This window comes from Sphingobium sp. B8D3A, assembly GCF_025961995.1.
Classification (GTDB): Bacteria; Pseudomonadota; Alphaproteobacteria; order Sphingomonadales; family Sphingomonadaceae; genus Sphingobium.
Window position 1 is genome coordinate 2437074 of record NZ_JAOQOS010000001.1, and the last position, 230686, is coordinate 2667759.

Annotated in this window: 197 protein-coding genes, 6 tRNA genes and 1 pseudogene (2 of these 204 only partly in view); 97 read left to right on the forward strand and 107 right to left on the reverse strand. The window is 62.9% G+C overall.

Features of this window, described 5'->3' with window-relative positions; translation table 11 throughout:
- Together M2342_RS11335 and M2342_RS11340 are read left to right on the forward strand one after the other, a co-directional pair.
- Window positions 1–1003, forward strand: partial view of a tyrosine-type recombinase/integrase gene (locus M2342_RS11335; protein ID WP_264579154.1) — the 3' portion only. 830 nt of this gene lie to the left of the window's left edge; 1003 of the gene's 1833 nt are visible here — the last part of the coding sequence; the start codon falls outside the window, past its left edge; the stop codon is at window positions 1001–1003.
- Window positions 1004–1072: 69 nt separating this feature from the next.
- A complete protein-coding gene (locus M2342_RS11340; protein WP_264579155.1) occupies window positions 1073–1753 on the forward strand; it encodes a MobA/MobL family protein in 681 nt (226 codons plus the stop codon).
- Between the two features lie 133 nt (window positions 1754–1886).
- On the opposite strand, the gene M2342_RS11345 is transcribed toward M2342_RS11340, so the two are convergent.
- From M2342_RS11345 to M2342_RS11375, 7 genes are all read right to left on the reverse strand, one after another.
- Window positions 1887–2249: a hypothetical protein gene (locus M2342_RS11345; protein WP_264579156.1), complete on the reverse strand. Its 363-nt coding sequence runs from the start codon at window positions 2247–2249 to the stop codon at window positions 1887–1889.
- Window position 2250: 1 nt separating this feature from the next.
- Window positions 2251–3012 (reverse strand): hypothetical protein, encoded by a 762-nt coding sequence (locus M2342_RS11350; protein ID WP_264579157.1) that lies wholly within the window; start codon window positions 3010–3012, stop codon window positions 2251–2253.
- Window positions 3012–3464: a hypothetical protein gene (locus M2342_RS11355; RefSeq protein WP_264579158.1), complete on the reverse strand. Its 453-nt coding sequence runs from the start codon at window positions 3462–3464 to the stop codon at window positions 3012–3014. Before M2342_RS11355 ends, M2342_RS11350 begins: the two co-directional genes overlap by 1 nt.
- A gap of 154 nt (window positions 3465–3618) precedes the next feature.
- Complete coding sequence (locus tag M2342_RS11360) at window positions 3619–6756, reverse strand: type I restriction endonuclease subunit R (protein WP_264579159.1); 3138 nt, start codon at window positions 6754–6756, stop codon at window positions 3619–3621.
- Window positions 6753–8396, reverse strand: coding sequence for a restriction endonuclease subunit S (locus tag M2342_RS11365; protein ID WP_264579160.1), 1644 nt, complete (start codon window positions 8394–8396; stop codon window positions 6753–6755). The genes M2342_RS11360 and M2342_RS11365 overlap by 4 nt, the downstream gene beginning before the upstream one ends.
- The gene (locus tag M2342_RS11370) at window positions 8393–8803 is read right to left on the reverse strand and encodes a nucleotidyltransferase substrate binding protein (RefSeq protein WP_264579161.1); all 411 of its coding nucleotides are present in this window, start codon (window positions 8801–8803) and stop codon (window positions 8393–8395) included. The genes M2342_RS11365 and M2342_RS11370 overlap by 4 nt, the downstream gene beginning before the upstream one ends.
- Entirely contained in the window at window positions 8793–10391 is a 1599-nt protein-coding gene (locus M2342_RS11375; protein WP_264579162.1) for a type I restriction-modification system subunit M, read from the reverse strand. Before M2342_RS11375 ends, M2342_RS11370 begins: the two co-directional genes overlap by 11 nt.
- Window positions 10392–10817: 426 nt before the next feature.
- Here M2342_RS11375 and M2342_RS11380 point away from each other — a divergent pair, with 426 nt between their 5' ends.
- Window positions 10818–11138 (forward strand): plasmid mobilization protein, encoded by a 321-nt coding sequence (locus M2342_RS11380; protein WP_413715139.1) that lies wholly within the window; start codon window positions 10818–10820, stop codon window positions 11136–11138.
- Window positions 11135–12493 carry a relaxase/mobilization nuclease domain-containing protein gene (locus M2342_RS11385; RefSeq protein ID WP_264579164.1) on the forward strand — a complete coding sequence of 453 codons (1359 nt, stop codon included), beginning with the start codon at window positions 11135–11137 and terminating at the stop codon, window positions 12491–12493. Before M2342_RS11380 ends, M2342_RS11385 begins: the two co-directional genes overlap by 4 nt.
- A 401-nt stretch (window positions 12494–12894) precedes the next feature.
- Here the strand turns inward: M2342_RS11385 and M2342_RS11390 are convergent, their stop codons facing one another.
- Both M2342_RS11390 and M2342_RS11395 read right to left on the reverse strand, forming a co-directional pair.
- The gene (locus M2342_RS11390; RefSeq protein WP_264579165.1) at window positions 12895–13635 is read right to left on the reverse strand and encodes a DUF2290 domain-containing protein; all 741 of its coding nucleotides are present in this window, start codon (window positions 13633–13635) and stop codon (window positions 12895–12897) included.
- Window positions 13586–15739, reverse strand: a complete 2154-nt coding sequence (locus M2342_RS11395; RefSeq protein WP_264579166.1) for a DEAD/DEAH box helicase — start codon at window positions 15737–15739, stop codon at window positions 13586–13588. Before M2342_RS11395 ends, M2342_RS11390 begins: the two co-directional genes overlap by 50 nt.
- A gap of 467 nt (window positions 15740–16206) precedes the next feature.
- Between M2342_RS11395 and M2342_RS11400 the strand changes: the two genes are divergently transcribed.
- Together M2342_RS11400 and M2342_RS11405 are read left to right on the forward strand one after the other, a co-directional pair.
- Window positions 16207–16626 carry a hypothetical protein gene (locus tag M2342_RS11400; protein WP_264579167.1) on the forward strand — a complete coding sequence of 140 codons (420 nt, stop codon included), beginning with the start codon at window positions 16207–16209 and terminating at the stop codon, window positions 16624–16626.
- A 65-nt stretch (window positions 16627–16691) separates the two neighbouring features.
- A pseudogene (locus M2342_RS11405) lies at window positions 16692–17458 on the forward strand (IS5 family transposase).
- Between the two features lie 177 nt (window positions 17459–17635).
- Here M2342_RS11405 and M2342_RS11410 read toward each other — a convergent pair.
- Entirely contained in the window at window positions 17636–17839 is a 204-nt protein-coding gene (locus tag M2342_RS11410; RefSeq protein ID WP_264579168.1) for a hypothetical protein, read from the reverse strand.
- 185 nt (window positions 17840–18024) lie between these two features.
- On the opposite strand from M2342_RS11410, the gene M2342_RS11415 reads away from it, so the two are divergent.
- Window positions 18025–18918 (forward strand): 3'-5' exonuclease, encoded by an 894-nt coding sequence (locus M2342_RS11415; protein ID WP_264579169.1) that lies wholly within the window; start codon window positions 18025–18027, stop codon window positions 18916–18918.
- A gap of 278 nt (window positions 18919–19196) precedes the next feature.
- On the opposite strand, the gene M2342_RS11420 is transcribed toward M2342_RS11415, so the two are convergent.
- A complete protein-coding gene (locus tag M2342_RS11420; RefSeq protein WP_264580038.1) occupies window positions 19197–20174 on the reverse strand; it encodes an isopenicillin N synthase family dioxygenase in 978 nt (325 codons plus the stop codon).
- 39 nt (window positions 20175–20213) lie between these two features.
- Between M2342_RS11420 and pcaD the strand changes: the two genes are divergently transcribed.
- Window positions 20214–21053 (forward strand): 3-oxoadipate enol-lactonase, encoded by an 840-nt coding sequence (gene pcaD, locus M2342_RS11425; protein ID WP_264579170.1) that lies wholly within the window; start codon window positions 20214–20216, stop codon window positions 21051–21053.
- 140 nt (window positions 21054–21193) lie between these two features.
- On the forward strand, window positions 21194–22204 hold the full coding sequence (locus tag M2342_RS11430) for an isopenicillin N synthase family dioxygenase (protein WP_264579171.1): 1011 nt from the start codon (window positions 21194–21196) through the stop codon (window positions 22202–22204).
- Between the two features lie 142 nt (window positions 22205–22346).
- On the opposite strand, the gene M2342_RS11435 is transcribed toward M2342_RS11430, so the two are convergent.
- From M2342_RS11435 to M2342_RS11445, 3 genes are all read right to left on the reverse strand, one after another.
- Entirely contained in the window at window positions 22347–24761 is a 2415-nt protein-coding gene (locus tag M2342_RS11435; RefSeq protein ID WP_264579172.1) for a TonB-dependent receptor, read from the reverse strand.
- 372 nt (window positions 24762–25133) lie between these two features.
- The gene (locus M2342_RS11440; RefSeq protein WP_264579173.1) at window positions 25134–25433 is read right to left on the reverse strand and encodes a hypothetical protein; all 300 of its coding nucleotides are present in this window, start codon (window positions 25431–25433) and stop codon (window positions 25134–25136) included.
- Window positions 25434–25467: 34 nt separating this feature from the next.
- The gene (locus tag M2342_RS11445) at window positions 25468–26418 is read right to left on the reverse strand and encodes a mechanosensitive ion channel family protein (protein WP_181560003.1); all 951 of its coding nucleotides are present in this window, start codon (window positions 26416–26418) and stop codon (window positions 25468–25470) included.
- A gap of 425 nt (window positions 26419–26843) precedes the next feature.
- Between M2342_RS11445 and M2342_RS11450 the strand changes: the two genes are divergently transcribed.
- Window positions 26844–29651 carry a DUF3857 domain-containing protein gene (locus M2342_RS11450; RefSeq protein WP_264579174.1) on the forward strand — a complete coding sequence of 936 codons (2808 nt, stop codon included), beginning with the start codon at window positions 26844–26846 and terminating at the stop codon, window positions 29649–29651.
- 42 nt (window positions 29652–29693) lie between these two features.
- Here M2342_RS11450 and M2342_RS11455 read toward each other — a convergent pair whose 3' ends face one another.
- From M2342_RS11455 to M2342_RS11475, 5 genes are all read right to left on the reverse strand, one after another.
- The gene (locus tag M2342_RS11455) at window positions 29694–30692 is read right to left on the reverse strand and encodes an IS30 family transposase (RefSeq protein ID WP_264579175.1); all 999 of its coding nucleotides are present in this window, start codon (window positions 30690–30692) and stop codon (window positions 29694–29696) included.
- 174 nt (window positions 30693–30866) lie between these two features.
- Complete coding sequence (gene purQ / locus M2342_RS11460; protein ID WP_181560005.1) at window positions 30867–31541, reverse strand: phosphoribosylformylglycinamidine synthase subunit PurQ; 675 nt, start codon at window positions 31539–31541, stop codon at window positions 30867–30869.
- 25 nt (window positions 31542–31566) lie between these two features.
- Entirely contained in the window at window positions 31567–31800 is a 234-nt protein-coding gene (gene purS, locus M2342_RS11465) for a phosphoribosylformylglycinamidine synthase subunit PurS (protein WP_264570683.1), read from the reverse strand.
- A gap of 51 nt (window positions 31801–31851) precedes the next feature.
- Entirely contained in the window at window positions 31852–32625 is a 774-nt protein-coding gene (locus M2342_RS11470; protein ID WP_264579176.1) for a nucleotidyltransferase domain-containing protein, read from the reverse strand.
- 285 nt (window positions 32626–32910) lie between these two features.
- Complete coding sequence (locus M2342_RS11475; RefSeq protein WP_181560008.1) at window positions 32911–33381, reverse strand: DUF6456 domain-containing protein; 471 nt, start codon at window positions 33379–33381, stop codon at window positions 32911–32913.
- Window positions 33382–33478: 97 nt separating this feature from the next.
- On the opposite strand from M2342_RS11475, the gene M2342_RS11480 reads away from it, so the two are divergent.
- Window positions 33479–34042 carry a helix-turn-helix domain-containing protein gene (locus M2342_RS11480; RefSeq protein ID WP_181560009.1) on the forward strand — a complete coding sequence of 188 codons (564 nt, stop codon included), beginning with the start codon at window positions 33479–33481 and terminating at the stop codon, window positions 34040–34042.
- Window positions 34043–34137: 95 nt separating this feature from the next.
- Window positions 34138–34824 (forward strand): phytanoyl-CoA dioxygenase family protein, encoded by a 687-nt coding sequence (locus M2342_RS11485; RefSeq protein WP_181560010.1) that lies wholly within the window; start codon window positions 34138–34140, stop codon window positions 34822–34824.
- 45 nt (window positions 34825–34869) lie between these two features.
- On the opposite strand, the gene M2342_RS11490 is transcribed toward M2342_RS11485, so the two are convergent.
- Window positions 34870–35073 (reverse strand): hypothetical protein, encoded by a 204-nt coding sequence (locus M2342_RS11490; protein WP_181560011.1) that lies wholly within the window; start codon window positions 35071–35073, stop codon window positions 34870–34872.
- A gap of 124 nt (window positions 35074–35197) precedes the next feature.
- Here M2342_RS11490 and rpiB point away from each other — a divergent pair, with 124 nt between their 5' ends.
- The 7 genes from rpiB (at window position 35198) to rpsD (ending at window position 41045) form a co-directional block, all read left to right on the forward strand.
- Entirely contained in the window at window positions 35198–35650 is a 453-nt protein-coding gene (rpiB, locus tag M2342_RS11495; protein ID WP_181560012.1) for a ribose 5-phosphate isomerase B, read from the forward strand.
- 52 nt (window positions 35651–35702) lie between these two features.
- Window positions 35703–37022 carry a serine hydroxymethyltransferase gene (glyA, locus tag M2342_RS11500; RefSeq protein WP_264579177.1) on the forward strand — a complete coding sequence of 440 codons (1320 nt, stop codon included), beginning with the start codon at window positions 35703–35705 and terminating at the stop codon, window positions 37020–37022.
- A gap of 16 nt (window positions 37023–37038) precedes the next feature.
- Entirely contained in the window at window positions 37039–37245 is a 207-nt protein-coding gene (locus M2342_RS11505) for a hypothetical protein (RefSeq protein ID WP_264570690.1), read from the forward strand.
- A complete protein-coding gene (nrdR, locus tag M2342_RS11510; protein ID WP_181560014.1) occupies window positions 37246–37707 on the forward strand; it encodes a transcriptional regulator NrdR in 462 nt (153 codons plus the stop codon).
- A 77-nt stretch (window positions 37708–37784) separates the two neighbouring features.
- Window positions 37785–38936, forward strand: coding sequence for a TrmJ/YjtD family RNA methyltransferase (locus M2342_RS11515; RefSeq protein WP_264579178.1), 1152 nt, complete (start codon window positions 37785–37787; stop codon window positions 38934–38936).
- A 151-nt stretch (window positions 38937–39087) separates the two neighbouring features.
- Window positions 39088–40266, forward strand: a complete 1179-nt coding sequence (locus tag M2342_RS11520; protein ID WP_264579179.1) for an acyltransferase family protein — start codon at window positions 39088–39090, stop codon at window positions 40264–40266.
- A gap of 164 nt (window positions 40267–40430) precedes the next feature.
- Entirely contained in the window at window positions 40431–41045 is a 615-nt protein-coding gene (gene rpsD, locus M2342_RS11525; protein WP_181560017.1) for a 30S ribosomal protein S4, read from the forward strand.
- Between the two features lie 117 nt (window positions 41046–41162).
- Here rpsD and M2342_RS11530 read toward each other — a convergent pair whose 3' ends face one another.
- Window positions 41163–43190 (reverse strand): alpha/beta hydrolase family protein, encoded by a 2028-nt coding sequence (locus M2342_RS11530; protein WP_264579180.1) that lies wholly within the window; start codon window positions 43188–43190, stop codon window positions 41163–41165.
- 138 nt (window positions 43191–43328) lie between these two features.
- Here M2342_RS11530 and M2342_RS11535 point away from each other — a divergent pair, with 138 nt between their 5' ends.
- The 5 genes from M2342_RS11535 (at window position 43329) to M2342_RS11555 (ending at window position 50196) form a co-directional block, all read left to right on the forward strand.
- Entirely contained in the window at window positions 43329–45053 is a 1725-nt protein-coding gene (locus M2342_RS11535; protein ID WP_264579181.1) for a M28 family metallopeptidase, read from the forward strand.
- 166 nt (window positions 45054–45219) lie between these two features.
- On the forward strand, window positions 45220–46308 hold the full coding sequence (locus tag M2342_RS11540; RefSeq protein WP_264579182.1) for a KpsF/GutQ family sugar-phosphate isomerase: 1089 nt from the start codon (window positions 45220–45222) through the stop codon (window positions 46306–46308).
- A gap of 144 nt (window positions 46309–46452) precedes the next feature.
- Window positions 46453–47292, forward strand: coding sequence for a 3-deoxy-manno-octulosonate cytidylyltransferase (locus tag M2342_RS11545; protein WP_264579183.1), 840 nt, complete (start codon window positions 46453–46455; stop codon window positions 47290–47292).
- Between the two features lie 124 nt (window positions 47293–47416).
- On the forward strand, window positions 47417–48949 hold the full coding sequence (locus M2342_RS11550) for a hypothetical protein (RefSeq protein ID WP_264579184.1): 1533 nt from the start codon (window positions 47417–47419) through the stop codon (window positions 48947–48949).
- A complete protein-coding gene (locus M2342_RS11555; RefSeq protein WP_264579185.1) occupies window positions 48907–50196 on the forward strand; it encodes a capsule biosynthesis protein in 1290 nt (429 codons plus the stop codon). The genes M2342_RS11550 and M2342_RS11555 overlap by 43 nt, the downstream gene beginning before the upstream one ends.
- Here the strand turns inward: M2342_RS11555 and M2342_RS11560 are convergent.
- Window positions 50156–51358, reverse strand: a complete 1203-nt coding sequence (locus M2342_RS11560; RefSeq protein ID WP_264579186.1) for a glycosyltransferase family 4 protein — start codon at window positions 51356–51358, stop codon at window positions 50156–50158. The genes M2342_RS11555 and M2342_RS11560 overlap by 41 nt on opposite strands.
- A gap of 383 nt (window positions 51359–51741) precedes the next feature.
- Here M2342_RS11560 and M2342_RS11565 point away from each other — a divergent pair, with 383 nt between their 5' ends.
- Both M2342_RS11565 and M2342_RS11570 read left to right on the forward strand, forming a co-directional pair.
- A complete protein-coding gene (locus M2342_RS11565) occupies window positions 51742–53358 on the forward strand; it encodes a glycosyltransferase family 2 protein (protein WP_264579187.1) in 1617 nt (538 codons plus the stop codon).
- On the forward strand, window positions 53355–54134 hold the full coding sequence (locus M2342_RS11570) for a DUF5672 family protein (RefSeq protein WP_264579188.1): 780 nt from the start codon (window positions 53355–53357) through the stop codon (window positions 54132–54134). The genes M2342_RS11565 and M2342_RS11570 overlap by 4 nt, the downstream gene beginning before the upstream one ends.
- Here the strand turns inward: M2342_RS11570 and M2342_RS11575 are convergent.
- Window positions 54131–54844: a hypothetical protein gene (locus M2342_RS11575; protein WP_264579189.1), complete on the reverse strand. Its 714-nt coding sequence runs from the start codon at window positions 54842–54844 to the stop codon at window positions 54131–54133. The two genes, M2342_RS11570 and M2342_RS11575, sit on opposite strands and share 4 nt — an antisense overlap.
- Window positions 54845–54944: 100 nt before the next feature.
- The gene (locus M2342_RS11580; protein WP_264579190.1) at window positions 54945–55319 is read right to left on the reverse strand and encodes a hypothetical protein; all 375 of its coding nucleotides are present in this window, start codon (window positions 55317–55319) and stop codon (window positions 54945–54947) included.
- Between the two features lie 470 nt (window positions 55320–55789).
- Between M2342_RS11580 and M2342_RS11585 the strand changes: the two genes are divergently transcribed.
- The 6 genes from M2342_RS11585 (at window position 55790) to M2342_RS11610 (ending at window position 66959) form a co-directional block, all read left to right on the forward strand.
- Window positions 55790–58330 carry a glycosyltransferase gene (locus M2342_RS11585; protein WP_264579191.1) on the forward strand — a complete coding sequence of 847 codons (2541 nt, stop codon included), beginning with the start codon at window positions 55790–55792 and terminating at the stop codon, window positions 58328–58330.
- A 203-nt stretch (window positions 58331–58533) separates the two neighbouring features.
- Complete coding sequence (locus M2342_RS11590; RefSeq protein ID WP_264579192.1) at window positions 58534–60057, forward strand: hypothetical protein; 1524 nt, start codon at window positions 58534–58536, stop codon at window positions 60055–60057.
- Complete coding sequence (locus M2342_RS11595; protein ID WP_264579193.1) at window positions 60050–60655, forward strand: hypothetical protein; 606 nt, start codon at window positions 60050–60052, stop codon at window positions 60653–60655. The genes M2342_RS11590 and M2342_RS11595 overlap by 8 nt, the downstream gene beginning before the upstream one ends.
- A 90-nt stretch (window positions 60656–60745) precedes the next feature.
- On the forward strand, window positions 60746–63214 hold the full coding sequence (locus M2342_RS11600; protein WP_264579194.1) for a glycosyltransferase family A protein: 2469 nt from the start codon (window positions 60746–60748) through the stop codon (window positions 63212–63214).
- Window positions 63211–64734, forward strand: coding sequence for a hypothetical protein (locus M2342_RS11605; protein WP_264579195.1), 1524 nt, complete (start codon window positions 63211–63213; stop codon window positions 64732–64734). The genes M2342_RS11600 and M2342_RS11605 overlap by 4 nt, the downstream gene beginning before the upstream one ends.
- The gene (locus M2342_RS11610; protein ID WP_264579196.1) at window positions 64731–66959 is read left to right on the forward strand and encodes a glycosyltransferase; all 2229 of its coding nucleotides are present in this window, start codon (window positions 64731–64733) and stop codon (window positions 66957–66959) included. The genes M2342_RS11605 and M2342_RS11610 overlap by 4 nt, the downstream gene beginning before the upstream one ends.
- An 80-nt stretch (window positions 66960–67039) precedes the next feature.
- Here the strand turns inward: M2342_RS11610 and M2342_RS11615 are convergent, their stop codons facing one another.
- The 6 genes from M2342_RS11615 to kdsA all read right to left on the reverse strand — a co-directional run bounded on the left by M2342_RS11615 (window position 67040) and on the right by kdsA (window position 72770).
- Complete coding sequence (locus M2342_RS11615; protein WP_264579197.1) at window positions 67040–68173, reverse strand: NAD-dependent epimerase/dehydratase family protein; 1134 nt, start codon at window positions 68171–68173, stop codon at window positions 67040–67042.
- A 19-nt stretch (window positions 68174–68192) separates the two neighbouring features.
- Window positions 68193–69242: a class I SAM-dependent methyltransferase gene (locus M2342_RS11620; RefSeq protein ID WP_264579198.1), complete on the reverse strand. Its 1050-nt coding sequence runs from the start codon at window positions 69240–69242 to the stop codon at window positions 68193–68195.
- Window positions 69243–69285: 43 nt separating this feature from the next.
- The gene (locus M2342_RS11625; RefSeq protein ID WP_264579199.1) at window positions 69286–70386 is read right to left on the reverse strand and encodes a GSCFA domain-containing protein; all 1101 of its coding nucleotides are present in this window, start codon (window positions 70384–70386) and stop codon (window positions 69286–69288) included.
- Entirely contained in the window at window positions 70379–71131 is a 753-nt protein-coding gene (locus tag M2342_RS11630; RefSeq protein ID WP_264579200.1) for a hypothetical protein, read from the reverse strand. The genes M2342_RS11625 and M2342_RS11630 overlap by 8 nt, the downstream gene beginning before the upstream one ends.
- Window positions 71128–71646: a hypothetical protein gene (locus tag M2342_RS11635; RefSeq protein WP_264579201.1), complete on the reverse strand. Its 519-nt coding sequence runs from the start codon at window positions 71644–71646 to the stop codon at window positions 71128–71130. Before M2342_RS11635 ends, M2342_RS11630 begins: the two co-directional genes overlap by 4 nt.
- A gap of 284 nt (window positions 71647–71930) precedes the next feature.
- Complete coding sequence (kdsA, locus tag M2342_RS11640) at window positions 71931–72770, reverse strand: 3-deoxy-8-phosphooctulonate synthase (RefSeq protein WP_319801102.1); 840 nt, start codon at window positions 72768–72770, stop codon at window positions 71931–71933.
- 268 nt (window positions 72771–73038) lie between these two features.
- Here kdsA and M2342_RS11645 point away from each other — a divergent pair, with 268 nt between their 5' ends.
- Entirely contained in the window at window positions 73039–73701 is a 663-nt protein-coding gene (locus M2342_RS11645) for an FkbM family methyltransferase (protein WP_264579202.1), read from the forward strand.
- A 56-nt stretch (window positions 73702–73757) separates the two neighbouring features.
- On the opposite strand, the gene M2342_RS11650 is transcribed toward M2342_RS11645, so the two are convergent.
- Genes M2342_RS11650 through M2342_RS11660 form a run of 3 tightly spaced genes read right to left on the reverse strand, consistent with a single transcriptional unit; the run spans window position 73758 to window position 76337 of the window.
- Window positions 73758–74426 carry an ABC transporter ATP-binding protein gene (locus tag M2342_RS11650; protein ID WP_264579203.1) on the reverse strand — a complete coding sequence of 223 codons (669 nt, stop codon included), beginning with the start codon at window positions 74424–74426 and terminating at the stop codon, window positions 73758–73760.
- Window positions 74423–75238 (reverse strand): ABC transporter permease, encoded by an 816-nt coding sequence (locus M2342_RS11655; RefSeq protein WP_264579204.1) that lies wholly within the window; start codon window positions 75236–75238, stop codon window positions 74423–74425. Before M2342_RS11655 ends, M2342_RS11650 begins: the two co-directional genes overlap by 4 nt.
- Window positions 75228–76337: a hypothetical protein gene (locus M2342_RS11660; protein ID WP_264579205.1), complete on the reverse strand. Its 1110-nt coding sequence runs from the start codon at window positions 76335–76337 to the stop codon at window positions 75228–75230. Before M2342_RS11660 ends, M2342_RS11655 begins: the two co-directional genes overlap by 11 nt.
- 415 nt (window positions 76338–76752) lie before the next feature.
- Here M2342_RS11660 and M2342_RS11665 point away from each other — a divergent pair, with 415 nt between their 5' ends.
- From M2342_RS11665 to M2342_RS11680, 4 genes are all read left to right on the forward strand, one after another.
- On the forward strand, window positions 76753–77838 hold the full coding sequence (locus M2342_RS11665; protein WP_264579206.1) for a polysaccharide biosynthesis/export family protein: 1086 nt from the start codon (window positions 76753–76755) through the stop codon (window positions 77836–77838).
- Window positions 77839–77924: 86 nt separating this feature from the next.
- A complete protein-coding gene (locus tag M2342_RS11670) occupies window positions 77925–78947 on the forward strand; it encodes an agmatine deiminase family protein (RefSeq protein ID WP_264579207.1) in 1023 nt (340 codons plus the stop codon).
- 23 nt (window positions 78948–78970) lie between these two features.
- Complete coding sequence (gene aguB / locus M2342_RS11675) at window positions 78971–79837, forward strand: N-carbamoylputrescine amidase (RefSeq protein ID WP_264579208.1); 867 nt, start codon at window positions 78971–78973, stop codon at window positions 79835–79837.
- A 24-nt stretch (window positions 79838–79861) separates the two neighbouring features.
- Complete coding sequence (locus tag M2342_RS11680) at window positions 79862–80152, forward strand: putative quinol monooxygenase (protein WP_264579209.1); 291 nt, start codon at window positions 79862–79864, stop codon at window positions 80150–80152.
- Here the strand turns inward: M2342_RS11680 and M2342_RS11685 are convergent.
- On the reverse strand, window positions 80137–81123 hold the full coding sequence (locus M2342_RS11685; RefSeq protein ID WP_264579210.1) for a phytanoyl-CoA dioxygenase family protein: 987 nt from the start codon (window positions 81121–81123) through the stop codon (window positions 80137–80139). The genes M2342_RS11680 and M2342_RS11685 overlap by 16 nt on opposite strands.
- A gap of 47 nt (window positions 81124–81170) precedes the next feature.
- A complete protein-coding gene (locus tag M2342_RS11690) occupies window positions 81171–81854 on the reverse strand; it encodes a uracil-DNA glycosylase (RefSeq protein WP_413715140.1) in 684 nt (227 codons plus the stop codon).
- 23 nt (window positions 81855–81877) lie between these two features.
- Between M2342_RS11690 and folK the strand changes: the two genes are divergently transcribed.
- On the forward strand, window positions 81878–82417 hold the full coding sequence (gene folK / locus M2342_RS11695; protein ID WP_264579212.1) for a 2-amino-4-hydroxy-6-hydroxymethyldihydropteridine diphosphokinase: 540 nt from the start codon (window positions 81878–81880) through the stop codon (window positions 82415–82417).
- 74 nt (window positions 82418–82491) lie between these two features.
- Window positions 82492–82567 (forward strand) — tRNA-Lys (locus M2342_RS11700).
- A 398-nt stretch (window positions 82568–82965) separates the two neighbouring features.
- Here the strand turns inward: M2342_RS11700 and M2342_RS11705 are convergent.
- From M2342_RS11705 to M2342_RS11715, 4 genes are all read right to left on the reverse strand, one after another.
- The gene (locus M2342_RS11705; protein ID WP_264579213.1) at window positions 82966–84960 is read right to left on the reverse strand and encodes a hypothetical protein; all 1995 of its coding nucleotides are present in this window, start codon (window positions 84958–84960) and stop codon (window positions 82966–82968) included.
- Between the two features lie 290 nt (window positions 84961–85250).
- Window positions 85251–85502, reverse strand: a complete 252-nt coding sequence (locus tag M2342_RS17125) for an ATP-binding protein (RefSeq protein ID WP_413715169.1) — start codon at window positions 85500–85502, stop codon at window positions 85251–85253.
- Window positions 85503–85618: 116 nt separating this feature from the next.
- Entirely contained in the window at window positions 85619–86620 is a 1002-nt protein-coding gene (locus M2342_RS11710) for a TerC family protein (RefSeq protein ID WP_264579214.1), read from the reverse strand.
- Window positions 86621–86623: 3 nt separating this feature from the next.
- Window positions 86624–86803, reverse strand: coding sequence for a hypothetical protein (locus M2342_RS11715; protein ID WP_264579215.1), 180 nt, complete (start codon window positions 86801–86803; stop codon window positions 86624–86626).
- A 279-nt stretch (window positions 86804–87082) separates the two neighbouring features.
- Between M2342_RS11715 and M2342_RS11720 the strand changes: the two genes are divergently transcribed.
- Window positions 87083–87832 carry a sulfite exporter TauE/SafE family protein gene (locus M2342_RS11720; protein ID WP_264579216.1) on the forward strand — a complete coding sequence of 250 codons (750 nt, stop codon included), beginning with the start codon at window positions 87083–87085 and terminating at the stop codon, window positions 87830–87832.
- A 115-nt stretch (window positions 87833–87947) separates the two neighbouring features.
- Entirely contained in the window at window positions 87948–88565 is a 618-nt protein-coding gene (locus tag M2342_RS11725) for a YceI family protein (protein ID WP_264572508.1), read from the forward strand.
- A 9-nt stretch (window positions 88566–88574) separates the two neighbouring features.
- Here M2342_RS11725 and M2342_RS11730 read toward each other — a convergent pair whose 3' ends face one another.
- The 7 genes from M2342_RS11730 to M2342_RS11760 form a co-directional block, all read right to left on the reverse strand.
- A complete protein-coding gene (locus M2342_RS11730; protein ID WP_264579217.1) occupies window positions 88575–90347 on the reverse strand; it encodes an MFS transporter in 1773 nt (590 codons plus the stop codon).
- Entirely contained in the window at window positions 90331–91095 is a 765-nt protein-coding gene (locus tag M2342_RS11735; protein WP_264580040.1) for an FkbM family methyltransferase, read from the reverse strand. Before M2342_RS11735 ends, M2342_RS11730 begins: the two co-directional genes overlap by 17 nt.
- A 5-nt stretch (window positions 91096–91100) precedes the next feature.
- Window positions 91101–92285: a glycosyltransferase family 4 protein gene (locus M2342_RS11740; RefSeq protein ID WP_264579218.1), complete on the reverse strand. Its 1185-nt coding sequence runs from the start codon at window positions 92283–92285 to the stop codon at window positions 91101–91103.
- On the reverse strand, window positions 92282–93622 hold the full coding sequence (locus tag M2342_RS11745) for a hypothetical protein (protein ID WP_264579219.1): 1341 nt from the start codon (window positions 93620–93622) through the stop codon (window positions 92282–92284). The genes M2342_RS11740 and M2342_RS11745 overlap by 4 nt, the downstream gene beginning before the upstream one ends.
- 16 nt (window positions 93623–93638) lie before the next feature.
- On the reverse strand, window positions 93639–94379 hold the full coding sequence (locus M2342_RS11750; RefSeq protein WP_264579220.1) for a class I SAM-dependent methyltransferase: 741 nt from the start codon (window positions 94377–94379) through the stop codon (window positions 93639–93641).
- Window positions 94380–94445: 66 nt separating this feature from the next.
- Window positions 94446–95585, reverse strand: coding sequence for a glycosyltransferase family 2 protein (locus M2342_RS11755; protein ID WP_264579221.1), 1140 nt, complete (start codon window positions 95583–95585; stop codon window positions 94446–94448).
- Between the two features lie 114 nt (window positions 95586–95699).
- Entirely contained in the window at window positions 95700–97061 is a 1362-nt protein-coding gene (locus M2342_RS11760) for an exopolysaccharide biosynthesis polyprenyl glycosylphosphotransferase (protein WP_264572502.1), read from the reverse strand.
- A 179-nt stretch (window positions 97062–97240) separates the two neighbouring features.
- On the opposite strand from M2342_RS11760, the gene M2342_RS11765 reads away from it, so the two are divergent.
- Window positions 97241–97924, forward strand: a complete 684-nt coding sequence (locus tag M2342_RS11765; RefSeq protein ID WP_264577516.1) for a CDP-alcohol phosphatidyltransferase family protein — start codon at window positions 97241–97243, stop codon at window positions 97922–97924.
- 27 nt (window positions 97925–97951) lie between these two features.
- Here M2342_RS11765 and bioB read toward each other — a convergent pair whose 3' ends face one another.
- The 3 genes from bioB to M2342_RS11780 are packed head-to-tail and all read right to left on the reverse strand — an operon-like array spanning window position 97952 to window position 101124.
- On the reverse strand, window positions 97952–98983 hold the full coding sequence (bioB, locus tag M2342_RS11770; RefSeq protein WP_264579222.1) for a biotin synthase BioB: 1032 nt from the start codon (window positions 98981–98983) through the stop codon (window positions 97952–97954).
- A 16-nt stretch (window positions 98984–98999) separates the two neighbouring features.
- Window positions 99000–99818 (reverse strand): DUF3445 domain-containing protein, encoded by an 819-nt coding sequence (locus M2342_RS11775; protein WP_264579223.1) that lies wholly within the window; start codon window positions 99816–99818, stop codon window positions 99000–99002.
- Window positions 99819–99849: 31 nt separating this feature from the next.
- A complete protein-coding gene (locus M2342_RS11780) occupies window positions 99850–101124 on the reverse strand; it encodes an O-acetylhomoserine aminocarboxypropyltransferase (protein ID WP_264579224.1) in 1275 nt (424 codons plus the stop codon).
- A gap of 186 nt (window positions 101125–101310) precedes the next feature.
- Between M2342_RS11780 and M2342_RS11785 the strand changes: the two genes are divergently transcribed.
- Window positions 101311–101742, forward strand: coding sequence for a DOPA 4,5-dioxygenase family protein (locus tag M2342_RS11785; RefSeq protein ID WP_264579225.1), 432 nt, complete (start codon window positions 101311–101313; stop codon window positions 101740–101742).
- 93 nt (window positions 101743–101835) lie between these two features.
- Here M2342_RS11785 and M2342_RS11790 read toward each other — a convergent pair.
- A tRNA-Val gene (locus tag M2342_RS11790) sits at window positions 101836–101910 on the reverse strand.
- 53 nt (window positions 101911–101963) lie between these two features.
- On the reverse strand, window positions 101964–102341 hold the full coding sequence (cpdR, locus tag M2342_RS11795; RefSeq protein ID WP_181561372.1) for a cell cycle two-component system response regulator CpdR: 378 nt from the start codon (window positions 102339–102341) through the stop codon (window positions 101964–101966).
- A 234-nt stretch (window positions 102342–102575) separates the two neighbouring features.
- Here cpdR and M2342_RS11800 point away from each other — a divergent pair, with 234 nt between their 5' ends.
- The gene (locus M2342_RS11800; protein WP_264579226.1) at window positions 102576–103385 is read left to right on the forward strand and encodes an N-formylglutamate amidohydrolase; all 810 of its coding nucleotides are present in this window, start codon (window positions 102576–102578) and stop codon (window positions 103383–103385) included.
- Between the two features lie 258 nt (window positions 103386–103643).
- On the opposite strand, the gene M2342_RS11805 is transcribed toward M2342_RS11800, so the two are convergent.
- Both M2342_RS11805 and M2342_RS11810 read right to left on the reverse strand, forming a co-directional pair.
- Complete coding sequence (locus tag M2342_RS11805; protein ID WP_181559273.1) at window positions 103644–104423, reverse strand: SapC family protein; 780 nt, start codon at window positions 104421–104423, stop codon at window positions 103644–103646.
- An 86-nt stretch (window positions 104424–104509) separates the two neighbouring features.
- Window positions 104510–105949, reverse strand: a complete 1440-nt coding sequence (locus tag M2342_RS11810) for an FAD-binding oxidoreductase (protein WP_264579227.1) — start codon at window positions 105947–105949, stop codon at window positions 104510–104512.
- Window positions 105950–106191: 242 nt separating this feature from the next.
- On the opposite strand from M2342_RS11810, the gene M2342_RS11815 reads away from it, so the two are divergent.
- The 6 genes from M2342_RS11815 (at window position 106192) to M2342_RS11840 (ending at window position 115289) form a co-directional block, all read left to right on the forward strand.
- Window positions 106192–106641, forward strand: coding sequence for a hypothetical protein (locus M2342_RS11815; protein WP_264579228.1), 450 nt, complete (start codon window positions 106192–106194; stop codon window positions 106639–106641).
- A gap of 222 nt (window positions 106642–106863) precedes the next feature.
- Window positions 106864–109023: an autotransporter assembly complex protein TamA gene (locus M2342_RS11820; protein WP_264579229.1), complete on the forward strand. Its 2160-nt coding sequence runs from the start codon at window positions 106864–106866 to the stop codon at window positions 109021–109023.
- A complete protein-coding gene (locus tag M2342_RS11825; RefSeq protein WP_264579230.1) occupies window positions 109023–113285 on the forward strand; it encodes a translocation/assembly module TamB domain-containing protein in 4263 nt (1420 codons plus the stop codon). Before M2342_RS11820 ends, M2342_RS11825 begins: the two co-directional genes overlap by 1 nt.
- Window positions 113285–113515 (forward strand): hypothetical protein, encoded by a 231-nt coding sequence (locus tag M2342_RS11830; protein WP_181559269.1) that lies wholly within the window; start codon window positions 113285–113287, stop codon window positions 113513–113515. The genes M2342_RS11825 and M2342_RS11830 overlap by 1 nt, the downstream gene beginning before the upstream one ends.
- A complete protein-coding gene (locus M2342_RS11835; RefSeq protein ID WP_264579231.1) occupies window positions 113512–114603 on the forward strand; it encodes a YihY/virulence factor BrkB family protein in 1092 nt (363 codons plus the stop codon). Before M2342_RS11830 ends, M2342_RS11835 begins: the two co-directional genes overlap by 4 nt.
- Window positions 114604–114695: 92 nt before the next feature.
- Window positions 114696–115289 (forward strand): superoxide dismutase family protein, encoded by a 594-nt coding sequence (locus M2342_RS11840; RefSeq protein ID WP_264579232.1) that lies wholly within the window; start codon window positions 114696–114698, stop codon window positions 115287–115289.
- A gap of 47 nt (window positions 115290–115336) precedes the next feature.
- On the opposite strand, the gene M2342_RS11845 is transcribed toward M2342_RS11840, so the two are convergent.
- Together M2342_RS11845 and M2342_RS11850 are read right to left on the reverse strand one after the other, a co-directional pair.
- Complete coding sequence (locus M2342_RS11845; protein ID WP_264580041.1) at window positions 115337–115927, reverse strand: response regulator transcription factor; 591 nt, start codon at window positions 115925–115927, stop codon at window positions 115337–115339.
- Window positions 115928–116082: 155 nt separating this feature from the next.
- Window positions 116083–117093, reverse strand: coding sequence for an alpha/beta hydrolase (locus M2342_RS11850; RefSeq protein ID WP_264579233.1), 1011 nt, complete (start codon window positions 117091–117093; stop codon window positions 116083–116085).
- A 260-nt stretch (window positions 117094–117353) separates the two neighbouring features.
- On the opposite strand from M2342_RS11850, the gene M2342_RS11855 reads away from it, so the two are divergent.
- The 4 genes from M2342_RS11855 (at window position 117354) to M2342_RS11870 (ending at window position 122015) form a co-directional block, all read left to right on the forward strand.
- On the forward strand, window positions 117354–118622 hold the full coding sequence (locus tag M2342_RS11855; RefSeq protein ID WP_264579234.1) for an MFS transporter: 1269 nt from the start codon (window positions 117354–117356) through the stop codon (window positions 118620–118622).
- Window positions 118623–118738: 116 nt separating this feature from the next.
- Entirely contained in the window at window positions 118739–119749 is a 1011-nt protein-coding gene (locus M2342_RS11860) for a LacI family DNA-binding transcriptional regulator (RefSeq protein WP_264569950.1), read from the forward strand.
- Window positions 119750–120002: 253 nt separating this feature from the next.
- On the forward strand, window positions 120003–121118 hold the full coding sequence (locus M2342_RS11865) for a glycoside hydrolase family 68 protein (protein WP_264579235.1): 1116 nt from the start codon (window positions 120003–120005) through the stop codon (window positions 121116–121118).
- Between the two features lie 3 nt (window positions 121119–121121).
- Window positions 121122–122015, forward strand: coding sequence for an ROK family protein (locus tag M2342_RS11870; protein WP_264579236.1), 894 nt, complete (start codon window positions 121122–121124; stop codon window positions 122013–122015).
- Window positions 122016–122107: 92 nt separating this feature from the next.
- Here M2342_RS11870 and M2342_RS11875 read toward each other — a convergent pair.
- Window positions 122108–122182: transfer RNA gene (locus M2342_RS11875), tRNA-Gln, on the reverse strand.
- A gap of 180 nt (window positions 122183–122362) precedes the next feature.
- On the opposite strand from M2342_RS11875, the gene M2342_RS11880 reads away from it, so the two are divergent.
- The gene (locus tag M2342_RS11880) at window positions 122363–122863 is read left to right on the forward strand and encodes a MarR family winged helix-turn-helix transcriptional regulator (protein WP_264579237.1); all 501 of its coding nucleotides are present in this window, start codon (window positions 122363–122365) and stop codon (window positions 122861–122863) included.
- Window positions 122864–122867: 4 nt separating this feature from the next.
- Here the strand turns inward: M2342_RS11880 and M2342_RS11885 are convergent, their stop codons facing one another.
- From M2342_RS11885 to M2342_RS11910, 6 genes are all read right to left on the reverse strand, one after another.
- The gene (locus M2342_RS11885; RefSeq protein WP_264579238.1) at window positions 122868–123707 is read right to left on the reverse strand and encodes a pyrroline-5-carboxylate reductase family protein; all 840 of its coding nucleotides are present in this window, start codon (window positions 123705–123707) and stop codon (window positions 122868–122870) included.
- Window positions 123694–124200 (reverse strand): YbjN domain-containing protein, encoded by a 507-nt coding sequence (locus tag M2342_RS11890; RefSeq protein WP_181559260.1) that lies wholly within the window; start codon window positions 124198–124200, stop codon window positions 123694–123696. The genes M2342_RS11885 and M2342_RS11890 overlap by 14 nt, the downstream gene beginning before the upstream one ends.
- A gap of 187 nt (window positions 124201–124387) precedes the next feature.
- Window positions 124388–124666 (reverse strand): accessory factor UbiK family protein, encoded by a 279-nt coding sequence (locus tag M2342_RS11895; RefSeq protein WP_264579239.1) that lies wholly within the window; start codon window positions 124664–124666, stop codon window positions 124388–124390.
- A gap of 38 nt (window positions 124667–124704) precedes the next feature.
- Window positions 124705–125253 (reverse strand): TspO/MBR family protein, encoded by a 549-nt coding sequence (locus M2342_RS11900; RefSeq protein WP_264569944.1) that lies wholly within the window; start codon window positions 125251–125253, stop codon window positions 124705–124707.
- 114 nt (window positions 125254–125367) lie between these two features.
- Window positions 125368–126111 (reverse strand): TlyA family RNA methyltransferase, encoded by a 744-nt coding sequence (locus tag M2342_RS11905; protein WP_264579240.1) that lies wholly within the window; start codon window positions 126109–126111, stop codon window positions 125368–125370.
- 2 nt (window positions 126112–126113) lie between these two features.
- Window positions 126114–128261, reverse strand: coding sequence for a protein-disulfide reductase DsbD family protein (locus M2342_RS11910; RefSeq protein WP_264579241.1), 2148 nt, complete (start codon window positions 128259–128261; stop codon window positions 126114–126116).
- Between the two features lie 57 nt (window positions 128262–128318).
- Between M2342_RS11910 and M2342_RS11915 the strand changes: the two genes are divergently transcribed.
- Genes M2342_RS11915 through M2342_RS11925 form a run of 3 tightly spaced genes read left to right on the forward strand, consistent with a single transcriptional unit; the run spans window position 128319 to window position 131417 of the window.
- A complete protein-coding gene (locus tag M2342_RS11915; RefSeq protein WP_264579242.1) occupies window positions 128319–130013 on the forward strand; it encodes an alkaline phosphatase family protein in 1695 nt (564 codons plus the stop codon).
- Window positions 130014–130065: 52 nt separating this feature from the next.
- Window positions 130066–131016, forward strand: coding sequence for an SDR family oxidoreductase (locus M2342_RS11920; protein ID WP_264579243.1), 951 nt, complete (start codon window positions 130066–130068; stop codon window positions 131014–131016).
- Entirely contained in the window at window positions 131013–131417 is a 405-nt protein-coding gene (locus tag M2342_RS11925) for a nuclear transport factor 2 family protein (RefSeq protein WP_264579244.1), read from the forward strand. The genes M2342_RS11920 and M2342_RS11925 overlap by 4 nt, the downstream gene beginning before the upstream one ends.
- An 18-nt stretch (window positions 131418–131435) precedes the next feature.
- On the opposite strand, the gene M2342_RS11930 is transcribed toward M2342_RS11925, so the two are convergent.
- From M2342_RS11930 to M2342_RS11950, 5 genes are all read right to left on the reverse strand, one after another.
- A complete protein-coding gene (locus M2342_RS11930; protein WP_264579245.1) occupies window positions 131436–131669 on the reverse strand; it encodes a hypothetical protein in 234 nt (77 codons plus the stop codon).
- On the reverse strand, window positions 131666–131872 hold the full coding sequence (locus M2342_RS11935) for a hypothetical protein (protein WP_264572475.1): 207 nt from the start codon (window positions 131870–131872) through the stop codon (window positions 131666–131668). The genes M2342_RS11930 and M2342_RS11935 overlap by 4 nt, the downstream gene beginning before the upstream one ends.
- A 156-nt stretch (window positions 131873–132028) precedes the next feature.
- Entirely contained in the window at window positions 132029–132526 is a 498-nt protein-coding gene (locus M2342_RS11940) for a DUF3237 domain-containing protein (RefSeq protein WP_181559250.1), read from the reverse strand.
- A 17-nt stretch (window positions 132527–132543) separates the two neighbouring features.
- A complete protein-coding gene (locus tag M2342_RS11945) occupies window positions 132544–133425 on the reverse strand; it encodes a hypothetical protein (protein ID WP_264579246.1) in 882 nt (293 codons plus the stop codon).
- Between the two features lie 11 nt (window positions 133426–133436).
- Window positions 133437–134915: an aldehyde dehydrogenase gene (locus M2342_RS11950; protein ID WP_264579247.1), complete on the reverse strand. Its 1479-nt coding sequence runs from the start codon at window positions 134913–134915 to the stop codon at window positions 133437–133439.
- 630 nt (window positions 134916–135545) lie between these two features.
- Here M2342_RS11950 and M2342_RS11955 point away from each other — a divergent pair.
- On the forward strand, window positions 135546–135959 hold the full coding sequence (locus M2342_RS11955; protein WP_264579248.1) for a hypothetical protein: 414 nt from the start codon (window positions 135546–135548) through the stop codon (window positions 135957–135959).
- A 298-nt stretch (window positions 135960–136257) separates the two neighbouring features.
- Complete coding sequence (locus M2342_RS11960) at window positions 136258–137169, forward strand: TauD/TfdA dioxygenase family protein (protein ID WP_264572472.1); 912 nt, start codon at window positions 136258–136260, stop codon at window positions 137167–137169.
- 83 nt (window positions 137170–137252) lie between these two features.
- Here the strand turns inward: M2342_RS11960 and M2342_RS11965 are convergent, their stop codons facing one another.
- Window positions 137253–138137, reverse strand: a complete 885-nt coding sequence (locus M2342_RS11965) for an SDR family NAD(P)-dependent oxidoreductase (protein ID WP_264579249.1) — start codon at window positions 138135–138137, stop codon at window positions 137253–137255.
- Window positions 138138–138187: 50 nt separating this feature from the next.
- On the opposite strand from M2342_RS11965, the gene M2342_RS11970 reads away from it, so the two are divergent.
- Window positions 138188–138934 (forward strand): glutathione S-transferase family protein, encoded by a 747-nt coding sequence (locus M2342_RS11970; protein ID WP_264579250.1) that lies wholly within the window; start codon window positions 138188–138190, stop codon window positions 138932–138934.
- A gap of 220 nt (window positions 138935–139154) precedes the next feature.
- Here M2342_RS11970 and M2342_RS11975 read toward each other — a convergent pair whose 3' ends face one another.
- Window positions 139155–140807, reverse strand: a complete 1653-nt coding sequence (locus M2342_RS11975; RefSeq protein WP_264579251.1) for an alpha-glucosidase — start codon at window positions 140805–140807, stop codon at window positions 139155–139157.
- Window positions 140808–141080: 273 nt separating this feature from the next.
- Here M2342_RS11975 and M2342_RS11980 point away from each other — a divergent pair, with 273 nt between their 5' ends.
- Window positions 141081–141695, forward strand: coding sequence for a class I SAM-dependent methyltransferase (locus M2342_RS11980; RefSeq protein ID WP_264579252.1), 615 nt, complete (start codon window positions 141081–141083; stop codon window positions 141693–141695).
- 108 nt (window positions 141696–141803) lie between these two features.
- The gene (locus M2342_RS11985) at window positions 141804–142553 is read left to right on the forward strand and encodes an SDR family NAD(P)-dependent oxidoreductase (protein ID WP_264579253.1); all 750 of its coding nucleotides are present in this window, start codon (window positions 141804–141806) and stop codon (window positions 142551–142553) included.
- Between the two features lie 27 nt (window positions 142554–142580).
- Here the strand turns inward: M2342_RS11985 and M2342_RS11990 are convergent, their stop codons facing one another.
- Together M2342_RS11990 and pobA are read right to left on the reverse strand one after the other, a co-directional pair.
- Window positions 142581–143222, reverse strand: a complete 642-nt coding sequence (locus M2342_RS11990; protein ID WP_264579254.1) for an RBBP9/YdeN family alpha/beta hydrolase — start codon at window positions 143220–143222, stop codon at window positions 142581–142583.
- 156 nt (window positions 143223–143378) lie between these two features.
- Window positions 143379–144545, reverse strand: a complete 1167-nt coding sequence (gene pobA, locus M2342_RS11995; RefSeq protein WP_264579255.1) for a 4-hydroxybenzoate 3-monooxygenase — start codon at window positions 144543–144545, stop codon at window positions 143379–143381.
- Window positions 144546–144637: 92 nt separating this feature from the next.
- Here pobA and M2342_RS12000 point away from each other — a divergent pair, with 92 nt between their 5' ends.
- Window positions 144638–145522 carry a helix-turn-helix domain-containing protein gene (locus M2342_RS12000; protein ID WP_264579256.1) on the forward strand — a complete coding sequence of 295 codons (885 nt, stop codon included), beginning with the start codon at window positions 144638–144640 and terminating at the stop codon, window positions 145520–145522.
- 10 nt (window positions 145523–145532) lie between these two features.
- Here the strand turns inward: M2342_RS12000 and M2342_RS12005 are convergent, their stop codons facing one another.
- Window positions 145533–146582 carry an aromatic ring-hydroxylating dioxygenase subunit alpha gene (locus M2342_RS12005; protein ID WP_264579257.1) on the reverse strand — a complete coding sequence of 350 codons (1050 nt, stop codon included), beginning with the start codon at window positions 146580–146582 and terminating at the stop codon, window positions 145533–145535.
- A gap of 72 nt (window positions 146583–146654) precedes the next feature.
- On the opposite strand from M2342_RS12005, the gene M2342_RS12010 reads away from it, so the two are divergent.
- A complete protein-coding gene (locus tag M2342_RS12010) occupies window positions 146655–147227 on the forward strand; it encodes a TetR/AcrR family transcriptional regulator C-terminal domain-containing protein (RefSeq protein WP_264579258.1) in 573 nt (190 codons plus the stop codon).
- On the opposite strand, the gene M2342_RS12015 is transcribed toward M2342_RS12010, so the two are convergent.
- The 3 genes from M2342_RS12015 to modA are packed head-to-tail and all read right to left on the reverse strand — an operon-like array spanning window position 147224 to window position 149393.
- On the reverse strand, window positions 147224–147946 hold the full coding sequence (locus M2342_RS12015) for a sulfate/molybdate ABC transporter ATP-binding protein (protein WP_264579259.1): 723 nt from the start codon (window positions 147944–147946) through the stop codon (window positions 147224–147226). The two genes, M2342_RS12010 and M2342_RS12015, sit on opposite strands and share 4 nt — an antisense overlap.
- Window positions 147939–148604 carry a molybdate ABC transporter permease subunit gene (modB, locus tag M2342_RS12020; RefSeq protein WP_264579260.1) on the reverse strand — a complete coding sequence of 222 codons (666 nt, stop codon included), beginning with the start codon at window positions 148602–148604 and terminating at the stop codon, window positions 147939–147941. The genes M2342_RS12015 and modB overlap by 8 nt, the downstream gene beginning before the upstream one ends.
- Before the next feature lie 6 nt (window positions 148605–148610).
- Entirely contained in the window at window positions 148611–149393 is a 783-nt protein-coding gene (gene modA, locus M2342_RS12025; protein WP_264579261.1) for a molybdate ABC transporter substrate-binding protein, read from the reverse strand.
- A gap of 110 nt (window positions 149394–149503) precedes the next feature.
- Here modA and M2342_RS12030 point away from each other — a divergent pair, with 110 nt between their 5' ends.
- A complete protein-coding gene (locus M2342_RS12030) occupies window positions 149504–149875 on the forward strand; it encodes a winged helix-turn-helix domain-containing protein (RefSeq protein ID WP_264579262.1) in 372 nt (123 codons plus the stop codon).
- Window positions 149876–149918: 43 nt separating this feature from the next.
- Here M2342_RS12030 and M2342_RS12035 read toward each other — a convergent pair whose 3' ends face one another.
- From M2342_RS12035 to M2342_RS12050, 4 genes are all read right to left on the reverse strand, one after another.
- Entirely contained in the window at window positions 149919–152930 is a 3012-nt protein-coding gene (locus tag M2342_RS12035) for an autotransporter domain-containing protein (RefSeq protein WP_264579263.1), read from the reverse strand.
- Between the two features lie 122 nt (window positions 152931–153052).
- Complete coding sequence (locus tag M2342_RS12040) at window positions 153053–153517, reverse strand: DUF3237 domain-containing protein (RefSeq protein WP_264579264.1); 465 nt, start codon at window positions 153515–153517, stop codon at window positions 153053–153055.
- Entirely contained in the window at window positions 153514–154806 is a 1293-nt protein-coding gene (locus M2342_RS12045; protein ID WP_264579265.1) for a flavin-dependent oxidoreductase, read from the reverse strand. Before M2342_RS12045 ends, M2342_RS12040 begins: the two co-directional genes overlap by 4 nt.
- A 528-nt stretch (window positions 154807–155334) precedes the next feature.
- Window positions 155335–156735 (reverse strand): aldehyde dehydrogenase, encoded by a 1401-nt coding sequence (locus M2342_RS12050; protein WP_264579266.1) that lies wholly within the window; start codon window positions 156733–156735, stop codon window positions 155335–155337.
- Between the two features lie 264 nt (window positions 156736–156999).
- On the opposite strand from M2342_RS12050, the gene M2342_RS12055 reads away from it, so the two are divergent.
- A complete protein-coding gene (locus M2342_RS12055; protein ID WP_264579267.1) occupies window positions 157000–158913 on the forward strand; it encodes a PAS domain-containing sensor histidine kinase in 1914 nt (637 codons plus the stop codon).
- Here M2342_RS12055 and M2342_RS12060 read toward each other — a convergent pair.
- Together M2342_RS12060 and M2342_RS12065 are read right to left on the reverse strand one after the other, a co-directional pair.
- A complete protein-coding gene (locus M2342_RS12060) occupies window positions 158910–159683 on the reverse strand; it encodes a glycosyltransferase family 25 protein (protein ID WP_264579268.1) in 774 nt (257 codons plus the stop codon). The genes M2342_RS12055 and M2342_RS12060 overlap by 4 nt on opposite strands.
- A 125-nt stretch (window positions 159684–159808) precedes the next feature.
- The gene (locus tag M2342_RS12065; RefSeq protein WP_264579269.1) at window positions 159809–161254 is read right to left on the reverse strand and encodes an FAD-binding oxidoreductase; all 1446 of its coding nucleotides are present in this window, start codon (window positions 161252–161254) and stop codon (window positions 159809–159811) included.
- A 564-nt stretch (window positions 161255–161818) separates the two neighbouring features.
- On the opposite strand from M2342_RS12065, the gene M2342_RS12070 reads away from it, so the two are divergent.
- From M2342_RS12070 to M2342_RS12080, 3 genes are all read left to right on the forward strand, one after another.
- Window positions 161819–162376, forward strand: coding sequence for an HlyD family secretion protein (locus tag M2342_RS12070; protein WP_264574850.1), 558 nt, complete (start codon window positions 161819–161821; stop codon window positions 162374–162376).
- On the forward strand, window positions 162377–164494 hold the full coding sequence (locus M2342_RS12075; protein WP_264579270.1) for a peptidase domain-containing ABC transporter: 2118 nt from the start codon (window positions 162377–162379) through the stop codon (window positions 164492–164494).
- Window positions 164495–164694: 200 nt separating this feature from the next.
- Window positions 164695–167016, forward strand: coding sequence for an EAL domain-containing protein (locus tag M2342_RS12080; RefSeq protein WP_181559225.1), 2322 nt, complete (start codon window positions 164695–164697; stop codon window positions 167014–167016).
- A gap of 67 nt (window positions 167017–167083) precedes the next feature.
- Here the strand turns inward: M2342_RS12080 and M2342_RS12085 are convergent, their stop codons facing one another.
- From M2342_RS12085 to M2342_RS12105, 5 genes are all read right to left on the reverse strand, one after another.
- On the reverse strand, window positions 167084–167353 hold the full coding sequence (locus M2342_RS12085) for a GlsB/YeaQ/YmgE family stress response membrane protein (protein ID WP_264579271.1): 270 nt from the start codon (window positions 167351–167353) through the stop codon (window positions 167084–167086).
- Between the two features lie 150 nt (window positions 167354–167503).
- Window positions 167504–167869: a response regulator gene (locus M2342_RS12090; RefSeq protein ID WP_264579272.1), complete on the reverse strand. Its 366-nt coding sequence runs from the start codon at window positions 167867–167869 to the stop codon at window positions 167504–167506.
- Window positions 167870–167980: 111 nt separating this feature from the next.
- A complete protein-coding gene (locus M2342_RS12095; RefSeq protein WP_264572220.1) occupies window positions 167981–168520 on the reverse strand; it encodes a sigma-70 family RNA polymerase sigma factor in 540 nt (179 codons plus the stop codon).
- Between the two features lie 31 nt (window positions 168521–168551).
- Window positions 168552–168725, reverse strand: coding sequence for a NepR family anti-sigma factor (locus M2342_RS12100; RefSeq protein ID WP_264569909.1), 174 nt, complete (start codon window positions 168723–168725; stop codon window positions 168552–168554).
- A 123-nt stretch (window positions 168726–168848) separates the two neighbouring features.
- Complete coding sequence (locus tag M2342_RS12105; RefSeq protein ID WP_264569908.1) at window positions 168849–169352, reverse strand: Dps family protein; 504 nt, start codon at window positions 169350–169352, stop codon at window positions 168849–168851.
- A gap of 106 nt (window positions 169353–169458) precedes the next feature.
- Between M2342_RS12105 and M2342_RS12110 the strand changes: the two genes are divergently transcribed.
- A complete protein-coding gene (locus M2342_RS12110) occupies window positions 169459–171120 on the forward strand; it encodes a CHASE domain-containing protein (protein WP_264579273.1) in 1662 nt (553 codons plus the stop codon).
- Here the strand turns inward: M2342_RS12110 and M2342_RS12115 are convergent.
- A complete protein-coding gene (locus M2342_RS12115) occupies window positions 171117–171911 on the reverse strand; it encodes a response regulator (RefSeq protein WP_181559218.1) in 795 nt (264 codons plus the stop codon). The two genes, M2342_RS12110 and M2342_RS12115, sit on opposite strands and share 4 nt — an antisense overlap.
- Window positions 171912–172284: 373 nt before the next feature.
- Between M2342_RS12115 and M2342_RS12120 the strand changes: the two genes are divergently transcribed.
- The 4 genes from M2342_RS12120 (at window position 172285) to M2342_RS12135 (ending at window position 174948) form a co-directional block, all read left to right on the forward strand.
- On the forward strand, window positions 172285–172668 hold the full coding sequence (locus M2342_RS12120) for a hypothetical protein (RefSeq protein WP_264579274.1): 384 nt from the start codon (window positions 172285–172287) through the stop codon (window positions 172666–172668).
- 308 nt (window positions 172669–172976) lie between these two features.
- The gene (locus M2342_RS12125) at window positions 172977–174443 is read left to right on the forward strand and encodes a DEAD/DEAH box helicase (protein ID WP_264579275.1); all 1467 of its coding nucleotides are present in this window, start codon (window positions 172977–172979) and stop codon (window positions 174441–174443) included.
- A 190-nt stretch (window positions 174444–174633) separates the two neighbouring features.
- Window positions 174634–174709: transfer RNA gene (locus M2342_RS12130), tRNA-Ala, on the forward strand.
- Window positions 174710–174873: 164 nt separating this feature from the next.
- Window positions 174874–174948, forward strand: a tRNA-Glu gene (locus M2342_RS12135).
- Between the two features lie 51 nt (window positions 174949–174999).
- Here the strand turns inward: M2342_RS12135 and M2342_RS12140 are convergent.
- On the reverse strand, window positions 175000–176376 hold the full coding sequence (locus M2342_RS12140; RefSeq protein ID WP_264579276.1) for a cation:proton antiporter: 1377 nt from the start codon (window positions 176374–176376) through the stop codon (window positions 175000–175002).
- A 282-nt stretch (window positions 176377–176658) separates the two neighbouring features.
- Here M2342_RS12140 and M2342_RS12145 point away from each other — a divergent pair, with 282 nt between their 5' ends.
- From M2342_RS12145 to M2342_RS12170, 6 genes are all read left to right on the forward strand, one after another.
- Entirely contained in the window at window positions 176659–178191 is a 1533-nt protein-coding gene (locus tag M2342_RS12145) for an aldehyde dehydrogenase (NADP(+)) (RefSeq protein ID WP_264579277.1), read from the forward strand.
- A gap of 72 nt (window positions 178192–178263) precedes the next feature.
- Window positions 178264–179256, forward strand: a complete 993-nt coding sequence (gene araD1, locus M2342_RS12150; RefSeq protein ID WP_264579278.1) for an AraD1 family protein — start codon at window positions 178264–178266, stop codon at window positions 179254–179256.
- Window positions 179256–180188, forward strand: coding sequence for a Gfo/Idh/MocA family protein (locus M2342_RS12155; RefSeq protein WP_264576138.1), 933 nt, complete (start codon window positions 179256–179258; stop codon window positions 180186–180188). Before araD1 ends, M2342_RS12155 begins: the two co-directional genes overlap by 1 nt.
- 84 nt (window positions 180189–180272) lie before the next feature.
- Complete coding sequence (locus M2342_RS12160; RefSeq protein ID WP_264579279.1) at window positions 180273–182219, forward strand: sialate O-acetylesterase; 1947 nt, start codon at window positions 180273–180275, stop codon at window positions 182217–182219.
- Between the two features lie 82 nt (window positions 182220–182301).
- Window positions 182302–183873 (forward strand): alpha-N-arabinofuranosidase, encoded by a 1572-nt coding sequence (locus M2342_RS12165; RefSeq protein ID WP_264579280.1) that lies wholly within the window; start codon window positions 182302–182304, stop codon window positions 183871–183873.
- A 120-nt stretch (window positions 183874–183993) separates the two neighbouring features.
- Window positions 183994–184803 (forward strand): FadR/GntR family transcriptional regulator, encoded by an 810-nt coding sequence (locus M2342_RS12170; RefSeq protein ID WP_264579281.1) that lies wholly within the window; start codon window positions 183994–183996, stop codon window positions 184801–184803.
- A gap of 78 nt (window positions 184804–184881) precedes the next feature.
- Here the strand turns inward: M2342_RS12170 and M2342_RS12175 are convergent, their stop codons facing one another.
- From M2342_RS12175 to M2342_RS12195, 5 genes are all read right to left on the reverse strand, one after another.
- A complete protein-coding gene (locus M2342_RS12175) occupies window positions 184882–185751 on the reverse strand; it encodes an OmpA family protein (protein ID WP_264579282.1) in 870 nt (289 codons plus the stop codon).
- A gap of 366 nt (window positions 185752–186117) precedes the next feature.
- Window positions 186118–188073 carry an NPCBM/NEW2 domain-containing protein gene (locus M2342_RS12180; RefSeq protein WP_264579283.1) on the reverse strand — a complete coding sequence of 652 codons (1956 nt, stop codon included), beginning with the start codon at window positions 188071–188073 and terminating at the stop codon, window positions 186118–186120.
- Window positions 188070–189158, reverse strand: a complete 1089-nt coding sequence (locus M2342_RS12185) for an alpha/beta hydrolase (RefSeq protein WP_319801094.1) — start codon at window positions 189156–189158, stop codon at window positions 188070–188072. Before M2342_RS12185 ends, M2342_RS12180 begins: the two co-directional genes overlap by 4 nt.
- A gap of 40 nt (window positions 189159–189198) precedes the next feature.
- Window positions 189199–190215: a cupin-like domain-containing protein gene (locus M2342_RS12190; protein ID WP_264579284.1), complete on the reverse strand. Its 1017-nt coding sequence runs from the start codon at window positions 190213–190215 to the stop codon at window positions 189199–189201.
- A gap of 13 nt (window positions 190216–190228) precedes the next feature.
- Window positions 190229–190918, reverse strand: coding sequence for a SapC family protein (locus M2342_RS12195; protein WP_264579285.1), 690 nt, complete (start codon window positions 190916–190918; stop codon window positions 190229–190231).
- Window positions 190919–191282: 364 nt separating this feature from the next.
- Between M2342_RS12195 and M2342_RS12200 the strand changes: the two genes are divergently transcribed.
- From M2342_RS12200 to M2342_RS12215, 4 genes are all read left to right on the forward strand, one after another.
- Window positions 191283–194186 (forward strand): TonB-dependent receptor, encoded by a 2904-nt coding sequence (locus tag M2342_RS12200; protein WP_264579286.1) that lies wholly within the window; start codon window positions 191283–191285, stop codon window positions 194184–194186.
- 65 nt (window positions 194187–194251) lie between these two features.
- Window positions 194252–195796 (forward strand): tryptophan halogenase family protein, encoded by a 1545-nt coding sequence (locus M2342_RS12205; protein WP_264579287.1) that lies wholly within the window; start codon window positions 194252–194254, stop codon window positions 195794–195796.
- 162 nt (window positions 195797–195958) lie between these two features.
- Complete coding sequence (locus tag M2342_RS12210) at window positions 195959–197962, forward strand: right-handed parallel beta-helix repeat-containing protein (RefSeq protein WP_264579288.1); 2004 nt, start codon at window positions 195959–195961, stop codon at window positions 197960–197962.
- 46 nt (window positions 197963–198008) lie between these two features.
- On the forward strand, window positions 198009–200678 hold the full coding sequence (locus tag M2342_RS12215; protein WP_264579289.1) for a glycoside hydrolase family 3 C-terminal domain-containing protein: 2670 nt from the start codon (window positions 198009–198011) through the stop codon (window positions 200676–200678).
- On the opposite strand, the gene M2342_RS12220 is transcribed toward M2342_RS12215, so the two are convergent.
- Together M2342_RS12220 and M2342_RS12225 are read right to left on the reverse strand one after the other, a co-directional pair.
- Window positions 200662–203028 carry a glycoside hydrolase family 95 protein gene (locus M2342_RS12220; RefSeq protein ID WP_264579290.1) on the reverse strand — a complete coding sequence of 789 codons (2367 nt, stop codon included), beginning with the start codon at window positions 203026–203028 and terminating at the stop codon, window positions 200662–200664. The two genes, M2342_RS12215 and M2342_RS12220, sit on opposite strands and share 17 nt — an antisense overlap.
- A 19-nt stretch (window positions 203029–203047) precedes the next feature.
- Window positions 203048–204709, reverse strand: a complete 1662-nt coding sequence (locus M2342_RS12225) for a glycoside hydrolase family 43 protein (protein WP_413715141.1) — start codon at window positions 204707–204709, stop codon at window positions 203048–203050.
- Window positions 204710–204969: 260 nt separating this feature from the next.
- On the opposite strand from M2342_RS12225, the gene M2342_RS12230 reads away from it, so the two are divergent.
- From M2342_RS12230 to M2342_RS12245, 4 genes are all read left to right on the forward strand, one after another.
- Window positions 204970–206082, forward strand: a complete 1113-nt coding sequence (locus M2342_RS12230) for a glycoside hydrolase family 43 protein (RefSeq protein ID WP_264580044.1) — start codon at window positions 204970–204972, stop codon at window positions 206080–206082.
- Window positions 206083–206087: 5 nt separating this feature from the next.
- Window positions 206088–207536: a xylulokinase gene (xylB, locus tag M2342_RS12235; protein ID WP_264579291.1), complete on the forward strand. Its 1449-nt coding sequence runs from the start codon at window positions 206088–206090 to the stop codon at window positions 207534–207536.
- Between the two features lie 28 nt (window positions 207537–207564).
- Window positions 207565–208875, forward strand: coding sequence for a xylose isomerase (gene xylA, locus M2342_RS12240; RefSeq protein ID WP_264579292.1), 1311 nt, complete (start codon window positions 207565–207567; stop codon window positions 208873–208875).
- Window positions 208876–209138: 263 nt separating this feature from the next.
- Window positions 209139–210212: a LacI family DNA-binding transcriptional regulator gene (locus M2342_RS12245; RefSeq protein WP_264579293.1), complete on the forward strand. Its 1074-nt coding sequence runs from the start codon at window positions 209139–209141 to the stop codon at window positions 210210–210212.
- Window positions 210213–210273: 61 nt separating this feature from the next.
- Here the strand turns inward: M2342_RS12245 and M2342_RS12250 are convergent, their stop codons facing one another.
- From M2342_RS12250 to M2342_RS12265, 4 genes are all read right to left on the reverse strand, one after another.
- Entirely contained in the window at window positions 210274–211692 is a 1419-nt protein-coding gene (locus M2342_RS12250; RefSeq protein WP_264579294.1) for a sugar porter family MFS transporter, read from the reverse strand.
- Window positions 211693–211759: 67 nt separating this feature from the next.
- Window positions 211760–212620: an SMP-30/gluconolactonase/LRE family protein gene (locus M2342_RS12255; protein WP_264579295.1), complete on the reverse strand. Its 861-nt coding sequence runs from the start codon at window positions 212618–212620 to the stop codon at window positions 211760–211762.
- A 1-nt stretch (window position 212621) separates the two neighbouring features.
- Window positions 212622–213386, reverse strand: coding sequence for an SDR family NAD(P)-dependent oxidoreductase (locus M2342_RS12260; protein WP_264579296.1), 765 nt, complete (start codon window positions 213384–213386; stop codon window positions 212622–212624).
- Window positions 213383–214483, reverse strand: a complete 1101-nt coding sequence (locus M2342_RS12265; protein WP_264579297.1) for a fumarylacetoacetate hydrolase family protein — start codon at window positions 214481–214483, stop codon at window positions 213383–213385. The genes M2342_RS12260 and M2342_RS12265 overlap by 4 nt, the downstream gene beginning before the upstream one ends.
- A gap of 142 nt (window positions 214484–214625) precedes the next feature.
- On the opposite strand from M2342_RS12265, the gene M2342_RS12270 reads away from it, so the two are divergent.
- The 3 genes from M2342_RS12270 (at window position 214626) to M2342_RS12280 (ending at window position 217545) form a co-directional block, all read left to right on the forward strand.
- Window positions 214626–215636 (forward strand): sugar kinase, encoded by a 1011-nt coding sequence (locus M2342_RS12270; RefSeq protein WP_264579298.1) that lies wholly within the window; start codon window positions 214626–214628, stop codon window positions 215634–215636.
- Between the two features lie 46 nt (window positions 215637–215682).
- On the forward strand, window positions 215683–216279 hold the full coding sequence (locus tag M2342_RS12275; RefSeq protein WP_264580045.1) for a 2-dehydro-3-deoxy-6-phosphogalactonate aldolase: 597 nt from the start codon (window positions 215683–215685) through the stop codon (window positions 216277–216279).
- A gap of 111 nt (window positions 216280–216390) precedes the next feature.
- Window positions 216391–217545: an IS30 family transposase gene (locus tag M2342_RS12280; RefSeq protein WP_264579299.1), complete on the forward strand. Its 1155-nt coding sequence runs from the start codon at window positions 216391–216393 to the stop codon at window positions 217543–217545.
- On the opposite strand, the gene M2342_RS12285 is transcribed toward M2342_RS12280, so the two are convergent.
- Complete coding sequence (locus M2342_RS12285) at window positions 217496–219958, reverse strand: glycoside hydrolase family 9 protein (protein WP_264579300.1); 2463 nt, start codon at window positions 219956–219958, stop codon at window positions 217496–217498. The genes M2342_RS12280 and M2342_RS12285 overlap by 50 nt on opposite strands.
- A gap of 323 nt (window positions 219959–220281) precedes the next feature.
- Between M2342_RS12285 and M2342_RS12290 the strand changes: the two genes are divergently transcribed.
- The 4 genes from M2342_RS12290 (at window position 220282) to M2342_RS12305 (ending at window position 224018) form a co-directional block, all read left to right on the forward strand.
- The gene (locus M2342_RS12290; protein ID WP_264579301.1) at window positions 220282–221217 is read left to right on the forward strand and encodes an alpha/beta hydrolase; all 936 of its coding nucleotides are present in this window, start codon (window positions 220282–220284) and stop codon (window positions 221215–221217) included.
- Between the two features lie 69 nt (window positions 221218–221286).
- Window positions 221287–221991 carry an acetylxylan esterase gene (locus tag M2342_RS12295; protein WP_264579302.1) on the forward strand — a complete coding sequence of 235 codons (705 nt, stop codon included), beginning with the start codon at window positions 221287–221289 and terminating at the stop codon, window positions 221989–221991.
- Between the two features lie 55 nt (window positions 221992–222046).
- The gene (locus tag M2342_RS12300) at window positions 222047–223489 is read left to right on the forward strand and encodes a family 43 glycosylhydrolase (protein WP_264579303.1); all 1443 of its coding nucleotides are present in this window, start codon (window positions 222047–222049) and stop codon (window positions 223487–223489) included.
- A gap of 94 nt (window positions 223490–223583) precedes the next feature.
- On the forward strand, window positions 223584–224018 hold the full coding sequence (locus M2342_RS12305; protein ID WP_264579304.1) for a pyridoxamine 5'-phosphate oxidase family protein: 435 nt from the start codon (window positions 223584–223586) through the stop codon (window positions 224016–224018).
- Between the two features lie 46 nt (window positions 224019–224064).
- On the opposite strand, the gene M2342_RS12310 is transcribed toward M2342_RS12305, so the two are convergent.
- Window positions 224065–225063 (reverse strand): SdiA-regulated domain-containing protein, encoded by a 999-nt coding sequence (locus M2342_RS12310; protein WP_264579305.1) that lies wholly within the window; start codon window positions 225061–225063, stop codon window positions 224065–224067.
- A 208-nt stretch (window positions 225064–225271) separates the two neighbouring features.
- Between M2342_RS12310 and M2342_RS12315 the strand changes: the two genes are divergently transcribed.
- A complete protein-coding gene (locus tag M2342_RS12315) occupies window positions 225272–225985 on the forward strand; it encodes a DNA alkylation repair protein (RefSeq protein WP_264579306.1) in 714 nt (237 codons plus the stop codon).
- A 5-nt stretch (window positions 225986–225990) separates the two neighbouring features.
- Here the strand turns inward: M2342_RS12315 and M2342_RS12320 are convergent.
- The 6 genes from M2342_RS12320 to M2342_RS12345 form a co-directional block, all read right to left on the reverse strand.
- Window positions 225991–226067 (reverse strand) — tRNA-Arg (locus tag M2342_RS12320).
- 112 nt (window positions 226068–226179) lie between these two features.
- Entirely contained in the window at window positions 226180–227721 is a 1542-nt protein-coding gene (locus tag M2342_RS12325) for an ABC transporter permease/substrate-binding protein (protein WP_264579307.1), read from the reverse strand.
- 3 nt (window positions 227722–227724) lie between these two features.
- Window positions 227725–228519, reverse strand: a complete 795-nt coding sequence (locus M2342_RS12330) for an ATP-binding cassette domain-containing protein (protein WP_264579308.1) — start codon at window positions 228517–228519, stop codon at window positions 227725–227727.
- A gap of 186 nt (window positions 228520–228705) precedes the next feature.
- The gene (rplS, locus tag M2342_RS12335) at window positions 228706–229074 is read right to left on the reverse strand and encodes a 50S ribosomal protein L19 (protein ID WP_181559181.1); all 369 of its coding nucleotides are present in this window, start codon (window positions 229072–229074) and stop codon (window positions 228706–228708) included.
- Window positions 229075–229116: 42 nt separating this feature from the next.
- Window positions 229117–229818: a tRNA (guanosine(37)-N1)-methyltransferase TrmD gene (gene trmD / locus M2342_RS12340; RefSeq protein ID WP_264579309.1), complete on the reverse strand. Its 702-nt coding sequence runs from the start codon at window positions 229816–229818 to the stop codon at window positions 229117–229119.
- A gap of 13 nt (window positions 229819–229831) precedes the next feature.
- Window positions 229832–230686, reverse strand: partial view of a class I SAM-dependent methyltransferase gene (locus tag M2342_RS12345; RefSeq protein ID WP_264579310.1) — the 3' portion only. The gene runs 150 nt beyond the window's last position; 855 of the gene's 1005 nt are visible here — the last part of the coding sequence; its start codon lies beyond the right edge, outside the window; its stop codon occupies window positions 229832–229834.

Genomic DNA, 230686 nt, shown 5'->3' on the forward strand with positions numbered 1-230686 from the left:
CAGCACGAAAGCAAAGCCACTCTTTGAAACAGTTGAGCAGGCCTTGGAGCGCGGCAAAACGATGAAGAAAGAATGGGACGCCGATCCGATAGCGGCAGAGATAGAAGAAAAGCCTCGTCCAGGCCTCTCGGTTGCGACCGGGAATAAGCACTTGCAATGGATAACCAATATTTTTGAATTTGGCTCGGCGCACGGCTACGTGCCGGTGAGAGTCGACGTCAAGCCATTGAAGCTGAAAGATAAGGAATTCAGGCATGAAAAGCGCCGGGCTTGGGAACCTGAAGAACTCGCCACGCTTATCTCAGGTCCTGTCTGGGCCGGCTGTGCCGACATAGACCATCGCCTGGCGCCGGGTGATGCAATCATTCACGATGCGATGTACTTTGCACCGCTGCTTCTGATTTCGCACGCCGCACGGTCAGAAGAAGTAAACGGCCTTATGTTAAGCGATGTAATCGATGATCATGGCACGCCATTCATTCGATATCGCGACAACGCGTACAGAAATCTAAAGACAAAGCACTCAAGAAGATCACTACCTATTCCTCCACAGCTTATCGAATTGGGCTTCCTAGATTATGTTCGAGCGCTGAGATCTGCAGGAAAAGACCTAGTGTTCCCAGAGATGTGGAATCCAAACGCGGGCTTCGAGAAGACCTTTCGGGACAAAGTATTTTACCCGCTTCGAGATCATCATTTTCCAGACGGCACGTCGCGGAAAAAGGACGGAAAGGACGTCGACGTTCACAGCATCCGCAAAACAGGGCTAAGTCGCCTCTACCGATCCGGATTCGATACAAATGATCGCAATCGCTTCGGCGGGCACGCGGTGGTTGGGGAAACTGACAGCACGTACACCGAAGAGGCAGAGGCAACGCACTTTGTTTCCATGGTCGATGAGCTGTGGAAATTAGTGCCAGCCATAGATCCCGCCCCCCTCAACCTTCGTCCGACGGAGAGGCTCCAGTTCGGTTCACCTCGGGGCCGGCCGACGACTCTATAGTTTCACCTATTGCAATTCACACCATCAGGCGTCGCCCTTCCGGGCGGCGCTTTTTTTTGAGGAAGTTAAATGGCGCTTGTCTACAATCGCATCGCGCAGGCCATCCGTCCTACATCACCAACTTCGTGGCGCGGAAAAGCCTTCCACGACTTCAATATCCGACCGATTTCGCAGCAATGGCGTTCATACAACGACAATGTGGATCGCAAACCGGCCTATCGCTCAGCCGTCGCCAACGTCGCGTACATCTGGCGTCAAAGCGATGCGGTGGATGCCATGGGCCGCATGCCTGCATCATTCGAGCGGCGAAGGTTCGAGCTTGTTTCCAGTGGCCTGCTGCTACCAGCGAAAGCGCCTAACTGGGCTTGTGAAGGTTATACCATCTGGCAGGAAGCGGATGGCGCGACTTTAAGCACTGGCGACCAAACTGCTGTGTCGGCGTGGCACGTCATCGCCACGCTGCCGGCAGAGCTCCGTGGATTTTGGACGAAAGTGGTGACGGATTTTGCCGAAACGCATCTGGTATCGAAGGGTGCTGCAGTTGCGTACGCGATACACGCCTGTCCAGGCGAAGAGGGCGAGGTAAACGTGCATCCACACTCACATCTTGTTGTTACGGCCCGTCATTGGCGCCACGACAGGAGACACGGTCGCATTCATCCACACTGGCTGGGAAATGCGGGGCAACATTGCTCACTGCGCTCAAGGTGGCGAGAGTTCATGGCGAGCCTGTCAGCCCCATGCCAATGACAAGGAGCCTCCTAGAGCGCAACGAGGCCCCCTGGAAGGCATATACTATGATCAAGTGAAATTGCGCCGTGAGCGACGTTTGAAGGTGTCGGGAAGATTGGAGCCCTTCTCACCTGCCATGGCCGACCCGCCACTACTGGCCGACCATCATGATACAGACGCCAGCCATAAATCCGACGATAAATATACCGCAGGCTAATAGTATTAAAGTATCTCTAAGCGGCGCCAAATCGGCTATGGCTTTCGAAACATGTTCACGGTGACGCAAAGACTGCTTCTCTATGTGCGAATCCATCTCCTTCTTTAAATGATAAATCCCTGCGTCGATTTTCAGTTCGACGTAATATTTGTGGATCATTTCGAATAGCACGGCCTTCCCTCCTTGACCGCCATAACTGTCATAGAGTTGCCGGATGCGCAGTTCATCGCGCCGTTGCGGATGGCGTCCGAAGATATTGTAAAACTCCTGCGCGAGGAAATCATTGATATCATTCATCTTACCGCCCCTCGATCCGTGCACGAAAGGGTTCGAATGCAGCCTCCATCTCCGCGATCCAATCGGACAAATTGCTTCGCTGGCTGAATGAAAGATCAATCCGACCGTCCAGGGCCTGCGCGAATGTGCAGCGTGCATCTCGGATTTCCATCCGAGGGAGCGGTGGCAGCACCGGAAGATATATTTCCGTTCCTCCCGCCCCCAGAACGGCATCGCGAACTGACGGCAAGCCGCCACGGCGCTGCTTTTCCCAAAGGAGGAAGCTAGATCGGGGGCCAAAACGCCCATTCAAGACCGCAACGATGTTGCCTAGCCCCATCGCAGGAGCTTCGCGTTGAATCGCCATGAGCACGTCATCCTCCTCATCCAGTGCAAACAGCCGGATCAACGGGCGGCCAAGGAGTTGCGCTAGCTTGACCAAGCGGTCGCCACGACGTTCGATCACATCTCCTGATCCGGCTGGTGTATCGATGAGAATATGAAATCGCGGGTCCGTTCCCTCGATCTTGTCGAGAAGGCGATCAAAATCGCTGTCCACCTTTAAGACCAGCGGTTCGATCTGCGAACCGGGCTGGAAGCGTACCAAGTGTGAATTTCTGGCGTCTCCATCGAAGCCATGCCAATCTAGCTGCCATCGATTGAGATTGTGAGCGGCACATCGGAGCGCGAAACTCTTGCCGACACCGCCTTTGTCGCCGCTCGACAAGATGACGCTTCCACTGTTTTGCACGCGGATACGGGCTACATGCTCTTTCGTAGTCATTAGTCTGCCCCAAACATGTTTGCCTGACTGGCGATCCTGTGATCATCACCCGGAGCATCCCGAGAAACTGGCGTTTTCTCAGCATGGCCAGCACGAACGGATTGCTGCCTCTTTTTCTGCGACATTTTGGGCTTCGGCACCTTCGACGACCCGCGCCCATCCGACCGGACCCTAACGATGTCCCGCTTGATTGTGTCTTCGGAGAAGTCGCGAAGGCCGAGATCGGCGCTCAGCAACTTAAACTGCTCCTGCACGATCGACGCCATCGCGCTGACGTTCAGTTCCAAATCGCCGCTTTTCTCGATGGCGAGCGCAATCACGCGCTTACGGATCGCGACTGGGGTCGTTTTTTGCTCCGCAGCTTGCTTCCATCGCTCTGCAATTCTAACGGCAATCGCAATAAGCTGCCCGTCGCTATCTGCCGTGTGCTTCAGTCGATTTTCGGGTTCCATTTCTCAACCTCCGGTGGATGATAAGGAGGTTGTAGGATTCGATCGAAAAATCGCCAACGGACGCTAAACGCTATTATGCGGCGAGATGGTCGCGTTTCGTCCCCCGCGTAGGGCGACGATACTCTAAGCAGCGCAGATATGAATTGGCTGCTTCTTACCCCGGAAAATCCCTCAGCAGGATTTCTGCCTGTGCCAGAACGGTTTGCACGGCCTCTTCTGCCAGGTCTGGCGGATAGCCGTATTTTTTGAGGATCCGCTTCACCAAGACCCGCATGCGAGCACGGGCGCTCTCCCGTTGGTGCCAGTCGACGGTAACGTTGCTGCGTAACTGATGCAGCAACTCAAGTGCGATGACGCGCAGCTTCTCGTTGCCCATGGCTTCGACTGCGCTCTCGTTTTCCGCCAGGGCCATGTAGAAGGCGACTTCTTCTTGGCTCAGCCCCATCTCCTCACCACGTGCGCGGGCGGCTTTCATATCCTTGGCGAGTTCGATCAGCTCCTGGATCATCTCGACCGCAGAAATCGCCCCGGCGTGATAGCGGGCGACGGCCTCCTCCAGCCGGTTCGAGAATGCCTTGCTCTCGACCAGATTGGTCTTGGAACGGCTTACAATTTCACCGTTGAGAAGCTTCTTCAGGGCTTCCAGAGCGAGGTTCTTCTTCTCCATCTTGCCGACTTCCATGAGGAATTCGTCCGACAGGATGGAGATGTCCGGGGATTGAAGTCCGGCCACTTTCAGGATGTCGATGATTTCAGACGATGCGACGGCTCGGTCCACGAGCTGCTGCACGGCAAATGCCCGGTCCTTCTCGCTGATCTTGCCGGTTGCAGTGGTCTTGGCAAGTGCCGCCCGGATGGCTTGGAAGAACCCGACCTCGTCCCGAATGGCGCGGGCTTCGTCGCTGGCTGACGCCAAGGCATAGGCCTTCGACAGTTCAAGAACCATGTCGAGGAACCGGCGATGCGCGCGCTTCTTCTCTTCGTCGGTCTTCTGCCGTGCGGCCTGCGATTCCTGCCACTTCAAGACCCAGTCGATTGCACCGCCAAGGCAGATCAGGCGTTCGCGCGGTTGCCCCGTGATACCGGGACGGTAGTCGAAGCCATGGAACAGGTCGCGGATAGTTTCGTACCGCTCCATCATTGCGGCGACGGCGGCGGATTCGTCAATGCCGGTCTTGTCGCGGTCGGAATCGGTGTACTGGCTGAGCGCATTGCGCAGGTTCTGTGCAACGCCGATGTAATCGACGACCAGCCCGCCGGGCTTGTCCTTGAACACCCGGTTCACGCGGGCAATAGCCTGCATCAGCCCGTGCCCACGCATCGGCTTGTCGATATACATCGTGTTCATGCACGGAGCGTCAAAGCCGGTCAGCCACATGTCGCAGACGATCACCAGGCGAAGCGGATCATCGGGATTGCGGGCACGCTTGGCGAGGTCATCGCGGCGCTTCTTCGATCCGATATGCGGCTGCCAGCCGAGCGGGTCGGAGGCCGAACCGGTCATCACGATCTTGACCGCGCCCTGGGCATCGTCGGTCGAATGCCACTCGGGCCGCAAGGCGACGATCCGATTATAGAGGGCAACGCAGATTCGACGGCTCATGCAAACGGCCATCGCCTTGCCGTTCATGGCTTCGATGCGCGCCTCCAGGTGCGCGACCATGTCTTCCGCCACCTGCGCCAGCCGCTTGTCGGAACCGACTAATGCTTCGACGGCGGACCATTTCGCCTTCAGCTTTTCCGCTTCGGTCAGCGATTGATCTTCGACCAGCGCCTCGATCTCGCTGTCGATCAGCGGCTTTTCATCGTCGTTCAGCTCGATCCGGGCGAGGCGGCTTTCGTAGAAGATCGGCACCGTCGCACCGTCTTCCACGGCGCGGCTGATGTCGTAGATGTCGATATATTCGCCGAAGATCGCGGGCGTGTTGATGTCGGCGGCTTCAATCGGTGTGCCGGTAAAGCCGATGAACGAGGCGTTCGGCATGGCCTGCCGGATATAGTGGGCATAGCCATAGCGCCTGAGGCCGGTTTCCCGGTTCAGCTTTGACTCAAATCCGTACTGGCTGCGGTGGGCTTCGTCGGCGATGACGATGATGTTGCGCCGGTCGGACAGCAGCGGGAAACTCTCCTCGCCCCTATCTGGCGAGAACTTTTGCACGGTGGTGAACACGACGCCGCCAGCCGCCTTGTCGAGCAATCGCTTGAGGTCTGCGCGGCTATCCGCCTGTTCCGGGTTCTGGCGGATCAGGTCGCGACACAGGCCGAACGTGCCGTAAAGCTGATCGTCCAGATCATTACGGTCGGTCAGAACTACCAGCGTCGGGTTTTCCAGCGCTTGCGATTTCACTGCCAGCCCAGCGAAGAACGCCATCATCAGGCTCTTGCCTGAACCCTGCGTATGCCAGATCACGCCGATCTTGCGGTCCCCATCGGGGCGCGACGCTTCTACCGCCTGACGCACCGCCTTCCGTGCACCATGGAACTGGTGATAGCCGGCGATGATCTTGAAGGGGCCTTCGCCCTTGTCACCGAACACGATGAAATCGCGGATCAGAGCCAGCAGGTTGGCGTGGGTGAACACGCCGCGCAGCAGGGTTTCCAGCTCGGGCGTGCCCCGGTGGGCAAAGTCCTCGCCGTCTACCGTGCGCCAGGGCATGAACCGTTCGGCATTGGCGGTGATGGAGCCAATGCGCGCTTCCATGCCGTCCGATGTCACCAGAACGGCGTTGGTGCTGAACAGGCCGGGGATCTGGTGCAGATAGGTCTGCAACTGGTTGTAAGCATCGGCAATGGTCGCGTTTTGCGCAGCGGCGTTCTTCAGCTCCAGCACGGCAAGCGGCAAGCCGTTGACGAACAGGACTAGGTCCGGGCGGCGATTAGCGCGGTTCTGGACCACGACGAACTGGTTGACCGCCAGCCAGTCATTGGCATAGGGGCGCTCAAGATCGATCAGCCAGATTTTGGTTGCGGCGGTCTTGCCGCTGTCGGCGCGATATTCCACGTCGACGCCTTCGGTCAGCAGCTTGTGGATGCGCCGGTTTTCTTCGACCAGATCGGGCAACTCGCCAGTCAGCATCCGCCGCATGGCTTCGGCGCGCGCTGGCTCAGGCGCGTCCGGGTTGATCCGGGCAATGGCCGCTTCCAGCCTGCCGGTCAGGATGACATCGCCGAAAGACCGGCGCTCTGGCGCGGAACCATCGGGCGCGATCACCGAGCCGTGGAGATAGCTCCAGCCCAGTTCCTGCAGCGTTTCGATGGCCGCCAGCTCGACAATGTCTTCCGTGATGCTCACGCCGCCTCGCTTTCACGCGCCACGCGGACTGTGCCAGACATCAGGCGGGGGAGGAGATAGTCGCGGGCTTCGGAAAGAGCTGCGTTCTCAAGGTCAAGAGCATGAATCTTCTGCCGGAATGGCGCGCAAATCTCATTGTATAATTGCGGAATTTCATTAACTGGCACGAATACTTCAAAGGATGGCAATGCTACCTTGGCTAAATGAAGAACTGTCGTTCCGGTTGTGTGAGCCAATGCATGATCAGTAAAACGCTGCGAGTTGAGTATCTGGAAGAGATACTCTCGTGGCACCATTGTTGGCTTTTTCGCCCGAATGATCGCAACGTCCAGAGATGCAACGAGCGTTTCGAATTCTCCTTTGTCGCTCACGATTGCGGGACGGCCGATGATATCGGCAGCTTGGGTAACATCGGTTTGAGAAAGAACGATGTCTCCAGCAGAGACGATTTGATCGGCCTTGAATGTTCCCGAATAGGGTTTCAGTCCATCGTGTCTGTATCCGCCGCCTCGGGCAAACGACTTCAGAGTAACCAACGCTACTCTTGATGGTTGGAGCTCAGAACTCTTGTATGAGCGCCCTTTTGTAAACGTTGCGATATCGCTCAGACTTCGCTTCTCCCAACCCACCGGCAAGCCGTCATCGCCGAAGGCATCCGGGAAGAGGGCGGCGAGCTGGGCGGCGCGGGCGGAGTTCAGGGTCAGGTCGCCCATGATGGCTACCGCATCCGTCTCCCCCGCCGCCTTGCGCCGCACAGGGCCAAAATCGACAAACCAGTCCCGGAAGATCGCCTGCGCCATCCCCTCCAGCGTCTCGTTCATCTGCCGGTTGAGTTCGATCTTGTCGTCGAGGGCAGACAGTAATGTGCCAATCCGTTCCTGTTCTTCGATTGCAGGAAATGAGATTGGCATTGAGCGCAGTGCCTTCTGGCTGATGCCCAGAACGGTCGTACCCGTCGCATAGCTCGCCAAAATGTCCTGCTGTTTGGGGGAAGTCAGCAGGTAGCGAAGGAAGGTATTGTCGAGAAGGCCTCGCTTTCCCCTCATGCAGACAATCCGCTGCCCCAGCGCATATCTCGCTGTTTCAGCATCCAACTGGATTACCTCTCCCATCGGCGCTTCAGTGGTCATGACCACATCGCCCGGCTTCGGGAGGCCGCGCGTCATCCATTTTGGATAATATTCTGGCGCGATAGTTTGCTCGATTGGCCGGATAAGGCCAGTCGTTTTGACTACTTTTGCCGAAAGAACTGGGATGCCAGTTGCGGATTTCGTCGGACTCTTGCCGCGATAGTCAATCAGCGACTCCAAGCAAGCCTCGAGTGGTGCAACTTGCCAGCCCAGCGCGACCCCGTCCCGGTCAATCACAGCCTGAAAGCTTGGCGTGACCGCGTGCCAATCGACCACATCGACACGGAACGGCAGATCGCTCTCGGAAAAGGCTTCGGCCAGATCGCCCAAAACCGACCGGGGCAACGGTTCCTTGCCCTTCAGCGCCAGATCAAGGTCCGAATGCGGTTTGGTCGTCCACTTCGCCCGGCTGCCGAACACGCGCACGGAAACCCCGGCGGGCAGGTGCCGGGCGATAATCTCATGCACGATCTTCGCATGATCGGGGCGCAGATCGATCGGCTGCTTCATGCCAGCCCTTCACGAAGGCGATCCCGCAGGAAACGCGCCTCGGACAGGAAATCGGGCACGATGGCGAAAACCTCGCGCGCCTTTTCCTCATCATAGGTGTGGCTGGTGCTGCCGCGCGCGCGCCGATATTCCTTCCACAGAGACCAGTCGCTGCGTAGCAAGCCGCGTTCGTTGCCGGAGCGGATCAGGTCCTGAAAGGTCATGTTGTCGAACTCGTCCGGATTGGGCGACGTCGCTTCCAGGAACCGCTTCAGCATCTTGTGGGCCAGCTCATAGGTGAACTCGAACCGCTGGATGCAGGCATCGCGCACCAAGTCGTCGCTGCTGTCCTGCGCGTGCCGGTCGAGCGCCACCTCAAGCGAGACGATAGCCTTCTCAAAAGGTTCGATAGAGAGGTCAATCGGCATCGGGCACCACCATTGCCAGCTTCTCGCGGATCAGCGCGGTCAGCCGGTCGCTTTCGTTGAATTGATCTTCCAGGGTCGCGGTCAAAGCGGCGAACCGTTCGGCGAAAGGAACGCCGTCATCCTCGGCATCCTCCGCCCCCACATAGCGCCCCGGCGTGAGGACATGACCGTGTTTGCGGACTTCCTCAAGCGCGGCCGATTTGCAGAAACCGGGGATGTCCTGATACTCGCCCAGTCCCGCCTCGGGCTTGGCCCGCCAGCGGTGGTAGGCGCCGGTGATCGTCTCGATGTCCTTTTCCGAGAACTCGCGGCGGGTGCGGTCCACCATGTGGCCAAGGTTGCGGGCATCGATGAACAGGATTTCGCCGCGCCGGTCACGGTGGCCATTCGCGCCCTTGTCCCGCGCCAGAAACCACAGGCAGGCGGGAATCTGCGTAGAATAGAAGAGCTGACCGGGCAGAGCGACCATGCAATCCACTACATCCCCCTCGATCATGGCCTTGCGGATTTCGCCTTCGCCCGATTGCTGGGATGACATCGATCCGTTCGCCAGCACCACGCCAGCCGTGCCGCGCGGGGCCAGGTGGTGGATGATGTGCTGAAGCCAGGCGAAGTTGGCATTACCTGCTGGCGGCGTGCCGAATTTCCAGCGGACATCGCCTTCAAGCTGCGGCTGCCACCAGTCCGAAATGTTAAATGGCGGGTTGGCCATCGCATAGTCGAACTTCAGCGTGGGGAACGCGTCGTTCAGGAACGAACCTTCGTTGTTCCACTTGATGTCCGCATCGATGCCGCGCACGGCGAGGTTCATCTTGCAGAGCTTCCACGTGGTATGGTTGCGCTCCTGCCCATAGATGGCGATGTCGCTGCGCTTGCCCTCGTGGCTCTCGATGAAGCGCTCGGACTGCACGAACATGCCGCCCGAACCGCAGGCTGGATCGTAAACCCGGCCATTGTGCGGCTCCAGCATCTCGACGATGGTCTGCACGACGGAACGGGGGGTGAAGAACTCGCCGCCGCGTCGCCCTTCCGCGCCCGCGAACTGGCTAATGAAATACTCGTAGGCGCGGCCCAGCAGGTCTTTCGATTTGCCGTCCGCACTGTGCATGCCGACCTTTGAGAACAGATCGATCAGCTCGCCCAGCATGGTCTTGTCGAGCTGCGGGCGACCATATTCCTTGGGCAGTACGTCCTTGAGCACGGCGGCATTGGCGCGCTCGATAGAGTCCATCGCGTTGTCGATCAGGTTGCCGATGTCGCCCACCCGCTCCTTCCCGGTGGTCACATCGGTAAAGGTGATCTGCGGGCGCTTGGCGTTGGCCTGCAAATGCTCCCACCGCGCCTCCGGCGGAACCCAGAACACGTTAGAAGCGAGATATTCCTCTGGATCTTCCGGATCGGCATATTCTTCAAGCATCAGCTTGGCGCGATGATGCTCGAACGCCTCTGAAATGTATTTGAGGAAGATGAGGCCAAGGGCGACATGCTTGTATTCCGATGGCTCGAGATTTCCGCGCAGCTTGTCGGCAGCCTTGAACAATTCTGCCTCAAAGCCGAGATCACTGCCGCTATTATTCTTGGACGCCATTTAGTCAGATTCCCCCTGTCCACCTTGGGTAGCGGAGAATGCTGGCTATGGGCAACCAGCCAGTTTCCAAAGCGATATCCTGCAGCGTCCCCGCTTGGACCAAGCCTCGGGTGGCGCCAGTACACCTCCCCACCAGTTTATCAGATCCGCGCCAGATGCGGATGCCGCCGAAGATTATGCGTGAACTGTGCTCCCATCGAGCGTTTGGCGATTGCGCATCGTCCGCCTCGGGTGGCATAATTTGGTGCATCAAAATCTGGATAAGGAACTTTAGCAAGGAGTGTGCAGAGGCCACCGCGCCACGCGGTCCGGTTCAGCGGTCACTACGCGACTACGTCGCTCCGTTCTGTTCGAACCTGTCCTCTGCACACTCCTTGCGGGGAGGGGATTACCCCTCCCCGCCCCCACCCCAATAAGGACATCAAAATGCCAGGCCAGCGAGGAAGTGAGAAACGGAACCGGGAAAACATCATCAGGGTGCGCATGAGCGATGCAGAACTCGAAGCACTCGATCGCAAGAGAGGGGCGTGGAGCCGCGCACACTTCATCCGCAAGGCGATCACGCTGTCGGGCAAGGAAACGGTCGTTGAGACAGCGCCGATCCTCGCGCAACTTTCAAAGGTTGGCGGCAACATCAACCAAATTGCTCGACAGCTCAACCGGCAAGAGCTGGGCATCGACCAGACGATGCTGCAACTGCAATTGCGCAATCTGGCTGCAGTCATCGAGCACCTGCAGGCCTTATGATTATCGAGATTACACGCGGCGACGATCCGGTCGGGCTTGTCGGCTACCTCATGGGAAATACGCAAGAGCTCAGGCACGGAGCGGAACTCATCGCGCTCGATAATTTGGCGACGATTGCGACCGCACCTGCAGAAATGCGCTCGGTTTATGAGCAGTCAGAGCGTTGTAGGTCGCCCATCCTGCATGTCTCTATTGCCCTCAGCCCGGGAGAGACCCTGACCGCGGCCGAGTGGGAAGAAGCATGGACTCAGGTCGATCGGCTTTTGCAGATGGAAAGTCATCAGAAGGTCACGGTCGCGCATCATGAGAAAGATCATCAGCATCAGCACAGGGGCTACAACATCATATCCCCGGAAACTTTCGCTACGCCAAAGGCGCGTCCGTGGAGCAAGGTTGAACGCCGCTTTCTAGATGAGGGGGAACTGCGAGATGTCGCCGGACCGATCGAGAGGCGGTCTTGGGATACCAACCTGAAATTCCGGCTACAGCAATTAGCGCGCAAACTGGAAGCGCTGTTCGGGCTTTGCAATGCCGCCGCTCCTAACCGATGGGCCAGCAACGCGCGGGGAGAGGATCGAGCGTCCTCCGGAGCAAAAAAGAGAGAGGAACGTACCGGCACAATTCCCATCATCGAGCGATGTGGCAAGGAGATGCGGCAAGCTTTGCGCAAGACCTCGTGGGCCGAACGAGAAGCTGAACTCGCGGGATTGGGCATCGGGATACGTGAATATCAGGGGAAAAATAGGCATCGCCAAGGGATCGTGTTGTTCGATCTCAATGAACCGGGCAATGCCATAGCTGGATCCGAGTTGGGCTCGGATTATGCTCGGGGCGCCTTGGAGAAAAGCGCCGACCAGAGTTTCGCGGCATTTCTCGGATCTAAGACGTCGCAAGTCCGCCCATCTGGTCCCGTCAGCATGCCTCGGCAGGATTCACTATACGAGGCCTTCAAAGCGTATCAGGAGGAGCTACGACACGCCCAGATGATCTGGACGAAGGCTTATGAGAGACTTAGCGCGGAGCTGAAACGCAACCGAAGGATGCTGGTGGACAAACAGCGGGCCGAACGACGCGTTCTGCTTGCGTCGGCAGCGACACACAATCGAATGCAAATGAGAGATTTGCTAGAGAGTCGGTTCAAGAAGGAACACGAGAGGCTGACCGCGGCGCAATGGGAAAATAGACGTGACTACCGGAGCCTTAAGCCAAGAGCGCTCAACTGGCGAGCTTGGCTAGAAGCAGAGGCCGCGCTTGGGAACGCACAGGCTCGCCAGGTCCTTGTTCGACAAGCGGGGGGGCGAAATCCGGCTCCAAAGCGCCCTTTCAATTTCGGAATGGATACGGGTCGATTCTAGACTGCGAAAGATGCATCGTGGAATGCTACATAGGCCACCGCAGAAACGGTAAGCCGCGTTCGACCAATTCCATAGCAAATGGCTAACCGTCAGATGCGGACATTTCTCAAATCGCAGCAACGTCCAGTCCGACTAGCTCGCCAGCGCGCGGGCTGGTGGTGAAGTGCTTGGTCCCCCTGCTCCGCCAGCGTCAGATCGCCCCGGATCGCTTCCAAAGCCATCTCGGCCTTGAAATCGGCGCTGTCGCACTTTCTCGCCTTCTTCATTCCGGTACCAATACTTAGGTCGGGATTAGCTTAGCATCCTGTCCAGAAACCGGCACCACCTCAGCCCAAGCCCGCAGGTCACTACCATTAGCCGGCACTGAAGCCCAAATCGCTTTAGTTCAATCAGAACAAACCCTAAGAGAAGAAGAAACGCTTCTCCTCTCGCTCCGAAAACTCCTCGGCGTAAAGTAGGCGGCAATCATTTTTCGAAATTTCCAAGATCGATTCTATGTCTAGATCGTCCGGCCCATGCCGGACCTTATTAGCAGTCGCCCAAAATCCTCCGTAAAAAATTCTCATTATGAGCAGAGTGAAAGCATGAGCACTGAGATATCGCCGAACGGGCCACCTATTCTCACCATGATATCCTAAATGCAAATGCGAACACGGATGACTGTCTTCTACGTATTGCTTTTTCGAATATTCATATCGAACTAATGGAGGGTGCCTCGGCCTTCGAACCTCTGCTATCCTGTGAAGAAACTCATCGACGTCAATAATTCCCTCGGAGACGTACTCCTGCATCTCCGTCACCTCTGCAACTGCATCGGGCGCTGCCCCCAAGAATGGGTTGGGATAATACGCATATCTAACGTCTCCCTCCTCCTTCCCAAGTCCATACTGAAAAAAAGAAAAGTCCTTTAGACAAATATTATATTGACCATCCCTCAGGCCGCACAGGTACAGTTCTTCATAAGAAATATTTTCATCAACGCTCATGGAACGGAATCGCTCGGAAGGATGTAACGCCGACGGATTGGAAAATATTTCCCCAATGCCAACCGCCTTACTGTATTCCCATGTTTTTCTAATTTGCGCTGCTAGTTCACCCTTGTTCATTAGAGTAGCCCTGAAGCTCTTCTTCAATTTCTTCATCAGACAAGCCCGCCTCGCGCAGGCGCTTCAAATATTGCTCTCGAGCAGCCTTCGCCGCAGCTTGCTTCTTTGAGAAACCCCGCTGAATCGTGTCGATCTGCTTCAGATCAGGCATCGTAAATTTAATGCTCGGTGCATTTTCCAGCGCGAGGTCCAACTCCCTCAATATAGCTCTAGCCTGTTTACCAATGCCACTAATGCGCAACCACGCCTTGGATCGAGTGAAAGCTGTGAAAAGCTTATTCCTTCCGTCTCGTAACCTTACATCGACGGCATCCACTCCAACGGCAAGGACGGCGGCAGCTTCATTGCCTTTCGCACGATAAACGGTCGATAGAGTAACTTTTCCAGCAATAGTGAATGGTGGCTCGTTATACGGGTCCGCAATCACATTGTTCGACGCTATCCCTTTCAACGACAACTGCTCACCTACGGAAGACAGATAGCGTCGCGCATGCTTGTCATCTAAGGAAATGACGAGAATTTCTTCAGGCTCTAAGCCACCGTCGATGAATGATTCAATGTTGCCTACAACCCATGCAATTTCGTCATCGAAATTTCCCACTTCAGCGGAGTCAACCAAAGGAAAGCCTTCAATCTTTGGCATAGCCAGCGGGCTATTGCGATCGGGGCGCATAACTTCAACGGGCTGTCCAGTTTTCAACGGCCCTGTTTTCACTTCGTAACCAACGTCCTCCCAATGATCAGAGCTCTCGAGCATCTGGACGATATCGCCATAAACGCCGAAACCGAGGGCGTGCGCGGAAACTAGTACATCTCGCTGATTTCTGTACGCTTTACCTAAAACAGCGTCGTTTGTAGCACCCGGCGGAAGCTGGGAGGATGTCCTATCCAGGTCGACAAGCGGCTGACCATCTCCGCCACGTCCAAACAGCTCTATAGGCTGACGAATTTTAACATTCATAATGTCTTGGAGCTCATCGTAAGCCCAGATGATAGATTTACGATCGCGCTCGCCTTTAGCGAGGTTGAATGCCAACTTGTAAAAACTGTCGGGAAAATCTTGCCCTTCATCGATCAGAACGTGATCATAGTAAGGTGTCACCAGCCCGGTACTGACTAGGTGGGCGCAGGCAGCGCCAAAGGCGGTTTCGCCGCGTGCGGCTGCCCTCTTAGCTTCGGGGAGGCGTAGAGCTGCTACACCGCTCCTGCTGCAGGCATCCGAGTATACTCCGGGAACGCTCGCTCCGCCCCAACCGTGTCGAATGTGAATTTTTTTCCAATCAGGATCCTGATCGGAATAGAGGCGGTAAAAACGAGTCACCAACGTCTTAAAAGCGGCGCGGAGACTCTTAGTATAAAAAGTAATTAGAATTCGATTTTCAGGATTATTGAGATGAATATGCGCCGCCTTCATTGCAAGGATTACGGTTTTTCCAGAACCGGCCAAGCCTCTGATCCGTGCGGGACCGCCTACATCGACAAGGGCAATGTGGCGCTGCTTTTCGTCAAAATTCGTTATTTCATTCTCTAGCCGTGCCAGTGCCACCGCCAATGGCTGTTTCTCCGGGTTTTCAACCGGTCGTTTGGCGGCGCGAGCAAGGGCTTTGGCACCTTCAACGACCGAGCGGACCTCCGCGAAAACTTCGACCGACAGTGCATCGTTGCGTACAGACTTTAGATAGTCAGCCAAGGACTCGAAGCTGGCGCAAACGGTAGATTCAATTTCTTCATTTGCCAAGGCATCCACTGGCAAGTCGGGACTTAGCTGGATAACCGTATGGATGCTGACGACCGTCGTCGTCCGGCTTTTTCGAAGTAGTCGGCTACGGATCAGCCTTGAATGAAGGTTGCTCGAAAAGTCGTCCAGCGCGGAATCTATCTCTGTGGCTGACTCACGTGACCTTTGAAACATGGTGTTGTCGTAAGCGCGGATCGCAACAAAACCATGCAAGGGGGAAAGCAACAAAATGTCAGGCCGGAAGATCGCCGCCTCATAATCAGCGTATGCAGGGAAATCGTAATAGACGACGGAATTCTCGATCCCAAGGACGCCCTCATTATGGCGAAGATAATCAACCAGCGCGCGCGACGCCGGGTCGTTTTTCCAGCGTCCGGTCGTGACCACAATCTCCAAGGGCATTTTACTCTCACTCCAATGACGAGCTTTAGCACTACGAGGCAGCATTTTTTCTCAAAGGGACGGTAGCGCCCCAGCGCGTCGTTCGCTGCGCTCCGAACACCGCAACGCCGGCTAATTCGTCGCCTCTATTTTGTCTCTCACACCGGAACAACGTCTACTCTCTGGCGGCTTCAAAGATAAGTCGAATGTCCCAGATCCTGTCGGCAATCAACTACCTACGTTTGTTGCGCATGCGACCAAGGAACTCGGAGGTTCCCCGCTTGCCAAGAGCGGCCGCCAGGGCCGGTCATACCTCTGTGACTGCCACAAATCGTCAGATGCCGTCAGCGCCCTGCAGGCGTCGATAGCAAGGCTGAATGTCTGCAATTTTGGCGTTCGCTGCAATTCCCATTAGTCTAGGCCGTGAACCCATAAATTGGCGTTGAGAGGGAGTGGAATGCGCCGTTTGGCATGGTATCGCTAGCCGCATGTTGTTTATCCTGACCCTTATGGCCGCAGCAAGCCTTACTCCGCCGGAGGAACCTGTGGCTGGCCAGCTTCGCGCAGCGATCTGGCACGATCTGCAACTGAACGCCATGATCGGGAATGGTAACTGGCTGGCTTCGCTTTGGTACAATGCGGGGCAGGAAGACGCCAAGGCACCCGATCTTCACATTTTGGATATGTCGTGTGACAGCAACCGTGAGAGATATCGTTGCACCTTTACGCTGCTGCGTGATGGCGGCGTACGAATGGCCTTCAACGAAGCTGCCCCCGACCGGCTCGATTGCAATGCGCGTTTCGTTCGCCGAGACGATTCTGATGAGTGGATGGTGAGGCATCGACCGCCGCGCGGTTCTGGGCACAGTCGGACGGATATGCGATGCAAGGCTGTGCCTGCAACATGATCCTCAGATATACTAGCACTGATTGCCGACTTTACCCCTGAGCGGAGTTCTGATTCAGGGTCGGCATGAGCCGATATGATCTGACCGATTTTGAGTGGCGCGTTATCGAACCGCTGCTTCCCAACAAGCCGCGAGGCGTCCCGCGTGTGGATGATCGACGCGTGTTGAACGGCATCTTCTGGGTGCTGCGTTCTGGCGCACCGTGGCGCGACCTGCCGGAGCGCTATGGGCCGCGCACTACTTGCTACAACCGCTTCGTGCGATGGCGAAAAGCTGGTGTGTGGAATCGGATGATGGACGCCATCACCGCTGCCCACGATGGCGACATCCAGATGATCGACAGCACGTCCGTTCGCGTACACCAGCAGGCCGCGACAGCAAAAAGGGGGATCGAGATCATTGTCTCGGTCGCTCCCGAGGCGGGCTCACGACCAAAATCCACGCGGTTGTCGACGGGCAAGGCCTCCCGATCCGGCTGAGCCTGACCGCTGGGCAAAGCCACGACGGGCAAGCGGCTGACAGCCTGCTTTACCATGTGGGTGCCGGGACCATCGTGCTCGCTGACAAGGCCTATGATGCGGATCGCATCCGGACGTCTCTCCGCGAGAAGGGGGCGTTCGCCAATATCCCGCCTAAATCCAATCGCAGGTCGAAGCCGTACTTCAGCACATGGCTCTACCGCGAGCGCAACCTCATCGAGCGATTCTTCTCCAAGCTGAAGCACTTCCGCAGGGTTGCTACCCGCTATGACAAACTGGCCGAAAACTTCCTCGCCATGGTCCAACTCGCCTCAATGCGTCTGTGGCTCCGCATTTATGAGTCTACGGCCTAGAGACTGCTAGCTATCGGGATCAATTCTGCCGAACCTCCATGGCTACTGAGAACTTGCGCCGGCGAGGCTATCTCCCGCATTCTGCAGGTTAGCCGACGAATGGACGCATCATAGCTGATTCTAAAAACAATAAAGTCGCACGCGCCTGTCTTTAGACCAAGGAGGGACCCAAAACCATCAGGCGTACACACCGGCATCCACTGCCGCGATATAAGTCCAGAGATGCTCTTCGTTCCCAGCTTTGACGATATCTTGCGCGGTCGCGCCATCAAACGCCGCCAATCGCGAGTTCAGGTAGCACTCAAGCGCCTCGTCGGGCGTCTCAAATCGCTCGGATAGCCGAGCCACAACCCTGCGATCAGTTTCGTCGAGTTCTACCATGTACAGATGTTAGCATGCATTCGACTGTCAAACCAAGCGTGCTCCAGGAGGTGCCGAAGAAGATCCCCCAACGGGGAAGCGATAAAGTTTAACAGGAGGAAAAACAGCATGAAACACTGACCAACAGCCAGGGACCGGAGCAGGTCCACGACGATCAACATGGCCCGCCTCTGGCGGGCTTTTTCGTGAAGGATGCAACCATGAAAATACTCACTCTGGGCGACGAAGAGGCGCGAGCCAACGCCCTCGAACGCCACGCAGACTATCGCGTTCTGCGCCGCGTGCCAGACTTCGGACAGGTCGCCTACCAGCCGCTAGAACACCCAACGGTGCGCATTGCCGTCGTCGACACTGAAACCACCGGCCTCAATCCAGCGACGGACGCGGTCATCGAGCTGGGAATGACCGTCGTGGAACTGTGTGCGGAGGGCGCCCCCGTCGTAATCCATGCACCGGAGAGCTGGACCAATGACCCGGGCTTTCCCCTGCCCCCGCAAATTACCGATCTCACCGGGCTCACCGATGAGCTTCTTGCAGGGACTGCGTTCGACGACGGGGCAATCAATGATACGCTGCGCTACGTCGATCTGATCGTTGCACACAACGCAGCCTTCGATCGCGCGTTCATGACCAAAGCGTTCCCATTGACTGCGGAACGGCAATGGGCCTGCTCCTGCCGGGATATCGACTGGCGGGCGGAAGGCTTTGACGGCCATGCTCTTGGCCATCTGCTGACCCAAGCTGGACGGTTCAACGACGTCCATCGCGCCGGCGCCGACAGCTGGTCACTGACCTGGCTGCTTCTGCAAGACGCCAAGGATGGTCGGACCTTTGCCTCTCACCTCATAGAGGCTGCCAACACGCCAGTGCATCGCGTCTATGCTGCCCACGCACCATTCAACATCAAGGAAAAGCTAAAGTCCGCTGGGTACCGCTGGGACCCCCGGAAGCACTTTTGGTATCGAGATCGATCGCCAGCGGAGTTCGAAAGCGAACTCGAATGGCTCGCGGATTTGAACCCCAACATTCGGCCATTCAGTCAGGAGGTGCATCCGCTGGACCGTCACGCTACCCACTGAGACCACGCCAAGCCGGCTGTGCTTGACGCCGTGCTCTAAATTGTGCTTTCGATTGTGTCGAAACGATCGAGAACGTTCGTTTTTGGCGGTTTTCTGCGGTTTAGATGTCGCGGAATTAACTGGTTGGGAATCCTCTCGTCCCGACCAAATAATCAAGAAATTGCTCAGAGCCCTCCATCGCTCGTCCCGTTGCGCCGTTGAAGGTGGGCGGCCAGCGCTGGTGCACAGCGCCCCTTCAGCGCAACACATCCAGAATTGCCACATCAAGCTAGTACGGGTCAGAAGCCCTGCGCGTCGAAGCTGCGCCGAATATGTTCGGCCACCGTGGTGGCAGGATGATGCGGCACCTCCCCTTCAGCTAAGCAGGAAGGCAAACAGGCGATTTCCTGCTGTGGCGCGCCTGTCAGAAAGAATGGCGCGGAATAACGGTCCACACCGGCGATGTTCACGACCCTGTGAACCGACGATTTGTACCGACCATTGGTCCAGCGCTGGAACAAATCACCCACATTGACCACCAGGCTTCCGGGCATCGGGGGCGCTTCGATCCAGCTGCCGTCATCCTGATCGAGCACCTGCAGGCCGCCCACCTCATCCTGCAAAAGCAGGGTCAAACTCCCAAAGTCGCAATGCGCTCCGGCCCCCTTGGCGCCAGCAGAATAATGGACCAGCCGCAGCGCGGCGATTGGATCGGTGCAGAAGGCGGAAAAATAGTCTTCCGGCAAATCGAGCGAAAGAGCGAAACCGGCCATCAGCCGCCGCGATATATCATGCATGTCAGCCACGTAATCGAGCAAGAATGCCTTAAAGCCAGGCACCCCGTCCGGCCAGAGATTGGCCTCTTCGTCCACGGCCTCGCTCCCGAGATAATATTCTTCCTTCAGGGCATCCTGCGGTAAACCTTCACTGGTACGTCCGCCCATGCGCGCATAGCCGCGTCCTCCACGGGCAGATCCATTTGTGATGGCGCGTTTTTCGGCCTCATCCAGGGCGAACAGGGCCTTTGCATAGTTCAACACCAGCGCAAGCCGCTCGCTGCTAAGGCCGTGGCCGACAAGATAGAAGAACCCATGCCGCAGACTTGCGGCCTTCAACCCGAGAACAGTCTCCTGCCTCGTGTCAGGGTGATCGCTCTCCAATGCAGAAAGATCGATCACCGGAAGTGCAAAGTCACTCACTCGGGAACTCCGTCGGGCGGATTTCAAAGACAGCGAACTTAAGGCCTGTTTTAAGGCCCGGTTGTGCCAATTGAGCATGCTCACCCAACGTCCTTCGAAACACCCAGTCACGCCGCGATGTGCCATGAGGAAAAGAAGGAGTTCTCGATGCCACTCATCCCTTCCTTCGATCACACCCCGCTCAATATGCGGGTGGAGGGCCCGCGCGGTGCCCCAGCTATACTCTTCGCGCATTCCATTGGCTGCGACCTGACCCTCTGGGACCGGCAAGCAGCGGCCCTCAACGACCGATACCGCATCATTCGCTATGACGTTCGCGGCCATGGTGCCAGCGATGCTCCCGAAGGGCCTTACACCGTCGAGCAACTTGCGGGGGACGCGCTTGCGATTCTCGATGCCCTCGAGGTCGAGCGCGCGCACCTTTGTGGACTGTCACTCGGCGGTACGATGGGGCAGTGGCTGGCACTCAACAGGCCGGACAGGCTTGCCAGCCTGACCCTGTGCGACACAGCGGCCCGACTGGGCACCATTGAAGGCTGGCAACAAAGGATCGAGACCGCTCTCTCGCGCGGCATGGCAGCCCTGGTGGATATGTCACTCCTGCGCTTTTTCTCGGACGCGTTTCGCGATCAAGACCCGGCAACAATCGCCCAGTTCCGCGAGATATTCCTTGCCACGCCAGCGCAGGGCTTCGCGGGCTGCTGCGCGGTTTTGCGCGACTGCGATTTCACGGACCATCTTTCCGCCATAACGGTACCGACCCTGGTCATGACGGGTCGCAACGATGTGCCCACGCCACCCACCGACAGCGAGTTGCTGGCATCCCGCATTCCCGGCGCGGAACTCATATTGCTCGATGCAGGCCATATCTCTGCACGGGAGGATCCGCAGTCCTTCACCAGAGCCCTTCTCAACCACATCCAGCGCAATGAGCCGCGCGATCCGGCTCAGCGATAACGCGCCGGCCCATCGCCTGCGCCCGGCAAGGCGTTGCAATTCGCGCAAGAAAACCGGACGAGAATAGCATTACCGGTTCGCCGGGCGAACTGCCACCTTCAGCATCGGTCAGCCAAGTTGCAACGATGAGTGAGCAGAGAATGGACGATATGATTCAGGATGAAGACCGCCTCATCGCACAGGCTGTAGAACTTTCCGAAGTTCCGCTGATCGACTTTTCGCCTTTCCTCAACGGCGACGCCAACGCGCGGCGTGAGGTGGCCCGACAGATCGCCGAGGCCTGCGCCACCATGGGGTTCTTCTACCTCACGGGCCACGGCGTGCCGACCGAGATGCGACAGGCCGTCTTCGACCGAGCCACGGATTTCTTCCATTTGCCAATGGAGGATAAGGAGGAAGTGCGCGTCAACGACGAACTCAACCGGGGCTGGATCTATGCGGGGGATCGGGAGAAGCTGAACGCGAACAGCCGGGTCTTCGAGCAGTATCGCATCCAGCGAGAGTTCGACCCTGACGACCCGCTGCTCAAAACCGGGAACCCCTTCTACCAGCAGAACAGATGGTCATCCAAGGTCGACAACTTCGACAAGGATTGCATGACCTATTATGATATAATGTCGCATCTCGCGAAGGAATTGATCCACGCCTTCGCCTTGGGGCTGGACCTGCCGGAAGACCGTTTCGACCGCTACTTCCAGAACTCAACCTCGCAGATCAGCCTGATGTACTACCCTTCCCTCCCCGAAGGCGCAGGCAACGAGATCAAGAATCTGAGCGCCCACGTCGACGAAGGTCCGCTCGTGATCCTCGCCCAGGGTGAGATTGGCGGGCTTGAACTCAAGACGCTGGACGGGCGCTGGATTTCCGCCCCGCCGGTCCCCGGAGCCTTTACGGTCAATATCGGCAACATGATGATGTGGTGGTCGAACGGGCGCTATCGCTCGACGCTCCACCGCGTGCGCAACACCTCCCATGTCGAACGCTTTTCAATCCCCTTCTTCTGGAATGCAGATCACGACGTGGTTGTCGAGCCGCTGGAGGAACTGGTGGCGCGTGACGGTGAAGCGAAGTTTCCTCCGGTCCATGTCGGCGCCTTGCTTGGGCGGTTCTACAAATCTTCGGTCTACATACCGTTCGACGACAAGAAATAGGCGCCGCGAGTCACGCGACGCGCGGACGGTCGCGGTGTGGCTAATGCCAGAAGGCAATCGCGCCCGGCAAGGCTGAGCCTGCCGGGCGCAGTGTCGATCAGTTCGAGCGGTCGCGCGGCGGGGTTAGCCGCCGCGAAACGCCTTAGAACTTATAGCCGACCGTCAGACCATAGGTGCGCGGCGGGAGCCAGGTCACGCCGAGAAGGCGGCCTGTCGCCAGAGCGAAGGTGCTGCTCGGGCGGAATACGTCGAACAGGTTCTTGGCCCAGAGCTGCGCGCGGATGCGGCCGTCGTTGGTCTCGTAGGCCAGCGAGGCATCGACCATGGTGTAGGCCGCGCTGCTCTCGATCTCGCGCATATACTCGCTGAAGTAGGTGCGGCTCTTATAGGAGACGTCCACGCTCGGCGTGAAGGTGCCGATGGGCGCGATCACATCATATTCGCCGTGCAGGTTCCACGACCAGCGCGGGCTGTTGCGCGTGTCGTTGCCGGCGAGCTGGATGTTGCCGCCGCTCGGGGCGCCGAAGGCCGTCGGATCGGGGTTGGTCACGGCATTGTAGGGCGTGCCGCCGGCGATGTTGGCCGGGTTGAGCGGATCGAGCGTCAGATAATCGACGAAATGCGCATCCGTGTAGGAGAGCGCACCGCTCAGGCGCAGGCCGGGCATCGGGCGCAGCATCGCGTCGAGCTCGATGCCCTTTGCGCGTGTCTTGGCCGCGTTCTGGAAGATCGTGGTGTAGCCGGTCGGGCCGCCCGCGATCGTCTTGTTCAGCTGCAGGCCGTTCAGCGTATAGGCATAGCCCGCGAGGTTCACGGTCAGCATGCGACCGAAGCTCGCCTTGATGCCGGCCTCATGGTTGAACATCTTCTCGGGGTTCACGATCGTGGTGCTGCCTGCGGCATTCTCACCCGAGCCGGCCTTGAAGCCTTCCGAATAGGTGTAATAGAGCAGGATGTCCTGATTGGCCTTCCAGACCAGCCCGGCTTCCGGCGTGAAGTCGCGGAAGGTCTTCTCCACATGCGTGCCCGCGGCGGTGTAGCGCAGCACCGGCCCCACCCCGTTGCGGGTGATGATGATGGAGGGGTTCTCCGACTCCACATGCTCACTGCTCCAGCGGCCGCCGAGCTTCACGCTGAGGCCCGAGAGCGCCTCGCTGAACATGCCAAGCCCGATCTCATACTGGCCGAAGATCGAGAAAGCCTCGGTCAGCAGGTTCGAGCGCGTGCAGACGCGCTTGGGCGCGATGATGTTGCTGCCGCCGGTCACGCCGTTGGGCGAGTAACCGCACAGGCCATAGGCCTCGTTCAGATCGATACCGGCAGCCTGCAGCACGCCGATATTCTGCGCCATGCCGGTCCGGTTCGCGAGACCGACATTGTCGATCGGCCGCTGGCGTTCATGGAAGAAGAACACGCCGATGGTGCCGTTCACCCATTCGGACTGCAAGCCAAGCCGCAGCTCGTTGCTCCACTGCTTGCTGTCGATCCGGCGCTCCTGCACCGTGGTCGCCTGACCGTTGGTGGGCAGGCTGTCGATCACCGCCGAAAGATCGAGATCCTGGAACAGCGAGCTCTTGAAGGAGCGATAGTTGGCAATGTTGGTGACCGTCAGCGCATCGTTGAGCGGTACGTTGAGCGTGCCGGTGAAGGCATAGGTCTCGGTCTCGGTGCCCGGGCTGGATTCCGTCGCGAGATCACGCGGGTTGGTCGCATAGCCGCCCACGCCGAGCGGCGCCAGACGCGCCACGCCGGGGAAGGATGCGCGCAGATAGTGGATCGCGCCGGAGGCATCGCTCTGGCGGAAATATTCGCCAGAGACTAGCAGCGTCGCCTCACGGCCAAGGTCGAACTCGAGCGAGGCGCGGCCCATGCGGCGGTTGAGATCGTCAACATCCTTGCCGGACACCGGGTTGACGCCATAGCCGTCGCGGTTCTCGGTCTTGATCGCCAGACGGGCGCGAATACCCTCGGTGATCGGGCCGCTGATCGCGGCTTCGGTCGTCAACGCATTATAGCTGCCATAGCCGATGCGGCCATAGCCCGAGAAGATGTCCGTCGGGCGGGCGGTGATGACGTTGATCGACCCACCCACCGCGTTGCGGCCATAGAGCGTGCCTTGCGGGCCGCGCAGCACCTCAATGCGCTCCAGATCGAAGAGCGAGGTGAGCTGGGCCTCGGCGCGGGCCACGTAAGCACCGTCGACGTGGAAGGCCACGCCGGTGGAACTGCCCGTGGTCGAGGTGTTGGCACCCACGCCACGAATGAAGATCTTCGCCTGATTGAAATCGCTGCCGAAGTTCACCGACGGCACGATCGTCTGCAGGTCAGAGATGCTGTTGACGCCAGCGCTGGCGATCCGCTCGGCACCGAGCGCGCTGACAGCCGCGCCAACATCCTGCAGCGATTGCTCGCGCTTCTGGGCCGTGACGATGATCTCCATGCCGTCATCGGCGGCGGTCGCTGTCTGGGCGGCCTGCGGGGTTTGGGCGAGGGCGCTCGTCGAGGCGAGGAGCAGCGCGGGGATGGACGCTTGGATGGACAGGGAAATCCGTTTCATTCTCTCTCTTCCGTTTCTGTTATGCTGGCCCTGCGGGATGGGCATGCATGTTCAATGCGCCCGCACTCAATGAATGCAAGACCCGACTGCCCCAAAGGGCAGCGATATCGTTCATTCGCGCCACAGGTGTAGCCTTTGCGCCACGCCTTGCTTTGACCCACGTCAAACCGCCCCGCGCCTTGTCGACACGCGTTGCAAATGCGCATCTGTGCTGCGCGAAGGAGAGGCGCCATGCTGGCATGAAGAGCAGTCATACGCAGTCCGGACGCTACGGAAACGAGAAGCGCCCGAGCCGGCGGTGGCCGGCCCGAGCGCTCGATAATCAGGCGGATCGCCCGCGACGATCCTCAAGAGAGGGAAACGGTGTCGTTGCTATTCGGGGATGGAGCCGTCCTCGTCGTCCATATTCTCCTCGCCTTCATAGGCGCCCATGTCGATGAGGCCGCTCCGATCCATCTGGTTCATCGTGTCTACCAGGTCCGGCGCATCGATGGGCATCACCTGAGCGGGATTCGGCTTGCCGCCATGCTCGGTTTCGGACTCGCCGCGATAGGGATTGGCCTGCGCATCGGCGGCGACATCCTGCGCCTGCGTGCCGCTCTCATCCTGCTCGGCATTGTCCTTGTCGGGATCGTTGAAGTCCAACGGCGGGGTTTTCTGACTCTGCGTCATGGATAGGCCTCCTGTAATGCCGGGGACCAAGCCCTCAGCCTTCGGAGGAAGAACGCGCCCCTGCCCCATCGGTTGCCGCGCCCTGCCCCGGCCGCAAGGCGTCCAGTCCAGCCTCGCCCTCCTGGCCGAACAGGCCTCGCACCCGGATTTCCTGCTGCGGCAGCGGGATTTCGATGGCATTCTGGCGCAGGGCATCGTCGATCGCCCAGCAATAGGTCGCCAGCGTGCGCCCCGGTCGTTTGACGGCGGACAGGGTGGGCCAGACGACCAGCTCGAACTTGAGCGCGTTCTCGCCATAGCCGACGAGCCAGACCTGCGTGCGCTTGCGCCCGGCATCGGGCAAAGTCAGCGGCACGGCCTTGGCCGCCTCGATCACGGCGTCGCGCACCTTCTCCTTGTCCGCGTTAAGGGCCGTGCGAAACGGGATATGGACGCGGCGGGTCATGCGGTTGCGCGTCCAGTTGGTCACCTTGCCGTCGATGAGATTGGCATTGGGCACGAGCATGTCGACATCGTCATTGGTCAGTACCGCCGTCGCGCGCGGCCCGATGGAGCGCACCTCGCCCATGGTCCCGTCTTCCAGTTCAACGAAATCGCCGACCTCGATGCTCCGGTCGAACAGCAGCACCAGCCCGCCCACGAAGTTGCGCACGATATCGCGCAGCCCCAAGCCGATGCCGACACCCAGCGCACCGGCGAACAGGGAGAGCGCGGACAGATCGACTCCTAGCGCCGACACTGCCGCTGCAAGCCCGAAGGCGACGATGACATAGCGCGCGATCTGCCCGCCGATATGAATGGCGTGGGAGCGTTCCTCCCCCATCGTCTGCTGCGCGCGGCGCACGAACTTCTTGAGCAGCCACACCGCCAGCAGCGCCGTCGAGAAGACGACGATGGCCGAGATGATCGCGCCGATAGTCAGCCCGGACGCCCCGATATAGGCGATGGGTTGGGTCAGCAGTGCATCGGCGCCGTTCAAAGCCACATGGCCTCCTGTGGAGTGACCGCACCGTGAGGGCCGGCCATCGGGATGTCAAATCGGTGGCTTAGTCGAAAAGTTCCGGGCCTCCTCAAGTGCCTCACTTGTCCCGTTGCAAGACAAGCTGTCGCAAAACGGCTTCGCGCGGGGCCATGTCGTGCTATTCCGCAGGACATGGAAACCCGGCGTGATGCCATTTACTATCAGCAACTCGCCCGGGTGGCGCGCTTGAAGGCCGACAACTGTGGCGATGCAGACGTCGCCCGCCGCCTGCGCGAGGCCGCTATAGTGCATGAGCGCACCGCCCGCCGCCTTCAGCGGGAAGGATCGCCGAGCCAGCCCGAAGAATAATGCGCAGCATCGACAGGGTCGATTGAGCCATTCGTCGCGATCAGCTAACGCCTCATGGCCTGCGCGATGAGGAGAGACGATTGAAACGGCGTATTTTTGCTTCGGCCCTGCTCTGTGGCCTCGCCCTCTCCGCCGTGGCGCGTGCGGGGGAGACGCCGTTATATCAGCCCTCGCCCGACTGGGTCATTCCCGCGCAGCTTCCCGCGCCGTCCGCACTCGCGGCGAGCGGCCCCGCCATCCTGATCTTCGACCGCCAGCAGCGCATCGCAGACGGCAGCCTGTGGACCTATTCGGACACCGCGCAGCGCATCACCTCGGCCGAACAGCTCAACCAGCTCGCCAACCTCACCCTGCCCTGGCTGCCGGACAAGGGCGATCTCATCATCCACGAGCTGGCAATCGTGCGCGATGGTCAAAGCATCGATCTGCTGGCCGGTGGCCGCACGTTCACGGTCATCCGGCGCGAGCAGGCGCTGGAGCGGCGCGAACTCACCGGGCTGCTGACCGCGACCATGGCCGTCGAAGGCCTGCGCGTGGGCGACATCCTGCGCCTGCGCGCCTCCACCACCGGCAAGGACGCCGCGCTTGCGGGCCACGTCCAGGCGCTGACGCCGTTGATTACCGCGCCCGTGACGCTCGGTCAGGGTCGCCTCCGCACCCTGTGGGACAATGACAGCCCGGTCAAATGGAAGGTCGGCATCACCGGCATCGAGGCCAAGCCGGTGCGCGGGGCGCGCTTCACCGAGCTGAGCTTTGCTCTGCCCGGCCCGCGCCAGACGGAGATTCCCTCCGATGCGCCCATCCGTTTTCAGCCGCTGCCTTTGCTCGAGATCTCCACGTTCAAGGACTGGGCCGACGTCTCCAAGACAATGTCCCCGCTGTTCGCGACGCAGGGCCTACTCAAGCCAGGCAGCGCCCTGCTGCAGGAGGTCCAGGCGATCATGGCTGCCGAGCGTACGCCGCTCGGCCGCGCCCAGCGCGCCCTGCGGCTCGTTCAGGACCAGATCCGCTATCTGGCGGTCTCCATGGATGGCGGCAATTATGTCCCGCAAACGCCGGAACAGAGCTGGGCGCTACGCTATGGCGACTGCAAGGCCAAGACACTGATGCTCCTCGCGATGCTGCGCGAAATGGGCATTACGGCAGAGGCGGTGCTGGCCCATGCCCAGCTTGGCGACGCCGTCGTGAAGCGCCTTGCCAGCCCGGCCGCCTTCAACCACATTCTCGTGCGCGCGCAGATCGATGGGGAATCCCTGTGGCTGGATGGCACGGGCATTGGCTCGCGGATCGAGGATATCCACGACACGCCGCCCTTCCGCTATGTGCTGCCCCTGCGCCCGGAAGGCGCCGATCTCCTGCTGATCGAGCCGCGCAATGCCGGCCGCCCCGCCTTCGACCTGACGATGACCATGGATGAGACCGCCAGCATCGATCTGCCGAGCGTGTTCGATCTCTCGCTGGTGTTGCGCGGCCTCGCCGCCATGCAGCTCAACGTCGTCCGCACGCAGCTGGACAGCGAGAAGCAGCAGGAGGTGCTTGGCGAGTTCCTCTCCAGCGTGGTCGGCGACTCCCAGTTTGCGGACATCAGCCTCACCGGGGACGATCAGGCGGGGATCGTGACGATCGAGGCGCGCGGCGTCACCGATTCAGAGTGGGCGTGGACGGACAAGACCATGCGCCGCGCGGTCGACAAGAGCATCTCTTCGATCAGCTTCGCGCCGGATCGCGCACGTGCGGCCTGGTCCGCCATCCCGGTCGCGACGCCGGCGCCAGAAGGCCGCCATGTTCGCACGACCATTCGCCTGCCGCAGCAGGGCGCGGGCTTCCGCGTTGAGGGCGAGCCTGCGCTGGCCGCCCGCATTGCCGGCTATGATTTCAAGCGCGCGCTCAGCCTTGAGAAAGGCGTGCTCACCATCGACGAAAATGTCGATTCCACCGGCATCGAGATCCCAGCCATCGAGATCGGCGCCGAGAAGGACCGTCTCGCCACCGCGCAATCGCAGGCACCGCGCCTGATCGCCCCGGCCAATGCCCTGCGCTCGTGGGACATCACCGGCAAGGACCCCGCCGGCGCGACGCAGATTGCCGCTGCGCAAGCCGTCTACGCCAAGGCCATTGCCGCCAACGCCGACAAGGCCGCGCCCTATCGCGACCGGGCGACATTCCTCCGCGCCATCAATGATCGCAAGGGCGCCCTAGCCGATCTCGGCAAGGCCATCACGATCGAGCCGGACATCGACCTCTATCTGATGCGCAGCCAGATCCACAAGGAAATGGGCGACCTGAAGGCAGCGCTGGCGGATGCCGAAGCGGGCCGCGCACTCGACCCCGCATCCGTGGGTGCGGTGTTCAGGGTCGCCAACCTGCGCGCCGAAAGCGGCGATCTGGATGGCGCGGTTGCCCTGCTGGATCAACGCATTGCGCTGGGCGGCGAATCTCGCCGGACCTTCCAGGAAGGCAAGGCTGACATCATCGGCACTTATGGCGACCCGGCCACGGCGCTCGCGCTTGTCGACACGCTGCTGGAAGACCGGCCGGGCACGCCGTCACTCCTCAACATGCGCTGCTGGATCAAGGGGACGCGGCAGGTTGAGATCGAAACCGCCGCGAAAGATTGCACATCGGCGCTGGAGCTGAGCAACAGCCCCTATGGCATTCTGGATAGCCGCGCGGTCGTCTCCTACCGTCTCGGCCGGTATGAGGATGCGCTCCGCGATCTCAATGCCGTGCTGAATTCCGTCCCCAATCTCGCCGAAAGCCGCTTCATGCGCGGCGTCGTCCTCGCCCGCATGGACCGCGGCGCGGAGGGCCAGACCGATCTCGCCATCGCCCGCCGCATCAAGCCCCGCATCGACGCGGACTATGCGCGCTTCGGCATTGCCCCGTAAGGCAGGGCGGCGAGCGCCGAGGACCAGCCGATAATCCTTCCGTCACCCCGGACTTGATCCGGGTGTGGATTCACATTTGAAGTGCAACGGGTTGAGGAAGGCTTCAGCGGGGGTTTGGAAGCCGAGGCATTTTCGGGGCGTGTGATTGTACAGAGCCAGAATGTCATCGATTTTCAGCTGATGCAATTGGTCGACGTCGGTCTTTCTGGGCAGGCTTCGTCGCAGTCTGCCGATGGCATTTTCGACGCCGCCTTTTTGCCACGGTGCGCGGGGATCGCAGAAGAAGGTGCTGAGGCCGAGCTGGTTGGCGATATGCTGATGCCGGTTAAACTCTGTTCCATTGTCGAACGTGATTGAGCGCCGCAAGGCGGCGGGCATTGGCCCCAGCATTCGTACAAGAGCTGCTGCGACGGGGTCAGCTTTGAGGCTGCTTTGCTGCAGAGCGATGGTCAGCCTTGAGTGGCGCTCATGTGCGACGAGGATGGCCTGACCAGGGCAAGAGAAGAGCATGGCATCGGCCTCCCAGTGGCCGGCTTGCTGGCGGGTGGCGATGCTGTGGGGGCGATCATGGATCGAAGGGCGATCGGCATAGCGGGGCCAGCCTCCCTTGGTGCGCCAGCCGCGCTTGTATTTGGCGCGAGGAAGATAGAAGCGCCAGAGCCTGTCATTGGTTCGCTTCAACTGGGTGTAGACGAAGCGATAGATGGTCTCATGGCTGATGATCTTGCGCCCGGCCTCATGCGCGAGGCGCCCTGAGACCTGCTCGGGGGACCAGCCCATCGCAAGCCGGTCGAGCACATTTTCGCGCAGGGTCTTGTCGCGTTCGAGCCGCGAGCCAGTCCAACGCCGTGCCTGGGCTTGTTGCTGCGCATAAGCGGGCTGGTAGCCGACCCGCGCACCGGCGTTGCGCTTCAGTTCGCGCGCGATGGTCGACGGCTGGCGATCCAGAGTTGCAGCGATTTGCCGGATCGATTGCCCGGCTTCATGAAGCCGGGCAATCGAACACCGTTCCTCGAGCGATAACTGGCGATAGCTGGACATGGCAGCACCTGTCTGAGGTGTTGCACTTCGTTTGTGAACTCAGAGGGATCCCGCTGCTTCAATGCGGCCGAAGGTTCAGGCATCCCAAAAAGAGAGCTGGACCCCGGATCAAGTCCGGGGTGACGAGGGAGGAGGTCGCGACCGACGGATGTCCCAACCGGCGCTCGCAAACCCTCAGGCGCGCGCGAGCAGGCCTTCGGTCAGTCCTTCGAACATCCGGCGCCCATCGGTGCTGCCATGGGTCTTCTCGATCGCGCGTTCGGGGTGCGGCATCATGCCGAGCACATTGCCGCCCTCGTTGAGGATGCCGGCGATGTTCCGGGCCGATCCATTAACGGCCTCGGCGTAGCGGAACGCAACGCGGCCCTCTCCTTCCAGCCGATCCAGCGTCTGCGCATCGGCAAAATAATTGCCGTCATGATGCGCAACTGGGATGTTGATCGTCTGGCCGGCCTCATAGCCGCTGGTGAATGCGCTCTGGCTGTTCTCCACGGTCAGCGCCACGCTGCGACAAACGAAGTGGATGCCGGCATTGCGCATCAGCGCGCCCGGCAGCAGCCCCGCTTCGGTCAGCACCTGAAAACCGTTGCAGATGCCGAGCACATAGGTGCCGCGCGATGCCGCCTGGGCAACGGCCTGCATGATCGGCGAGCGCGCCGCCATGGCGCCGGAGCGCAGATAGTCGCCATAGGAAAAGCCGCCGGGCACGCCGATGAGGTCCAGACCCTCCGGCAATTCCGTCTCGCGATGCCAGACCATCTCGGGCTTGGCGCCGCTCACGGCCTCGAAGGCCACGGCCAGATCGCGGTCGCAATTGGAGCCCGGGAAGACGATGACAGCGCTTTTCATCGGAAACGTCCTTCCTGTCGCCGGCTCAGCCGATCGCCTCGATGCGGTAATTCTCGATCACCGTATTGGCGAGCAACTTGCGGCACATGGCGTCGATCTCGTCTTCGCTGGTGCCGTCGGCCAGATCGAGCTCGATGAGCTTGCCGGCGCGGACGTCATTCACGCCGCCAAAGCCCAGCCCTTCCAGCGCGTGCTGGATCGCCTTGCCCTGCGGATCGAGCACGCCGGATTTCAAGGTGACAAACACGCGGGCTTTCATCGGGACTGTCCTTGTCATGTTGATCGGTGGAGGTGATCGGATGCGCCGGCCCTAGACCTGGTCTTTCGTCGCCGCAAGGGGTGAGCGCGCGTCGATGCGTTGTGCAGCCAGCGCGTCGCGCCGAAACCCGTCGAAGCAGCGCCCACCGACGCGCGCCAGTTCTGCTTCGCCCAGTTGCAGCACGGTGTCAGTTCGCCCGGCGCCGAACAGGTCGGCAAAGGCGGTCTCGTAGCGGCTTGAGAGGCCGGGTTGCGCAGCCTCCAGCTGGCGGGGCAGCCATTTGCCGGCGCCATTCCAGCAGTCGCGGGTGCGCAGGCTCAGTTCCGCCAGCAGCGGGTGGAGTCGCGCACCGATGGCGAGCTTCTCGGCGCGGCTGCGCTCCCCGCGCAGATCGTCCAGCGCGTCCGTGATCTGGTAACGGAGGTCTTCGAGCGCCTCAGCACTCAGCGGCCTTGGTCCGGCCGCGAGCCGCGCCGCGACCTTTGCCTGCAGCACCTTGCCGAGCGCGATCCGCCGCCCGATCACTTCGCCCTCGGCCACCATAGAGAGCAAGGAGGGGCGCCCCTTGGCAATATCCTGCTCCATGAACAAGGCGAGCGTGGAAGGATCGTGCACGAACATTTCGACCGGCACGCCGTCGACCGTCTCCGATTCCCGGTGCGCCAGGGGCAGCGCGCGATAGACCACCACCAGATCGATATCCGACCAGGCGCGCCCTTCACCGCGCATGATGGAACCGGCCACAAAGGCGTAATCGGCTCCGGGAAAGCGTTCGAGGAAAATGGACTTGGCAATGGCCAGCGCGCGCGCGGGATCGGTGATCATGATGGCGGCGCCTTATCAGCCCCGCGCGCGGAAGAAAATGCGCCTGAGCCAGAGCGGATCGGGTTTGAGGTGGTGGCGGGTTAGGGCGGATTGGAAGGACCCGGGCGCGGACAAGGTGGGCACCTTCACCGAAGGAACGCGCCCTTCTCCTTCCTCCGTCATTCCCGCGAACGCGGGAATCCAGCTTCGACGTTGCCTCAACGCGCCGGCACGGACCGGGATCCCGTTCGCGGGAATGACGAGGATGAGGGGCGCTATGCAAGCAACCGTGAAGCGGTGGCTGGCCTACCGAATCCGGTAAAAATCCCCCACCCGATCCAGCGCGAAGCCCAGCACCAGCTTGCCCGCCCGCGCCGGCCAGCCGAGCGCGCGTTCGGCGGCGACGAGGCTTTCGCACGCGCAGACGACCCGCCACAGGATATCCACCAGACCGGGGCCAGCCGCCGCCAGCGCGCCATTCAGCCGATCGCGCGCGCTCATTCCGGCGAGCGTCGGCGCTTGGCCGGGCGCCCCGCCCCGCCCGGCGCGAACGGGTACAGCCGCCAGATCCCAGTTCATCGTCACGCGCGCACCCATGCCGGCCTGTTCCCAATCGCGGCGCAGCGCCTCGGCGGCATCGAACTGCCGCTGGCTCAGCATCCCACGGGCATGGAGCCAGCTCGTCGGCGATTCTGCCATGTTGACCATCACGCGCTCGCGCCGCCCATCGGGTCCTTCGATCACTCGTTCCACTGTCTTACCGCGCCGTTCAGCCATGCCCTGCGTCTCCCGTTTCGAGTCGCAAAGACCATTGCCATGTGGCGACAAATGTAGGACATAGCGAACCGATGAGGTTAGCAAATCAGGTGAGCCGATGATTACGAGGATCAGGGAAGTCCGCAAGGCGCGGGGCCTCACGCTGGAGGGAGTGGCAGCCCGCTGCGAACCGCCGACCACAGCCCAGACGATCGGCCGCCTCGAAACAGGCACGCGAACCGTATCGGTGAAATGGCTCAACCGTATCGCCGCCGCGCTGGATGTGCAGGCCAGCGATCTGGTCGATCTGCCCGCCAGCGAGAAAGTTCCCGTCGCCGCGCTGGTCGGCCCTGATGGGGCTGGCGCGCCCAGCCGCCCGCTGACGCTGGTGCCGCCCGCCGTGCCCAAAGGCGCGCTTGGCATCCGCATGACCGCCGCCCTTGGCGATTACCGCGCCGGAGACGAATTGTGGTGCGAACCCCTGCCGCCGGAACGGTTCGCCGACGCACTCAACCGCGACGTGCTGGTGCCCCGCCCCGCCGGCCGCTTCCTCTTTGGCCGCCTCATCGGCCGCGACGGCGCCATGCTCCACCTCCTCCCGCTCGGCATCGGCATGCGCCAGCAAGTGGTGAACGACCCCGCCTGGATCGGCTTGCCGGTGCGGCTGATCAGGGATTTGTGATCCTAATCGCGGCACCCCACAATGCGCTCGTCTGGGACTAAAGTTGATGCCGCATCTGCCTCGGCTGCCTGATGCTTTAGCGATGATCTGAACTTATGACGCAACCTGCGGAGCCCTTTTCCCTCACACTCGCAAGAGACGGCGCCGAGCATTTTCATGGCGCCGCTTCAAATTGCCTTGGAGAAATTTGCGAAATATTGAGCACGCTTCCCGGAGGGCAAGCCGGCTTGCGTCTTCGTAACGTAGCGGGCCTCCGGCCTCTTTTGGCATCCACAGGACCAGTAGGATCTTTGGCCGCTTCGGTTCTCGGAGAGCGCTGCCAACCGGTTCGAGCGATCCTGTTCGACAAAACCAACGAGACGAATTGGTCGCTCGCGTGGCATCAAGATCGGACAATATGCGTGCAACGCCGATTGGAGGTCGAAGGCTATGGCCCTTGGAGCAAGAAAAGCGGGATGCAACATGTTGAGCCGCCCTTCGCCCTCCTTGAACGGATGCTGACCCTACGCTGCCACATCGATGATGTTCCAGAAGACAATGCGCCACTTCTGGTTGCGCCAGGCTCACATCGCGCCGGCCGGCTTCCCATAACCCAGTATGATAACGTCGTTCAGAAATGTGGGGTGCGGGCCTGCCTAGCTCAAGCTGGCGATGTCTGGGCTTACGCCACGCCCATTCTACACGCTTCCGCCGCCAAAAAGTCCGCGGGACATCGGCGCGTGTTACAGATCGATTACTCGGCAGACGAACTCAAAGGCGGACTGGAATGGCTAGGCATATAATGCCGGCCGACCTGCAACCAGTCAGCTTTGGACTTCAGGCAACGCTTACTCCGCGGCGTTCGCTACGCCCGCCGCACCCGGCTCCGCCACCGGGATCGTCCAGATCGTCACATTCATGAACATTACCATCGCCGCGACGATCATCAGCCAGCCGCGCTTGGCATCGTGCCGCCAGCCGATCATGTAAATGCCGCCCACGCCCAGCGCGATGCCGGCGAGCATGAGGATGGAGAGAATGGTCCCGCTCATGGCTGCGCGATAGCCCGAGCGGGCAAGTCACGCAATCCACGGTGGCATTCTGGGCCGGTGGATACTAGATAGCGGCGCGAAGCCGACTCGTTCAAATTCAGAGTTGGGCCGGGGACCTTCTGCCATGCGTATCGCTATAGCTTCCGACCATGCCGCAACCGACCTCAAGGCCGCGTTGGCCAATTGGTTGCGCGAGCAGGGTCATGATGTGAATGACCTTGGCCCGGCCGCGGGCGAGAGCGTCGACTATCCCGATTATGGCTACAAGCTGGCCGCCGAGATCGCGGCCGGTCGCGCCGAGCGCGGCGTGGCGCTGTGTGGCTCGGGCATCGGCATTTCCATTGCCGTCAATCGCGATCCGGCCTGCCGCTGCGCGCTGGTGAGCGAGCCGCTCTCCGCCCAGCTCTCGCGCGAGCATAATGATGCGAATGTGATCGCGATGGGCGCCCGCCTGATTGGCCCGGAAATGGCCAAGGCCTGCCTCACCGCTTTCCTCACCACCGAATTCGGCGGCGATCGCCACGCTCGTCGCGTCGGCAAGCTCGGCAATCCGCCGGCGCTCGCCACGACGGCGTGATGCCGCGCCCGATCCGTTGAACACAGACGTCTGATAACAAGGAACATCCCTCATGACTGCCTCGCCAGCCGCTGCCGATCTCGACAACCAGCCCGCCATCCGCGCTCAGGGCTTTTTCTCGACCGGCCTTGCGGACGCCGACCCCGAGGTGTTCGCCGCCATTCAGGGCGAGCTCAAGCGCCAGCAGGACAAGATCGAGCTGATCGCCTCCGAGAACATCGTCAGCAAGGCGGTGCTGGAAGCGACCGGCAGCGTGTTCACCAACAAATATGCCGAGGGCTATCCCGGCAAGCGCTATTATGGTGGCTGCGAGTGGGCCGACGTGGTGGAGAACCTCGCCATCGAGCGCGCCAAGAAGCTCTTCGGGTGCGACTTCGCCAATGTGCAGCCCAATAGCGGCAGCCAGATGAACCAGGCAGTGTTCCTCGCGCTGCTCCAGCCGGGCGACACCTTCATGGGCCTCGATCTCTCGGCGGGTGGCCACCTCACCCACGGGTCGCCGGTCAACATGTCCGGCAAGTGGTTCAACTGCGTGTCCTACGGCGTGCGCAAGGAAGACCAGCTGCTCGACATGGACGAGGTGATCGCCAAGGTGCGCGAGCACAAGCCCAAGCTCATCATCGCGGGCGCCACCGCCTATCCGCGCGTGTGGGACTTCGCGGCCTTCCGGGCGATTGCCGATGAAGTGGGCGCCTATCTGCTGGTCGACATGTCGCACTTCTCCGGCCTCGTCGCCGGTGGCGCGCATCCCTCGCCCTTCCCGCACGCCCATGTCGTGACGACGACGACGCACAAGTCGCTGCGCGGCCCGCGCTCGGGCATCATCCTCACCAATGACGAGGCGTTGGCCAAGAAGTTCAACTCGGCCGTCTTCCCCGGCTTGCAGGGTGGCCCGCTGGTGCATGTTATCGCCGCCAAGGCCGTCGCCTTCGCCGAGGCGCTGCAGCCGGAATTCAAGGCCTATGCCCATCAAATCGTCGCCAATGCCAAGGCGCTGGCCGCCAGTCTCGCCGACGCTGGCGTGGCCGTCGTCTCGGGCGGCACGGACAATCACCTGATGCTGATCGACCTGCGCTCGCGCAACACGACCGGCAAGGCCGCCGAGAAGGCGCTGGATCGCGCCTACATCACCTGCAACAAGAACAGCGTGCCGTTCGATACTGCGAGCCCATTCGTCACCTCGGGCCTGCGGCTCGGCACCCCGGCGGGCACCACGCGGGGCTTCCGCGAGGCCGAGTTCCGCCAGATCGGCGGCTGGATCGCCGAAGTCGTCGAGGGCCTGCGTCGCAATGGCGATGAAGGCGACGGCCAGATCGAGGCGCATGTGCGTGAGAAGGTGAAGGCCCTCACCGCCGCCTTCCCGATCTACTGAGCAAGGACAGCGACCGATGAGCAAGCCCGACGATCTCGCCCAGCGCGCCAAGGCGGAAGCCACCGGCATGGCCAAGCAGGGGCTTGCCCATCCCTCCACCAAGCCAGTGCTGACAGGTGCCGCGATTGGCGCGGTGGCCGGGCTGGTCCTGCCGGTGGTCTCGCTGCCGCTCGGCCTTGTGGCCGGCGCCGGTATCGCCTTCTGGCAGAGGATTCGCCGCTAAATGCGCTGTCCTTATTGCGCCCATGAAGACAGCCAGGTGAAGGACAGCCGCCCCACCGAGGACGGCGCCGCGATCCGCCGCCGCCGCCAGTGCGAAGGCTGCGGCGCGCGCTTCACCACGTTCGAGCGCATCCAACTGCGCGACATCGCCGTCGCAAAATCGAACGGTACTAGCGAGCCCTTCGACCGGGACAAGCTCGCGCGCTCCATCGAAATCGCCTGCCGCAAACGGGCGATCGACACGGTGCGCATCGAGCGGCTGGTCTCCGGCATCCAGCGCCAGCTCGAAACCAGCGGCGAGACGGAAGTCCCCGCCGCCCGCATCGGCGAACTGGCGATGGAAGGCCTCAAGGGCCTGGACAGCGTCGCGTATATCCGCTTCGCCAGCGTCTATCGTGATTTTACCGAGGCGAAGGATTTTGAGTCCTTTGCGGGGTCGATCCGTGAGGTTGGCCGGGAGTGAGGCACCACGTCCCCCTCACCCCGTTCGCCCTGAGTAGTCACTGAGCCTGTCGAAGTGGCGTATCGAAGGGCCTTGCCATGAGCTTCTACACCTATCTGCTGAAGTGCGCCGATGGCAGCTATTATGCCGGGCATACGGATAATCTGGACCTGCGCATTGCCCAGCATGAGTCTGGATCAATTCCCGGCTACACAGCAACGCGCTTGCCGGTCGCTCTTTCGTGGTCGGAATCGTTCGGAACGCGCGAGGAAGCATTGAGTGCGGAGCGACAGATCAAGGGCTGGTCACGCAAGAAGAAGGAAGCGCTGATCGCGGGAGATTTTGCGGCCCTCAAGGAAGCGGCGCGCAAGTCCTTCGATACGCCGCTTCGACAGGCTCAGCAGCAACTCAGGACGAACGGGGAAGAAACAGCCGCATTTCCTTCCGTCAGCGCTCCTGCCTCGCCTGCGCTCAGCTCGGCCCTTCGACTTCGCTCAGGGCGAACGGAGGAAAGTGAGCAAGTACAAGGGCATGACACCCCACGCCCCGTCATCGTCCTCGTCCGCCCTCAACTCGGTGAGAACATCGGCAAGGCGGCGCGGGCGATGCTCAATTTTGGGCTGACCGAGATGCGGCTGGTCACGCCGCGCGATGGTTGGCCCAATCCGGCGGCCGGCCCCGCAGCCGCGGGCGCGGACGGGGTTCTGGCCAACGCGCAGGTGTTCGAGACGCTGGCCGATGCCGTGGCGGACTGTCCGCATGTCTATGCCACCACCGTGCGCAAGCGCGGCGTGACCAAGCCTGTCGTGACGCCGGAAGAAGCCGCGCGGGATATCCACCTTGCGCAGGGGCGCAGTGCCATCGTCTTCGGCCCGGAGCGTTCCGGGCTCGAAACCGACGATGTCGCGCTTGCCCGGGCCATCCTCACGGTGCCGATCAACCCGGAGTTCGGCTCGCTCAACCTCGCGCAGGCCGTCATCCTGTGCGCTTATGAATGGTCCAAGCAGGCGGCGCTCAGCCAGCCGACCCACACCGATCTGCTGCCCCCCGCCCCGCAGGAAGAGCTGGAGGGCATGATCGCCCAGCTCGATGGCATGCTGGAGCAAGCCGGCTATTTCTACCCGCCCGATCGCGCCCCGGCGACACGGCGCACCCTGCGCGGCGTGCTCACCAAGCCCGGCTGGAACAGCCTCGAAGTGCGCACCCTACGCGGCGTTCTCTCGGCGCTGGCCAATCCGCGTCCCCGCTGACAATCAGGGAAGCCGACACCGGGCGACCGGCCCATTGCCGCCATCTTGCGCGACAAAACCGACGAACCTCCCTGCCATCGCGGCCAGCCGTGCCACCACTCTGGTGCCCGAGCGCTTTCTTGTTCAAGGCTGGTGCGCGTCAGGAAGATGAATGAGAACAGACGTTTCGGGTCGTGAACATCATTGGGACGCCATGCGCGCCCTGCTCATGCTGCTCGGCATTCCCTACCATGTCGCCATGGCCTACCGCGCCAATGATGTGTGGATCGTCAATGCGGGCGAAGGTGATCTCATCTTCACATGGATCGCCGGCATCATCCACCTGTTCAGAATGCCCGCTTTCTTCGTGATCGCTGGCTATTTCGCCGCGCTGCTGCTGATGCGCCGCGCGCCCGGCGCGTGGATGAAGAACCGCCTGATCCGCCTCGGCCTGCCCTTCGTTGCCGCGTTGCTCACCCTCAATCCGCTGCTCAACCTGTTCTGCGAACTCTCCAATTTCAGCCTCTGGGGAGCCTTGGGCTCGCTGGAGAAGAACAGCCTGCAATCCGGAGGATATTGGGTGCGGCATTTGTGGTTCATCATCGTGCTGCTTTATCTTTGCGGTGCGGCCGCCCTGCTCTGCCATCTCGGGCCGCGCGCGGCGCACGCTATGCTTCCCGCCCGTATCGATGACTGGCTTGGCCGGCATATGGCAGCGGCCGTGATCGGACTCGGCGTCGTGATCGGCGCTTGGCAGGCCGGGGCCATCGAGCTCTTCTATGCCTGGGGTTTTGCCACCAACCTGCCCCAGCAAATCCTGCGCATCGACCAGTTGATCCAGTTCGCGCCGTGGTTCGCGCTCGGCTGGCTGGTCTGCCGCGCCCCCCAGTTCCGCGCAGCACTGCACAAGCCTTCCGCGTTGCTTGCGCTCACCGCCCTCGCCGCCACCCTGCTCTACCTCCAGATCGGGCGAGACGTGCATCCAATGACCGAGCGGTTCATCGGCACCATTGCGGCGATCACCATGACGCAGGCCCTCATTGCTGCCATGAAGCGGCTGGCCGACAGGCCAAGCCCGGCAGTGCAGGCGCTGGTGAGCGGGGCCTTCGTGATTTATCTCGTCCATCTGCCAATCACGGCCGGTCTCGTCGTCGTCGGCCAGCACATCCCCATGCCGGTGGTGGTAAAGGCGGGCGCGATCACCGCGCTCACCATGGCGCTCAGTTGGGGCTGCTGGCGCATCGTTCAGGCCTCCCCTACCCTGCGCCTGCTGTATGACGGCGTGGGGCCGGAGCTTCCGCGCCTGACCACACCCCCCGCGCGAAAGACCGCCACCGCGACGGCACCTTGACTTTCCGCCCCTCGCCCGCCATAGGCGCGCCTTCGCAATCGGCCCCGCACCCCGGTGCAGCGGCGGCCCTGCCTCTGAAAATGAGTGTCAGGCGAAAGACCGGGATCGACGCCAAACCCTTTCAGGGCGCGGCAGACGTTGTTCGCAATTGAAGGAAAGTCATCATGACGAAGCGCACAAGCGCCAAGTACAAGCTCGACCGTCGCATGGGCGAGAACATCTGGGGTCGCCCGAAGAGCCCGGTCAACAAGCGTGAATATGGCCCCGGTCAGCACGGCCAGCGCCGCAAGGGCAAGATGTCCGACTACGGCATCCAGCTGCGCGCCAAGCAGAAGCTCAAGGGCTATTATGGCGACGTGACCGAGAAGCAGTTCAAGAAGAGCTACATCGAAGCCAGCCGCATGAAGGGCGACACCAGCCAGAACCTCATCGGTCTGCTTGAGCGTCGTCTGGACGCGGTTGTCTACCGCGCCAAGTTCGCGCCGACGATCTTCTCGGCCCGCCAGATCGTCTCGCACGGCCACATTTATGTGAACGGCGTGAAGTGCAACATCGCGTCGCGTCTGGTGAAGCCGGGCGACGAGATCACGCTCGGCAAGAAGGCGCAGGAAATGGCGCTCGTTCTCGAGGCTCAGAGCCTGCCCGAGCGCGACATCCCCGACTATCTCGCCCCCGATGGCGCCACCAAGATCACCTACACCCGCGTCCCCACGCTGGACGAGGTGCCCTATCCGGTGAAGATGGAGCCGAACCTGGTCGTCGAGTTCTACTCGCGCTGATCGATCGGCCTCTCAGGCAGATTTCAAAAAGGGCGGTCCGGCAACGGGCCGCCTTTTTTTTCATGATCGCGCGCCTGCTCTGCGACGCAGGCTCTGGTCCTAGGCCAAACGCCGCGCTCATGGCGCGGCGTTCAGCGCTTTCTGCAGGAAGTTGGCGGACTGGACCAACATGTCTTTCCGCGCTTCACTGTCATCCAGATAATGGTCCAGCTGCTCGTAGACGACCAGCGTCCCGTCCTTCCCCGCCTGCCGCAGCCGATCAGACATCAGCCGTGACTGGCCAACGTTCACATTGCGGTCGAACGTGCCGTGAAACATGAGGACCGGCGCCTTGATGCGCCCCGCCTGCCGAGCTGGCGAACCCTGCTCGATATGAGGGCCAGAGCCGATGAAGTCCTTCTGCAGATAATAATTGCTCCAGCCGGACCACTCACCCTTCAACCTTTCGAGATCGGTCACGGGGGCGATGGCAATCACGGCGCGGAACAGATCCGGTTCCACAGCAGCCGACTGGAGCGCCGCATAGCCGCCATAGGACCAGCCAGAGACCACGAGCTTGCGCGGGTCGGCAATCCCTTCTCGGATCAGCCAACGCCCGGCATCGACAACGTCGCCTATGGCCACGTTCCAGCTCTTGAACCCATTGGTCTGGAACCACGTATCGCCATAGCCGGACGAGCCCCGGAAGTTCGGCTGCAGCACAGCGTAGCCCTGATTGGCCCAGAACTGCACCATCCAGTCAAAGCCCCAGCTATCCCGTGCGCTCGGGCCGCCATGCGGCATCACGATGGCGGGAAGCCCTTTTCCGTCGCTCCCCGGCGGCAGCGTCAGATAGGCAGGAATCTTAGTGCCGTCCGCAGCATCGAACGTGATGTGCCGGACGGTCGCGAGCGACAGGTTCTGCGTCCCCGCGCGGCTAAAGGCCAACTCCGTCAGGCCGCGCGCCTCACGGTCAAGAAGATAATAGCGGCCGGGGTCGACATCGCTGCCAGCCCAAAGCAGCAGCTTGCGCTCATCCTGACTGGAATCCTGAAAATGGATGAGAGGCAAGTTTGGCAAGCCGCGCGAGAGCGCCTTGCTCAACCGCTTGAGCTCGGGGTCGATATATTCAACCTCCGTCTTATCGGTGGTGTAGGAAATGCCGATGACGCGTGAATTGCGTCCGATCGTCACGAACCCCTCGACGTCGACATCCGGGCGGGCCAGCAGCAGCTTCTCGGACGCTTGGCCGTCAAGCGACACCGAATAGGCGGCATAGCGCCCGTCCAGCTTTCGCAAGCCGTAAGCAAGGTTCAGGGCAGGATCGACATAATAGGGATTGAACCCCTCGCCCGTCCTTGAATCGAAATCACCCAGGAGCCGCCAGTTGCTACCGTCTGCACCGCTATGCTGGTAGCGCGTGATGCCGGACGCATAGCCCTCCGAGGTTCTGTTGGGATCTATGCCACGAATGCGAATGTGGCCCTGCCCGTCGCTGATGAACTCGGTATTGGCCGGGCGTGGCCGCTCGATCGCAGACACCGTCCGCATGGAAATCGTGTCGACCTGATCCACGCCAAGGCCATCGGCAACCTGCGCGAGCCGCGTGCCGGTGGTGGATTCGGGCACAAACTCGCGGAGCAAAAGCACATGGCCGTCCTGCCCGGGATTCCAATCCAGCACAGATCCGCCGAACAGCCGGTAGCCTAGCGCATTCCCCTTGGTACCCGGCAGTCGAAGTGACTGCATCCGCTTGCCATCCGCGTCGATCGCAATCAGCCGGCTGGCGTAGCTGAGCTGGCCGTCGTTGAGTGGGAACACCCCATAAATACTGCAGAGGAGACGGCGGGTCCCGCTCCAACGGCACCAGCTCAGCCGTTCGGGTGATCCCGATGCCTGCAGGATGCCGACAGGACGGGAGTCCTCCCGAGTGAGATCGAGAATGCGGACCTGCGTGCCGCGTGCACCAATGGGCTCGATGGTTGCGAGCAAAGCCCCGTCGGGGGAGAGACTGGCGTGCTGCACGCTCGGGCGCGCCCCAAAGGTCGCGGCCGCCTGCTCGACGCTCAACGGGGCACCCGCCGCCGCGCCGGCCGCCCCCGCGCCCACCGCGATACTAAACAAGCTCGCGCCCATAACCCGCGCGATGACGCCTGCCGAAATCATAGAAATCCCCCCTCGCAAATGGCCCCACCAAAGCATGACGGCACAGCCATGCCTCTGATTAAGCGGCTTCATGTTGAACACGCAAGCAGACCCTGACATGAGCGACCATCACCCTGCCTGTTGCTGGAAGAAGTACACATGCGCCTCCCTCGTCTCGCGATCGCTCTCCCTCTTGCGCTTCTCGCTGCGTGCCAACCCACAGCCACGCCACCGAAAAGCACGGCCGATGCCGCGCCCGTGTCAGCGGACCCGGCATTTGTTCTGCCCGCCGCCGCGACGGCCAAACCCATCGACATAAACTTGCTCAAAAGCGTCACGCGCACCCTGTCCTCGGACGCTTTCGAAGGGCGCGCGCCCGGGACTGTCGGCGAGGAAAAGACCGTCTCCTATCTCATCGCCCAGATGCGCAAGGTTGGCCTGAAACCCGGCAACAAGGGAAGCTGGACGCAGGACGTGCCGCTGGTCGAACTGACACCCTCGCCGGACATGACTTTGCGGATCGCCGGGGCAAAAACCGCCATCAACCTCGCCTACAAGACGGATATGGTTGCGGGCACCTATCGGGTGGTGCCGACCAGCACGGTGGCGGCCAGCGACATGGTGTTCGTCGGCTACGGCATCAACGCGCCCGAACGGGGCTGGAACGACTATGCCGGCGTAGATGTGCGCGGCAAGACGGTGGTTATCCTCGTCAACGATCCCGATTACGAGATGGAAGGTCTCGACGGCCCCTTCGAGGGTCGCGCCATGACCTATTATGGCCGCTGGACCTACAAATATGAGGAAGCCGCGCGGCAAGGCGCCGCTGCCGCGCTGATCGTTCACGAGACATTCCCGGCCGCTTATCCATGGGACGTGGTCGTCTCCTCCTGGACAGGCCCGCAGCTCAACATCGATGTGCCGGGCGATCATATGGACCATTCCGCCGCGGCAGGCTGGCTGACGCTCGATGCTGCCAAGCGGGTCTTCGCGGCGGCCGGCAAGGATTTCGCGGCGCTCAGCGCGGCCGCCAAGCGCCCGGGCTTCCGGGCGGTGCCCCTGGGTGACCTCAAGGCCAGCATCACCATCAACAACACGATCCGCCGCCAACGCTCGCGCAACGTGATCGGTATTCTCCCCGGCACCAGCCGGCCCGATGATTATGTGCTCTACACCGCGCACTGGGATCATCTGGGCCGGTGCGAACCGATCGATGGCGACGACATCTGCAATGGCGCGGTCGATAACGCGACGGGCACGGCCGCGCTGATTGCGCTGGCCAAGGCTCACCGTGACGCAGGCCCCACTGCGCGCACGCTGGTCTTTCTGGCCGTGACGGCGGAGGAAGCCGGCCTGCTCGGCTCGGCTTATTATGCCGAAAACCCCGTCTTCCCGCTCGCGCGGACGGTGGGCGGCATCAACATGGATGCGCTGAACATGGCAGGGCCGACCCGCGACGTGGTGGTCGTCGGCGGCGGCAAATCCGAGCTGGAGCTGTTCCTCGAACGCGCCGTCAAGGATGCCGGACGGGTCATCAAGCCCGAGCCGGCGCCGGAAAAAGGCAGCTTCTACCGCTCGGACCATTTCAGCTTCGCAAAGCAGGGCGTGCCCATGCTGTATGCCGAGAGCGGCGAGGACCTGGTGGATGGCGGCGTGACCGCCGGCCAGGCCGCGGCCGAAGATTACACGGTCCACCGCTATCACAAGCCGCAGGACGAATATGATCCCCGCTGGAATTGGGCCGGCGCGGCAAGCGATCTCCAGCTTCACTATCGCATCGGCCGCGAACTGGCGCAGAGCGACGTGTGGCCCAACTGGTTCTCAACCGCAGAATTCCGGACGATTCGCGACGGGAGCCGCAGCGGAGCGAATGCGCCAAAGTAGACGAAGCGGGTTATTAAGAACCTTTTCGCTAATTCATACAAATGGCCTGGACACAAGGCCAGTTGTTCTTAGAAGGCGACGAGTTGTTGCGCCGCAAAAATGATTTGCACACTTTTAAGGCGCAGGTTAGCCCATCGGAATATGTGTGAGGGAGTTAAGACAGTTTATGGCATCGCGGCAAAATCCCGTTAACTCTCCGGCACAACCCGTCACTCGTCAAGAAGCAACGGCTAATGAGCCCGGCGCAGGATTTTCGGGTCTTTCCAAAATGCGCAGACCGCTGTCTTATGGTGAAGCGCCGGCTGACCAATCTATAACGGATGGGCGGTCGGTAATCTTGAAAGAAGCGGAGGCTCTCCACGTTCTCGCGGATTCGCTGGATGCCCGGTTCAGTAGTGCGGTCGAGAGCATTCTCGCTACAGAGCGGCGCGTCGTCATCAGTGGTTTGGGCAAGTCCGGCCACGTTGGCAAGAAAATGGCTGCCACTCTGGCTGCTACGGGAACACCGAGCTTCTTTATCCATGCGAGCGAGGCGGCGCATGGCGATCTCGGCATGTTGGAAACAGGCGATCTGTTGATCGTCATCTCCAATTCCGGATTTACGCAGGAATTGCGCCCCCTCGTGGCGCATGCCAAATCGATCGATATCAAGATTGTGGCGATTGTTTCAAAGCTTGAATCGCCACTGGCGCAGTCTGCTGACCTCGTTCTTCAGCTTCCGGCGATGGAGGAGGCGTGCCCCGTCAAGATGGCGCCGACCACGTCCACCACGATGACGCTGGCGCTCGGCGATGCTCTCGCGATCAGTGTCATGAGGCGGCGTGGTGTCGGTCGGGAAGCGATGGCAAAGTGGCATCCTGGTGGAAGCCTGGGGAACAGGTTTTCACCGATCGGTGATATCATCGATCGCCGTCGCCCCTTGCCGCTGGTGGCCTTGGACGCTCCCTTGCGCGATGCGATTTTCGAGATGACGGCGGTTGCCAAGGGTGCGGTTGGTGTGATCGGCGAAAACGGGGAACTCGTCGGCGTGATCACCGATGGCGATCTGCGTCGTAACTTCCACCTCATCCATACAGGCCGTGCCTGCGATATCATGTCGAAAGCGCCCAAGACCATCTTGAGCAGCGCCATCGCGGACGATGCCGTGAAGATGATGACCGACGCGCGCGTGACGGTCCTATTCGTGATGGACAGCGAGCGACCCACAAACACCATCGGCCTTCTTCATATTCACGATTTGGGGCATCTTCTCTAGAGCGGGGCTTTGGCGAAATTCCGTATCGGTCGTGACGATCTGGCACAGGTCGGAAAGCTTCTGGAGTGTCGGCATCTTTGCGTTTCTAGGAGGCAGCCGACACTGTAAGCCTATGTGCCGCAGTGCGGGTGTGGAGTAGCAGTCTTGACGTCTTCCCTTTCGGATCCAGCGCGCGACGCGTCAGATACGGTCATCGTCGTTCCTGCCCGTTACGGGTCCACGCGTTTTCCCGGAAAACCTCTCACCCCGATCCGGGGTGCCGATGGGGAGGCGCATACGTTGGTGCGCTGGAGCTATCGCGCGGCGGAGCGCGCAGAATCGGGCGCTCACGTCTGTGTCGCCACCGACGACGACAGGATTATGGCTGAAGTGCGCGCATTCGGTGGCCATGTGGTCGCTACGCCAGAAGCCTGTCGGAACGGTACCGAACGGGTTGCGGCCTGCCTGGACCTGTTCCCTGATGCCGATATCTTCGTGAACGTTCAGGGCGATGCCCTTCTTACCCCCCCGACGTTCGTGCGTGATCTCGTGAGATACATGGCGGAGAATCCCGACGTGCAGGTTTGCACGGCCGGCATCAGGTGCACAGAAGAGACTTACCGCCATCTGGCCAATGACGCCGCCCACGGTCGGGTCGGCGGGACCACACTCGTCATGGATGCCCAAAGCAACGCGCTTTATTTCTCCAAGCGGCTGCTGCCTTATTTGCCGGACACGGTTCTTCCCAGCGACGCCGCACCCGTGCATCTGCATCTTGGCCTCTACGCCTATCGTCGTGCGGCGCTTGAACGGTATGTCGCGTTGGACGTCACGATGCTGGAAACGGTGGAAGGGCTTGAGCAACTTCGTTTTCTTGTCCACGGTATCCCGGTCAAGGTGCTCGTTTTCCCGGAACCAGATTATGCGATGGTCGAGGTCAACAATGTGTCGGACGTTGCGATCGTGGAAGAGATCTTCCACAATCTGGCTCTGACGATAGAGTGACTGGCTCGCCGCCCATGTCGCCGCTCAGAGACCGTCATCATTCTTGTCGCCGCGCGCTAAATGCAGGTCCCTCACATCCATTAGGGTGCCTCGATCGCGCAAGGCGCGTCAGGATTGAAGGATAGTGGCCGAAACCCGCATCGCTCGGGCGGTGTTCGAGATCCCGCCGTTTCCCGGGGCAAAGCCCTTTGATCATGTTCGATCCGCAAAGTCCGCAGACACGCTCCCAAGTCCACGCGCGTTGCTCACGGCATTGCGGCAGCAAAGGCTCGGGGGCACCTTCTGGCAGGACCGCCAAGTGTTAGCGGCGGGCTCCTCGGCACCGCCGGATGACGCGGCTTACACCGCAGACGATCCTCAAGCCTTCCTCGACGCAATCGCCGGGCGGAAAGTTCATGTGAAAGGTCAAGGCCCGTTTTCCGGGCTGTCCGAGCAGACCCCGGGCGCGCCAGAAACTGAACGCTTGCTAGAAGACCTTGTTGCTCGTTTCCTGTTGGAAGACGTGCGCTATTGCAGTCCTTTCACTGGTGAACCGATCGGCGCGTTAGAACTTGTCACGCTTTTTGCGGAATGGCGTGAACTCCTGGATGCCAATCGTTCAATCGCGGCCGCTTTTGGCTTTGCCGGTTGGAAGCGCGATACGGTCCACCCCCTGCTTTGGGGTGGGAGGCCGGTTCCATTTCTGCCTGCGACGCCCGAGGCGCTGGACGGCATTGCCGAGGGGGCCGCCGTCGCAGTGTGGAAAGCCCGCGTTCCTGCACCTTTTTTGTCGAAGGTGGAAGCAGGCCCATGGCGCGTGTTGGAAGTGGAGGATGGCTTCATCCGGTCGGCCGGACTTGGCGCGGACTGCATCCCGCCTCTCTCAATCGTGGCGGACGACCTCGGTGTGCATTACGACCCGTCACGACCGAACCGGCTGGAAGAGATGCTCGCCCTAGCGGCGTTCCCTCCTGCGGCGTTGGCGCGGGCACAAAAGCTGCGCGAATGGATCGTGAAAGAGGGCATCGGTAAATATGGCGTTGGGGCACCGCTCCCCACCCAACGCGCCGACCGTGCAAAACGGCATCTGCTGGTGGTGGGCCAGGTCGAGGACGACCGCTCCGTGCAATTCGGCGGTGGCGATGTGCGCTCCAATTTGGAATTGTTGCAGCGGGTCAGGGCAAGCGCGCCGGATGCGTGGATCATTTACCGTCCGCACCCCGACGTGGAGGCAGGACATCGAACGGGGGGGATTCCTCAGCGCCTCGTCCTTGAGATTGCCGATGCCATCGAACCTTCGCGTCCGATCAGCGCCCTTATCAGGATGGTTGATGAGGTCCATGTAATCACATCCCTGGCCGGCTTTGAAGCGCTGCTGCATGGCAAGATCGTAACCACTCATGGCACGCCCTTTTATGCGGGGTGGGGTCTAACAACCGACCGCGGGCGGGCGGTGCCACGCCGTAGACGCCAACGCACTATTGACGAGCTCGTCGCCGCCGTGCTGCTCGACTATCCAAGATATTTAGACCCTGTGACGAATTTACCCTGCCCTGCGGAAATGCTGATCGTGAGATTGATATCTGGTGTTCAGCGGCAGAATTTTGCACTAGTACCAGTACGAAGACTGCTGGGGTGGACCAGACGCGCTTCGGCGCAAATTTTGGGATTGCGATGAAATTCCAGCCTGTAACGCAGCGGAACTTTCTGTTTCTTCAGGGGCCGCCCGGCCCCTTCTTCTGGCAACTTAGTCAACAGTTGCAGATGATTGGCTGCGGCATTTTTCGCATTAATTTGAATGGCGGCGATGCGGCGGATTGGCCCGGCACTGCTACCGACTATCGAGGCTCCCGAAAGCGCTGGACTCTGTTCATCGACCGGTTTCTGAGCGACCACTCGATCACGGATATCGTACTCTTCGGGGACTGCCGCCCCCTCCACATGGCCGCGCACCGCATGGCGCAATTGCGCAAGATCGACGTGCACGTATTTGAGGAAGGCTATATCCGTCCGGACTGGCTTACCCTCGAACCAAGTGGCGTAAACGGCAACTCCTCTCTCCCGCGTGACCCGGCATTTTATCTAGCCGAGGCGCGGGGGTTGCCCGCCGTGCCGGACCGTCCCGCGATCACCGCGAATTTCGGGCGTCGTGCGCGCGATGCCTACCGTTACTATTCGCGAGTGGTTCTCGGTCGGCCCTTCTACCCATATTACAGTTCGCATCGCCAGGGTTCCCTGCTCCTTGAGGGCATCGGCTGGCTTTACAAATTTGCCCGGGAGAAGAGGGATGCTGCGAGAACGGAAGCCGCGATAGCCCACCTGTCCGGCGCCCCGTATTTCCTGTTCCCGCTGCAGCTCTCCAATGATTTCCAGATTCGGGAGCACTCGCCCTTTCACGACATGAAAGAAGCGCTGGACTATGTGCTCTACAGCTTCGCGCGTCGCGCGCCAGAGGCCGCGCGGCTGGTGATCAAGGAACATCCCCTCGATAGCAGCCTCCAGAGTTGGCGCAGGCACATCATCAAACGCGCGCGCAAGATGGGCATCGCGGAACGGGTCATTCACATTGCCGGCGGCAATCTTGCCGAACTCGCGGCCTCGGCAGAAGGCGTCGTGACGGTCAATAGCACGTCAGCTACATTGTCGCTCGTTGCTGGGGTGCCGACCATTGCGCTCGGAAAGGCGATATACGACATTCCCGACATCACTCATCAGGGCCGCCTGGATGAGTTCTGGGTTCGCCCGCAAGCACCCGACAGAAAGACATACGAAGCATTTTGCCGCGTCTTGTATGATCGGTGCTTGATCTATGGCGGACTGGCGAGCGAGTCCGCCACCAACACTCTTGTGGAATCTGCGCTGGAGCGGCTGGTCGGCCGTCGCGTCAATCTGGGAGAACAGGCGCAGATGAAGGTGTTTGGCTGATCCGATCCAGCCAAGCATCGACCGCTGCGAAGTGCGCTGACCAACTTGGCGGCTGCCAACCAGGTAATCGGTCGAGTTGCGCTGAACGATTTCTGCTCCCCCGCTGCGCATAATCCTCGACAGCACGGATCCACCCCAGCCCATCAATGGGGTTCAGATAGTCCGGTATGGACCCGGCGAGCTCCCGGAAAACTGGCAGATCGCTCGCGATCACCGGAGTGCCTGCTGCCAGTGCCTCGATAAGCGGTAGACCATAGCCTTCGACGAAAGACGGAAAAAGCAGCGCCTTCGCGCCGCGCATGAATGCGGCAAGCGTGGAATCGTCGCAGCCCGACAACTCGGTAACATAGGGCCTGATCGCCGCGCAGCGATCAAGCATGTCAATCGCCTGTTCGCACTCCCAGCCCCGCTGGCCAATGATCACCAGGTGTGGACATTCAGAACCGAGGCGACGGGCAAGCTCTGCCCATGCTGTCAGAATCAGCAGATGGTTCTTGCGAGCCTCTATCGTCCCGAGAAGGACGAAGTATGGGCGCTCCGGGAGACCGACCGCCAGAGGACCGTTGGCTGCGGACCGTTGATCACCGAGGCCAAGCGGCGCCACCAGGGACGCCGGCATCGGCAAAGACTGCTGCGCAGCAAATTGGCGGACCTCTTCCAACGTTTGACAGCTGTTCGCGATGACACCGGCGCCATGGCAAAGGAGAGACCGAACGCGTTGAGCATGCTTCTTCGGCTCATCGGGCCTGCAATATTCGGGATAGTGAATGGGGATGAGATCGTGCACGAAGTAGATGGGTCGAACTCGCGTTTGGTGGAGCCAATGCACATGCCCCACCTTGTCCAGCCCAGTATGGCCGACATTGAGGTAAAGGCGCCCCTCCACCTGCTCACGCGCCGCCCCAAGGCTGGTCGGGAAGAGCGACAGCAGGCGGCGGCGCGCATGATCATACTCCTGCTCAAGCAGGATGTCGTAGAGTTGCGCCGATGCCTTGGCCGATAGGACACGCGTAAACCGCCCTCTCTGCACCACGGCCTGTGAGCACTCTCGAAAATGGGCGGCATAGGCGAGGCAGGTGCGGTCTATGCCGGTCGGCAATTTCTTGGCCCAAAGCCTCCAGACGAGGCGTGAGACATCAAGAAGAAGCGGACTTTTAACCAATTCGGAAATCTTTCTGCGATGCTCTCGGTTTGCTGGCCATGAGGATCGGCCGAGCCATTGTGGCGGGTTTACTGGAAGGAACAGCCAATGCACAGGACCAGACCGCGCGCAACTCAATTTCCGCCGCCACCCATGGCGTCGTTGATCTGCGCTGGACAAGTTTCTCGCGCGCATTATGGCTGGCCTCCTGAGCAGCGCAAGATTTGGACGCACCAGGCGTTTGCTTGAAAGCCGAGATGCAACCCGTCCGACAAGATCATCATGCAAAGGCGCCTCATCATTCTCCGTGACCCGGCCGCGCCGCCCCCCGCGAACAACCTGAAGGACCGTCATGGGCTGCTGAAAGCCGTATCGACCATGCAAGCGCCTGAAAGTCGTTCGCCATGAGGAAGAAAGCGGGGCCGAAGCGCTTTGCACGGAGCTGGCTTCTGGCTCGAGTGCATTTCGATGCCTTCAGGTCCGCCCCCAAGGTCTATCTTGTCGCCTGCTGGTGGTGGACATTCCGGCGACGTGTGCGCGCACGTGCGATGATCGAGCCACTGCTCGGCGCATCCCCGCACGCTTATTCCTTGTGGCGAGCCCGTCACGAATATGCTGCGGCACGCGAAGGCCAATCTGCGCCTTCATCGGCGGTCAGAATCGTGATTGGCCTCGACCTGAGCGAAGGCGAAAGCGGATCAGACATCACGCTCGAATCTCTCGATCGCACACATGCCTCGATCGACGTCATGAAGCTGGGCAAGGTCGGCCTAGCCGCACAGACCATGCCGGAACTTCCATTCTGGATCATCCCGGTGGCGCCTGGCGACCGGGTGGCTCCGGATGCAATCGCAGTTTATTCTGCGGCAGCGGAGGGCACGCAGCAGTCCATCCTCTATGCCGACGATGATGTGTGCGACGAGCAAGGACTGAGGGACAGGCCACACTTCAAGCCATCCTGGAACAGCGAATTGTTCCAATGGCATGACTATCTCTCATACGCTTGCATGATTCGGATCGATGACCCGTCTGAACTCGCCGCCCTCACAGACCGGGAAGACTGGGTCCGGCAATTGATCGACCGCCGCCTTGCCGCCTCTCCAGGTCAGGTCGGCCATGTGAAGCGGCTGCTCCACCATCGTCGCCGGCCCTCCAAACCAAAGCTTCCGCTCAACGCTTCGCACGTCGGCGAGGAAATCCTGCCGCCCGTTACCGTAATCGTTCCGACCCGAAATCGCGTGGAGTTGCTGCGCACATGTATGGCTGGCCTCGCCGAGACCGATTACCCCCTGCTGGACGTAATCGTCATCGACAATGACAGCGATGATCCTCACACGCTCGATTATCTGAAGGAGATCGAGGGACCGAAGTGCCGTGTGCTCAAGTACGAGGGCCCGTTCAACTACGCCGCTATGAACAACGCAGCGGTTTCGCTCGCGACAGGGGAGTTGGTGTGCTTCCTCAACAACGACATCGAAATGCTGGACGTCGACTGGCTGATCCATCTCGCGCGACAAGCGATCAACCCCACAACCGGTGCCGTCGGCGCTCGGCTGCTCTATGCGGACGGATCAATCCAACATGCCGGCGTCGTCATCGGTGTGGGAGGCGGTGCCGCCCACGCACATCGCTATCTGCGCCCAGAGGATGAAGGCTATTTCTCCCGTCATAATCTCCCACAATCTGTAACTGCCGTCACTGCAGCCTGCCTGCTGGTGCGCCGCGCATATTTTCAGGCGGTGGGCGGCTTCGACGAGAAAAGATTTCCCGTCGCGTTCAACGATGTCGATCTCTGCCTCAAATTGAATGAGCGTGGCTGGCAATCGTTCTACGAACCCCGCGCAACCCTGATTCATCACGAATCAAAATCGCGCGGCAAGGATAGCCATCGGTCGAACCGACGGAGATTTGCAGCCGAACTGGCAGCTCTGAAGGAACGCTGGCAAACGGAAACCACGATCGATCCTTATCATCACCCCTCGCTGAGCCGGTATAGCGAGCAATTCGTGTTAAGGACGTGACCGTGCCGCCCCGCCTCGCGCTGCCCGATGTGACATTGTGCGCTATTACGTCCGTAAATGTGGAAGCGACCGTCGCCGCCCTGCAAAGGTGCCTCTCAGCCGTGGACTTCGCCGAATGCCTGCTGTTCACGGACCTGCCCGTCGACAAACCCGGCATTCGGGTCGTCCCGATCCCATCCCTCGACAGCGCCGAAGCCTACTCACTTTTCATCCTGCGCGAATTGCCGGCCCATATCAGGACAAATCACGTCCTGACGGTCCAGTGGGATGGATTCATCCTCAATTCCGCCGCATGGCGCGCAGAATTTCTGGATTATGACTATGTCGGCGCCACTTGGCCCCAATTCCAATCCGGCAATCGCGTGGGCAATGGAGGCTTCTCGCTCCGGTCAAAGCGCCTGCTCCAGGCGTGCCTCGATCCATCTTTCCGCGCCTCCCATCCGGAGGATCTGGCAGTCTGCCGTGAGAATCACGCCCTCCTCGTGGAGCGGCATGGCCTCAGATTCGCCGAAGAGGACGTCGCGGACAGATTTGCTTATGAACGGACACGGGTCCGCGGGCCGACGTTCGGCTTCCATGGAGTGTTCAACATGCCCGACGCGCTTGGTCTGGACGGGTTCTGGGACGTCTACCAATCCCTGGATGAGCGCAGTGCCCTCAAACCCGATTTCCTGAGGCTCGCTTGTCGCGTTCTCGGTGGAAAAGGCGGCCCCCGCCGGGTGGCTACAATGCTCCGCGATCGCTGGTACAGACCCCAGCAGCCTTTCGCTCGTTAGGCAGCTTTCTCAGACCGAGAAGCCAGGTAAAGATCCTGCTCTCGCAGCCAGAGATCAGCAAAATCGACATCCTGCCAGTTTTCGAACCACGGACCGCCATTCGTGTAGTGGATCACACGCGGTGTTGAATCAGGCCGCGGATACTCGCCCTCAAGGAAGTTCCAGTCCAGATCCAGCGCACCAATAGCGGCGTCATCGCCAATCCACTCGAATCTGTGGAGAAAGGCGGGCGACGCGGTGTTGACCACGGCGGGCGTCAACGCTTTGACGTCCGGGTGATCGCAATTGAACAGCATGAACGACGACCAGTTCTTGCGAGGATAGGTCGTCTGCGCCTTTCCGTCCATCTTGATCTCATTGGCCGGCTGATAGTCATGCTGGACGCAATATAGTGCCTTGGAGGCATCCAGACCTTCAAAGACGTGGCGGATATCGGTCGTGAACAGAAAATCGCAGTCGCAGAACAGCACCCAACCGCTGGTGGCGGCAAGATACGGCGTCAAAAAACGCGTCAATGAAAACTCGGTGGACGAGAGCGCATCGTGAGGACGGGTATAAAGCTGGAGTTCTCGCAGCACATCCTGCCTGAGCGGAATGACGTCGATGTCATCGCCGGCATGGCGCAGCAGGGAATGCCGCGCGACTTGCCAAGCTATGTCCTCGCGACTGTCGTATCCTACAAACACTTTATGCTTCACCGCGGAATCCATGCAATCATTTCCTCGATCATCCGAGGCGTGGCGCTTGATGAATGCGCCCTGCCTGCCACTGACCTCTTGAGGGTCAAGTTCAGCCTCCCGCCTCGGTACTCTAAGCCCGCCGCCGAGAAAAGGCCCGTTTAAGCTTGCCAGCCATCACGCCGAAGACATTTCCGCGCCTAAGCTCATCGACCTGCTTCTTGAGCTCGATGACCTGCCGATTCCGGCGATCGATCACCTCAGCCTGCTCCTTCCGCCGTGCACTGGCCTCCGCCAAGTCTGCAATCAGCCTCTGCAGACCCGCGTCATCCCTGCTTTCATGAGCCAACTGCCGGTCCAGCGCAGCTTGAAGCATCGCCACGCGCTCTTCAGCGGCCTGCCGTTGACTGTGGCACCGCTCCAACTCATTGTGAAGCAGAGCAACTTCCCGATCTCGCTGCTCCAATCGGGCTTCAAACGCTCTCCAAGCTTCCGAGACGCGATCCATTCCATCACCACCTATACAACCACGCATCTGCCGTTCTACTCACCACGGTAGTCCGATCGAACACATCCCCTTCGACCTCAAAATGACAGGATTTACAACTCGGCAATTCGGGATCTCCTATAATCGGTCGTAGAGGAGTGACCAACTGTCGCATCGTGCGTAAACGCCTCCCTGCAGATCGAGTGAACGATCGACCTCTGCCGCGATCATGAGGCGCAGAAACCTAATGAGCCGGCCCAATGCACCCCGTTGATGAGGCAAGGAGAGCCCGGTTTTGCGGGGCTAGCCAGCCCTTGTGGCAGGCACATCTTGGTGCCATAGATGGAGCACTAACATGAAACAGGAAGAAGCGACATCAACCCAAGGGCTGGCGCTTGCGGAAGGATAAGTAGTGGATAAAGTTGGGACTACTGGCACAATCATAGTTTATCGCCGCCCCAAGCAAGCCTAACTCGCGAAGCAAGATTACAATGAACTATACTACCTCAAGATCTGCCTTCGATGAATTGACAGTCCGCTTCCCCGGCGCCAATCTATCACAGATTGACGCACGTTCGAGTTCTCGTAAGCTTCGGGTCGGATGGTACATAAAGGACAGCGACGCTAATTCAGCGAGCGCCCGATATCGATGCTTCCATTTTGCGCGCGTTTTGGAGGGCGAGTTCGAAAACATTTTCATTTCGAACTTCAAGGACATGAAAAGCGGAATCAATGAGCTGGATGCAGTCATCATTGTTAAACGCCTCGATCAGTCCACCATCGAACTTGCTGCGCTGGCAAGGCTGGCGCAAAAGCCGATTTTCCTCGACCTTTGCGATGACGTGGCACACCCTCTTCATTCGGCGCAGAAAGCTCCTTATGCTTCATTGACATCGCTTGTTGCATTGGCACCTGTGTTAAGCGGCATCGTCACTCCCAGCGCCGAAATGGCGGAACGCCTCCAAGGATATCTTTTAGACAACCGGCTTTCCGGCCCACCCTGTCATGTCATCCCCGATATCGCGGAAACGCGAGCGCTATTTGAGGCTACTGAACGCTTCGTACGCTCTAAGAGATCATTTCCATACTCCGCGCCGCTATTGCATACCAAACCGAATGACAGTTCAGCGTTTAAATACGGAAGAAAAAAAATTCTTTGGTTCGGCAACTATGGTGGACAGCATAGTAATTTTGGCATCTTCAGTCTCAAGCCAAAAATGAAGCATCTGCGCGAATTTCACCAAAAATTTCCTATCGAGCTTACAGTCATTAGCAACAGTGAAATTGCATATGAGTCTTTAGTCATAGATTGCGGCTTTCCAACTCGCTATGTAGAGTGGTCTTCTTCATCTGTTTACGATGAGCTTGAGCAAACAGATGCCGTCCTGCTTTCAACGGGTGATGATGAGTTTTGTAATGTAAAATCCTCTAACCGCGCCCTTCAAGCCCTCGCGGCTTCGGTTCCCGTTATTTCAGAAAAATCGTCGGCCTTAACCGAGTTCGAAGATATCATTTTTTCTGCCTATCTTCCGAGAAGTCTCCATGCGTGCCTCGGCCCTGACAGCGAATCGAAAATACGGACCAAACTAGACCTCGCGGAACCAATCCTCCAGCGCTACACGCCTGAGAGACTTGTGAATCATTGGTCCAACTTGCTGAAAAGCGCCATTAGCAAATCATTGTTGAAGCGCGCTTCGAATCCGCCCACCGGTGCGCTGCTCGTTCTCGACAGCGGTGACGATCCCGATGATGCGTTTGCCGCGATTGCCGTCATGAACCAAGCTTTTGGATCAAACTATGATTTGCTCGTTTCGCTCGACTTATTGAGTGTTGAACCGACGTTTCATAAAGCCCTGTATAGAGCCAAACCTTTGCCGAAGTTTTTCTCCGGCAACCTTGGTAGAATCGAGGCTCAAGTGTCTCGGCGGGCGGCGATTATCGTCGGCGAACTCTCGTCCATCAGCGGTCAACAAATAGTCAAACTGGCTGAACAACTGGGCGCCGAAGTGCTCACACACGGCGAGGCCGCGGTCGCCGGCCTCGAGCGCTTCGGCACGTCGGCGGCCTTCGCGCCGGCCGCCGCCGTCCGCCCCCCTGAGGGCCGGTATCCGGAGCATACCGACCCCGATGGCTCCGTGGAATGGGCCTTCGTCATACACAATAAAGCAAAGGGTTGGATTCTTGACGCAATTTGTCAGGAGATCGGCTCACGGCAACCCGATAGTTGGAAGGTGGTAGACCACAGCCGCCCGCCTCCAATCTCGAGAAATCTCTTCCTGACCCATCCTTCCTTGTTAAATTTCTTCGACAGCAACTATCCTGAAGCGCTGGCCACGCGCAATGTGTTCGTCTGGTATACGCATCCGCGGGAAGAGACCGCCGAGAGCATCGCGCGTAACCTCACGCTGTTCAACGGCGCAACCCGCATCATCTTTACCTGCGAGTCTAATCGTCGCCTCTGGATCGAACGGGGGCTCGCGCCCGAGAAGGCGGTGGTCGTGCTTGGCGCTGCGGACCCGTCTCTTTTCCGCGGGCACCAGCGCGGAGGCGGTGTTGTTGGCCTATCCTCCTCCTTCTATGAGCGGAAAAATCCGGACCTTTTGCTCTCCGTGATCAAGGCGTTGCCTCACCGAAATTTCGTGCTGCTCGGTCGTCATTGGAACCGCTACGCCCTCTTCGAGGAGATGCTCGCACTGCCGAACTTCACCTACATGACCCGCCCTTACCGGGATTATCCCCAAATTTATCGAATGTTCGACGTGTTTCTATCGATATCCAGTTTGGAGGGGGGGCCTATTCCACTGGTCGAGGCGATGATGTGCAACGCCGTCCCGGTGGCCAGCCGGACCGGCTTTGCCCCGGACCTGATCGTGCATGGGGAAAACGGCTTCTTGTTCGAAATCGATGAGGGTACCAGCCGTGTCAGCGATCTGATCGAACAAGCCTTCGCCCTCGATACGGATGTAAGAGCCACGGTCGAACGCTATAGCTGGGACCAATTCAGTGCCGAAATCATCGGATTGGCCTTGTGAACGCGCTAACCGAGGCCGCTCTTTTTGCCGCGCTTCGCTACCGACTTGCGCGATACGCGCCGGCACGGATCGAAGCTGGGACGCACGCGTGGGCCGATTGGCGGGAAAGAGCGAGCGCTTGCCTCCCGCGCCCCGCAGCCCCCCGTGTCCTGATCGTCGCCAGTATCCAGTGCAGCGATGACATCATATTGCATGCGAGCCTTTTGCAGCTCCTTTCTCGGCCCTCCATCCAAGCTGCGGTTCTCTTCGCGCTCCCGAACCGGCAGGCCATCTCCGTACTTCTCGGTCAGGCCCGTCGTGAAGGCTGGGCATCTTTGGTGTCATTCGAGACTCCAGCACGGATCAGGACGCTGCTCGGCCAATTGCCTCAAGATACGGTGGTAGCGGTGCTCCCCTCGCCTATGCCACTGACCGACGAGGCACTCGCCGAGATCGAACGGCGGCTCGCCGGGCCCCGAGCCGAATCCCCCCAGGCCGACCCCTATTTTCTGTCGAACCAGGCGTTCATTGGCTCTGCCCTCTCTTGGCAAGCGCAAGAACCGTCGTGGCATTTTTCGTTCGATAGCGTGACTTTCGACGGCTTGTTCAAGGCATTCGATGACCAGGAGGGCTCTCCGGCGCCATTCTCGCAAACGCCTTACGCAGGCTGGGATGACGACACTCTGCAACGATCGCCCACGAACAAGGTTCGCGTGTTCTCCGACAGCGTGGAAATGCCTGCAGTTCCATCCGGCGCCCTGGTCGCCGTGACGGTCCGCTCTGAAGGGGGTGCGACGCGCGTAACGGCCATCCAGCCCAGTTTTCTCGCTCCGCCTGAAGGTCTCAGTCTCCCCGTCTTGCCCCGATATGCCTCTGAAACGAGCCGGCAGATGCAAATCCATCTGATCGGCGATGACGAAGTGAAGGCGAGCCAGGAATTCCATTTCAATGTGCCCCCTTCCCACATCGAGCCCTGGATGCTCAGCGCTTATCTCAATCGCGGCGGAGGCGGGAATCCCGTAATCAGGGCGTTTGCGGCGGGAACGGGCTGTCGCCTCGCCTATGCCGAGGACGAACCCGAGACCTTGAGCGATATTCCGGTCGTTTGGGGGGTATTGCGGGACAGCGACCGCATCCTCGCGCAGGCACAGGCCCAAGGGCTTCATTTCTTCTATATCGATCATGCGTATTTTGACCGCGGTCACGGCAAATCCTACCGCATCACGCGCAACCGGTTCGAGGCCGGAAAAGTCCGCAAGGTCGGTGCGGACCGCTTGCAGCGTCTTGACCTGGACATCCAGCCTTGGCGCAAGAGTGGAAAAGCCATCATCGTCTGTCCACCGACTGACTATTTCATGGCAGCCCATGGCTGCGCGGACTGGCTGGAAACCACGTTGGCCAAGCTTCATCTCGAAACCGATCGCCCGATCATAGTTCGGGAAAAGCCTCAGCCCGGCCAGCCGACGGTGCCATTGGCAAAGGCTTTGCGCCATGCGCATGCGCTGGTTACGCATTCTTCCAATGTTGCCATCGAAGCTGCGTGCCTCGGCACACCGGTGTTTGTCTCTCCCACGAGTGCCGCAGCGCCAATCGGTCAAACGGATGTCGGACTGATAGAAAGCCCGGTCTATCCGGACAGGGACGAGTGGCTTTGCCATCTCGCCTACTCCCAGTATGCCATGGAAGAAATTCGGGATGGCACGGCGTGGCACATACTCAAACATCTGGAGGCGTGCGACTTTGTCTGATCGCGCCCTCACTTTCCTTGCCTGCCCGGCTGATTTAGACAGTCCTGCCCCCGCGCTCGGGTGGCTTGCGCGGGCAGAGCGCCTTCTTGGCCGGAGCGCTTCCCACCAGTTCGTTCTGGTTTCCGGCAAGGTCAAGCTGCCGTCCGGCATGCGGAGCTTCAATATCGAGATGGGCTATCCTGCCGAGCCCGCCCATCTGATCACCCATGCGGCTTGGGCTTGGTCGCCCGGCAGGCACGGCCCGCAATATCGTGATGCACGCGCGCTTTTCTGCCTATCTCGCTTCGTCAGCCAGCATCCCGAGGCTGACGAGATCGCGCTCATCTTGGGCGAGCCCGGGGAAAGTGTCAGCCCGAGCGACGGCGGCGACCCGCCCCCTTTGGCCGCTGTGCTGAGCAGCACCAAGGACGGCGGCGGCACCTGCGATGTCATCCTCTTCGACCGGAAAGCGCCAAATGCTGATATTGCCCTCGCCATCGCAACGGACATGGCATTGAGCGGCGCCATTTACAGCGTCGAGCCGTATAGCCTAAGCGCGCTGCTCGACGAGGTGGCGCGTGCAACGGCATTTTTAGCCGATTGCGCAAGTGAACGTTGATGAAGACCGATGGCGTCGGAGTGGTGATGGGCGAGAAATCTCCTGAACGTTCGACAGACTGAGTGCAGGCACGATGGGAACTTCTAAGCAGTGTTGAACAGGCTGTTAAAGAACATCAGAGTTTTTCTGGCCGATCGGCGCAAGGCGAAATCCCGCCGAACCGTCGCGCGCGCGGTGATAGGCCAGAGCAGACTGTTCAATGCTGAGTGGTATGTGGAAACCTACCCTGACGTGGTGACTGCAAAGCTTGATCCACTCGATCATTTCATCGACCACGGCGCGCATGAGGGAAGAAATCCGAGCAGTCGTTTCGATTTGCGCTGGTATGTGAAACGATATCCAGACGTCGAAGGCACGGGCATCAACCCGCTTCTCCATTATCTGCAGTATGGGCGTGACGAAGGGCGTTCCATTCGACCGGTCAATCCCTCGGCGAGTGACGGCAGCGCGGATCATGGCCGCCCGAAAGGAAAGAAGCACGCCAGCCGGCCCAAATCTCCGCCTTATCCATCCGATTTCAGGTCAACATGGCGAGCCAGGCCTTACCATTGGGCCAGCTTGCGGTCGGCGTCCCAAGCTGGCCCTACACAAAATGCATCGACGAACAATGCGGAGCCCTTGGACGATGCCGATTGGCTGATCGCGACGCTGCGCCACTGCGAGGCAGATATACTGGCCCTCGCACGCTGGCGACTGTTCGCCGCGATGCGTCCAGATACACCTGTCCAGGCTGACCTAGTCGCCGTACCGACCGCGCCCGACCTCCACGAAGCGCGACATCTTGAGGATTTGCATGGCCTCGGCCTCGACATCGTGGCGGACGGGTGGTTTTCCGGGGGCCGACACCTCATTCTGAGAGTTCACAATCTCCCGCAGGGGGCCTCTGCCATCAAGGGCTTTCAATTCTCGAAGCTGGATGGTCTGGCCGCATGCGGGCGAACGGACCTCAATGCTGGTGAGGTTACGCTTCTCAACCTTGAATTGATTGAGGAACTCGGGCCTCTGCTGCTGGCAGCTCATTCTCCAGATGGTGCGCTGCTGTGCAGCGCCTTGGTACCGTTCCCTTCGCTCTTCCGCGGCGGACTTCATCAGGCCGAGTTCGTTGCGCGCCAGGCAGCTTCTCCCAGCCTGTCGCTCAACGATTATATGACCCGATTGGCACGGTCGACCTTTGCTCAGCGCGACGCCTCCGGCACTTACGCAATCGGAGATATCGTGGTCGATCTGAAGGGCGCGAACGGCTCGGAACGGCTTTGCAATCCTCACTTGATCGAGGCGCTCGCCCGCCATTTCGGCGTCCGGTGCTTCTTCCGCGCTCCACCTGATAGTGCGGCCCTACAGATACTGGCTGCACGGCTGTCGTCAGATCGAGCCGGTGCGAATGTGTCCGCGCGTCGCGCCTCCGGGCGCGAACTGACCCTTCCCGTCGATTGCTTTCCGTCCCTCGCAGGACTTACTGCGCACAGGGGCGATCCAGAGCTGGACGCATACTCCTTCTGCATCGTCGATGCTGCGACCGGGCAACCACCCGCCTTCGCCAGCCATCCGTCTGAATCCGGCATTGCCCGTATCTTTCACCATCCCGCTCTGCCGCTTCCCGTAGCAGAGCTTGACGGAGGCGGACTATCGAAAGGATCGCCGCTCGGAGGCAATAAGGAGCAACCGCTTCCAATCATGATCCGATACCGGGATAGCAAGATTTGGGCTGTGGATCGCGTGATGCCCGTCTCACCGGACGTTCGCATGCCGGGACTGTCGGAAGCGCCCGTTGAGGCTGCCGCATCCAAGGCTGCTCCGATCATCAGCATTATTGTAGAGCGCCCCTCGGACGACCATCTTCTAAGACTGTGTCTGGCGTCACTCGCGCGTCAGACCATTGCTTCTAACCTTGAAATCATCGTCATGGGCGGCGGGGCGCAGACGTTCGGTCAAAGTCAGTTTGCCGCGGCCCGCCTGATCGACGCCCCCCTATCCGGCTCGTCGCCCGCGGAAGATCGCGCACGCGCGGTCTCGTTGGCCAGGGCCGGGCACATGCTTTTTCTGGATGGTTCGCTGTGTCTTCCGGACCCTCGAACTTTGGCCTTGCTCCTTGAGATTGCCCGCCAGCCCAACATCGGAACCGTGTCTTGCGCGCTCGTGGAGGAGGACACCATCGATGGATCAGCCTCGATCGTATGCGCCGGGTTGTTCCCCAGTTCTGCCAGGGAAGAACAATCATGCGAGCTCCGCGAAGTGGCTGAAGATGTCGCCGCCATTTTTCCTGCCACAACGTATCGGGTCCTCGCGAACACTATGCGGTTGTGCCTGACACCCGCGAGCGCATGGCAGCTCTTGTCGCCGGCCGATTTGCGCGATGCGCGTTGCGACGCCGATGTGGCTATGCTGATGGCAAAGACCGGGCTTCACCATTATTGTACGACGCTGACCAGCGCCACGACCGTTGCGCCAACCGCGGGGCCAGATCAGACCTCACCGTCGACACCTATCCCTGGCGCGGCCTATTCCATAAGCGCGGCATCGCTACCCTCCGTTGCCGCCATCCGAAGGTTGCGCCGATGAAGATCCAGATCCTCGTCCGCTCCGCAGACTGGATGCAAAGCGCCGGCGCGCGAATTCGGTATCGACGCCTGGAATCGGAGTTTTCCCGCCTAGGCTGCATGTTAGCCATCGATCCGATGAGCAGCATCCGGGAGGGCCTCAAGCTCAACGCCGATGCCTATATTTTCAGCAAATGTCACGATGCCGGAGCGCTCATGTTGGCAGAAATGCTGCGTGAAGCCGGCTCTCTGGTCGGGTTTGATCTTTTTGACGATTATGTCTCCGGCACATCCAGCCTGACGTTCGGCCAAAGGGATTTCCAGCGATCCTTGAGCGGCAAGGTCGACTTTCTGCTGTGCTCAACGGAACGCATGGCCTCCGTCGTCACTTCCATTGACGCCAGTATTCCGGTCCATGTTCTCAATGATCCCGTGGAATCGATCCACCGGGCGCGTCTTGCCGGATTGCTCGACGCGAAGATGCACAAGGTGCGTCACACCGGGCAGATCAGCGTGGTCTGGTTCGGGCAGGGAACAAATCCAATATTCCCGGTCGGCATCAGCGACCTCGCCGGGTTCAGCGATTGCCTGCAATCATTGATGGCAGGCGGCCGGGACGTGCGGCTGAAGGTCTTGACCAGTGCCGCCGCGCTCGACGGCTCGGCTCTGAGCCTGCTCCGCAGCCTGCCTTGCCCTACGCAGGTGCAAGAATGGTCGGTTGAAGCGGAAGCCGCCAGCCTTGATGCCGCCACGGTGGCATTTCTTCCGGTCAACTATCAAAGCTTCAGCATTGCAAAGTCCCTGAACAGAGCGATCACTGCCCTGGCGCACGGAACCCAGGTCCTTGCCGCCGGATACCCGCTTTACGATGCGCTCGGGGACATGATCTACACCACCCCCGCAGACCTGACCGGCGATCTTGAGCGCGGCTCTCTCAAGCTCAGCCCGGCCACGATACCGCTCCTTTTCGATCATTTTTCGACCATCGCCAATCCGGGACTGGAGGCGAAGCAGCTTGTCTCTTTCCTCAATGCACTGCCGGCCGGCCCCGTTCAGGTCAGTATTGCTCAGCGGCAACCCCGCGCCATAATTCATGGGGCTGGCTCATCCCCCGCTGTTCACACACTCGGGCGCGCCCTGGGCTGGCTCTCGCTGGCATCGCCGCTCACGCGGCAGCCCCTTCCCTACAGTGCGAGGATCGGCTTTTTTGAGAATGGCGCAGACTTGCAGTTGCGGATCGCACGCAGCGCCCTCGGCCGCCTGCAACCCGGTTGGTATGACCAGGCCCGTGTCCTCGTGGAAGCCGAAGATGAAGAGTTCAGCCATGTCATGCCGATGCCTGACACACCGGCCGGAGCATTTTTGCGCTCTCTGTCACCCATCATGATCGCGAGCAGAGCGGGGCGCATGATTTATTACGACGAGGTCATGGCCGCGACGGAAAATGTTTTTGGTGAGATATTCGGGACGATGACGATGATGCGGTCTGAAATGGAGAGCCCGCTGACCGGGATGAGCATGATCGGGACAGGCCGAGCATGACCGCGCCAGTCAGTTCTGCCGACCACGGCCCCCAGGCCGTATTCCTGTTCGACCTGATCCAGGACATCAACGTCCTGCGACCCATCATCCGCATCCTGGCTGCTGAAACAAATCTCGATCTGTTGTTTCTGGTTTCCGACAAGCTCGGTCGTCGCGACCGTACCGGCGTATGGACTGCCGAAATAGACGAGCTAGCTTCATTTGTCGGCGCGCGGATCAAGCAATTTGAAGATCCGCTGACGGCCCATCTTTCGACGCAAGGCCGTTTGGGGCTGCTTTTTTCCGCCAGCGAAACGGATCTTGTCGCACACGAAACCAATCATCAGGTCTTCCTGGCCGCGCCCAACAGCTACGTTCGCATTACTATCCAGCACGGGCATGAATGTGTCGGCTTCCGGCAGAACCGTGAGCAAACCATCGCGCATGGCGATGACATCCGGTTCGCCGCCGACATCGTCTGCGGGTGGGGCCCAGTCGAGACGATGGAGCACCTGTGTCATTCCGAGCGGCCGAAGTATTTTGAGCTGGGCCCTCCGATGTTGCTGGATCGACTTCTCAACAAGCCGAAGAAAGCACGCCCGCCGGCGGTCGGTCTTGTCTGTGAGAACCTGCACTCGGTGCGGATGCGGACCACGGGCGAGTTTCAAAAAACATATCTCGACACCGTTCAGGATTTCGCGACCAGCCAGGCCCAGCTTGGGCGCTCGATTGCCGTTCGTCCGCATCCTGGAGGGCAATTCGTGGTCAAGAACAACGTCGCTTTGCCGCCCAACGTAACGTTGGCGAATGCCGCCATGTACAAAACCGACCTCAAGCAATTTGCATACGGCATTTCCGCCCCGTCGTCGGTCGTCATTGATCTGGTCGTCGCGGGCATTCCGACAGCCGTATGGACCGATCCTGACGGCATCATCGACACGTCCGGTTATGCGGGCCTCACACAAGTATCCACCGTCGAGGACTGGGCCAGGTTCGCCGACGAAGCCGTCGCTAATCCAGCTCACATTCTCGCGCGACAAGCCGAATTTCTGAGCGCGCACACGCTCGACATATCGCCGGAGCAGGTTCGGGATCGCCTACTCCAACTCGTCGACGGCGCGATCTCAGGCATTACCGGACGGGCGTGCGGGCGCCGCCCTGCCCGCGTTCTGCTTGTCGCGAACGGCGTGGTGCCAACTCTCCATATCAGTTTCCTCAAGCCGCTTTCCGGCCTCGTCAAAGCCGGGCAACTGGAAACCCGGATCATCACGGAAGCAGACGTTCGCGCCCTTCAGGGACAATCCGAAAGCGAACATGATACGCCGATCGCCGACGCTATCGCCGGGTTCTCGCCGGACCTTGCCGTCTTCTGCCGATATAGCGGGTCCGGGGCGGAAGAGATGGTGGCTCATTTGCGCGGCGCCAATGCGCCGATCGTCTTCCACATCGATGACGATCTTCTCAACGTTCCGGCCGACATCGGCCCCAAGCATGTCGAGCATAACCGCGTCGAACGGACTTCCACGATCCGCTATCTGCTTGGCCATGCCGATCTGGTCTATTGCTCGACACCGGCGCTGAAGGAACGGTTTCAGGCGCAGGGCTTCAACGAGCGGCTGTCCGTTGGCGAAATCTACAGCAGCGGCGAAATCGTTTTCCCGGCAGAAGACCGGCCGGTCGAGACCATCGGGTTCATGGGCAATGACAAGGCGCCCGAGCTCTCCGAGCTGGTGCCGGCCATCGCTGACATCCTCGATCGCAACCCGAGCCTGCGGTTCGAGTTGTTCGGCTCCATGACCATGCCGGACGACCTGCTCAGATTTGGCGAACGGGTCCGCGCGCTTCCCAAGGTCAGCGATTATGATGACTTCGTCAGGCAGTTCCGACAGCTTCGGTGGGACATCGGTCTTGCCCCGCTGCGCGGCACACCGTTCAACATCGTCAAGGCCGATACCAAATGGGTCGACTATACGTCCATCGGTACCGCCGTGATCGCCAGTCGCGCCACTGTGTACGATCACTGCTGCGCCGGAGGATGTGGGATCCTGGTCGACGGCACGGACGAATGGATTTCGTCCATCCAGTCGCTCATCGATGATACGGAGAGACGGTTCGCGCTTGTATCCGCAGCGCAGGCAAAGCTTGCATCGACTTACACGCTTGATCGACTGACCAATCAGGTTCTGGAAAAATTCGATGAGGCCGCAGCGCTGGCGAAAGCGGCCGTCCCGGTCTCATGCCGATGAACGCCTGCCTGAGGTGAGCGCTGGAGCAGATTGGACCCGACCGACGTCAAGCCGGGTTGCTCGATGATATCGCCCTTGTTTCAGCCGGCCAAGTTGCGCGCCTTGAGTTCGGCATTTGCTTTGTCGAGAAGATCCTGAGGGATGGGCTGAGTCGAAACCCATTGGCAAAATCGCGCCATGCCCTCGTCGAGACCTATGCTTGGAAAATCGCCGATGGCCGATCTCAGCGCGTTGAGATCGGCGAAATTATGCCGGATGTCGCCGACGCGATAAGCTCCCGTGACGTGCGGTTGCTGCCGGGCACCCATGATGCGCGCAAGAAGCAGCGCCATATCCATAATCGACGTCGGCACGCCTGCACCGACATTCAAGGTCACACCCTCGACGGTCTTGTCTTGTGCAACCGCTAATATCGCCCGAGCGACATCCTCGACATGAACGAAATCCCGGCTTTCTTCGCCATCCTCATAGATCGGGAGCGACAAGCCCAACCTGATGCGCGTGGAAAAGATGGATAGAATACCGGTATACGGGTTCGAGAGCGATTGCCCCTCGCCATATACGTTCTGAAAGCGCAAGATCGCATGTGCCAGTCCAAGCGACGTGGCGCCAACACGAACCAAATCCTCTTGTGCCAATTTGGTCGCGGCATAGATCGACGCGGGACGAAGCGCATCATCCTCACGCGTAGCGGTGCGCACCACAGGTCCTCCGCAGTCTGGGCAACGAGGCGCCCATTCATGCCGCGCCAATTCGTCGGGAGACCGCGACTTGGGGAAGCAGCGCCTCCCCTCCAGCTCGCAAGCATGGCAAAGGTAGGCCCCTTCGCCATAGACGGACCGGCTGGAGGCAAGAACGATATTGTCGACGTCGTGAGCGCTGTTCGCAAGAACATCGAAGAGCAAGGCCGTGCCTTGTACGTTCGTGCGATAATAGCGCTCGATCTCGTACATCGACTGTCCCGTGCCGGTTTCCGCCGCGAGGTGCACGACAGTTGAGATGCCGGCGAGCGCCCGCTCCAGATCTTCACGGACGGTTACGTCGCCCTTGATGAAGTCTACGCCCGGCACGGCCTCGAAAACGGCGTTGTCTCCGTGAATCTGCGGCGACAGGTTATCGAGTACGCGGACGGTGCGGCCTGCCTCAAGCGCCAGACGGGTGAGGTGAGAGCCAATGAAGCCGGCTCCGCCAGTGATAAGAATGCGTTGGTTCATCGTGCCGACAGTCCAGCCATTACCGATTGACCAATACGAAATAAAAATCCTTGTGATTGGGCGTGTGCTCGATCACGTAATCGGCATAACCCAATTCGCGCACCGCGTAATCGAGCAGGATCTGACAATTGATATTGTCATAATAATGGACGTGGATCGATTCCATGCGGTCCATGAGATCCACCAGTTTCTTGTCGCCGCTATCGAGCCGGCAATGCCGCATGTAATGCGCTTTCTCCGGCAGCCAGATATCCCGCTGGAATTCGTCGACCATGCTTTCCAGTGAGCAACGATAATGAATTGAATCCTTGGTGCCGTTCAGGTCCGGGACCACCATCACGATCTTGCCCCGCTGCGCCAGCTTCGCCCGCCAACGCTTCAGATGGCCGATAGGGTTGGCGAGATGCTCGAAAACATGACTCCCGAATATGAAATCCAGCGATCCATCCGCCACGGGGGGGGCGGACGCCTCACCCACAATATAATTGGACCAGAGCTCCGGCCGAGTCGGAAACTTCCCTCCGCGGTTATACAGCCGGTTCCATTCTTCGGCAGGCATCTGCTCGAGATAGGAGACCTCCACGCCTTCCCGCGGCAGGATCTGCGGAACCGGACCTGGACCAACTTCGATACCGCGCCCAACGCAAAGATCATAGAGCCATTGCCTCGACAGCATCCGGTGATTGGCGACGAAAATCGGATCATCGCCCGTCTTGTGAGAGACGACGAGATCGACCGAGCCACACACAGCGCGAGGCCAGGGAAGATCAAGCGGCCGCAGGCCTTCGCCTCCAGCCACGAAATGACGCGACAGGATGGTCCCATCCGTGCCGGACACCACGGCGATGCGCAAGGACGAGCCCACCGGGACATCGACCATCCATCCGCACTGTGCGGGAAAATGCCGCAGGCTTGCAAAGCGGCGTACATCCGGAATGGAAAAGCGGGCGCCAGGCGTCAGTTCCAGCCCTCGCCAATCTCCATCCCGATATGTCCTTTTGATTTTCTTCACCTCGCCAGAAAGAACGAGGTTGCGGTCGCCACGACGCGCCATGTCAAAAAGGTTCAAAGTTCAATTTCCCGCATTGTGCGTGATAGACTAGGAGGCGATCTCAGGGTCGGTCCAGTCTCGCCTCATCACATTCCACTTCAATCAGGTGGCTCGCAATCGCCACTGCGTCCCTGCCGGCCTGCCGTGGTGAGGCCTTTGCCTCCGCCGCTGTATCACCGGTCTCTTCCGGAGATGAAACGCTCGCATCGGTCGCATGTTTCATGAACAGGCCCATCACATGCGAGACACCTCTTTCCAGCACATTCCGCAAGTCGTCGGCATAATAGCCGCCCCTGGAGAATGACCCGGTGATAATCTCGTAAGACGGGAAATAGTCGACGTGATCGAACCGGGTCGCCAGAGTATCAGCGGCCACGCGCAAAACCGATTTGGAATAGGTGGTTGCCGCCAGAACATGCTGATCGCGACGTGCCGTCGCTGCCAATGGCACGGGCGAAACCGTCAGGATAACTCGCGCCTTGGGATTGAGCCGGCTGAGGATCATCAAGAAGCGGGTCATGTCCGCAACCACATCGTCCACCGTCTGGTTATAAAAAATGTGCCGGCTTTCGTCGAATGTGCCACCCTCCACGCCCGGACAGATCGGGAAGACGGCGCCGTCTCGCGCAGATATCCAGCATTCGGTCAGGCCAAGCGTGAAGATGAACACATCCAGCGTCTCAAGCATCGTCCGCACAGCCGCCAGATGCTGTTCCCGGTCAAGACGCATTTCAAGCTCGGAAATAAAGCCACCCGGCTGCGCTGACGGTCGAAATGGATCGAGCACGACATCCTCCGCTTCGATCCAGACATCTTCCTGGGGCGAAAACCTGCCATAGGCCCGTTCGACCATCTGCAGGAGCTGACGGGCGGTATAGATGTTGCCGTACCGTGCGGAAAAAAGACCGTAGTTGTTTTTAGCCCTGACGGTCTCCGGCAGAATGGGGTGGCCCGGCTCCGTGACATAATAATTGAAACCATTTTCCCGAAGGTAACGCGCAATATGCTGCGCGAAGCAACTGCCGGCGGTCGCCACCTTGGTCTTGGGATGGATGCAGGCCGGAAATTCACCAACAGGATCGACAGACCGAGGGTCACAATCAGCGACGGATCGACGCCAGAAATTCCGATCTGGGGCACTGGTATAAGCGTGGTTACCCATGCCTTAACTTCCCTAACGTCTTTTCAATGATGCCTGCAATCTGAAGGAGCACCAACGCCCCGTATTCCGAATTAGCATGCGTAGCATCCTCATAATAGCGCTCCTCCAAAAATCCCGCCTTATCAACAGCATTCTGAGGAGGATTTAAGTACCCCCATCCGTTAATATCGGCCCAATGTTTATTCAAATCTCGCTCTATACTCCACATTTTTCTCCGAAGAAGAGGATTATTCAAACCCATTTCAACAACATCTTTCCCGCGATACTTCTTATCAGACTTTTCTCTAAATCGCGCTATTATAAAGTCGTTTCTTGCTTTAGGAGGCGGTGATGAGATCAAAAACGTCTCGCCATTCGCGGCATCTCTTATCGCATAAGCTTTCGATGGCTTTCCTATGTAATGGTTGAACGCTGCCTCCATCGCATGGAAAGGTACAATCTTGCTCCCGTTCGACTGAGAACTATCCTTATCGCCAGGCAGAATTAAATCAAAATCCGCATCCTGCCTAACAAGACCAATCACGTTATGGACCGTTCCAAAAAAAGAAAGAAAAACAGGAATATGTTCGGGTAATCCTTTAATTATCTGCAAAATTTCATTAAAAGGAGTGGATCCATCTCCGACACTTACTTGTTTACTTTCCAATCTGAAGACGGCAACACCCCGCCCTAGATCAGGATAAATTTGCGCGGCCTTCCCTATACAGACCGTATGGCTCTGCCCAATTACCACGGCACGGATCATTTGAAGCACACTCCGTCGTTCACGATGGTAGAAATTTGCTTCAGAACCCAACGCCCGTATCGACGATTAGCATGAGTAATATCACCATGGTAACAATCTGGGATCAAGAACCCTTCAGACGTCATCGTCGGCGTGGGGGGAGCGACCAGACTGATTCCGATGCTTTGGCAAAGCATTTCAAGACTGCGCTGCTGCATCTTCCAACATTCAAGACGAATTTTTGGTTCTGTCGGTACAAACTCACAAACACTCATGGAGGAAAAAAAGCGTTCATTGCACTGCAGAAGGAAATTATTATCGGATTTCGGCGGAGGGGGAGAGAGATGATGAACGTTTGCGGAGGTGGCATCTCGGATGCGACGCAAGATTAGGCCATCGGAATTCTCCACTTCGCATTCGATAAGACCTTGAAATGCCCGACGCGGCACAACGTGTTGGCGTTCCCCGCGCGAATCCTGCACCCGCTCGCCGCGACTCAAAATCGTAAAATCGAATTCATGCTTCAGAGTACTCACGACGGCGTACTGATTCCCACCCACTGCCGAGAAGACGTGATCTGTGCTCCCCAGCCTTGCGATCCGCTTACAAAAGCGCTCGACACTCTCGTCTCCTACAGTTTCCCCACCTTTATTTTTCCGGAGGCGCAAGACTGATAAGGGAAAATTCAGTGTGGAGTGCCCCTCATAGGCAAGCGCTCGTAGGATTGCGGCCGTGTGGCTATCCCCAAACACATATACCCGAGGAGCCCTCGTCCTTTTGCGCAGACGCCAAAATCTCCCCTGAGAATCCGGCATCCACTTCATCCGGTCACCAACTTGGAAAAGGACTTCACGAGCCTGTCTACTGCCAGCATCTGCTCAAGATAAGGTGAAAGTGCATCAAGAGGCAGTGCGCACGGTCCATCGCAAAGCGCTTTCTCAGGGTCAGGATGAGCCTCCAGAAAGAGGCCTGCAATGCCGAGCGCCATCCCTGATCTCGCCAAGGCTGCCGCCTGCGCGCGCCTCCCATCCGCGCTGTCCGATCGACCGCCTGGCCGCTGGAGCGCATGGGTGGCGTCGAACACCACCGGCGCCATGCTCTTCATGTCATCCATGCCCAGCATATCGACGACGAGATTATTGTATCCGAACGATGAGCCTCGCTCACACAAAATGATCCGATCGTTTCCAGCTTCAAGGCACTTATTGATTATGTGGCGCATTTCATGCGGTGCCAAAAATTGTGGTTTCTTGACGTTTATAGCTGCCCCAGTCTTAGCTATTGCTACCACTAGGTCCGTTTGACGGGCGAGAAACGCTGGGAGCTGGATAATGTCAGAAACTTTGGCAGCAGGCTCTGCCTGATGCGGCTCGTGTACGTCCGTCAAAACCGGGACGCCGTAGCGCGATTTCACTTCGGCCAGAACGCGCAGCCCCTTCTCCAGACCCGGCCCGCGAAATGAAGAGATCGAAGATCGATTGGCCTTGTCGAACGAAGCCTTGAACACATAGGGGATGCCCAGTCCTGCCGTCACCTCAATGAATCGGTCGGCTACCTCAAGCACCACCTCTTCGCTTTCGATTACGTTCATTCCGCCAATCAGAACGAACGGCAGATCATTAGCAAAGGTCAAACTTCCCACTTCAACCGCTTCTATCAAAACAGAAAACCCCTTCTCAGCTCCAATTTTTTCACCCCATATCTCGACATAAAAGGGGTTTGCACCGCCGTACATCAGGATGGTTGATAGAGCAGCAGTTTTTTGCGGGATCGACGTGAGGAGAAGACCTAAGCTTCTCCTCTGCTGCAGCTTCACCTCAACAGAAAAAAGCAACAACACAGAAAAAAGGCCAAAATCGGACTGACCTCGTTGACAGGACGTTACCGTCTTCATTAGACTAGGACCAATTGAGGATAAGGAAAAATCCATGAAGATCGTTGGGGATATTTACTTTCCTGACAGTGAACAACATTTCACTGAGTTAGGGGATAATGTTGGCAGCTATCAAAAGCCTCAACGAGAGAAAGCCTTGGAATATGTTACAGAGTGGAAGCTATGTTTGGACATCGGCGCCAATGTCGGTATTTTCTCGCGACATTTTGCCCAGCACTTTGAAGAAGTGTGGGCAATTGAACCAGTTAGCGAAAATATTGCTTGTTTACGGAAGAATGTCCCAAAAAATGTCAGAATTATAGAATATGCGGCCGGGGAAGAAAATCGGGTAGCTTCAATATGTCGTACTCCCAAGAATGTTGGCGGTGCATTTATATGTGACGATGAGGAGGTCATGCCTCTTTTTATACCCAAAAACCGTGATCTTGTTGAAGATATCAATATGATAACGATCGATAGCCTCGATATCGAAAATCTTGGCCTTATCAAGATAGACATCCAAGGAAGTGAAGTAATCGCATTAAAAGGAGCAAAAGATACGTTACTTCGCTGCAAGCCCGTTCTTCTTATTGAAGAAAAGCCGGTAGGCGGAAAAGACGGATCGATAGAGCACATAGAGAAGGCACAAAAATTCCTTCTAGATATCGGCATGAAGGCAAAAGAAAAAATTGGCGCAGATCGCGTATACGTTTTTTAATGTGAAAATATTATTTATTTAGAGAGAAATTTATTTCTCTAAACTCATTTCTAGAATCAAAACTTCTGCGGCTCTGCGAGTTGCTGTTTATACTTCTCATAGACTACATCAAAGTCATCATACTCTTCAATACAGCCGTCTTTAAATAGGAGGAACCGCTCGCAAGTTCCTTTCAGATAGCGGTGACTGTGGGAGACGATCAGCATTGCCTTGTCTCTCCGCTTCTCGAACATTTCCACTTTGCAACGCTCACGGAAGGAGTCGTCGCCTACGGCCATGACCTCGTCCATTAGGTAGCAATCGAAGTCGATCGTCATTGAGATGGCAAACGCGAGCCTGGCGCGCATACCAGAGGAATAAATTGCGACCGGCTCATACAGGAAAGAGCCTAGTTCCGAGAAGTCCTCCACGAAGGCCAGTCGATCCTTGAAGTCTACCCCGTAGATACGGCAAATGAAGCGTAGATTATCGATGCCAGTTAGCTTGGCGTGAAAGCCGCCAGTGAATGCCAGCGGCCAAGACACACTCATCTGGCGCTCAACAATGCCTGTCGTTGGCGGCTCAGCCCCACTGATCAGACGGACCAATGTAGATTTGCCGGCTCCGTTGCGACCGAGAATACCGACACGCTGCCCTTTGTAAATGGTGAGATTAATTCCTTTGAGAATCGTCCTGATCCCGCCGTTGGACGGGTATTGTTTGGTCACGTTAGTCAACCTGATCATTCGTCGTCCTTGGCCGTATCGCCTGCGCGGACCAATCCGAGCCCAAAGAAAGTGAGTAGCAAATTAAAAATGGCGACGTACTGCATATCATGATGGGCCGTGATCTGTGACCCGAAGAAGCCCTCACGGATAAACTCGGTGCAATTGAGCATCGGCAGATAGAGCAAAATTTCTCGCATCTTCTCGGGCAGCGTATCCACCAGAAATGCTGCTCCGGAAAACGGAAAGAGCAAATAGGAAAACGGGGGCCAGATACGGTCTACGAGGTCGGTGCGCTCAGAAAATGCGCCGAGCACCAGCGCTAGTCCGGCGCCGAACCAGCCCAGCATCAACCAACCAACCAGCACCTGAAGGGCATCCTCGGGTGGAAGAAGCCAGTCAAAAGCCCATAAGGCCGTGCCGAGAATAACAAAACTCGCGGACGTACCCACGAACTCTAGTGCTAATCGGGCTGCGTAGACGTCCATCGGACGGACGATCCGATGAAACAAGAGCGACTTGTTCCCACTGATAGCACGAATGCACCGTGCCGGCATGTTACGCCACATCAGGAGGGAAGAGTAACCCGTGAGGGCGAAAGCGACGATCGGAAGATTTGAACCATGGAAATTTCGGGTAGCAGTCCAAAGCGCGGTAATCACGATAGTGAACATCATCGGCTCGATGAAGAGCCACAGAAAGCCCAGGTTATTCCGTCCGTAGCGGGTGAGCATTTCGCGAATGAGCAAAGCATGAAGAACCCGCAGTTGAGCCTTCAAGGTGACCCTTAGGGAGATGCGGTCAGCGACATAAGGTTGATCGTTATTGGGCATGCTCTTTCACACCCGCTACCAACATCGAGAGAATGCCCCAAGCTACCAGGCCAAGGACGATCGTAGCCAGAATGCCGCGCATCCTGCGCGGTTCGAGCGGTGAGTCAGGCTTGTTGGGAAGTGCGATGCGCTCTACATAGACCTGCTGACGACGCGCTTCGTTTCTCGCCTCCTCCAGAGAGGCCAAGGCAACCGCGAGCTGTTTCTCCGCGAGCTGCTGCTCGAGAAAATACCGTTGATATTCGACCGCACTTCGCGCCAGCGAACGATCACCGCCGGCCAGTGCGCCCATCATATTACGCACCTCCCGATCCAACGCTTCGCTACGATTCTCAAGGACCGGAATCTGAGGATTCTTCGGCGTAAACTGCTTCAGCTGCGTGAGTTGCGTGCGAGTCGCGATGATCTCATCCTGAAGCTTGGAAATCATCTCCATCTGCGCAGTGGCCTGCAACTCAGGGTCAATCACGCCCTCGCGGTTGCGATATGCGGCCAGTGCAAGCCCAGCATCTCGGGTGCGCTTTTGGGCTTCATCCACCTCAATCTGCGCAAATCTTATCATGTCCTTGCGCCCGCGCAGATTCATTCGGTTGATCGTCTCTTCCGCCATGTCGAGCAGACGTTCATTGATCCGGAAAGCATCCTCGGAAGAATAGGCCCGGACTGTCAAAGTCGATATCGATGTCGCGACATCATTCTCCACTTTGACGTGTTTCAGATAGTATTTGTAGAGATCCTCAAATGAATTGTCACCGCCTAAGCCATCGAAGCGGTCTAAGGACGAGATGTAAGGGCGAGTGACTGCCTTTTCGTAAGTTCCGTCCTTGTTAATCGCTGCCAGCGCATCGCGAGATTCGACGAAAGAAAGCGCTGCGTGCGCCTCCTCGCTCGCACTAGCGAACCCAGCGGATGCCAAGATCATCCCGAGCCCTGTGCCCGCGCTCTTCTCCGGGCTACGCACCACGTAGCGAGATTCGGAGATGTAAATATCGGACGCAATAAATCCGAAATACACCACCGAAACTAAAGTCGGTAACACAACGCAGACAATAAAAAGAGCGTTTATCTTTTTAAAGATTGTAGAAACGCGAGACAACATACTGGAATCTTCGCCTTGGTTTAACCCGTCATGTGGGCCGCCGTTGAACCTTGGCCTAGTGCGCGCAGCCGGTCGAATTTGCAATTGAAAAAGCCGGTCTTCCACTCCGCCCGGGCAGGATGCAGGGCAGTCTGCGGAGGCCCGCCACACACCGCAGAGAAATCCAGGGACTTTTTTTGCCTCCCCTCAACGGCGTGCACTTGGTTCATTAAGCCGCATCTCCATTGATTGGATCCTCGGAGCACTCTAGATGCGTGCGCCTACACGAACACCCGGACCCCAAAATATGATGCACACAAGGCCGCGAGGCGCCCGCCACACGAACGCCCGTCTGGTAACGCTTTTGACACTGACAGGGTTGGCACTCGCGGGCTGCAGCACTTTGGGGAGCAGCGGCCCCAGCACACGCAAGATCGTGGGTAACAAGACCGCGGCTGTCAACAATGCGGACATCCGTATCATTGACGTCGATGATCTCGTGGCCCGCCGACAATTGACGAGTTCGGAACCAAGCCTGTTCTCACAAGTCCTGGGTGACGGCACGCCTTCGAAAAGCATTGTCAAACGGGGCGACGTCGTCAACGTCACGGTCTGGGAAACGCCGCCCGCGGTCCTGTTCGGCACGGTCGGTGCGAGCACCTCAGCGAGTGCGGCAGAGCGGATTACCACCGGGCTAAGCACTGATATGCCGCCTCAGATGGTGGATGACCGAGGGCTGATTGCTCTGCCTTTCGTAGGCGTGCTGCAGGCGGCGGGCAAAACACCTCGCGCGCTGGAAACCGAAATCCGGCAGAAACTGACGGGCATCGCCAATCAACCGCAGGTCCTGGTCGGCATCTCCAGGAACGCGAATGCCAATGTGGCGGTGGTTGGAGAAGTGAATGCGAGCGCTCGCGTACCGCTCACGCCCCGAGGCGAGCGTCTTTTGGACGTGATCGCTTCGGTGGGCGGCGTCCGCCAGCAGGTCAATAAGATGACGATCCAGATCACGAGAGGCCAGACAGTGGTCTCATTGCCGATGGAAACCGTGATCCGCGATCCCAGGCAGAACGTCCGCTTGCAAGCGGACGATGTTGTGACCGTCTTGTTCCAGCCCTACAGCTTCATCTCACTGGGTGCCAGCGGCGCCAATGCCGAAATCAACTTCGAGGCGACCGGTATCACCCTCGCCCAGGCCTTGGGTCGGGTCGCTGGCCTTCAGGATAATCGCGCAGATGCGAAAGGCGTCTTCCTGTTTCGCTGGGAAGATCCCAAAATGCTCGACCCCGCGCTGGTCGCCGGCGCAAGGGCGGCGCCAGACGGAAAGATTCCGGTCATCTACAGGGTGAATATGACCGATCCGGCAACCTTCTTCATCGCGCAGAGCTTCCCGATCCGGAACCGCGACGTTCTCTACGTATCCAACGCGCCGGGCGTGGATTTGCAGAAGTTCATCTCAGTGATCACACAGGCGACCTACTCCGTCATCGGTATCACCAATGCTGTTAACGGCAATAATTGATCGCCTTAGCGGAAGGGACACATCCGCCTGACAGATCAACTAAGCCGCAGCGGTGTATTCTGAAGCCTCCTTGAGGAAGTTCGCAAATGCTCGAGATGTCCAGCGCGAAAGACATGTCATCTCTCCAGTCGCCCCACCTCCCCGCAGAGTGGGCCCCTCAGGAACTGCTTTGGATTGGCTGTCCCGGCGACCCGTCGGAATGGCCCTCAGCGCGTTCGGATGCCCAGTTCCAGGCAGCGGCATTTGCAAATGCGGTCGCCAGCCAAGGCCAGCGCGTCATACTTCTCGCTCGCACCGAGCCAGATGCCCTCTACGCCCGCACCCTGCCCCCCCCCGCCGTAGAGATCCGCCACGAACCCTTCGGCGACATCTGGCTGCGCGACACCGGCCCTCTCGGCATCCTCGGCGCCGATGGCTCGCGCGCCCTCGTCGATTTCGATTTCAACGGCTGGGGCGGGAAGTTCCAGATGCCGGGCGATGAGGACATCGGCGCGCGGCTTGCCGCCACAACCGGCCTGCCCTGCCGCCACGTTCCCATCATCCTGGAAGGCGGCGCGCTCGATACGGATGGCACCGGGCTTTTCGTGACGACCGAGCAATGTCTGCTCAACCCCAATCGCAATCCCACGCTGGATCGCAAGCAGATCGAGACGATCCTCTCCGGCACCCTTGGCCTGTCGTCCATGCTCTGGCTGGGTGATGGCTTGCTGAACGATCACACCGATGGGCATGTCGACAATCTCGCCCGCTTCGTCGCGCCCGGCATTCTTGCCGTGCCGCAGGCCAGCACCGAGGATGACCCCAACACCGCCATCTATGCCGATGCCACAGCGCGCGCCCGCGCCTGTGGGCTGGAGGTCGCCACGATGCCGTCGGTCGGTCGATACGAGATTGACGGGCACATCGTCCCGGCAAGCTATATGAACTTCTGTATCACCAATGGCGCCGTCATCGTACCGCAATATGGCGCAGCCAATGATCAGGCCGCGCTGGATGCGCTCGCACCATTCTTTCCGGGCCGGGCTATTGTCGGCCTGCCGTCCGATGCCATATTGCGCGGCGGCGGCAGTTTCCATTGCATGAGCATGCATCTGCCGGCCGCCGTCTGACCCCCTTCGCCGCAGGATCTATCATGTCTCATCTCACCGTCGCCGCGCTTCAGCTCGCCTTTTCGGACGATGAGGCCGCCAATATCGCGCTGGTGGAGGAGCATGTCGCCAAGGCCGCAGCGCGCGGCGCCAAGATCATCCTGCCGCCCGAACTATTCGAGGGCCTGTATTTCTGCACGGTCGAGGACGAGGCTCTTTTTGCCCGCGCGCGCCCGCTTAGCGGGCATCCTGCGGTGCTGGCGATGCAGAAGGTGGCCAAGGCGCAGGGCGTCTACATCCCCACCAGCTTCTTCGAGCGGGATGGCCAGCACCATTATAACAGCCTCGCGATGATCGACGATCAGGGCGAGATCATGGGCGTCTACCGCAAGAGCCATATCCCGGACGGGCCGGGCTATGAGGAGAAATATTATTTCCGTCCCGGCAACACCGGCTTCAAGGTGTGGGAGACGAAATATGGCACGATCGGCGTCGGCATCTGCTGGGACCAATGGTATCCGGAAACGGCCCGCGCCATGGCGCTGATGGGTGCGGAACTGCTTTTTTACCCGACCGCGATCGGCTCTGAGCCTTATGATGGCGATCTGGAAACCAGCCGCATGTGGCGGCGGGCGATGCAGGGCCATGCCGTTTCCAACTGTATGCCGGTTATTGCCGCCAATCGCATCGGCAGCGAGCAGATGGCTGGCGCCGCAGGCGAGCAAAACTTCTACGGCCACAGCTTCATCACAGACGAATGGGGCGATCTGGTGGCGGAGGCGGAGGACTGGCAGACCGGCGCGCTCATCGCCACGCTCGACCTCGACCGTGCCCGCAAGCACCGCGCCGGCATGGGCTTTTTCCGCGATCGCAGGCCCGAGCTTTATGGACGGCTGGCGCAGGATGTGTAACCATCGCCGCATAAGGAGATGTGTATGACCGTGGCTCGCCTCTACATCATTCCCGCCGCAGACGGCAAAAGCGCCGAGATGGAAGCGGCCCTCGTCGCGCTCTCAAGCACGGTGAAGGCTGCCGATGGCTGTGAAGGCGTCGAGTTGATGCGGGATCTAGGCAACGAGCACCGCTTCATCTTCATCGAGAAATGGGCCAGCGAAGAGCATCATGCCAAGTCGCTCGCCTCTCTACCGGAGGGCGCCCTGGATGGCGTGCAGGCTGCCGCCGGTGGACCGCCGGATGGCGCTTATTACGATTATCTGCTGCGATAAGCCCGGCGAGCGCGGCGGTAGCTTTCAGTCCCCGCGTTCACCAGCCTCTTGAGCCGGGCCTTTAGCTTGGCGAGATAAGGCCGGTCAGCAATGTCTGCACCTTGAAACCTGCTTGGCTTGCGCTCTCCATCAACGACATTCGTGACATTGCGCAGTGCCAGCCGCCCAAGGGGTTCGTCCGAATAAGCCGGCGTGTAGTACACGCATTCGTCGAAGTAATAATGGGTCACCTGTGACCACCGGGTCCGCTGCCGATCGGTCTGCCGACTGCCGCCATGCAGCAGGTTGGCGCACCAGATGAGCGCCTGCCCCTTGCGGGCCTCGAACACTTGCGGCTGCACACCGCTGGCCGCGATCATCGCGTCCCATACCTTCTGATAAGGCGCCTGCGCCGACCGGAGTTCACTTCCCCACCCCTTCCGGTCGATGAGCACATTGTCGAGCAGTGGCCAACGGTGCGATCCCTGCACATAGACGAGCGGCCCGGCATCTGCGCCGACATCTTCCATCGCGAGCCAAACGCCGCACATGAACCGTTGGGGAATGCTCGAGAAATGCACAGCGTCCGTATGCGGCGCCTGCTGCGTCCCGACCCGAAAGTTCAATGTCTGAAAAGGAAAGGCCCGACGACCATAGAGCCTGCTCAGCAAGTCCAATATGTATTCGTTGGCGGCGATGGCTTTCACATCTTCATCGAAACGCCAGGCATCCTGAACGCGGGGACGACCGGAGGCAGGAGAGCCACCGGCGGCCTGGACGCTACCATCCAGACGCGGGGCCAGTGCAGCCTTGATACGCTCGATCCGATCGTTGATCCCCTCATCGGGAAAATCGATGACAGCAAAACCGTTTTGATTCAACGCAATGGCGATTTCGCGCTCGTGGTCATCCAGACCCATCTTATCGATAATGTCAGGGAACACCGGGGATTCGACGAGGGGAATGCCCGGCAACAAAGGATCGGTGAACATGGCGCCCGCCTATCGTCAATTTTCACGCATCACAATGGACCATACGCCTATTGCTGGGCAGACATGCCATCCCGCAACGCCAGCGCCCGCTCGAAAACCGCCTCGAACATCTCCGCCGTCAGCCGCCCGGTGTTCGTATTGTAGCGCGAGCAGTGGTAGCTATCGATCAGCATGCGCCCATCGGGCATCCGGTGCTCGGCGAGATGCGCGAAGCGGGCCTTGGGCAGCCGTCCACCCAGCACTTTCACCGCGGATTGATGCGCGATCTGCCCGAGCGCGATGAAGATGCGCGCCTTGGGCAGCAACGTGACCTCCGCATCCAGAAACGGACGGCACGTGCGGATTTCCTCGGGGGTCGGCTTGTTCTGTGGCGGCAGGCATTTCACGCTCGCGAGGATCGCGCAATCCACCAGCTCAAGACTATCATCCACACGCGCGTCATATGTGCCACGCGAAAGACCGAATTTGTCGAGCGTGGCGAACAGGAGGTCGCCCGCATAATCGCCGGTGAACGGCCTCCCGGTGCGGTTAGAGCCATGTTTGCCGGGCGCCAGTCCCACCAGAACAATGCGTGCATCCGGAACGCCAAAGGCGGGGATTGGACTGTTCCACCAGTCCGGATACTCGATCCGACAGGCCTGGCGAAAGGCGACCAGACGCGGACATAGGGGACAATCGCGCGCCGGTTCGGCGCCGGGCACGGGGCTTATAACAGGACTGGTCATGGACATGCCCTGCGGATAGGCCCTGGCGGATGAACAAGGCAAGCATCCACCCTCTGGCGCGCGACCATCGGTCGCCGGAAACCGGCGAGCAGATCTACGCTGTTGGTATCGGCGCCAATCGTCCGATGGCAGGGATGCGCCCGCGCGACATCGTGCGCGCCGCCTTCGATGCCCTCGACTTCGCGCCCCTCAGCCTTGTTCGAGCCTCCCCCATCATCGACTCGCGCCCCCTGGGCCCGTCCGCGCGCACTTATGCCAATGCGGCAGCCATTGTGAGCACGAGGCTGCTACCGCTGGCGATGCTCGACCAGCTTCAGGCCATCGAGCGCACCTTCCATCGCCGCCGCTACCGCCGCTGGGGCGCGCGCACGCTGGATCTCGACCTGCTGCTCTGGTCTGGCGGCGCCGTGCGCAGCAAACGTCTGACCGTACCGCATCCGGCCATCGCAGACCGTGCCTTCGTCCTCGAGCCGCTGCGCGCGATCGCTCCGGATGCACAAGATCCTGTGTCCGGCCTCACCATCCGCCATCTAACCTCCCGCCTGCGCAAACCCACCCCAGCCAGATGATCGCGGCTGTAAAAGCCGCCAAGCCGGTTGACCGCCAGAGCCCGCACCTTTAGGGGATCGCGACACCCGCTTGGGGGCCCTTAGCTCAGTCGGTAGAGCAACTGACTTTTAATCAGTAGGTCGCTGGTTCGAACCCAGCAGGGCTCACCACCACGCCACTCCACTATCCCACTCTTCCGGTGACATTTTTCCAACCTTAGCGCGCCATCGATGGATTTCTGCGGTTTAGCGCAGGCGATTTCTGCAAATGAGACATGCCTCACGCGAAAAAGAGGCGAGTGGAGAGAAGGGTCCGAAGCCTGCCGGGAGAGGCCGAGATTCATGTCATCCCTTCCAGGTCATATCAAAGCTGAGCGAATGCCCGACCAGAGATGCGCGATCGTTAAAAGCGGAGCAAGGGAATGACTGGTCAAATTCAGTCGTTCTGCGCAAAAGCATTATCATGAGCAACAACGCGCGGCGGCGCGCGTATCGTGAAGACAGCCTGCGCAGGTCGGCGGAAGGGCAGCGAAAGCGATCTACAAGAAGCCGCATATATGATCGCATGGTCAATCGGCTCGGCCCCAGCCTCCGTCTATCGAACCAGTCTCGGCACCACTTTCGCCGTCCTTTATCCTCATACCCATTTTCTGAAGCTGCTGGCGGAGGAAGGCATTCTGATCCCACTTGATGATCGGACTGGAGCCAACCACGAAATTTCCCGTCGATCTGACATTGAGGCTGCCATTTTCCGCGGCCGTCAGTTCCGCCTGCATCCCGGCGATTTCTACCGCGACAACGCCTGAAGGCGCGTAGACCTTGTTGGGACGACTGCTGGTCATCTCAGAGCCGAAGTAAATTTCCTCTTGCAACGAGATGAATTCGGCGTCCCGTCCTTGATAGATGTAATCAACGCGGAGAGGCGCGTCGAATGTTGTTTCGTCGGATCTCTGGATGGGCGGCGCGCCATCGTTCGATGATGTGGTTGCACTGTAAGATACGCCTGTAACCGCGAAAGCGGGCTGCATATCGGCGATAATTGTATGATTGCCGAGCGCGCTGTGCGGGATGCATGCCGCCGACCAGCCGTTTTTACCAACGGCTTTGGGCGCTTCCTTTGTCGGCATAGGACCATGCACTGAAGCGCACCACGTCAATTCGAGATTGATCTTACGATAGTCATCGTCTCCGACGGACTGCATGTCAGGTATGCCACGAACCGTGCGCGTGATGCGCGATTGGGCAGCGAAGCCATAGACAATGGTTCCGGCCGCCAGTGCGCGCTTGCCGAACAGGGTGGATATGGTCACGTCCTGGGTGAGCTTGCCCCGATAGGCATGATGGAATGGCACGGTCGCCAGACGTCCGCCCACGACGAGCATGCCGTTTTGCATGCTGGCTCCCTCGTCAGCCATCATCATGGGATACGGAAATTTCTTTGCCGCAAGCAACCGAGCCTGATTCGGTGTTCGACCGACACTGATGTCGACAAGGCTCGCCCCTTCGAGCCTATAAAGCGCGACCGGGTCGGCTGGCCCAATGAGCGCAAGAGTCGGATTTTGCTTTGGTCCAACCGTGAATGCTAGTGGGCCTATCTGTGCAAGATACCCACCGTTCGGAATTGCAATCTTGTCATCGGGCGAGGCGTCGATCTGGCGACCGCGCCGACAGAGCGCAAAGCTGCTGTCCTTGTCATGCCATCCAAAGACTGTCGGCATGACTGGGACAGCCCTATCGTCCTTCGACACCGCAACAAAGCGCGGGTAATCATAATCCTTGCCGCAATTGCGTAGTTCAACCGTGATGACGGGGCGCTGCTCATCGGGAATAATCTTATAAGCCAGCGGGTTGTTCAGCGGCTTTAGCGCCTTAATGATCGTGATATGATAAGGTTTCGTCCCACGTTCTGGTATGGCCTCGGCGACACCTTCAAAACTACCATTGCCATCTTCGTCAGTATAACAGGCCAGAGAGCGTGGGTCGCCACGGGACCCGCAAAAATATCTCGGCAGGCCCTTCAGGTCGATCTCATCAGATCGAAGCAAGTTTATGCCACCGCCAGTGAAGGCACGCCACAGCATGGACTGGCCAGAAGGATCGACGATCAAGGACGCTGCCTGAACCGGCTTGATTGAAAAACGGGCGAGCACCGAATTTTCGGGCTGATCGCCCTTCACCCAGAGCGTATTTGAGCTGCCGTTGGTATCGATGTCCTCAATCACGAAGGGCACATCTATAACGGTAGCGTCTTTGATCATCTGAGCAGCCATCGTCTGGGCAGAGACTGAAGAAGCGATAGAACAAAGGATTATTGTGCCGGCCAGAAGACAGTATTTATCGGCGGAAAACTTCATGAACCCCAATCCCCGTCCCATTTTCAAAAAAATTTCGTGCGAATAGCAATATACAGCGGTCCGAATAATTAAATCCGCCTCGGCATGAAAGCCTACTAATCGCTGAGGACGAATTAGCTGGCCCGCTCCCGGCTTTGATCCAACGGCGGCGATGCAATCCGCCGACATTCTGGTCGTCCCGATTGCTGAATGGCCATCAATGAAACCCACCGCTTGTTCATGGCGTGCGAACCCGCGAACTATTGGGAGAGAGCCTCCGTCCGCGCCTGAGATCTGCAAGGACCGGGCTCGCTCAAAACGGACGTTCGCATAGCTTCCTAGGCTCGACCCGTCGCTCCCGTACCTGGGGACATTCCGGCCCGTCCGATTTTTTTCGCTACGGATGAGGAAAGCGGACATTCATTCACCCTGCCCTCTCATCGCCGCTCATACGGACAATCCGGGGCGCTCGGCTTCATGAAGCCTTAGGCTAGGCTGCCCTCTTCGTCCGCCGTCAGCCGTTAGGGGCGATCCGGATATACCGCTATTTCCCATCCAAGCCCGAGAAACGGACGTTTGCTACTAAGCCTGTTTTCAGTGGTCGACAGCTCCAGCTGAGCGGCAATGCCCGCACAGATCTCACGCGCGATGGCGAGGCCTAGGCCCGCGCCTGGCTTGTCCAGATCACAGCGCGTACCGAGCTCGAAAGCGCTCGCCAGCTGTTCGGCCGTCATGCCCGGACCGTCGTCTGCGACCGAAGGCGCCGCCTTCAGTGCAGACGAGCGAGACCGTCAAGTGTTGCTCCGCCCATTTGCCCGCATTGTCCAGCAGGATCGAGATCAGCTCAGACATGTCGACCGGATCGACTGGCAGGCGTTTTGTGATCGGGTCAGACGTTGTTAACCTCCGCAGCCGGCACCACCGCCGGCTCGCCGCGCGTCTTCCACAAGGAGTAGAACACGCCGCCCGCCAGAATGACGAAGGTGACGCTGAGCGACACCACCGGCGGGATCTTGGCGATGCCGAGCGCGTCGGCCAGGACGATCTTGGAGCCGATGAACACCAGCAACAGGCTGAGCGCATATTTGAGGTAATGGAAGCGATGCACCATCGCCGCTAGGGCGAAATACAGCGCGCGCAGGCCCAGAATGGCGAAGATGTTCGAGGTGTAGACGATGAACGGATCGGTGGTGATGGCGAAGATCGCCGGGACCGAGTCTACCGCGAACACCACGTCGACGAACTCGACCATCAGCAGCGCCAGGAACAGCGGCGTCATGTAACGGACCGTCCGCCCTGTCGCACCATCAGGCAGCTTCACCCAGAAATGATGGCCATGCAGCTCCTCCGTCACCCGGAAGCGGCGCTTGATCCACCGGAGCACGGGCGATTTGCCGACCTCATACTCGGCTTCTGCATTGCGCCACATCTTGATGCCGGTGAAGATGAGGAAGGCGGCGAAGACATACAGCACCCAATCCCAGCGCTGAACGGCCGCGGCACCGAAGCCGATCATGAGCGCGCGCAGCACGATGACGCCGAGAATGCCCCAGAACAGCACGCGGTGCTGGTACAGGCGCGGAATGCCGAAATAGGTGAAGATCATCGCGATGACGAAGACATTGTCCATCGCCAGGCTCTTCTCGACCACGAAGCCCGTGACGTAATTCAGGCCCGCCGTCGGGCCAAGCTGCCACCAGATCCAGCCCCCAAAGGCCAGACCGAGCGTAATGTAGAAGGCGGACATGGCGAGGCTCTCGCGCACACCGATTTCCTTCTCCTCCTTGTGCAGGACGCCCAGATCGAAGACCAGCAGCGCCAGCACGAGGCCCATGAACATGAGCCACATCCAGGCCGGCTTGCCGAGCCAGAGAATATCCAGAAATTCCATGCGTCAGGCCCCCAGTACCCGGGGACCGGCCAGCGAGCGCCGCAGGCGGCTCATCAGCACATCGCGGCGCAGACGCAAGCGCGCGACGAGGCGACCATCGGGCCGCGCCTTGCCGCGTTCACTGGACAGCGCATCATCGACGCGTTGCAGCAGGACCATCAGATTGAACGTGAAGATATTCATGAACGTCATCCTCCAAAGTGCTTTGCACGTGATCGGATGACTGGATGCCTGAGCCTGAAAACCGAACCTGCACCGGTATCACCCGATGCGGTCCGACATCGCGACGCGCTCATGTTTGAGCGCTGCGCCAGAGGGGCCCGGTCCGCAGGCGGCATTTTGGAGATAGCGCGGCAGGTTTCAAGAGGGCGATGCGAAAAAACTTGCGTCGGGCCGTGACCGAGGCGCTATGCCAGATGACATCGCGCCTGCCGGGCCGCGAAGCCCGAGGTCTCGATCCCCATGCCACTCGATCCCTTCTACATTCTGTGCGCGGTGGTCGCCGTGGTGATTTCCGGCCTTGCCAAGGGTGGCTTTTCCGGTGCGGGCTCGCTGGCCATGCCCATTCTTGCGCTCGCCATCGATCCGGTGCGCGCTGCCGCCATCCTGCTGCCGATCCTGATCGTGCAGGATGTGGTGGGCGTCTGGGCGTTCCGCCGCACCTGGGATGGGCATGTGCTCGCGGTGATGATCCCCGGCATGACCATTGGCGTGGCGCTGGGCTATCTCTTCTCCGCGCAGGTCTCGGCGGATGTCGTGCTGGGCGTGCTCGGCGCGATCTCGATCCTGTTCGGGCTGCAGCGCCTGTGGGTCGAGCGAGGCCATGCAATCACCCTGCCCTCCAATTCCCCGGCATGGCTGGGCGTGCTGTTCGGCGTCGCATCGGGCTTCACCAGCCACGTCGCCCATGCCGGTTCGCCGGCCTTCCAGATGTGGGTGCTACCGCGCAAGCTGCCGCGCGATACGCTCGTCGGCACAACCGCCATCGCCTTTGCGGTGATGAACTGGATCAAGGTGCCGGCCTATGCCGCGCTCGGCCAGTTCACCCACGCCAATCTGCTCGCAACCGCTGCGCTGATCCCCCTCGCCCTCATCTCCACGATGCTGGGCGTGAAGCTGGTCCGCAAGGTCGATCCGGAGCGCTTCTATGTGCTGATCTACGTCCTGATGATCCTGCTCGGCGTGAAACTGCTCGCCGATGCACTGATGTAAGTCCGGCGCGCTCCGCGCCGCACCCTTGCATTCCCCTGATGACAGCGGCGAGCGGCACGCTATGCTAAGGCGTATCGTTCTCAATCCCCCTCGCAGACGATCAGGAGACACAGATATGCGCCTCATTCACGCTGCCCTTCCCGCTCTTCTTCTTGCCGGCATCACCGGCGGGCTGGTCGCACAGCCTGGCAAGCCGGACCCCGCCGCGATTTCCGGCGGCACCTATACCGCCGATCCCGGCCACACGCTGGTGAAGTGGGAAGTCGATCATCTGGGCTTCACGCCCTATTTCGGCATTTTCGGTGACATCACCGGCACGCTCCAGCTCGACCCCAAAAACCCTTCGGCGGCCAAGGTCGATGTAACCATCCCCGTCTCCAAGGTCACCACCGCCAGTGCGGGCCTGACGGCTCACCTGCTGCGCGCCGGCAAGGACGGCAAAGCCGCCGACTTCTTCGGCCCGACGCCCGCCGACGCCCGCTTCGTCTCGACCAGCGTCGTCGTGGACGGCCAGGCCGCCAAGATCACCGGCAACTTCACGCTGAACGGCGTGACCAAGCCGGTGACGCTGGACGCGCGCTTCTATGGCGCCGGCATGGGCATGGGCAACAAGGAGAATGTCGGCTTCACCGCCACCGGCTCGATCAAGCGGAGCGACTTTGGCGTTGCTTACGGCCTGCCGATGGTGGGTGACGAGGTTAAGCTCGAGATCGTCGCCGGCTTCACCAAGTAAGCGCTGAGACTATCCGGCCGGTGAGTCGATCACCGGCCGGTCACAGCCCATGCGCGCAAGATGGGCGCGCCGCGCGACGATCCCGTCATCCCCCTTGAAGATTGGCGAGAGTGGATAGACGCCGAGCGGCTGGAACTGCCGAAAATCCATCACCGCTACATCATAGCGTGCGCACAGGGCCGCCAGATCGGCGCCCTTCAGCATTTGCAGCGCCATCACTGCCGGCTTGCCGGGCGCACCATCGGCATCGAAGCGCACAAGGTCGGTCATGAAATAGCCGCCGCGAATATCGACCAGCACCACATCGGCATCGGACGCGCGGATCGCAGCCATGGTCTTAGCATAGCCCCGCACATAGTGCTCGGTATCGCGCGCCTGCCAGAGCGTACCCAGCAGCGCGAACAGAGCACCGGCCACCAGCAGCACCCGGCCATAGCGCGCATCGCGCGGCACGACCGCGCGCCAGCCCAGCCCGGCGAGGAGCCAGAGCGCACCGATCTGGCCATGCATATAGCGGAAACCCCAGCCATAGCCCTGATACAACGCAAGGCAGAGACCGGCGATCACGCCCAGCAGCAGCGGTACAGTCACCGGCACGTCACGCCACACACCCCGCCAGCGCACGCCCAACACTGCCAGGCCGGCGAGCGGCAGGAGCAGCAGATTGTTCCAGGCGATCAGCCGCGAGATGTTCAGCAGCGGCTGGAGATCATCGAGCCGGCCGAACAGGCTGATCAGCTTGTCGACGATGCTGTTGGTGCGGTGGACATCGCTTGGCGGCGCGGGGCCGACCAGCTCGGCCAGCGCCATCGGCCAGAGTCGCGCCCAGATCACCATCAGCGCGAGCGCGACACAGATATGGAACAGCGCCGGACCCCAGCGGCGATTGGCGGCCATCCACAGGATGAACGGCGCAATGAACAGCAGCGGGAAGTGCCACTGATGCAGCCCGGCGGCCAGAACCGCGACCAATGCCGCCAGTCCATGCCCCAGCGTGCCGCCGCGCAAGACCAGCGCCAGCCAGATCATGTTGAACGCGAAATGGCTGGTCATTGCATAGGGCGTCATGGCGGTGACGAGCAATTGCGCGGAGGTGAGCGCCATAACCATCGTCACCAGCGCAGCATCGCGCCGATCCGGGTTGAGGCGCCGCGCGATATGCCAGAGCGCGACAAGGCCCGCGCCAAGGGTCACCGGGGCGGCGAGATCAGCCAGCCCGACGCGCTGAAACAGGCTGCGGATTGCGGCATGGACCGGCAAATAGATCGACGTCCAATGCGTATCCGAGCCGTAGGGACTGTAGAATTCCGGCTGCATCGCATGGCGGACGGCGTTCCAGGCTTCGGGAATCGGCCAGCCGATCATGCCATGGGCGAGCGCACCCGCAGTCAGCTCGACCATCACCTCGTCGCGCGAAACGCTGTAGCCATGGAAAACCCACGTCCGCCCCAGCCAGGCGAGCAGAACGACGAGGAGGATACCGGCGGGAACGAGCGCCCTCCTGGCAAAGGTGCCGCGACTTGCTCGCTGGTCAGCCAGCCGACCGCCTCGCGCCCGGAGGCCGACGATAAAACCCGCGACCAAAAGGCCAAACGCCTGCGCGTCCAGCATCCACATATCCTGCCGGGCGAACAGATATTCGGAGATGCTCCGGCCGGACTGGCCGCGCAAATGCCACATCCAGGTGCCCCAGCTGAGCGCGAGGGACAGCAGTCCGCCCGCCACCAGCGCCGTTGCGAGAGCCAGCGGGCGCCCGTGCGCCGGATCAGACGATCGGGACATTGCCCTCACGCGCCAGATCTGCGCGAATGAACAGGCCGTCCATTTCCACCAGCAGCGGGAAATGGCCCTTGTTGTTGGCGAACACCGCATTGGGCACGAAGCCACCGCGCTCCAGAAGCGCGATCATCGTGCGATAGTCCGTCGCGCCATCGTAGAGCGGCCGCACCGACAGTTCGGTCTGCGCGGCGGTGATCCGCCCGGCGACCGCGCTGGCCCCAGACCAGACCTGCGCGTCATGCCCCTGCGTATCCATCTTGAGAAGAATCGCCTTGGCATCGCGCGCCGGCTGCAGATCGGGCAGCAGCGTATCGAGCCGGGCGCAGGGCACATGCACGGTGCGCGTGACCTTGTTGCGCTCGGCAAAAATCTGCTCGAGGCCGTCCTGCGGGGCATTGAGCGAGCTGAACTGGTCGGCCGCCATCAGGTGGAAGGTCGCTTCGCCATCCCGATCCGACAGGGCGATATTGTGGACGTGCCACCGTGCATCCTTGCCGGCGATCTCCACCAGCTTCGCGCAGACCTCGGGGTGCGGCTCGAACGAGAGGATCGTGCCGCGAAAGCCGACATCCTTGCGCAACATGGTGGCATATTGCCCGGCATTGGCGCCGACATCGATCACGCAATCGATGCCGAAATGCGCGATCAGCCGGCGTAGCGAGACGATCTCGCCATATTGATGCTGGCGGCCGACAAGGCCGAGCCGCACGGCCAGCCAGCGGTCGCGCAGTTCGCGGCGGTAGCGGCGCAGGTCGATCATGCCGCGCTCTCCGCGGTCGAGCGGCCGGTTCTGGCCGCGAAGCGCTCACGCGCGATCTGGTAGGCCTCCTGCGTCTGCGCGGCGGCGACATCCCATCCGGTCATCACCTGACCATGGGCGCGCGCGGCCTCACCCGCCTCCTGCCGACGGCGCGCATCGACGATGAGCTGGCGCAGGGCCACCGCCAGCGCCGGGGCATTGCCCGCCGGAAAGCGCGTCGCGACGGCATCGGGAAGGTCGCCGAACATACCGGCATCGCTGGTTACCATGGCGGCGCCATAGCGCAGCGCGGAGAGGAAGGCACCGCTCGAATCGATCTCGCGATAGGGAAACGCCAGAATGTCCGCCGCGCGCAGATGCGCATCGAGACGATGCTCGGTGAGGAAGCCGAGATCGGTCACCAGCCGCTCGCTAAAGCCGCCGCCATGAATGGCCTGCAGAAACGCCTCCACCGGCATGAACGGCTTGCCGGCAATCGCCAGCTCGAAGACGAGCCCGTCCCGCCAGAGATCGAGACAGGCCTGCACCAGCAAATCCAGCCCCTTATAGGGCCGAATCGTGCCGAAGAAGAGAATGCGTGGCACGGTTCCGCGCGGGACGGCAGCAAGGTCTTCCGCCGTCGCCTCGCGCAAGGTCATCGGCGGATGCGGCACCAGTACGATGTCGGAAGGATCGATCCCCTGCTTGAGCAGGGTCTCCCGCGTCTGCTCGCCATGGACGATCAGCAGATCGAACTGCCGCAGCAGCGCCTCATAGCCGCGCCCCTGCACGCCCGAGCGATCCTCGCCATGAAACGGGCGCGCATTGTGGACGGTGTGAACCAGCGCTGTCCGCCCCGCCAGCCGATCGAGCAGGATCTTGTCCACCATCGCCAATGGCAGCCACTGGAAATGCGCCACATCGCCCGCCAGCGATCCGAGGCGGCCAAGCCGGGCATCCAGCGCATAATCGGCAGCCTTGGCGATCTGCCCGGCACGGCCATCCCCCAGCACTGGCCGCAGCCGCTCGCCGATCCGGAAAAAGCGGGGCTCATAACGGTAGCGCTTGGGCACAATGGCATCGGTTTCGCGCATCGGCCGGCCGATCAATGTCACGTCATTGCCGCGCGCGGCCAGCGCTTCGCACAGCCCATCATCATAGCGTGGCGTGAACAGCGAGGGATCGATCATCGAAATCTTCACACGCTGCCCCTTGCCTGCGCCTCTGCGCCCCGCGCTCCTGTCAGATGCATCAGCATACGCCCATGAACCAGCCCCAGCGAAACATGAACAGCGGCGTAGAGAGCCAGAAACCCGGCGGAGAGAGTCCAGCCGAGGCTCTCATGCATGGGCATGGCGAGCGGAACCGCCAGCACACTGCCGAGCAACAGCAGCATCGAAGGCCGCAGCAAGGCCCCGAACCGCCCCAGTCCCCACTGCAGATAGACCGAGACGCAAATGAGGCTGAGGCCAAAGAGGAGCGCAATCATCATCGCAATTTCAGAATATTGCAGGTCTAGATTGCCATCGAATATGATGTGGGCGACCAGCTTTCCCGCGATCAGCAGTCCGATGCTACCTGCCATCGTGGCACCCAGCGACCAGCCAAGACAGCGCAGGACAGCGCGCCGCACGCCGGCCCCATCGCCCTGATAGGCCGCGCGCGTCAGGCCGGGCAGAACCGTCTCCGCAAGAGCGCGAATGACGGCGGACAGCGAGCGGGACAGCTTGAACACCAGATCGAAGAGCAGCAGCGGCCGTGGGTCCGGCGTCACCGCCACAATGGTGAAATAGGGTGCGTTATAGGCGCCGACATCACACAGCGTGAGAAGGCCGGTGCGGCCGAAATCGGAGAGATAATGCACCCGCACCGCCGCCAGCCCCGGCCCCAGCACAATCCAGTCGCGCCGCCGCATCGCCAATGTCGCGTGGAAGGTCGCAAGCCCGGCGCACAACACCCCGAGCGCGACGACCAGTTGAATGAGCACCGACGCAAGGATCGGCAGCGGCCCGAGCGCGGCCAGTAGCAGCGCGAGGCCGGAGATACGGCGTACGCTGTCCAGCGCTTCCCACCAGAGATTGTGATCGACCGCCGCCAGCGCCCGCCGCGCCAGCAGGGTGAGCAGATTGAAGGCCGCGACGAGATAGAAGGTGATGAACAGCGCCGGATAGTCGGTCTTGAGCCAGCCCGTCGCGATGGCGCCACCGATCAGCACCGCGCCCAACGCCACGAGGCCGGCAAGAATCCACAGCAAGGCAACCAGCTCGGCAGGGTCGAAAGCGCCCTCCCCACTCACGCGCAAGCGCCGCAACCGGGCATAGACGATGGCGCTCAGGCCAAGCTCGGCGGACACGGTGAAGTTGGCGAAGGCGACCAGCAGCAGAAAGCCGCGAAACTCCTCAAGGGGGAGAATGCGCACGAACACGAAGGTGACGACGAAACCCCACAGCATGGCGAGGGCCACATTGCCCAGCTTCACCAGCCCGAGCAGCCCGGAATGACGCTCAAGACGCCCCGCCAGCGCAATCAGGCCGGCCATCACCCCCGCAGGCTCATCATGCCGGTCGGCGGGCGCGGAACAGCGTGTCGGCCAGCGCCTCCCGCCTCACCGCTTCGGGCGGGCGGGACGCGGCATCGATCAGGTCCACCTCGAACCCGGCCGCGCGGATGCGCTCGGCAAAGTCGCGGCCATATTGGCGGACATGATCCCACTGGCCGAAGCGCCGCTCCCGCTCGCGGCCAGAGAGATCCGGCGGGCCATCCTCGCTGGGGCGATCCCACAGCGGCACGAGCAGCCAGGCCTCGCCGCCGGGCTTGAGCGCCCGCAGCAGGTTGCGCAGCACCACCGCGTCGTCAGGCACATGCTCCATCACATGGCTGGCATAAATGCGGTCGTATCGCGACTCGTTGGTCATCGCCATCAGGTCTAGGTGCTGGACGCCGGGCACCGCATAGCGGGAGGGGTCGATATCGGCGGGCACATAGTCGCCGGCATGGGCGCGAAACCGCTCGATCAGGCTCGTCTCGCCCGGCGCGCAATGCAGCACCGCGCTCCACGCAGGCAAGGCGATGACACCTTCATCGAGCAGATGATGCATCAGGCGTTCGCGCGGCGATGCGCCACAGTCGAGGCATCCCCACTCCGCTTCATCTCCATAGCGGAAGAAGCCGACCACATCGTGCCGGCAGGCCGGGCAGTGCCGGTCACGCGCAGCGCCGAAGGCTGACCGCACGGCCAGTTCGGCTCTCGAGAGATGCTTACCTGCGGCCTTGCGCACGCGTTGCATGGTGATCATGGCGCGAGCCTATACAATGCTGCACCCCGAAAGCGAGAGGAACCGCACATCTTTGCGTGCACGGCCTCAGTCGCGGGACTTGGCGGGCGTCCACAGCGTGAAGGTCTGCCCGCGCATGGCGAGCAGCACGCCCTTCAAAGTCGCCATATAGGCCAGCAAAAGATCGAAGATCGCCGCGAGCGGCCCGCGTCTTGCCATCGCGCCCAGCATCGCCAGCACCAGCCCGGCCGCGACCAGCGCGACTGCGGCAACGGGCGTGATCCGCCAGGCCAGTGCCAGCGCCGCCAGCACCGCCAGAGCGATCCACAGGCCACCGAACCAGCGCACAATCTTGCGCGAGCCATATTTGAACCGGTCGAGCCGGCTCATCCGCCGCAATCCCGGCCGCAAATGCCGGTGCGTGTGCCAACTGCGGGCGGCGATGCGCACCTTGCGGAGATATTCGTCCGCGCGCTGGGCCACCATCGCCTCGCGGGCGATCACGTCCTTGGCCTTGATGAGTCGGCGGCCGGCGAAGACCACGGCCATGGAGACGGTGAGATCGTCCAGCACGCTGTCGGGGAAATCAGGATAGAGCGCGCGCCGGATAGAGAAGATCGATCCGTCCGCCCCCATCACATTGCCGGTGCGCGACTCGAGATCCTTGAGATGCTCCTCAAGCCGCCAGTAGAGCGCGCCCACAGACGCCGAGGCACTGCGATCCGCGCCGTCATAATGCAGCGAGCCGAGCACGCCGCCGACCTGCGGATCGGCATAATATGGCAGCAGCGCATCGATAGCGTTTGCGTCGAGCAGCACGTTGGCGTCGGTAAAGACGAGAACCTCGCCCGTGGCCATGGCCGCGAGTTGCTTCATCCCGTGCGCCTTGCCGCTGCGCCCCGGACCGCGCAGCAGGGTCAGGACGTCCTGAGCCTGCCCCAGCAGGTCGCCCGTGCCATCGCTGGAGCCATCGTCGAAAGCGAGGATCTGCAACCCCGGATGCCGCGCCTTGAGCGCACGCAAATTATCGATCTTCGCAGGCAGCGATGCCGCCTCATTATAGGCGCAGAAGAGCAGCGAGACAGTGGGTGGGGCCGCGCCGCCCGCGTGCTGGACCGGCTTGGTCGGCAGCAGCCGCAGGATGAGCGGATAGATCAGGAACGGCCAGACCAGCAGCACCGCACATAGCACGATGATGAGTGCGAGGATCACATCGACGGGCGTCACTGGACATCTCCGCTCGGCATGCGACTGTTCTCCTGCGAAAGCAGGAGTCCAAGGCGCATCCGATGGACTTTGCCGCCCTGGACTCCTGCCTTCGCAGGAGCACCGCGCCCCTTTTTAAAACGCATTATCATGCGCCAGCACCCGCAGCGTCGCGACGATGATCCGCAAATCCCGCCAGATCGACCAGTTGGTCACATATTCAAGATCCGACTGGAGCCGATTGATGAGATCCTCGTGCCGGTCGGTCGGGCCGCGATGGCCACGCACCTGCGCCAGACCGGTCATGCCCGGTTTGATGCAATGGCGCGCCCAATAGCGCTCATCGACCTCCCAATAGAGGCTCTGCGCCGCCTTCGCCGCCGGAGCGTGAGGGCGTGGTCCGACGATGCTCATGTCGCCTTTCAACACATTGAAAAGCTGTGGCAGTTCATCGATGCTCGTGCGCCGCAAAAAGGCGCCGATGCGGGTCACGCGCGGATCGTCCTTCTCGGTGAGCTTGTCCGCCTTGAGGTCGCTCAGCGCCATATGCATAGTGCGGAACTTGAGGATCATGAACGGCCGCGCATCGCGCCCCAGCCGCTGCTGGCGGAAGAACACCGGACCCGGCCCCGAGAGCTTCACCGCCAGCGTGCCGAAAATGAGGATCGGCGAGAGCGCCAGGATCGCCGGCACGCAGATCGCCAGATCGAACAGGCGCTTCAACAGCCGGTCCCGGAACAGCAGCGGTCCACCCGCAACCACCAGCGTCGGATGATCGGCAAAGGCGCTCACCTTCGCGGGCACGAACTGGCGCATCTCAGGCACCAGGATTTCTCCCTTGGCGGACAGGGAGGTAAGCACGATGCGCCAGTCCGCGATCCGCTCGGCGGGGCACGCGACGACCACGCGCTCGGCACCGCCGACACCATCGGCGAGGCGCTCGGCCATTTTGGCATCCCGCGCGGTGGGATCGAAGCCGATCGCCTGCGCATCCACCCGCCAGGCATCGCGTGGCGTTTCGATCTCGACGCCATCGACCAGCAGCACCGTGATGTGCGGCACCGTGCCGACCAGCCAGATTGCCAGCCGGTCGATCAGCGGACGCACCGCGATCAGCCCGCCGGCAGACAAAGCCAGGCCGACCATGAAGGTGAGACGCGACAATTGCTCGGCGATCTTGCCGAGGTAGATGATGAACAGAGTCAGCATCACCGCTTGCGCCAGCGACCATACCGCCTTGGCGGCGCTCGCCCGACGATTGCCGATCATCCTTATCCCGTAGACGCCGCCATGCACGGCAATGAGCACGTAGACCGGCACGATCATCGCGGCCATCACCAGACCGTGCGGCTTGCCCGGCTCGCCCATGAGCGAACCCAGAACCAGCAGATTGGCCAAGGCAAAGGCCAGCCCGAGCACCAGCATGTCGAGCATGATGCTCAGCAGATAGAGGCGCAGGCGTGCTGCTTCCTTCGACTGCGCTGGTTTGGCTGCCATGGCCGCGCGCTATGCCCCTGCGCGGGGGCCGTCAACGAGATTGTGCGTGGGCGGCGCGGTGGCATCCGTCGCAGTTCCAGCAACATATGTCCCGCGCCGGGGCAGGAATTCGGGATCATCGCTGGAATATCGCGTATGACCCTTTTATGACGGCCGCCCCAGAACGCCGCGGAGAGATGATGCAGCATAGCCCCAACAGACCAGCGCCAGCCGTGAACAGGATCCAAAACAACCTGCTTGCGGCGCCGGAGAGACGTCTGCTGAACTGGCTGTGCAGCATCATGCCCCGCTGGGTCACGCCCGATATGCTCACGACGCTTGGTGTGGTGGGCGGGCTTGCCACCTTCGTCGGCTATGCCGGCAGCAGCTTTGGCGACCAATGGCTGTGGCTGGCGATGGCCGGCTATGTGATGCAGTGGTTCGGCGACTCGCTGGATGGCAGCCTCGCCCGCTATCGCCACATTGAGCGGCCATCCTACGGTTACTTCATCGACCATAGCTGCGACGGCATCGTCACCTTGCTCATTCTGGGCGGCATGGGCTTCAGTCCCTATGTGCGGGTGGATGTCGCGATGTTCGCTGTCGTCGGCTATCTGCTGCTCTCCATCCACGCCTATCTCGCGGCTCGGGTGATGGGTGAGTTCAAGCTCTCCTACGGCATTGCCGGGCCGACGGAGCTGCGCTTCGTGCTGATCGGCATGACCATCGGCATGATGCTCACCGACCCCACCAAGGCGCCGGCCATCTCGCCGTTCGACATGATTGTCGGCGGTGTGGGCGTGATCTTCGTGGTGCTGTTCGTCAGCCAGACGCTCGTTGCCGGCCGTCAACTGTCCAGATCGGACAACGCCCGGCGCGGCTAAACGGCGCCGCGCCGAACGGGGCCTGCCTTATTCGGCGGCCTCTTCCAGATGACCATGCGGCGCAGCCTGCATCGCCGCGATGCCGAGCTTGGCGAGCAGCGCGCCATCCCTGTCGTCGCCGGCATTGGGTGTGGTGAGCAGCTTGTCGCCGGTGAAGATGCTGTTGGCCCCGGCCATGAAGCAGAGCGCCTGACAGGCCTCGCTCATGCTCTCCCGCCCCGCTGAAAGGCGGACCATCGCCTGCGGCATGGCGAGCCGCGCCACCGCCACCGTGCGGACGAACTCGATCTCGTCGATCTTGGCGAGCGGCGTATCGGCGAGCATGTCGCCGAGCACGGTGCCCTTCACGGGGACCAGCGCGTTGATCGGCACGCTCTCCGGATGCGGCATCGTCGCCAGCGCGTGGATGAAGCCGATGCGATCCTCGCGCGTCTCGCCCATGCCTACAATGCCGCCGCAGCAGACGTTGATCCCGGCGGAGCGCACGGCCTCCAGGGTCTCGATGCGGTCGGCGAAGCTGCGCGTCGTGATCACCTCGCCATATTTCTCCGGCGCGGTGTCGATGTTGTGATTATAATAATCCAGTCCGGCTTCGGCGAGCATCTGCGCCTGACCGGGCGTCAGCATCCCCAGCGTCATGCAGGTTTCCATGCCCATCTCGCGCACGCCCTTCACCATCTCGATGAGCGCGGGCATGTCGCGGTCCTTGGGGTTGCGCCAGGCCGCGCCCATGCAGAAGCGGCCCGAACCGGCATCCTTGGCCTGGGCGGCGGATTGCAGCACGGCGCGCACGTCCATCAGCTTGGTGGCCTTGAGGCCGGTCTCTGCATGGACGGACTGGTTGCAATAGCCGCAATCCTCCGGGCAGCCGCCGGTCTTGATCGAGAGCAGCGTCGAGCGCTGCACCTCGTTGCGCGGATGATTGGCCCGATGCACGCCCTGCGCCTCGTAGAGCAGATCCATGAACGGCAGATCGAACAGCGCGGCGATTTCCTCGCGCGTCCAGTCGGTGCGGGGGGCGGTGGTCACCGGCGCGGCTGCGGATGAAAGCTGTGTCATAGCCTGCCCCTCTGCCTCAGGCCGAGGCGCTTGAAAAGCCACTCTTGCCATTGGCGGCATCCGCATAGCGCCTGAGCGCATCCGCATAACGCCCAACCAGCCGCCGCGCCTGTTCATCGGCCGGCATCGCAGCAAGCGCCGCGCTGAGCCGCGCAGGCCATTCTCCCGGCAGATCGCACAGCCGCTTGCGGGCGATGCCAATGGTGAAGAGGATGGCACCGCTCTCCGCCAGGCGCCTGAGCGTTTGCCGCTCGCAGCGGACGATCAGCCTCTGCCCGGCATTGTCCGGCGTGACATGCGCAAACGCTGCCGCCTCGTCCACGGTCGGGAGATAGCGCCACTCCATGGACGGCACGATGAACCAGTTGGCCCGCGCGAATATCGGGCCGGCTTTCAAGCTTGCCATGAAGTGATCGACACCGGGCGCCAATTGCTCGGCATAGCCATGGATGGGCGCATGGATCTGCGCCATCGGTCGGCCGATCTTGTCCGCAAGGCGCCAGTCGGTCGGGAAGCCCACCGCAGCGGCGGTAAGGTGCCACGGGTCACCCGGCTCCGCCTGCTGCATGATGCACAGATCTTCCCAGCAGCCGCGCGCGATATCGCCCAGCTCTCCTGAAATGCTGATCATCGCGCCGACCTCGCGGACGGCGCCCTCGGCACCGGGCAGCAGCTGAACCGCCTCCGGGTGCGCGTCGAATACCGCCGAGCGGGCGGCGCGGTCGAAGTCCGGCCAGAGCCAGTCGTCCTCCGGCACGCGGCGCAGGCCCATGGTCATCGCCCGGCCCATCCGCGCGGCCCCCAGCAGATCGGGCACGGAGAAGCCGAGCGTCATGCCGCCCCGCCTCCGTGCCCGGCTGCCATCCTCAGAGCGCGTCCAGCGCCTGCGCCATGTCGGCGATGATGTCGTCGATATGCTCGATGCCGACCGACACGCGCACCACGTCCGGCCCGGCGCCAGCGGCGACCAGTTCCGCCTCTGACAGCTGGCTATGGGTGGTCGAAGCAGGGTGGATGATCAGCGAACGGGTATCGCCGATGTTGGCCAGGTGGCTGAACAGCTTGACGCCGGAGACGAGCTTGATGCCAGCCTCGCGCCCACCCTTCACCCCGAAGGTGAACACGGCGCCGCCCTTGCCGCCCAGATAACGCTGCGCGAGCGCATGATAGGGATCGTCCGGCAGGCCGGCATAGCGCACCCATTCCACCTTGGGATGCTTCTGGAGCCATTGCGCGAGCGCCAGCGCATTGTCGCAATGCCGCTCCATGCGCAGGGACAGCGTCTCCATGCCCGTCAGCGCGAGGAAGGCGTTCATCGGCGCCAGCGCAGGCCCCAGATCGCGCAGGCCCAGCACCCGGCAGGCGATGATGAAGGCAATCGGCCCCACCGCATCACTCAGCACCGCGCCGTGATAGGAGTCGTTGGGCTGGGTCAGGGCCGGGAACTTGCCGGACTTCACCCAATCGAACTTGCCCGCGTCCACGATCACGCCGCCGATGGAATTGCCATGGCCGTTGAGGAACTTGGTGACCGAATGCACGACGATGTCTGCGCCATGCTCGATCGGGCGGCACAGCACCGGCGTGGCCAGCGTGTTGTCCACGATCAGCGGAATGCCGGCGGCATGCGCGATCTTCGCGATCGCCTCGATATCCTGCACCACGCCGCCGGGATTGGCGAGGCTCTCGATGAACACGGCGCGCGTGCGGTCCGTGATCGCCGCGGCGATATTGGCCGGATCGTCCGCATCCACGAAAGTCGAGCCCCAGCTCATCTTCTTGAAGCTGTGGCCGATCTGGTTGAGCGAGCCACCGTACAGCTTCTTGGCCGCGACGATGTGATCGCCGGCTTCCAGCAGCGTGTGGAACGCCAGGAACTGCGCGGCATGACCCGAGGCCACGGCCAGCGCGGCGGCACCGCCCTCAAGCGCGGCAATCTTGCCTTCCAGCGCGCCGTTGGTGGGGTTCATGATTCGCGTGTAGATGTTGCCGAACTCCTGCAGCGCGAAGAGGCGCGCGGCATGATCAGCATCGTCGAACACATAGGATGCGGTCTGGTAGATCGGCGTGATCCGCGCCTTGGTCGTCGGGTCGGGCTCGGTTCCGGCATGGACAGCGAGGGTATCGATCTTCTGGCTCACGGGGCTGCTCTCCTTTGTTTTGCGCGAAGCGTGACCGACAGCGGCAGGGACCGCCATACAGAAGGCTCCTTAGCGCCTCGCCGGTGCAAAGCCTACCGCCAGCGCGTGTCGGCAGACCGATGATTGTCCATCTGCTTGCGGAGATGGCTCCCGATCGCCAACTAGGCACCACAGACAGGACACGCCATGCACATCCAGGACCCCACGCCCCGCCCCCGCCAGATCGCCGAGATTTGCAGCTATCACGCGCATATTTATTATGATGCCGCAACGCGCCCGGTGGCGGAGCGCCTGCGCGCGGGCGTGTCCGATCGATTTTCCGTTCGGCTGGGGCGCTGGCACGATCGGCTGGTCGGGCCGCACACGCAATCCATGTTCCAGATCGCCTTCGCTTGCAGCCTATTCGACACGCTGGTGCCCTGGCTGATGCTCAACCATGGCGGACTGAGCATTCTCATCCACCCCAATACGCTGAACCAGCGGCGCGATCATCTTGAGGACGCGCTGTGGATCGGCACCCCACAGGCGATCCTTGGCGACCGTCTGCCGACCGAGGGCGCAGAGCCGAATGATGTGGGTGAGATCAATTCCGCGCCCCTCGCCGGAGTCACCATCTAGTGAGGCCGCAGTCCTGCGTCGCAGTGCTTCTCGTCGCCAAGCAACAAACATAGAAAAACCCCGCCAAGTCGTTGAACCTGGCGGGGTTTTCCATGGTGGGCGTGGCAAGGATTGAACTTGCGACCCCTGCGATGTCAACACAGTGCTCTACCACTGAGCTACACGCCCACTTGAGAGGAGAGGCCCTTACGCAACGCGCGAGGGCGGCGCAAGCGCAAATATCAGAGAAGGTTCTCTGCGCTGGTGCGATTGAACATGCGGTCGACCTCCATCACCAGATCGCGCAAGTGAAACGGCTTGGAGAGAACCTTGGCTTCCGGCGCGACGCGCCCCGCGCGCAGGGTCACCGCCGCAAAGCCGGTGATGAACATCACGCGCGTATGCGGCGAGACGGACGCGACATGCTGGGCCAGTTCAATGCCGTCCATTTCCGGCATCACGATATCGGTCAGCAACAGATCGAAATGCTCGGCTTCGATGATCGGCACCGCCGCCGTGCCCCGGTCCACCGCCACGACCTCATAGCCGGAGCGTTCGAGCGCACGAACGAGATACTGCCGCATCGAGTCATCGTCTTCCGCCAACAAAATGCGAAACATGCGCGTGCCGAAGCCTCCGGGATACTCGTCGATCACACCGCCATAAAGCCTGATAGGCCTTGGCGTCACCCCTTGCTTTATGCGAAAAGCGATTAAGAATTTCCATCAGTTGCGGCCAATTGCGGAAAATTTCGCAGCCGCGAGCGGCCCTGTGGAGGACCATTGCGACCCAAGCCTGCCCGGAGTCATGACGCGTTTCATCACTACGGCGTGGCCGGTGATTGCGGTCCTCTGGTGTTCGCCGTCCCTCACGCGGGGCGGGATTATTCCCCTGCCCTGCTCGCGCGGGCCCGCGTTTCGCAAAAGGCGTTGCAAGGGCTGGAGGACCGCTATGCCGATCTGCTGGTGGAAAGGCTCATCGAGCAAGGCCATCATGTGCTGATCGCGCGCCAGCCCCGCGCCCTGATCGATCTCAATCGCGACGAGCGGGAGGTCGATCTGCGTGGCATCCAAGGGGCACCATGGAGCTTTCGTGGCCAGAGCAGCGCAAAATTGCGCGGTGGCCTGGGGCTGATCCCCGAGCGGCTGGCGACGACGGGCGGTCTTTGGCGCGATCCCCTGCCCTATGCCGCCCTGTGCCAGCATATCGAGCAGGTCCATCGCCCCTATCACACCGCGCTGGCGGCTGCGCTTGACGTGACGCGCCGGCGCTATGGCATCGCGCTGCTGCTCGACATTCATTCCATGCCGCCGCTCAAGGCAACCACAGCCGACATACCGACTCCGCGCGTGGTGATCGGCGACCGATTCGGGCGGAGTGCAACGGATCGGCTGACCGACCTGTGTGCGGACGTCATCCGCCGGCACCGGCTGCCGGTGGCGATCAACGCGCCCTATGCGGGTAACCATATTCTTGAGCGACATGGCCGGCCCGAGCGGGACGTTCACGCCATTCAGATCGAATTCGATCGGTCGCTCTATCTGGATGCGGCAATGGCCGAACCGGGGCCTGGCCTTGCCATTGGGCAGGGCCTTCTCGTGACATTGGCCGAGCATCTCTCGCGCGAGCTGATTGACTTTGCCCGGCCGTTGGCGGCCGAATAGCAAAGCCCGAGCCATCTTCGTTTAACCATAAAAAACCACCCCGTGCGATGCACAGGGTGGCCCAGGTTCAGGGAGGAGACGTCCCGAAAGGGCGGGACGCCCACGCAACGGCTCGAAAGGGGGAACAAGCCATTACGTATTTTGAAGTTAAGGCACGGCCCGAGCCTTTTCAAGCCCGGGCCGCAAGAGGTAGATGATTTTTTCAACTTATCGCCTCGCCCCGCCGAAAAAATGGATCGGCTGAGCGAGCGGCTCGATTTAGCTGATCTGGTAGGCCGGCACCGGGCCAAGGCCGAGGGCGCGCTGAGCGAAGAACAGCTCGCGCATGCCCTGCAACGAGAACAGATGCGCATGAATGAGCGGAAGCGCACCGCTCTGGTTGAATTTGCGCAGCTGATCGCCGCGCAGCTCGCGCAGCTTTTCCTCATTGACCATCTGGAAGCCGCGATAAACGAAGGGCTGCTCCTGATCGGGAATCTGGATGCTCAGCTCGCCGTCCATCAGAAGCTCCTGCTCCTGCAGTTCCTTGACGAACTGGCCGGTGCGCATCGCCGCTTCCTCGAACTGCTGGCAGAAGGCGAGCAGTTCCTTGGTCAGCTCGCTGGCCTCGCCATTTTCGATGAGCGGACGACCGTCCTCATACTCCCCGACGATTTCGCTGGTCGGATCGAAGCACAGCGACAGCTCGTCGGAATCCGGACGCAGGCGCACCAGCATCCAGGGGTAGCGACGGATATAGGCGGGAACATAGCCGTCCTCGCGGCGCAGCTTGCCCTCGCTGTCGACCAGCGTGTTGACGCCCTCGTTGAGGCCCATCAGCGCCAGCGGCACGGGATTGGGGCCGCTGGAGAAGACGATCGGCAGGAAACGCTGGGCCTGCGCGAACTCGTCGAGCGTCAGCGGGACGGCGTGGACGCCCACGATATGCGGCGCGGTGTCATAGTTGCGCAGCGTGTACTTGCCGTGCTGCTCGACATTGAGCGGCACCAGGTCGTTATAAAGCAGAGGCAAATTCTGGGCTTGTGGCGCGCTGGCCATGACATCGGTCTCCTGAAACGGACATGGATCAGCCCGTTCCCGATGGGCCGGCTGAATGACGCCCGGCCATAAAGGGCCGCTCGGGCCTAGGCAAGGGGCACAAGCTTGCCGGGATTGAATAGGCCCTGTGGATCGAACGCCCGCTTGATCGCCCGCACCGTATTCAGCTGGGCGGGTGGCGTAAGACGCGCAAACTCCGCGATCTTCATCTGGCCGATCCCATGCTCAGCCGAGATCGATCCGTGCATCGCGACGACGATGTCGTTGACGAAGCGCGTTGCCTCTTCACCGTGCGTGCCGAGCCAGTCCACGCCCTGCCCCGGGCCGGTGCCGGCCGGCGCGCGGACATGGAAGTGCACATTGCCATCGCCAAGGTGCCCGAAGGACGAAGCCGTCGCCCCCGGGAACCGCGCCTCGCACGCCGCTGCCGCTTCGATCATGAAGCGGGGCATGTCCGCAATCGGCACGCTCACATCGAACTGCAGCGCAGGCCCCTGCGCCCGCTCCGCCTCCGATCCGCTTTCACGCAGCTTCCAGAATGCCTCAGCCTGCGCCTCGCTGGCGGCGATGGCCGCATCGACGACCAGACCCTGCTCGAAGGCCTCGGCCAGAGCGGCCTCCAGTCGGGCAGCCGCGCTCTCTTCCTCGTCGGCCGCGTCCAGATCCACCTCGATCAGCGCATTCCACGGCGTCCGGGTCTCGATGGGCGCGCGGGTATCGGGGATCACATCGAGCACATGGCCGAGCGTGTCGCTCGCCATCACCTCGAACCCCTCGACGACGGACCCAAGGCGCCGCTCGAGAAATCGTAGCAGCGCCAGCGCCTGCGCGGGGTCTTCCACGCCGGCCCAAGCCACGGCCCGATCGGCAATCGCGGGCACCAGACGGAGACTCGCAGCAGTCACGATCCCCAGCGTTCCTTCCGCCCCGATGAGCAGCTGCTTGAGATCGTAACCGCGATTGTCCTTCTTGAGCGCGGCAATCCCATCGTGGATCGTGCCATCCGGCAGCACCGCCTCGATACCTTCCACCAACGCGCGCATCGTCCCGTGCCGCAGCACCTGCGTCCCGCCGGCATTGGTGGAGACGAGCCCGCCGACCGTTGCCGATCCCTTGGCCCCCAGGCTCAGCGGAAACCGCCGGCCGACCGCCGCTGCCGCCTCATGCAGGGTCGAGAGGATGACGCCCGCCTCACACACGGCGAGATTGGCGGCAGGATCGATCGCGCGAATCCGGTTCATCGCGCGGAGCGAGAGGATGAGGGCGCTGCCATCGGCCGGGGGCGTCGCGCCGCCTACCATGGAGGTATTACCGCCCTGCGGCACCAAAGCGACGCCATGATCATGCGCGCAGCGGACCATCGCGGCCACCTCCTGCGTAGAGCGGGGCGTCAAAATGGCGACCGCATCGCCATGATATTTGCCGCGCCAGTCTCCCAGCCAGGGCACGATCAGATCGCGATCCTCTATCAGGCCACGGGGACCAGCAATCGCACGAAAGGCGTCCAGAACTGTCTCGGAGATCATGCCCGCCTATATGCCCTCTGCGCCGCCGCATGGCCACCATCTGCGCGCAAAAATGCTTGCGAAGCGCGCGCCTTCGTTGTTGATCATACAATTAATCGGCTGTTCAAGCGGTAAGGGTTAGGGCATTTTCCTCCCCTGGGGTCAGTTCATTGCCAGCATCGTCGCCAACCATTTTGCTGCCGCTCCTGCTTTTGGGGGCATCGCAGGCCGTAGAGGCCGAGCAGCGCGTGGCGAGCCCAGAGATGAGCCGGATGGCACGCATGGAGCAGGTCCAGCTCGCCCAGCTCTCCATCGAACAGCGAGTGATCATCCGCATCCCGACCATGCCGGCGCAACCCCGAACAGCCGCACCGGCGCCCCCGGTCATCCAGTGGAAGGAAGGCCGCGGCCCGCGTTGCCTGCCGCTCAACCTGATCCGCGCGGCGGTGGTGACGCATGCTGATGGCGTGACGATGGTGGTGAGCAACACCGAGCGCTACCGCGCCCATCTGGGGCGGGCTTGCCGGGCAGCGGACTTCTATTCCGGCTTCTACATCTCGCCCGACAAGGATGGGGTGCTGTGCGCCGGACGCGACATGCTGCATGCTCGCAATGGCTCCGCCTGCGAGATCGAGCGCTTCTCCCGCCTCACGGCCCAGGTCGTGCACGCCGAGCCTGACGACGAGCCAAGGCGCGCGCGGTCCGATAGATAACCTGCCGATAAGCGGGGCAGAATTTCGCGTCCCGCGTTCGAGACCAGAAACCATATCGCCACCGCGGCATTATCATGACGGGGAGCCTCAAGGCTCGCGGACGTCGCGTCAATCGCGACAGGGGAGCCGTCGTTGCGACTAAGATTACTGAAGGCAGGCTTGGAGCCAAGCACGCAGAACTTTGGAAAAGCCTGGCGTGGAAGCTTGCTGGCGAGTGCCGGGATGCTGTGCCTTCTCGCGCATCCCGCTCAGGCCCAGCCCCCCTCGACCGATCAGGCGCAGCCGACCCGGAATTCAGACGCGGCCCCAGTTGAGCCGATCATTTCAGACGAAGAGTTCGACGCCAGCATTCCACCGATCGACGAAAGCGCGCCCCTTGGCAGTGTCCAGGCATGGGAAGCCGAGGCAGACCTGCGCGCGGCCAGCACTGGCCGCGATGCCAGCGTGAGCGCCGAGCCGACCCCCACCGAACAATCGGCGGCGGATGAGGGCCTGCCTGCTCCGCCGGAACTGGATGAAGAGCTCGACCGGCCTCTCACCCCGCTCAACGCCTTCGATGTCGAAACCTTCGACGAGAGCCAGTATACCGAGGCTGACGAGGGGCCCGCCCCTTCGCTGCGCTACAGCTACAAGATCGAGGGTCTCTCCGCGCTGGACGGTGCCGTTCCGGTGCTGCCCGTCGATGGCGGGGACATTGTCAGCCAGTTCAAGTCGCTCTCCGCGCTCGAGGATGGCGATGGCAAGGCCGACAATGGCGCCATGATCAATGCCCGGCTGGAGGAAGACCAGAAATTGCTGGTCGATATCCTCTCCTCGCAGGGCTTTTTCGATGCCACGGTGCGGGGTTCGCTGGAGCTTCCCGAGCAGGACAGCAAGGGGCCGATTACGGTCATCCTGCAGGCCACGCCCGGCCCGCGCTATCATCTGGGCGAGATCCGGTTCGATGCGCCGCCGGTGCAGCCCGGGGACCTCATCACCCGCGCCTTCCGGCCCCGCACTGGCGACCCCATCGTGGCGGAGCGCATTCTCGGCGCGGAAGCCAATATCGCAGTCACCCTGCCGGAGAACGGCTATCCGTTCGTGAATGTCGGCCAGCGTGATATCGTGCTCGATCCGGAAACGGAGGCTGGCGACTACACGCTGCCGATCACCCCCGGCCCCCGCAGCAGCTTCGGCGACATCGTGGTCGAGGGCGAGAAGCCGGTGTTCGAGCCAGACCATATCCAGAAGATCGCCCGCTTCCGCAAAGGCGAGCTGTATGACAGCCGCAAGATCGATGATTTGCGACAGGCGCTGATCGCCACCGGCCTGCTCTCCGTGGGATCCGTGACGCCCCGCCCGAGCGGCGAGCCTGCGGGCGACGGCACGGACTATGCGACCCTCGTCGTTAATCAGGAGGCCGGCCCCGCCCGCACCCTCGCCGCCCAAGCCGGCTATGGCACGGGCCAGGGCGTCAAGGTCGAGGGGAGCTGGACGCACCGGAACATGTTCCCGCCGGAGGGCGCACTCATCGTTCAAGGCACGGCCGGCACATTGGAGCAAGGCCTCGGCGTCTCCTTCCGTCGCTCGAATGCCGGCAAGCGGGACCGCAGCGTGGAACTGGGCCTCGATGCACGCCACAGCAATTTCGACGCGTTCGAGGCGTTCACCGGCCGTCTTTATGGCCGCATCGCCTACGAAAGCACGCCCATTTGGCAGAAGCGGCTGACCTACAATTTCGGCTTCGAGCTGCTCGGCTCCAACGAGCAGGACTATAATTTCGACGCCGGTGAGCTGCGCCGGCGGACCTATTATGTCGCGGCGCTGCCCGGTCAGGTGACGTTCGACACATCCAACTCCCTGCTCGACCCGACCCGTGGCTTCCGGATCTCCGCCTGGCTCTCGCCAGAGGCGTCGCTGGGCAGCGGCGCTCAGACCTACGCCCGCGCGCTGCTGGAAGGCACGGGCTACTACCCCATCTCGGACGGCTTCGTGCTGGCCGGTCGCGCGCGCGTCGGCATGATCGGCGGCGCGGCTCGTGAGCAGATCGCACCCTCGCGGCGCTTCTACGGCGGTGGCGGCGGATCGGTGCGCGGCTTTGGCTATCAGGAACTCGGCCCCAAGGATCCCGACGCCCGGCCGATCGGCGGCCGCAGCCTCGTCGAGGCCGCCGCGGAAGTTCGCTATCGCTTCGGCGATTATGGCATCGTCGGCTTCATCGATGGTGGGCAGGTCTACACCAGCCAGGTGCCACGCTTTGACGATTGGCGCTTCGGCGTCGGCATAGGCGGGCGCTTCTACACCAATTTCGGCCCGATGCGCCTTGATGTCGCCACACCGATCAACCGCCAGCCGGGAGAATCCCGTATCTCCGTCTACGTCTCCATCGGGCAGGCATTCTGATGGCTGATCCGACCCCGCCCCCCGCGCCCATCGCCCCGGATATGCCGGACCAGACGGCCGCCGGCACCGTGATCGTGCGCCGCCGGAATTGGCCGCGCCGCGTGCTGATCGGCATCGGCGCACTGCTCGCCTTGCTGCTGGTCGTCATCATTGGCGGCTATGCCTGGCTGAACAGCGACAGTGGGCGGGGGTTCGTCACCCGGCAGATCACCGGGCTCAAGTTCGAGAACGGCATGTCGATCGGCATCGGGCGGATCGATGGCTCGATCTTCGGCGCCATGCGCCTGCGCAATGTAGAGGTGCGGGACACAAAGGGCGTATTCCTGAGCGCGCCGCTCATCGAGATGGACTGGCGGCCGCTCGCCTATGCGCGCAGCCATGTCGACATCCGCTCCCTGTTGATCCCGACCGCCCGGCTGCATCGCTCGCCGGAATTCAAGCCGACGCCATCCAGCGATGGGCCGCTGCTGCCCGATCTCGACATTGACGTGAACCGGCTCGACATCGGCCGCCTGCAGATCGACGCGCCGGTGACCGGCCGCAAGCACCTGCTCGGCCTCGCCGGGACGGTCCACATTGCGGACCGCCGCGCGCGGATCAAGGCGGACGGGCGCGCCCTTGTGGCGCCGGGCGTTGCGGGTGGCGACAGGCTCGCGCTGATGCTCGATGCCGTACCGGAATCCAACCGCCTGGCGGTCGATCTGCGCGTGACCGCCCCGGCGCAGGGCTTGCTGGCGAGTTACACCGGCATCGCGCAGCCGACAGCCATCGCGCTGGCCGGCAAGGGTGACTGGCAGAGCTGGACCGGCAAGCTGACGGGCCGCATGGGCAGCGAAAGCCTCGCCAATGTCGCGATCACGGGCCGCGACGGCACCTTCACGGTGCGCGGCCCCTTGCGGCCCGGGCTTTTCCTCACCGGCCCGGCTCGCGCCATGCTCGAGCCGGTGACGCAAATCGACATGACCGCTGCCCTCGCAGACCGCCGCGCCCAGATTCGTGGCGGCCTGGCCAGCGACAACTTCACCTTCGGCGCCCAGGGCCTCATCGATCTGGGTGCCAGCCGCATGGAGAATCTCGATCTCGCCTTCCGGCTCACCAAGCCCAGCGTGATCGCCGAAAACCTGCGCGGCGCGGACATCGCGATGAACGCCACGCTCAACGGCGCCTTCGTCGCGCCGACGATCCGCTATGGCGTGAATGCCCGCCAGATCGGCTTTGGCGCCACACTGATCGAGGGTCTCGCCGTCTCGGGGAGCGCCGCGCTGGATAAGGACCGCTGGATGATCCCCGTCGAGGGACGCGCCCGGCGGATCAGCGGCGTCAATGCCAGCATCGAGCCACTGCTCACCAATGTCAGCCTGGACGGCGACCTGGCTTATGCCAATGGCCGCATCCTCTCGGACAATATGCGGCTGCGGTCCGACCGGATCGACGCCACCGCCGTGATCGTGGCCGACCTCAACACCGCGCTCTACACGGGCGCCCTGAATGGCCGGGTGAATGGCTATCAGGTCGAGAGCGTGGGCATCTTCAACCTCCAAACCGACATGGACCTCAAAACCGGCCAGAACGGTTCTTTCCGCCTCGGCGGCCGCGTCACCGCGCGCTCGACACGCCTGCTGAACGACGGGCTGCAAAGCTTCCTCGGCGGCAATGCATTGATCGTCGCGGATGTCGGCTATGACAGCAATGGCGTGGCCAGCGTCGAGCGGCTGAACGTCTCGGCGCCACAATTCCGCATGACCGGCGCGCGCGGTCGCTACGGCGCTGATGGCAGCGTGCGCTTCTCCGGGCGCGGAAGCTCGGATCAATATGGCCCGCTGGGCGTCGAGGTCACAGGCACGGTCAATCGGCCGCTGGTCCGGCTGGCAGCCGAGCGGCCGGGCCTTGGCATTGGCCTGGCCAATCTGACGGCGACCGTGCGGGGCGAAAACGGCACCTATCTGGTGCAGGGCGAAGGCGCCTCCGACTACGGACCGCTGGACCTCAATCTGGCTGTAATGACTGCGCGCGGGCCTTTGACCGTTGACGTGCGCCAAGGCACGAGCTTCGGCGGCGTCGGCCTCTCCGGGCGCGTCTCGCAAAGCCGCGCCGGTCCGTTCGAGGGCACATTGCTGGCCGATGGGTCCGGCATCAACGGGCGGGTTGCACTCTCCGCGCAGGGTGCCGTCCAGCGCGCGCTGGTGGATGCCAACGCGCGCAATGCCAGCCTGCCCGGCAAGGCCGGCCTCACTGTGGAGCAGGCGCTCATCAAGGCGGACATTCTGTTGACCGAGCAGCCGCAGGTCGTTGCCGATGCGCAGCTTGCCGGCACGCGGATGGGCGATCTCACCATCGCGGTCGCGCGCGGCACGCTGAACTATCGCGACGGCGGCGGTCAGGCGAAGCTGTTGGTCGAGGGCCGCACGCGCTATCCGTTCCGCCTGGCCGCCAACGCCCGCATGGCGCGGGACCTGTGGCAGCTCGCGCTGGACGGTCGCTTCAACGGCGTCGACGTCAAGACAAGCTCGCCGATGCGCATCGTGCCCTCGAACGGACGCTATACGCTCGCCCCGACGCGGCTCACGGTCGGCGGAGGCACCTTGCACCTCGCCGGCCATTATGGCGACGGCATGGCCGTGCAGGCGCGGATGCAGGATCTCAACCTCGCCATCGCCAACCCCTTCATGCCCGGCCTTGGCCTCGGCGGAAAGGCCACCGGCAGCCTCGATTTCACCCAGGCCAGCGAGACGGCCTTCCCCGCCGCCGACGCCCGCCTGACGATCGACGATTTCACCCGCACCAGCCTCGCGGCCGTCTCCGAACCGGTCGATATCCAGTTCGCCGGCCGGCTGATCCCGCAAGGTGGGGAGGCGAATGCGCTCATCCGCCGGCGCGGCGCCGCGATCGGCCGCATGAAGGTCAGCCTCCAGCCGCTCGGGCCGGGCGCGGGTAGCTGGTCGACCCGCCTGCTCGCCGCGCCTCTGTCCGGCGGCTTGCGCTACAACGGCCCGGCCGACGTGCTCTTCTCGCTAGCCGCGCTGCCGGACCAGAGTCTCAAGGGGCCAGTCGGGGTCGCCGCCGATTTCAGCGGACGGGTCCGGTCGCCGCAACTCACGGGGGTCGTGCGGGCCAGCAACCTCACCTATGAGAACACCAGCTACGGCACCCGCCTCACCAACATGGCCGTGCGCGGGCGCTTCACCAACGACCGGCTGGAGGTCGAGAGCCTCACCGCCAATGCCGGCAATGGCACGGTCAGCGCCAGCGGATCGGTCTCGCTCAATTCCGATCAGGGCTTCCCGATCCAGCTCGGCATCGACACGAACAATGCGCAGCTGGCGCGCAGCGATGGCCTGCAGGCGCGGGCGACCGGCCAGATTCAGGTGGTCAACGGCCCCAACCAGCCACCGACGATCACGGGGCGCCTCACCCTGCCAGAGACGCGCTATCGCATCGTCTTCCAGGGCAGCGCGGAAGTCCCGACGCTGACCGGCGTGCGGCGCAAGCCGACGCTCAAGCGCGAGCGCATCTCCGGCGCGCCCGAGCCAATGAAGACCATCCCCTCTGACTGGCGACTGGACCTGCGCGTGCAGGCGGATAACCAGATCTATGTAAGCGGCATGGGCCTCGAGTCCGAATGGGCGGCGGATTTGCGCGTCGCCGGCACCAGCGCAGCGCCGCAGATCACAGGGGGCGTCAACCTCGTGCGCGGCACGCTGGGCTTTGCCGGGCGCTCGTTCGAGCTTCAGCAGGGCCGGATCACCTTCAGCGGGCCGGAGATGACCAACCCGCAGCTGCGCATCGTCGCGAGCGGCGAGGTCGAGGACGTGACGATCACCATCACGATCACTGGCAATGCGCAGGACCCGCAGATCGCGTTCACCTCGACGCCCAGCTTGCCGCAGGACGAGCTGATGGCGCGCATCCTGTTCGGCAATTCGGTGGGCGAGCTGAGCGCCATCCAGGCCGTGCAGCTGGCCGCCTCGCTCAACTCGCTGCGTGGCGGCTCGGGCGGCCTCAATCCGCTGGGCGTGCTGCAATCGGCCGGTGGCATCGATCGGCTGCGCCTGCTCGGGGCTGACGAGGAGACGGGCCGGGGCACGTCGCTCGCGGTGGGTCAGTATATCAGCAATGATGTCTATGTGGAGATCATCACCGATGCGCGCGGCCATACCGCCACGCAGCTGGAAATCAGCCTCTCGAAAGCGCTCTCAGTGTTGAGTTCGGTCAGCAACTTCGGCGGGTCCGGCGTGAACCTGCGCTACCGGAAGGATTATTGATGCGCGCGGTGACGATCCTGTCGATGCTGGCAGTGCTCGGGCTGGCGGGGTGCAGCAAGGAGCCGAGCTTCGATGAGCGCTACGCTACCGAATCCAACCGGATCGAGGGCATGGCGGCCAATATGCAGGCGCAGCTCGACGAGCAACTCAATGCCTCTGCCGCGGCCGGCCGCCTCGCCCTCCCCATCGATGAAAATGATGTGGCCGACAACGCCACGGCCCAACCATGACCAGCCAGACCGACACCGACCAAGACAAGGAGGACCGCCCGATCTCTGCCCAGGAACTCGAAGTGCTTGCCGAAGAAATCCCTGGCGCAAAGGGCGATTCGCCGTTCTCTCTGCCGCCCAAAGCGTGGTGGGCGATCCTCAAGCGCATCTACGTGATGATCGGCTTCCATAATCTCAGCCTGCTCGCCGCCGGGGTCGCTTTCTTCTCCTTCCTTGCTTTCGTGCCGCTGATCGCCTCGATCGTTCTGCTGTACGGCCTCATCGGCGATCCGCAGATCGTCGCCAGCAACGTGAACCTTCTTCGCGGCTTCGTGCCGCCGGAGGTACTCACGATCCTGGAAGAGCAGCTTCTCGCTATCGTGACGACCAGCAAGGCAGCGCAGGGCTTCGGCCTGCTGCTGGCCCTCGCCTTTTCGATCTATGGCGCCATGCGCTCAGCGACAGCGATGATCGCGGCCCTCAACATCATTTATGAAGAGCATGAGACGCGCAATTTCTTCCGGACCACCGGCGTGGCCGCCGGCATCACCGTCGGCATGGTCGCGGTGGGTGTGATCGGCACCTTGGCGATCTCGCTGTTCACTTATGCCGGGCGCGTGCTCTCCGATTATATCGGCAGCGGTTCGGCGCTGATCATCCAGTTGGCGACCTGGATTTTCGCGGGCCTTTTGATCAGCCTGACCTTCGCCGTGTTCTATCGCTATGCGCCGGACCGCAGAGCCGCGAAATGGCGCTGGCTCTCTGTGGGGTCGGTGCTCTCCACCCTGCTGTGGGTGGGGATCACGCTGGGCTTCGGCTTCTACGTCGCCAATCTGACCAATTATAACGCGACCTATGGCTCGCTTGCCGCCGTCGTCATCTTCCTCATGTGGCTGTTCCTCTCCGCCTTTGCGGTGCTGATCGGCGCTGAGGTCAACAGCGAGATGGAGCGGCAGACGATGGTCGATTCCACCATCGGGCCGGATCGCCCGATCGGCCATCGCGGCGCGGTGATGGCGGACAATCTGGCGGTGAATGATGCCAGCCGCATATTGCTCGAAAAGAAGCGCCGGCGCGACGCCGATCGGGCTGCCAACAAGGCGCATTGAGCGGGGTCGCCGGGGACGCTGCCAATCTTTTCGGGAACGATCCGCTTCCCTCTCGTGTTCGCTCTATATCCGAAAGCAATGGGAGTAATGCCGTGACTGCAAGGATTTACGCCGTGGCCGCAATCGCCACGCTGGGTTTGGCAGCCTGTAGCAGCCCCGATCACACGCAGAACAACGCCGTGCCGGCCGATAATGTTGCCGACAATGCCATGATGGGCAATGCCACGGGCAATATGGCGAGCGGCGAAAGCGCCACCGCGACCCTGCAGACGGCGCAGGGCGCGCCGGCCGGCACCGCGACTATCCGCGCCATGGATGGCGGCTTGCAGATCATGCTCGCCCTGCAGGGCCTGCCTTCAGGGAGCAAGGGTGTCCATGTGCATATGACCGGCAAGTGCGATGCGCCCGACTTCACCACGGCGGGTGGCCACTGGAATCCTGCCAGCACCAAACATGGTCTTGAGAACCCGCAGGGTCAGCATGCCGGCGACATGCCGAACATCGACATAGGCGAGGATGGCCGGGGCACGCTCGAATACACGCTCAAGGGCGCCACGATGGCCGGCTTGATGGACACCGACGGCTCGGCGATCGTCGTGCATGAAGGCACGGACGACCAGCGCACCGATCCGTCTGGCGATAGCGGCGGGCGCATCGCCTGCGGCGTCTTCCAGGCGGGCGCCTGACCGCGGGCTTTGGCTGAATTTTCTTGAAGCCGGGGCTGATCGCGAGATCAGTAACCGGCTTCGACAGCCAGCCGGATGGCATCCGCCCCGGTGCGGACGCCCAGCGCCTGAAACAGCGCGGCGCGGTGCATCTTCACGGTCCGCTCACTGAGCCCCAGCTCGAACGCGATCTGCTTGTTGAGCTTGCCCGCCGACATCAGCACCAGAATGCGTCTTTGCCGCTCCGTGAGTGCTGAGACGCGCGCGGTGGCCATGCCCTTGCGGCTGTCCGGCCCGGCGGCTGCCACGGCCGCAACCTCGACCTGAGACCCCAGAAAATATTCCAGCCCGCCATCGCTGTCGAACATCGGCGCGATCATCACCGCATTGCGGAACGGCGAGCCATCCTTGCGATAATTGGTGATCTCCACAATGGCCGGCTTCTTCTGGCGAATGGCCGTGCGCAGCAATTCGCTTGATGCGGCTTCTGTTTCGGCCCCGTGCAGGAAGCGGCAATTCCGCCCGAGAATTTCCGCGCGGCTATAGCCGGTAAGACGCAGAAACGCCTCATTGCAGGCGATGATGGGATTATCGGGCAGCCGGGGATTGCTGATCACCGCTGCGGTCGAACTGGCATCGATGATGTCGCTTATCGCCATGCCGGCAGCGATATCAAAAGCGGTACGCACCGCCAAGGTCTGGCGGGAGAATGGTGGTGTCCGGACGCATTTTATTGCGCGCCTCATCGCAGTCTTTTAGCCCGCCAGCCCCGTTCCCCTCCTCTGAAGAAGAGGGGCCAAACTGTGAGCCTTCCTCACCCCTCCGGCCGGGCGTGCCGATCCAGAAAGGCCACGAAAAGCCCCAGCCACTGGCGGACCGGCAGTTGCGGCCAGCCCAGCCCGAAGCCGTGGCCGCCTTCCTCAAAGAAATGCGCCTCCACCGGCCGCCCTGCGACACGCAGCGCCTGCAGCATCTCCAGACTGTTCGACGGCGGCACCGCCGGATCGTCGAGCGCGTGCATCAAGAACGTGGGCGGCGTCTGCGACCCGACATGGGCGGCCGGCGAGCGCCGGGCGACCAATGCGGGATCGGGCTTCTCGCCCAGCAGATATTTGCGCGAATCCGCGTGGGTATCCGGCATGCGCATGCTGATGACCGGATAGATCAGCCCGGCAGTGCGCGGCCTCGCATCGAGCCGGTCGATGGCATCGCGCGGGGCGTAAACCGGCTGCGCGAAATCGGTGATGAGCGTCGCCGCCAGATGCCCGCCGGCCGAGAAGCCGAGCACCGACACCTGATCAGGATCGATGCCATAGGTCCCGGCCATCGACTTGATGAGCCGCATGGCCCGCTGGGCATCCTGCAGTGGCACGTCGAACCGGTTCGTCCAGCCCTCCCCCGGCAGCCGGTGGACGAGGACGAAGACGGTATAGCCCTGCGCTGCAAGCGCCTGCCCGACCTCCGCCCCTTCATTATCGATGGAAATGAAGATGTAGGCACCCCCGGGAATGACCAGCACCGCGCGGCCATTGGACTTGGCCGGTCGGAAGACGCGCAGATAGGGCTTGTCGACATTGTGCATGAAGACCGGAGGCGCCTTGTCCATCGGCAGAGAACGTGCCGAAAAGCCGCTTTCGGGCGGCGCGCCTATCCACAGGTCGATGGTCGGCGCGGCAGTCCAGGAAGGCGGAATGACGCGAGGCGGCATTCCTGCTGGCGGCTGGGCAGCGGCCTTCGGCGCGCTTGCTACGCCGGCCACGGCTGCCGCGATGCCCGCTGCCGCCAGAAAGCCCCTGCGATCCAGTGCGCCGTCGTCCTTCGCCATCAGTCCTGTCCCATCATCGTCGCCGCTCAGCCGGCTTATGTTCACATCGCCGCAGACACTAGCGGTAATCGATTGCATTGCAAGCCGTCCGGCGAGTGGCGGTCGCCCCCTCAATCTGCCGACATTGAGCCAATCGACATTGCGAAAGCAATCGATTACAGCCATGCCCTCATCCGCCGCCTTTCTGCGGAGTGATAGTCTGCAGGCAGTCCGGTTCGACCGACCCTGCCATGGAATGATAAGGCCGAGAGGATCGCGAAGTGACGGAACGCCCCCACATCCAGCCGAGCAACGCATCGGCCCTGCTGAAATGGCTGGTCTTCCTGATGTTCGCGATGTTCGCGATGACCACCGATTCGGTCGGCACGGTGATTCCGCAGATCATCCGCGAGTTCAATCTGGGCATGACGGCAGCGGGATCGTTCCAATATGCGACAATGTCTGGCATCGCCATTTCGGCCATTTCGCTGGGTTTCCTGGCAGACCGCATCGGACGCAAGGCGACAATCCTGATTGGCCTCGCCCTCTTTGGCCTCAGTTCTGTCGCCTTCGCCGCCGGACACGACTTCCTGTTTTTCGTCGCTTTGCTGTTCATCTCCGGCATCGGCATCGGCATCTTCAAGGCCGGCGCGCTCGCGCTGATCGGCGACATCTCCCGCTCGACGCGCGAGCATTCGACGATCATGAATCTGGTCGAGGGCTTCTTCGGTGCCGGCGCGATTGTCGGCCCGGCCGTCGTTGCCTGGTCGCTGCAGGAAGGGTTGAGCTGGAAGTGGGTCTACTTCCTCGCCGCCGGCATCTGCGCCCTGCTCGTGCTGGGCGCATTCGGCGCACGCTTCCCGACCCCGGTGCGGGCGGATGAGAAGCCTGCCGATCCGCGCGATGCCGCCCGGATGATGACCGATCCCACCGCCATGTTCTTCGCCGCCGCCCTGATGCTGTATGTGGGCGCGGAAGCCGCGATCTACGTGTGGACGCCGACATTCCTCGCCAGTTACGAGGGCTCGAACGCGTGGCTCGCGGTCTATGCCGTCTCGATCTTCTTCGTTCTGCGCGCTGCCGGACGTTTCCTCGGCGTGTGGCTGCTGGCCCGTTATGACTGGACCGCCGTGCTCGCCGTGTGCACCGTCGCAATGACGATCCTGTTCTGGATCGCCGTGCTGGGGGATCGGGGCGTCGCCATCTACGCCCTGCCCGCCACCGGCCTGTTCATGTCCGTGCTTTACCCCACGATCAACTCGACCGGCATCAGTTGCTTCGAGAAAGCGCGCCACGGCTCGGTTGCAGGGCTGCTGCTGTTCTTCACCTGCCTCAGCGCTGTCATCGCCCCGCTTGCGATGGCGCTGATCGGCGACGGGCTCGGCGACGCGCGCTACAGCATCGCGCTCGGTGCGCTGATGGCGACCGGCCTTGCCATCCAGTGCATCTGGAACTGGCGCAAGCAGCCGTTTGCGAGCCGCCTGGCCGAGCGCAACAGTGCCGATTACCGCAAGGACGTCATCATCGGCGACACCGGCCCGACCGCCTGACGGGCCCTCCCGGCGCGGACGCTGCGGCCCGCGCCGGAAAAATGCTTTGGCAAAACCCGCCTGCGCCCTAGAGATGCCATTTGATTGGCCCTTGAATGCGAGAGGACACAGGAGCGTTGAAACCCAAGCAGGTTCGGACAATCTACGATCTGGCAGAGCTCGCCGGTGTCTCCGCCGCGACCGTCTCCCGTGCGCTGGCCGGCAAGGCCGTGGTCAATTCCGAGACTGCCGAGCGCATCCGCAAGCTGGCGCAACAACATGGTTTTCAGCCGAGCCCACTGGCCCGCAACCTGCGCACGCGCAAGACCGGGGCGATCGGCGTGGTCATCCCGCTTGGCCATGAGCGCGCCCAGCATATCTCCGACCCCTTCTTCATGACGATCATCGGTTTCCTGGCCGATGAACTCACCGAGCGCGGTTTCGACCTGATGCTTTCGCGGGTCATTCCGGACCGGGACGACTGGCTGGAGGGCATCATCAAGACCGCGCGGGTGGATGGCCTCATCATCATCGGCCAGTCCGACCAGTCCGCGGTCCTTAATGCCGCCGCCGGTCATTATCTGCCGATGGTCGCCTGGGGCGCCTTCACCCAAGGGCAGAGCCATTGCTCGGTCGGCACGGACAATTTCCTCGGCGGCCAGATGGCAATGCGCCACCTGATCGAGCGCGGTTGCAAGCGCGTGGCGTTCCTCGGCAATCCCCGCGCCATCGAGATCGCCCAGCGCTTACAGGGCGCGCGCGCCGTGCAGCAGGATCACGCGGCTGAGGTGATGCTGACCGAAGTGCCGACCCACCTCGCGCCGGAACTCAGCGCGCCGGACATCAACGCCTATCTCGACCAGGTGGATCAATTGCCCGACGGCATTTTTGCGGCCTCGGACATGATTGCCCTCGCCGCCGTCCAGACCGTCATCAGCCGGGGCATGTCGATCCCCGACGATGTGCGAATCGTCGGCTTCGATGACCTCCCGATTGCGCAAAGCATCGTGCCGCCGCTGACCACGATCCACCAGGATATCGCCAGCGGCGCCACGCAGATGGTCGATTGCCTGCTCAAGCGCATCGAGGGCCGACAGACCGGTTCGATCATTCTCAACCCCGCTCTGGTGGTGCGCGGCTCCACCTGACGGACCGATTTTCCGCTGCGACAGCCCTATTCCAAAATGGTTGTAATCGATTGCCAATGGCGTATTGGTTGCGAGGACTTGAGGAACGGGGACAATGATCGAAATTCAGGCGCAATCGCGCGCATATTTGCAGCATGGCGCAAGGGGTCAATGGCCTTGCAACACAGTTGCGAACGCCTTCTTTCCGGACATCGCCTGCACCGGCCTCCTGCGCACTCGCGCCCTCTCCTTTCTCTGACCTAACTGGCTCTCCATGAACGATATCAGCACGACCCGCTGGACGGTCGAACAGCTTAATCACCTCAAACTGACTCCATCCTGCGTGGCGCCGCTCATTGGCGAGGCCGATGTGGCGCCGATCAGTGACGATGTCTGCGTGTGGGACGCCTGGCCCATCCTGCAGCGCGACGGTTCGCCGGCGCCGGCCGATCTGTGGATGGCACTCGCTTCCCCCTGGTTCGCCGACCCCGATGACCGTCACGGCCACGCCCGCATCCATTTGTTCGAGCGCCGGGGCGAGGATTGGCGGCATTATGGCCCGGTCATGCCCGATGGCTTTTCGCCCGGCAGCCGGGAATGGTCCGGCTCGGCCTATGTGGAGAATGACGGGCGCCGGTTGACGCTCTATTTCACTGCCGCCGGCTTTCGCGGCGAGAGGGAACTCAGCTTCGAGCAACGCCTGTTCGAGCTCGAGGCCGATCTGGTCGGCAAGGATGGCGACTGGTCGATCGAGAACTGCCGCAACCTCCGCGAATCCTTCCCGCGTGACCCGCGCTTTTATGCCGATCCGCTGTCCGCTGGCGGCGGCCTTGGCACCATCAAGGCCTTTCGCGATCCCGGCTATCTGCTCGACCCGGCGACCGGCGAGCATTGGCTCCTGTTCACCGGCTCGCTGGCAACCTCTCAGTCTGCCTATAATGGCGTGATCGGCGCAGCGCGGGCCAAGCCCGATGCCCTCGGCCAATGGGAGGTGACCGCGCCGATCATCAGCGCCGATGGCCTCAACAATGAGCTGGAGCGGCCGCACATCGTGCTGGCCAATGGACTTTACTATCTATTCTGGTCCACACAGACCCATGTGTTCAACCCGGAAGCCCCCCGCGCCCCAACCGGTCTCTACGGCATGGTGTCCGAGCAGATCACGCACGGGTGGAAACCGTTGAACGGTTCGGGCCTCGTCATCGCCAACCCGCCGGAAGCGCCGCGCCAGGCCTATAGTTGGCTGGTGCTGCCCGATCTCTCCGTCACGGCCTTCGCGGACGATTGGGGCCGTGGCGAGGCTGCCGAGGGTGCTAAGCGCTTTGCCGGCACCTTCGCGCCGTTCCTTCGTCTCGCCTTGGATGGCGAGACGACGCGGATTATCGACTGAGCCATGTCGAGCACGCGCCTTGCCGGGGTCGAGCTGGGTGGGACGAAGACCTTCGTCCTGCTTGCGCAGAATGATCGCATCGTCGAGCGGGTTCGCATTCCGACCACCCAGCCGGACGAGACCTTGGCCGCCGCCAACGCGCAATTGCGCGCCTGGCACGCCGATGCGCCAATCGCCGCGATCGGCATCGCGTCCTTCGGCCCCATCGCTTTGTCCCGCAAATCCGATAATTTCGGCCATATGCTGCCCACCCCCAAGCCCGGCTGGGCGGGCGCCGACATTGCCGGGGGGCTGACAAGCGGCCTCGATTGCCCGATGGCCATCGATACGGATGTCAACGGCGCGGCCCTGGCCGAGCATCGCTGGGGCGCCGGCCGCGATCTCGATTGCTTCTGGTACATCACCATCGGCACCGGGCTCGGCGGCGGTCTGCTCGTTGACGGCAAGCCGGTGCACGGCGCCATGCACCCGGAAATCGGCCACATCCATGTGCGGCGTGCGGCAGGCGACAGCTTTGCCGGTGCCTGCCCCTTCCATGGCGACTGCATCGAAGGACTGGTGAGCGGCCCCGCCCTCGCCGCCCGCTTCGGCACGAGTCCCGAGCATGTCGCCGATGACGATCCGCGCTGGAGTTTCGTGGCGTCAGACCTCGCGCAACTCGCCGCTACGCTGTTCCTCACCACGGCCGCCGAGCGCATCCTGCTTGGCGGCACCGTCGCTACCAGCCGCGCTGCGCTCCTGCCAGCCGTGCACGCCACATTGCTGCGGGATCTGGCGGGCTACCTGCCCTTCCTCACGCAGGAGACGGTCGAGCAACGTCTGTGCCTCGCAGGCCTCGGCGACGAAGCCGGCCCAATGGGCGCCATCGCGCTCGCCATGGCCGCGCTGCGGGCCTGAGCTTTCGGCGGAGCGTTTGCGCGGCGTGACGACGCTGGCGCAGCGTTCGCCTGCCACTTCGGCGCTTCACATATGAACTGATCTGGAAAATATGGCTGGGGCGGGAGGATTCGAACCTCCGCATGGCGGTACCAAAAACCGCTGCCTTACCGCTTGGCTACGCCCCAGCATCGCGCGCTGCGAGCGGCCCATATACAGGGCCGGGCGCAAATGCCAAGCCGGAGAAACGGTGGTTTGGCGATCTCTTTAGGCGAATATGCTCCCCCTGTGCGCCTTGCTTGCGAAAGGGGTAATCGGGCTGCGGAACGAAGTTCCATCGCCTGCCCACAGGCCTTATGAAACGCCGCATGAGCAACGCCCCATCCAGTCCCGCAGCCTCGCCCCTGTTCCTGCGCGAGGAGGAAATCCGTCGCGGCATCGAGCTCCTGCAATTTGGTCATATGGCGTTCGCACAGGCTATGGACCCGATTCTGGATGAGCATCGGCTCGGCCGCGCGCATCAACGGGCGCTCTACTTCATCGCGCGGCGGCCCAATCTCAGTGTGTCGGCGCTCATCGCGCTGCTGGGCGTGACCAAGCAGTCGCTGGGGCGCGTGCTCGATGAGCTGATTGAGCGCGAGTTACTCGCCGTCCACAAGGGCGACCGCGACCGCCGGCAGAAGCTGCTGAAACTGACGCCTGCCGGGCAGGCTATCGAGCAGGCGTTGTTCGATGCCGTGCGCGAACGGTTCGCGGCGGCCTATTCGGTAGCGGGGCAATCGTCCGTCACCGGCTTTTGGCGGGTGCTGGAAAGCCTGCTCGATCCTGAAACGCAGCGACTGGTCGCCGCCCTGCAAATCTCGCGCTGACGGTTCAGCTGGCCTTGCTGGACAAGGCAGCGAGAACTGCACCCCGGTCCCGCGCAGCCTTCAGCGTCTCCATGACGAGCGGGGCAAGGCCATCGGGCCGATCCAGCACGTCCAGCCCTTCGCGGGTCATGCCGCCCTTGCTGGCGACCGCATCCGCCAGATCGGCGGGCGGGCGATCCGCCGCCGCGGCGCTCAACGCGGCGCCTTCCACGGTCTTGAGCGCCATGCGCGCGGCCGCATCCGGCGCGAGGCCAAGTTCGGCGCCAGCGGTAGCCAACGCATCGATGAAGCGATAGACGAAGGCCGGGCCGCAGCCTGCGAGCGCTGTCGCGGCATCGAACAGTTGCTCATCGTCCAGCCATTCGACCAGACCGAGGCGACTGCACATGGCATCGATCAGATCGCGCGCCCGTCCGTCAGCTGCGTCTTCCACCTTGAGAATGCTGACACCCTTGCCGACCCGGACGGGCAGATTGGGCATGCAGCGGACAATCGACTGGACGGCCGGGAAAGCATCCCGAATGCGCGCGATCGGTACGCCCGCGAGGATCGAAAGCAGTCTCGTCTCAGGCCCAAGAAGCGGTGCCGTTGTCCCGGCAACGTCCGCCAGTTGCTGCGGCTTGCAGCCGAGCATTACCAGCGTGTCACCCTCGACCGGCCCTTCGAGCGCTGTCAGCACCCGCACGCCCGGCGCGACCGCCTTGCCGCTGGGGCGCACCACCGTCACCCACTCGGCGGGCAGGCCCTCGTCGAGCCAGCGCAGCAGCATGGCTCCGGCCATGTTGCCGCAACCCAGCAGAAGAAGGTGCGAAGGCCACATCGGGCCAGCCTCAGGCTTCGCCATGCGTCTCGATCAAGCTGGCGGCCATGGCCTCAGCGGGATTTTTTCCGCCCCACAGCACGAACTGGAAGACGGGGTAGAAGCGCTCGCACTCGTCGATTGCGCTTTCCACCAGCAACTGCGCCTGATCGAGCGTCAGCGATCCGCTGGGGCCGAGCAAGGCGCCATGACGGAACAGCAGCGTGCTACTCGCCGACCACAGCTCGAAATGGCCGAGCCAAAGCTGCTCGTTGATGAGGGCGATGGTTTCGCAGATCGCCAGGCGCTTATCATCGGCGACGCGAATGTCCGGCAGCACGAGAAGCTGCAGCACCATGTCATCGTCGCGCCAGATCGCCCGAACCTCATATTCGGTCCAGCTGCCACGATGCCGCGCAACAAGCTCGTCCTCGCCGACATGCTCGAAGGGCCAGTCATGCGCCTCAAAATAGGCCGCCAGCATGTCGATCGGCTCGGCTTCCTGCTCGCCGCCTGTAAATTCATCCCGGTCGATCATACTCAAAAACCGTCAGTCCACTTCCTGTAACGGCCAGCGCCGTCCTGCCCCTGCTGGACAGCCCTTCGTAGCACGACACAGCGCAACCGGAAAGGCGGGCGGCGGCGAAGCCGCGCCCAACCTGTCCGCAATGCGATATGTTGCTGTGAATAAGTTGTGGATAAATCCGGGATAGCTGTTCGAAAACTCAGCTTGCGGCCTTGTCCGACGGCTTGCCGGCCTTCGATGCACCGCCCTCCAATACAGCCAGCCGCGCCTCGAGCGCTTCGACCTGCTCACGCGCCTGCGCCGCCATGGCCTTGACCGCCTCGAACTCTTCGCGGCTTACGAAATCGAGCCCGCCGATCCACTCGCGCGCGCGCTCCCGGGCGTTGCTCTCAAACTCGCGCCCCACCCCAGCCACGGTCCCGGCCGCGCCGTTGATGATCTTGGACAGGTCGTCGAAAAAGCGGTTTTCACTTTGCATGGGTCTGATCCTTCGCCGCCGCTGATGGCGGCCATCGCCTAGATTTGGGTACGCACGGCGGCCGGAACAAGGGTTTCGGCATCCGGGTTCATCCGGTCGATATCGAAGGCGAGCCCGCTCGCAAAGCCCAACCAGCAAAGATAAGGCACCATCAGCCAGGCCGCGACAGACCGAATCCGCCCGAAGAGGATGGTGGTGATCGTGGCCAGCACGAGAATGACGAGGATCAGATAGAAGGCCAAAGTCGCCTGATGCGCGCCGAAGAACAAGGGCGACCAGACGAGGTTGATGCAGAGCTGGACGATGAAGAGCGTGATGGCGAGCCCCCGCCCCCTCGCGCCGCGCGCGTGCAGGATCATCGCCAGCGCCAGGGCCATGAGCAGATAGAGGGTGGGCCACACCGTGCCGAACACCCAGCCGGGCGGCACCAATGCCGGTTTGCTCAGCGCATCGAACCAGCGATTGTCATAACCGCTGTTGGACAGATAGCCCGACACAAAGCCGAGAAACTCGATGGCGGGGATGGTGACAAGCGCCCAGCGGAGGAAGGACATCCGCAACTGACTTCGCGATGCAATCTGGTTCACGCGCACTCCCACTTCATGCCGAATCCCCACAGCGTTGACATGACTTTAACGATGGCGTTGCGCCGCGCCAGCCCTTCCCGCATGCCGATTGCACGGGAGAGGATCGCGCCTGCTTCATCCTGGCACGCGTGCGCCGGCAATCAGGAACTCCACATTGCCCTCCGGCCCGGTGATCGGGCTGGTGGTGAGGCCGGTGACCTGCCATCCCGGTTGCGCGGCCAGCCAGGCCTCCACCTCCGCGCAGACGCGGGCGTGGACCTCCGGATCGCGCACCACGCCGCCCTTGCCGACCTCTTCGCGCCCCGCCTCGAACTGCGGCTTGATGAGCGCGACGAGCCGGGCGGCGGGTGCCGCGAACGTCAACGGGCGCTCCAGCACCTTGGCAAGGCTGATGAAGCTGGCATCGCAGACGATGATGTCGACCGGCTCCGGCACATGCGCGGCCGTCAGAATGCGCGCGCTGGTCTGCTCGTGGACGATGACGCGAGAGTCTTGCCGCAGCTTCCAGGCAAGCTGGTTGGTACCGCTGTCGATCGCATAGACCCGCGCCGCGCCGTTGGTCAGCAGCACGTCCGTAAAGCCGCCCGTCGAGCTGCCGACGTCCATTGCCACCAGCCCGGTCACATCGATGCCAAACGCCTCCAGCGCGTGCGCCAGCTTGAGGCCGCCACGCGAGACCCAGGGGTGATCCCGCCCCTTGAGGACGATCTCCGCCTCCTCCGGCACCGCCTGCCCTGCCTTGTCCACAGGCTTGTCGCCGACCAGCACATTGCCGCTCATGATGAGCGCCTGCGCGCGGGTGCGGCTCTCGGCAAGGCCGCGCTCGACGAGCAATTGATCGAGGCGCTTCTTGGCCATGCTCAACGTTTCGCCAAAGCGGTGAGCGTGCCGGATGTCAGCACTTGCGGGAGGACCTGCGGCGTCGCGGCGCCGGGTGCGTAGAAGAGATAGAGCGGCACGCCCGAGCGGCCATGTGCTTCGAGGAAGCGACTGATCGCCGGGTCGGCATTGGTCCAGTCGCCGACCATCGCTGTGACTCCGTCCGCCTCGAAGGCATCGCGCACCGCCTGCGTATCGATCGCATTGGCCTCATTGACCTTACAGGTCAGGCACCAGTCGGCTGTGAAATAGAGGAAAACCGGCTTGTTCTGCGCCCGCAGCGCGGCCAGCCGGGCCTCGCTGAACGGCTCGCCCACCAGCCCCTCGCCCGCAACCGGGCGATCCCCACGGACCAGCGCAGGCGCCGCGATTGCAGCGCCGCTCAGCAGCAGGGCTACGAGTCCGCCCAAGGCCCAGTTGACGCCAGCGCCGGCGCGCTGGCGACGCCCCAGCAGCAGGAGGGCCAGGATCACGCCGCCCGCCAGCAGCACGCCCAGCACCACGCCACCGGCACCAAGCTGCCGGGAGAGCAGCCAGAGCAGTGCGAGCGCCGTCAGCCCCATCGGCACTGCCATGATGCGCCTAAAGCGGGTCATCCAGGCGCCGGGACGGGGCATCAGCCGGCGCAGTGCCGGAACCCAGGCAATGGCGATGAACGGCGAGGCCAGCCCGAGGCCGAGGCCTGCGAACACCGCCAGAGCCAGCGGCCAGGGCAGCACCAGCGCGGCGCCCATGGCCGCGCCCATGAACGGCCCGGTGCAGGGCGTCGCCACGAAGGCGGCCAGCGCGCCAGTCCAGAACGCGCCCGCCTGTCCGCCTTGCCCGGCCCGCCCCTGCCCGACCGAAAGCGATGCGATCTCGAACCCGCCGAGAAGATTGAGCGTAATCGCCACCATCAGCATCAGCAGCACCGCGATCACGCGCGGGTCCTGCAACTGGAAGGCCCAGCCGACCTGCGTGCCCCCGGCCCGGATCGCCAGCATCAGCGCCCCCAGCGCAAGGCAGGTGACGAGAATGCCGGCGGTGTAAGCCAGCGCATCGCGGCGGGCCTGCCGCTCATCCCCGCCCGCCTTGGCCAGGCTGATCGCCTTGAGGCTGAGAATCGGGAAAACGCACGGCATCACATTGAGGATCAGTCCGCCCAGAAAGGCGCCACCGAGGATCAGCAGGACCGCGCCAAGCCCGGTCTTCTCGGCCGGCGCGGCCGTCGTGGCGCCGTCCGGGGCCACCGTCAGTCGCTCTCCACCCTCGGGCACAGCACCGGGCGCAGCGCTAATCGCGAGCGCGACGCCGGGTGAAACCGCAAGCACGCCTTCCACCGCGCCGGGGACGGATGCGCCCTCGGCCAGCGCGACCTCGACCACCAGCCAGTCGCCCGCACGGCGGACGGCCTGCGGCTGGGCGTAGCGCACGACCTCCTGTGTCGTCGCAAAGAACCATGGCGCGCCCATCGGCGCCGCCTGCGGATAGGGCACCGCGATGCTCAGCGTCCCGCCGGCTATCGCATAGCGGGCGGGCTGATCGAGCGGACGCGGGAGGGCCGCGCGAAATCCGTCGAAGATCTTGCGGGAGGCTGCCGTCGTAGCACCATCGCCAATGGTCAGCGTGGTCGCGATCTCGCCCTGCTCCGGCACGCAAATCGCGTCCGTGCAGGCGAGCCAGCGCGCCGTGCCGCGCACCAGCAAGACGGTGCCAGCCGACAGGCCCGCGGGCACCGCAAGATCGACCAGCACGGCATAGTCATGCTCATAGACATGGTTCATCAGCCCGGCGATCAGCAGCCGGTCCGGCACGGGATAGCGGAAATCGCCTATCTTGACGGCACTGCCCGCCGGCAAATCCCAAGCGACCTGCATCCCCTGCCCGGCATCGCCCGGATTGCCCCAATAGCCATGCCAGCCGGCTTTGGGTTTCATCACGATAGCGAGCGTGACGGTGCTCCCGGCCGCCGGGCGGTCCGTCTCGGCGATAAGGCTCGCGGTGATATTCGGTGCCCCGCGCTGCCCGAACGCACCGCCATCGGCTGGGGCCGCAGATTGCGCAAAAGAGGCTGGGCCAACCAGCAATGCTGCCAGAAGAACCCCTAGCGTCATCAAAACGCCATTGAGCCGGCGCACAGGAAAAGCCATGAAACGGATCATTGGCCGTTCTGTAAGCGCGCGCCGCCCCGACCCCAAGGAGAATCTATGCGTTTCCCTGCTTGCCTGTGCCTTGCCGCAACGCTGGCCCTGAGTGGCCCGGCGCTGGCCCAGCCCGCGCAGACTCCAGCCGCGCCCGCTGCGCCCGCAGCTGAGGCGCCGCAGAGCCCGCCCAAGCTGCTGGTGGTCATCTCCGTCGATCAGTTTTCCACGGACCTGTTCGGCGCCTATCGCAGCGCCTTCACCGGCGGCCTGGCCCGCCTGCAGCAGGGCGTCGTCTTCCCCAATGGCTATCAGGGCCACGCTGCCACGGAAACCTGCCCCGGTCACTCGACGATCCTGACCGGTAGCCGCCCCGCCCGCACCGGCATCATCGGCAATGACTGGATCGACCAGAAGATCGCCCGTGCCGACAAGACGGTCTACTGCGCCGAAGACCCAGACGTGCCCGGCACGAGCTCGCGGGATTATGCCCCGTCCGTGAAGATGCTCCGCGTGCCGACACTCGGGGGCTATATAAAGGCGCAGAATCCGGCGGCCAAGGTGGTGTCCGTCTCCGGCAAGGATCGCTCGGCGATCATGATGGGCGGGCCGGTGGTCGATCAGATCTGGTGGTGGGGCGGCAATGGCTTCACCAGCTATCGGGGGACGCCGCTCACCCCTTTGATCGAGCAGGTGAACGCCGGCGTGCGCAAGACCTTCGACCAGCCCCGCCCGGCGATGGACGTGCCCGCCTTCTGCAAGGCCAACGACCGCGCCGTCCGCCTGACCGATACGCTCAGCGTCGGTGACGGACATTTCGCTCGCGCCGGCGGCGATGTTCGCGCCTTCCGCACCTCGCCGGAAGCCGATGCCGCCGTTCTGGCGCTCGCCGTCAAGCAGCTGGAGGCGCAGCAGCTCGGGCGCGGCGACACCACCGACCTGCTGATCGTCGGCCTCTCAGCCACCGACTATATCGGCCATAGCTATGGCAATCGCGGCGCGGAAATGTGCATCCAGATGTTCGCGCTGGACGATGCCCTCGCCAGCTTCCTGGACCGGCTGGACGCGACCGGCCTCGATTATATGGTGATGCTCACCGCCGACCATGGCGGGCCGGACATTCCCGAGCGGCTGCGCGAACAGGCCGTTACCGACGCAGAGCGCGCGGACCCCGCCCTGTACCCGAGCGCGGTGAGTGCGGCGATCAGCGCGCGCACCGGCATCAGCGTGCCGCAGGGTAACTTGCTGCTCGGCACCAATCCCTTTGGCGACATCTATGTGAATGCCGCCCTGACCGCCGCCCAGCGTACGCGCGTCATTGCCGAGGCCAAGGCCTTCTACGCCGCTCACGGGCAAGTCGAGGCCGTCTTCACCCGCAAGGATATCGAGGCCGCGTCGGCCCCCACCGGATCGCCGGAAAGCTGGTCACTCGCGACGATCGCCAAGGCCAGCTACGATCCGGAGCGCTCGGGCGATCTCGTCCTTCTGCTCAAGCCGCGCATCATGCCCATCGCGACGCCCGCGCCCGGCTATGTTTCGACCCACGGCAGCCCGTGGGGCTATGATCGCCGGGTGCCGATGCTGTTCTGGCGCAAGGGCCTGATGCACATGGAACAGCCCCAGGCAGTCGAGACGGTGGATATCCTCCCGACCCTCGCGGCGCAGATCGGCGTCACCGTGCCCGCCGACCGGATCGATGGCCGCTGCCTCGATCTCGATCCCGGCCCGGCAAGCCGTTGCCCTGCCCCGCAGGATCGCTAGACTGGCTCTGAATCGGTCGCAACAAGCATGACCGGATAAGGAGAGGCTACGCATGTCAGGCAAGATCGTCATTACCGGTGCCTCGGGCCAATATGGCCGGGCCGCCACGGATCGGCTGATCGAGAAAGGGCTGGCAGACCAGCTCATCCTCATCAGCCGCTCGCCGGACAAACTGGCGGACCGCACCGCACAGGGCTGCGAGGTGCGCTACGGCGATTATGACAAGCCCGAAACGCTGGCCGCCGCCGTGCAGGGCGCGGAAAAAATGCTGCTCATCTCCGGCACGCGGGTCGGGGCCCGCGTCGTCCAGCACAAGGCGGCGATCGATGCGGCCGCGGCAGCCGGCGTGCGCCATATTCTCTACACCAGCTTCATCGGCATCGATGACCCGAACAACCCGGCAGAGGTGCGTCACGACCATATCGAGACGGAAAAGGCCATGCGCGCCTCCGGCATGGCGTGGACGGCCCTGCGGGACGCGCATTATGCCGACGCCATGATCCTGATGGCCGGGCCGAATGTGCTCGCCACGGGCAAGTGGTTCAGCAATGCCGGCGAGGGGCGCGAAGCCATGGTTTGGCGCGACGATTGCGTGGACTGTGCCGTCGCCGCGATGACCGCGCCGGGCCATGAGAACAAGGTCTACAACATCACCGGGCCGGAGTTGCAGACCTTTGGCGAGGTCGCCGCGCTCATCACGCAGATCACCGGCTGTTCGGTAGAGCACATTCCCGTCGACGACGGGCAGCAATATGCCATCTTCGACAGCATGGGCATTCCCCGGCGCCCGGTCGATGACCAATATGTGAGCGGCATTCCCTGGAACAGCGATGATATGGTCACCTTCGGCCGCGCGATCCGCGAAGGCTATCTGGAATTGCGCACCGATGACGTGCAGACGTTGACCGGCCGCCCCGCCCGCTCCGTCCGCCAGATGATCGAGGAAAATCGCGCGATGCTGGTCGAGGCCGCCCGTGGCGCGGCAGCGGCGCAACCGGCATGAACCGCGCCGATTACGAGCGCTATCTCGCGGCGTTCAATGCCAAGGATTATTACGCGGTCTGCGACTTTTACGCAGAGCCGATGGACATGCGCTTCTTCGGCGTCGCGCTGCAATCCCGCGAGGACATGAAGCGCTTCTACAGCTTTCTCCACGCCCATGTTCATGAGAGCGTGCGGGTGCTCAATTTCGCGTCGAGCGACACCCTGACGGCCGTCGACGCCATCGTGCGCATCGAGGCCTATCGCGACCTCGACCGGGCGACGCTCGATGCCAATGGCGCGGGCGGGTTGTTCCCGATCAAGGCCGGCGAGGTGCAGGAGATGTGGCAGTTCATCTTCTACACCCTGCGCGATGGGCTGATTGCCGACGTGGCCTGCGCGCTGGCGCCGCCGCCCGGCTGACCGGCGCGGCGACCTGCTTTAGCGATAGGGCGACTGCGTGCGGCTCACATAGAGCGGCGAGCGCGCGACCGGGCCGCTGACGACCATCGCCTTCATGCCCTTGCGCACCTTGTCGGCATCGAGGACGTTATTGAGAACCGCGCGGGTCTGGCCGCTCGGCAGTGGCTCGACTACCGAAAGGCCGATGCCAGCCTTGGCACAATAAGCCAGCACATCCGCCTCCGGCGCGGCGAGGATCACGACGCGACTCATGCGGCGAGGCTCCCCTGCTGCGCGAACACCGCGCGCATGGCCGTGGCCGAGCGCAGACGGTAGGGATAGGGATGCGCCTTGATGCGGGCGGACACAGAGCAGGCAGCTTCCCGCGCGGCATGATGGCGCTGGCTGCACCCGGCGAACTGGGCGTCGATCAGCGCGCGCTGCTGATCGTGCAAAAGGCGATTGAAATCTTCCATGAGCGTCTCCCGACACGGCAAGCGGGAGCACGACGGTCTCTCAGTTATCGCGACAGCTTGCGAGCAGGGTTCGCGCTAATGGCGTCGCCCTAGCAGCTAATGTGTCATCTGTCGCACGCAATCGCCCCGGCAACGACCCGGCGCACCGCGCGTGGATCAGGTCAGCGCATAATAGCGCACCAGATTGCCGTCCGGCTTGCGCTCGCCCACGCCTACGAAGACATGGCGGGTCATCCAGTCATATTTGCCCTTGCTCGTCTCGAAGGTCGGCTGCGCGCGCAGATAATAATCCTCATGCGCGACCGGCTCGCCGCCCTCGAAGGCCCAGGCGCGTAGCCTGGCCATGGAGTCCGGCTTGCGCCCCCAGAGATAGCCCTTGTTCTGCATGTAGATGATCTCGCCATCGTCGGTTTCCAGCAGATAGCGGGCATCGAACACGGCGGTATCGTCATCGCGGAAATGGGCATAATCGCCGCCGGAATTGGGCACCGCCCGCCCCCGCAGCCGCGGCCCCTCGAAATGCCCTTCATCCACCAGCACCGCCGAGCGGAAGCCGCCATTGTGGACATTGGGGACGCCAAAGACCCGCGTGAACATGAGGCGGCACTCGAAGGCGAACTCAAGCACGGGCTGGTCGAGGGTCGAGAAGGACATTGCGGCTCCTTGGACGATCAGGCGGCGTGGGCGCCCGCCTCCGGGCAGGCATCCCACGGGCTGGGCATATGATAGGGCACGGTGATGAAATTGGCCTCGATCTGGCAGATCATGCCGTGATCGATCTTGAACAGCTCGGCGAGATAGTAGCTATGCGGCCGGCGGATGTGCGAGCGGACCTGCGTGCCATCGGTCAGCGTGTAATGATCCAGCCGCCCGCAATGATCGATGAAACCATAGGCCAGCACCAGCCCCCGCTCCTCGTCCACCAGCGGAAAGCGGCGGCCGCGCAGGCGATCGTCATAGCGGTAATTGCCGGTGCGGAACTGCGCCTCGCACGGCAGGCCGGCGACGGGCACCAGCTTGGCGAACTCGGGATTGTTGGTGGTCTGCACGCCATTTTCGACGCGGTTGCAATCGGGGTGGAATTTCGTGCGGATCGTCCCGTCATTGCGCTGCAAGGTCTCGAAATAACCATCTGACAAGGCGATCATTTCCGCGCGGGAGACGGGCGCCTCAACGGTGGCGTTGAGGATCGGCTTGTCGTAGAAGCGCTGGTTTTCGAACACCGGCGAGCTGTCCACCTGCCGCACCACGATAGTCTCGGCCTCCGCTACCCGGCCCGCCTCGTCGAGCCCGAGGCGCACGGTGTATGCGCTCTCGTCCAGCGGCTCGACTGCCGTACCGAAATAGCCGACCTGTCGCGTCTGTTCGTCGGCGAACATCAGGCGATAGTCGCCCAGCCGCTCGATGGTGCCCCACAGGCCATCGTCCGGCTGGAGGCGGACATTATTCTCGGTGATGAACGGGTCGGGCGCCCAGTTCACGGCGCCGGGGTCTTTGCGCCCCAGCGCCGCGAGATAGGCCTCCAGCGCATCATAGAACGACGCGCGGCTCATCCCCTTTTGGCTCACGCCGCGTTGACCGGCGCGTCCATATACATGGCCTTGATCTCCAGATAGGCCATCAGCCCGTCCACCCCGCCCTCGCGGCCGATGCCGGACTGCTTGTACCCGCCGAAGGGCAGGCCCCAATCGACCTTCAGCCCATTCTGGCCGATCCCGCCGGTGCGGATGCGCCGGGCGACGTCAAACGCGGCCTGCGCATCCTTGGTCAGCACTGAGCCCGAGAGGCCGTAATTGCTGTCATTGGCGACGGCGATGGCCTCCTCCTCATTATCCACCGGGATGATGCTGAGGACCGGGCCGAAGATTTCCTCCTGGGCGATCTTCGACTTGTTATCGACATTCTTGAAGAGCGTTGGCTCGATGAAATAGCCCTGGTTGAGATGCTTGGGGCGGTTGCCACCGGTCACCAGATCGGCCGTCTTCTTGCCTTCCTCGATGTAGCTTTCCACGCGCTCGAGCTGGCGCTTCATCGCGAGCGGGCCGAGCTGCGTCGTCGGATCGTCCGAATAGCCGATCTTCACCTTCTGCATTTCCGCCGCAATGGCGTCGGCAATCTCGTCCTGCCGGCCGCGCGGGACGATCAGCCGGCTGAGCATCGCGCAGACCTGCCCGGAGAGCAGGCTGATCGTCTGCGTCATCAGCTTGGCGGTCTCCTCGGCGGAGAAATCGTCGCGCACGATGGCAGCGGACTTGCCGCCCAGCTCCAGCGTGCAGCGCGCGATCCGCTCGCCGCACACGCTGGCAATGCGCTTGCCGGCCACGGTGGAGCCGGTGAAGCTCACCTTGTCCACGCCGGGATTGCAGACGAGGTGATCGCTCGCCTCGCGATGGCCGCAGACGAGATTGACGACGCCTGCCGGCACGCCCGCCGCCTCGCACGCCTCGGCAATGATATAGGCCTCCAGCGGCGTCTCCGGCGAGGGCTTCATGATGACCGTGCAGCCCGTGATGAGCGCATTGGCGACCTTGGAGGCCATGATGCCATAAGGCCCGTTCCACGGCGCGATGGATGCGACCACGCCGACCGGCTCATAGACGAGATAGGCAGCGGCAGCGGCCTGCGTCTCGCGCTGCTGGACATATTGGAAGTTGGCACCGACCTCGCGGGTCTGATCGAACTGCATGGTTGCGCCGGCGACCATGCCGGGCGCGAAGCTCGCGAGGCCGCCCATCTGCGCGGTCCAGGCCTTGGCCAGCTCGCTCGCGCGGCTCTGCAGATGCGCGGTGATCTTCTTCATGATCTCGTTGCGCTCAGCAACGCTCATGCGCGGCCACGGACCGTGGTCGAAGGCAGCGCGGGCGGCGGCAACGGCAGCGTCCATGTCCGCCTCATCGGCTTCCGCCACGGCGCCGACGACCTGCTCGGTGTTCGGCGAAACCAGCTCGATGAACCGCCCGCTATTAGGCGCCCGCCATTGCCCGTTGATCCAGACCTTGCCGGGCTCCTTCACGAACACGCCTTCGGGATTATGTCCTGCCACGCTCTCTCTCCTTCAATTCATAGCCCGGCGCCGCCGCATTCTGGGGAGCGGACTGCCCGGACGCTGGCGACCTACACGCCGCCGGATTCGATGGCGCGAATGCTAAGGATTGCGGGCGTCGGCGCAAGGAGAAAGCGGTGATGGATGAGCGGAGAGGTTGACTTTGTCTGGAAGAATGTAGCGCGGCCCTTACAGTGGTTCGCGGTGTCAGGCGTCAAGCAAAAGCTGCCCCCCCTAACACCGGTTCGTCCTGATCCAGTCGAAGGGCTGCATTTCATTGGCCTAGAGTGATACTGAAAGGCCTTTGAAATGATCCACCGGAGAAACACAAATGGTCTTTGCCCCTTTGATCCTCGTGGGACTGTTCTGCAACGCCATCTACTGCGCCGTTAAAATCCATCGAGACTTCCAAAGCGGACACGCCGCATTTGGCGTTGTCGGACTGATTGGTGTCGTTGGATCGACTGGCATAGCAGCTACAGCAATCGCGGCGATCATTTTGATCAGTGAGGGCCAATTGACTTAGAGGATCCCGCGGAGAGGAGACCGCCGCGCTGCGACGCGCCCATCAAGTCGACGACCGGCCCATACGACATTGCCGGCATTCCTTCCGTTTGGCAGAGTGGCATTGTGACCGTCAGATCCTTCAATCGCTGCTGGGCGCTTCTGTGGTTAACCGCAGCATTGGCTATCGTGGCAGTTATATCCATCGAACCGATGCGCTGGAGCTTGCCCGCCCGCTATCTGCTCAAGCCATTGGACATCTACCGCATCGGTGCGATCGACTATCACATGTGCATGAGGGTAGAATTGTCGCCTGAGGAAGCCGACGATTTCGTACGTTGGCGCTTTGATCCAAAGGATCGGATTGTCCGGCCAGTTCCATCAGACCAACATTTGTGCGGCGCAACTTTCTGGCCGACGACCTTCAACAATGAGACAAGTGGCTATGCTGAAACCCAGTGGTCCAATGGGATAATCGAAGGTTCAACCGGAGCTGTTTACGAGCGGAATGCTCTCTACTTCTGGTCTTGGACCCAATGAGAAAACGACAACTTATCAGTCTCTCACAGCGCTGCTTTTTTCTCCTCCTGTGAAGAGGAAGGGCTTTTGAGGGGCGCTTCTGGATTGGCAAACCATGGATCATTGCTGCGCATCATGGCGAGGTTACTGCTGGCTTCCCGCGTGCGCGGGAATCACGGGGCGTGCACGAAACACCAAGCCCTACAATGATTGCAAAATCCAACCATATTGACTCGGTCCTGTAACCGGCTCACACTCCGCGCCGATAACCGCCGCAGACTCAAGCAAGCACAGGCGGGAGAGACGAGAGAGGACGCCCATGATCACCGTCAATCAGCTTCATCCCCTGTTCTTCGGCGAGATCGTCGGGGCGGACCTCAAGGCCGAGCCGACCGAGGATCTACGCCAGGCTGTGCAGGATGCGATGGACAAGCACATTGTCTGCGTCGTGCGGCAGGGGCCGATCACGGATGAGGAGCATATCCGCTTCGCCCGGCTGTTCGGGCCGCTGGAATATCCGCCCAATTACGGCAAACGCCCGGCGGGCCGGATCGCGCCGGAGCTGTTCTCGGCCGGCAATCTCGACCCTGATGGCAATATCAAGCCGCTGACCCCGGCCAATGCGAACATCGCCAAGGGTGCCGAGCGTTTTCATGCCGACAGCTCGTTCAACCCCCTGCCCTCCAAATGGTCGATGCTGCGCGGCGTGGAGTGCCCGCCCTCGGAGGTTGGCGGCGACACGCTGTTCCTCGATCTGCGCGCGGCTTATGACGATCTGCCGCAGGCAATGAAGGACAAGGTGGATGGCATGACCGGCATCCACGATTTCTGGCGCGGCCGCCAATATGCCGGGCTTGAGGTCACCGAGGAAATGAAGGCGGCGATGCCGATGCCGCCGGTGCACCATCCGCTGGTGCGTGAGGCGCCGCTAGGGCGCAAGGCACTGTTCGTCGGCGGGCATTGCGTGGGCGTGGTCGGCATGAGCGACGATGAGGGCCATGCCTTTGTGGAAGAGCTGTACGCCCATGTGACCCAGCCCAAATATATCCATCGCCACCAGTGGACGGTCGGCGACATCGTGATCTGGGACAATCGCTATGCGCTGCATGCCGCGACACCGCTGGAGACGGACCAGTATCGCCGCGACATGCGCCGCGCGACGCTCAACGAGAGCGGCGAGGAAGGCGACACCTATGAGTTTCGCCGGCGTCAGGCCGAGGCGGCGCACTGAGCGCCGGTCTGGACCTCAACCGCGCGCTGACTGGCGCCATGCCCGGTAACGGCCGGCGTGGCGCCTCGATGCGCGGCGGGAGCTTAGCGCGGCAGATAATCCTCCGCCATCGCCGCCTCGATGCCGGCATGACGGGCCTTCACCGAGCCGATGAAGGCCGGGTGGGTGATGACATAGAGCTTGCCGGTGAGGATCGCGTCCACCGTCATCTCCCCAACGGTCAGTGGGTCGAGCCAGAAACCCGGCGCCGTCGGCGGCAGGGCGCCGGGCGGCGCCGTTTCGTCCCGGTGGCGGAAGGGCGTATCCACCTGAAACTCCGCCGGGCGGTGCTGCTCGGTCTCCTCGATATTGGTGCGCACCGGGCCCGGGCACACCACCGTGGCGCCGATCGCGCCGCCTCCCATGCTGCTGCCCCCCATGCTGCTGCCCTTGGCATCCAGTTCCAGCTTGAGATGCTCGGTCATGGAAATGACCGCCGCCTTGGTCGGCGCGTAGACGCCGCGCGTGGCGCGCGCCTGCATGATCGCCCCCTGCGAGGCGGTGTTGACGATATGCCCGCCCAGCCCATGCGCCTTGATGCGCGGCAGGCCCGAAACGAGGCCGTTGACCACGCCCATCAGATTGACGCCGATGGCCCAGTCCCAATCCGCATAGGTCGCTTCATCGACCGGGCCCTGGATGCCGATGCCGGCATTGTTGACGAGGATTTGCAGCGGCCCAAGCGCAACCTCGGCTTCGTCCAGCGCGGCGGCGAAGGCATCCCGGTCGCGCACATCGAGCTGGAGCGCGCGAAAGCGATCCGCCCAGCCCTCGTCCGCCGCGACCTGCGCCGCCTGCGCCAGATGATCGGCGCGCACATCGCACACCGCGATCCTGGCGCCCTGCGCCGCCAGCGCGCGCGCCATGCCAAGGCCGATGCCGCTCGCACCGCCGGTGATGAAGGCCATCGAGCCTGCTACTGTCTTCATACCTCTCCTCGCCTCATGGCTACCACTCTTATTATGGGGATTTACAACCAATGACCGTGGACCTCTACCATGGCGAGCCGGCGTCCAACAGCCTGAAGGTCTTGCAGGCCATTCATGAGAAAGGCGTGCCCTTCACCAGCCATTACATCAACCTGATGAAGTTCGAGCAGCATGCGCCGGCCTATGTCGCGATCAACCCAGCCGGACAGGTGCCGACGCTGGTGCACGACGGCCGGGTGCTGACGGAATCGACAGTCATCAACGAATATATCGACGACGCCTTCGACGGCCCGCCGCTCAAGCCGGCCGATCCCTATCTGCAGGGGCAGATGCGCATCTGGACCAAATATGTTGATGAGGTGTTCCGCCCGTCCCTCTCCTTCCTCGCCTGGCATCGGGTGATCCCCGGCATGGCCAAAGCGCTGCCTGAGGGCGAGTTCGAGGCGCGGCTCAAGCGCATCCCGCTCAAGGAAAAGCGGGATAAATGGGAGCTGGCGGCCAAGGGCGGCTTCTCCGAGCGGGAGCTGGAGGGTTGGCGCGCCAATCTGGAGGACGTGACCGACCGGGTGGAAGGCGCGCTCGCGGGCCATGACTGGCTGGTCGGGGGCATGTTCACGCTGGCCGACATTGCCGTCTTCGCCATGGCCATCTCCATGCCGCGCAGTTACCCCGATCTGTGGAACGAAACCCGCACGCCGCAGGCCATGGCGTGGATGGCGCGGATGAAGGCCCGCCCCGGTGTGGCAGCAGCGCTGGCGATGCCGGACCACACCGGCATGGTCTCCCGCAAGGATTGAAGGCGCGCCGCCGCCTCTTCTGCTGCGGGTCACCGTGCCTTTTCGCACATTTTTCTATCGCGAAAGTTCCCGTTAGGCTCCGGTTAAGCTAATTCATGCATGAGAGCGCTGGCCTTGTCCGTCAGCCCGGCCTTCCCGGCCGTTTTCGTGCTGCAGCGATACCGGATTGCCCCGGCTGACGGACAAGCGATCTCCCCCTGACCAACCGAAGCGCAGGCGATCAGGGCTCCAGAACGCAGCCCGAATAGCCCGGCAGATCGCCCTTTGCCGCGCCGCCGACCTGCATCAACGGCGCCGCCAGACCGAGCCGCTTGGGCCAAGGCGCAGGCTCAGCCCCCAGATTGAACAGGCAAAGCCGGCGCTCTTCGCCAAAGCGCCGCTCGAAGAGCAGCACCTGCTCATCGACCTGCAGAAAGCGGATGGCGCCCCAGCGCAAAGCGGGCTGCCCCTTGCGGAAGGCGAACAGCGCGCGGGTGAGATGGAGCAACGATCCCTCCTCTGCCTCCTGCTTGTCGACAGCCAGGGCCGGATGGTCAGCCCCCACCGGCAGCCACGGCTTCACGCTTGAAAAGCCGGCATGAGGCGCGTCCCCTTTCCATGGTATCGGCGTGCGGGCGCCGTCGCGGCTGAGGGTCAGCGGCCAGTTGGCGATGGCCTCGGGATCCTGCAAATCCTCGAACGGCACATCCACCTGCGTCAGCCCGAGTTCCTCGCCCTGATAGAGGAAGATGTTGCCGCGCAGGCAGGTGAGCAGCAGCATCTTCATCGCGGCGAATCGCGCTCGCATCTCGGGCTCAGCGCCGTCAGACAGCCAGCGGGTGACGGCGCGGGGCGCGTCATGGTTCTCGAATGCCCAGCTCGGCCAGCCCATGCCGGCGCGGTCCGGCCACTGGCCGATCGCATCCGCCACCACGCGCGGGGTCAGCGCGTCGGCATAGAGAAAATCGAAGCCGTAGCTGGTGTTCAGCCGGTTCTCGCCGCTGGTGTAGAGCTTCATCTCGCGCAGGGCCTCGTCCCCACCGATCTCGGCAACCGTGAACCGGTCATCATAGCTGTCCATCAGCGCGCGGACCCGCTCGATGAAGCGCGGAATATGGCGGTGCCCCTGATTGTAGCGGCGCTCCTGATAATCGAACGGCCGCGTGCGCTGCCCGGCCTGGTTCGGGTGCGGCGGATTGGGGCGCAGGCGCGGATCGTGCATCAGGAAGTTGAGCGCATCGAGCCGGAAGCCGTCCACCCCGCGGTCCAGCCAGAAGCGCGAAACATCGAGCAAGGCCTGCTGCACTCGCGGATGATGCCCGTTGAGCTGCGGCTGCTCGCGCAGGAAATTGTGGAAATAATATTGCCGCCGCCGGGCATCCCACGTCCAGGCAGGGCCGCCGAACACGCTCTGCCAGTTGGAAGGCGGCGAGCCGTCCGCCTTAGGGTCCGCCCAGACGTACCACCCGGCATGGTCGCCCTGCCGATCGGATCGGCTGGCCTGGAACCAGGGGTGCTGATCGGAGGTATGGGCAAAGACCTGATCGATGATCAGCCGCAGTCCCAGCTCGTGGGCGCGGGCCAGCAGGGAGTCAAAATCGGCGAGGGTGCCGAAGATCGGGTCGACATCGCAATAATCGGCGACGTCATACCCGAAGTCCCGCATCGGCGAGGTGAAGAAGGGCGAGAGCCAGATCGCGTCCACGCCCAGGCTGGCGACATGATCCAGACGCGCGGTGATCCCCGGTAGATCACCGACGCCGTCATCATTGGAATCGGCGAAGCTGCGCGGATAGATCTGGTAGATCGTCGCGCCCTGCCACCAGGGCAGCGTGTTGGGCGCGCGCTGGCTGACGGGAAGGCTGGTGGCGGCAGGCTGGTGATTCTCGCTCATCCGCGCCAAACTGCATGGGAAGTTGGGCGCTGGCAATTGCGTCGGGTAGCCATCAGCCTGCAAGCCACCCGGAACGAGGGACGAATGCGAACAAGAGCCGGGATTTGCGCGAAAAAGCAGCGCTATGCGACCGAAGCGGACGCCCGCGCGGTGGCGCTCCGCGCAGCGATTACGCTCCGCCCCTATCGCTGCGCCCTCTGCCGCCAATATCACCTCACCAGCCGAACGAAGGGGATGCGAGTGCTGAAAAAATTGACCTAAGCGGCGTTGCGCTTGATTGTCTGGACGTTACACTCGATCTTTAAATCAGGCCGCTTCGTCGGAAAAGAGAACATCATGCTAATCAGCGAGTCCTATCGCGAGCTAAATAAAGATGTTCACGCTGGCGGTCGCTACGGTCAGAATGGCGATAAATGGCTCGATCAAGTGGAAGATCTCATCCAGCGATATCTCCCTGCATCCATTCTGGACTATGGTTGCGGCCAAGGCGCGCTCGGTAAGGCACTTGAGCGGCCAATTTTCGAATACGACCCCGCAATCGAAGGTAAAGATACGCTTCCTAAACCTGCGGATCTGGTCATTTGCACTGACGTGATAGAGCATATCGAGCCGGAGTTAATCGACGAGGTTCTTGCGCATCTTCATTCCCTTACGAAGAAGGCGATCTTCATCGTCATCGCGACCCGTGCGGCAAATAAAATCCTCGCTGACGGAAGAAATGCTCATTTGATCGTTGAACCGTGGCCTTGGTGGGAAAAGAAGATAGCTCTCCGGTTCAGCGTGGTGGATAAGGTGATTGATCCTATGCAGGCGGTCGTGATCCTCGAACCTTTAGGCAGACTCGAATCTCTCTGCAGACGCGGTCTGGCAACGCTGCGAAAACGGTGAGATCAACCGTCGTCTGCAGCTCTGCTACCGACTGCGCGGTCTGCGCCTTTCTCATTTTGTAGGCGGCCTTCTGATTTGAAGCAGTCAATCCATCAACGGGAGAGAGCGATGCGGTTTCAGGACAAGGTTGTGCTCGTCATTGGCGGCAACAGCGGGATCGGGCGTGCCGCCGCGCAAGGATTTGCTGCCGAGGGCGCGCGTGTGTTCCTCACTGGGCGGTCGCAGGCGACCATCGATGAGACCGTGGCGGCGATTCCCGGCGCGCAGGGCTTCCAGGCGGATATCGCGCAGATCGACAGCAACGATGCCGTGCTGGATGCCATCCGCGCAGCGCATGGGCGGATCAACATATTGTTCGTGAATGCCGGGATCGGCGCTTTCGCTCCCGTGGAGGAGGTGACCCCAGCGCAGTGGGACGAGGTGCATGACGTCAATCTGCGCGGTTGCTTCTTTGCCGTTCAGAAGGCCCTGCCACTGATGGGGCAGACACCCGGCGGCGCCATCGTCATCACCGGCTCGATCGGATCGGTTGCAGCAGTGCCCGGCAACGCCATGTATGCGGCGGCGAAGGCGGGGCTGCGCGCGGTGGCGCGTACGCTCGCTGCTGAGCTGATCGGGCGGGGCATTCGCGTCAACATGGTCAGCCCCGGTCCCACCGAAACGCCGATCATCAACCGCTCCGGCCTGCCACCCGAGGCCGTGGCGGGCATGCGCGCGATGATGACCGACGCCATCCCGATGAAGCGTATGGGCACGCCAGAGGAGATTGCGCGCCCGGTGCTGTTCCTCGCCTCGGACGAAGCCAGCTTCATCACCGGCATCGACCTGTATGTGGACGGCGGCTGCGTCGAGCTTTAGCCTCGGGAGTCGGGCCTTCGAGCAGGATCAGGCCGAGAGATCGACGCTTGCGCTTTCCATCGGCCAGACTGAAGCGGCTGTTCCCTGCCTATCTTTGCGCCCTGCCCCGTGGAGCCGGGCGAGAAGAAAACGCCCGAACCCCCAACTGCCCAGGCCCGACGCCGCGTTGATATGGCCGACTGCGCCGGCATCGGCAAAACGGCTGCCCCAGAACTGGGCGAGACGCCTTGCCCGGTGGTATTGGATGTACGGATCATCACGGCTCGCCACCAAAATCGAGGGGAAAGGCAATGGAGCGCGCGAGGCTGGGGCGAACGGCTCCAGCCGCTCATCCAGCGGTGCCAAATCCAGTTCGGGCGGCGCAACAAGCAGCGCGCCGACAACCGGATAACCGAAGTCCGGCCGCTCCATCGCAGCCCAGGCAGCGACGGCGTGGCACCCCAGACTGTGCGCCGTCAGAATGACCGGCCGGCCCGCGCTGCGGATCGCCAGATTGAGCTTGCTCACCCAATGCGTGCGGTTGGGCCGCGCCCAATTGCCGAGGTCGGCACGGACGCAATCGTCAATCTCACGCTCCCAAATGCTCTGCCAATGGGCGGGGCCGCTGCCGTCCAATCCCGGCACGGTGAGGACCAGCGGGGGCGACAATGTGGATGTGACATGATCCATGATCAAAACTCCTGTTCTCAGGGCAGATCAGTCGGCTCGGTCTACGTCCCGATCGTCTCGCGGTATAATGTCTAACGTTTAAGTTGACAATATGATTGCGGTGGAGCGTGCGCTGATGCGGCCACGTGGTTCCCCCATGAACGATGCCGTTACCGATTAAACCGGCAGTCCCACATAATTCTCGGCGATGCTGGTCTGCGCGGCGATGCTGCCGGCGATATAGTCCAGTTCGGCAACCTGCATGGCGCGCTCGAAGGGGCCGTCTTCGGGGAAGCGGTGCATGAGGCGCGTCAGCGACCAGCTGAACCGTTCGGCCTTCCAGACGCGGGCCAGGGCCTTGTCCGAATAGCCGGCGACGGCATCGGCATCGCCCCGCTTGAAGAAGGCGGTGAGCGCCGCGGCAGCATAATGCACGTCGCTAGCGGCAAGGTTGAGGCCCTTGGCGCCGGTGGGCGGCACGATATGGGCGCTGTCGCCGCAGAGCAGCAGGCTGCCATGGCGCATCGGGGCGAAGACGAAGGAGCGCAACGGCGCGATGGACTTCTCCAGCGCCGGGCCACGGGTGATGTGCGCGGCGGCATCCGGCCCGAGGCGGATCGCCAGTTCGTCCCACACGCGCTCATCCGGCCAGTCCTCGATCTTCTCGGTCAGCGGCACGTCGACATAATAGCGGCTGCGCGTCTCGCTGCGCATGGAGGCCAGCGCGAAGCCACGCTCGTGATTGGCGTAGATCAGCTCGTGATTGCAGGGCGGCACATCGGCGAGGATGCCGAGCCAGCCGAAGGGATATTCCCGCTCATAGGACTGGCCCGCGCTGGCCGGGATCGCCTGACGGCTGGGGCCATGATAGCCATCGCAACCGACGATGATGCGCGCATCCACGCGGTGTTCGCGCCCATCCTTGCTGTAGGTGACATAGGGCGTGTCGCTCTCGATCTCGTGCAGGGCGACATCGGCAGCACCATAGACGACCTCCAGCCCGCGCTCGTCACAGGCATCCATGAGATCCTTGGTCAGTTCGGTCTGGCCATAGACGACGACATGGCCGCCGGTGAGCTTGGCGATATCGATGCGAATCAGCCGCTCGCCATCGGCCAGGTTGAAGCCATCGTGCACCAGACCCTCGGCCTTCAGCCGCGCATCAAGGCCAAGGCGTTCCATCAGCTCGACGGTGACGCGCTCCAGCACGCCGGCACGGATGCGGCCGAGCACATAATCGGGCGTCTGGCGCTCCAGCACGATACAATCGATGCCCTCAGCCCGCAGCAGATGCCCTAGCAGCAGACCCGCCGGCCCAGCGCCAATGATGCACACCTGTGTCATTCCATCCTCCTCGCAGACTCTTGGCCGCATATCCGCATGACGGCGCGCATTTGGGAAGGGACAGTTGCGACAAGCTCTGGTATTTTCCGGACATGACTTCCCTCCCCCATCCTCCACACCATTCCCGCGAAGCGATCATCCCAGCTTACGATCTCTATGGCGAGGACAAGGCGGCACGGCGCGAGGACTTTTTCCACGCCGAGACGATTGCCGTGCGCAGCCGGCGCTATGACTGGGAAATCGCGCCCCACACCCATGCGTCGCTCACGCAGATGCTGTGTGTGGCACGGGGCGAGGTGCGGCTGCATCTTGCGGGGGAGGATCGGCGGGAGGCCGGTCCTTTGCTGGTCTGCGCGCCGAGCGGAATTGTGCATGGCTTCGGCTTCTCGCCCGATGTCGAGGGATTTGTCGTGACGGCCTCACAGGATTTTGTGGACAGTCTCACCCGGCAGGATGCGCTGGGGCAACATCTCCGGACGTCGGCGATCCTGCGACCGGACGCAGCGCTGACCGCGCGTCTGGAAGCTTTGGGCACCGCTCTGGTCGAGGCCGAGCAGGACCGGTTCGCACCCAATGGCCAGCGGCTGCATCATGCGCTTGCCGAAGCCTGGCTACGCACGACCCTTGCTGCCGGCGCGCCGCTAGATGCCGCGCGGTCTACCCTAGCCGAGCGGTTTCGCGTGATGGTCGAGGCGACTTATCGCGAGCATCGACCGATCGAGCATTATGCGCAGCGGCTGCATTGCACGGTCCGCACGCTCTCGCGCCAGACACAGGCCAGCTTCGGCATGACGCCGCTGCAGATCATCAACCGCCGGCTGCTGTTTGAGGCGCGGCGGTTGCTGCGCTTCACCAATGCCGGCTGCTACGAGGTGGCGGCGGAGCTTGGTTTTGACGACCCATCCTACTTCTCGCGCTTCTACAAGCGGATGACCGGACGGGCACCAGGCCTGGAGAAACGGCGTGAGAACGTGTGAGACGTACCGGTCAGGCGGCCGCCCGCTCCGCCCCGCTCTCCTGTCGCGCCAGCTTCTCGACCAGACGATTGAACAGGGTCACGCCGCGATCGTGCACGGTGGGCATCACCTGCACCTCTTCCGTATCATCGATCACGCGCTGCTGGGCCTCGATCATCACCTTGTCCTCGGCGAAGGCCTGATCGGCCATGCGCATCAGAACATCGCGCAGCGCCTCATCCCCATGGCTGCGATGCGGCCCCCAGGAGAAGAAATAGCGCGCGCTCTTGTCGCGCATGGGCGTCACCGCCTGGCTGGTGAAGGTGACGCCGCTCACCGCCTGAGAGAGCTCCGGCTGGCCATAGTCGCAAGCCTTCGCGGTGCCGAGCGGGAAGACACCGCCGGTCATCAACAGGATGCCGGGAATGAGGAAATCATAGCTCATGAAACTGTCCATCGGTTCGGGGCTGCGGCGCGAGGCCGATCCGATGGCGTTCTCCGTCCAGCGCTCATAGCGGATTCCCCGCTCCAGCGGCGTTATGCGCGCCGGCGTCTCGGCAAATTGCGGCCCGGAGCCGAAGCTCTCTGCATGGACGAAGGTCAAATGGCTGAAATCGAGCAGATTGTCGTTGATGAGCCGCGCTTCCGCCGCATAATCGAGATAGCCGTGGCCGAGGATGTAATCGGGATGGTCCAGCCCCACGGCGGGCGGAATCAGGCGCTCATCGGCCGCGTCGACATCACCCATCCAGACCCACAGCCAGCTATGCCGATCCACCACGGCATAGCGGCGCACGCGGGCCTGCGGCGGGATCTGCGCCTGGCCGGGGATCTCGACGACCTGCCCGTCTGCATCGAACAGCAGGCCATGATACATGCAGCGCAGCCGCTCCCCTTCACAGCGGCCCAGCGAAAGCGGCGCGAGGCGGTGCACACAACGATCTTCCAATGCGTGGAGCGCGCCGGACGCCGTGCGCCAGATGACGATCCGCTCGCCGAGGATCGAGATGGCAAAGGGTTTCTCCACCTCCAGTTCATGCGACCATCCCGCGACATACCAGGCATTGCGAACATAGGCCATGACAGGCGCCTCTCCAGCTTCATCCACTGCACGCAAATTGACTTAACGGTGTTAAGGAGTCAATGATCCTCTATGGCTTCCCCCATCTCCGTCCCGCTGGATATCGAGCGCTTGCTGCAGGCGGCATTCGCGCAGCTGGAGGCGGAGGGGCTGGACGCGCTGAGCATGCGCAAGCTGGCCGCGCGCCTCAATGTGCAAGCCCCGGCGATCTATTGGCACGTCAAGGACAAGGCCGAGTTGCTGGGGCTGATGGCCCGCCGCATTCATGGCCGGGCTTATGCGGACGTTACCCACGCCGAGGATTGGCGCGACTGGCTGCGGCGGTTCGGGCGGGCACTGCGGCGCAGCTTCCTTGCCCATCGCGATGGCGCGCTGCTCTGTGCAGTGTCTCGCCCGCCGGCGGAGGCCGATCCCCTTGTCCATGCCCAGCGCATCGCCGCTCCGCTGGTGGCGCTGGGGCTGCATCAGCAGGACGCCTTGGCCCGTCAGGCCTCGGTCATCTCCTTCGTGCTGGGTTGGTCCGCCTTCGAGGCGAACGGGCCGATGCATAGCTTCCTCGACAATATGCTCGATTTCGAGGGGAGCTTCGAGCCGGGGCTGGACGCTCTGGTGGCGGGCTTCCCGGAGGTTGCGAGCGAGGCTTAGCCCGCCAGCCAGCGCGACAACCGGCTCCCGGCATCGTTCACGAGGGCGCGCGAATCGCCCTGCTCCACGATCCGGCCATCCAGCACCAGCGCAATCTCGTCAGCCGCATCGGCGGCATCGCGCACATCATGGGAGACGAGAATGATGGGGATATCCGAGCCAGCGCGCAATTCGACCAGCAGGCGATGGAGCGCGCGGCGGGTCGGGTGATCCACAGCCGAGAAAGGCTCATCGAGCAGCAGCACCTGCGGATCGCGCGCGAGCGCCCGGGCCAGCGCGACGCGCTGCTGCTGTCCGCCGGAAAGTTCACGAGGCCGCCGGTCCTCAAGCCCTTCGAGATGGACCTGCGCCAACAGCGCATCCGCCCGCCCCTGCCGCTGCGTCGCCGGGATATCCAGCAAGGCTTCCATCACATTCTGCCGCGCGCTCATGTGAGGAAACAGGGCGTAGGATTGGAACACGAAGCCGACATGCCGGTCCCGCGCGCCCACATGGATGTCGGCCTGCGAGTCCAGCCAGCATTGGCCGTTGACACTGATCCGCCCGGTAGCAGGCGTCAGCAACCCCGCAATCGCGCGCAGGATAGAGGTTTTCCCCGCGCCCGAAGGACCGACGAGCGCCAAGGTCCGTCCACGCGCCAGAGTGAGTGCCACGTCCAGCGCGATGGGCGCATGATGGCGCAGATGCAGGGTCACGCCCTCGCCGCCCGCCTCAGCCATGTCGGCGCCCCCTCTGCCCCAGGAGGAAGACAAGGCTGACCGCCACCAGCGAGACGGCCATCAGCAGCAGCGCCATCTCATTGGCCGAGACCATGTCGAACGCCTGCACGCGATCATAGAGCGAGAGCGCCAGCGTGCGCGTCTTGCCCGGAATCGACCCGCCGACCATCAGCACGACGCCAAACTCGCCCAGGGTATGAGCGAAGGTCAGCACCGCCCCGGTGAGGATGCCCGGCCAGGCGAGCGGCAGTTCGATCCGCCAGAGGCTGCGCCAGAGCGAATGGCCGCAGGTCGCCGCGGCATCGCGCAGATCGGCATCGATGCTCTCGAACGCCCGCTGCACGGGCTGAACCGCAAAGGGGAGATTGACCAGCACTGATGCGAGCAGGATCGCCTCGAAGCTGAAGGCCAGCCCACTGCCGAACAGCGCGCTCCAAACGCGCCCCGCCCAGCTTTGCGGCCCCATGGCGGAGAGCAGGTAAAAGCCGATCACCGTCGGTGGCAGGACCAGCGGCAACGTCACCAGCGCCTCGATCACCGCCCGGCCGCTAAAGCGCGCCAGCGCCAGCCAGCGCCCGAGCACCAGCGCCAGCGGCAGCAGGATCGCGACGGTGAGCGCCCCGAGCAGGAGCGAGAGATTAAGCGCTTGCCAGTCCATCGCCGGTCAGAGTTCTCCGGCCGGCAGGGTAAAGCCGTATTTGGCAAAGATCGCCTTGGCAGCAGGCTCGGCCAGATACGCATAGAAGCGCTCGGCCACCGGCCCCGCCGTCTTCATCAGCACCATGCGCTGGCGCAGCGGGGTGTGCCAGTCAGCGGGGATCAGCACATAGGCCGCCTTGCCCTTCAAGGCGGGATCGAGCACCAGCGAATGCGCAACGATGCCGCCCTGCGCCCCGCCTTCCGTGGCGAACTGCAGCGCCTGCGACACATTTTCCCCCAGCACGAGCTTATCCTGAAGCGGCTTCCACAGGCCGGCATGATCCAGCGCCTCCTGCGCGCGGCGACCATAAGGCGCATGTTCGGGATTGGCGATGGCAAAGCGGCTGATGTCCCCGAGCGCCAGCGCCTCACGCAGACCCGCAAGCTGGGAATCGAGCCTGAGCGGCGATCCCTTGGGCGCGATCAGCGCCAGGCGCCCGATGGCGTAGAGCCGGCCTTCATCGCGGGTTTTGCCGGCCTTGGCGAGTTGCGTCACGTAGCTTTCATCGGCGGAAAGGAAGAGTTCGAACGGCGCGCCCTGCTGCAATTGCCGCGTGAGATTACCCGAGGCACCGAAGTTGAGCACGATCTTCTCACCTGTCTCCTTTTCGAACGCCGCCGCCGCATCGGTCAGCGCGAGGCGTAGGTCGGCAGCAGCCGCGATCTGCGGCGCCGGCTCGGACTTGCCGCACGCGACCAGCGCCAGCAGGCCGAGCAGCACGGCGCAACGGCGCAGCAGATGAGTCATGAGAGGTCCGCCCTTCGATCGATGTATGACATTGCACACATCGACGTCTGTGGGGCGCTGTGTCAAGTGTCCTGCATGCGCAAGAGGCGCGCGTAGGAGGTCGGCAAGGCGTGAGTGAGGACGGCGGAACGACGCTGAAGATCAAGGCGCAGGTGATCGCTGATGGTGTGATCGCCATCGGGCCGGGCAAGGCGCAGCTCCTCGCGGAGATTGCGCGAACAGGGTCAATCGCGGCGGCAGGCCGGGCGATCGGAACCAGCTATCGCCGCACCCGCGACATGGTCGATATTCTCAACACGGGATGGGGCGCCCCGCTAATCGAAACCGCCAAGGGCGGCGCCAGCGGGGGCGGATCGCGCCTCACCGATCACGGCCGGGCGGTCTTGGAAGCCTATCGGCAGCTCGAAACCGCAGTGCAGGCGGCCGGAATGGCCCATTCGCAATACCTCATCGATCTGATGAACGGCCCCGCGAGGAGATGAACCGGGCGCAGCAAGATGCCGCGCCCGATCCTTTGTCTGGTCTTCAGAAGCTGGCGGCCAGCACGGCGCGCGCGGCGTGGGACTGGCCCTGGTCGGCAATGCTGCCGGTGTAGGTGACGCCCAGGCTCAGGTTGCGCGTGGCCGACCAGCGGATGCCCGCATCGACCAGCGCCGCATTGCGTGCGAGCGGCACGCCCTCGATGCGGAAGTCCGCTCCCCCCGCCACGAAGGCGAGATCGGACGTAACCGACCGGCCGGTCAGAGCATGTTGCCAGCCCAGCTTCGCACCGATGCTCACCGGCGATCCGACATTGAGCGGAACGCTGGCCTTGAGGCCGAGCGTGGCCCAGGCGCGGCGACGCTCCTTCTCTTCACCGGTCAGCGCGAGCGAACCACCTGCCTCGGTGAACGCATCGTTCTTCAGCCAGATTGCATTCACGCCAACGAACGGCTCGACCGTGCCGATGCCGAGCGGAACCGCCGTGCCGGCTTCACCGAAGGCCTGGATCGCGCGGCCGCCATAATTGGCGGTCAGCGTCTGGGCGATATCGCCAACCACAGCAGTACGACGCGTCTTGAAGTCGTAGTCGCTATAGCTTGCGCCGGCCCGCAGGGCAAGGCGGCCGACGTCGCCGCCGGCATAGATCGCGCCGCTGACGGTTTCGGTATCCGCTTGGGACTGGCGCGCGCCGATCGAGGTATCGCCATTCGCATAGCCGCCGGCCACGCCGATGCGCAGGGCGCCCATCTGCGTCTCCAGCCCGACCTGGAAGCCATAGGCATCGCTCGAAACGTCCGCCACGTTGCGGTTGCCATCGAGCTGGTTCCAGGAGCGGTGAACATCCGTCCACAGGGTCAGGCCTTCTCCGGCAGGCGCCGCCATGCGGGAGAGCAGCGCGCGCCGCATCTCGTCCGCCTGCTGCGCGACCACGGTCAGCGTGGAGGCATGGACCTCGCCCGAGAGGCTGTCGAACGCCGCCTGGGCACCCTGCGCCGACTCGCCGACCAGTTCCAGATAGACCGGGGTCGCGGCGGAGAAGCTGGTGCCGAGGGCCACCGCGGTGGCCCGCTGGTTGGCCGTCACGGCGACATCGGCGAACTGCACGTCGTTGCGGGTCAGCGTCAGCGTCACGGCATTGGCGCCATAGGTCAGGTTCGGCAGCAGGAAGGCGAGGTTGCTGGTCACATCCTCAAACTCGCCGACAACGCCGCCAGCCGCCGTGAGAATCTGGTAGCTGGTCTGCGGGCGGTAATCACCATTAGCAGCCAGCACCTGCACGGTGCCGCCTTGCAGCGTCGCGACGCCCGAGGCCACAACACGGTCGCTCGCGCCCGAGGCATCGACCTCAACCTCGAACACCGAGCCCTGCTCGAACAGAACAGTGGTGGCTGCCTGAAGCTGACCGATCGAGTTGCCGGGTGCTGCCTTGGCGTTGGTGCGCACGATGAGGCCGCCCACCGTGCCGTTGCCGCCGATCGATCCGCCGCTCTCGACGATCACGCCGGAGTTGGCGATGGAGCCATTCACGGCCAGCCGGCCCTCCTCCACGATGGTCGCGCCGGAGTAGCTGCTGGTGCCAGTGAGGTTCAACTTGCCCTCGCCCGTTTTGACGAAGCTGCCGGTGCCAGACACCGCGCCACCGAAGCTGCCATCGACAGACTGGTCCATCACCAAGGTGCCGGCGTTAAGCACATTGCCGGTGCCGATCGTCGTGCTGCTGGCCTGCAGCGTGCCGGCAGCGATCGTGGTGCCGCCGGTGTAGCTGTTCGCGCCGGTCAGCACGAGCGTGCCACTTCCGGTCTTCACGAAGCTGCCGCTGCCGGCGATTTCGCCGCCCATCGAGACGTCGTTGGCGCCCGTATCAAGGGCATTGAGGCCAGCCATAAGGGTGACGGGCACATTGACCGTGCCGTCCGCGCCGAAGCGCAGGCGACCCTGCATCAGCACCACGCCGCCAGTGCCCAGCGCATCCGCGCTGGCGATCTCGACAGTGGAGCTGTCGGTGATCACCGTGCCGCCCTCAAAAGTGTTGGTGCCGGTCAAGGCGAGCGAGCCTTGCCCGGAAACGATCAACCCGCCGACACCGGTGATGGTGCCCGCAAACGTGCCGCTATTGCCGGCCGTATTGACGAACGCCCCATTGTCGGTGATCGAAACGTCCGCCGTCACCAGATTGGCCGGATCGCTACCACCGGTCAGATCCAGCGTGCCGCCATCGAAGCTGATCGTGCTGCCGGTCGCCGCGCTGTCACCCAAGGTGAAGCTCGGCTGACTGTCATCGATGACAGGGGTGCCGCCGACTGGCGGCAGGTTGGGATCAATCTGGAAATCACCGGCGACGAAGCCAATCATCCGGTCTACCAGCGAGCGCAGAGCCGGCGTATCCGTCCAGGCAGCAGCCTGGAACGTGTTAACATCAAGATAGCTTAGCAAACGACCGGCAGGCGCATTAGCCAGCGACCCGGCGCCAAAGGCTAGACCGGTGCCAAATCCGGTCCCATTCGGGCCCGCGGTTGTGAAGAACGTTCCGGTGCCTGGACTCGTGAATGCGCCCGCCCAGGGCACAAAGAACTCCGTGGCTGCATCAGCTACGATCAACCCACTGCCGTTGAACAGATCGGTTACATACTGGTTTGTCACATCAGTGGCGTCGACCGTGACATTGCCGCCACCGGCAGCACTGATGAAGCTTGAAATGGAATTGTTCCGCAGGGCCTGACCCGGGTTTTCACCCAGAAGAAAAAGCCCGCCCGCGTTGCTCAGATAGGTCAAATAATCGGTCTGCTCGCCTCCCGAGAGCGCGGCATCGTAACGCACGTCCCATACCTGCGCGATCGGGCTGCTGCCGTTGATGTTGGCGGCGTCCTGCTGGATCGTGACCGAGTAGCCGGCCGCCTCCAGACGCTCTTTGAGGCCGTTTGATGCACTGACATTCGGGCCCGTGCTGTTCGTAACGATAATGACGTCACCCGACGACGCCATCGCGGTCGTCGACGCGGAGGCGAGCAGAAGCGCTGCTGCCCCGAAGGCAACATGGTTGAAATTCTTGAGCAAATCCCCGATTCCCTTGCTGGATTGTGGGTCCAGCCAATGGTGATCGAAGATTAACAGATATTAAAAATTCATTCGTTTCATCGCATAAGATGCGATGAGCCGTGCGAGGTGTTCAGCGCTACTCAGTCGATCCGATAAACCGAAAGCCGCACCGTCTGGCCGACCTTGCCGCCTGTCGCGACAAACAGGGCGCGGTTTACCCAGTCGTACCCCGCATGGCCGGTTTCCAGTCGAATGAAAGAGCGCATGTAATAGTCGGACGGCGGCACCTGTTCGCCGGACGCGATGCGGGCCGAGACCTCGGGCGAGGCATGGCGGATGCCGAGGCCCACGATCTCGATGACCGCGCCGTCCTGCGTTTCCATCGCATATCGGGCGTCGAGCTGCGCCACGCCGCCGGGTTGCACGGTTTGCCAGTCTGCGCCGACGTTCAGAAGCGTGCCATTGAGCAACGGTCCTGTCACCGTGCCGCCGACCACCGGGATGATCCGCCGTGTGCCAGCCGGTGTAATGCCCATCTCGTGCGGAGGATCGAGCCGGATCTCGAAATCGCAGACGTGCGAGAGGCCCGGCGCGGGCAGCGTCATGCCGCGACCTTCGCGACCAGCGCGCCCGGCTCGATCGTCGGCGGCGCGGCGTTGAGCGTATCGCGCGCGAAGCCGGCCGCCTGCTGATAGGCGAGCATGAAGGCAGAGCGCTCGGCGGCGGGCAGCACATCCTCGATGTCCTCAAACGCACCGCCGCAGCGCTCCTCGACCAGTTCCAGCAGCCCGAAGGGGCCGGAGCCGCGATTGCGCATGGCGACCTGGCCGATGGGACCGCAGAGCTTCTCGTCAAAGGCGCGCAGTGCGGCCGGCGTCACGCCATGCGCCAGCAGTTCACGGCCGATCACCCGCGCATCGACGATTGCCTGCGACGCGCCGTTTGAGCCGGTCGGGTACATGGGATGCGCGGCATCGCCCATCAGCGCGACGGGACCATCGACCCAGGTCGGCAGCGGATCGCGGTCGATCATCGGATTTTCATAGGCGACATCCGACTTGGCCAGCAGTTCCGGCAGGTTCAGCCAATCATAGACGAACCCGTCGAACTCATGCGCGAACTCGGCGAGCTCAACCGGGCGGAACCAGCCGGATTTGCGCCAGTCATGATCGGTGTCATAGGTCTTCTCGGCGATCCAGTTGATATCGGCCAGCCCCTCCTCATCGGGATGCGAGATGGGGTAGATCACCACGCGGTGCCGGCTGGTGCCAAGGCCGACGAAGGAGGAACCGGTGCGGATCGGGACGCCGCGCGCGGTGCCACGCCACATGATCGTGCCGCCCCAATGGATCGGCGGCTGATCCGGGTGCATCTGTGCGCGGACGCTGGAATGGATGCCATCTGCCCCGAACAGCAGGGTGCCATCGACCTCGACCGTGCCGCCAGCAGCGAGATCGACCAGCGCGGTCACGCCACCCTCCGCTCGCTTGCGATAGCCGGTCACCTTATGGCCGAGCTTCAGAGCCTCCGGCCCCAGCCGCTCGATCACCTTGCGGCAGAGCATCAGGTGGAAGGCGCCCCGGTGGACGGCATATTGATGCCAGTCATAGCCGGCAACCTTGCCGCGCGGCTCGGAGTAAATCTCACGGCCGTTCAGCCCGACCAGCGCCCATTCCCGCGCCGGAATGCCGATCTCGTCCAGATCCGCCTCGCTTATGCCGAGATCTTCCAGTTCGCGAATGGCATTGGGCTGGATGTTGATGCCCACACCGAGCGGCTTCAACTCGCGCACGCTCTCGAACACCGTGCAAGGCACACCGATCTGATGAAGCGTGAGCGCCAGGACGAGGCCGCCAATGCCGCCACCGGCGATCAAGACATGGTCGTGCGTCATCGAAAATATTGCCCTTTCCGTGCGGGCCTAACCCAGCCGACCCGAGCCGGCGCCTCATCTGCCCGAGGGGAGCGCTGTACCGTCGTGGGGGCGCAGTGGCAATGTGGTGGGATCAATCGTATGCCGGCTGCTGCGGGGTAGCGGCGGCCAAAAGTAGGACGCGATGGTCGGGCGGCTGAGCCCTGGGCTCCTGCCTTCTCACGAGCACTGGCTTTGACTTGTCGCGCACCCCTGCCGTGTTCCTGCGGAGGCAGGAACCCAGGGCGCAAGGGCACTGCGGCTGGGCGCTAGGCTCCTGCCTGCGCAGCAGCACTGAAGGAAGCAGGACCGGCGCGACGTTCCGCAGCACCAAGCGCGCCGTTCATATCGAGCGAAGTCGAGACACCCGGGACCTGTGCTTGCCGTGTCTCGACTTCGCTCGACACGAACGGGAATGCAACAATGGACAAACAGTACGCCCAAAACCAAAGAAGCCCGCCCCTTCCCTTCGGAAGGCGCGGGCTCTTTGGCGCTATGATCGCGCTCCGATCAGATCGGGAAGTGGCCCGGCTGGGTTTCCACAGTTACCCAGCGCAGCTCGGTGAAGCTGTCGATGCCGGCCTTGCCGCCGAAGCGGCCATAGCCCGAACCCTTGACGCCGCCGAAGGGCATCTGGGCTTCGTCATGCACGGTCGGGCCGTTGACATGGCAAATGCCGGACTGAATGCGCCGCGCGATGCCGAGGCCCTTGGCGATATCCTTGGTGAACACCGACGCCGAGAGGCCATATTCGGTGTCGTTGGCCAGTTCGACTGCATGCTCGGCATCTCGGGCGCGAATGATGCCGACGACCGGCCCGAAGCTCTCATCGCGGAACAGCTTCATGTCCTGCGTCACCTTGTCGATGACATGGGCGGGCATCAGCACATTGTGCGTCGTCTCGCCGCCGGTGAGCTGGGTCGCGCCCTTGGCCAGCGCGTCCTCGATCAGGCTCTGGCAGTGCGCCACGGTCTTGGCGTCCACCACCGCGCCGAGCGGGGTGTTGCCCTGACGGGGATCGCCCACGGGCATGGAGGCGACCTTCTCCTTGAACTTGGCGGCGAAGGCGTCGGCAACAGCATCGACCACGATGATCCGCTCGGTCGACATGCAGATCTGCCCCTGATTCATGAACGCGCCGAAGGCCGCGGCCTTCACCGCTTCATCGAGATCGGCATCTTCCAGAATGACCAGCGGTGCCTTGCCGCCCAGCTCGAGCAGAACGGGCTTCAAGTGCTCGGCAGCGCGCTTGGCGATGATCTTGCCGACGGCGGTCGAGCCAGTGAAATTGATGCGGCGAACCTGCGGCGCATCGATGAGCGCGCCGACGACATCCGCGGCGTCTTCCGGCGCGTTGGTGACGACGTTCACCACGCCCTCGGGGAAGCCGGCCTCGGCAAACGCCTCGATGATCAGCGCGTGCGTACGCGGGCAGGATTCCGATGCCTTGAGGATGACGCTGTTACCACAGGCGAGCGGCACGGCGATGGCGCGCACGCCGAGGATGATCGGCGCATTCCACGGCGCGATGCCGAGGATGACGCCCACCGGCTCGCGCAGCGCCATGGAGAGGCAGCCGGGCTTGTCCGAGGGGATGACCTCGCCATTGATCTGGGTGGTGAGCGCGGCAGCCTCACGGATCATGCTCGCAGCCAGGCCGAGATTGAACATCGCCCAGCCCGCCGTCGCACCGATCTCGCCCATCATCGCTTCGACGAAGGCATCCTTCTTGGATTCCAGCGCGGCGGCGGCTTTCATCAGCACAGCGCGGCGCGCATTCGGCCCCATGACCGACCAGCTCTGGAAGCCCTCTGCGGCCTTGGCGGCGATCGGCGCGATATCGGCGGCCTTCATCGCCGTCGCCGAGGATGCGACCTCGCCCGTCATCGGATTGTTGCGGCTAAACTCCATGGCGTTCCTCCAGTTCTCTCTCTCAAGACCAGTGTCGCGCACTCGCATGAGGCCGGATCGCAATGATCAGACCAAATGCGTGCGGCGGCGCGGCTCCCCTCTGCCTTGCGGAACCGCCGGATGCAATTGTCTTGCGCGCCCCAAGCTCGACTTGCGCCCAGAAATGAAGGAACAGGGGTCGATGCTCGCGCGTTGTGGCGCATAACTGGGAATAGACGGCGGGTTCGAGACGTGCAGGCATCCGAAGACCTCAGGGCAGCATCGTTGGAGAGCTATCGGCAGTTGGTCGAAAGCATCACCGATTATGCCATGTGCATGCTGGATCGCACGGGCCACATCACGAACTGGAACGCAGGCGCGCAAAAGCTCAAGGGCTTCCGGCCGGAAGACATTATCGGCGTGCATTTTTCGCGCTTCTACACGACCGAAGACGTGGAAAAGGGCATGCCCGAGCGCGCGCTGGAGATCGCCGCGACACACGGCAAGCATGAGTCCGAGGGCTGGCGACTGCGCAAGGATGGCTCGCGCTTCTGGGCGCATGTCGTCATCGATCCGGTTCGCGACGCACACGGCGCGCTGATCGGCTATGCCGGGATCACTCGCGACCTCACCGAGCGCAAACTCGCAGAGCAGGCGCTGCGTAAAAGCGAAGAACAGTTCGCCCTGCTTGTCCAGTCGGTCACCGATTACGCCATCTACATGCTGGACCCAGAGGGCATGGTTTCCAGCTGGAATGCCGGTGCGGAGCGGATCAAGGGCTATCGCAAGGACGAGGTGCTCGGGCAGCATTTCTCACAATTCTATCAGGAAGAAGATCGCACAGCCGGCGAGCCGCAACGTGCCCTGGAGACCGCGCGGTCGGAAGGTCGGTTCACGGCAGAAGGCTGGCGCGTCCGCAAGGGCGGCGAACGCTTCCGCGCGAGCGTCGTCATCGAGGCGCTGCGCGATGAGACCGGCGCGCTTGTGGGCTTCGCCAAGATCACCCGCGACGTCACGGAGCGGGAGGCGGCCCAGCGCGCGCTGGACGAAGCGCGCGAGGCGCTGGGCCAGGCTCAGAAGATGGAAGCGCTCGGCCAGCTCACCGGCGGCGTGGCGCATGACTTCAACAATCTGCTGATGGCGATCAACAGCAGCCTCATCCTGCTGCGCCGACGGATTCCGGAACAGGCCGAGACGCAACGCCTGCTCGACAACGCCATGCAGGCAGTCGATCGGGGTGCGACGCTCACACAGCGCATGCTCGCCTTCGCACGGCGGCAGGAGCTGTCCATCGGCCGCGTGCATATTCCCGAATTGCTGCGCGGCATGACCGAACTTGTCCAGCGCACCATCGGGCCGGAATGGCCCGTCAGCATGATCATTCCGCTCGGACTGCAGGCGGTGAAGGCGGACGCCAATCAGCTGGAAATGGCGATCCTCAATCTCGCCGTGAATGCACGCGATGCCATGCCGGACGGCGGGGCGATCATCATCAAGGCGAACCGCCAGACCGTGCGGAGCAACGAGATCGCCGATCTGGAAGCGGGACATTATGTGGTTCTGACCGTGGTGGACAGCGGCATCGGCATGGATGCCGAGACGCTCAGGCGCGCGACCGAACCCTTTTTCACGACGAAGGGCGTTGGCAAGGGCACGGGCCTTGGCCTCCCCATGATCCATGGCTTTGCGCGCCAGATCGGCGGCGCGTTCACGCTCACCAGCGCGCCGGGCAAGGGAACATCTGCGCAATTGTGGCTGCCGCAGGCCGCCGAGCAGTCACAGGCAACCACGCCCGCTGCGAAGGAACCGCCGCTGCCGCCGCAAGCCAAATGTCGTGTCCTAGCGGTGGATGACGATGCACTGGTGTTGATGAACACGGTCGCGCTGCTGGAGGATCTGGGGCACGAGGTCGTCAGCGCAGTCAACGGCGCTCATGCCCTCTCAAAATTCAAGGATGGCGGCTTCGACTTGGTCATCACCGATCAGGCCATGCCCGGCATGACCGGGATGGACCTCGCCGCGGCCATCACCGCCGTGCAGAGCGACATGCCCATCATCATCGCAAGCGGATATGGCGAGGGGCTGGTCTTGCCCGAAGGGCAGATTCATCGCCTGAGCAAACCATTTGGCGAGCACCAGCTCGCCAAGGCCATTTACCAGGCCCGCTGCAGGAAGGATCGCCCTACCCCTGCCGTTTAAACGGACTTTCGCCCCATTTGCCGGGTCCGCCCGCTCAGGCGGATCGCCCTGCGCAGCAAGGATGCGAAGGTGCGCAAGACCGGCAAGCGGTCATAAAAGCGAACATCGTGGATGTCCGTGCGCGAGAGGCGCTGGTGCCCAAGGTCAGGATTCGCGACATAGGTGCGCAGGTCGGGATGGCGGTTGCGCAGGACAGACAGCGCCCCATCATAGTGCATCGGCTCGCCATCCGGGTGCCGCCCGCCTGCAGGCCGGTCCAGCATCGCGGCTAAATAGTGCGCGGCAAAGCCGATCGTGTCTCCACGCACCGCGTAGAAATGGCATCCGGCGAGCCCTTTGCCGGGTGGGATTAGCTCAAGCGGGCACTCGGTCGCTTCATATTGCCCCGGCAGAAGGCTGCCGAAAAAGATGTCCCATTCCACCTCGCCCAGCTTGGTCAGAGCGGCCGGCAGAACCGTCTCGATCCGGTCATGGAAATCGAAGTCATCCTCCAGCACCAGAACGGATCGATGCCCCGCCTCCGCCGCCTCACGCAGCACGCTCATATGGCTATCGAAACATCCCCGCGTGCCCGGCGTCGGAAACCCTGCGGCATCCGAAAAGCGCTTCGCCGTGAAGAATGCGATTTTCGGATGATCGAGGTCCAGCCCCAGACGCCTGAACTGCGCGGCCATCTCGCGGCGCCGGTCGGCCCGGTGAGGAAGATTGATGATCCGGATGGCATCGAACGCGTCAACCAGAGCGCGACCGGCGGGGGTTGGGCTTACCATCGGCTGCGGTCCTTCTCGACTGGATAATGGATGATCAGCCGCGACTCGCGCCGGCCCTCAATGGGCCTATAGACTGGGCTTCTCCCTTTAAGGAATCGCAAAGCCGCCCCAGCCGGGCCAGCGCTTTAGATCACCTTGCCGGGGTTGAGAATATTGTTCGGGTCCAGCGCGCGCTTGAGCGTGCGCATCAGCGCCAGCTCTTCTGGCGTGCGGCAGTGGTGGAGAAATTCGCGCTTGATGCTGCCGATGCCATGCTCGGCGGTGATCGAGCCGCCCCATTCGCCGACCGCCTTGTAAACCAGCGCCTCCATCTCATGCTCGGGCATCGGGTCGCGGGGGACGCGGGCGGAAAGGTGGAGATTGGAATCGGCGAGGTGGCCGAAGAAGACCGTCACGCAGTCCGGCCAGCGCTCCAGCAGCAAGTCGCGCACATAAGGGATGAAGTCGCCGATCTTGCGGGTGGGCAGGCTCACGTCGAACGCCACTTGCGGCCAATGCACGCCCTTGTGCCACTCACCGGGGCAATCACGCACTGCCCAGATGTCCTGCCGCTGCTTGTCCGACTGGGCAATCACCGCATCCTTGACGAGGCCGGATTCGATCATGCCGCCGAGCACTTCCTCGAACCGCTCGGGATCGCGCTCCGGGTCGGTCCCAAGCACCTCGACCAGCGCATAGACGCTATAACCGTGCGGCAAGGGCGGCTGGCGGCCGAGCGCCGTCGTGCCGATCTGGTAGAAGTCCGGCCACATCACCTCAAAGGCGGACAAGGTGCTCGCGAACGCCGAATTGCATTGTTTGAGCAACTCCAGCGTGGCCGCATAATCCTCGACCGCCACCACGGCGGTGCAGGCGCTGCGTGGCTTGGGGAACATCCGCAGCACCAGCCGGGTGATAACACCGAGCGTGCCCTCGCTGCCGATGAAGAGATGCTTGAGATCATAGCCGGCGTTGTTCTTGATCATTACATTGAGCGACGAGATGATCGTGCCATCCGGCAGCACCGCTTCCACACCCAGAATGAGATCGCGCATCATGCCATAGCGCAGCACGCGGTTGCCGCCGGCATTGGTGGCCGCATTACCGCCGACCTGCGCCGTTCCGCGTCCGCCAAGATCGAGCGGAAACAGAAAGCCGGCCTCATCGGCGGCGCGTTGAACGGTCTCCAACACCGTTCCCGCGAGCACGGTCATCGTGCGGCCAGCCTCGTCCAGTTCCTCGATGCCCCGCATCCGTTCCAGCGACAGTAGCAGGCAAGGCCGATCCGCAAGGCCCCCCGCGCACAGGCTGGTCAAGCCGCCCTGTGGCACGACCGGCCAGCGCTCCTCATTGCAGATCGCCATGATCTGCGAGACCTGCTCGGTCGTGCGCGGATAGGCGATGCCGGGGAGCGGAATGTCCGCCGGCATGACGTTCGTGAAATCAGAGACATGGCGCGCGAAATCGCCGTCCGTCCCATCCTTCACGATATCAGCGCCCAAGGCTTGGCGGAGGCGCGCGATGACATGGGCACCGCGCTGGGCTTCGTCCGCGAAGCCTTGTCCGCGCTCGTCCAGCGTTGCTTGGGTCATCAGGCCTCTCTCCTCTTGCAGCCACAACATAGCGCCCGGGGGCGCCCTGCATAGGCCAAGGCGATAGAACGAATCATGAAATCGGCCGCGAGCGCCGCCTCTGTTTCACCGTGAGACGGCCGTCGATTAGCGAGGCCCGTCAAAATTCTGTTAAGTATCTACATTTCTGTGATTTTTAGTGGAATTGCCATGCAAGCGGCTCCTTAAGTGCAAAAAGGTAAACTTGGTTTACGTCTTGTTAACCATAGTTTATTGTCCTCGAGGTCGGGTGATCCGACCAAATACAGGAGTCGTCGATGGTAAACGAAGTGATCGTTGAAGAACTCAGCGAGCAGGAAGTCGATCTGGTTGCGGGCGGTGGTCCGAGCCACGAATCGAGCGGTGGCATTCGCGGCTGATTTGTCAGTCGCTTCTGGTCACCACGATCAGATTGATCTTATGGCCGGGGGGGCGCGCGCGAATATGCGATCGTCCGCCCGGTTTTTATTTGTCATAACCTGAAACGGCATTTTTTCATCGCCTCGGGACAGCAGAGCATCCTAGAAAGCCGCTCAGGGGGACCGGATGCCACTCTTCAGGCGACAAGCACTCGATCATCACAACCGACTGCACGGGGACATTTTCCTCGTCCCTCCACTGCGTTGGCAGGCCATCGGCTGGCTGTTGCTTGGTCTGGTCTGTGCCGGTGTAGCCTGTCTCGCGTTCGGCAGCTTCAGCCGGACCATCAAGGCCGAGGGAAGCCTGCACATGTCAGACACGCCGTCGCCCTCCCCTTCCCAACCCGCAGCGCGCCCCTCGCCGGAATGGACGGCCCGCGTCACCGTGCCGCTCGCCCAGATCAAGGATGTTCATCAAGGCCAACAAGCCCGGGTCTCGCTCGCTGGCGGCAGCGCTGCCGACGCAACGACGCTGAGCGGCACGATTGCGGCGATCGCGACGCGCATGGACCCCGGCGAAACAACGGTGCCGGTCGAGATCCATCTGACAGCGCCAGGCGCAGAGCCGGGCAACCTCAGGGTCAGGGCCATTGACGGACAGCCTGTCACCGCGACTATCCTCATCGAACGGGTCCGCCTGTGGCGCTGGCTGTTCGCGCCGGTCCTTCCCCGCAGCGAGTCCTAGATGAACGCGCTGATTGCCAAAATCATGGGCCGGCGGCGCATTCGCCCGATCCTGCAGACCGAGGCGGCGGAATGCGGTCTCGCCTCGCTGGCAATGGTCGCCAACTGGCACGGGCATGAGCTTGATCTCAATGCCCTGCGCCAGCGCTTTGGCGTGAGCGCGCGGGGCATGACGCTGCGTCAACTGATGCAGACTGCGGACGACATGCAGCTGCTGCCGCGCCCGCTAAAACTCGATCTGGCCGGCCTGCATCTTCTGCATCTGCCCGCCATCCTGCACTGGGATCTGAACCACTTTGTCGTGCTCGAACGCGTCGAGCCGGGCCGTGCCTATGTCGTCGACCCGGTGGGCATCGCGCGTTGGTACAAGTTCGACGAACTGGGACGCCATTTCAGCGGCGTCGCGCTGGAACTGCGCCCCTCGCAGGACTTCCAGTCCGTCCGGGCCAGGCGGCGCCTGCGCTTCCGCGATCTGTGGAGCGGCATGACGGGCGCACGCCGCACCTTTGCGCAGACGGTCATCCTCTCCATCGTCATGCAGATCTTCATTCTCGCCAGCCCCTTCTATCTGCGCACCGCCGTCGATGAGGTTCTGCCTGCGCAGGACGGCGGCCTGCTGCTCACGCTGGCGCTGGGATTTGGCGCGCTCGCGCTCATTGGTGCCGGCGCGGCGCTGCTGCGGAAATATGTGCTGCTGTCGTCAGGCGCTCTGCTGTCCTTCGGCATCACCTCCAACATCGTCCGCCACCTCTTCCGCCTGCCCATCGCCTGGTTCGAGAAACGCAAGGTGGGAGACATTCTCACCCGCGTGCAATCCGTGCTGCCGATCCAGCGCTTCCTCATCGAAAGCGCACCGCTCGCGCTGATCGACGGCACGCTCTCGGTCCTCACCCTGGTGATGATGTTCCTGATCGCGCCCAACCTTGCGCCGATCACGCTGGTCGGGCTCGTCCTCTATTCCGGCGTTCGGCTCGCCTTGCTCGCACGCGAGAAGCAGCGTGAGGCGGAATATGTGAAGGCCCTCGCCCGTGAACAGGGCACGCTCATCGAGACATTGCGCGGCATGGTCACGCTGCGCCTCGCCGGCCGCGAAGCGATGCGCCACAGCTACTGGCAGAACCGGCTGACCGAGGCGCTCGGCGCGCGCTACCAGCATGAGCGCGTCAAGGCCTGGCACGAGACCGCCAAGACGATGATCCCCGCGCTGGAGCTGGTGATCGTCATTTTCGTCGCCGTGCGCGCCAATATGGACGGCGCCCTCACGCTCGGCACCCTGTTCGCCTATCTCGCCTTTCGCACGCAATTTGTGCAGGCCGGCCAGTCCCTTCTCGATGAAGGTGTCAAGCTTCGCCTGCTCGAACTCCATCTCGATCAGCTCGCGGACATTGTGCAGAGCGAGGAGGATGCGGGCTTTGCCGAACCGCTGAACCACGCCGATTTCTCCGGCCGAATAGAACTGCGCGATGTCCATTTCTCCTATGGCCCGCACGATCCGCCGGTGCTGCGGGGCGTCGATCTCGTCATCGAGCCGGGCGATCATGTCGCGATCACCGGCGCTTCCGGCAGCGGCAAGACCACGCTCGCCAAGATCATCCTTGGCCTGATCGATCCGACCAAGGGGGAGGTGCTGATCGACGGCCAGCCACTGCCGCAGTTCGGCCGCCGCGCCTTTCGCCAGCATGTCGCCGCGGTGCTGCAGGACGACGTGCTCTATGCCGGGTCCATCGCCGATAATGTCGCGGCATTTGGGGAGATCGACCCGGATCGCCTGCGGGATTGCCTCAAAGCCGCCGCCATTCTGGAAGACATCGAGGCGATGCCGATGCGGACCGAGACGCTGGTTGGGGATATGGGCTCAACCCTGTCTGGCGGACAGAAACAGCGCATCCTGCTCGCCCGCGCGCTCTACCGTCAGCCGGCACTCCTACTGCTGGATGAAGGCACCGCCCATCTCGACCTGAAGCATGAGGCCATGGTTAATCGCGCCGTCGCTGCATTGGGCATCACCCGGCTCATTATCGCGCATCGGCCAGAGACGATTGCTGCCGCCGACAGGGTGACCAGGGTGGAGAACGGGGTGGTCACGAGCGATAGTCAGTCGCGGTCGACGACAAGCTAGAGCAAGCAGAACGCCGGTTTCACACCGCAGACGGTACACCAGCGCGTCGCGACGAACAGTCGGCCCAAGCTCTCGAAGACCGCCGCAACAAACTCGCTGCCTGTCCACTCTCACAAGCCTTTCCATCTCTTGTGAACAACTTGTTCATAGTTTCCTGACATTGACGTCCACTGGCGACTGAACCGCCCGAGTGTGGACCCATGTTGCGATTGCGCCTCCTTGCGAGACTGACCCGGTCGGCTCGCAGCCTCATCCTCGCCGCGGCGTGCCTCATCGGCATGATCGTGATGATGAGTGGCGCCGGCACGTCGCTGGACAATTTGACGCGCACCGAGCGCTACCAGCACTTTCCCAAGCAGCCGAGCGGCGAGCTGGTTATCGTTAAGATCGACACGCCCAGCATCAAGGCGCTGGGTACGTGGCCCTGGCCGCGGGGGCGCCATGGCGAGCTGATCGATGCCCTGAATCGCGCAGGCGCCGAGCGCATCGTCTCCAATATCATTTTCGACCAACCGGCGGCGGACCCGGCGCAGGACGACCGGCTCATCAAGGCACTCGCAGCCTCTAAGGCCGATGTCTATCTGGCCGCGCTACTGGAAAATCGCTCCAATGGGCGTGCAACCTACGAGGCGCTGCCGACCGAGGCGTTGCTGCCCTATGTCACGCCCGTCAACGTGTGGCTGCATAGCGATCCCGACCAATATTATCGGCGACTGGTGCTCAATGCTCCGGTCCTGGGTACGGAATTGCGCGATATTTCCCAGGCGCTTGCCGGCACCAGCTATCCGGGTGAAGGCTCCTTCCCCATCGATTGGTCCTATTGGTGGAACCAGATCGACCATATTTCCTATTCGGACGTGCTGGCCGGCAAATTCCCCAAGGACTTTTTCAAGGGCAAGAAGGTCCTGGTCGGCATTGATGCCTTCGGCTTCGGCGACCAGTTCAACGTCCCCTATCATGAGAAGCTCTCCAGCCTTTATGTCTTTGCAGCCGCAGCGGAAACGCTGATCGCCGGACTGCCGGTCGAGGTGGGGCCGTGGCCGGCTATGGTGCTCGCGCTGGCGCTGATCTGCCTCTCTTTCCTGCTCAAGCCCCGCTTTCGCTATCCGCTCTATCTGGCCGGGACCATAGGGCTGGTGCCCGCGCAGATTTACACGGAACATCTGACGCTCTGGCGGCCGGACGTCGGCCCGGCAATCCTGACGCTGGTCGCGGCGCTGGTCGCCCAGTCGCTCCTCAGCGTCGCGCAGGCCCTGCTGGATCGCAGCACCAAGTCGGCCGAGGCGGGGCTCCCCAATCTCGCCGCCATGGTTCTCAACGAGGGCGAAGAAGGCGTGACGATCGTTGTCAGCCTGCGCAATTACGTGGAAACGACCGCGCTGCTGGGCCTGGCGGCGCAGGGGACGCTGCTCGCCAAGATCCGCGACCGCCTCATCCTCGCCGCAGGCCACGAGCGGATCTACCAGATCGACAATCACAGCTTTGCCTGGCGGAGCCGGGAGGATGTGCCTCAGGTGGTCGACAGTCTTGAGGGTCTGGAAGCGCTGTTCGCGCCGGGGGTTCAGGTCGAACAGCTCACGGTCGACATCACCCTGCACGCCGGCTTTTGCGACAAGCCGGACATGAGCGTGTCCGAAGCCATTCCCAAGGCAGTCCTCGCGGCGACCAACGCCACCAATCGCGGCATCTTGTGGGAGCGCTACGAGACCGAGGAGGACGAGCTGTTCTGGAAGCTCTCCATTCTCAACGAGTTCGAGCAGGCGCTGCGCCGGGGTGATGTGTGGGTGGCCTACCAACCCAAGCTGGACCTGCACGGCAATCGCATCACCAGCGCCGAAGCGCTGATCCGCTGGATTCACCCCGAGCGGGGCTTTATCCGGCCGGACCGGTTCGTCCGCGCCATCGAAGATGCGGGGCGCATTGAGCGGCTGACGCTCTATGTGCTCGAACGCGCCATTGCCGACTTCGCGCCGCTCAATCTCTCGGTCGCGGTCAATCTCTCGATGCGCATGGTCGGCAAGAACAAGCTGGAGGCGCCGCTTCGCCTGCTGCTGGATACCTACGGAATGCCTGCCGAAAATCTTACGCTGGAGATTACAGAATCGGCCAGCATGGCGGACGAACAGGGCATCGCCGAACTGGAGTCGCTCCGGGCGATGGGCGTGCATATCTCCATCGATGACTATGGCACCGGCCAATCAACGCTATCCTATCTCAAGCGCTTGCCGGCGTCCGAACTCAAGATCGACCAGAGCTTCGTGCGGCAAATCCTCACCAGCCGCAGCGATGCGGTGCTGATCAATTCCACCATCAAGCTGGCCCATGAACTCGACATGCAGGTGGTTGCCGAGGGCGTGGAGGACGAGAATGTCCTGCAGGCACTGGCCGCCATGGAATGCGACATCATCCAGGGCTATCATATCGGTCGCCCGGTGGCGCTTCCCGACTTTCTCGCCAATCTGCAAGCGGCGAACCGCAAGGCTGCGAGCCGAGCCCGCAAGAGCGCCCTTTCCGCAGCATAACAGGCAACGAAAAAAGGCGCCGGATCATCAAAGACCCGGCGCCTTTTTGGCGTTTATGTCGGTCTATTTACCGCACCGAACCGCGACGAACCAGATTAACGATCGCGAGCAGCACGATGGCGCCAAGCAGCGAAACGATGATCGAGGTCAGATTGATCGCACCCGACGTGATCGGAGCGGCGCCGAGGACCGGGGACAGCAGGAAGCCGGCGAGAACCGCACCGACAATACCCACCACGATATTCAGCAAAATGCCTTGCTGGGCATCGGTGCGCATGATCAAACTGGCAAGCCAACCAACAATGCCACCGACAATAAGAAGAATGATAAGGCCCATATTCCGTCTCCCTCAGTGATGTTGAAGGCAAAACAATTGTCTGAGGAATTCGTTCCGTTCTTGCTGAACGGATAGTTGACAAAGGCCGTCATCTTGAATGGAGTGCAGGGCGCGACATGGGCCGATCTTGCGGCCGTAACTTTACACAAGTTACAGGCCCAATTGCGCCTCGATCACGCGCCGCAAGTCTTCGAGGCGATAGGGCTTCTTGAGAATAGCGACCGCGTTCTGACGTTCCGCCCCGTCCATCGCGTCACCCGCGCCGGTTGCGAAGGCGAACGGGACACCTTTTTCCGCGAGACGGGCAGCGACGGGGAGGCTGTCTTCCTCATCTCCCAGCTTGAGATCGAGCAGCCCGAAATCGAACGCGACCTCGTTCACGAATGCGAGCGCCTCGGCGAGGTTGGCGGCCACCCGCACATCGGTGATGCCCAGGTCTTCGAGCAGGGCTTCGGTATTCATCGCGATGATCGGATTATCTTCGACCAGAAGAACGGCATGGGGGCGTGGCGACAAGGGCGAGCCTGTTAGCAAGGATTGACGGGATGATTATGCGCACCCGCCCGAGACGATCCACAGCGTTGCGATGGACCGAACCAAGTGCGGGTCTTTACGCTTGTTTCGAGATTAAAGGCTGGCGACCTTGTCGAGATCCGCCAGCATTTCCGTGTGGGAGACGGCGCGGCTCTTCGAGCGCCCGCCCTTCTCACCCTCGTCACCGAGCATATCTTCCAGGCTCCGGCGGGCGCGGGCGACGCGGCTTTTCATCGTGCCGACCGCACATTGCGCGATGTCCGCGGCTTCCTCATAGCTGAAGCCGCCCGCCCCGACGAGCAGCAAGGCCTCGCGACGTTCCGGCGACAGGCGCATCATCGCGGCCCGAAGATCGCCCATGTGAAGGCCGTCTTCCTGCCCGGCGGGCTGGCTCAGCAGCTTTTCGGCAAGGTCGGGATCATAATCGCCGCGGAACCGGTTGCGTCGCGCTTCGCTCAGATAGACGTTGCGCAGAATGACGAATGTCCAACTACGCATGCTGGTGCCGGGCTGGAAGGAATCCCGCGCGGCCCAAGCCTTGAGCATCGTCTCCTGAACGAGGTCGTCGGCATAGTCCGGGCGACCGCACAAACCTCTCGCGAAAGCGCGAAGGTGCGGAAGAACGCCGGTCATCTCCGTACGAAAATCATAATTTTTCGGGATGTTACTGGCTGTCACCGCTTTTATCCAGCTTCTTGAGGAGCGCCACAAAGTCGTCCGGCAGTTGCTCGTCGACGACTTCATCGTACATCCGCCTCAAGCCTTCGGCCCAAACGGGTTTTGCGCGACCACTGCGCTGCACGGAGTTCTTTCCGGGCTTTTCAGGCGTGCTGGACATGCCCCTACTTGCCTCGCAGAATATAGAATTGTTGAGATGTGACTGCACAACCGTTCCCAAAACCTCTGAAATCCAAATTCCCGCCCCCTCGTAAAGTGACTGATGTGCGTTCCGGAGCGCAGCTCACGCCGCGACAGCGCGCAACATCCAGACATTTTCCTCATGCTTTCCGATGCGAGCTGTCAACATGTCTGCACTAAAGACATCGTCGCCTTCTTCGGCGACCGCGACAGCCTCACGAAGACGCCGGGCGACCGCTTCGTTATCCTTGATCAGCGCATCAATCATCTCGGCGGAGGACTGGACCGTCTTGCTGCTCTCCACCACGCTGCGCTCGGCGTAGTCGCCAAAGGCTGCAGGAGCGATGTGGCCAAGCGCCCGAATGCGCTCCGCCAGCGCGTCGATGGCCAGCGCCAGATCCTCATATTGGGCTTCGGTCAGCTTGTGCAGACCAAAGAAGCTCGGCCCGACGATGTTCCAATGTACACCCAGCGTCTTGAGATACAGCGAGAAACTGTCAGCCAGAGCATCGGCAAGCTTGTCGGCAATCGCATCGACATTCTGCCGATCGATCCCGGTGTTGAAGGCCGCATCTTTCGGTTTTGCATTCAGGGCGCTATTCGCCATCACTGATCTCCGCTGGGGGCGTACGAGTGGGGGAACGATCCCAAGGGGAAAGAGTTCCGATCTAACGGATCACGGCGCTTTGGCACCTCTTTGGTAATTTGGGTTCATGGTGAATTGGGATATTGGCAAACGTGCCAAGCGACGCTTCGATAGCTGGTTAAGAGAGTATCCCCGGGCGACGCCGATCGGGGTCTTCCTGTTTTCGCTTACGCTTGTTGGGGCCAGCGCGTGGTCTGTCGAAGTCGCGTCCGAGCGGACGCGGCGAGCGGCCGCCGTCATGCAGGCCGGGGAGATCGTGGCCGCTCTGCAGCGGCAGGCAGCCGCCAGTTCCGCCTATTTCCAGGCCACCAGCGCGCTCTTTCTCAGCGCAGACGGGGTCAGCCCCGAGTTCTTTCGCGACTTCATCAGCCGCCTCCGCCAGGATTATGATTTTACGGGCGTCGTGGCCATTGGCTGGGCGCGCCATACCACAGCCGCGGAATTGCCGGAACTGACCTCAAGAATGAGAGAAGCGGGATATGAGAACTTTGCCGTCAATCCGGCACCCGCGCAATCCAGGCAGCCGATGTATATCATCACCATCGTCGAGCCCAATTCCTTGGCCAATCGCCGCGTTCTTGGCTTCGACATTCATAGCGACGCACGGCGCGCCGCCGCGATCGACCGCGCGTTGCGGACCCGCTCAATGGCAGCGACAGACCCGGTCAAGCTGAAGATCGACGAGAATGCGGACCACAACACCGGCATCGTCGTGCTGCTGCCGGTCGCACAGAATGATGAGGGACCAGTCAATGGCTTCATCTATGGCGCCATTCGGGTCGAGGAATTCATTCGCGCTGCCGTGAAACCGTCCCTGCTGGAAACCGGCAGGATCGAGATTTTCGATACCACCCCGGATGGGCAGGAGCGCATCTTTGCAGCCGGCGACAGCGAGCGAGTGGAAAGGCCGCTGGAGCAGCGCTTTTCCCTGTTCGATCAGCAATGGTCCGTGCGCTTCTATCCGGCCGGTGAGCACTGGCTCTACCCCCTCACACTGGTCGTACTGGTCGGCGGCGTCTCCTTTTCGATGCTGCTGCTCGCCTACATCCTGCTCGTGCAGCGCCGCAACGAGGATCTCGTCGCGCTCGTCAATGCGCAGGCCGAGCGCGAGGCGGAACGCGCCGCCTTCGTGCGCGAACTCAACCACCGGGTGAAGAACTCGCTCTCCAACGTCACGTCAATCATCGCCCTCACCCGTCGAAACGCGACCGACATCAATAGCTTTGCCGACAATCTGATGGAGCGGGTGCGCGCTCTGGCGGCCAGCCACTCATTGCTGGATGGCGCGCAATGGGGGCCAACGGACCTCAAGGCGTTGATCGAGACGCAATTGGGATCGCATGGCCACGCGCGCGGCCGCATTGTATCCGATGGCCCCAATGTGCTGATCTCGCCCAACGATGCGCTGTCCATCGGCCTGGCGCTGCACGAGTTGCTCACCAACGCGACACGATATGGCGCCTTGTCCGCCGATCAGGGCGAAGTGCATCTGCACTGGTCGGTGGGAGACGAGAAGATCTCGGTATCATGGGAAGAGCGCGGCGGCCCGCCGGTCGTGGAGCCGGTCAAGCGCGGCTTTGGCCTGAACCTGATCGAACGCGCGTTGGCCCATGAGCTGGGAACGCCCATCCGCATCGACTTTTTGTCGAGCGGCCTCATGTGCACGTTCGACATCCCCCTGCGCAAGCCGAAATCATTCCAGTTGCGCAGGAAGGATGGCGCCGCTTAACGCAGCGGCGCTGTGGACCCGAAGAACGCGACCTGCCCGATGGTGGCGCGAACGAAGTCGTCGCTGAACGGCTTGGTGATCAGATAGGTCGGCTCGGGGCGTTCGCCGGTGAGCAGGCGTTCCGGGAAGGCGGTGATGAAGATCACCGGGACCGAGAACTTGCCCAGGATCTCGTTGACCGCATCGATCCCCGAACTGCCGTCCGCCAGCTGAATATCGGCCAGCACGAGATCCGGCCGGTGCTGATCGAACAGCGCCACCGCCTGCGCGTGCGTCGCAGCGGTACCCACCGCAACATGGCCGATGGAGGTCACGATCTCCTCGATCTGGAACGCGATGAGGGGCTCATCCTCGATGATCAGCACATTGAGACGGCTGCTGGAATCGATATCCGCCAGCGCGCTGTCGATCATCTCGCGAACATCGTCCTCGGGGCAGTCGAGAATCTCGGCGATCTCGCTTTCCGAAAAATCTTCCACGGCGTTCAGCAGCAGCGCCTGACGGGCCAGCGGCGTCACCAGTTCCAGGCGATTGCTGGCAGCCGTGCCTTCATCCGAGCCGAGGCCGCCGCTCATCGACAGCTCAGCGCCGGCGGAAGCGTAGATGCGTGAGAAGGCACTGAACAGCCCGGTCCGCGATGTGGAGATTTGTTCGCGCAGGCTGGAATCGGCCAAAGCCGCTTCCAGAAGCTCCCGCACGAAACTGTCACCCAGCGACTGAGACCCCGTCAGAATTCGAGCATATCGCCGCAGATAAGGAAGTTGCCGCGCGATAAGGTCGGATAGAGCCATATGAACGTGTCTCCTGCATTTCAGCCAGCGCCCACAACCAAGAACACCGCATGACGCGGTGGAGCACCAAAAGTGCGCGGAATGTACGGTTTCGACAGGGTTCCCCACAAGAAATTTATTTTTGCAAACCTCGGGAACCAACGCGATTCAGGTGCATTTGAGGATCAGCATTGACATTAGTCTGCCCCCGATAATGTCAGCGTCACTTGACCGGTTTCCGCTCCTCCTCACCCCCCAAAGTGCGGAAACCGGTCAACCACCCCACATTATCTCCCGTCCTTCCTCTGCTGAGCCCGTACGCGCGCGGCGAACAGAGGAACCATCCGTCCGAACCACCGTTGGGTTCAGGAAGGTTATCACGAGGAGTTAAGCCATGCACATTCGCACAAACCGTTCCACGCCTCTGGAAGACGGCCGCGACGTGATCATAACGCTTCGCTCCCGCGCGGAGGATATTGCCGAGCGTGGTCTTGCCAGGGCAACAACACTGGCGGACGAGGCCGGCCGCCGGGCTTCCCGATTGGGAAAGGACACAGCGCGCAAGGTTTCGAAGGGCTCGAAATCCCTCGTCGAGAATGTGCGCGATCATGTGCCCGGCATGAAACCCTCAGGGCTCGCGGCTTCGCCCGCCGCCCGGTTCGTCCGCCGCCACCCCGCCCTGCTCGTTGCCGTCGGACTGACCGCTGCGACGGTGGGATATCTTGCATGGCGCGCCCAGCAAGACACTGAAGAGACAGACGATTCTTCCGAGGGTTAATAAGCGAAAACCATTCTCTGCCAAATTAAGCGAGAAAGTTTTCGAGGGCCGGAACGAACCCGTTTATAGCTCGTTTAACGGGCAGATCTGGCACCATCAGGCTATTTTAGATGCTGCTAGCCCGGTGGTGCCAGATCCCCTCCTTCGCCTCGGACAGGCCAAGGTCGCGCAGACGCGGGCCGTGACAAAGCCTCGAAGAGCGCCCGCATCCCTAGAAAATCTTGACATCCGCGCCCGCCTTCATCATGGCGCAAGCGGTTGCCCGTGTGATCCACAAGAGTCACGCGCCCTCTATTCACGGAATTCTGATGCCCTTTGCCGATCTCGGCCTTTCGAACGAATTGCTGCAAGCCGTCGGCGAGGCGGGGTATTCAGAGCCGACTCCGATTCAAGCGCAGGCAATTCCCTCCGTCCTAATGATGCGGGACATCATCGGTATCGCGCAGACCGGCACCGGCAAGACGGCCAGTTTCGTCCTCCCGATGATCGACATTCTGGCTCAGGGCCGCAGCCGCGCCCGGATGCCGCGCAGCCTCATTCTCGAGCCGACGCGCGAACTCGCAGCGCAGGTCGCCGAGAATTTCGAGAAATACGGCAAATATCACAAGCTCTCGATGGCGTTGCTCATCGGTGGCGTCTCGATGGGCGACCAGATCAAGGCGCTCGAAAAGGGCGTCGACGTGCTGATCGCGACGCCTGGTCGCCTGATGGACCTGTTCGAGCGGGGCAACATCCTGCTGACCGGCTGTTCGCTGCTGGTCATCGACGAGGCGGACCGGATGCTCGACATGGGATTCATCCCCGATATCGAGAACATCTGCACCAAGCTGCCCGCGAACCGGCAGACGCTGCTGTTCTCGGCGACGATGCCGCCGCCGATCAAGAAGCTTTCGGATCGCTTCCTGAGCAATCCCAAGTCCATCGAGGTAGCGCGCCCGGCAACCGCCAGCGCCAACATCACGCAGATGCTCGTGCCTGTCGCCGAGCGGGCCAAGCGCGAGACGCTGCGCTCGCTGCTCCGGAGCGAGAGCGCCGAGAGCGCGATCATCTTCTGCAATCGCAAGACGATGGTGCGGGAGCTGAACAAAAGCCTCAAGCGCCACGGCTTTCGGTCTGGCGAAATCCACGGCGATATCGATCAGGCCGCGCGCATCGCGGAGCTGGATCGCTTCAAGTCCGGCGAGATCAACCTGCTGGTCGCCTCCGACGTTGCCGCGCGCGGGCTCGATATCAAAGGCGTCAGTCACGTCTTCAACTTCGATGCACCCTGGCATCCGGACGATTATGTGCACCGCATCGGCCGCACTGGCCGTGCCGGCGCGACCGGTAAGGCGTTCACCTTCATCACCAACAGCGATGCCGAAGCTGTCGAAAATATCGAGAAGCTGATCGGCACGAAAATCCCGCGCCTCGACATGGGCACGCAGGCCGTCGACGATGGTGAGGACGAAGGGCGCGGACGCGATCGTCGCGGTGGCGCGAAAGGCGCATCCAAGCGTCCGGCGAAGGCACCGGCTCGGCGCGAGCGTGGCGCCGACGCCAAGGGTGATCGTGAAACCGAATCGCCCGCTCGCGAGGCACGCCCCGCCCGTGAGGATGCGCGCCCGCCGCGTGAGACCCGTGAGGACCGCCAGCCCGAGCCACGGCGCCAGGATGCCCGGTCTGACGCTGAGCGTCCCAAGGCCCCGCAGCAGCGCAATCGCGCGGATCAGGAGCCGGATGACGGATGGAACGGCCCGATGCCGGATTTCCTCTCCGTAGGCTTCAACAACTAAACCTGCCGACGATACAGACGGGAGACTCGGGGACGCGGCAGCGCGCCTCCATGCCTGCCAACTGGCGGTGCGCGAACCGGCGATTTCGGTGCGATACGACACTCAGGTCGCTATCGAGACGCGACGCGCCACAAACACGCAAAACCCGATTGCAATCGGCGCGGGCCTTGCCTATAGGCAGCCCTCCCTGGGGGCTGTAGCTCAGTTGGGAGAGCGCGTCGTTCGCAATGACGAGGTCAGCGGTTCGATCCCGCTCAGCTCCACCAGGGATTTTTCTTCCAGCCACGCTATCGCTCCCTCCCCGGCTTAAGCCGCGCGGGGGAAGACGCATTTTCTGTGAACCGGTCCATCTTTTTGGGGTTGCCACTCCGGCCATCCCACGGCATAGGCGCCGGACCTGATGACGGCTCCGCAACGGACCGACATGGATGGCCCCTTCGTCTAGCGGTTAGGACGCGGCCCTTTCACGGCTGAAACACGGGTTCGATTCCCGTAGGGGTCACCACTTAGACTTTCCCACATTATCAAGCGCAGCATCCCACTGGTCGCGCCACCGTCACTCCGCCGGGGCCATGGCGGTCGATGGACCATTTGCCTCGTCCAGCGCCGCCAGATCGCCGCGTGCTCGTGCCTGCCGACCGTAGACCAGTTCAAACAGCGGACCCGCCATCACCGTCGTGACGATGGCCATCAGCACCAGCATCGCGAACAGCGTCGGACCGATAATGCCCTTTTGCAGGCCGATGTTGATGATGATGAGCTCCATCAGCCCCCGGGCATTCATCAGGGCGCCGATGCCCAGCGCCGTGCGATGATCCTCCCCCGCCAGCCGCGCGGCGGCCCAGCACGCCCCGAATTTGGCGATCACCGAAACGAGCAGAATCGCCAGCGCTGTCAGGAGCAGCGGCACGGAGTTCACCATGTCCATCCGCGTATTGAGGCCGGAATAGGTGAAAAACATCGGCAACAGCAGCACCACCACCAGCGGCTCGACCTTGCGCTTGATTTCCAGCGCGATCAGCCCGCGCGGCATACAGGCGCCGAGCAGGAAGCCGCCGAAGATTGCGTGTATGCCGATTGCATCCATGAGAAACGCCGACAGGCTGAACAGCGCGAGGACCACGGCGAGCACCGTCATGCTTATGCCGCCCTCCGCCTCGACGAGACGCCCGAGCGGGACGAGTAGCCGACGACCCCACATCAGCATGAACCCCGCATAGAGCAGCGCGCCGACAATGGCGATCACCGCGACCCCCGGCCCCGCGCCGAAGGTCGCCAGCACGACCGCGAGCACGCACCAGGAGGCGGCATCGTCAAAGGCGCCCGCCGTCAGCGAGAGCGTGCCCAGCGACGTGTTGGCGAGGCCGCGCTCGTTGATGATCCGCGCCAGCATGGGAAAGGCTGTGAGCGCAATGCACGCGCCGAGGAACAAGGTGGCGCTCCCCCGCCCCACCCCGGCCGTGAACAGCCCGTCGATCGTCAACAGCCAGGGGGTGATCACCGCCGCCAGCATGAACGGCACGGCGATGCCCGCCGCCGACACCGCGCCGGCGGCGCGCGCCTTCGAGCGGACGTGATCGAGCCGGAGCGTCAATCCAACCAGAAACATATAGAGGCCTACGCCAAGCTGCGCGCCGACATAAAGGACGTTGCTGGTTTCCTTGGGGAAAATCGCGGCTTGCAGATCGGGCGCGAACAGGCCGAAGAGCGACGGACCCAGCACGACGCCGGCGATCATTTCCCCGACCACCTGCGGTTGCCGGAACAAGGTGCGGCCGAGCCATCCAACTACCCGGCACGTCACAAGGATGACGGCGATCTGCAGGAAGAAATGCACGCTGTAGTCGGATGGCGTGAAGCTCACAGCGGATTGAACGGCGGGGCCGTGGGGCGTCAAGACGCGGCCCAGTTCACCCCAAAGCGATTGCTGCATCGCGCCCTGCTCCATGTGTCCTCCCCGATGGCCCGCTTGTCCCGCGCCTGATCGGAAACTACCATGGTAGCGTTATCATTGAAAGCGAGGACTGCAGCGCCTGTGAATGGCCAACTGGCGCGTCTGGCCCAACAAAAAAGCGGCTATGGGCTGCATATGGATTGTCCGGCAAGCTGGGAAGGCATCGGAAATTCGGCGATACAAAAACTTCCCGAGCGCAGCCGCGCCCCGTTGCCTTTGCGCGCCCGGCCTCATATGTCGGAGTAATAAAGGGAGTCTCTCATGACCGAATTCCGCTCGATCACTGCCGAAACCGGTGCGCCTTACGGTGATCCGCTGCCCGTCCATGGCCCGCAGGACGTCGCCGCGGCCTGCGCTGCTGCCGAGGAGGCCTTCGGGGTCTATCGTGCGACGAGCCGCGAAGATCGTGCGCGCTTCCTTGAGCGTTGTGGCGAGGAGATCATGGCGCTGGGCGATGGCCTGATCGAAACCGCCATGCGCGAGAGCGGCCTGCCCCGCGCCCGGCTCGAAGGCGAGCGTGGACGCACCGTGGGCCAGCTGCGCATGTTCGCCGATGTCGTGCGCAAAGGCTGGTGGCAGCAGTTGCGCGTCGACCCCGCCATGCCCGAGCGGCAGCCCCTGCCCCGCCCCGATCTGCGGATGCGGATGATCCCGCTCGGCCCGGTGGCGGTGTTCGGTGCCTCCAACTTCCCCCTCGCCTTCTCGACTGCAGGTGGCGACACGGCCTCTGCGCTCGCGGCGGGTTGCCCGGTCGTCGTCAAGGGCCACCCGGCCCACCCGATCACAGCCTCGCTGATGGCGCAGGCGCTGACGGCGGCGGTGAAAGCCTGCGAACTGCCGGCGGGCGTGTTCAGCCAGATCATGGGGCCGTCGCACGAACTCGGCGCCGCGCTCGTCCAAGACCCGCGCATCACGGCGGTCGGCTTCACCGGCTCACGCGCCGGCGGCCTTGCGCTGGTCAAGTTGGCGCAGGCCCGCCCGGTTCCGATCCCGGTCTATGCGGAGATGTCGAGCATCAATCCGGTTCTGCTTCTCCCGCAGTCCCTCAAGGCGCGCGGCGCGGCGCTGGGCACCGCCTTCGTCGGCTCGCTGACGATGGGCGCCGGCCAGTTCTGCACCAATCCGGGCCTGCTGATCGCCATGGAGGGCGACGGGCTCGATGCCTTCATTGCCAGCGCGACCGAGGGCGTGGCAGCGGCCGCCCCACAGACCATGCTCACCACCGGCATTCGCGATGCCTATGGGAAAGGCGTTGCGGCGCTGGCCGGCCATGACGCAGTCGAAACGTTGGCCAGTGGCAACCCCGGTGAGGGCACCAGCGGTGGCGCCATCTTGTTCCAGACCAGCGCGCAGGCTTTCCTCGCCAACCCCGATCTCGCCGACGAGGTATTCGGCGCCAGCGGCATCCTGGTGCGCTGCGCCGATGAGGCCGAGGTCATGGCGATCCTCAAGGCGCTCGAAGGTCAGCTCACCGCAACGCTCCATATGGACGCCGAGGATGAGCCGCTTGCTGCGCGGCTGCTGCCGGTGCTGGAACGCAAGGTGGGGCGTATCCTCGCCAATGGCTGGCCCACGGGCGTCGAGGTCTGCCACGCCATGGTCCATGGCGGCCCCTTCCCGGCCACGTCGGACGGGCGCACCACATCGGTCGGCAGCCTCGCCATCGATCGCTTCCTGCGGCCGGTGAGCTACCAGAACCTCGCCCAGTCGGTGCTGCCAGAGCCGCTGCGCGATACCGCACTGGGGGATGGCATCCCGCGCCTGTACGATGGCACTGTGCTCGCCGGTCGCTGAGGCCGGCAATCCCCGACGAGACAGCACGAACCGGCGCCCGCGCGGCGCATGAGGAATGGAAGAGGACGTCCAATGGCCACGCGTTTGCTGCAACATCAGGCACCTTCTGGCGCGCGATCCGTGATCCTCGCCGTGGATGATGAGGCCTGGCTGCTGCAGGGCAGCAGCAGCATCCGGGCATTAGCGCAGGACGCTCTCGCGCGGCGCCAATCGTTGCTGGAGACAGTGCAGCATTATGCCAAGGGTGCCTCTGTGGATCTCGCCGCCGCCTTCTCGGCCGGCGAATTGCTCGCGCCGATCGACCATGAAGACCCGGCCCATTTGCTGATGACCGGCACCGGCCTCACTCATCTTGGCTCAGCCGAAGGGCGGGACAAGATGCACAAGCAGGCGCTGAAGGCCGAAACGCTAACGGATTCGATGCGCATCTTCCTGGAAGGGTTGGAAGGCGGCAAGCCCGCACCTGGCGAGATCGGCCAGCAGCCGGAATGGTTCTACAAGGGCGATGGCTCGCAACTGCTCGGTCCGCACCAGCCGCTCGACATGCCAGCCTTCGCGCAGGATGGCGGCGAGGAGCCGGAGCTGGCCGGCATCTACATCATCGATGCAGACGGCAAGCCGTGGCGGCTCGGCTTCGCGCTTGCCAACGAGTTCAGCGATCATGTGACCGAGCGGCACAATTATCTCTGGCTCGCCCACTCCAAGCTCCGCAAGGCCGCGCTGGGGCCGGAATTGCTGCTCGGCCCTTCCCCAACCCATATCGAGGGGACCAGCCGCATCCGCCGGGGGGATGACGTGATCTGGGAGAAGCCCTTCCTCTCGGGCGAGGCGAACATGTCCCACAGCATCGCCAATCTCGAGCATCATCACTTCAAATATGCGCTGTTCCGCCGGCCGGGTGACCTGCACGTGCATTTCTTCGGCACGGCCACTTTGTCCTTCAGCGATGGCGTGAGCGCGCAGGAAGGTGACGTGTTCGAGATCAGCGCGGCGCCCTTCACGCTGCCTGTCTCCAACCCGCTCACGCGCATGGCAGAGACCCGCGTCAGCCCGGGCGTGCTGTAATGAGCGCCAGCCCCATTCGCATCGCGCTGCAGGGCGTGGGCAAGATCGCGCGCGACCAGCATTTTCCCGCCATTGCCGCCAATCCCGATTTCGCCCTGACCGCGACCGTCAGCCGCCATCCCGCCGGCTTGGACGATATCCCCCATTTCAGCGATCTCGACGCGCTGATCGCCCATGGCCCGGCGGTGGATGCAGTCGCGCTCTGCACACCCCCGCAGGTGCGCTATGCGCTCGCCGCCCGCGCAATCGAGGCGGGCTTGCATGTGTTCCTCGAAAAGCCGCCCGGCGCCACCCTGTCGGAAGTCATTGCGCTGCAAGGTCTGGCGGACGCGGCAGGCGTCACCCTCTTCGCCTCCTGGCATTCGCGCTATGCCGCCGGCGTCGAGCCAGCGCGCCAATGGCTGGCCGAGCGGCGGATCGAGCATGTCTCGATCATCTGGCGCGAGGATGTGCGCGTGTGGCATCCGGGGCAGGACTGGATCTGGCAACCCGGCGGCCTTGGCGTGTTCGATCCCGGCATCAATGCCCTCTCGATCCTCACGCAGATCCTGCCCAACCCGGTGTTCCTAAAGGATGCCACGCTGCAATTCCCCGAGAACCGGGCTGCGCCGATCGCCGCCGATCTGCGCTTGTCCGACACGCTCGGCACGCCGATCCACATGGATCTCGACTGGCGCCAGACCGGACCGCAGAGCTGGGACATCATCGTGGAGACCGACGCCGGCACCGTGCATCTGGCCAAGGGAGGCGCCGTGCTCTCCCTGCCCAAGGGCACGGTCGAGAGCCCGGATGTCGAATATCCCGGCCTCTATGCTCGCTTCGCCAAACTGGTGCGAGATGGGCGCAGCGATGTCGACACCGCGCCGCTCTGCATTGTCGCCGACAGTTTCCTGCGCGGCCAGCGCGTGCAGGTGGAAGCCTTCGAGGATTGAGCCGGAAAATCTGACCGTAAGGGGTTGCCGAATCCTGATCGGCCAATCATGATAACGCTACCAACAAAGAGTGGGGAGAGGACGATGAGCGTGTGCGGCGCGCGGCGGGGCTTGGGATATGCCCGACCTGTTCTGGCGCTCGGCTGTCTGCTTACGGCCAGCGGCGCATTGGCCGCTCCTCAGCTTTCTCCGGTCTGGACGGATCAGGCCATCATCCAGCGTGATGCGCCTATCGTCATCGTGGGAACCGCAGCCCGAGGCGAGACAATCCGCGCGACCCTCGGCACTGAACAAGCCAGCACCACGGCGGATACCACCGGTGCCTTCACCCTGCGCTTCCCTCCCCGCCCGGCCAGCGAAACGCCGCTCACGCTTCAGCTCTCGGGCGCAGATGGCAGCGCCGTGACGGTCCGCGATCTGCTGGTCGGCGATGTGTGGCTGTGCTCAGGCCAGTCCAACATGGAGTTCCCGGTCGCGCGAGCATTGAACGGCCCGATGGTCGTCATGCAGTCGGGCGATCCCGGCCTGCGCCTCCTGCAAATTCCCAAGGCGACCGCCAGCCTGCCCGCAACGCGCTTCGGCAGCCCGACGGCATGGACAGCCGCAGCGCCGCAATCGACGCCGGACTTCTCTGCTGCCTGCTATTTCATGGGCAAGGCGTTGCGGGCGCAGCAGCATGTCCCCATCGGCCTCATCCATGCGAGCTGGGGTGGCTCGCGACTGCGGCCCTGGCTCACGCCGGATGCCGCCGAAGCGCTGGACGGCAAAGACGATCTGGCAATGCTGCGCCAACATGCCACCGATCCGCTCGGCGCCGTCACCGCCTTCGCCCCGCAATGGGAGCGCTGGTATCGGGACGAGGCCGAGAAGAGCGAGCCCTGGCGCAAGCCGGATATCCTCAGCTGGCAGGATGTGCCCGCCATCGGCGTGTGGAACGACTGGACAGGCACGCGGCTCGCGAAGGATGCCACCGGCACCGTCTGGCTGCGCCGCACCGTGCGACTGACCGGCGCACAGGCCAAGGCCGGCGCGACGCTGGAACTGGGCATCATCGACGACATGGACATGACCTTCGTCAATGGCCGCGCGGTGGGCAATACGTTCAGCTGGGACGAGGCGCGCCGCTACGCCGTCCCCCCTGCGTTTCTCCACACGGGCGATAATGAGATCATGGTCGCGATCAGCAACAGCTGGGACAAGGGCGGTTTCACCACCGGTCCGGAACGGCTGAAGCTGACGATCGCAGGCGGTGCTGAGATCCCCCTCGCGCAAGGCTGGCGCTACAGCATCGCCCCCGTCCCCAGCTTCCCGCCGCGCCCGCCATGGGACGGCAATGGCGGCCTCGGCGTCATGCACAATGCCATGGTCGCGCCCCTCGGGCAGATCGCGCTGCGCGGGGCTGCCTGGTATCAGGGCGAGAGCGACGTGGACGTGCCCGGCTATGCCCGCCGCCTCACCGCGCTTGCCGCAGGATGGCGTCACCAGTTCGGCAAGGACATGCGGATGCTCGTGGTGCAGCTTGCCAATTATGGACCCACGCAGCTGGCGCCGGCGGCGTCCGGCTGGGCGACCATTCGCGAGCACCAGCGCGCCTTCGTCAGCGGCGATGCCAATGCCGCCTTGGTGACCGCCATCGACATCGGCGAGCGCACCGATATCCACCCTGCCAACAAGGCGCTGCTCGGCGCTCGCTTGGCCATGGCCGCGCAGGGAACGCCCTTGCCGATGCCCATGCAGGCCTTGCGGACGCAGGGACGGATCAGGATCAGCTTCTCAGGCATTGAGGGCAGCCTCGCCGCATGGAGCACCTCTGCGCCCATTGGCTTCGAGCTATGCGGCGATGCGCAGGAGAGCTGCCGCTATGCGCAGGCCCGCATCGCGGGATCGGATGTGTGGATCGAGGACGATGGCCTTGCCGCCAGCCGGGTGCGCTATGCGTGGGGCGACAGCCCCGTCGTCAATCTCTTCGATGGCCGCGCGCTGCCCGTCCCCGGCTTTGAACTGCCGATCCGCAGCGAGGCGCAGCCCTGACAAAAGATCATTCGCACTGAAGACATTCAAATAGGGGAGAGAGACTTTGAGATTTGCAACATTGGCCCTGCTGGCCACAGCCATGAGCATCCCGGCTTTCACCGCCGCGACCACGCCCGCCGCCGCGCAGGCTCGCGCCGGCGATCCGGTCGAGGTGCGGATCGACGCCACCAAGCCGGGCGCGACGATCAGCCGCGACATCTTCGGCCAGTTCGCCGAGCATCTTGGCACCGGCATCTATGGCGGCGTATGGGTCGGCAAGGACAGCAAGATTCCCAATGTCCGCGGCATCCGCACCGATGTCGTCAACGCCCTGCGCGCCATTCGTACCCCGCTGGTGCGCTGGCCGGGCGGCTGCTTTGCGGACGAATATCATTGGCGCGACGGCGTCGGCTCGGCCAAGAACCGCCGCAGCTCGATCAATTCGAACTGGGGCGGTTCGGTCGAGACCAGCGCATTCGGCACCGACGAGTTCATGGATTTCGTCGGCCAGGTGGGCGCTGAGGTCTATCTCAACGTCAATGTCGGCTCCGGAACGGTGAAGGAAGCGGCAGATTGGGTCGCCTATATGACCGCCGATCCCACCACATCGGCCGGCAAGGAGCGTGCCGACAATGGCCATCGCGAGCCTTACAAGATCAAATATCTCGGCCTCGGCAATGAGAGCTGGAGCTGTGGCGGCGCGATGCGGCCGGAATTCTATGCCGACCAGATGAAGCTCTATGCGCGCTTCGTGCGCAACTATCACCCCGAACAGGGCGAGGGAAAACCCGATGCCATGTTGCGCGTCGCCGTCGGGCCGGGCGATGACAATACCGCCTACACCGAGGAGGTGATGAAGACCTGGAAGCAGCATGACTGGGCCTGGTCGATCGAGAGCCTCTCGCTCCACCGCTACACGACCGGCGGCTGGCCGCCCTCCTACCCCAGCGACGCCTTCGATGAGGGTGCCTATGCCCGGCTGGTCAAGGAAACGCTCGGGATGGACGACTTCATCAAGTCCAATGCGGCGGTGATGGACAAATATGATCCCGAGAAGAAGGTCTCGCTCGCCGTCGATGAATGGGGCGTGTGGCTCAAGCCCCTGCCCGGCACCAATCCCGGCTTCCTTCAGCAGCAGAACTCGCTGCGCGACGCCATCATCGCGGCGCTCAACATCAACATCTTCGCGCGCCATGCGGACCGGGTGAAGCTGACCAACATCGCACAGATGATCAACGTGCTGCAGGCGATGATCCTCACCGATGAAGAGAAGATGGTGCTCACGCCCACCTATCACGTCTTCAAAATGTATGTGCCGTTCCAGGATGCGACCTTCATTCCGGTCAGTTTCCAGGCCGGTACGTTCCAGCATGGAGACATCACCATGCCGCGCATCGATGCCGTGGCAGCGAAGGACAAGCAGGGCAAATTGTGGCTGGCGCTGACCAATGTCGACACCCAGCGCGCCGCGCCGGTGACGGTGAACGTCGCAGGGCTGAACGTTCGCTCGGCCCGCGGCGAGGTGCTGACCGCGCCCAAGGTGGACAGCATCAACAGCTTCGCCGCCCCCAATACCGTCAGCCCCAAGCCGATTACAGGCAGCGTGCGCGGCGGCAAGCTGACGATCGACATGCCAGCCAAGTCCGTCGCGGTGATCGCGCTGGAGCCCTGATGTAGAAGCGGCGCGGGCAGGCACGATCGTGCCCGCGCCAGCCCTCCTGTTGCCACAAGGCCCCAAGTCCCGCTAATTGAGCCTCCAGCAACGTCCAGACGATCTGGCGGCAACAGGGGCATGACTATCAGCACGCAGGATAACAGCGCAGCCGGGAACGGGGGTTTGGGCGACACCCCGACCGGGCTTCCCCGCTCGGCCAAGGGCTCGGGCCGGCGGCTCCGCGGGGCTGTGGCCCATTATCTCGGCTCGGCGATCGTCTCCGGGCGGATCGCGCCGGGCGAGCGGCTGACGGGCGAGATTGAAAATGCCGAGGCGCTGGACGTCTCCCGCAGTGCCTATCGTGAGGCCATCCAGGTGCTGACCGCCAAGGGGCTGGTGGAAAGCCGCCCCAAGGCTGGCACGCGCGTATTGCCGCGCAGTCACTGGAACCTGCTCGATCCGATGGTGCTGGCCTGGGCGTTCGGCGGCGAACCGGACGTGAATTATGTGCGCGACCTGTTCGAGCTGCGAGCGATCGTCGAGCCAGAGGCGGCGCGCCTCGCCGCCAAGCGGCGGGATCGCAATGATGTTGCCGCGATGAAGGATGCGCTGACCCGGATGCGCCGCTTCACGCTGGCGACCGAGCAAGGGCGGGAAGCGGACCGGGATTTCCACAGCGCCTTGCTTGCCTGCACCGGCAACGCCGTGCTCATGACGCTCAGCGCCAGTATCGGTGCGGCCGTCAACTGGACGACCCAGTTCAAGCAGCGGTCCGTCGGCCTTCCTCGTGACCCCGTGCCCGACCATATGCGCGTCTATGATGCGATTGCCGCCGGGGACGCAGATGCGGCGGCGGAGGCCATGCAGGTTCTCGTGCAGCTCGCCCTTGATGACACACGGGCGGCGATGCAGCGTCCTGCGGACGGCGAGCCAGGCGACCTCCCCTGACGCTTCCGGACGCAGATCGGCCCCGCCAACCGCCGGCTCGACTGAGCCAGAGATGGACGGGGCCGGAGCAATCCTGACTTAGGCGCCGTCGACCGCCTTGCTGACCAGCACATGGACTTCCACGCGACGATTCTGGGCCTTGCCTTCCGGCGTGGAGTTATCAGCGACCGGATCGGAGAGCGACATGCCGGCCGGGGCGAGCATGCGGTAGGGCTTCCACTTGCAGGTCTGCTGGAGATAATTGAGCACGCTCGCCGCGCGCTTCTCGCTCAGCGTCTGGTTGAATTCCGGGTCGCCGGTCGAGTCCGTATAGCCGACCACCAGTAGCAGGGCATTCTCGGTCGCCTCAGCCTGCGCGGCAGTGGCGCAGAGGTTCTGCTTGGCCATCGGCGAGAGCACCGCCTTGCCGGTGTCGAAGTTCACGTTAGTCGTGCTCTTGATGTTATACTTGTCGATATCACCCATGCGGGCGCGCAGGGCGTCCGTCGCGGCCGTCTGCTCCTCAAAGCGTTGCGAGGTGCCATTGCGGATCATTTCCGCCGTGCGCAGATCGCGGTTCTTGAGGTCGATCTTGCTGGCGACCAGACCGCCGCCGCCCTGCACCGTGTCGACCTTGACCGGCAGGCCGTTCAGGAGCTGATCGGCACCCAGCTGATCGCGGTTGAGCCCAAGGAAGCCGCCGCTGGCGGTAATGCGGGTCGAGCTGTTAACGGTAACCGTATTGCGCGTGCCATCGGTCGAGGTGATCTGCAGCTGGTCGCCATTACGCGCAGAGATGATCCCCTCGATCTCCGGGCCGGCCGTCATCTGGGCGGAATCGGTGTAAACCGTCGTCGAGACATCCGCCTCAGGGGCGGTTTCGGTCTGCGCGAGCACGCTGCCGGACGCCACGCCGGTCATCAAGGCCAGCGTCATAAGAAGCTTGGAACTGGTGGAAAGGGTATTCATTGCGTTTCTCCTACTCGTCGATCGGCTGGGGTCTGCAGGATCGCAGCATCATCCGACCGCCGCTCGCGAGGTGCGTATTCGACTGTCAGAAACCCCTCCGTCATGAACTCTCCGAACCTTTCAATGCGGCGCAGGAAGCACCACGAGTTCCTGCGTGTTCAGGGGAACCTTGCGCATAGATGAACGGTTCCCCTCCCCCCACGTTAACCACCGGTAACCAGAGTGGATCATGCGGCAGGACGACTTTGCGCCGACTCAACTCGGCGATGCAGGCGCACAGAAATGCGATGACCGACGAACGGGCGGGATGGTCCTTATCGCTCGGCGAGGAGAGCGAAGGCATGCCTCGTGGTAGCGTGTCGGCGCCTATTCCATCAGCGCCGCATCACCCCAGGTCACCGGGTCGGGAAAGCGCTCAGCCTGCGCCGTCCGGGCGACCAGCTCAATGATGCGGACCCCGTCAACGGGGACATCGAACGACTGCGCCGCTTCTCCCGCTTGGCCCGGCTTGGAGCGGGCGAGCAGCTTGCCATCGCCGTAGACCAGGAATGTCACCGGCTGCTGGCGGGAGCGCGCGGAGTCATCCACTCCCACGGAGGCGACGAAGCGCCGAAACCCCTCGTTGCGCACCTCCACCCGCGAATTGGCGAGAATGCCAAGACCGGTCTCGAAGTGCGTGCCTGCGATGGACAGGGCCTGCCCGAACGGCGTCTGGTCCAACCGTGCCCCGCCCCAGCCGCCATATTGCGTGCGCTCGCCTCCACCCTTGGTCCCGCGCCAGGGGAGGAGTCCGCGATACACTTGCGGGTCCGCCTCCGGCACGACCACGCCATCCTCCGCAGGATTGACCCGTGACGGCTGCTCGGAAAGATAAAGCCCGCCAACGAGCCGCCGCGCGCCCTCTGCGCGAAAGATCAGCGTCTCATAGGGTGCGAGGTCGAGGGCTTGCTCGCCGGTGAACTGGCGGTCTGCGCCCTGCCAGAGATCGGTCAGCCTGACCGGCGCACTGGTCGCGAACTTCAGATGATCCGCCGTCAGCACCGCCTTGGCGGGCGCGGCCGTGCGGTTGAAAACCGCGACCGCCTTGTCGCCATCGGCAAGCGTCTTCACGAAAATCTGCACATCCTGCGAATCGAAGGCGAGCACCGCCTGATTGCCTGCGGGGTCCTGATTGAGCGCGACGATCCGCTCATTGCCGAGGATCGCCAGCATCTGCCGCGAGGCCTTGCGCAGATCATAGCCGATGATCAGCGGCGCATTGACCATGGCCCACAGCGCCATGTGCGAGCGCGCACGGACGGGGTTGGTCATGTCGAAATCCCCGGTGCCGACGAACAGCATGTCGGGGTCATTCCAGGAGCCGGGGTGACCATAGAGCGGGCGATGCGCGACGCTGTCGAGATTGTGCAGCATCCGGCTCCAGGTGGGGAAGATATCCTCGCTGGTGCGCGACATGTTGCCGACCGTTCGGGACCATGCCCGCGAGTCCGCCGATCCCCACAGGCACAGCGAATAAACATAATCCTGGTCGGGATTATGTCGCTCCAGCGCCTGTCGCACCTCGTCATACAGCGCCTTGACGGCCGGAATGTCGGTACGCCCGAGCGACTCCACGTCGATCAGCGGATCGAGGCCGCGATACTGCCCTGCCTTCACGCGCGGGTCGCTGGGTGGCAGGCCGCGAATACCGCAGGCGTCGACCTTGATGAGGTCGAAGCCCCATTCCTTGAAGTAGAGTGCAATGTCCTGATCGACATGGCCGTAAAGGCCCACCTCGCGCTCCAGCACGTTGCCTTCGGGCTGATTGGGGAAGGTCGATGTGAACACCTGCCCGCAGGAATTGCGGCCGATATCGGAATAAATGCCGGCCTTGAGGCCCATGGCGTGCAGCTTGTCAGTGAGCGGCCGAAAGCTGTTGCCACCGTCTGCGGTCGCCGCTGAGGGAAAAGTCTCGGTCCGGATCAGCATCCGCCCGTCCGGCTGGCGGCGCTTGAGCCACCAGCCATCATCGATGTTGATGTAGCGATAGCCTTTTGCGGCGAGGCCGCTCTCCACGATCACCCGCGCCGAGGCCATCAGCTTGGCTTCGTCGATATCGCTGGTGAAGGCGTTCCAGCTGTTCCAGCCCATCGGCGGCAGCGGGGCGTTCCCGCCGCTATAGATGCTCCAGCGCCCCGTGGGCGCCAGCGGATCCACCGCAGCGCTGCTGGCGGCATGCGGCGACTCGGCGGGGGTTGTCTGGGCGACGGCCTGCGTCGCTGCCAGCGCCGCCGCTGCGGCCCCTACCGCTAGCCACAGACGGGACGCATGTCTGAGGGTCATCGGGCCGCGCCGGCCTTGGCAACCAGATGCGTACTGAAGAACGGCAGCACATGGTCCTGGAATCGGAACGCGACATGGCTGGTATGCGTGCCCTCGTACAGGGTGAAGCTGTTCGCTATGCCGTAGGAATCGAGGACCTTGTGCAGCGTCTCGGTGTCGGTCTTGAGACTATCCTGATCACCGACGTCCATCGCGATCGCGGCATAGCCTTTGAGCACGCCGATATATTGGTCGACAAAGGCCAAGGGCGCATTGGCGGCCCATTTCGCCAGAATGGCGTTGCGCTGCGCCTCATCGCCGCCTGGCAGATCGAGATAGAGCGGCGGCTTCTTTGGATTGGGCGACCAGGCCGCGCCGACCGCAAGCTGCGCCCGCAGCGGGAATGGCAGGTTCGCGGAGTCAGCGGGGGATTTGACCGCCGCGATCTGCGCCAGCCCGGCTTCGTCCAGCGCAAAGGCATCGCGCGCGGACAGGCAGCACGGGCTCATCAGATAGAGCGCCCCAAACTGATCGGCGTGCTTCATGCCGATCCGCGCCGCGCCATAGCCGCCCATGGAATGGCCGACGAGGCCACGGCTCCGCGGGGTCGCCAGCGTGCGATAGTGGCTGTCGATATAGGCGATGAGATCGTGCGAGATGAACCGCTCAAAGTCGCCGGTTGTCGCCGAGCTTGAGTACATCGAGCCATTGTGAATGGTCTTGCTGTCCGGGAAGACCAGGATCATCTCCTGCGCGCCCTTGGCCAGCGCACCCTCGATCACTTGCGGCACATGGATTTCGCCGATCCATTGCTCAGCACCGATGGAATAGCCGTGCAGAGCGTAGACGACCGGATATCGTTTGGCCCGGTTGGCGGCATAACTGGGCGGCAGGACGACGATGACATCGCGATCGGCAGACTCGCCTTCCAGATTCCCTGCGATGGCCGGGGAATGGACCTTGATACGCTCGAGCGTCACCTTCGGCGCACCCGGCACCGGCGCTGGCGCGTTGGTGGCAACCTGCGCCAGAGCAGGCGCGGCAGGCATAGCCAGGCACAGACCTGCCAGCAGGGCCGCGTGAATTGCGCTTGTCTTCATAGTCATCCCCATCCTCCTGTTTTTGATGATGATCAGCGGCAGCCAGTCAGCCACCGCGCAGTTGCTGCATGACGAGCGCCCGGATGCGCGCGTAATTCCCCTGCCGCAGCGGCCCCAACAACCCGCGCTGCGCCTCCGGCAGATGGGCAAGCGGATGCCCTTCGCGCTGAAAGACATAATGGTCGAAATAGGCGCGCCATGCTTCCCGCTCAGCCGCCGGACGCTCGGCGATGGCGATCATCGCCAGCATCATCGCCGTCATGGGCGCATCCGGGCCGGCGGAGAAGGCATCCCACCAGTAATTGACCAGCATGTTGAACGGCGCTGTCGCCTCCACCTGATGCCACCATAATTTGGGGAGGTAGAGCGCGTCGCCCGGCAGAAGCTCGACCGTCACAGCCCGCGCGCGGGCCTGCGCCATGCGGGGGTAACGGGGATCGCCCTCCGGCGCCGAGGCCGCGAGACTGATGGGCGGACCGGACAAGGTGTGGTCGATCGGCCCCACATACAGGTCGCCAATCGCATCGGGCGGAAACAGCGTGAAGCACCGCCGGCCCGCCACCACGCAAGCCAGATTCTCGAACGTATCGTAATGGCAGCTCACATGAGATGCGTTGCCCAGCCAGATGCGCGGCACCACGCCCTGCGGCATGAATGGCAGGGCATTATCCGCCTCAAAGCCGGGCACATAGCTGCTGGCCGGCAGCGAGCCCATATACACCGTGCCATCGCCGGGGGCTTCGGCGCGCGCCAGGATCTGCCGCAAGCCCTCGCGCAGAGGCACTTCGCGCCGCTCGAAATTGAAGCCCTCGAGGCCATCGTCGTAAAAATAGCGCCCGGCAATCTCCGGCCCGCCGATGAAGATTTCTCCCGGCCGGTCGGTGGCGAAACGGTCCAGATAGTCCGCGAGCGCACCGTCCGCCCGCGCCGCCGCACGGACGACGGGCCAATCGGCGCACAGGCCGCGAATGACCGCAGGCCGGCAGGGCTCGACCAGCAGGCGCCGAAAAGCGCCGGCGTCGGTGAGTGCCTCCTGGTCCAGTTCGGCAATGGCAGCGGCCATCGAGCTTCTCCGATCAGCCGGCCTGCGTCAGCATCTGGTTGCGACGCTCGGCAAGCACCGGAACCTGCTTGAGCGAAGCGGCGACGCAATAGGCCAATTGAAGATCGCCGTTGCGGAACAGCGCCAGCACGCTGGCATCGTCAAGATCGTGCAACCGATCGAGGCTGACCGTGTATAAGCCCGCCAACTCGATGGTTTCGCCATCGTCGAACCGCAGCGAGATATCGATCGGCTGAATGATGCCCAGGCGATTGAGCGTGGCGATGAAGCGCTCGGCCTCCTGCTGGCCGGCGACGATCTGCCCAAGCAACCGCTGCATATGCCGCGTGGTCGATGTCGCCCCGCCATCCTCATCGAACAAAGGCTCGCCCGCCACTTCGCTTAGGCGCGGGCTGGCCCGGTCGATTGCGATATTCTCACCGGACACGAAGAAGGCCTCACGCTGCTCATCGAGCGAGCGGAAGGGCGCCCTGCCGGAATGCGAGTCGACCAGCAGATTTTCGCCTTCCTTGAAGCCGAACAGGGCACCGACATAGAAAGCGCCGGTTTCCGGGTTCTTCGCGAAGAGAATCGGGCAGACCGCCGCAGCAGCCGCAAATTCCGACGGCAGGACCGGCACGAAGTTGCGCGTTTCCGGCGAAATCGCGCCTAAACGCAGGTGCCGATGGGCCTGCGAATCCAGAATTTCGAGTGCTGCTTCCATGCCATCCCTCTCCTCATTTTTCTTGCGATGGCGGGAGCCCGCTTCTTGACGCTATTCTCCGCACCGCGAGTCCGATCGCTGTAATCCACCGCAGGAATCGGACGTTTTCGGTCGATAATCCAGCCCTTTGGTGGGCCATAGATACACCGAAAATTTGAGCTTGATAGCGCTACCTTTTCGCACTAACGTTCAAGCATAGAAAAACACGATGTCTGGAGAGGGTGTAAGCGTGACGTGTCACGCCGACAAGGGACCACTTTATCCGCATCATGTGAAAACCGGCGGCAGCAATGCCGTTTCATGGCGTCTTCTGCCCGGGAAACCGGCCAGCGGAGCCGTTCGATGATTACAAGTGGAGGGGGTTATGAAAGGCAATCAGCCTAACTTCGATTATCTCAATCGTCCTGCAATTCTCAAGGCGGTCCTGCTCGGCGCCCCCAGTGCCTTGGCGCTGATCGTCTCGGCACCGGCGACGGCCCAAAGCAGCGCAGCGCCCCAGAGCGCATCGACTGAAGACATCATCGTCACCGGCTACCGCGCCTCGCTCCAGCAGAACCTCGACATCAAGCGCGAGTCCGCCGGTGTCGTGGAAGCGATCTCGGCCGAGGACATCGGCAAGTTCCCCGATCCTAACGTCGCGGCCGCCCTGCAGCGCCTGCCTGGCGTCTCCGTGCAGCGCAACGGTCGCCGTGGCGAGGCGGACGGCGTCACTATCCGCGGCTTTGGCGGGGACTTCATCGACACGCTGGTCGATGGCCGCCACATTTCCACCGCCATCGGCAACCGCGGTGTCGACTTCACGACCATCGGCTCGGACTTCGTCGGCCGGCTGAACGTCTACAAGACGCCCAATGTCGAACTCTCCACCAGCGCCATCGGCGGCTTCATCAATGTGGAGATGCCCAAGCCGTTCGACCGTCCGGGTTTCCAGGTCATCGGCCGCGCCTCCGGCTCGTACCAGTCGCGCAGCAAGGATGTGACGCCGTCTGCCGGCCTGCTGATCTCCAACACATTCGCCGATGACACGATCGGCATCCTCGGCAACGTCAACTACAAGCGCACGGACACCACCTCTAACCGCGTGTTCGTACCGGGCTGGATCGGCGCCAATTTCGCGCCCTGCCAGGCTGGCCCCAATGTGCCGACCTGCACACCGACCAGCGATGCCACCAGCGCCGCCTGGGCTGACCCCAATAATCGCAATTCGGTGCTGAACTGGTTTCCGCAGCAAACCGGCATCGAGCAGATCCACACCAAGGACGAGCGCCTCGATGCGCGCATCGCTCTGCAGTGGCAGCCCTCGGACAATCTGCTCATCACGGTCGATGACAATTTCAGCCGTCAGACCGTGCACAGCAATGCGTTCGGCTATGCCGCCTGGTTCAACGGCAGCGACCTGCGCAACGTGAAGTATGACGAGAACGGCACGGTCGTCGACTTCTCGCAGTTCGGCACGCCGATGGATTTCAACGCCAACTACACCCGCACCATTCTCGAAACGAACACCGTCGGTGCGAACGTCAAATGGGATGTTAGCGAAAACCTGAAGCTGGATGTTGACGGCTTCATTTCCCGCAGCACCCGCAATCCGGGTCGGAACGGCTATAATGACAGCATGGACATCGGTTACGGTGGCACCAATGCTGGCGGCACGACCATCCTGGGGGCCAATACCGGCGTCACGATCCTCGGCCCCAGCAAGGACTATCTGCCGCAGATCCACGACATCGGTCCGGCAGGCAATGTCTCGCGCTTTACTGACACCAGCGTGATCGGTTCGCACGTGATCGTGCGCGGCGCGCCCTACAATGCCGACACCGTCAAGCAATTGCGGGCCGTGCTCCGCTGGGATCAGGACAACGTCAAGCTGGCCTTCGGTGGCCAGTATATGGAAGACAAGCTGTACGGCGAGAACACCAGCACGTTCAGCAATGGTGTGTTCGCCAGCCGTTCGGGCTATGGCACGCCTTCCGGACGCCCGGGTGGATCAAGCGGCGGCATCGCGCCACTGCCGGCCAGCGTCTATCAGGGCATCATCAGCACCGCGAACTGGATCCCCGGCTATCAGGGCAATCTCGGGCCTTCGGTCATCGTCTATGATCCCTATCAGGTCTACAAGCTGCTCGAAGCCTCGGGTGGATCGGTGGCACCGACGCTCGATCCGGCCAGCGTCTATGAAATCCGCGAGAAGACCTATGCCATCTTCTTCCGCGCGACCTTCGACACCGATCTGGGCGGCATGCCGTTCAGCTTGACGGCCGGTCTGCGGCATGAAGGCACGCATCTGACCTCGAACGCGATCGGGCGCCGTCTGCTGGGCCTGTCGATCCCGTCGGGCGATCCGACCCTCATCCAGCCGAACCCTGCGCTGGGGACCAACGGCTTCTCCGATCCCACGACCATCTCGCGCAGTTCCAACTACACCTTCCTCCTGCCCAGCCTCGATGCGAAGCTGGAGGTGATGCCCAACCTGCTGCTGCGCATGAGCGCCTCGCGGACATTGACCCGTCCGGGCCTCGCCGCGCTGCGTCCCACCGTCACGCTGGGAACGTTGCGCGTGGGCAGCCTCTCGGCAAGTGGCGGCAACCCCGACCTCAAGCCGTATCTCTCCGATAACTTCGATGCGGCGGCAGAGTGGTACTATCAGCGCAACTCCTATGTTTCGGCCAACTTCTACCTGAAGCACATCACCAACTTCGTGGTCGGCGGTGTGTCGGTGCAGTCGATCGACGATGCGATCGATCCCAGCACCGGCCGGATTGCGCGCTTCAACGTGAATAGCCAGGTCAACGGGCCGGAAGCCACCGTGAAGGGCGTAGAAATCGCCGTGCAGCACGTCTTTGGCGAGAGCGGCTTCGGCTTCCAGGCCAATGCTACCTTCCCGTGGAGCAACCGCAACTACGATCCCACCAGCACGGACGGCTCGGCCTTCTCGATCACCGGCCTTGCCAAGTCGGCTAACCTGATCGCCTTCTACGACAAGGACGGCTTCCAGATCCGCGGCGCCCTCAACTGGCGCGACGAATATCTGGTCCGGCTCGGTCAGGATCAGGGCGGCACCTTCGGTGCGGAGCCGGTCTATGTCGATCAACAACTGCAGATCGATGCCTCGGCCAGCTATGACGTCACGCCTTTCGCGACGGTGTTTGTCGAGGCCAACAACCTCAACAATTCGACCTACAGCACGCACGGGCGGTTCAGCAATCAGACGCTGGATGTCTTCTCTTACGGGCGCCGCTTCTCGGCCGGTGTCCGCGTGAAGTACTGATCGGGTTGACTTCTTGCCGGGGGAGCGCACTCCTGCGCTCCCCCGCATCGTTCATGTGAGTGGTCATGGTTCATCCGGTCAAGAATATCGTGATCGTCGGCGGCGGCACCGCCGGGTGGCTGACGGCTGGGATCATCGCGGCGAGACATCGCGGCCGCATCCCGCACAGCTTCACCGTTACGCTGGTGGAATCGCCGAACACGCCGATCATCGGGGTTGGCGAAGGCACCTGGCCCACCTTGCGCTCGACGCTGAAGACCATGGGCGTATCCGAAACCGACTTCTTCCGCGAATGCGACGCGGCCTTCAAACAGGGCGCGCGCTTCAACCGCTGGACCACCGGCGCGGCCGACGACGGGTATTATCACCCGCTCGTCCTCCCGGAGGGTTTTGGCCGGGTCAATCTCGTCCCCCACTGGCTCGCCAACGGAAAAGGCCAGAGCTTTTGCGACACGGTGTGTCCGCAGGGCGTGATCTGCGACGAGAATCTGGGGCCCAAATTCATCACCACGGCGGAATATGAAGGCGCCGCCAACTACGCCTATCATCTCGATGCCGGAAAGTTCGCGCCCTTCCTGCAGCGCCATTGCTGCGAGACTTTGGGCGTGCGCCATGTGCTGGCCGATGTGCAGCAAGTGATGCTGGCCGAGAATGGCGACATTCGCGCCATCGACACGGAGCAGGCCGGCGAGATCGAAGGCGATCTGTTCATCGATTGCACGGGCTTTCGCAGCCTGCTGCTGGGCGATGCGCTGGGCGTGCCGTTCAAGGATTGCGGCGACATCCTGTTCTGCGACACCGCGCTGGCCGTGCAACTGCCCTATGAGAGCGAGAGCAGCCCGGTCGCGACGCACACCATCTCCACCGCGCAAAGCGCCGGCTGGATCTGGGACATCGGCCTGCCCTCTCGCCGGGGCATCGGCCATGTCTATTCCAGCCGCCACATCACGCAGGATGAGGCCGAGCGCGAGTTGCGCGCCTATCTCGGCCCGGCGGGCGCGGACCTTCCGTTGCGGAAGATCGACATCCGCTCGGGTCACCGCGAAATCTTCTGGAAACGCAATTGCGTCGCGGTCGGTCTCGCCGCCGGTTTCCTAGAGCCGCTGGAGGCCTCCGCCATCGTGCTGGTGGAACTCTCCGCCAAGATGATCGCCGAGCAGATGCCGGCCTGCCGCGAGGTGATGGACATCATCGCCCGACGCTTCAACGAGACCACCAGCTATCGCTGGGGCCGGATCATCGATTTTCTCAAGCTGCATTATGTGCTGACCAAGCGCACCGACAGCGCCTTCTGGCGCGACAATCTGCTACCGGAGACCATTCCGGACCGGTTGCAGGACCTGCTGCACCTGTGGCGCTACCAGTCGCCCTGGTTCCATGACGAGTTCGATCGCATTGAAGAGGTCTTCCCCGCCGCGAGCTACCAATATGTGCTGTACGGCATGGGCTTCCGCACCGAGGTCGCCCCGGAGACACTGACCCCGGAGGCCGCCGTCGCGATGCAGGCGATCCGCGAGAACAGCCGCCAGACCGACCGGCTGCGCACCAGCCTCCCGCGCCATCGCGACCTGCTGCGCAAGATTCGCGACTACGGCCTCCAGCCCGTCTGAGCTTTTGGGGGCATGAGACAGGCTTCCGGCATTCGGCCCCACGTCCCACGCTTATTGGGTAGCGCTACCTTTCTTCCACCACTTCGCGTCCTGATCGCATTGACCTGCGGATGGCCGTGCGTGGGCGCCGCGCAATTGCCGCCTGCGCCTATCATCCCCGCGATGCCTGCGCGGGGCGCACCCAACTCGGAAGATGCCTTCGCCAATGTGCAGATATCGCCCCGGCCAGACGCCGAGCCGGCCGTGCTGCATGTTGCTCCGCTCGGGACCGAGACGGGCGATGGCAGCGCCGCGCGCCCGTTCGGCACGCTGGTGCAGGCGCAGGCGGCGGTGCGGCGGCTGAACCGCGACAGGCCGGTCACCGTCCAGCTCGCCGACGGCGTTTATTCCCTCGACGCGCCGTTGCACTTTGGCGCGGAGGATGGCGGCCATGCCGGCCATATGGTCCGCTGGGAAGCCGCGCCGGGCGCGCAGCCCACGCTCTCCGGCGGGTCGATCGTGCAGGGTTGGACGCTCGCGGACCGCGATCGCAACATCTGGACGGCGTCGATCGGCAAGGGCAGCGATCCGCGCCAATTATGGGTCGATGGCCGCCTCGCCCATCGCGCCGCTGTCGAGGCGCCGCGTAGCGCCTTCGCCTTTTTCGATTGGGGCATCCAAATCGTCGATCCGGCGTGGCGCTTTCTCGCCAGCTTGCCGGACCAGAGTCGCATGGACGTGGAGAACACCGGCTTCTTCACCGATCGACGGGCCGTCATCGACCGTATCGAGGGCGACCGCATTCTTCTCAAGCAGCCCGGCTGGCGCAACAATCTGATCGGCTACGACACCTTCGCCAAGCCGGTCTCCGGCAACAAGGCCCGCTTCTTCATTGCCAATGCCCTCGCCTTCATGCGCGCCGCAGGCGAGTGGTATGCCGATCCCGCCAAGGGTCTGCTCTACTATAAGCCGCAGGATGGCCACTCACCGGAGGGGCACGAGATCGTCGTGCCCCGACTGGAGGCGCTCATCACCATTGCCGGCAGCGCGGAGGCGCCAGTGTCCGACGTTGTCTTCGAAGGACTGGCCTTCCGCCACACAAGCTGGCGTGGGCCGAGCAGCGCCGAGGGCTATGCCAGCCAGCAGAGCGGGAGTTATCTCGCAGGCGACATCGCCAATTATCCCGCCGATCCAGTTCGCGATTGCAGCTGGGGCTGTGCCGCGTTCGAGGCGCAACGCAACCACTGGCGCCAGCAGCCCGCTGCCGTGCAGATTTCCGCCGCGCGGCGCATCACCTTCCGCAATGTCACCTTCGCGCAACTGGGGCAGATCGCGCTCGGCATCGGCAACAACCCGGAGGCGAATGTGCGCGGCCCGGGGCTTTCCGCGCAGTCGATCGAGGTCAGCGGCTCGCGCTTCGGCCCGCTGGCGGGCGGGGCGATCATGGTCGGGGGAACGACCGTCGATGCCCACCATCCCTCAACGCCGGACCTGGCAGTCCGCGACATACTGATCCGCAACAATCACATCGAGACGGTATCGCAGGATTATCGCGAGCAGGCCGCCATTCTGGTTACCTACGCCTCGGCCACGCTCATCCTGCACAATGAAGTTTCCGATGCGCCTTATGATGGCATCGATGTCGGTTGGGGCTGGGGGACCAATGATCCCGGCGGCAACACCGCCTATATGACCCGGGCGCGCGGATATTATGATCAGCCCGGCAACCGCATCTACGAGACGCCGACGATCCTGCGCGACACGGTGATCTTCGGCAACCGCGTTCATGGCGTGAAACGCTGGTTTCCGGACGGCGGGGCCATCTACCATCTCTCCGCCGATCCGGGCGCGCTGATTGCCGAAAACCACATCTATGATGTCCCCGGCGGCATCGGCGTCTATCTGGACGAAGGCTCGCGCTACGTCACCGTCCGCCACAATGTCATCGACGGCGTGGGTCTGTGGGTGAACCTCAATGCGCAGGATGACGCCCGGCCACGTCGAACCAATCTGGATAATCTTGCGACCGGTAACTGGTTCAACAGCGGCGAGGCCAATGGCAATTGGTCAGCCTATCTGAACAACCACCTCGCCAATAATATTGCCGTCAACGGGCAAGCCTGGCCGCCCGAGGCGCGCGCCGTCATCGCCCGTGCCGGGGTCCAGATGGACGGCACCGCGCCATGACCGCCCTTCCCCATCCTTTCGCCGACTCAGACGCTGGAGACAGATCATGACCCCCGCACCCTCGCTACGCGCCCTCATCCTCGCCGGTGCTGCAGCGTTCGCCGTGCCGCTGGCCGCTCAGACGGACGACGCCAACACGGTCATGGCGCAGTCGGAGCGGCAGGCGGCAGACATCGTGGCGAAGCTCACGCCGCAGGAAAAGGCGGACCAGCTTGTGAATGTCGCGCCCGCCATCCCGCGCCTTGGTATTCCCGGCTACAATTGGTGGACGGAATCGCTGCATGGCGCGATGGGCACGCTGCCGACCACCAACTTCCCCGAACCGATCGGCCTTGCCGCCACCTTCGATGCGCCGCTGGTCCATGATGTCGCCAACATCATCAGCGTCGAGATGCGCGGCCTGCATACGCGGGCGCGTCAGACCGGGCGCCTCGGGCGCATCGGCACGGGGCTGGACACATGGTCGCCCAACATCAACATCTTCCGCGATCCGCGCTGGGGGCGCGGGCAGGAAACCTATGGGGAAGACCCCTTCCTCACGGCCGAGATCGGCAAGGCGTTCATCACCGGCATGCAGGGGCCTGACCCGGCACGGCCCAACATCATCGCGACGCCCAAACATTATGCCGTGCACAGCGGCCCGGAATCGACGCGCCATCACGCCAATGTCTACGTTTCCCGCCACGATATGGAGGACACCTATCTGCCCGCGTTCCGTGCCGCCATCGTGGAGGCCAAAGCGGGATCGATCATGTGCGCCTATAACCGCGTGAACGGGCAGCCGGCGTGCGCCAGTGACGAGTTGCTCAAGACACACCTGCGCGATGCCTGGGGCTTCAAGGGCTATGTCGTCTCCGATTGCGATGCGGTGACCGATATCAACCGCAACCACCATTACGCGCCGGATGCCGCCACGGCGGTCGCCGCCGCGATGCGCGCCGGGGTCGATAGCGAGTGCAATGGCGCGACGCTGAGCGACACCGCCGGGCTGGGCCAGCCCTATCTCGATGCGCTGAACCGCAATCTCATCACCCAGAGCGATGTCGATACCGCGCTCGTGCGGCTGTTCTCCGCCCGCCTGCGCAATGGTGACCTGCCTGGTCTTGCGCCGCGGCCGGCCATCGCACCATCCGTCATCGGCGCGCCGGACCACAATGCGCTGGCGTTGAAGGCCGCCGAAAAGAGCCTGGTGTTGCTCAAAAATGATGGCGCGCTGCCGCTCAAGCCCGATGCCCGCATCGCCGTCATCGGCCCGCTGGCGGACGCCACCCGCGTGCTGCGCGGCAATTATTCCTCCACCCTCTCCGGCCCGCCGATATCCGTGCTGGAGGGGCTGCGCCAGGCGATGCCCGGCGCGACGATCCACCATGCCCCCTTCGCCGAGACCTTTACCGACGGCGACCGCGTGCCGACGACGGCGCTCGTCGCGCCGGATGGCAAGCCCGGGCTGCTGGCGCGCTATTATAATCCCACGCAGACGCCGCCGGCCCGCTTCGCGCCGGGCACGTTCGACAGCGCGACCAAGGCGATGACCTTCCAGACCAAGCCGGTCGTGACCCGCAGGGAGGCCGATGTGACCGGGCGCAGCCTCGATCTCGCGAACGTCTCCGACCATCACCGCGTGGTCTGGACCGGCTTCCTCGTCCCACCGGAGAGCGGCACCTACCGGCTTGGCCTGTCCGGCTCCAACGGCGAGATGCTGCTCGAGGGCAAGCCGTTCGTGGACCTCAAAAACTCGCGCTGGAACAGCCTGCCGACGATGAAGACGCTGACGCTGGAGAAGGGCAAGCGCTACCCGATCGAGATCACCATGACCTCGCACATCAACACGGGCATCGACCTGATGTGGAAGCGCGTCTCCCCCGATGCCGATGCGGCGCTTGCCGCTGCGGCGGCGCAATCGGACGTGGTCGTCGCGGTCGTGGGCCTCACCTCGGATCTCGAAGCCGAGGAAACGCCGGTGAAGGTGCCGGGCTTTGAGGGTGGCGACAAGACCACGCTCGATCTGCCGGCCGAGCAGCTTGCCATGCTGGAAAAGGCCCGCGCGCTGGGTAAACCGCTGGTCATCGTGGCGATGAACGGCAGTCCGATCAACCTCGCCTGGGCGAAGGACCATGCGGCGGGCATCGTGGAGGCCTGGTATCCGGGGCAGAATGGCGGCCTCGCGGTCGCCAATGTCCTCTCCGGCAAGACCAATCCCTCAGGGCGCCTGCCCCTCACCTTCTATCGCAGCGTGGATGAGTTGCCGCCGTTCGGCGACTACAGCATGGCCGGGCGCACCTACCGCTACTTCACCGGCACGCCGGTTTACGGCTTCGGCTATGGCCTGAGCTACACGCAATTCGCCTATGAGCCGCTGCAGGTGCAGGCCTCGGGCGATGCTGCGCAAGGCGTGCGGGTCTCGACCACCCTGCGCAATAGCGGGCAGCGAGCGGGCGAAGAGGTGGCGCAGCTCTATCTCGATTTCCCGGATGTGCCCGGCACCCCGCGTATCGCCTTGCGTGGCTTTCAGCGCGTGGAGCTGAAGCCGGGCGAATCCCGCCAAATCAGCTTCGATCTCTCGCCGCGCGATCTGAGCGCGGTGTCGCTGGAGGGCGTGCGGCAGGTCTTCCCTGGTGCGTATCGCGTGTCGGTCGGCTCGGCTCAGCCCGATAGCGGCCTGCCGGTACAGAGCGCGGACTTCGCCATCGCCGCCGGCGTCACCCTGCCGAAATAGGCGGGAGGCCCAGCCAGCCGCTCACGTCGACCTGCTGTGGCCGGCCAGCCTTCAACCGCACGATCAGGCGCTGGCTGGCGAAGCGGACGGTCCGCTCGGTATCGATCGCGCTGGTGAGGATGAGCGTGCGCGGCCGGGACTGCGCCCAGCTGAAATCGACGCTGCAGGCCCCCCGCGCCCGCAGCCCCCGCACCGCGCCGCTTGGCCAGACCGAGGGCAGAGCTGGCAGGAGATGGATCTCATCGCCCCGGCTGCGCATCAGCATATGCGCGATGCCAGCGGTGCCGCCGAAATTGCCGTCGATCTGGAAAGGCGGATGGGCATCGAACAAATTGGGATAGGTCCGCTCCGGCCCGAGCAAAAAGCGCAGGACGCGGTGGGCGCGATCGCCCTCGCCAAGCCGCGCCCACAGGTTGATCCGCCAGGCCGTCGCCCAGCCGGTGGCGATATCGCCGCGCAAGTCCAGCGAGCGCCGCGCCGCCGCAGCAAGCGCTGGCGTATCGTCCGGGTCGATTTGCTGGCTCGGGAACAGCCCGTAGAGATGCGAGACGTGGCGATGGTCCGGCTCGGGCGCCTGCGCATCCCAGTCCTGCTGCCACTCCTGCAACTGCCCTTGCGCGCCGATGCGATCCGGCGCGAGACGGCGGCGCAAGGCGCGAAGCTCCGCCGCGAACGCGCCGTCGATGCCGAGCAGATCGGCGGCCTGCGCCGTCTGATCGAACAGGTCGCGCAAAATCTGCTGGTCCATTGCCGGCCCGGCGCAGATCGCGATGTCGCCATGATGGGCATTTTCCGGAGACAGCGACGGGCTGGTGACAAGCGCGCCGGTCGCCGGATCGACCTGCAGCGTATCGACGAAGAACAGCGCCGCCCCGCGCATGAGCGGGTAGACATCGCGAAGAAAGGCAATGTCGCGACCATAGTCCCAGCGTTCCCACAAATGGGTGCACAGCCATGCCCCACCGGTCGGCCACATCCCCCAGCGCGCGCCATCCACCGGCGCGGTGGCGCGCCAGATATCGCTATTATGATGCGCCAACCAGCCGCGCGCGCCATACATCTCCCGCGCGGTACGGGCGCCGCTTTCCGCCAGCTCCCGCACCATGCGCACCAGCGGCTCGGTGCATTCGGGCAAGGCGGTGATCTCGGCCGGCCAGTAATTCATCTGCGTGTTGATATTGATCGTGTATTTCGATCCCCAAGGCGGGTCGATGCTCTCATTCCAAATGCCCTGCAGGTTCGCGGCCTGGGATCCGGGGCGCGACGAGGCAATCAACAGATAGCGCCCATAATTGAAGTAGAGCGCAGCAAGGCCGGGGTCGTCGCGACTCTGCGCGGCGATCACGCGCTCATCGGTGGGCAGCGCGGCGGCGCTGTCGTCACCAAGGTCGATCTCGACACGGCGGTACAGGGCGCGATGGGCAGCGACCGCTTCGCCATGCAGTTGCTCGGAACTGCGCGCCATCGCATCGACCATCCAGCCGCGCACAAGCGCATCCGGGTCACCGGAGACGTCGTCGAAACGGCGGAAGCTCGTCGCCATCGCGACCAGCACCGTCACCGCCCGCGCACCACGCAGCGCCAGATGATCGCCCTGCGCGTTGAGCGAGCCGCCTTCCGGGATCACGCGCACCAGCCCTGCCAGCTTCAGCGCACCGTCGACGCGATGCGCGCCACGATTGCGCCCCCGGATGCGCAGCAGCCCGTCGCGCGCCTCCACCTGCGCCTCCTGTGCCGGGGCAAAGCCGATATCGAGATCGAGCGACGCAGGGCCGCCCACTTCATGGCGCAGCACGATCACCTGCCGGACAGGGGACGCGAAGACCGTGCGGCGGTGACGCGTGCCCGCCAGCGTGAACGTCGTCGTTGCCGTGGCGCTGTCGAGGTCGAGCACGCGCCTATAATCGTCAGGGACTGTAGCGGACGCGGCGCCCGGCAAGCTGAGCAACAGATCGCCGAAGCTCTGATAGGCCATCTGCTGGACCGGCTGGCCGATCAAGGTGCGGTTCGCGAGGTCATGCGCCTGCGCGTAATCTCCCTGCGCGATCAGCCTGCGCACTTCCGGCAAGGCGGCACGGGCGGCGGGATTGACCGGATCATAAGGCCCGCCGGACCATAGGGTATCCTCGTTGAGTTGCAGCCGCTCGGTGCCGACGCCGCCGAACACCATCGCGCCGATCCGGCCATTGCCGACCGGCAGGGCCTGCGTCCATTCTGTCGCCGGGCGCCGATACCAAAGCCGGTCGCGCAAGGGTCTGTCGCTCTCGGACGCGGCCACGGCGGCGCCCGGCAAACAGGCATTGGCGGCGAGCAGCAGCAAGCCTTCGAGCACATCGCGGCGCGTGACCATCGCTCAGCGGTCCTTTCGGCTAGCGGGTCCAGACATAAGGCCCCACGATGGTGCCGGTGAACCCGCCGGCATCCTGTGTGCTGAGGAACCGGGCATCCAAATCCGCCGCGAGCCGGCCCATGCCCCCTGCCCCGGCATAGTGGAAGGACATGGTCCCCCCGTTCGCGCGGATCGTCAAAGTCATCGGGCTCCGGTTGGCGATAGGCGCGGAGGCGACCAGCTGCTCCTTCCCTTTGGCGCGAGTATACAGCGCGATTGCATCCTGCCCGTTCAGCCGCGTGAGGCCGAAGAACAGCCAGGCATCATCGCTCTGCATCGCGGCAAGACCGGCGCGGTCGCCCTCCTCCTGGGGCGAGAAGGTGACGACGGTGCGCATGGTCGCGACATGATGCTGCTGGCGCCGCCCGAGGAAGGCGGGCGTACCGGCCTTGTCACCGAGTGGCGCGGCACTGGCCAGCACCAGATCGCCCTGCTCCAGCCGATGGAACGGGTGATCGGGCGTGCGGACGCCGACCCATTGCGTGGCCAGCTGGTCGCCCTCGAAGCTGTCGGCATATGCGAAATCGCCGTTGGTCGGCAGCACCGGCCGGGCCTGTGGAGACAGCGCGGGCGCCTTGGGCGCAAACGGAATCGTCTCGCCATGCGGCAGGATGACCGGCCAGCCGTCCTTCCACTGAACCGGCAGCAGGAAGGTCTCGCGACCGATATTGTAATAATTGTCGGCATAAGGCCGCACCGCCAGAAAGGTCGCCCACCAGTCGCCTGCCGGGGTCTGGACGAGCTTGGCATGACCGGCCGAGGTGATCGGATCGGGCCGGGCGGGATCGAGGTCGCGCTGGGTGAGGATCGGGTTATCCTTGTGCGGCACATAAGGTCCGCGCAGCTTGCGCGAGCGGAACACCACCTGGGAGTGATCGACGCTCGTGCCACCTTCCGCCGCGGTCAGATAATACCAGCCATCCTTACGCAGAATGTGCGGCCCCTCGATCCAGATCGGCTTCTTGCTCAGGTCCACCCCGCCATTGACGAGCTGGGTGCTCGGCCCGACCATCTTGCCGGCCCGCCAGTCATATTCCTGGATCCAGATCGCGCGGTGCCCCTCATAGCGCGGCGTCTCGTCCGGTGCGCGATTGTTAATGATGTAGGCCTTGTCGCCTTCCCAATAGATCGACGGGTCGATCCCCTCGAACGGCAGCCACATGGGGGTGGACCAGGGGCCGGCGGGGTTCTTGGCGGTGATGACGAAATTGTCCCGGCATCCCACGCATGTGTTGACGATGTAGAAGGTGCCATCATGAAAGCTGATGTCCGGCGCGAACACGGCTTCTGACACGCCCCGGCCGGCGAGGTTGAGCTGATCGGGCCGGTCGATCGCATTGCCGATCTGCGTCCAGTTCACCAGATCCTTGGAATGCCAGACCGGAAGCCCCGGAAAATGCGCGAAGGATGAGGTGACGAGATAATAATCCTCCCCCACCCGCGTAATCGAGGGATCGGGATAATAGCCTGAGAGGATTGGGTTGCGGTAGGCGCCGGGCTTGACCGTTACCTGCTCGATGGACTGGCCATCATAATCGAAGCTTGCAAAGCGGGCCTCCGGCCCTGCCCATGCCGCCGCGGGCATCAAGGCCAGCACTGCGGCCATCCATCCACGCGCCCACAGTCCCGCCGCGATCTTCATCGTCCCTCTCCTTTTTGCGGCACGCTGATCCTGTGCGGATTCGCTGCCCTGAGTCACTTTGGTAGCGCTCCCATTTCTCCTTGCCCAGCCCTGTTTATCTGCGGGAGCGCCTATCCTCTTCCAAACAGGACAAATTCATGCGCGAGCGGAATCCATTTGACCGCGCCACATCCGTAATGGTAGCGCTACCTTAACAACGCCGCACAACCATAAGCGGCGCGCAAGATAAACAAAGGAGAGCCCCCTTGCCGAAAGTCCCGATGCTCCGGACCAGCCTCGTCGTGCTTGGTCTCGCCACCGCCCTTTCCGCCTGCTCCTCGGATGAACCGGCCGCTGCAAACAATGGCGCGACTGGCGCGGCGCATGAATCGGATGGCATCTCGGCTGACGGCAAGCGCTTCCTCTCCCAGCCGCTCGTGACGGAGATTTTCACCGCCGATCCTTCGGCCCATGTCTTCAACGGCAAGATCTACGTCTATCCCAGCCATGATGTCGACGCCGGCATCCCGGACGATGACCTGGGCAACCAATATGCCATGCATGACTATCACGTGCTGGAGATGGACAAGATCGGCGGCCCGGTGAAGATCGGCCCGGTCGCGCTGGACGTGAAGGATGTGCCCTGGGCAGCCAAGCAGATGTGGGCACCCGACGCCGCGTTCAAGAATGGCACCTACTATTTGTACTTCCCGGCCAAGGACAAGGACGGCATCTTCCACATCGGCGTGGCGACCAGCAGCACGCCCATGGGTCCGTTCAAGGCCGAGCCCAAGCCGATTGCCGGCAGCTTCTCCATGGACCCCAATGTGTTCACGGACACGGACGGGACCAGCTACATGTATTTCGGCGGCATCTGGGGCGGCCAGCTGCAGAACTGGGCCAAGGGCAAATATGATGCCTCAATTGGCGTGACCGATCTCAAGGCGGACGACCAGCCGGCCCTCATGCCCAAGGTCGCCAAAATGTCGGCCGATATGAAGAGCTATGCCGAAGCGCCGCGCGATGCCGTGATCCTCGATGAGAAAGGCAAGCCGCTCCTCGGTGGCGATCATGATCGCCGCTTCTTTGAGGGCACCTGGATGTACAAGCGCGGCGACACTTACTACCTGACCTACTCGACCGGCGACACGCACTTCCTCGTCTACGCCACGGGCAAGACGCCTTATGGCCCCTTCACCTATCGCGGCAAGATCATGGAACCGGTGCAGGGCTGGACCACCCACCATTCCATCGTGGATTGGGGCGGCAAGACCTGGCTCTTCTATCATGACACGCAGCTGAGCGGCAAAAACCACCTGCGCAACGTGAAGGTCACCGAGCTGACCTTCAACGCCGACGGCACGATCCAGACGATCAATCCGTTCCGCGACTGACCGGCATGTTCCTCGGCATCGACATCGGCACCTCCGGCGTGAAAGCGGTCGTCATCGACCAGCATGGCGCCGTTGTCGGCCAGGGAACGGCAGCGCTCACCGTGCAACGGCCGCAACCGCTCTGGTCCGAACAGGACCCGGCGGCGTGGTGGGCCGCCACCACCGCAGCCGTGCAGGCCATCGACCCCGCCGTGCGGCGCGCCGTGCTGGGCGTCGGGCTCGCCGGCCAGATGCATGGCGCCACGCTGCTCGGTGCGGACGGTCAGCCGCTGCGTCCCGCGATCCTGTGGAATGACGGGCGCAGCCATGCGGAATGCATCGCGCTGGAAGACAAGACCGACGCTTTCCGCACGATCGGCGGCAACATCGTCATGCCCGGCTTCACCGCACCAAAGCTCGCCTGGATCGCCCGGCACGAGCCGGAGATCTTCGCCGCCACACGCACCGTGCTGCTGCCCAAGGACTATATCCGCCTGCAAATGACCGGCGACAAAGCCACGGACATGTCCGACGCCGCCGGCACCCTGTGGCTGGATGTTGCCGCGCGGCGTTGGGCGGAAGCACTGCTGGACGCGACCGGCCTCAGCCTTGCGCACATGCCGGCACTGTACGAGGGCACCGCGTTGACCGGCACGTTGCGGCCGGACGTGGCGCAACTCTGGGGCATGTCCCCCGTTCCGGTCGCAGCGGGGGGCAGCGACAATGCGGCCGGCGCCGCCGGCATCGGCATCGTCAGCGATGGCGACGGGCTGCTGTCCCTCGGCACATCGGGCGTGATCTTCATCGCCAACGATCAGTTCAAACCCAATCCAGACCGAACCGTGCACGCCTTCTGTCACTGCCTGCCTGCACACTGGCATCAGATGGCCGTGCACCTGTCGGCGGCGTCGTGCATAGACTTTGCTGCACGCCTCTCCGGTGCAGCCGGCGCCGCCGACCTCTTTTCCCGCGCGGAGTCCGTTGGCGCCGCGTGCGGACCGGAACTCTTCCTCCCCTATCTCTCGGGCGAGCGTACGCCGCATAACGACCCGCAGGTGCGCGGCGCCTTCCTCAATCTCGATCAAGATAGCGGGCCGGAGCGGCTGGCGCAGGCGGTGCTGGAGGGCGTTGCCTTTGCCTTTGCCGATGGGCTGGATGCGCTGCGCGACGCCGGCAGCGATGTGCAGGAACTGGCCGTGATCGGCGGTGGCGCGCGGTCGCGCTATTGGGGCCAGATCATCGCGGCGGCGCTCGGCACGCGCCTCAATTACCTCAAGGGCGGTGAAGTCGGCCCGGCGATGGGCGCGGCCCGCCTGGCGCAGATCGGTGTAACCGGCGGCGCGCCCGCCGACATCTGCACGACGCCGCCGATCGCCCATGTGATCGAGCCCGACCCGCTGACCGCCGAACGACTGGCCCCCAAGCGCGAGGCCTTCCGCCGCGCCTACCCCGCCATTCGCGCCGCACAGAGCTGACATTCTTGAAACCGACAGGGAGCGCCTGATGGCCACCGACTATTTCGCAGACATTGCCCCCATCGCCTATAAAGGCCCGGATACCGACGACGAGCTGGCCTATCGCTGGTATGACAAGGATCGCGTCGTGCTCGGCAAGCGGATGGAGGATCATCTGCGCTTTGCCGTGTGCTTCTGGCACACATTCTGCTGGCCGGGCTCGGACGTGTTCGGCGCCGGCACCTTCAACCGCCCCTGGCATGCTGGCGCCAATGACAGCGCGGCCGCCCATCAGAAGCGCGCGGTCGCCTTCGATTTCTTCAAGAAGCTCGATGTCCCCTTCTACTGCTTCCACGATGTCGACGTGATGGCGCAGGCCGAAGGCGTGGCCGAGCATCGCCGCCACCTCGCCGAGGCCATCGATCATCTGGAAGAGCTGCAGGCTTCGAGCGGGCGGAAGCTGCTGTGGGGCACCGCCAATCTGTTCGGCCATCCCCGCTTTGCTGCCGGCGCCGCGACAAATCCGGACCCGGAAGTCTATGCCTTCGCCGCCATGCAGGTGCGCGATGCGCTGGAGGCCACGCATCGCCTCGGCGGCGTCAACTATGTGCTGTGGGGCGGCCGTGAGGGCTATGAAACGCTGCACAATACCAATCTCAAGCGCGAGCTCGATAATTTCGGGCGCTTCCTGACGCTGGTGGTCGAGCACAAGCACAAGATCGGCTTTTCCGGCACGATCCTCATCGAGCCCAAGCCCCACGAGCCCACCAAGCATCAATATGATTTCGATACGGCCACCGTTTACGGCTTCCTCAAGCGCTATGGCCTCGAGAATGAGGTGAAGGTAAACATCGAGGCGAACCACGCCACGCTCGCCGGCCACACCTTCGAGCATGAGTTGGCAACGGCAGCGGCGCTCGGAATCTTCGGCTCCATCGACGCCAATCGCGGCGACCATCAGAATGGCTGGGATACCGACCAGTTTCCCAATTCCGTGGAAGAACTCACCGTCGCGATGATCGAGGTGATCCGCGCCGGCGGTTTCACCACCGGCGGGTTCAACTTCGATTCCAAGGTCCGGCGCCAGTCGATGGACCCGGTGGACCTGTTCTACGGGCATATCGGCGGCATCGATACGGTGGCGCGCGGGCTGTTGAATGCCGCCGCGATCATCGAGGATGGCCGCATCGATGCCCTGCGCAATCAGCGCTATGCGGGCTGGGATGGTCCGCTGGGCAAGGAGATCGCTGCGCTCGACCTCGCCGGGATCGCCGACCTCGCCGTGACCCGCGCGCTCGACCCCAAGCCTGCCTCCGGAAGGCAGGAGCGGATCGAAAATCTCGTCAATCGCTTCATCTGAGCCATGCCGGACCCGGGCGCTTCCTCTTCGCCGGGTCAGGTCACTGATGAGGTGGTCGCTCCGGCGGCCACCTCTTTTTTTGCTATCTTGTCGCCCAGGCGCTAACGAAACCGAAATTGCCGTGCCCCATAGATCGGTACGACGAGACGATAACGACGCGGAGCCAAAGCAAGATCGCCCCCTCATCTTATCTGTTGCGGTGACCGCACGATATTGGGAGAGGTCTCGCCCAGTTCCGGATAGGAAGGCGAACAAGTCAGGCGATGGTCACCAACCGCAGTTCCCGCTCGTCCCGTCGGCAGAGCTCTGGCCCCAAGATCGAGGACGTCGCCCGCCTGGCCGGCGTTTCGCCGATGACCGTGAGCCGTGTGATCAACAAGGGCACCAATGTCCGTGAGGACAAGCGCCTGGCGGTCGAGGCCGCGATCGCGGAGCTGAACTACGCGCCCAATATCGCCGCTCGCACGCTTGCCGGCGGGGAGGACACGCGCATCGGGCTGCTCCACTCCAACCCGAGCTTTGCCTATCTCAGCGAGTTTCTCGTCGGCATATTGGCGGAGACCAGCCGCACCGGCGCGCAGCTCATCGTCAAGGAGTGCAATGAGGAAGGCGCAGAGGACAAGGCCATCGAAGCGCTGCTCAAGGGCCGGGTGGATGGGATCGTCCTGCCCCCGCCGCTGAGCGATTCCCCCTCCGTGCTCGCCGTGCTGGAAGGCGCCGGCGTGCCGGTCGTCGCGGTCGCCACCGGGCGCGCGCCGGACTGGGCGCTCTCGGTGAGCATCGATGACAAGGCGGCGGCCCACGCCATGACCGATCACCTGATCCTGCTCGGGCATCACCGCATCGGCTTCATCACCGGCCACCCCAACCAGACGGCCAGCGCCGAACGGCTGGAGGGCTATCGCTCCGCGCTGGAGAAGCACGGCATCGAGCCGCAGCCCGAGCTGATCGAGCAGGGCTTCTTCACCTTCCGCTCGGGGCTGGAGGCAGCCACGCGCCTGCTCGATCTGGCCGAGCCGCCAACGGCCATCTTCGCCTCCAACGACGATATGGCCGCAGCTGCGCTCACCGTCGCGCACCGGCGTGGTATCGATGTGCCGCAAATGCTGACCATCTGCGGGTTCGACGATACCGCTCTGGCGCTCACCAGTTGGCCGGAGCTGACCACGATCCGCCAGCCGATCACCGATATGGCGCAGCAGGCGGTGGCGCTGCTGACGCGGGAAATCCGGATGCGCAACGCCTCATCGAAGGGCGTGGACCATCCCCATGTCGTGACGCCCTACACGCTGATTGCGCGCGAGAGCGACGGCCCCCCGCCCCAGCCCAAGCCCTGAAAAGCGAACAGCCCGGCGACGCCTAAGCGTGACCGGGCCGAGCGTGCTGTCGGGTGAGCGATCAGCCTTCCATCTGCTCCAGTTCCCGTCCCTTGGTCTCGCGCACCATGGCGCGGACGAAGAAGAAGGAGACGGCGGCAAAGAAGGCATAGCCGAAATAGGCCACCGCAAGGCCGGGGCTGATGACCAGCGAGGGGAAACTCACCGAAACGAGAGCGTTCGCCAGCCACTGCGCCAGCCCCGCCACCGCGAGGCCCGAGCCGCGGATCTGGTTGGGGAACATCTCGCCCAGCATCACCCACATGATCGGCCCCCAGCTCAGGTTGAAGAAGATCACGTAGAGATTGGCCGAAATCAGCGCGATGATGCCATTGCTGCCCGGCAGCACCACGCCGCCATCGGCGCCCGTGACCGCCGTGGAGAAGGCATAGGCCACGATCGCCAGTGTGACGGCCATGCCCGCCGATCCGAAAAGCAGCAGCGGCTTGCGGCCGATCTTGTCCACCAGGAACATGGTGGCGATGCAGGCGGCGATGGAGAGCACGCCCGAGAGGATGTTGGTCTGCAGCGCATAATCCTCCGAGAAGCCGACGGCCTCCCACAAGGTGGCGCCATAATAGAAGACTACATTGATGCCGACGAACTGCTGAAAGATCGCAAGGCCGATGCCGGTCCACACGATCGGCCGGATGCGCCCGGTCGTCTTGTCGATCAGGTCGGAAAGACGGGGGCGATGGTGATCGGCGGCGAGGCTGTCGCGGATCTCGCTCACCTTGCGCGTCGCTTCCTCCGGCCCGAACAGCCGCGAGAGAACGACGTGGGCGCGCTCTTCCTTGCCCTTGACCACCAGATAGCGCGGGCTTTCGGGAATGATCAGCAGCGCCAAGATGTAGATGGCCGCCGGGATCGCCTGCAGCAGGAACATCCAGCGCCAGGCCGGCAGGTTGAACCACAAGGTCGCCGTCGAGCCGCCGGCATAGCGCGCCAGCACGAAGTTGGCGACGAACGCTCCGGTAAGGCCGGTGATGATCATCACCTGCTGGATGCTGGAGAGGCGCCCCCGGATCGAGGCGGGCGTCACCTCGGAAATATAGACCGGCGAAATCACGCTGGCCGCGCCGACGCCGAGGCCACCGATGATCCGCGCCATGATGAACATCGCCGAAGACCCGGCCGCACCGGCCAGAAGCGCGCTGATGAGGAAGAGCAGGCCGGCCAGCATCATCACGCCGCGACGGCCAATGAGGTCGGACATGCGCCCGGCGAGAAACGCGCCCAGCGCGGAGCCGACCAGAATGGCGCCGACATTGATACCGATGCCCAGCGCGCCCAGGTCAAACGCGGATTCCAGCCCTTTTTGGGTGCCGTTGATCACGCCGGAATCATAGCCGAACATGAAGCCACCAATGGTGGCGATGGCCACGATGGCGAATATGAACCCGATGTTGGTTCGCCCGATGGCGTGCGTTTCAGCGCTCATGCCGAGCCCCTCCTCTCTCTCAAAAATTCTGCCGACTCCAGCCGAGGCCGGGACGGCGTTTCTTCTGTCAAATATCTGCCGGGGTAACCGGCAATCCTGCAACCTTGGGATCGAATGCGAAAACGTGGCCGGCCAACGGCTGTGCCTCACGCGCGGCAGCATCCAGACCCTTGTGCGCCGTCGTGGCATAAGCCGTACGCAGATCCGGCCCACCAAAGGCGATCTTGGTGACATTGGCGACCGGGAAGGAGATGGTCTGCATCAGCGAGCCCTGCGGATCGTAGCGCCGCACGCCCCAGCCGCCGAACAAAGCGACCCACAGGCAACCCTCGCTATCCAGCACGGAGCCGTCGGGCCAGCCCGCGCCATTCTCGATGGTGATGAACAGCTCGCCCGCGCCGACCGTGCCGTTCTCATCGACGGGGACTTTCCAGATTTTCCGGCCAAGCGTGTCGGTGTGATAAAGCGTGCGCCCATCTGCGCTGATGGCAGGACCGTTGGTGATCTCGACAGCAGGCACGGCCGTGGCGGCGCACTGCCCACCGGCGAGGCAATAGAGGTACCCGGTTTGCGCGGCTTCGCTGTCGTCCATGCTACCGAACCACAGCCGCCCTTGAGTGTCGGTGGCGGCGTCGTTCAGCCGATTGTCGGGCAGATGCGGCTCGGGATCGTGGAAAAGCGAAAATGCCCCGCTTTGCGGATCGAACCGATGCAGGCCGGTGCGCACGCCGGTCATCATGTCGCCGCTGCGCGTAGGCAGCGCCCAGCCGATCTGGTCCGGCGCATCCCATACCGCCAGCGCGCCGGTGGTCGGCACATGGCGGTAGAGCCTGTGCGCCTTGATGTCGACGAACCACAGAGCATCGTCCCACCAGACCGGCCCTTCGCCGAGCGTCATGCCCAGGGGAAGGATCGGCTCGGGCTGCATCTCAGCGCCAGCCTGCGTCGACGAAATATTCGTGCCCGCTGCACAGCGCGCCGTCATCGGAGGCGAGGAACAGCGCCAGCGCGGCGACATCGCGCGGCTGGATGCGGCGCGGGAGGCACTGGGCCTGCAGGATCTCCGCCTCACCTTCCGGCGTGTACCACTGCTTCTGGCGGGGGGTATCGACATTGCCCGGCACGATGGCGGTCACGCGGATATTGTCGCCGCCCAGATCGCGGGCCAGCGCCCGAGTCATGCCTTCCACGCCGGCCTTCGCCGTCTGGTAAAGAACCAGTTCAGACATGCCGAGATGCCAGCTCACCGAGCCCAGATTGATGACGGCACCGCCGCCCCGCGCGCGCATCGCCGGAACCACGGCTTGCGCGGCGAAGAACTGGTGGCGCAGGTTGGTCGCCATGCGCTCGTCCCAATAATCGGCGGTCACCTCGTCATAGCGATGGCGGTCGTCATTGGCGGCATTGTTGACCAGCACGTCGAACCCGCCCATCTCGCTCTCCAGCGCGCGGACGGTCCGCTCCAGCTCGGCGACGTTGCGAAGGTCGCAATGGCGAAAGCGCGCGCCGGCCAGATCCCGCGCCAGATCGGCGCCGGCGAGATCGTTGAAGTCGAGGAAGGCGACATGCGCGCCCTGGCCCGCAAACGCCGCGACGATAGCCGCCCCGATCCCGGTCGCCCCACCGGTGACCAGCACGTTCTTGCCCGCCAGGCTTGGATAGACGGCGTATTGTGTTTGCTCAGACTTGTTCATGCCGATTCCAGAAGACCGCGCCGCTGCAGATTTGCATAGAAGGCGCCAATACCCAGCTGCCAGGGTGGTGCATCGCGCGAGGTGACGACCCGGTTGACGAGCCGCCCGAGCTTGTCGGAGGCGATGGTCACGACATCGCCCACCTTGTGGGTGAAGCCACGCCCCGGCTCGTCGCGGTCCTGCACGGGCGCGAACAGCGTGCCGAGGAACAGCGCAAAGCCATCGGGATATTGATGCTCGCTCAGCGTCTGGCGCACCAGATCGAGCGGATCGCGGCTGATCTCCGCCATGTTGCTCACGCCTTCGAGCACGAACCCATCCTCTCCGGCGATGGTCAGCCGCACTTCGGCACAGCGCACATCATCGATGCTGAAGCTGTCATCGAACAATCGCACCAGCGGGCCGATGGCACAGGAGGCGTTATTGTCCTTGGCCTTGCCGAGCAGCAGGGCCGAGCGGCCTTCGAAATCGCGCAGATTGACGTCATTGCCGAGCGTCGCGCCGACCACGCGGCCCAGGCTGTCCGCCAGCAGCACGATCTCCGGCTCGGGGTTGTTCCACGCAGAATCCGAACGGATGCCGATCGCGGCGCCCGGCCCCACGGTGGAGAGCACCGGCGACTTGGTGAACACCTCCGCATCCGGGCCGATGGCGACCTCCAGATATTGCGACCACAGCCCGTCCTCGATCAGCGCCTCCTTGAGCGAGGCGGCCTCTGGCGTACCGGGCTGGACGGAGCGGATTTGCCCGCCAATGCGCGACTCCAGCCGCTCGCGGATCGACGCCGCCCGGCTCCAGTCGCCCCGCGCCCGCTCCTCGATCACCCGCTCGATGGCGGAAAGAGCGAAGGTGACGCCGCAAGCCTTGACGCATTGTAGATCGACGGGGCTGAGCAAGCGCGTGGATGCAGGATCAAAATGGCCCAGCGAGGTGCCGCCAGCGCCTGAAAAATCGCCGCTTTCAACAAGCGCCGAGACGGTCGGCCAGACGTGCGCCATATCGAGCAGTTCACCCTGCCGGACGAGCACGGGGCTCGGGCCATCGCCAAAATCGGCTCGCCCCAGAAACATACCCTCTTCCCAATCGACGGGCAGCATCGGGCCGGACTCTTCTGGATGTATCACTTCCTCTCCCTCGCCCCCCGAGGGCGCCCCTGTGTGTTAGCGCTATCAAGAGCTATTGCGCTTGTTTGTCAAGAGGGGCTACTCCTGCGCCTCTAACGCGTTGACAAGAGAGACGATGACAACCGGCCCCATCCTCTGTTTCGGCGAACTGCTGCTCCGCCTCTCCGCCGTCCCCGGCGAAAGCCTGTTCCAGAGCGAGCGGCTGGATGCGCGATTCGTCGGTGCGGAAGCCAATGTCGCGGTGGCGCTGGCGAGGCTCGGCGTTCCGAGCGCGTTGCTCACCGCTCTCCCGCCGGGGCCGGTCGGCGACGCGGCGCTGGACGCATTGCGCCGGCCCGGCGTGGACGTGCGCCATGTGCAGCGCCAGCCGGGGCGGATGGGGCTGTTCTATCTCCTACCGGGGAGCGGCCTGCGCGCGCCCGCGATCAGCTATGATCGCGCTGGCAGCAGCTTCGCGATCACCCCGGCCGAGCGCTATGATTGGGCTGCGGTGCTGGAGGGGGCGGCCATGCTGCATCTTTCCGGCATCATCCCCGCCCTCTCGCCTGACGCTCCCAAATTGTCCCTCGCGGCGATGGAAGCGGCGAAGGCCGCCGGCATTCCGATCTCCTTCGACGGGAATTTCCGCGCGACGCTCTGGGAAAGCTGGTGCGATGACCCCGCGCCGATCCTGACTCGCCATGTCGAGATGGCCGATCTGTTCTTCGGCAGTGCGCGGGACATTGCGATGCTGCTCGGCCAGCCCTTCGATGCGCAGGACGTGGACGGGCGCCGCGCTGCTGCCCAGGCAGCCTTCGCGCGCTTCCCCAATCTGCGCCACATCGCCTCCACCCATCGCGTGGTCACCCATGCCGGGCTCCATCACCTTTGCGCCCGCCTCGATACACCGGATGACAGCTTCGAGACACAAGTTATTGAAGTTGCTGGGATCGTCGACCGAATCGGCACCGGGGACGCATTCGCCGCCGGGGTGATCGCGCATATCGATGCCGGCATCGCCACCGCAGCCGAGCGCGGTCTGGCGCTCTGTGTGCTCAATCATTTCGTTCATGGCGATTTCAGCCCGATCAGCGCGGAGGAACTCGCCGCATTCCACCCCGGCCAAACCGGCGACGTCCGCCGATGAGAAAGCGAGCATCCCTGTGACACAGTGGTTCGATCAGATCGCCGACATGCCGCTTGTGGCGATCCTGCGCGGCCTCACCCCCGAGGAGGCGCCCGCCATCGGGGCGGCGCTCATCGAGGCGGGCCTGCGCTGCATCGAGGTGCCGCTCAATTCGCCCCGCCCGCTGGAGAGCATCGCCGCCCTCGCCCGCCTGCCCGGCGGCGCGCTGATCGGGGCCGGTACCGTGCTGAGCGTGGACGCGGTCGTTCAGGTCGCGCAGGCGGGCGGGCGCGTCATCGTCTCGCCCAACATGAACCCGCAGGTGATCCGCCGCACCAAGGCGCTCGGCCTGCTTTCCATGCCCGGCATCGCAACCCCGAGCGAGGCGTTCGCCGCTATCGATGCTGGCGCCGATGCGCTCAAGCTCTTCCCCGCCGAGATGCACAGCCCGGCGGTGCTCAAGGCGATGAAGGCGGTGCTGCCCGCCGACATTCCTGTGCTGGTGGTGGGCGGCATCGGGCCGGACAATATGGCCGCATGGCGCAGCGCTGGTGCGGCTGGGTTCGGCATTGGATCATCGATTTATCAGCCGGGGCTGGACGCAGCACAGGTCCGCCAGCGGGCCGATGCCATGGTCACGGCGTGGCGCGCCCTTGAGAACTGAGCGCCTGAGGTGGCGTGTTCGGCAAGACCCTGCCCCACCCCCGCCGTCACCCCGGGCTTGACCCGGGTCTGAGTTCACAAACGAAGTGCAACACCTCAGACAGGTGCTGCCATGTCCAGCTATCGCCAGTTATCGCTCGAGGAACGGTGTTCGATTGCCCGGCTTCATGAAGCCGGGCAATCGATCCGGCAAATCGCTGCAACTCTGGATCGCCAGCCGTCGACCATCGCGCGCGAACTGAAGCGCAACGCCGGTGCGCGGGTCGGCTACCAGCCCGCTTATGCGCAGCAACAAGCCCAGGCACGGCGTTGGACTGGCTCGCGGCTCGAACGCGACAAGACCCTGCGCGAAAATGTGCTCGACCGGCTTGCGATGGGCTGGTCCCCCGAGCAGGTCTCAGGGCGCCTCGCGCATGAGGCCGGGCGCAAGATCATCAGCCATGAGACCATCTATCGCTTCGTCTACACCCAGTTGAAGCGAACCAATGACAGGCTCTGGCGCTTCTATCTTCCTCGCGCCAAATACAAGCGCGGCTGGCGCACCAAGGGAGGCTGGCCCCGCTATGCCGATCGCCCTTCGATCCATGATCGCCCCCACAGCATCGCCACCCGCCAGCAAGCCGGCCACTGGGAGGCCGATGCCATGCTCTTCTCTTGCCCTGGTCAGGCCATCCTCGTCGCACATGAGCGCCACTCAAGGCTGACCATCGCTCTGCAGCAAAGCAGCCTCAAAGCTGACCCCGTCGCAGCAGCTCTTGTACGAATGCTGGGGCCAATGCCCGCCGCCTTGCGGCGCTCAATCACGTTCGACAATGGAACAGAGTTTAACCGGCATCAGCATATCGCCAACCAGCTCGGCCTCAGCACCTTCTTCTGCGATCCCCGCGCACCGTGGCAAAAAGGCGGCGTCGAAAATGCCATCGGCAGACTGCGACGAAGCCTGCCCAGAAAGACCGACGTCGACCAATTGCATCAGCTGAAAATCGATGACATTCTGGCTCTGTACAATCACACGCCCCGAAAATGCCTCGGCTTCCAAACCCCCGCTGAAGCCTTCCTCAACCCGTTGCACTTCAAATGTGAATCCACAGGGGTCCAGCTTCCTTCCGGACCGACTTCTCGCCAGGATCTTGCCAGACGAAATGCGCCGGAACAGGTTAGCGGGACCCCGGGTCAAGCCCGGGGTGACGGTTGGAGGGGTGGTTACTCAGCCCTGATTACCGCTCCGGGTTCGCCAACTCATGCGCAGCGTTCGCCAGTTCGATAAATCCTGCACCGGCGGAGATCACATATTCATTCTGTCCCCAGAAGAACGGCCAATCCTCATGGTTCTCCGGAAAATCCGGTTTGATGATCAGCGCACCCGGGACCACGCCGCCGGCGATGAAGCTGAAGTCCGCACGATTGGTGCCATAGGCCACTTCCTTGGATCGCGCGCCCACCGCCGAGACGAAGGAGATGTCCGAGCCGGAATGGTTGCCGAGCAGATAGTCGATGCTGCGGAACACCGCATCGGGCTTCACGATCGCTGGAAAAGCCTTGTGCAGCGCATAAGCGGCGAGGCCATAGTCGATCACGCCTTCATTCCCCGCCCAGCCGCCTTCCGAGATCGGCACGCCATAGGGATTGGCGGCGGCGATCTTGTCGCTCTGCGCGGCCCATTGCCGCACGAGCGGCTCCATCGCCGTGCGATAGGAAGGTGGCATGAACGGCAGGGCTTCTGTCGCCAGCGCGGCCTGAAAGCCGAAGAATTTTGAGACGGACGGCCACAGCGCCTCGATCTGTGCCACGTAGCGCTTGTCGCGCGTGGTCTTGAGCAATTGCACGGCGGCCGCAAACTGCTCGGCTTCGAGCGGCCCGCCGGTCGTATTGCCATGCTGGAAGACATAAGGCGGATGGCTCTGCTCCTCGGCCCACACCCGCGTCGCGATGGCCAGTGCCTTGGCGGAGAGCGCCGGGTCCAGCGTCTTGAGGGCGCGACTGGCCGCAGCCAACGCCGCAATCGAACCGTAATTGAGCGCCGAGGACCGGCTGGTGAACGCCCAGCGATCATCGGGCGTGCCGCTACGGTCTCCCTTCACCTCATAAGGCTTGAGCGCCGGATCATAAATCTTGCCGTCGGTCTTGGTCACGGCGTCGCCAAGATGCGTGTACTGCCCCACATCCGGCTCCACGATGCCGTGGATCGCATGGCCCACCGCATCGAATTGCGCGACGAGCTGAAGCGTGCCGTGGCGGATCTGCTGGAGCAGGTCGGGCTGACCATCCGGCACATGGATTTCCACGCGCCGTGTGGCATCATCCACGCTCATCGTATCGCGATCCAGCCCAAAGCTTTCCCAACTGCGCACCATGGAGCGGATCACGGCATATTGGGTCTGCGTGCGGATGTCGTAGTCGCCGGCATCGTACCATCCGCCGATGTTAAGGCCGGGAATATGTTCGCCGGGTTTGAAGCGCGTATCGGTGGTCGGCCCCTGCGCATACAGGTCGATATGCTCATGATTGAGCGGTGCCTGCCGCGCATCGTCCTTGTGGGATTCGCCGTGCCAGACCCGATAGGCCTCGTTGACGGTCACATGGTCCATCGCCACCGGGAAGTAGACGTCCAGTGTCGGATGCCAGGCCTCGGCAAACAGATCCTGCGCGATGCGGAACGGCGCGGTCTTGCTGTCGCCATAGATCAGCCGATAGAGCCCCGGCGCGCGCACGGTGCTGAAGTCGAAGCGCAGATAGCGATAGCGCAGATAATCCCTCGCTGCGGTCGGCGCGCCGCTGAGAACGGGCACCTCCTGCCCCGAAGGCTCGACGCGCAGAAGGGTCGCTTGGGCCCGACGGGTGTCGGCGCGGTCGATCTCGATCGTCGCGACCTTCGCCTGCCCCGGCGTGTAGCCGAGCTGCGAATGGCCGATGGACGGCGGCCGCAGCCAGCCGGGCGTGCTGGTCGGCGAGAGAGTCCACTGCACCACCACGCCCGTCTTGCCTGCCGGCAGCAGCGACCGCAGGACGAACCAGCCATTCTGCGCCTGATTGCGCCCGTCATAGATAGCGACGGGCGTCTGGGAGCGGAGGCGGACCCGGCGCGCGGCATCCGACGGGGCGAGGACGATGTCACTGCCTTGTGCCAGAGGGAGCGGTTCGGCACCGGGGCCATCGCTGCGTCCACTGGCGGGATTACGCTCCGGCGTCCGCGCCATCACGCTGGCCGGATAACGTGGGAAGGCGCCGGCCTTGCCGTCCACCATGAAGGCATTGTGGTAATAGGCCGAAGGCAGGAACTCGAGGTTCAGCCCCGCCTTGCCCACCAGCGCCGCCGGCAAGGCGCGGGGCAGTTCGACGGTCAGGAGAAGGTCCGCGCCGCGCGGCACGGCACGGATGATGTAGCGGAAATCATGCTCGGGATATTCCAGCACCGCCTCGATGGTGCCGGTCCGCGCGTCGACCTTGCGTTCGATCATCCGCCCGATGGCATCCCACTGGCCCGGCGTGGCGGAGAGGCGGACATCGCCATTGGTGGCGATGCGCCGATCCTGCTGGATGATCTCCACACCGCTGATCTTCGAATCGGCGAAGAGGCCGTCATACCAGTTGCTGAACACCAGCACGTTGGCGGCCGGCGCCTCGAAATAGCCGGAGTCTCCTAGCCGCAGGGCGGGCTCCTCGCCATAGGCAGCAGGCACGGCCGAGGCCATAAAAACTACGACAAAAGATCCAAAAATAGCCGCGCGCCGCATCCGCCCCTCCTCATTTTGTTAACGCTAACATAGCCGTGTGATTTTTAGATTGGCAACAAAATTGTGTAATAACGTTGGCTTACATGCGGCCCCGCAACGCTCAACGATTGAAACTGCTCGCTATTTTTGTCTGACAAGTTGACGTTTGAAGAAATCAACGATTATCCTGCTGCCATCGCATCGGGGGACTCGCAGGTTCGCCGCGATGTCGTATCGAGGAGCAGGCAGGCGGTCGGCCTATCGACCGCACTGAACCGGGGAGGAAAGTCTTGAACATCTCGATTCGTCATGCGTCCGTTCACGCTGTGCTGTCTGCCTTGGCTCTGGCCGCCCTGTCACCTGCCGCCGCGCAGGATGCGACCGTTACCGCCATTTCCGCGCCGGCAGAACCCGGCGCCATTCCGCTCGGCACCGGCCCGGTCAAGGGCGCCACGGCGCCCGAAAGCTGGTTCCGGCAATATGGCGTGCCAATGGCCCGCAATGTCTCCACCGCCACGCTTACACCGGTGCTGCCGGCACCGGGCAAGGCCAATGGCACCGCGGTCATCGTCGCGCCGGGCGGCGCCTTCCTGCTGCTCTCCATGGAGAATGAAGGTTGGCGGGTTGCCCGTGCGCTGGCAGACCGGGGCATCACCGCTTTCGTGCTCAAATATCGCCTGCGGCCCACGCCGCCCGCGCTTGCCGATTTCGATAGCCAGTTGCGCGCTGCCTTCGCCAATGTCGGCCGGGCGGAGACGCGCTCCAGCCCGGACGAAGCCGTGGCCGGCCTGCCGGAGCAGATTGCCGATGCCGTCGCCGCGATCACATTGGTGCGCGCGCGGTCCGCCGAGTGGGGGATCGATCCCAAGCGCGTCGGCATGATGGGCTTTTCCGCCGGGGCCATGACGACGATGGTCACGACCCTCGCCCGCCCCGATCTCGACCTGGCGTTCATCGCGCCCATCTACGGCTCGATGGAGCGGGTGACCGTGCCCGCCAACGCGCCGCCCTTGTTCGGCGTCATCGCCTCGGATGATCCGCTGTTCGCCAAAAAGGGCTTCGGCCTGCTCGATGCCTGGCAGGAAGCCGGCAAACCGGTTGAATTCCATCTCTACGAGAGCGGCGGTCACGGCTTCGGCCTCGGCAAGGACGGCACGACCAGCACCGGCTGGCTGGATGCCTTTGTGGCGTGGCTGGACATGCACGGGCTGCTCAAGCCGTCCTGATCCTGCCCCGCAGATCTCTTTCCGGGCTGCGGGCTGCGCGCTCCGCAGCCCACCCTTGAAGGAATGACCATGATCGCGTCCAAGGCCCTATCTCATGTGCGTTTCTGCCTCGCCTCGCTTGTCCTGTTGGGCACCCTGCAGGGTGTCGCAAGCGCGGCGGAGGGCGCGGGCACCCTCGCGCCCTATTTCACGCCAGCCGGACGCGCCTCGGCCAGACCGGATGCGGACGGGTTCATTCGCCGCTGGCTGATCCTGGAGCCGATCGCCAAGCCCAACCGCACCAACACGGTGTTTACCGGCAGCTATGTGCGCAAGACGCTGACCGCCTATCCCTTCCCCACCCAGACCGCCGGTCTGCCGCGGGCGGGCGAGACTGTGACCGTGGAAGGCCAGAAGCTCGCCTGGCACGCGCTGGATTCTACCGTCTTCGATGTGATGCTGTTCAACTTTGCCCAGTCACTCGGCAAAACCAAATATGGCGTGATCTTCCATGTCGCGACGGTCGTGGACAGCCCGCGCGACATGGAGGTGCGCATGGCCGTCGGCTCCAACTCTGCTTCCATGTGGTGGGTGAACGGAGTCGAGACCGCCGTCCTGTTCAACGATCGCCGCATGGTGATGGACGATGTGGTCTCGCGCCGCATCACCCTGAAAAAGGGGCGCAACATCATTCGCGGCGCGATCATCAACGGGCCGGGCCTGAGCGACTATTGCGTCCGCTTCATCGATGAAGCCGGACGCGGCGTCACCGATCTTGCGGTGACCACGCTCTGACCGAGCCGCACCCCAGCTCCTCCCCTCTCCCTCTTCGCCCAACCGAGGTGATCGCATGAACCGCACCATCGCAGCCACTGGCCTCGCCCTTGCCCTCCTGTTCCAGAGCCCCGCCAGCGCGCAGCTTGAAGGCGAGCCCTATATCCACGATCCGTCCACCATCACCTATTCGGACGGCAAATATTACACCTTTGGCACCGGTCAGGGCGGCCTCGTCTCCGACGATGGCTGGACGTGGCGCAGCGGCGGCAATCGGCCGGGCGGCGGCGTGGCGCCGGATGTCATCAAGATCGGCGATCGCTATTATGTCTCCTACGCCGTGGGCGGCGGCGGCATGTCCGGCGGCCATGCCAGCGACGTGAAGATGATGTGGACCAAGTCGCTCGATCCCGCCTCGCCCGACTTTGGCTATCATGAAGTGGGCATAGTCGCCTCCAGCGACGGCAAGGAGAATCTCGACGCCATCGATCCCGCTTTCCTCTATGTCGATGGCCGGCTGTGGCTGAGCTATGGCACCTATTTCGGCGCGATCCAGATGATCGAGCTGGACCCGGCCACCGGCGCGCGCAAGGCCGGCAACAAGCCGGTGGATATCGCCATCGACATGGAAGCCACCGCCCTGCTCCACCGCGATGGCTGGTATTATCTGCTTGGCACGCACGGCACCTGCTGTGACGGCCCCAATTCCACCTACCACATCCGCGTCGGCCGCTCACGCGATCCGCTCGGGCCTTATGTGGATCATATGGGCATTCCGCTGCTCAAGGGGGGCGGCAAGATGGTCGTCAACGCGCGCGGGCGGGACATCGGCCCCGGCCACTTCGGGCAGATCGACCTGGGCGGTGGCGTCGAGAAATTCTCGATGCACTATGAGATCGACATGAACCGGGGCCGCAGCGTGCTCGGCATCCGCCCCCTGCTGTGGAAGGATGGCTGGCCGGTTGCGGGCGATAACATCGCCGAGGGCACCTACGAAATCGAGGCCGAGCGTAGCGGCTATGCCCTCCAGCTTGCCGCCGACTTCGTGCGGATCGATTTCGACGCCCGCCGCAGCTTCTTCGCCCCGCCCGGCACACCGCCGGTCAACGTACCCGACCAGACCTTGGTGCAGGTCGAACCCGGCTGGCCGGACGGAGCCGTGCCCGTCGATCTGGGCGACTATATGGTCCGCCCCCAGCAGCTTTGGACGGTCGCCCCCGTGCCGGGCGCCGGCGGCGTAATGGGTGCGCCTTATTACAAGATCGTCATCGCCGGCACGCAACGGGCGCTTGCGGCGACGGCCACAGGTGAGGTGGAAGCGGTGCCGGCCTTCACCGGCGCGCCCGAGCAGCTCTGGCGCATCGACCAGCTCACCGACGGCACGTACCGGATCATGCCGAAGGCGACGCCTGGCACGGGCGAAGCACGCGCCCTCGTTGCCATCGGCGGTACTACGCCGGCGCTGGTCAAGTTCGATCCCGAGAGTCCGGCCGGCCGCTGGACGTTCAAGAAGCCCTGAAGATCGGTGTCAGGCGACCCGACGCAACCTTAAGCCATCATGATCCGTTGGAGGAGACCGGACGCGCTCGTCCGGCTTTTTCAGGAGGCTCCCAATGGCTGAGATGACACTCGATGACCTGTCCGAGAAGATGGGCAAGATCGATTTCGGGATGCTCTCCACGCGCACGGAGGGCGGCGCGCTAGCCAGCCGGCCTATGAGCAATAATGGTGAGGTCGCCTGGCGCGGCGACAGCTTCTTCTTCACCTATGAGGCGGCGCGCACCATCGCCGATATCGAGCGCGATCCCGAGGTCGGCCTCACCTTCACCGGCGCGGTCGGGCTGCTGGGCGGACCCCCGCTGTTCATCGCCGTCGAGGGTCGCGCGGAGCTGATCCGCGACAAGGCGCACTTCGCCGAGCATTGGAACAAAGATCTCGAACGCTGGTTCGAGCAGGGCATCGACACGCCGGATCTGGTCATGATCCAGGTCCGCGCCCGTCGCATCCATTATTGGAACGGCAGCGACGAGGGGGAAGTCCCCCTCTAATCTAAGCGGGCGCCGCGGTCTGCCCGCGACGCCCGTTCCTACGCCGTCAGCTGAAAGCGAGCGCCACCTTGCGCCGCCGCATGGTGCTGCCGATCAGCGCGAAGCCACCCAGCATCATCGCCCAAGTCGCCGGCTCCGGCACCGATCCGGCATAGCTGAGCTTCACGAGATAGGACTGGTTCGGCCCGTCGCCATCGTCGCTCACGAGGTAGATGTTACCGGCATCGTCGAGGGTCAGGCCCTCGAACTTGCCGCCCTGGTTGGCCGGGTCGACTAGCGATTTGAAGCCGGAGAGATCATAGCTGCTCACGACCTGGCCGGCCTGCGTCACCTCGAGCAGGTTGAACGAGCGGCCGCTGAGGATCAGCAGATTGTCGCCGAACGGCGTCGCGGAGAAGATGCCGTTGGAGAGCACCGCGATGTCAGACAGACGGTCGAGGCCCGGCAGCGCCGCAATATCGAACAGCTCGGTGACCGTCGCCGTCTCCGTACCGAAATTGGCGCCGGAGATCTTCCAGATCGTCTCCGGGCTGCGTTCCTTCACGCCGAAAAAGTCGCCAGTCACCTTGTTGTAGGCAATGCCCTCCAGGCCGCTGTTGCCGGCATCGGGGCCGACGCTGATCGTCGGCGCATCCGGATAAGCTGTGTAGGTGCGGGTCGTGCCGTCCACGCCAGTCTGGCTGAGCAGCGCGATATCCTGATAGCGCTCCTCGGCGACGACATATTGGCCATTGCCCACATAAGTAAGACCCTCGGCGTCGCATTGGGAAGAGTCGAGCGAGAGGCAGCCGGAGAGGATGATCGTCGCGGTCTTGTTGCCGTTCAGATCATATTCGCCCCAGATGTTCGTGCCGTCATCCTCTTCCTCATCATTGGTGACCATCAGCGTGCGCGTGTCCCAGTTATAAGCAACCGCGCTGGCTTCCTTGGTGTCGATCGCTTTGCTGAAGCCGACGACATAATTGTCGAGCAGGCCAGCCGCGTGGGAAGACGCAGCAGAAAAGGTGAACATCGCAATGCCCGCACGCAGGAACATCATCTTCATGGCAACCTCCGAATCATGCCCTCCCCCATGGAGGTCGCCCGCCTATCGGAGGCGCGAATGACAGGATGATTACATTTGATTAACCATGATGCCGGCTGCGGAGAGGACCGCACCAGATCGGGACATGCGCCTGCGCCACATCAAAGAGCGAATGCGGCAAGCAGCCTAGATGCAACCTCGCAACGTTCCCAATGCAGGATCTCAACTCATGCCCGAGCGCCTCACCCAAGCATCAACGGTGCCGGAGATCGTGACCGCCATGCAAAGCATGGCCTCCGGGCCAGTGCTTGCCGGCATGCAGCGGGTCGGCATTCGTACCGATAATGCGTTGGGGCTGAGCAACCCGGTTTTGCAGGGCATCGCCAAACAGATCGGCCCTAACCATGAACGCGCGATGGCCTTGTGGCAGACTGGCATTCGAGATGTTCGGGTGCTGGCGATCTACACCGCCGAGCCGGCCCAGCTGACGACAGAGCAAGCCCGCGCATGGGCGGACGATTTCGAGTCCTGGGAGATCGTGGACATCGCTGCTGACTTGTTCGTGGAAGCGGGGCTTGACGCGCTCATTCCCCTGTTCGCCGCCGACGAGCGCGAGTTCGTCCGCCGCGCTGCCTTTGCCATGATCGCCGGCATGGCGGTCCATCGCAAGGCCGAGCCGGATGCAACCTTCATGGATGCGCTGCCACTGATCGCGCACCACGCACAGGATGCGCGAAACTATGTGCGCAAGGCGGTGAACTGGGCGCTGCGCAACATCGGCAAACGCAACCTCGCCTGCCACCAGCCCGCCCTGGCGCTCGCGGAGGAGCTCGCCGCATCGGACGACAAGACCGCACGCTGGATCGGCAGCGACGCACGCCGCGAACTCTCAAGTGAGAAGGTGATCGAAAGGCTGCATCACAAGCAGCAATCAAAATTGTGAGATTTTGGTGCACCCGACTGGATTCGAACCAGTGGCCTTTGCCTTCGGAGGGCAACGCTCTATCCAGCTGAGCTACGGGTGCGTGGAAAGGTCCGCTATCAGTTTTGATGCAGCCGGCCAAGAGCAAAGGTAGGCCGCCCTCCGATTATTGGCGGGCGATGATTGGGGCGCGGTTATTGGTCGCTCGGCCCTGCCTATTTCTCGATCAGCCACCGGGCGGCGACGGCGGGGGCAACCGGGCGATCCGGGCGGTCGACCATCAGATTGGCCGCGCGCATCCGCTCGACCGGAATGGCGCCGATCAGCGGTTTGAGCGCCGCCATCAGCCGCGCATCCGTCTCGCGGCCAGGCGCCACCATCACGATCGCGTCATAGGGCGGGATGCGCTCCAGTGGGTCTGCGAGCACCAGCAGATTGTCCGCCGCGATGCGCCCGTCACTTGAAAAGGCGGAGATCACATCGACATCCCCATCCTTCACCGCCCGATACATGAAGGTGGATTGATACTCACGCGTTCGTGCGAAGCGCAGACCATAGCCTTCGGTCAGAGCCGTCCAGTCCGGCCGGGTGAAGAACTCGAAATCGCCGCCCATGACAAAGCGTGGAGCGTAGGGCGCAAGGTCGGCAATCGAGCGGATGCCGAGTTGCTGCGCCTTGTCGGCCCGCATCGCCAGCGCATAGGCATTCTCGAAGCCCAGCGGGCCAACGAGCGTCACGCCATGTTCGCGCTTCAACCACGCGGCCATCTGCGCCAGCATCGCGGCGCGCCCGGGCTGATCGGTACGGCCCATCACATTGGCCCAGACCGTGCCGGAATAATCGACATAGACGTCCACATCGCCCTGCGCGAGTGCCCGGAAGACCACCGCCGATCCCAGCCCGCTGCGCACGGTGGCCGTGCCGCCCTCATCCGCCAGCCGCTGGCCGATAAGATCGGCCAGGATATATTGCTCGGTGAAATTCTTGGCGCCGATGACGTACCCGCCCTTCGTTGCCGGGGCGAACACGCTGGCCGCGGCCGTCGTGATGCCGAGGCACAGGATCAGCGCGCCCGCCCAAATGCGCCGGCGCGCGCGGCGGGCGATCCCCGTCTCAATCAAGCCGAGCAGTTGATCCACGGCCAGCGCCAGCGCCGCAGAGACGCCGCAGCCGAACAGCACCCACACCCAATTCTCGGTCTGCAGGCCGGAGAAGATATAATTGCCGAGGCTCGTCTGCCCGACCGGCGTTGCCAGCGTGGCGGTGCCGATCACCCAGACGGCGGCGGTCCGCACCCCGGCCATGGCGACCGGCGCGACAAGCGGCATCTCCACCTGCCAGAGGCGCTGCCGGTCGGTCATGCCGACGCCATGCGCCGCCTCGATCAGCGCCGGATCGAGCGTGGTGATGCCGGTGACGATGTTCCGCACGATCGGCAGCATGGAATAAAGGGTCAGCGCCAGCAGCGCAGGCAGGAAGCCGAGCGCGGAGAAGCCCTGCCCGGTCAGCCGCAGCGAGAGCAGCGAGAGCGCCAGCAACAGGGGATAGAAGAGCGCCATCAGCGCCAGCCCCGGAATGGTCTGCACGAGGCTGACGAAGGAGAGCACCGGCCAGCGCAGTCGCGTGCTGCGGCTTGCGGCGATGGCCAGCGGCAGGCTGAGCAGGATGCCCAGCCCCAGCGCGGCCGCGCTCAGCAGCACATGGAAACCTAGATATTCCGGCAGGACGCGCAGCGCGCTGGAGAGAGAGCTGTCCATCGCTCAGTCGGTCCCGTCCGGCCCGGCGGCGATCAGGCGCCGGACCTGTTCGGCCTGCCGCATCGGCATCGCCATCAGCGCGCGCACGGCCTCATTGGGCGGATCGGTCAGCAGCCGGTGCGGGGTATCGTCGGCAATGATCCGGCCGCCCTCCAGCATGACGATCCGGTCGGCGAGCAGCACGGCCTCGAAGACGTCATGGGTCACCAGCACGGTGGTGAGGCCCAGCGTCTCGTGCAGGCGGCGGCAAGCGCGGCCGAGCGTGTCGCGGGTGATGGGGTCGAGCGCCCCGAACGGCTCGTCCATCAGCAAGATGCCAGGCCTTGCCGCCAGCGCCCGCGCGATGCCGACCCGCTGCCGCTGACCGCCCGAGAGCGCATCCGGCATGCGCGCGCCATAATTCTCGGGCAGCTCGACCAACGCCAGCAGCTCGGCCACGCGGCGGGTGATATCCTGCGCCGGCCAGCCGAGCAGGCGCGGCGTCAGGCCGATATTCTCGGCGACGCTCAGATGCGGAAACAGGCCGATGCCCTGAAACACATAGCCGATCTCCCGCCGCACTTCATAAGCGGGCCGGTCATTCACCGGCTCGCCGTGGATGCGGACGATACCGCTGTCCGGCTCGATCAGCCGGTTGATGCACTTGAGCAGCGTCGTCTTGCCCGAGCCGGAGGCGCCCACGAGCGCCACGAAGGTGCCCGCTGCAATATGCAGATCGACATCATGGGTGGCGAAGGTCCGACCGCCATCGAAACTCTTGGCAACGCTCTCCAGCGCGATCGCATCGGCTTGGCTCATCGGGGCATGATGGCGGCGCCAGGCGAGAATAGAAAGCGAACTTTCCCCGGCCCGCCGCAAATGCGGCGCGATGCCAGCATCCCACAAACGAAAACGGAGGCCCTTGGGCCTCCGCTCACATCATCCCGCGGGATGATCGCTCGCCATCGCCTGATGGCTTTGGGCGCGTCACCGCGCCCATAAGGCTTATGCCTCTTCGCGGGTGTCGCGACGCTCGGCGATACGCGCACGCTTGCCGGTGCGGCCACGCAGATAATAGAGCTTGGCGCGACGCACGACGCCCTTGCGGACGACCGTGACGCTGTCCACGTTCGGCGAGTAAAGCGGGAACACGCGCTCGACACCCTCACCGAAACTGATCTTGCGCACGGTGAAGTTGGAGCCCATGCCCTTGTTCGAGCGCGCGATGCAGACGCCCTCGAAGTTCTGCACGCGGGTGCGGTCGCCTTCGACGACCTTCACGCCCACGCGCAGCGTGTCGCCCGGACGGAAATCCGGAATATCCTTAGAGATGGCGGCAATGTTTTCCGCCTCGATGGTCTGCAGCAGGTTCATCTGTCCTGTCTTCCTTCGTCTGCGTCGCGCGCCAGAGGCAGGTCAGTCCCGAGCGTTCCTGTAACGCTCCCAGAGGTCCGGCCTGCGTAACCGTGTGTCATCCTCCGCCCGTTGTTTCCGCCAGGCGGCGATCTTCGCATGATCCCCCGATCGCAACACTTCAGGGATCATACGCCCTTCCCACTCCTGGGGTCGGGTATATTGCGGATATTCAAGGAGGCCGTTCTCAAACGACTCCTCGACACCGCTAGAAGCCGCGCCCATTACGCCGGGAAGCAGGCGAATGCAAGCATCCAGCAGCATGAAAGCGCCGATTTCTCCGCCCGAGAGGATGATGTCGCCCATCGAGACCTGCTCGATCGGTCGCCCTTCGAACAGGCGCTCGTCAAAGCCCTCGAAGCGCCCGCATAGAATCGTGGCGCCTGGCCCCTCGGCCAGCGTGCGAACCCGCGCCTGCGTGATCGGCATGCCGCGCGGCGTCATTGCCAGCACCGGCAGGTCCGGGCGCGCATCCAGCGCGTGATCGACAGCGCGTGCCAGCACATCGGCGCGCAGCACCATGCCTGCACCGCCGCCTGCCGGCGTATCGTCCACGCTCTTGTGCTTGTCCGTCGCGAAGTCGCGGATCTGGATGGGTGCGCAGGACCACGCCCCCTCCCCCAGCGCCCGACCGGCAAGCGAAATGCCGAGCGGCCCGGGAAACATCTCCGGATACAAAGTGAGGATCTGTGCAGTGAAGGTCATGATTTAAAGGCGATCAGCGGGATTGCGGACGTGCGGGACGATCGGCGATGCACACCAGAAATTCGGCCTCCCCGCCGCCCAGAAGCGCCGAGAGGAGCGACTTGACCCGCAGGAGACGTTTCGCGACCGGCCAGCGCCTTGTGCGCAGCCCCCGCGTCCGCATGATCTCTTCCGACGCGCCCACCATGAAATTGAACTGCCGCGAGCTGGGCTTGGCAAAAACCTTGGCGGACCGCAGGCCATTGCTGACCGAGAGTTTTCTCAGGGCGCGTCTGGTGAACAGATGCAGATGTCGGGGAGTCTCCAATCCCCGCCAATGTTCGCCAAAATGGCGGTGCCCGAGCGCGTCGACGTTCGGCGTGATCATCACCAGCCGCCCGCCGGGTGCGAGCAATTCACTGCACCGCGCGATCGTGCGACCCGGCTCGGGCACATGCTCGATGACGTTGTCGAGCAGGATGCCGTCGAACCTTCTCCCATCGAAACGCGGATCGAAAATATCGGTCGCGAAGACCTGTGCGCCGCGCACCTGCGACGCCACGGCGACCGCCTGTTCATCGAAGTCGATCCCGACGGCGCTCCAGCCCGCCTCGACAATCGACCGCAGGAACCCGCCGGACCCGCAGCCGACATCCAGCATGACGCCGGGCTTGCGGTGCGCGAAGTAATTGAGGCCTGATTGGTAGTGATGCTTCCACCAGGGCAGCAGGCCCAGAAGTTGATAGCGCAGGGCCGGCGCATGCGAGGCGGCCCCCTCCGGCGCCACGATCACCGGTGCCTGGTCATGGGTATGGTAGGATTGATAGAGCGTCGCCAGGCTCTGCGGTGTGGGCATGGGGTCGATCCATCCCGAGCCGCAGTGCGGGTT

Excerpts from the sequence above, each read along its gene's own strand:
- M2342_RS11365 (WP_264579160.1), bottom strand. The coding sequence starts at position 8,396 with ATGAAGCAGCCGATCGATCTGCGCCCCGATCATGCGAAGATCGTGCAT.
- M2342_RS12160 (WP_264579279.1), top strand. The coding sequence starts at position 180,273 with ATGAGCGTGTGCGGCGCGCGGCGGGGCTTGGGATATGCCCGACCTGTT.
- M2342_RS11870 (WP_264579236.1), top strand. The coding sequence starts at position 121,122 with ATGTCGAGCACGCGCCTTGCCGGGGTCGAGCTGGGTGGGACGAAGACC.
- M2342_RS11750 (WP_264579220.1), bottom strand. The coding sequence starts at position 94,379 with ATGATCACCATGCAACGCGTGCGCAAGGCCGCAGGTAAGCATCTCTCG.
- M2342_RS11775 (WP_264579223.1), bottom strand. The coding sequence starts at position 99,818 with ATGACGCTCGGCTTCTCCGTGCCCGATCTGCTGGGGGCCGCGCGGATG.
- pobA (WP_264579255.1), bottom strand. The coding sequence starts at position 144,545 with ATGACACAGGTGTGCATCATTGGCGCTGGGCCGGCGGGTCTGCTGCTA.
- M2342_RS11435 (WP_264579172.1), bottom strand. The coding sequence starts at position 24,761 with ATGAAACGGATTTCCCTGTCCATCCAAGCGTCCATCCCCGCGCTGCTC.
- M2342_RS12145 (WP_264579277.1), top strand. The coding sequence starts at position 176,659 with ATGACCGAATTCCGCTCGATCACTGCCGAAACCGGTGCGCCTTACGGT.
- M2342_RS11825 (WP_264579230.1), top strand. The coding sequence starts at position 109,023 with ATGGCTGATCCGACCCCGCCCCCCGCGCCCATCGCCCCGGATATGCCG.
- M2342_RS12180 (WP_264579283.1), bottom strand. The coding sequence starts at position 188,073 with ATGACCCTCAGACATGCGTCCCGTCTGTGGCTAGCGGTAGGGGCCGCA.
- M2342_RS12010 (WP_264579258.1), top strand. The coding sequence starts at position 146,655 with ATGGCTTCCCCCATCTCCGTCCCGCTGGATATCGAGCGCTTGCTGCAG.
- M2342_RS11395 (WP_264579166.1), bottom strand. The coding sequence starts at position 15,739 with ATGCCCTTGGAGATTGTGGTCACGACCGGACGCTGGAAAAACGACCCG.
- M2342_RS12330 (WP_264579308.1), bottom strand. The coding sequence starts at position 228,519 with ATGAGCCAAGCCGATGCGATCGCGCTGGAGAGCGTTGCCAAGAGTTTC.
- M2342_RS11830 (WP_181559269.1), top strand. The coding sequence starts at position 113,285 with ATGCGCGCGGTGACGATCCTGTCGATGCTGGCAGTGCTCGGGCTGGCG.
- M2342_RS11845 (WP_264580041.1), bottom strand. The coding sequence starts at position 115,927 with ATGGCGATAAGCGACATCATCGATGCCAGTTCGACCGCAGCGGTGATC.
- M2342_RS11905 (WP_264579240.1), bottom strand. The coding sequence starts at position 126,111 with ATGGCCAAGAAGCGCCTCGATCAATTGCTCGTCGAGCGCGGCCTTGCC.
- trmD (WP_264579309.1), bottom strand. The coding sequence starts at position 229,818 with ATGACCTTCACTGCACAGATCCTCACTTTGTATCCGGAGATGTTTCCC.
- M2342_RS12280 (WP_264579299.1), top strand. The coding sequence starts at position 216,391 with ATGTCCAGCTATCGCCAGTTATCGCTCGAGGAACGGTGTTCGATTGCC.
- M2342_RS11715 (WP_264579215.1), bottom strand. The coding sequence starts at position 86,803 with ATGAATATCTTCACGTTCAATCTGATGGTCCTGCTGCAACGCGTCGAT.
- M2342_RS11725 (WP_264572508.1), top strand. The coding sequence starts at position 87,948 with ATGCGCCTCATTCACGCTGCCCTTCCCGCTCTTCTTCTTGCCGGCATC.
- M2342_RS11355 (WP_264579158.1), bottom strand. The coding sequence starts at position 3,464 with ATGGAACCCGAAAATCGACTGAAGCACACGGCAGATAGCGACGGGCAG.
- M2342_RS11625 (WP_264579199.1), bottom strand. The coding sequence starts at position 70,386 with ATGGGTAACCACGCTTATACCAGTGCCCCAGATCGGAATTTCTGGCGT.
- M2342_RS11615 (WP_264579197.1), bottom strand. The coding sequence starts at position 68,173 with ATGAACCAACGCATTCTTATCACTGGCGGAGCCGGCTTCATTGGCTCT.
- M2342_RS11470 (WP_264579176.1), bottom strand. The coding sequence starts at position 32,625 with ATGATCACCGATCCCGCGCGCGCGCTGGCCATTGCCAAGTCCATTTTC.
- M2342_RS11650 (WP_264579203.1), bottom strand. The coding sequence starts at position 74,426 with ATGATCAGGTTGACTAACGTGACCAAACAATACCCGTCCAACGGCGGG.
- M2342_RS11345 (WP_264579156.1), bottom strand. The coding sequence starts at position 2,249 with ATGAATGATATCAATGATTTCCTCGCGCAGGAGTTTTACAATATCTTC.
- M2342_RS12205 (WP_264579287.1), top strand. The coding sequence starts at position 194,252 with ATGGTTCATCCGGTCAAGAATATCGTGATCGTCGGCGGCGGCACCGCC.
- M2342_RS12115 (WP_181559218.1), bottom strand. The coding sequence starts at position 171,911 with ATGGCTCTATCCGACCTTATCGCGCGGCAACTTCCTTATCTGCGGCGA.
- M2342_RS12110 (WP_264579273.1), top strand. The coding sequence starts at position 169,459 with ATGGTGAATTGGGATATTGGCAAACGTGCCAAGCGACGCTTCGATAGC.
- M2342_RS11975 (WP_264579251.1), bottom strand. The coding sequence starts at position 140,807 with ATGAGCGAGAATCACCAGCCTGCCGCCACCAGCCTTCCCGTCAGCCAG.
- M2342_RS11580 (WP_264579190.1), bottom strand. The coding sequence starts at position 55,319 with ATGGATCGCGTCTCGGAAGCTTGGAGAGCGTTTGAAGCCCGATTGGAG.
- M2342_RS12305 (WP_264579304.1), top strand. The coding sequence starts at position 223,584 with ATGGCTGAGATGACACTCGATGACCTGTCCGAGAAGATGGGCAAGATC.
- rplS (WP_181559181.1), bottom strand. The coding sequence starts at position 229,074 with ATGAACCTGCTGCAGACCATCGAGGCGGAAAACATTGCCGCCATCTCT.
- M2342_RS11910 (WP_264579241.1), bottom strand. The coding sequence starts at position 128,261 with ATGGCTTTTCCTGTGCGCCGGCTCAATGGCGTTTTGATGACGCTAGGG.
- M2342_RS11645 (WP_264579202.1), top strand. The coding sequence starts at position 73,039 with ATGAAGATCGTTGGGGATATTTACTTTCCTGACAGTGAACAACATTTC.
- M2342_RS11410 (WP_264579168.1), bottom strand. The coding sequence starts at position 17,839 with ATGGTAGAACTCGACGAAACTGATCGCAGGGTTGTGGCTCGGCTATCC.
- M2342_RS12200 (WP_264579286.1), top strand. The coding sequence starts at position 191,283 with ATGAAAGGCAATCAGCCTAACTTCGATTATCTCAATCGTCCTGCAATT.
- M2342_RS11515 (WP_264579178.1), top strand. The coding sequence starts at position 37,785 with ATGAGCTTCTACACCTATCTGCTGAAGTGCGCCGATGGCAGCTATTAT.
- M2342_RS12185 (WP_319801094.1), bottom strand. The coding sequence starts at position 189,158 with ATGACTATGAAGACAAGCGCAATTCACGCGGCCCTGCTGGCAGGTCTG.
- xylA (WP_264579292.1), top strand. The coding sequence starts at position 207,565 with ATGGCCACCGACTATTTCGCAGACATTGCCCCCATCGCCTATAAAGGC.
- M2342_RS12070 (WP_264574850.1), top strand. The coding sequence starts at position 161,819 with ATGCCACTCTTCAGGCGACAAGCACTCGATCATCACAACCGACTGCAC.
- M2342_RS12050 (WP_264579266.1), bottom strand. The coding sequence starts at position 156,735 with ATGGAGTTTAGCCGCAACAATCCGATGACGGGCGAGGTCGCATCCTCG.
- M2342_RS11375 (WP_264579162.1), bottom strand. The coding sequence starts at position 10,391 with ATGGCGTCCAAGAATAATAGCGGCAGTGATCTCGGCTTTGAGGCAGAA.
- M2342_RS11890 (WP_181559260.1), bottom strand. The coding sequence starts at position 124,200 with ATGATCGACCGGGATGAATTTACAGGCGGCGAGCAGGAAGCCGAGCCG.
- M2342_RS11865 (WP_264579235.1), top strand. The coding sequence starts at position 120,003 with ATGAACGATATCAGCACGACCCGCTGGACGGTCGAACAGCTTAATCAC.
- M2342_RS11565 (WP_264579187.1), top strand. The coding sequence starts at position 51,742 with ATGAGGAAGAAAGCGGGGCCGAAGCGCTTTGCACGGAGCTGGCTTCTG.
- M2342_RS11880 (WP_264579237.1), top strand. The coding sequence starts at position 122,363 with ATGAGCAACGCCCCATCCAGTCCCGCAGCCTCGCCCCTGTTCCTGCGC.
- M2342_RS12295 (WP_264579302.1), top strand. The coding sequence starts at position 221,287 with ATGATCGCGTCCAAGGCCCTATCTCATGTGCGTTTCTGCCTCGCCTCG.
- M2342_RS11850 (WP_264579233.1), bottom strand. The coding sequence starts at position 117,093 with ATGGCGAAGGACGACGGCGCACTGGATCGCAGGGGCTTTCTGGCGGCA.
- M2342_RS11820 (WP_264579229.1), top strand. The coding sequence starts at position 106,864 with ATGCTGTGCCTTCTCGCGCATCCCGCTCAGGCCCAGCCCCCCTCGACC.
- M2342_RS12175 (WP_264579282.1), bottom strand. The coding sequence starts at position 185,751 with ATGAATACCCTTTCCACCAGTTCCAAGCTTCTTATGACGCTGGCCTTG.
- M2342_RS11655 (WP_264579204.1), bottom strand. The coding sequence starts at position 75,238 with ATGCCCAATAACGATCAACCTTATGTCGCTGACCGCATCTCCCTAAGG.
- M2342_RS12085 (WP_264579271.1), bottom strand. The coding sequence starts at position 167,353 with ATGGGCCTTATCATTCTTCTTATTGTCGGTGGCATTGTTGGTTGGCTT.
- folK (WP_264579212.1), top strand. The coding sequence starts at position 81,878 with ATGAACAAGGCAAGCATCCACCCTCTGGCGCGCGACCATCGGTCGCCG.
- M2342_RS11710 (WP_264579214.1), bottom strand. The coding sequence starts at position 86,620 with ATGGAATTTCTGGATATTCTCTGGCTCGGCAAGCCGGCCTGGATGTGG.
- M2342_RS11575 (WP_264579189.1), bottom strand. The coding sequence starts at position 54,844 with ATGGATTCCGCGGTGAAGCATAAAGTGTTTGTAGGATACGACAGTCGC.
- M2342_RS11690 (WP_413715140.1), bottom strand. The coding sequence starts at position 81,854 with ATGTCCATGACCAGTCCTGTTATAAGCCCCGTGCCCGGCGCCGAACCG.
- M2342_RS12275 (WP_264580045.1), top strand. The coding sequence starts at position 215,683 with ATGCCGCTTGTGGCGATCCTGCGCGGCCTCACCCCCGAGGAGGCGCCC.
- M2342_RS12310 (WP_264579305.1), bottom strand. The coding sequence starts at position 225,063 with ATGAAGATGATGTTCCTGCGTGCGGGCATTGCGATGTTCACCTTTTCT.
- M2342_RS12045 (WP_264579265.1), bottom strand. The coding sequence starts at position 154,806 with ATGACGCACGACCATGTCTTGATCGCCGGTGGCGGCATTGGCGGCCTC.
- M2342_RS12000 (WP_264579256.1), top strand. The coding sequence starts at position 144,638 with ATGACTTCCCTCCCCCATCCTCCACACCATTCCCGCGAAGCGATCATC.
- M2342_RS12250 (WP_264579294.1), bottom strand. The coding sequence starts at position 211,692 with ATGAGCGCTGAAACGCACGCCATCGGGCGAACCAACATCGGGTTCATA.
- M2342_RS11835 (WP_264579231.1), top strand. The coding sequence starts at position 113,512 with ATGACCAGCCAGACCGACACCGACCAAGACAAGGAGGACCGCCCGATC.
- M2342_RS12325 (WP_264579307.1), bottom strand. The coding sequence starts at position 227,721 with ATGGACAGCTCTCTCTCCAGCGCGCTGCGCGTCCTGCCGGAATATCTA.
- M2342_RS12095 (WP_264572220.1), bottom strand. The coding sequence starts at position 168,520 with ATGACCGGCGTTCTTCCGCACCTTCGCGCTTTCGCGAGAGGTTTGTGC.
- M2342_RS12245 (WP_264579293.1), top strand. The coding sequence starts at position 209,139 with ATGGTCACCAACCGCAGTTCCCGCTCGTCCCGTCGGCAGAGCTCTGGC.
- M2342_RS12210 (WP_264579288.1), top strand. The coding sequence starts at position 195,959 with ATGCCTGCGCGGGGCGCACCCAACTCGGAAGATGCCTTCGCCAATGTG.
- M2342_RS11630 (WP_264579200.1), bottom strand. The coding sequence starts at position 71,131 with ATGATCCGTGCCGTGGTAATTGGGCAGAGCCATACGGTCTGTATAGGG.
- glyA (WP_264579177.1), top strand. The coding sequence starts at position 35,703 with ATGACTGCCTCGCCAGCCGCTGCCGATCTCGACAACCAGCCCGCCATC.
- araD1 (WP_264579278.1), top strand. The coding sequence starts at position 178,264 with ATGGCCACGCGTTTGCTGCAACATCAGGCACCTTCTGGCGCGCGATCC.
- M2342_RS12225 (WP_413715141.1), bottom strand. The coding sequence starts at position 204,709 with ATGAAGATCGCGGCGGGACTGTGGGCGCGTGGATGGATGGCCGCAGTG.
- modB (WP_264579260.1), bottom strand. The coding sequence starts at position 148,604 with ATGGACTGGCAAGCGCTTAATCTCTCGCTCCTGCTCGGGGCGCTCACC.
- M2342_RS12255 (WP_264579295.1), bottom strand. The coding sequence starts at position 212,620 with ATGCAGCCCGAGCCGATCCTTCCCCTGGGCATGACGCTCGGCGAAGGG.
- M2342_RS11970 (WP_264579250.1), top strand. The coding sequence starts at position 138,188 with ATGACCGTGGACCTCTACCATGGCGAGCCGGCGTCCAACAGCCTGAAG.
- M2342_RS11430 (WP_264579171.1), top strand. The coding sequence starts at position 21,194 with ATGGACGATATGATTCAGGATGAAGACCGCCTCATCGCACAGGCTGTA.
- M2342_RS11420 (WP_264580038.1), bottom strand. The coding sequence starts at position 20,174 with ATGCTCAATTGGCACAACCGGGCCTTAAAACAGGCCTTAAGTTCGCTG.
- M2342_RS11985 (WP_264579253.1), top strand. The coding sequence starts at position 141,804 with ATGCGGTTTCAGGACAAGGTTGTGCTCGTCATTGGCGGCAACAGCGGG.
- M2342_RS12015 (WP_264579259.1), bottom strand. The coding sequence starts at position 147,946 with ATGGCTGAGGCGGGCGGCGAGGGCGTGACCCTGCATCTGCGCCATCAT.
- rpiB (WP_181560012.1), top strand. The coding sequence starts at position 35,198 with ATGCGTATCGCTATAGCTTCCGACCATGCCGCAACCGACCTCAAGGCC.
- M2342_RS11370 (WP_264579161.1), bottom strand. The coding sequence starts at position 8,803 with ATGCCGATTGACCTCTCTATCGAACCTTTTGAGAAGGCTATCGTCTCG.
- M2342_RS12060 (WP_264579268.1), bottom strand. The coding sequence starts at position 159,683 with ATGGTAAGCCCAACCCCCGCCGGTCGCGCTCTGGTTGACGCGTTCGAT.
- M2342_RS11340 (WP_264579155.1), top strand. The coding sequence starts at position 1,073 with ATGGCGCTTGTCTACAATCGCATCGCGCAGGCCATCCGTCCTACATCA.
- M2342_RS11745 (WP_264579219.1), bottom strand. The coding sequence starts at position 93,622 with ATGGCCGGCCTGATTGCGCTGGCGGGGCGTCTTGAGCGTCATTCCGGG.
- aguB (WP_264579208.1), top strand. The coding sequence starts at position 78,971 with ATGTCTCATCTCACCGTCGCCGCGCTTCAGCTCGCCTTTTCGGACGAT.
- M2342_RS11390 (WP_264579165.1), bottom strand. The coding sequence starts at position 13,635 with ATGAAGAAATTGAAGAAGAGCTTCAGGGCTACTCTAATGAACAAGGGT.
- M2342_RS11400 (WP_264579167.1), top strand. The coding sequence starts at position 16,207 with ATGTTGTTTATCCTGACCCTTATGGCCGCAGCAAGCCTTACTCCGCCG.
- modA (WP_264579261.1), bottom strand. The coding sequence starts at position 149,393 with ATGACTCATCTGCTGCGCCGTTGCGCCGTGCTGCTCGGCCTGCTGGCG.
- M2342_RS11915 (WP_264579242.1), top strand. The coding sequence starts at position 128,319 with ATGCGTTTCCCTGCTTGCCTGTGCCTTGCCGCAACGCTGGCCCTGAGT.
- M2342_RS11585 (WP_264579191.1), top strand. The coding sequence starts at position 55,790 with ATGAACTATACTACCTCAAGATCTGCCTTCGATGAATTGACAGTCCGC.
- M2342_RS11810 (WP_264579227.1), bottom strand. The coding sequence starts at position 105,949 with ATGATCTCCGAGACAGTTCTGGACGCCTTTCGTGCGATTGCTGGTCCC.
- nrdR (WP_181560014.1), top strand. The coding sequence starts at position 37,246 with ATGCGCTGTCCTTATTGCGCCCATGAAGACAGCCAGGTGAAGGACAGC.
- M2342_RS11480 (WP_181560009.1), top strand. The coding sequence starts at position 33,479 with ATGATTACGAGGATCAGGGAAGTCCGCAAGGCGCGGGGCCTCACGCTG.
- M2342_RS12230 (WP_264580044.1), top strand. The coding sequence starts at position 204,970 with ATGCTCCGGACCAGCCTCGTCGTGCTTGGTCTCGCCACCGCCCTTTCC.
- M2342_RS11920 (WP_264579243.1), top strand. The coding sequence starts at position 130,066 with ATGTCAGGCAAGATCGTCATTACCGGTGCCTCGGGCCAATATGGCCGG.
- M2342_RS11530 (WP_264579180.1), bottom strand. The coding sequence starts at position 43,190 with ATGATTTCGGCAGGCGTCATCGCGCGGGTTATGGGCGCGAGCTTGTTT.
- M2342_RS11990 (WP_264579254.1), bottom strand. The coding sequence starts at position 143,222 with ATGGATCATGTCACATCCACATTGTCGCCCCCGCTGGTCCTCACCGTG.
- M2342_RS12075 (WP_264579270.1), top strand. The coding sequence starts at position 162,377 with ATGAACGCGCTGATTGCCAAAATCATGGGCCGGCGGCGCATTCGCCCG.
- M2342_RS11505 (WP_264570690.1), top strand. The coding sequence starts at position 37,039 with ATGAGCAAGCCCGACGATCTCGCCCAGCGCGCCAAGGCGGAAGCCACC.
- M2342_RS11925 (WP_264579244.1), top strand. The coding sequence starts at position 131,013 with ATGAACCGCGCCGATTACGAGCGCTATCTCGCGGCGTTCAATGCCAAG.
- M2342_RS11805 (WP_181559273.1), bottom strand. The coding sequence starts at position 104,423 with ATGGCCAGCGCGCCACAAGCCCAGAATTTGCCTCTGCTTTATAACGAC.
- M2342_RS12170 (WP_264579281.1), top strand. The coding sequence starts at position 183,994 with ATGACTATCAGCACGCAGGATAACAGCGCAGCCGGGAACGGGGGTTTG.
- M2342_RS11535 (WP_264579181.1), top strand. The coding sequence starts at position 43,329 with ATGCGCCTCCCTCGTCTCGCGATCGCTCTCCCTCTTGCGCTTCTCGCT.
- M2342_RS11380 (WP_413715139.1), top strand. The coding sequence starts at position 10,818 with ATGCCAGGCCAGCGAGGAAGTGAGAAACGGAACCGGGAAAACATCATC.
- M2342_RS12105 (WP_264569908.1), bottom strand. The coding sequence starts at position 169,352 with ATGGCGAATAGCGCCCTGAATGCAAAACCGAAAGATGCGGCCTTCAAC.
- M2342_RS11760 (WP_264572502.1), bottom strand. The coding sequence starts at position 97,061 with ATGGCAGCCAAACCAGCGCAGTCGAAGGAAGCAGCACGCCTGCGCCTC.
- M2342_RS12190 (WP_264579284.1), bottom strand. The coding sequence starts at position 190,215 with ATGGCCGCTGCCATTGCCGAACTGGACCAGGAGGCACTCACCGACGCC.
- M2342_RS11350 (WP_264579157.1), bottom strand. The coding sequence starts at position 3,012 with ATGACTACGAAAGAGCATGTAGCCCGTATCCGCGTGCAAAACAGTGGA.
- M2342_RS11485 (WP_181560010.1), top strand. The coding sequence starts at position 34,138 with ATGACGCAACCTGCGGAGCCCTTTTCCCTCACACTCGCAAGAGACGGC.
- M2342_RS12165 (WP_264579280.1), top strand. The coding sequence starts at position 182,302 with ATGAGCATCCCGGCTTTCACCGCCGCGACCACGCCCGCCGCCGCGCAG.
- M2342_RS12040 (WP_264579264.1), bottom strand. The coding sequence starts at position 153,517 with ATGACGCTGCCCGCGCCGGGCCTCTCGCACGTCTGCGATTTCGAGATC.
- M2342_RS11895 (WP_264579239.1), bottom strand. The coding sequence starts at position 124,666 with ATGCAAAGTGAAAACCGCTTTTTCGACGACCTGTCCAAGATCATCAAC.
- purS (WP_264570683.1), bottom strand. The coding sequence starts at position 31,800 with ATGAAAGCCCGCGTGTTTGTCACCTTGAAATCCGGCGTGCTCGATCCG.
- M2342_RS11680 (WP_264579209.1), top strand. The coding sequence starts at position 79,862 with ATGACCGTGGCTCGCCTCTACATCATTCCCGCCGCAGACGGCAAAAGC.
- M2342_RS11965 (WP_264579249.1), bottom strand. The coding sequence starts at position 138,137 with ATGAAGACAGTAGCAGGCTCGATGGCCTTCATCACCGGCGGTGCGAGC.
- M2342_RS11520 (WP_264579179.1), top strand. The coding sequence starts at position 39,088 with ATGAGAACAGACGTTTCGGGTCGTGAACATCATTGGGACGCCATGCGC.
- M2342_RS12315 (WP_264579306.1), top strand. The coding sequence starts at position 225,272 with ATGCCCGAGCGCCTCACCCAAGCATCAACGGTGCCGGAGATCGTGACC.
- M2342_RS11935 (WP_264572475.1), bottom strand. The coding sequence starts at position 131,872 with ATGGAAGATTTCAATCGCCTTTTGCACGATCAGCAGCGCGCGCTGATC.
- M2342_RS12100 (WP_264569909.1), bottom strand. The coding sequence starts at position 168,725 with ATGTCCAGCACGCCTGAAAAGCCCGGAAAGAACTCCGTGCAGCGCAGT.
- M2342_RS12215 (WP_264579289.1), top strand. The coding sequence starts at position 198,009 with ATGACCCCCGCACCCTCGCTACGCGCCCTCATCCTCGCCGGTGCTGCA.
- M2342_RS11490 (WP_181560011.1), bottom strand. The coding sequence starts at position 35,073 with ATGAGCGGGACCATTCTCTCCATCCTCATGCTCGCCGGCATCGCGCTG.
- M2342_RS11765 (WP_264577516.1), top strand. The coding sequence starts at position 97,241 with ATGCAGCATAGCCCCAACAGACCAGCGCCAGCCGTGAACAGGATCCAA.
- M2342_RS12125 (WP_264579275.1), top strand. The coding sequence starts at position 172,977 with ATGCCCTTTGCCGATCTCGGCCTTTCGAACGAATTGCTGCAAGCCGTC.
- bioB (WP_264579222.1), bottom strand. The coding sequence starts at position 98,983 with ATGACACAGCTTTCATCCGCAGCCGCGCCGGTGACCACCGCCCCCCGC.
- M2342_RS11685 (WP_264579210.1), bottom strand. The coding sequence starts at position 81,123 with ATGTTCACCGATCCTTTGTTGCCGGGCATTCCCCTCGTCGAATCCCCG.
- M2342_RS12120 (WP_264579274.1), top strand. The coding sequence starts at position 172,285 with ATGCACATTCGCACAAACCGTTCCACGCCTCTGGAAGACGGCCGCGAC.
- M2342_RS11785 (WP_264579225.1), top strand. The coding sequence starts at position 101,311 with ATGCACATCCAGGACCCCACGCCCCGCCCCCGCCAGATCGCCGAGATT.
- M2342_RS12155 (WP_264576138.1), top strand. The coding sequence starts at position 179,256 with ATGAGCGCCAGCCCCATTCGCATCGCGCTGCAGGGCGTGGGCAAGATC.
- cpdR (WP_181561372.1), bottom strand. The coding sequence starts at position 102,341 with ATGTTTCGCATTTTGTTGGCGGAAGACGATGACTCGATGCGGCAGTAT.
- M2342_RS11385 (WP_264579164.1), top strand. The coding sequence starts at position 11,135 with ATGATTATCGAGATTACACGCGGCGACGATCCGGTCGGGCTTGTCGGC.
- M2342_RS11455 (WP_264579175.1), bottom strand. The coding sequence starts at position 30,692 with ATGTCCAGCTATCGCCAGTTATCGCTCGAGGAACGGTGTTCGATTGCC.
- M2342_RS11960 (WP_264572472.1), top strand. The coding sequence starts at position 136,258 with ATGATCACCGTCAATCAGCTTCATCCCCTGTTCTTCGGCGAGATCGTC.
- M2342_RS11945 (WP_264579246.1), bottom strand. The coding sequence starts at position 133,425 with ATGAGCCGCGCGTCGTTCTATGATGCGCTGGAGGCCTATCTCGCGGCG.
- M2342_RS12260 (WP_264579296.1), bottom strand. The coding sequence starts at position 213,386 with ATGAACAAGTCTGAGCAAACACAATACGCCGTCTATCCAAGCCTGGCG.
- M2342_RS11885 (WP_264579238.1), bottom strand. The coding sequence starts at position 123,707 with ATGGCGAAGCCTGAGGCTGGCCCGATGTGGCCTTCGCACCTTCTTCTG.
- M2342_RS12005 (WP_264579257.1), bottom strand. The coding sequence starts at position 146,582 with ATGGCCTATGTTCGCAATGCCTGGTATGTCGCGGGATGGTCGCATGAA.
- M2342_RS11605 (WP_264579195.1), top strand. The coding sequence starts at position 63,211 with ATGAAGATCCAGATCCTCGTCCGCTCCGCAGACTGGATGCAAAGCGCC.
- M2342_RS11815 (WP_264579228.1), top strand. The coding sequence starts at position 106,192 with ATGAGCCGGATGGCACGCATGGAGCAGGTCCAGCTCGCCCAGCTCTCC.
- M2342_RS11940 (WP_181559250.1), bottom strand. The coding sequence starts at position 132,526 with ATGTCCTTCTCGACCCTCGACCAGCCCGTGCTTGAGTTCGCCTTCGAG.
- M2342_RS12220 (WP_264579290.1), bottom strand. The coding sequence starts at position 203,028 with ATGGTCACGCGCCGCGATGTGCTCGAAGGCTTGCTGCTGCTCGCCGCC.
- M2342_RS11610 (WP_264579196.1), top strand. The coding sequence starts at position 64,731 with ATGACCGCGCCAGTCAGTTCTGCCGACCACGGCCCCCAGGCCGTATTC.
- M2342_RS11670 (WP_264579207.1), top strand. The coding sequence starts at position 77,925 with ATGCTCGAGATGTCCAGCGCGAAAGACATGTCATCTCTCCAGTCGCCC.
- xylB (WP_264579291.1), top strand. The coding sequence starts at position 206,088 with ATGTTCCTCGGCATCGACATCGGCACCTCCGGCGTGAAAGCGGTCGTC.
- M2342_RS11730 (WP_264579217.1), bottom strand. The coding sequence starts at position 90,347 with ATGTCCCGATCGTCTGATCCGGCGCACGGGCGCCCGCTGGCTCTCGCA.
- M2342_RS12265 (WP_264579297.1), bottom strand. The coding sequence starts at position 214,483 with ATGCTGCCCGTCGATTGGGAAGAGGGTATGTTTCTGGGGCGAGCCGAT.
- M2342_RS11475 (WP_181560008.1), bottom strand. The coding sequence starts at position 33,381 with ATGGCTGAACGGCGCGGTAAGACAGTGGAACGAGTGATCGAAGGACCC.
- M2342_RS12080 (WP_181559225.1), top strand. The coding sequence starts at position 164,695 with ATGTTGCGATTGCGCCTCCTTGCGAGACTGACCCGGTCGGCTCGCAGC.
- pcaD (WP_264579170.1), top strand. The coding sequence starts at position 20,214 with ATGTGCCATGAGGAAAAGAAGGAGTTCTCGATGCCACTCATCCCTTCC.
- M2342_RS12270 (WP_264579298.1), top strand. The coding sequence starts at position 214,626 with ATGACAACCGGCCCCATCCTCTGTTTCGGCGAACTGCTGCTCCGCCTC.
- M2342_RS11540 (WP_264579182.1), top strand. The coding sequence starts at position 45,220 with ATGGCATCGCGGCAAAATCCCGTTAACTCTCCGGCACAACCCGTCACT.
- purQ (WP_181560005.1), bottom strand. The coding sequence starts at position 31,541 with ATGAAAAGCGCTGTCATCGTCTTCCCGGGCTCCAATTGCGACCGCGAT.
- M2342_RS11720 (WP_264579216.1), top strand. The coding sequence starts at position 87,083 with ATGCCACTCGATCCCTTCTACATTCTGTGCGCGGTGGTCGCCGTGGTG.
- M2342_RS12195 (WP_264579285.1), bottom strand. The coding sequence starts at position 190,918 with ATGGAAGCAGCACTCGAAATTCTGGATTCGCAGGCCCATCGGCACCTG.
- rpsD (WP_181560017.1), top strand. The coding sequence starts at position 40,431 with ATGACGAAGCGCACAAGCGCCAAGTACAAGCTCGACCGTCGCATGGGC.
- M2342_RS11440 (WP_264579173.1), bottom strand. The coding sequence starts at position 25,433 with ATGACGCAGAGTCAGAAAACCCCGCCGTTGGACTTCAACGATCCCGAC.
- M2342_RS12300 (WP_264579303.1), top strand. The coding sequence starts at position 222,047 with ATGAACCGCACCATCGCAGCCACTGGCCTCGCCCTTGCCCTCCTGTTC.
- M2342_RS12140 (WP_264579276.1), bottom strand. The coding sequence starts at position 176,376 with ATGCAGCAATCGCTTTGGGGTGAACTGGGCCGCGTCTTGACGCCCCAC.
- M2342_RS12065 (WP_264579269.1), bottom strand. The coding sequence starts at position 161,254 with ATGACCCAAGCAACGCTGGACGAGCGCGGACAAGGCTTCGCGGACGAA.
- M2342_RS11930 (WP_264579245.1), bottom strand. The coding sequence starts at position 131,669 with ATGAGTCGCGTCGTGATCCTCGCCGCGCCGGAGGCGGATGTGCTGGCT.
- M2342_RS11660 (WP_264579205.1), bottom strand. The coding sequence starts at position 76,337 with ATGTTGTCTCGCGTTTCTACAATCTTTAAAAAGATAAACGCTCTTTTT.